The organism is Cellulosimicrobium sp. 4261, from assembly GCF_040546915.1.
GTDB lineage: Bacteria > Actinomycetota > Actinomycetes > Actinomycetales > Cellulomonadaceae > Cellulosimicrobium > Cellulosimicrobium cinnabarinum.
This window is the reverse complement of record NZ_JBEPOQ010000001.1, coordinates 281380-512065: the sequence shown is the minus strand read 5'-3', so window position 1 is coordinate 512065 and position 230686 is coordinate 281380. Positions and strand designations below refer to the sequence as shown.

Annotated in this window: 195 protein-coding genes, 3 tRNA genes and 2 pseudogenes (1 of these 200 cut by a window edge); 108 read left to right on the top strand and 92 right to left on the bottom strand. The window is 74.7% G+C overall.

All coding sequences use genetic code 11. The features are described 5' to 3' along the window. Positions 1–87: 87 nt before the first annotated feature. On the bottom strand, positions 88–2886 hold the full coding sequence (locus ABIE39_RS02290) for a flippase-like domain-containing protein (RefSeq protein ID WP_175008772.1): 2799 nt from the start codon (positions 2884–2886) through the stop codon (positions 88–90). 170 nt (positions 2887–3056) lie between these two features. On the opposite strand from ABIE39_RS02290, the gene ABIE39_RS02285 reads away from it, so the two are divergent. From ABIE39_RS02285 to ABIE39_RS02265, 5 genes and pseudogenes are all read left to right on the top strand, one after another. Beyond that, positions 3057–3995, top strand: coding sequence for a DUF308 domain-containing protein (locus ABIE39_RS02285; protein WP_175008771.1), 939 nt, complete (start codon positions 3057–3059; stop codon positions 3993–3995). A gap of 342 nt (positions 3996–4337) precedes the next feature. Further along, the gene (locus ABIE39_RS02280) at positions 4338–5984 is read left to right on the top strand and encodes an ABC transporter substrate-binding protein (RefSeq protein WP_175008770.1); all 1647 of its coding nucleotides are present in this window, start codon (positions 4338–4340) and stop codon (positions 5982–5984) included. 114 nt (positions 5985–6098) lie between these two features. Then, entirely contained in the window at positions 6099–7220 is a 1122-nt protein-coding gene (locus tag ABIE39_RS02275) for an ABC transporter permease (RefSeq protein ID WP_083384927.1), read from the top strand. Positions 7221–7365: 145 nt separating this feature from the next. Beyond that, positions 7366–8221 (top strand): annotated as a pseudogene (locus ABIE39_RS02270) (ABC transporter permease); the annotation flags it as partial. A gap of 289 nt (positions 8222–8510) precedes the next feature. Further along, entirely contained in the window at positions 8511–10241 is a 1731-nt protein-coding gene (locus ABIE39_RS02265; protein WP_354050230.1) for a dipeptide ABC transporter ATP-binding protein, read from the top strand. Positions 10242–10370: 129 nt separating this feature from the next. Here the strand turns inward: ABIE39_RS02265 and ABIE39_RS02260 are convergent, their stop codons facing one another. The 3 genes from ABIE39_RS02260 to ABIE39_RS02250 all read right to left on the bottom strand — a co-directional run bounded on the left by ABIE39_RS02260 (position 10371) and on the right by ABIE39_RS02250 (position 12785). Then, the gene (locus ABIE39_RS02260) at positions 10371–11231 is read right to left on the bottom strand and encodes a CPBP family intramembrane glutamic endopeptidase (RefSeq protein WP_370670905.1); all 861 of its coding nucleotides are present in this window, start codon (positions 11229–11231) and stop codon (positions 10371–10373) included. 181 nt (positions 11232–11412) lie between these two features. Beyond that, complete coding sequence (locus ABIE39_RS02255; protein WP_354050229.1) at positions 11413–11820, bottom strand: type II toxin-antitoxin system antitoxin; 408 nt, start codon at positions 11818–11820, stop codon at positions 11413–11415. Next, entirely contained in the window at positions 11817–12785 is a 969-nt protein-coding gene (locus ABIE39_RS02250; protein WP_021482834.1) for an SPFH domain-containing protein, read from the bottom strand. Before ABIE39_RS02250 ends, ABIE39_RS02255 begins: the two co-directional genes overlap by 4 nt. 180 nt (positions 12786–12965) lie before the next feature. Here ABIE39_RS02250 and ABIE39_RS02245 point away from each other — a divergent pair, with 180 nt between their 5' ends. The 4 genes from ABIE39_RS02245 to ABIE39_RS02230 are packed head-to-tail and all read left to right on the top strand — an operon-like array spanning position 12966 to position 15829. Then, positions 12966–13736 (top strand): hypothetical protein, encoded by a 771-nt coding sequence (locus ABIE39_RS02245; protein ID WP_354050227.1) that lies wholly within the window; start codon positions 12966–12968, stop codon positions 13734–13736. Next, entirely contained in the window at positions 13729–14034 is a 306-nt protein-coding gene (locus ABIE39_RS02240) for a transcriptional regulator (RefSeq protein WP_175008765.1), read from the top strand. The genes ABIE39_RS02245 and ABIE39_RS02240 overlap by 8 nt, the downstream gene beginning before the upstream one ends. Beyond that, positions 14031–15041: an ABC transporter ATP-binding protein gene (locus tag ABIE39_RS02235; protein WP_354050225.1), complete on the top strand. Its 1011-nt coding sequence runs from the start codon at positions 14031–14033 to the stop codon at positions 15039–15041. Before ABIE39_RS02240 ends, ABIE39_RS02235 begins: the two co-directional genes overlap by 4 nt. Continuing rightward, positions 15038–15829: an ABC transporter permease gene (locus ABIE39_RS02230; protein ID WP_175008763.1), complete on the top strand. Its 792-nt coding sequence runs from the start codon at positions 15038–15040 to the stop codon at positions 15827–15829. The genes ABIE39_RS02235 and ABIE39_RS02230 overlap by 4 nt, the downstream gene beginning before the upstream one ends. Positions 15830–15870: 41 nt before the next feature. Here ABIE39_RS02230 and ABIE39_RS02225 read toward each other — a convergent pair whose 3' ends face one another. The 3 genes from ABIE39_RS02225 to ABIE39_RS02215 form a co-directional block, all read right to left on the bottom strand. Then, on the bottom strand, positions 15871–18495 hold the full coding sequence (locus ABIE39_RS02225) for a heavy metal translocating P-type ATPase (RefSeq protein WP_209827988.1): 2625 nt from the start codon (positions 18493–18495) through the stop codon (positions 15871–15873). A gap of 203 nt (positions 18496–18698) precedes the next feature. Beyond that, positions 18699–19073 (bottom strand): cation transporter, encoded by a 375-nt coding sequence (locus ABIE39_RS02220; RefSeq protein WP_175008761.1) that lies wholly within the window; start codon positions 19071–19073, stop codon positions 18699–18701. 24 nt (positions 19074–19097) lie between these two features. Then, positions 19098–19436, bottom strand: coding sequence for a metal-sensitive transcriptional regulator (locus tag ABIE39_RS02215; protein ID WP_034654885.1), 339 nt, complete (start codon positions 19434–19436; stop codon positions 19098–19100). A 248-nt stretch (positions 19437–19684) separates the two neighbouring features. Here ABIE39_RS02215 and ABIE39_RS02210 point away from each other — a divergent pair, with 248 nt between their 5' ends. The 3 genes from ABIE39_RS02210 (at position 19685) to ABIE39_RS02200 (ending at position 22112) form a co-directional block, all read left to right on the top strand. Then, a complete protein-coding gene (locus ABIE39_RS02210) occupies positions 19685–20167 on the top strand; it encodes a hypothetical protein (RefSeq protein ID WP_074804843.1) in 483 nt (160 codons plus the stop codon). A gap of 85 nt (positions 20168–20252) precedes the next feature. Continuing rightward, positions 20253–21350: a DUF2330 domain-containing protein gene (locus ABIE39_RS02205; RefSeq protein ID WP_209827989.1), complete on the top strand. Its 1098-nt coding sequence runs from the start codon at positions 20253–20255 to the stop codon at positions 21348–21350. 159 nt (positions 21351–21509) lie between these two features. Then, the gene (locus ABIE39_RS02200) at positions 21510–22112 is read left to right on the top strand and encodes a DUF308 domain-containing protein (RefSeq protein ID WP_175008759.1); all 603 of its coding nucleotides are present in this window, start codon (positions 21510–21512) and stop codon (positions 22110–22112) included. Positions 22113–22209: 97 nt separating this feature from the next. Here ABIE39_RS02200 and hemL read toward each other — a convergent pair whose 3' ends face one another. The 6 genes from hemL to hemE form a co-directional block, all read right to left on the bottom strand. Further along, positions 22210–23625: a glutamate-1-semialdehyde 2,1-aminomutase gene (gene hemL / locus ABIE39_RS02195; RefSeq protein WP_209827993.1), complete on the bottom strand. Its 1416-nt coding sequence runs from the start codon at positions 23623–23625 to the stop codon at positions 22210–22212. Further along, on the bottom strand, positions 23622–24656 hold the full coding sequence (hemB, locus tag ABIE39_RS02190) for a porphobilinogen synthase (protein WP_209827994.1): 1035 nt from the start codon (positions 24654–24656) through the stop codon (positions 23622–23624). The genes hemL and hemB overlap by 4 nt, the downstream gene beginning before the upstream one ends. After that, on the bottom strand, positions 24653–25771 hold the full coding sequence (locus ABIE39_RS02185) for a uroporphyrinogen-III synthase (RefSeq protein ID WP_354050221.1): 1119 nt from the start codon (positions 25769–25771) through the stop codon (positions 24653–24655). The genes hemB and ABIE39_RS02185 overlap by 4 nt, the downstream gene beginning before the upstream one ends. Further along, complete coding sequence (gene hemC / locus ABIE39_RS02180; RefSeq protein WP_502914825.1) at positions 25768–26895, bottom strand: hydroxymethylbilane synthase; 1128 nt, start codon at positions 26893–26895, stop codon at positions 25768–25770. Before hemC ends, ABIE39_RS02185 begins: the two co-directional genes overlap by 4 nt. A 148-nt stretch (positions 26896–27043) precedes the next feature. Continuing rightward, positions 27044–28516 carry a protoporphyrinogen/coproporphyrinogen oxidase gene (locus ABIE39_RS02175; RefSeq protein WP_354050217.1) on the bottom strand — a complete coding sequence of 491 codons (1473 nt, stop codon included), beginning with the start codon at positions 28514–28516 and terminating at the stop codon, positions 27044–27046. Further along, positions 28513–29541 carry a uroporphyrinogen decarboxylase gene (gene hemE, locus ABIE39_RS02170; protein ID WP_502914828.1) on the bottom strand — a complete coding sequence of 343 codons (1029 nt, stop codon included), beginning with the start codon at positions 29539–29541 and terminating at the stop codon, positions 28513–28515. The genes ABIE39_RS02175 and hemE overlap by 4 nt, the downstream gene beginning before the upstream one ends. Positions 29542–29717: 176 nt before the next feature. Here hemE and ABIE39_RS02165 point away from each other — a divergent pair, with 176 nt between their 5' ends. From ABIE39_RS02165 to ABIE39_RS02155, 3 genes are all read left to right on the top strand, one after another. Then, positions 29718–31091 (top strand): glutamyl-tRNA reductase, encoded by a 1374-nt coding sequence (locus tag ABIE39_RS02165; protein WP_354050214.1) that lies wholly within the window; start codon positions 29718–29720, stop codon positions 31089–31091. Positions 31092–31291: 200 nt separating this feature from the next. Beyond that, a complete protein-coding gene (locus tag ABIE39_RS02160) occupies positions 31292–33994 on the top strand; it encodes a GH92 family glycosyl hydrolase (protein ID WP_354050212.1) in 2703 nt (900 codons plus the stop codon). 98 nt (positions 33995–34092) lie between these two features. Continuing rightward, positions 34093–35028, top strand: a complete 936-nt coding sequence (locus ABIE39_RS02155; protein WP_255437166.1) for a Ppx/GppA phosphatase family protein — start codon at positions 34093–34095, stop codon at positions 35026–35028. Between the two features lie 15 nt (positions 35029–35043). Here ABIE39_RS02155 and ABIE39_RS02150 read toward each other — a convergent pair whose 3' ends face one another. Continuing rightward, positions 35044–36423, bottom strand: coding sequence for a CoA transferase (locus ABIE39_RS02150; RefSeq protein WP_354050210.1), 1380 nt, complete (start codon positions 36421–36423; stop codon positions 35044–35046). 161 nt (positions 36424–36584) lie between these two features. Between ABIE39_RS02150 and ABIE39_RS02145 the strand changes: the two genes are divergently transcribed. Then, positions 36585–37850, top strand: a complete 1266-nt coding sequence (locus ABIE39_RS02145) for an SH3 domain-containing protein (RefSeq protein ID WP_354050208.1) — start codon at positions 36585–36587, stop codon at positions 37848–37850. Between the two features lie 37 nt (positions 37851–37887). On the opposite strand, the gene ABIE39_RS02140 is transcribed toward ABIE39_RS02145, so the two are convergent. From ABIE39_RS02140 to ABIE39_RS02130, 3 genes are all read right to left on the bottom strand, one after another. Beyond that, complete coding sequence (locus ABIE39_RS02140; RefSeq protein ID WP_209828009.1) at positions 37888–39660, bottom strand: hypothetical protein; 1773 nt, start codon at positions 39658–39660, stop codon at positions 37888–37890. Positions 39661–39787: 127 nt separating this feature from the next. Continuing rightward, positions 39788–40255 carry an NUDIX hydrolase gene (locus ABIE39_RS02135; RefSeq protein WP_222592380.1) on the bottom strand — a complete coding sequence of 156 codons (468 nt, stop codon included), beginning with the start codon at positions 40253–40255 and terminating at the stop codon, positions 39788–39790. Positions 40256–40415: 160 nt separating this feature from the next. Further along, positions 40416–42053 (bottom strand): family 10 glycosylhydrolase, encoded by a 1638-nt coding sequence (locus tag ABIE39_RS02130; protein WP_175008748.1) that lies wholly within the window; start codon positions 42051–42053, stop codon positions 40416–40418. Positions 42054–42290: 237 nt separating this feature from the next. Here ABIE39_RS02130 and ABIE39_RS02125 point away from each other — a divergent pair, with 237 nt between their 5' ends. Together ABIE39_RS02125 and ABIE39_RS02120 are read left to right on the top strand one after the other, a co-directional pair. Then, entirely contained in the window at positions 42291–42704 is a 414-nt protein-coding gene (locus tag ABIE39_RS02125) for a helix-turn-helix transcriptional regulator (RefSeq protein ID WP_175008747.1), read from the top strand. Then, on the top strand, positions 42701–43813 hold the full coding sequence (locus tag ABIE39_RS02120; RefSeq protein ID WP_209828011.1) for a hypothetical protein: 1113 nt from the start codon (positions 42701–42703) through the stop codon (positions 43811–43813). The genes ABIE39_RS02125 and ABIE39_RS02120 overlap by 4 nt, the downstream gene beginning before the upstream one ends. Positions 43814–43914: 101 nt before the next feature. Here the strand turns inward: ABIE39_RS02120 and purB are convergent, their stop codons facing one another. Further along, positions 43915–45402, bottom strand: coding sequence for an adenylosuccinate lyase (purB, locus tag ABIE39_RS02115; RefSeq protein WP_209828013.1), 1488 nt, complete (start codon positions 45400–45402; stop codon positions 43915–43917). A gap of 170 nt (positions 45403–45572) precedes the next feature. On the opposite strand from purB, the gene ABIE39_RS02110 reads away from it, so the two are divergent. Further along, positions 45573–45878, top strand: coding sequence for a hypothetical protein (locus ABIE39_RS02110; protein WP_354050204.1), 306 nt, complete (start codon positions 45573–45575; stop codon positions 45876–45878). A 53-nt stretch (positions 45879–45931) separates the two neighbouring features. Beyond that, on the top strand, positions 45932–47545 hold the full coding sequence (locus tag ABIE39_RS02105; RefSeq protein ID WP_354050202.1) for a PGAP1-like alpha/beta domain-containing protein: 1614 nt from the start codon (positions 45932–45934) through the stop codon (positions 47543–47545). Positions 47546–47615: 70 nt separating this feature from the next. Here the strand turns inward: ABIE39_RS02105 and ABIE39_RS02100 are convergent, their stop codons facing one another. Beyond that, positions 47616–48005 (bottom strand): phage holin family protein, encoded by a 390-nt coding sequence (locus ABIE39_RS02100; RefSeq protein WP_021483630.1) that lies wholly within the window; start codon positions 48003–48005, stop codon positions 47616–47618. A gap of 103 nt (positions 48006–48108) precedes the next feature. Here ABIE39_RS02100 and hisC point away from each other — a divergent pair, with 103 nt between their 5' ends. The 16 genes from hisC to ABIE39_RS02020 all read left to right on the top strand — a co-directional run bounded on the left by hisC (position 48109) and on the right by ABIE39_RS02020 (position 69032). Next, entirely contained in the window at positions 48109–49188 is a 1080-nt protein-coding gene (gene hisC / locus ABIE39_RS02095) for a histidinol-phosphate transaminase (protein ID WP_354050200.1), read from the top strand. A 119-nt stretch (positions 49189–49307) separates the two neighbouring features. Further along, positions 49308–49598, top strand: a complete 291-nt coding sequence (locus ABIE39_RS02090) for a lactococcin 972 family bacteriocin (protein ID WP_021483224.1) — start codon at positions 49308–49310, stop codon at positions 49596–49598. A 60-nt stretch (positions 49599–49658) separates the two neighbouring features. Beyond that, entirely contained in the window at positions 49659–51704 is a 2046-nt protein-coding gene (locus ABIE39_RS02085) for a bacteriocin-associated integral membrane family protein (protein WP_354050199.1), read from the top strand. Between the two features lie 10 nt (positions 51705–51714). Next, positions 51715–52410, top strand: a complete 696-nt coding sequence (locus ABIE39_RS02080) for an ABC transporter ATP-binding protein (protein ID WP_255180250.1) — start codon at positions 51715–51717, stop codon at positions 52408–52410. A 57-nt stretch (positions 52411–52467) separates the two neighbouring features. Then, complete coding sequence (locus ABIE39_RS02075; RefSeq protein ID WP_209828022.1) at positions 52468–52734, top strand: DUF805 domain-containing protein; 267 nt, start codon at positions 52468–52470, stop codon at positions 52732–52734. Positions 52735–52983: 249 nt separating this feature from the next. Further along, positions 52984–54162 carry a pyruvate dehydrogenase (acetyl-transferring) E1 component subunit alpha gene (pdhA, locus tag ABIE39_RS02070; RefSeq protein ID WP_502914827.1) on the top strand — a complete coding sequence of 393 codons (1179 nt, stop codon included), beginning with the start codon at positions 52984–52986 and terminating at the stop codon, positions 54160–54162. Further along, the gene (locus ABIE39_RS02065; RefSeq protein ID WP_043656580.1) at positions 54159–55151 is read left to right on the top strand and encodes an alpha-ketoacid dehydrogenase subunit beta; all 993 of its coding nucleotides are present in this window, start codon (positions 54159–54161) and stop codon (positions 55149–55151) included. Before pdhA ends, ABIE39_RS02065 begins: the two co-directional genes overlap by 4 nt. Positions 55152–55207: 56 nt before the next feature. After that, entirely contained in the window at positions 55208–56692 is a 1485-nt protein-coding gene (locus ABIE39_RS02060; RefSeq protein WP_354050196.1) for a dihydrolipoamide acetyltransferase family protein, read from the top strand. Between the two features lie 169 nt (positions 56693–56861). Further along, positions 56862–58322: an MFS transporter gene (locus ABIE39_RS02055; RefSeq protein WP_354050195.1), complete on the top strand. Its 1461-nt coding sequence runs from the start codon at positions 56862–56864 to the stop codon at positions 58320–58322. Positions 58323–58324: 2 nt separating this feature from the next. After that, complete coding sequence (locus ABIE39_RS02050) at positions 58325–60505, top strand: molybdopterin oxidoreductase family protein (RefSeq protein WP_354050194.1); 2181 nt, start codon at positions 58325–58327, stop codon at positions 60503–60505. Beyond that, positions 60502–62238 carry an FAD-dependent oxidoreductase gene (locus ABIE39_RS02045; protein ID WP_354050192.1) on the top strand — a complete coding sequence of 579 codons (1737 nt, stop codon included), beginning with the start codon at positions 60502–60504 and terminating at the stop codon, positions 62236–62238. The genes ABIE39_RS02050 and ABIE39_RS02045 overlap by 4 nt, the downstream gene beginning before the upstream one ends. Positions 62239–62571: 333 nt before the next feature. Next, positions 62572–65235 carry a nitrite reductase large subunit NirB gene (nirB, locus tag ABIE39_RS02040; RefSeq protein WP_175008881.1) on the top strand — a complete coding sequence of 888 codons (2664 nt, stop codon included), beginning with the start codon at positions 62572–62574 and terminating at the stop codon, positions 65233–65235. Continuing rightward, positions 65232–65666: a nitrite reductase small subunit NirD gene (gene nirD / locus ABIE39_RS02035; protein WP_175008737.1), complete on the top strand. Its 435-nt coding sequence runs from the start codon at positions 65232–65234 to the stop codon at positions 65664–65666. The genes nirB and nirD overlap by 4 nt, the downstream gene beginning before the upstream one ends. Then, on the top strand, positions 65663–67024 hold the full coding sequence (cobA, locus tag ABIE39_RS02030) for a uroporphyrinogen-III C-methyltransferase (RefSeq protein ID WP_354050190.1): 1362 nt from the start codon (positions 65663–65665) through the stop codon (positions 67022–67024). Before nirD ends, cobA begins: the two co-directional genes overlap by 4 nt. 125 nt (positions 67025–67149) lie before the next feature. After that, positions 67150–68241: a uroporphyrinogen-III synthase gene (locus ABIE39_RS02025; protein ID WP_034653096.1), complete on the top strand. Its 1092-nt coding sequence runs from the start codon at positions 67150–67152 to the stop codon at positions 68239–68241. Then, positions 68238–69032, top strand: a complete 795-nt coding sequence (locus ABIE39_RS02020) for a sirohydrochlorin chelatase (RefSeq protein ID WP_354050189.1) — start codon at positions 68238–68240, stop codon at positions 69030–69032. Before ABIE39_RS02025 ends, ABIE39_RS02020 begins: the two co-directional genes overlap by 4 nt. Here the strand turns inward: ABIE39_RS02020 and ABIE39_RS02015 are convergent. Both ABIE39_RS02015 and ABIE39_RS02010 read right to left on the bottom strand, forming a co-directional pair. Continuing rightward, positions 69022–70557, bottom strand: coding sequence for an MFS transporter (locus ABIE39_RS02015; protein WP_354050187.1), 1536 nt, complete (start codon positions 70555–70557; stop codon positions 69022–69024). The two genes, ABIE39_RS02020 and ABIE39_RS02015, sit on opposite strands and share 11 nt — an antisense overlap. Beyond that, positions 70554–71585 carry an alcohol dehydrogenase catalytic domain-containing protein gene (locus ABIE39_RS02010; RefSeq protein WP_175008733.1) on the bottom strand — a complete coding sequence of 344 codons (1032 nt, stop codon included), beginning with the start codon at positions 71583–71585 and terminating at the stop codon, positions 70554–70556. The genes ABIE39_RS02015 and ABIE39_RS02010 overlap by 4 nt, the downstream gene beginning before the upstream one ends. 272 nt (positions 71586–71857) lie before the next feature. Here ABIE39_RS02010 and soxR point away from each other — a divergent pair, with 272 nt between their 5' ends. Next, positions 71858–72328 carry a redox-sensitive transcriptional activator SoxR gene (gene soxR / locus ABIE39_RS02005; protein WP_074804932.1) on the top strand — a complete coding sequence of 157 codons (471 nt, stop codon included), beginning with the start codon at positions 71858–71860 and terminating at the stop codon, positions 72326–72328. Positions 72329–72404: 76 nt separating this feature from the next. On the opposite strand, the gene ABIE39_RS02000 is transcribed toward soxR, so the two are convergent. From ABIE39_RS02000 to ABIE39_RS01970, 7 genes are all read right to left on the bottom strand, one after another. Next, entirely contained in the window at positions 72405–73127 is a 723-nt protein-coding gene (locus tag ABIE39_RS02000) for a GNAT family N-acetyltransferase (protein ID WP_354050186.1), read from the bottom strand. A gap of 137 nt (positions 73128–73264) precedes the next feature. Beyond that, entirely contained in the window at positions 73265–74311 is a 1047-nt protein-coding gene (locus ABIE39_RS01995) for a hypothetical protein (protein ID WP_209828037.1), read from the bottom strand. Continuing rightward, complete coding sequence (locus tag ABIE39_RS01990) at positions 74308–75393, bottom strand: vWA domain-containing protein (RefSeq protein WP_354050185.1); 1086 nt, start codon at positions 75391–75393, stop codon at positions 74308–74310. The genes ABIE39_RS01995 and ABIE39_RS01990 overlap by 4 nt, the downstream gene beginning before the upstream one ends. Before the next feature lie 7 nt (positions 75394–75400). Beyond that, positions 75401–76495, bottom strand: a complete 1095-nt coding sequence (locus ABIE39_RS01985) for a vWA domain-containing protein (protein WP_114553466.1) — start codon at positions 76493–76495, stop codon at positions 75401–75403. Beyond that, entirely contained in the window at positions 76489–76992 is a 504-nt protein-coding gene (locus ABIE39_RS01980; protein WP_074804953.1) for a hypothetical protein, read from the bottom strand. The genes ABIE39_RS01985 and ABIE39_RS01980 overlap by 7 nt, the downstream gene beginning before the upstream one ends. Beyond that, entirely contained in the window at positions 76979–77866 is an 888-nt protein-coding gene (locus ABIE39_RS01975) for a DUF58 domain-containing protein (protein WP_175008729.1), read from the bottom strand. Before ABIE39_RS01975 ends, ABIE39_RS01980 begins: the two co-directional genes overlap by 14 nt. A gap of 32 nt (positions 77867–77898) precedes the next feature. Continuing rightward, positions 77899–78897 (bottom strand): AAA family ATPase, encoded by a 999-nt coding sequence (locus ABIE39_RS01970; RefSeq protein WP_074804959.1) that lies wholly within the window; start codon positions 78895–78897, stop codon positions 77899–77901. Positions 78898–79101: 204 nt separating this feature from the next. Here ABIE39_RS01970 and ABIE39_RS01965 point away from each other — a divergent pair, with 204 nt between their 5' ends. Further along, the gene (locus ABIE39_RS01965; protein ID WP_354050183.1) at positions 79102–79611 is read left to right on the top strand and encodes a PPOX class F420-dependent oxidoreductase; all 510 of its coding nucleotides are present in this window, start codon (positions 79102–79104) and stop codon (positions 79609–79611) included. A gap of 41 nt (positions 79612–79652) precedes the next feature. Continuing rightward, positions 79653–81761 carry a bifunctional copper resistance protein CopD/cytochrome c oxidase assembly protein gene (locus ABIE39_RS01960; protein ID WP_354050182.1) on the top strand — a complete coding sequence of 703 codons (2109 nt, stop codon included), beginning with the start codon at positions 79653–79655 and terminating at the stop codon, positions 81759–81761. A gap of 38 nt (positions 81762–81799) precedes the next feature. On the opposite strand, the gene ABIE39_RS01955 is transcribed toward ABIE39_RS01960, so the two are convergent. Next, positions 81800–82813, bottom strand: coding sequence for a type IV toxin-antitoxin system AbiEi family antitoxin domain-containing protein (locus tag ABIE39_RS01955; RefSeq protein WP_354050181.1), 1014 nt, complete (start codon positions 82811–82813; stop codon positions 81800–81802). 296 nt (positions 82814–83109) lie between these two features. Between ABIE39_RS01955 and ABIE39_RS01950 the strand changes: the two genes are divergently transcribed. Beyond that, positions 83110–85479 carry a S9 family peptidase gene (locus ABIE39_RS01950; RefSeq protein WP_354050179.1) on the top strand — a complete coding sequence of 790 codons (2370 nt, stop codon included), beginning with the start codon at positions 83110–83112 and terminating at the stop codon, positions 85477–85479. An 83-nt stretch (positions 85480–85562) separates the two neighbouring features. On the opposite strand, the gene ABIE39_RS01945 is transcribed toward ABIE39_RS01950, so the two are convergent. After that, the gene (locus ABIE39_RS01945; RefSeq protein WP_074804975.1) at positions 85563–85769 is read right to left on the bottom strand and encodes a hypothetical protein; all 207 of its coding nucleotides are present in this window, start codon (positions 85767–85769) and stop codon (positions 85563–85565) included. A 130-nt stretch (positions 85770–85899) separates the two neighbouring features. After that, the gene (locus ABIE39_RS01940) at positions 85900–86637 is read right to left on the bottom strand and encodes an alpha/beta fold hydrolase (protein ID WP_354050177.1); all 738 of its coding nucleotides are present in this window, start codon (positions 86635–86637) and stop codon (positions 85900–85902) included. 50 nt (positions 86638–86687) lie between these two features. On the opposite strand from ABIE39_RS01940, the gene ABIE39_RS01935 reads away from it, so the two are divergent. Further along, positions 86688–87509 (top strand): helix-turn-helix transcriptional regulator, encoded by an 822-nt coding sequence (locus tag ABIE39_RS01935; RefSeq protein WP_354050175.1) that lies wholly within the window; start codon positions 86688–86690, stop codon positions 87507–87509. Between the two features lie 9 nt (positions 87510–87518). Here the strand turns inward: ABIE39_RS01935 and ABIE39_RS01930 are convergent, their stop codons facing one another. Both ABIE39_RS01930 and ABIE39_RS01925 read right to left on the bottom strand, forming a co-directional pair. After that, the gene (locus ABIE39_RS01930) at positions 87519–87884 is read right to left on the bottom strand and encodes a VOC family protein (RefSeq protein WP_074804981.1); all 366 of its coding nucleotides are present in this window, start codon (positions 87882–87884) and stop codon (positions 87519–87521) included. Between the two features lie 43 nt (positions 87885–87927). Beyond that, positions 87928–88629, bottom strand: a complete 702-nt coding sequence (locus ABIE39_RS01925; protein ID WP_114553725.1) for a TetR family transcriptional regulator — start codon at positions 88627–88629, stop codon at positions 87928–87930. Between the two features lie 129 nt (positions 88630–88758). Between ABIE39_RS01925 and ABIE39_RS01920 the strand changes: the two genes are divergently transcribed. The 4 genes from ABIE39_RS01920 to ABIE39_RS01905 all read left to right on the top strand — a co-directional run bounded on the left by ABIE39_RS01920 (position 88759) and on the right by ABIE39_RS01905 (position 95785). Then, entirely contained in the window at positions 88759–91818 is a 3060-nt protein-coding gene (locus ABIE39_RS01920) for an MMPL family transporter (RefSeq protein ID WP_354050173.1), read from the top strand. Then, positions 91815–94244 carry a YhgE/Pip family protein gene (locus ABIE39_RS01915; RefSeq protein ID WP_354050171.1) on the top strand — a complete coding sequence of 810 codons (2430 nt, stop codon included), beginning with the start codon at positions 91815–91817 and terminating at the stop codon, positions 94242–94244. The genes ABIE39_RS01920 and ABIE39_RS01915 overlap by 4 nt, the downstream gene beginning before the upstream one ends. A gap of 104 nt (positions 94245–94348) precedes the next feature. Next, positions 94349–95443, top strand: coding sequence for a chymotrypsin family serine protease (locus ABIE39_RS01910; protein ID WP_354050169.1), 1095 nt, complete (start codon positions 94349–94351; stop codon positions 95441–95443). A gap of 81 nt (positions 95444–95524) precedes the next feature. After that, positions 95525–95785, top strand: coding sequence for a hypothetical protein (locus tag ABIE39_RS01905; RefSeq protein ID WP_354050168.1), 261 nt, complete (start codon positions 95525–95527; stop codon positions 95783–95785). 46 nt (positions 95786–95831) lie between these two features. On the opposite strand, the gene ABIE39_RS01900 is transcribed toward ABIE39_RS01905, so the two are convergent. From ABIE39_RS01900 to ABIE39_RS01890, 3 genes are read right to left on the bottom strand one after another with little or no spacing between them, the layout of a single operon-like run. Then, positions 95832–98096 carry a heavy metal translocating P-type ATPase gene (locus tag ABIE39_RS01900; protein ID WP_354050166.1) on the bottom strand — a complete coding sequence of 755 codons (2265 nt, stop codon included), beginning with the start codon at positions 98094–98096 and terminating at the stop codon, positions 95832–95834. 46 nt (positions 98097–98142) lie between these two features. After that, on the bottom strand, positions 98143–99114 hold the full coding sequence (locus tag ABIE39_RS01895; protein WP_354050164.1) for a DUF8832 domain-containing protein: 972 nt from the start codon (positions 99112–99114) through the stop codon (positions 98143–98145). Further along, positions 99111–99329, bottom strand: a complete 219-nt coding sequence (locus tag ABIE39_RS01890) for a heavy-metal-associated domain-containing protein (RefSeq protein WP_354050162.1) — start codon at positions 99327–99329, stop codon at positions 99111–99113. The genes ABIE39_RS01895 and ABIE39_RS01890 overlap by 4 nt, the downstream gene beginning before the upstream one ends. A 97-nt stretch (positions 99330–99426) precedes the next feature. Here ABIE39_RS01890 and ABIE39_RS01885 point away from each other — a divergent pair, with 97 nt between their 5' ends. After that, complete coding sequence (locus ABIE39_RS01885; RefSeq protein ID WP_502914824.1) at positions 99427–101460, top strand: NHL domain-containing thioredoxin family protein; 2034 nt, start codon at positions 99427–99429, stop codon at positions 101458–101460. On the opposite strand, the gene ABIE39_RS01880 is transcribed toward ABIE39_RS01885, so the two are convergent. Next, on the bottom strand, positions 101438–101860 hold the full coding sequence (locus tag ABIE39_RS01880; protein WP_114552940.1) for a winged helix-turn-helix transcriptional regulator: 423 nt from the start codon (positions 101858–101860) through the stop codon (positions 101438–101440). The genes ABIE39_RS01885 and ABIE39_RS01880 overlap by 23 nt on opposite strands. A gap of 73 nt (positions 101861–101933) precedes the next feature. Here ABIE39_RS01880 and ABIE39_RS01875 point away from each other — a divergent pair, with 73 nt between their 5' ends. Further along, positions 101934–102329, top strand: a complete 396-nt coding sequence (locus ABIE39_RS01875) for a Rid family hydrolase (RefSeq protein ID WP_175008718.1) — start codon at positions 101934–101936, stop codon at positions 102327–102329. Between the two features lie 64 nt (positions 102330–102393). Here the strand turns inward: ABIE39_RS01875 and ABIE39_RS01870 are convergent, their stop codons facing one another. The 4 genes from ABIE39_RS01870 to ABIE39_RS01855 all read right to left on the bottom strand — a co-directional run bounded on the left by ABIE39_RS01870 (position 102394) and on the right by ABIE39_RS01855 (position 104311). Continuing rightward, positions 102394–102858 (bottom strand): PTS sugar transporter subunit IIA, encoded by a 465-nt coding sequence (locus tag ABIE39_RS01870; protein WP_074805013.1) that lies wholly within the window; start codon positions 102856–102858, stop codon positions 102394–102396. After that, positions 102858–103088, bottom strand: coding sequence for a PTS sugar transporter subunit IIB (locus tag ABIE39_RS01865; RefSeq protein WP_034650918.1), 231 nt, complete (start codon positions 103086–103088; stop codon positions 102858–102860). Before ABIE39_RS01865 ends, ABIE39_RS01870 begins: the two co-directional genes overlap by 1 nt. Positions 103089–103214: 126 nt before the next feature. Beyond that, on the bottom strand, positions 103215–103460 hold the full coding sequence (locus ABIE39_RS01860) for a PTS sugar transporter subunit IIB (RefSeq protein ID WP_021482555.1): 246 nt from the start codon (positions 103458–103460) through the stop codon (positions 103215–103217). After that, positions 103457–104311: a UTRA domain-containing protein gene (locus ABIE39_RS01855; protein WP_114552943.1), complete on the bottom strand. Its 855-nt coding sequence runs from the start codon at positions 104309–104311 to the stop codon at positions 103457–103459. Before ABIE39_RS01855 ends, ABIE39_RS01860 begins: the two co-directional genes overlap by 4 nt. 360 nt (positions 104312–104671) lie before the next feature. On the opposite strand from ABIE39_RS01855, the gene ABIE39_RS01850 reads away from it, so the two are divergent. Next, positions 104672–106072 (top strand): PTS transporter subunit EIIC, encoded by a 1401-nt coding sequence (locus ABIE39_RS01850; RefSeq protein WP_144681554.1) that lies wholly within the window; start codon positions 104672–104674, stop codon positions 106070–106072. A 50-nt stretch (positions 106073–106122) separates the two neighbouring features. Beyond that, a complete protein-coding gene (ptsP, locus tag ABIE39_RS01845) occupies positions 106123–107802 on the top strand; it encodes a phosphoenolpyruvate--protein phosphotransferase (RefSeq protein WP_502914826.1) in 1680 nt (559 codons plus the stop codon). Between the two features lie 44 nt (positions 107803–107846). Here ptsP and ABIE39_RS01840 read toward each other — a convergent pair whose 3' ends face one another. Next, entirely contained in the window at positions 107847–108116 is a 270-nt protein-coding gene (locus ABIE39_RS01840) for an HPr family phosphocarrier protein (protein WP_114553893.1), read from the bottom strand. A 154-nt stretch (positions 108117–108270) separates the two neighbouring features. On the opposite strand from ABIE39_RS01840, the gene ABIE39_RS01835 reads away from it, so the two are divergent. Next, positions 108271–109224: a TIM barrel protein gene (locus ABIE39_RS01835; protein WP_114553895.1), complete on the top strand. Its 954-nt coding sequence runs from the start codon at positions 108271–108273 to the stop codon at positions 109222–109224. A gap of 8 nt (positions 109225–109232) precedes the next feature. Here ABIE39_RS01835 and ABIE39_RS01830 read toward each other — a convergent pair whose 3' ends face one another. Both ABIE39_RS01830 and ABIE39_RS01825 read right to left on the bottom strand, forming a co-directional pair. Beyond that, positions 109233–110597 (bottom strand): hypothetical protein, encoded by a 1365-nt coding sequence (locus ABIE39_RS01830; protein ID WP_175008717.1) that lies wholly within the window; start codon positions 110595–110597, stop codon positions 109233–109235. Further along, the gene (locus tag ABIE39_RS01825) at positions 110594–111166 is read right to left on the bottom strand and encodes a SigE family RNA polymerase sigma factor (RefSeq protein WP_114552853.1); all 573 of its coding nucleotides are present in this window, start codon (positions 111164–111166) and stop codon (positions 110594–110596) included. Before ABIE39_RS01825 ends, ABIE39_RS01830 begins: the two co-directional genes overlap by 4 nt. Positions 111167–111366: 200 nt before the next feature. Between ABIE39_RS01825 and ABIE39_RS01820 the strand changes: the two genes are divergently transcribed. From ABIE39_RS01820 to ABIE39_RS01810, 3 genes are read left to right on the top strand one after another with little or no spacing between them, the layout of a single operon-like run. After that, positions 111367–112695, top strand: coding sequence for an MFS transporter (locus ABIE39_RS01820; protein WP_255437153.1), 1329 nt, complete (start codon positions 111367–111369; stop codon positions 112693–112695). Positions 112696–112737: 42 nt separating this feature from the next. After that, the gene (locus ABIE39_RS01815) at positions 112738–113406 is read left to right on the top strand and encodes a pentapeptide repeat-containing protein (RefSeq protein WP_175008715.1); all 669 of its coding nucleotides are present in this window, start codon (positions 112738–112740) and stop codon (positions 113404–113406) included. Beyond that, positions 113403–114266 carry a carbohydrate kinase family protein gene (locus ABIE39_RS01810; RefSeq protein ID WP_354050152.1) on the top strand — a complete coding sequence of 288 codons (864 nt, stop codon included), beginning with the start codon at positions 113403–113405 and terminating at the stop codon, positions 114264–114266. Before ABIE39_RS01815 ends, ABIE39_RS01810 begins: the two co-directional genes overlap by 4 nt. A 63-nt stretch (positions 114267–114329) precedes the next feature. Here the strand turns inward: ABIE39_RS01810 and ABIE39_RS01805 are convergent, their stop codons facing one another. Both ABIE39_RS01805 and ABIE39_RS01800 read right to left on the bottom strand, forming a co-directional pair. After that, positions 114330–115076, bottom strand: a complete 747-nt coding sequence (locus ABIE39_RS01805) for a response regulator (RefSeq protein ID WP_175008713.1) — start codon at positions 115074–115076, stop codon at positions 114330–114332. Beyond that, positions 115073–116449 carry a sensor histidine kinase gene (locus ABIE39_RS01800; protein ID WP_354050150.1) on the bottom strand — a complete coding sequence of 459 codons (1377 nt, stop codon included), beginning with the start codon at positions 116447–116449 and terminating at the stop codon, positions 115073–115075. Before ABIE39_RS01800 ends, ABIE39_RS01805 begins: the two co-directional genes overlap by 4 nt. Before the next feature lie 171 nt (positions 116450–116620). Here ABIE39_RS01800 and ABIE39_RS01795 point away from each other — a divergent pair, with 171 nt between their 5' ends. After that, entirely contained in the window at positions 116621–117523 is a 903-nt protein-coding gene (locus ABIE39_RS01795; RefSeq protein WP_175008711.1) for a GAP family protein, read from the top strand. A gap of 98 nt (positions 117524–117621) precedes the next feature. Here ABIE39_RS01795 and ABIE39_RS01790 read toward each other — a convergent pair whose 3' ends face one another. From ABIE39_RS01790 to ABIE39_RS01760, 7 genes are all read right to left on the bottom strand, one after another. After that, positions 117622–119091: a flotillin family protein gene (locus ABIE39_RS01790; RefSeq protein ID WP_021482496.1), complete on the bottom strand. Its 1470-nt coding sequence runs from the start codon at positions 119089–119091 to the stop codon at positions 117622–117624. Between the two features lie 120 nt (positions 119092–119211). Next, entirely contained in the window at positions 119212–119682 is a 471-nt protein-coding gene (locus ABIE39_RS01785; protein ID WP_194227592.1) for an NfeD family protein, read from the bottom strand. Positions 119683–119826: 144 nt separating this feature from the next. Further along, positions 119827–120846, bottom strand: a complete 1020-nt coding sequence (locus ABIE39_RS01780) for a phosphotransferase family protein (RefSeq protein ID WP_354050147.1) — start codon at positions 120844–120846, stop codon at positions 119827–119829. A gap of 65 nt (positions 120847–120911) precedes the next feature. Continuing rightward, positions 120912–122537, bottom strand: coding sequence for a RecQ family ATP-dependent DNA helicase (locus ABIE39_RS01775; protein ID WP_354050145.1), 1626 nt, complete (start codon positions 122535–122537; stop codon positions 120912–120914). Continuing rightward, positions 122534–124342: a pyruvate dehydrogenase gene (locus ABIE39_RS01770; RefSeq protein WP_354050143.1), complete on the bottom strand. Its 1809-nt coding sequence runs from the start codon at positions 124340–124342 to the stop codon at positions 122534–122536. Before ABIE39_RS01770 ends, ABIE39_RS01775 begins: the two co-directional genes overlap by 4 nt. 137 nt (positions 124343–124479) lie before the next feature. Further along, entirely contained in the window at positions 124480–125472 is a 993-nt protein-coding gene (locus ABIE39_RS01765) for an NAD(P)/FAD-dependent oxidoreductase (protein ID WP_354050141.1), read from the bottom strand. 84 nt (positions 125473–125556) lie between these two features. Beyond that, the gene (locus tag ABIE39_RS01760) at positions 125557–126528 is read right to left on the bottom strand and encodes a class I SAM-dependent methyltransferase (protein WP_354050139.1); all 972 of its coding nucleotides are present in this window, start codon (positions 126526–126528) and stop codon (positions 125557–125559) included. A 47-nt stretch (positions 126529–126575) separates the two neighbouring features. Between ABIE39_RS01760 and ABIE39_RS01755 the strand changes: the two genes are divergently transcribed. From ABIE39_RS01755 to ABIE39_RS01745, 3 genes are all read left to right on the top strand, one after another. Continuing rightward, on the top strand, positions 126576–127151 hold the full coding sequence (locus ABIE39_RS01755) for a helix-turn-helix domain-containing protein (protein WP_043652975.1): 576 nt from the start codon (positions 126576–126578) through the stop codon (positions 127149–127151). Between the two features lie 152 nt (positions 127152–127303). Further along, the gene (locus tag ABIE39_RS01750; RefSeq protein ID WP_354050137.1) at positions 127304–127630 is read left to right on the top strand and encodes a hypothetical protein; all 327 of its coding nucleotides are present in this window, start codon (positions 127304–127306) and stop codon (positions 127628–127630) included. After that, entirely contained in the window at positions 127627–127944 is a 318-nt protein-coding gene (locus ABIE39_RS01745; RefSeq protein WP_114553117.1) for a type II toxin-antitoxin system PemK/MazF family toxin, read from the top strand. The genes ABIE39_RS01750 and ABIE39_RS01745 overlap by 4 nt, the downstream gene beginning before the upstream one ends. Before the next feature lie 64 nt (positions 127945–128008). Here ABIE39_RS01745 and ABIE39_RS01740 read toward each other — a convergent pair whose 3' ends face one another. Next, positions 128009–129211 carry an MFS transporter gene (locus tag ABIE39_RS01740; RefSeq protein ID WP_354050244.1) on the bottom strand — a complete coding sequence of 401 codons (1203 nt, stop codon included), beginning with the start codon at positions 129209–129211 and terminating at the stop codon, positions 128009–128011. A 265-nt stretch (positions 129212–129476) separates the two neighbouring features. Between ABIE39_RS01740 and ABIE39_RS01735 the strand changes: the two genes are divergently transcribed. Then, positions 129477–129782: a GNAT family N-acetyltransferase gene (locus ABIE39_RS01735; protein WP_074805061.1), complete on the top strand. Its 306-nt coding sequence runs from the start codon at positions 129477–129479 to the stop codon at positions 129780–129782. Positions 129783–129837: 55 nt separating this feature from the next. Here ABIE39_RS01735 and ABIE39_RS01730 read toward each other — a convergent pair whose 3' ends face one another. After that, entirely contained in the window at positions 129838–130569 is a 732-nt protein-coding gene (locus ABIE39_RS01730; RefSeq protein ID WP_114553115.1) for a hypothetical protein, read from the bottom strand. A gap of 223 nt (positions 130570–130792) precedes the next feature. Between ABIE39_RS01730 and ABIE39_RS01725 the strand changes: the two genes are divergently transcribed. Further along, on the top strand, positions 130793–132661 hold the full coding sequence (locus tag ABIE39_RS01725) for an FAD-binding protein (RefSeq protein ID WP_354050134.1): 1869 nt from the start codon (positions 130793–130795) through the stop codon (positions 132659–132661). After that, positions 132658–133410, top strand: a complete 753-nt coding sequence (locus ABIE39_RS01720) for a 2Fe-2S iron-sulfur cluster-binding protein (RefSeq protein WP_114553114.1) — start codon at positions 132658–132660, stop codon at positions 133408–133410. The genes ABIE39_RS01725 and ABIE39_RS01720 overlap by 4 nt, the downstream gene beginning before the upstream one ends. Before the next feature lie 98 nt (positions 133411–133508). On the opposite strand, the gene pgm is transcribed toward ABIE39_RS01720, so the two are convergent. Both pgm and ABIE39_RS01710 read right to left on the bottom strand, forming a co-directional pair. After that, on the bottom strand, positions 133509–135203 hold the full coding sequence (pgm, locus tag ABIE39_RS01715; protein WP_114553113.1) for a phosphoglucomutase (alpha-D-glucose-1,6-bisphosphate-dependent): 1695 nt from the start codon (positions 135201–135203) through the stop codon (positions 133509–133511). Positions 135204–135281: 78 nt separating this feature from the next. Then, positions 135282–136268: a TetR/AcrR family transcriptional regulator C-terminal domain-containing protein gene (locus ABIE39_RS01710; RefSeq protein ID WP_175007437.1), complete on the bottom strand. Its 987-nt coding sequence runs from the start codon at positions 136266–136268 to the stop codon at positions 135282–135284. Between the two features lie 133 nt (positions 136269–136401). Between ABIE39_RS01710 and ABIE39_RS01705 the strand changes: the two genes are divergently transcribed. Together ABIE39_RS01705 and ABIE39_RS01700 are read left to right on the top strand one after the other, a co-directional pair. Then, positions 136402–137412, top strand: a complete 1011-nt coding sequence (locus tag ABIE39_RS01705; RefSeq protein WP_354050131.1) for an ABC transporter ATP-binding protein — start codon at positions 136402–136404, stop codon at positions 137410–137412. Beyond that, positions 137409–138272, top strand: a complete 864-nt coding sequence (locus ABIE39_RS01700) for an ABC transporter permease (protein ID WP_021483463.1) — start codon at positions 137409–137411, stop codon at positions 138270–138272. Before ABIE39_RS01705 ends, ABIE39_RS01700 begins: the two co-directional genes overlap by 4 nt. Positions 138273–138412: 140 nt before the next feature. Here the strand turns inward: ABIE39_RS01700 and nrdG are convergent, their stop codons facing one another. Together nrdG and nrdD are read right to left on the bottom strand one after the other, a co-directional pair. Then, complete coding sequence (gene nrdG / locus ABIE39_RS01695; protein ID WP_255436918.1) at positions 138413–139024, bottom strand: anaerobic ribonucleoside-triphosphate reductase activating protein; 612 nt, start codon at positions 139022–139024, stop codon at positions 138413–138415. A 2-nt stretch (positions 139025–139026) separates the two neighbouring features. Beyond that, positions 139027–141225, bottom strand: a complete 2199-nt coding sequence (nrdD, locus tag ABIE39_RS01690) for an anaerobic ribonucleoside-triphosphate reductase (RefSeq protein ID WP_175007439.1) — start codon at positions 141223–141225, stop codon at positions 139027–139029. 256 nt (positions 141226–141481) lie between these two features. Between nrdD and ABIE39_RS01685 the strand changes: the two genes are divergently transcribed. The 8 genes from ABIE39_RS01685 (at position 141482) to ABIE39_RS01650 (ending at position 148308) form a co-directional block, all read left to right on the top strand. Continuing rightward, complete coding sequence (locus tag ABIE39_RS01685; protein ID WP_209828086.1) at positions 141482–142255, top strand: YwiC-like family protein; 774 nt, start codon at positions 141482–141484, stop codon at positions 142253–142255. 100 nt (positions 142256–142355) lie between these two features. Next, positions 142356–142718, top strand: a complete 363-nt coding sequence (locus ABIE39_RS01680) for a nucleoside triphosphate pyrophosphohydrolase family protein (RefSeq protein ID WP_209828088.1) — start codon at positions 142356–142358, stop codon at positions 142716–142718. 34 nt (positions 142719–142752) lie between these two features. Then, positions 142753–143283 carry a DinB family protein gene (locus ABIE39_RS01675; protein WP_209828090.1) on the top strand — a complete coding sequence of 177 codons (531 nt, stop codon included), beginning with the start codon at positions 142753–142755 and terminating at the stop codon, positions 143281–143283. Positions 143284–143331: 48 nt separating this feature from the next. After that, a complete protein-coding gene (locus tag ABIE39_RS01670; protein ID WP_114553001.1) occupies positions 143332–143703 on the top strand; it encodes a hypothetical protein in 372 nt (123 codons plus the stop codon). A gap of 236 nt (positions 143704–143939) precedes the next feature. Further along, entirely contained in the window at positions 143940–144065 is a 126-nt protein-coding gene (locus ABIE39_RS01665; RefSeq protein WP_354050127.1) for a hypothetical protein, read from the top strand. After that, positions 144062–145216, top strand: coding sequence for a glycosyltransferase family 2 protein (locus ABIE39_RS01660; protein WP_354050125.1), 1155 nt, complete (start codon positions 144062–144064; stop codon positions 145214–145216). Before ABIE39_RS01665 ends, ABIE39_RS01660 begins: the two co-directional genes overlap by 4 nt. 65 nt (positions 145217–145281) lie before the next feature. After that, positions 145282–146106: a MerR family transcriptional regulator gene (locus tag ABIE39_RS01655; protein ID WP_354050123.1), complete on the top strand. Its 825-nt coding sequence runs from the start codon at positions 145282–145284 to the stop codon at positions 146104–146106. Positions 146107–146211: 105 nt separating this feature from the next. Then, entirely contained in the window at positions 146212–148308 is a 2097-nt protein-coding gene (locus ABIE39_RS01650) for an elongation factor G (protein WP_354050121.1), read from the top strand. Positions 148309–148492: 184 nt separating this feature from the next. Here ABIE39_RS01650 and ABIE39_RS01645 read toward each other — a convergent pair whose 3' ends face one another. Further along, positions 148493–149338, bottom strand: a complete 846-nt coding sequence (locus ABIE39_RS01645; RefSeq protein ID WP_354050119.1) for a hypothetical protein — start codon at positions 149336–149338, stop codon at positions 148493–148495. A 128-nt stretch (positions 149339–149466) separates the two neighbouring features. Between ABIE39_RS01645 and ABIE39_RS01640 the strand changes: the two genes are divergently transcribed. Beyond that, a complete protein-coding gene (locus ABIE39_RS01640; RefSeq protein ID WP_354050117.1) occupies positions 149467–150150 on the top strand; it encodes a hypothetical protein in 684 nt (227 codons plus the stop codon). Between the two features lie 265 nt (positions 150151–150415). On the opposite strand, the gene ABIE39_RS01635 is transcribed toward ABIE39_RS01640, so the two are convergent. Next, on the bottom strand, positions 150416–150484 hold the full coding sequence (locus ABIE39_RS01635) for an excalibur calcium-binding domain-containing protein (protein WP_354050243.1): 69 nt from the start codon (positions 150482–150484) through the stop codon (positions 150416–150418). Positions 150485–150849: 365 nt separating this feature from the next. Here ABIE39_RS01635 and ABIE39_RS01630 point away from each other — a divergent pair, with 365 nt between their 5' ends. Then, positions 150850–151089 (top strand): hypothetical protein, encoded by a 240-nt coding sequence (locus ABIE39_RS01630; protein ID WP_354050116.1) that lies wholly within the window; start codon positions 150850–150852, stop codon positions 151087–151089. A gap of 85 nt (positions 151090–151174) precedes the next feature. Here ABIE39_RS01630 and ABIE39_RS01625 read toward each other — a convergent pair whose 3' ends face one another. The 10 genes and pseudogenes from ABIE39_RS01625 to ABIE39_RS01580 all read right to left on the bottom strand — a co-directional run bounded on the left by ABIE39_RS01625 (position 151175) and on the right by ABIE39_RS01580 (position 162355). After that, positions 151175–152368 (bottom strand): DUF4062 domain-containing protein, encoded by a 1194-nt coding sequence (locus ABIE39_RS01625; RefSeq protein ID WP_354050114.1) that lies wholly within the window; start codon positions 152366–152368, stop codon positions 151175–151177. 693 nt (positions 152369–153061) lie between these two features. After that, on the bottom strand, positions 153062–154777 hold the full coding sequence (locus tag ABIE39_RS01620) for an ATP-dependent nuclease (RefSeq protein ID WP_354050112.1): 1716 nt from the start codon (positions 154775–154777) through the stop codon (positions 153062–153064). A gap of 40 nt (positions 154778–154817) precedes the next feature. Next, complete coding sequence (locus ABIE39_RS01615) at positions 154818–155561, bottom strand: hypothetical protein (RefSeq protein ID WP_354050110.1); 744 nt, start codon at positions 155559–155561, stop codon at positions 154818–154820. Continuing rightward, complete coding sequence (locus tag ABIE39_RS01610) at positions 155551–156228, bottom strand: Abi family protein (RefSeq protein ID WP_354050108.1); 678 nt, start codon at positions 156226–156228, stop codon at positions 155551–155553. Before ABIE39_RS01610 ends, ABIE39_RS01615 begins: the two co-directional genes overlap by 11 nt. A 239-nt stretch (positions 156229–156467) precedes the next feature. Beyond that, positions 156468–156779, bottom strand: a pseudogene (locus tag ABIE39_RS01605) (recombinase family protein); the annotation flags it as partial. A gap of 549 nt (positions 156780–157328) precedes the next feature. Then, positions 157329–158201 carry a heme ABC transporter ATP-binding protein gene (locus ABIE39_RS01600; protein WP_354050106.1) on the bottom strand — a complete coding sequence of 291 codons (873 nt, stop codon included), beginning with the start codon at positions 158199–158201 and terminating at the stop codon, positions 157329–157331. After that, positions 158198–159208: a FecCD family ABC transporter permease gene (locus tag ABIE39_RS01595; RefSeq protein WP_083385010.1), complete on the bottom strand. Its 1011-nt coding sequence runs from the start codon at positions 159206–159208 to the stop codon at positions 158198–158200. The genes ABIE39_RS01600 and ABIE39_RS01595 overlap by 4 nt, the downstream gene beginning before the upstream one ends. A gap of 152 nt (positions 159209–159360) precedes the next feature. Then, entirely contained in the window at positions 159361–160629 is a 1269-nt protein-coding gene (locus ABIE39_RS01590; RefSeq protein WP_209828098.1) for a heme/hemin ABC transporter substrate-binding protein, read from the bottom strand. A gap of 299 nt (positions 160630–160928) precedes the next feature. Beyond that, on the bottom strand, positions 160929–161597 hold the full coding sequence (locus tag ABIE39_RS01585; RefSeq protein ID WP_209828100.1) for a biliverdin-producing heme oxygenase: 669 nt from the start codon (positions 161595–161597) through the stop codon (positions 160929–160931). Positions 161598–161740: 143 nt separating this feature from the next. Continuing rightward, the gene (locus tag ABIE39_RS01580) at positions 161741–162355 is read right to left on the bottom strand and encodes a TetR/AcrR family transcriptional regulator (protein ID WP_209828102.1); all 615 of its coding nucleotides are present in this window, start codon (positions 162353–162355) and stop codon (positions 161741–161743) included. A 90-nt stretch (positions 162356–162445) separates the two neighbouring features. Here ABIE39_RS01580 and ABIE39_RS01575 point away from each other — a divergent pair, with 90 nt between their 5' ends. The 5 genes from ABIE39_RS01575 (at position 162446) to ABIE39_RS01555 (ending at position 167792) form a co-directional block, all read left to right on the top strand. Next, positions 162446–163021 (top strand): DinB family protein, encoded by a 576-nt coding sequence (locus ABIE39_RS01575; protein ID WP_074805117.1) that lies wholly within the window; start codon positions 162446–162448, stop codon positions 163019–163021. Between the two features lie 83 nt (positions 163022–163104). Then, complete coding sequence (locus ABIE39_RS01570; RefSeq protein ID WP_175007449.1) at positions 163105–164118, top strand: hypothetical protein; 1014 nt, start codon at positions 163105–163107, stop codon at positions 164116–164118. Between the two features lie 646 nt (positions 164119–164764). Further along, entirely contained in the window at positions 164765–165856 is a 1092-nt protein-coding gene (locus ABIE39_RS01565; RefSeq protein WP_175007450.1) for a pirin family protein, read from the top strand. Between the two features lie 23 nt (positions 165857–165879). Further along, positions 165880–166704: a DUF5926 family protein gene (locus tag ABIE39_RS01560; RefSeq protein WP_043656736.1), complete on the top strand. Its 825-nt coding sequence runs from the start codon at positions 165880–165882 to the stop codon at positions 166702–166704. A 206-nt stretch (positions 166705–166910) separates the two neighbouring features. After that, positions 166911–167792 (top strand): glycosyltransferase family 2 protein, encoded by an 882-nt coding sequence (locus tag ABIE39_RS01555; RefSeq protein ID WP_082774333.1) that lies wholly within the window; start codon positions 166911–166913, stop codon positions 167790–167792. Positions 167793–167862: 70 nt separating this feature from the next. Here the strand turns inward: ABIE39_RS01555 and ABIE39_RS01550 are convergent, their stop codons facing one another. From ABIE39_RS01550 to ABIE39_RS01520, 7 genes are read right to left on the bottom strand one after another with little or no spacing between them, the layout of a single operon-like run. After that, on the bottom strand, positions 167863–168429 hold the full coding sequence (locus ABIE39_RS01550) for a GNAT family N-acetyltransferase (RefSeq protein WP_175007451.1): 567 nt from the start codon (positions 168427–168429) through the stop codon (positions 167863–167865). After that, a complete protein-coding gene (locus ABIE39_RS01545; RefSeq protein WP_354050102.1) occupies positions 168426–168767 on the bottom strand; it encodes a transcriptional regulator in 342 nt (113 codons plus the stop codon). Before ABIE39_RS01545 ends, ABIE39_RS01550 begins: the two co-directional genes overlap by 4 nt. Then, a complete protein-coding gene (locus ABIE39_RS01540) occupies positions 168764–169189 on the bottom strand; it encodes a hypothetical protein (RefSeq protein ID WP_024839187.1) in 426 nt (141 codons plus the stop codon). The genes ABIE39_RS01545 and ABIE39_RS01540 overlap by 4 nt, the downstream gene beginning before the upstream one ends. 18 nt (positions 169190–169207) lie before the next feature. Further along, positions 169208–170650 (bottom strand): sugar porter family MFS transporter, encoded by a 1443-nt coding sequence (locus tag ABIE39_RS01535; RefSeq protein WP_175007454.1) that lies wholly within the window; start codon positions 170648–170650, stop codon positions 169208–169210. A 40-nt stretch (positions 170651–170690) separates the two neighbouring features. Beyond that, positions 170691–171113, bottom strand: coding sequence for a sensory rhodopsin transducer (locus ABIE39_RS01530; RefSeq protein ID WP_108049177.1), 423 nt, complete (start codon positions 171111–171113; stop codon positions 170691–170693). Then, the gene (locus ABIE39_RS01525; RefSeq protein ID WP_209828121.1) at positions 171110–171883 is read right to left on the bottom strand and encodes an SDR family NAD(P)-dependent oxidoreductase; all 774 of its coding nucleotides are present in this window, start codon (positions 171881–171883) and stop codon (positions 171110–171112) included. The genes ABIE39_RS01530 and ABIE39_RS01525 overlap by 4 nt, the downstream gene beginning before the upstream one ends. Continuing rightward, entirely contained in the window at positions 171880–173022 is a 1143-nt protein-coding gene (locus ABIE39_RS01520; RefSeq protein WP_354050099.1) for a mandelate racemase/muconate lactonizing enzyme family protein, read from the bottom strand. Before ABIE39_RS01520 ends, ABIE39_RS01525 begins: the two co-directional genes overlap by 4 nt. A gap of 115 nt (positions 173023–173137) precedes the next feature. Here ABIE39_RS01520 and ABIE39_RS01515 point away from each other — a divergent pair, with 115 nt between their 5' ends. The 3 genes from ABIE39_RS01515 to ABIE39_RS01505 all read left to right on the top strand — a co-directional run bounded on the left by ABIE39_RS01515 (position 173138) and on the right by ABIE39_RS01505 (position 175686). Further along, on the top strand, positions 173138–173779 hold the full coding sequence (locus ABIE39_RS01515) for an FCD domain-containing protein (protein WP_175007457.1): 642 nt from the start codon (positions 173138–173140) through the stop codon (positions 173777–173779). 119 nt (positions 173780–173898) lie between these two features. Next, the gene (gene bsh, locus ABIE39_RS01510) at positions 173899–174864 is read left to right on the top strand and encodes a choloylglycine hydrolase (protein ID WP_257418741.1); all 966 of its coding nucleotides are present in this window, start codon (positions 173899–173901) and stop codon (positions 174862–174864) included. Positions 174865–174930: 66 nt separating this feature from the next. Then, positions 174931–175686 carry a methyltransferase gene (locus tag ABIE39_RS01505; RefSeq protein ID WP_175007459.1) on the top strand — a complete coding sequence of 252 codons (756 nt, stop codon included), beginning with the start codon at positions 174931–174933 and terminating at the stop codon, positions 175684–175686. 6 nt (positions 175687–175692) lie between these two features. Here the strand turns inward: ABIE39_RS01505 and ABIE39_RS01500 are convergent, their stop codons facing one another. Next, positions 175693–180378 (bottom strand): hypothetical protein, encoded by a 4686-nt coding sequence (locus ABIE39_RS01500; protein WP_354050096.1) that lies wholly within the window; start codon positions 180376–180378, stop codon positions 175693–175695. 171 nt (positions 180379–180549) lie between these two features. Between ABIE39_RS01500 and ABIE39_RS01495 the strand changes: the two genes are divergently transcribed. Both ABIE39_RS01495 and ABIE39_RS01490 read left to right on the top strand, forming a co-directional pair. Then, entirely contained in the window at positions 180550–181074 is a 525-nt protein-coding gene (locus ABIE39_RS01495; RefSeq protein WP_186810312.1) for an FBP domain-containing protein, read from the top strand. Then, entirely contained in the window at positions 181074–181640 is a 567-nt protein-coding gene (locus ABIE39_RS01490) for a TetR family transcriptional regulator (protein WP_354050094.1), read from the top strand. The genes ABIE39_RS01495 and ABIE39_RS01490 overlap by 1 nt, the downstream gene beginning before the upstream one ends. Positions 181641–181668: 28 nt before the next feature. Here the strand turns inward: ABIE39_RS01490 and ABIE39_RS01485 are convergent, their stop codons facing one another. After that, the gene (locus tag ABIE39_RS01485; protein WP_175007462.1) at positions 181669–182802 is read right to left on the bottom strand and encodes a diacylglycerol kinase family protein; all 1134 of its coding nucleotides are present in this window, start codon (positions 182800–182802) and stop codon (positions 181669–181671) included. Positions 182803–182939: 137 nt separating this feature from the next. Here ABIE39_RS01485 and serS point away from each other — a divergent pair, with 137 nt between their 5' ends. The 3 genes from serS (at position 182940) to ABIE39_RS01470 (ending at position 185599) form a co-directional block, all read left to right on the top strand. Beyond that, positions 182940–184223, top strand: coding sequence for a serine--tRNA ligase (serS, locus tag ABIE39_RS01480; RefSeq protein ID WP_257419500.1), 1284 nt, complete (start codon positions 182940–182942; stop codon positions 184221–184223). Then, positions 184220–185050: an HAD family hydrolase gene (locus ABIE39_RS01475; RefSeq protein ID WP_354050092.1), complete on the top strand. Its 831-nt coding sequence runs from the start codon at positions 184220–184222 to the stop codon at positions 185048–185050. The genes serS and ABIE39_RS01475 overlap by 4 nt, the downstream gene beginning before the upstream one ends. Before the next feature lie 93 nt (positions 185051–185143). Continuing rightward, complete coding sequence (locus tag ABIE39_RS01470) at positions 185144–185599, top strand: GNAT family N-acetyltransferase (protein ID WP_175007464.1); 456 nt, start codon at positions 185144–185146, stop codon at positions 185597–185599. Positions 185600–185677: 78 nt separating this feature from the next. On the opposite strand, the gene map is transcribed toward ABIE39_RS01470, so the two are convergent. Beyond that, the gene (gene map, locus ABIE39_RS01465) at positions 185678–186469 is read right to left on the bottom strand and encodes a type I methionyl aminopeptidase (protein ID WP_354050091.1); all 792 of its coding nucleotides are present in this window, start codon (positions 186467–186469) and stop codon (positions 185678–185680) included. A 171-nt stretch (positions 186470–186640) separates the two neighbouring features. Between map and ABIE39_RS01460 the strand changes: the two genes are divergently transcribed. From ABIE39_RS01460 to ABIE39_RS01440, 5 genes are all read left to right on the top strand, one after another. Then, positions 186641–187669: a LacI family DNA-binding transcriptional regulator gene (locus tag ABIE39_RS01460; protein WP_255436925.1), complete on the top strand. Its 1029-nt coding sequence runs from the start codon at positions 186641–186643 to the stop codon at positions 187667–187669. 271 nt (positions 187670–187940) lie between these two features. Beyond that, positions 187941–189347: an ABC transporter substrate-binding protein gene (locus ABIE39_RS01455; RefSeq protein ID WP_085386685.1), complete on the top strand. Its 1407-nt coding sequence runs from the start codon at positions 187941–187943 to the stop codon at positions 189345–189347. Positions 189348–189525: 178 nt separating this feature from the next. After that, positions 189526–190509, top strand: coding sequence for a carbohydrate ABC transporter permease (locus tag ABIE39_RS01450; protein ID WP_074805176.1), 984 nt, complete (start codon positions 189526–189528; stop codon positions 190507–190509). Further along, the gene (locus tag ABIE39_RS01445) at positions 190506–191456 is read left to right on the top strand and encodes a carbohydrate ABC transporter permease (protein WP_074805179.1); all 951 of its coding nucleotides are present in this window, start codon (positions 190506–190508) and stop codon (positions 191454–191456) included. The genes ABIE39_RS01450 and ABIE39_RS01445 overlap by 4 nt, the downstream gene beginning before the upstream one ends. Before the next feature lie 110 nt (positions 191457–191566). After that, positions 191567–192487: an EamA family transporter gene (locus ABIE39_RS01440; RefSeq protein WP_175007466.1), complete on the top strand. Its 921-nt coding sequence runs from the start codon at positions 191567–191569 to the stop codon at positions 192485–192487. Between the two features lie 13 nt (positions 192488–192500). Here the strand turns inward: ABIE39_RS01440 and ABIE39_RS01435 are convergent, their stop codons facing one another. Continuing rightward, a complete protein-coding gene (locus ABIE39_RS01435; RefSeq protein WP_175007467.1) occupies positions 192501–193133 on the bottom strand; it encodes a proteasome activator in 633 nt (210 codons plus the stop codon). A gap of 53 nt (positions 193134–193186) precedes the next feature. Then, positions 193187–194164 carry an NAD(P)H-quinone oxidoreductase gene (locus tag ABIE39_RS01430; RefSeq protein ID WP_175007468.1) on the bottom strand — a complete coding sequence of 326 codons (978 nt, stop codon included), beginning with the start codon at positions 194162–194164 and terminating at the stop codon, positions 193187–193189. Between the two features lie 231 nt (positions 194165–194395). On the opposite strand from ABIE39_RS01430, the gene ABIE39_RS01425 reads away from it, so the two are divergent. The 5 genes from ABIE39_RS01425 (at position 194396) to ABIE39_RS01405 (ending at position 200543) form a co-directional block, all read left to right on the top strand. Beyond that, positions 194396–198388 carry a sensor histidine kinase gene (locus tag ABIE39_RS01425; protein ID WP_354050088.1) on the top strand — a complete coding sequence of 1331 codons (3993 nt, stop codon included), beginning with the start codon at positions 194396–194398 and terminating at the stop codon, positions 198386–198388. Between the two features lie 36 nt (positions 198389–198424). Continuing rightward, a complete protein-coding gene (locus ABIE39_RS01420; RefSeq protein WP_021483502.1) occupies positions 198425–198874 on the top strand; it encodes a roadblock/LC7 domain-containing protein in 450 nt (149 codons plus the stop codon). 34 nt (positions 198875–198908) lie between these two features. After that, complete coding sequence (locus ABIE39_RS01415) at positions 198909–199295, top strand: DUF742 domain-containing protein (RefSeq protein ID WP_031317001.1); 387 nt, start codon at positions 198909–198911, stop codon at positions 199293–199295. Between the two features lie 448 nt (positions 199296–199743). Next, positions 199744–200355 (top strand): ATP/GTP-binding protein, encoded by a 612-nt coding sequence (locus ABIE39_RS01410; RefSeq protein WP_175007765.1) that lies wholly within the window; start codon positions 199744–199746, stop codon positions 200353–200355. Positions 200356–200455: 100 nt separating this feature from the next. Next, a tRNA-Ser gene (locus ABIE39_RS01405) sits at positions 200456–200543 on the top strand. A gap of 9 nt (positions 200544–200552) precedes the next feature. On the opposite strand, the gene ABIE39_RS01400 is transcribed toward ABIE39_RS01405, so the two are convergent. Next, positions 200553–202367, bottom strand: a complete 1815-nt coding sequence (locus ABIE39_RS01400; protein WP_354050086.1) for a GMC oxidoreductase — start codon at positions 202365–202367, stop codon at positions 200553–200555. 96 nt (positions 202368–202463) lie between these two features. On the opposite strand from ABIE39_RS01400, the gene ABIE39_RS01395 reads away from it, so the two are divergent. Together ABIE39_RS01395 and ABIE39_RS01390 are read left to right on the top strand one after the other, a co-directional pair. Next, a complete protein-coding gene (locus tag ABIE39_RS01395; RefSeq protein ID WP_175007471.1) occupies positions 202464–203741 on the top strand; it encodes a threonine/serine exporter family protein in 1278 nt (425 codons plus the stop codon). An 86-nt stretch (positions 203742–203827) separates the two neighbouring features. Further along, a tRNA-Ser gene (locus ABIE39_RS01390) sits at positions 203828–203916 on the top strand. A gap of 161 nt (positions 203917–204077) precedes the next feature. Here ABIE39_RS01390 and ABIE39_RS01385 read toward each other — a convergent pair. Together ABIE39_RS01385 and ABIE39_RS01380 are read right to left on the bottom strand one after the other, a co-directional pair. Continuing rightward, positions 204078–205451, bottom strand: a complete 1374-nt coding sequence (locus ABIE39_RS01385; RefSeq protein WP_043657548.1) for a hypothetical protein — start codon at positions 205449–205451, stop codon at positions 204078–204080. Next, positions 205448–206215 carry an ABC transporter ATP-binding protein gene (locus ABIE39_RS01380; protein ID WP_051028386.1) on the bottom strand — a complete coding sequence of 256 codons (768 nt, stop codon included), beginning with the start codon at positions 206213–206215 and terminating at the stop codon, positions 205448–205450. The genes ABIE39_RS01385 and ABIE39_RS01380 overlap by 4 nt, the downstream gene beginning before the upstream one ends. A 230-nt stretch (positions 206216–206445) precedes the next feature. On the opposite strand from ABIE39_RS01380, the gene ABIE39_RS01375 reads away from it, so the two are divergent. The 3 genes from ABIE39_RS01375 to ABIE39_RS01365 all read left to right on the top strand — a co-directional run bounded on the left by ABIE39_RS01375 (position 206446) and on the right by ABIE39_RS01365 (position 208301). Next, positions 206446–206518, top strand: a tRNA-Arg gene (locus tag ABIE39_RS01375). A gap of 117 nt (positions 206519–206635) precedes the next feature. Then, positions 206636–207238 (top strand): TetR/AcrR family transcriptional regulator, encoded by a 603-nt coding sequence (locus ABIE39_RS01370; RefSeq protein WP_074805208.1) that lies wholly within the window; start codon positions 206636–206638, stop codon positions 207236–207238. A gap of 43 nt (positions 207239–207281) precedes the next feature. Further along, on the top strand, positions 207282–208301 hold the full coding sequence (locus ABIE39_RS01365; protein WP_354050084.1) for an alpha/beta fold hydrolase: 1020 nt from the start codon (positions 207282–207284) through the stop codon (positions 208299–208301). On the opposite strand, the gene ABIE39_RS01360 is transcribed toward ABIE39_RS01365, so the two are convergent. Then, a complete protein-coding gene (locus tag ABIE39_RS01360) occupies positions 208276–208572 on the bottom strand; it encodes a hypothetical protein (protein ID WP_175007473.1) in 297 nt (98 codons plus the stop codon). The two genes, ABIE39_RS01365 and ABIE39_RS01360, sit on opposite strands and share 26 nt — an antisense overlap. Positions 208573–208808: 236 nt before the next feature. Between ABIE39_RS01360 and ABIE39_RS01355 the strand changes: the two genes are divergently transcribed. Beyond that, positions 208809–209432, top strand: coding sequence for a GyrI-like domain-containing protein (locus ABIE39_RS01355; protein WP_175007474.1), 624 nt, complete (start codon positions 208809–208811; stop codon positions 209430–209432). A 90-nt stretch (positions 209433–209522) separates the two neighbouring features. Here ABIE39_RS01355 and ABIE39_RS01350 read toward each other — a convergent pair whose 3' ends face one another. The 5 genes from ABIE39_RS01350 to ABIE39_RS01330 all read right to left on the bottom strand — a co-directional run bounded on the left by ABIE39_RS01350 (position 209523) and on the right by ABIE39_RS01330 (position 217961). Beyond that, positions 209523–210236, bottom strand: coding sequence for an anaerobic ribonucleoside-triphosphate reductase activating protein (locus ABIE39_RS01350; protein ID WP_074805217.1), 714 nt, complete (start codon positions 210234–210236; stop codon positions 209523–209525). Positions 210237–210481: 245 nt separating this feature from the next. Continuing rightward, positions 210482–214459: a discoidin domain-containing protein gene (locus ABIE39_RS01345; RefSeq protein WP_354050081.1), complete on the bottom strand. Its 3978-nt coding sequence runs from the start codon at positions 214457–214459 to the stop codon at positions 210482–210484. 259 nt (positions 214460–214718) lie between these two features. Continuing rightward, the gene (locus tag ABIE39_RS01340; protein WP_209828146.1) at positions 214719–215621 is read right to left on the bottom strand and encodes a carbohydrate ABC transporter permease; all 903 of its coding nucleotides are present in this window, start codon (positions 215619–215621) and stop codon (positions 214719–214721) included. Then, complete coding sequence (locus tag ABIE39_RS01335; RefSeq protein ID WP_021482933.1) at positions 215618–216520, bottom strand: carbohydrate ABC transporter permease; 903 nt, start codon at positions 216518–216520, stop codon at positions 215618–215620. The genes ABIE39_RS01340 and ABIE39_RS01335 overlap by 4 nt, the downstream gene beginning before the upstream one ends. Positions 216521–216659: 139 nt before the next feature. Beyond that, a complete protein-coding gene (locus ABIE39_RS01330; RefSeq protein ID WP_061267179.1) occupies positions 216660–217961 on the bottom strand; it encodes an ABC transporter substrate-binding protein in 1302 nt (433 codons plus the stop codon). 372 nt (positions 217962–218333) lie between these two features. On the opposite strand from ABIE39_RS01330, the gene ABIE39_RS01325 reads away from it, so the two are divergent. From ABIE39_RS01325 to ABIE39_RS01295, 7 genes are all read left to right on the top strand, one after another. Then, the gene (locus ABIE39_RS01325) at positions 218334–219452 is read left to right on the top strand and encodes an ROK family transcriptional regulator (protein WP_081599862.1); all 1119 of its coding nucleotides are present in this window, start codon (positions 218334–218336) and stop codon (positions 219450–219452) included. Then, entirely contained in the window at positions 219449–220579 is a 1131-nt protein-coding gene (locus ABIE39_RS01320; protein WP_354050078.1) for a substrate-binding domain-containing protein, read from the top strand. The genes ABIE39_RS01325 and ABIE39_RS01320 overlap by 4 nt, the downstream gene beginning before the upstream one ends. Then, the gene (locus tag ABIE39_RS01315; protein WP_081599863.1) at positions 220576–221388 is read left to right on the top strand and encodes an ATP-binding cassette domain-containing protein; all 813 of its coding nucleotides are present in this window, start codon (positions 220576–220578) and stop codon (positions 221386–221388) included. Before ABIE39_RS01320 ends, ABIE39_RS01315 begins: the two co-directional genes overlap by 4 nt. Further along, positions 221385–222599: a sugar ABC transporter permease gene (locus ABIE39_RS01310; protein WP_043652990.1), complete on the top strand. Its 1215-nt coding sequence runs from the start codon at positions 221385–221387 to the stop codon at positions 222597–222599. The genes ABIE39_RS01315 and ABIE39_RS01310 overlap by 4 nt, the downstream gene beginning before the upstream one ends. A gap of 1 nt (position 222600) precedes the next feature. Next, positions 222601–223728 (top strand): LacI family DNA-binding transcriptional regulator, encoded by a 1128-nt coding sequence (locus tag ABIE39_RS01305; protein ID WP_198285591.1) that lies wholly within the window; start codon positions 222601–222603, stop codon positions 223726–223728. Between the two features lie 286 nt (positions 223729–224014). After that, a complete protein-coding gene (locus ABIE39_RS01300; RefSeq protein ID WP_354050075.1) occupies positions 224015–229450 on the top strand; it encodes a GH92 family glycosyl hydrolase in 5436 nt (1811 codons plus the stop codon). A 148-nt stretch (positions 229451–229598) separates the two neighbouring features. Continuing rightward, on the top strand, positions 229599–230686 hold the 5' portion of the coding sequence (locus ABIE39_RS01295) for an AGE family epimerase/isomerase (protein WP_354050073.1). It continues 193 nt past the right edge of the window; 1088 of the gene's 1281 nt are visible here — the first part of the coding sequence; the start codon lies at positions 229599–229601; the stop codon falls past the right edge of the window.

Genomic DNA, 230686 nt, shown 5'->3' with positions numbered 1-230686 from the left:
TTCCACTCCACCGCGGGAGGCCCTCGTGCGCTACCAGATCAGATCAACGCATCGCACTCATTCGACCAACGTCTCCGGTCAGTACAGCTAGAGGTCGCCCTTCTTCTGCAAGAACCGCATGGCGAACCAGCCGATGGGGATGCGCGCCCAGTACGTCGCGACGCGGAACAGCATCGCGACCGACGTCGCGATGGCGGGCGGCACCTGGGCCGCGGTGAGGCCGGCGATGAGGGCGAGCTCGATCGCGCCGAGGCCGCCCGGCGTCGGGACGGCGGCGCCGGCCGCGTTGCCGACCAGGTAGATCACGGCGACGTCGACGAGGTCGAGCTCCTGCCCGAACGCCGCGAGCGCGGCGTCGAAGGCGAGGACGTAGCCGAGCGTCATGACGATGTTGCCCGCGAACCCGAGCGCGAGGCGGCCGGGCTGGCCCAGCATCTCCGAGAGCCGCGGCCACACCTGCTGGACGGTCGGCCGGATCTTGGCGAGCGCCCAGGTCCGCACCGCGGGCACGAGCAGCGTCGCGAGCACCGCGAGGGCGACGCCACCGATGGCGAGCAGCACCGTCGTCGAGGGGAGCTGGACGAGGCCGCCCTCGCCGGTGAAGACGGACAGGACCACGAGGATGAGGATCGTCACGACGAACTGCGACACTTGGACGAGCGCGACGGTGGCGACCGCCATGGGCGTCGAGATGCCGCGCTTCGTGAGCAGCCGCAGGTTGAGCGCCGCCGGGCCGATGCCGGCGGGCGCGGCGAGCGCGATGTACGACCCGGCCGCCTGCGTGAGCGTGACGCGCCACATCGACAGCCGCTTGGGGGAGAACGCGGCGAGGGTGAGGGCCGCGCCGACCCACGTGAGGATGCCGAGCGCGAAGGACAGGACGGCGAACCAGGGGTTCGCCTCGGTGACGGCTGTGGCGATCTGGTCGAAGTTGAAGGACGTCACCAGCGCCGTGACGGCCGCGATGACGAGGACGAGCGTGAGGATGGTGCGGCCGCCGAAGCGGGTGATGCGCTGCGGCTCGACGTCGGCCTCCGGCAGCCGCTCCACGAGGGCGGCGCGGAGCTCCTTGAGGAGCTCCTTGTCCTGCCGGATCTCCTCGCGCGTGCTCGGCGGCAGGGCGACCGACTGGAGCAGCGGGCCGATGGCGGCGATGTCGTCGTCGGGCAGCACGCTCACCGCGGACTCGACGGCGCGCTGCGCCCCGACGCGGAGTGCGAGCAGCGCGACCATCTGGGCGAGGTCCATGCGGCGCGCGAGCTCGGACGACGCGATGTCGCCCTGCTCCCACCCGGTGAGCCACACCTCGGGGGCGCCCGTCGCCGGCTCGTGCGAGACGAGCACGACGTCGGAGGTCAGGGCGCGGTGCGCGATCCCGGCGGAGTGGGCGAGGCGGAGCTGGCGCCACGCCTCGTTGAGGACCGAGCCGGTGACGTCCTCGACGGGCAGGTCGCGCAGCGACACGGCGCCCGTCGCGTGCTCCTGGACCAGCACCATCGAGTCGGCGGACTCGGCGACGCCCAGGAGCCGCGGCGTGCGGACGCCCGCCGCCCGGGCCGCGTAGGACAGGAGGGCCGTGCGCTCCGCGGCGGCGCGCAGCGAGATCGCGGCGCGACCCTCGCTGCCGCGCAGGCGCAGCGACCGCCAGAAGCGGGTGAGGAAGCCGACGACCTGGCGGTCGCCGTCGAGCACGACGACGTCGCGGCGCACGTCGTCCTCCGCGAGCATCGCGTAGACGCGGTTGTCTCCCGCGCGCGTCAGCGCGATCGCGGCCGGGTCGGACGGGGCGTCCTGCGGCTCGGGGGCGGTGTCCGTGCCCTCCGGGGCGGCGCCCTCGTCGGGGTGCGCGGCCCCGAGGTGGTGCGCCGCGAGGGTCGCGTCGGCGGTGAGGACCGTCCCGGTGTCGTCGGTGGCACCGGGTGCGCGCAGCACGCCGACGTGCACCTCGTTGGTGATCCGGCCCTCGGCATCAACCTCCGTGATGGGGTCGTCCGCCGCCTCGGCGCGCTCGTCGTCGTCGGTGACGTCGCGCACGCGGACGAGCGCCACGGGGGAGAACCCCGCGCGGCGGACCCCGGCCACGAGGTCGGGCCCGTAGGCGCGCTCGCTGCGGACGCCGGAGACGTAGCGCACGGCCAGCCCGGCGAGGCGTCCGAGCAGCAGCGTGATGAGGATGCCCGGCAGCGAGACCTGGCCGGTGATGAGCACGACGCCGATGCCGACGAACAGCAGGTTCCACGACCACTTGACGGTGCGCCGCCGGGTGCGGGTCCCTGCGGCGGTGAGCAGCCCGCCGATCGCCGCGACGTAGCCCGGGACGGTCAGGCGCCACGCGCCCTGGGAGTAGACGGAGAGACCGCGCACCAGCTCGTCGGAGCCCCAGGCGCCCAGGGCCAGCACGACGAGCACCCCGAGCAGCAGGCCGAGGCCCGCGGCGACGATCGACTCGACGACCTGGCGACCGAGCCGGCGCACGCCGAGCTCGGTGAGGACCGCGATCGGGACGAACAGGGTGATGAGGCCCTCGAGCACCGCGACCGGCACGAACAGGATCCGCGCGAGCAGGTCGGAGAAGTTGCGGACGTCCTCGGCCACGCCGGCCGTCGTGCCGTGCGCGTACACGGACATGAGGAGCACCACGGCGACGCCGATCGCGCACAGCACGAGGTTGACGAGGTCGATCGGGTGCCGGACCCGCTGCTCGGCGGTGTCGACGACCCGGACCGTGCCGTCGTCGTCGCGGCCGCGCGGGGCGAGCAGCGCCTCGAGCGCGCCGGTCTGCGGCCGTGCGTCGCGGCGTCCCGACGCGGCGAGCGACCCGACCTCGACGACCGCGCCCACGTGGGACGTGTCGCCCGGCGTCGGCTCGGGCGCGGGGGAGGACATGCCTGCGAGTCTAGGTCCGGGGGTCCCGACAGGCGCGGTATTTGGCCGATTCCTCCGGGTGATTCGCCCGGTTCGACCGGTTGTCGGGCGCCCGCGGGGGGTCGTTCGACGGGCGGGTGTGAGGAAGGCCTCCCTAGCATGGGGGTGCGAGCACCCCTGGGGAGGTCGGCATGGCACGTGGCACGACGACGCAGCGCGACGAGGCCGGAGGGGCGGCACCCGCGACGCCGGACGAGAGCGGGCAGGAGCGCAACCCCTTCCGCCGGGTGTGGTGGCTCCCCGTCGTGCGGGGCACGCTCCTCGTCGTCCTGGGCCTCCTCCTCATGATCGAGCCGCTCGAGCGGCTGGGGACGCTCCGGGTCGTCCTGGGGGCGTTCCTCGTGGCCGACGGCGTGCTGGTCGCCGTCCAGGGGTTCGTGCACCGCAAGCAGGTCGGGTCGGCGTGGTGGCTCGCGCAGGCCGGGGTCAACGTCGTCTTCGGCGTCGTGGTGGCGCTGTGGCCGGACCTCGGCGCCACGGCGCTGTACTACGTCCTCGCCGTCTGGGTGCTCGTCCTCGGCATCACGACGATCGCGGGGGCGGCGGCGCTCGTGCGCAACCGCGACCTCGGCTGGGCGTGGATGCTCGCCGTCGGGATCGTGTCGGTGCTCTTCGGGATCCTGCTCGTCACGCGCCCGCTCGACGCGTTCGACGTGCTGCGCCTCGTCACCGTGGTGTTCGCCCTGTACGCGTTCGTGTCCGGGGCGATCCACGTGGTCTCCGGCTTCGCGGTCCGGGCGGTCGCGCGGGAGCTCGCCGACCTGCGCGCGCAGGCGGTCGCGGCCGGCGTCGTCGTGACGGGCGGGTCCGTGCTGGGCGCCGCCGCGGTGCACCCGGGCGTGGCCCCGCCGTCGGCCGTGGGCGGGGCGCCTGCCGGGCCCACGACCACCGATCCGGCGGCTCCCGCCTCCGATCCGTCCGCGACGAGCGGCCTCGCTCCGGTCGAGCCCGCCGCGGACGGCCCGACGACGCCCGGTCCCGTCGCGGACGAGCTCGGCGCCGACCCGTCGGACGGCCCGACGTCGAGTGGTCCCGGCGCGGGCGGGCCGGACGGCCGCGAGCGCGCCTGAGAGGCGGGTCGGCGCCGCCGGCCGGGAGCGGTCGGCCGCTCGTCCGGTGACCGCCGGGCGCGCCGTCCGCCAGGGTCGGGCGTCCCGAGGAGGGGCGGACTCTACACCCGGCGCGCGGGTGCCGTGAGTGTGTCTCACGTCACGACCGTTGCCCGGAGCTCAGGGTTACGACCGGGTAACAACGCTGGCGTTCTGTCCGGGTTTCTGTCGATCCTGACACCTGCACGACACAGCACTGTGCTAGAAATCACGGCACTCCGCCGACAGGTCGGGGTCCTGGTGCGTGCAAGGTCGCGCCACCGGTGTCTCGCACCCCGAGAAACCCGAGAAAGAGGTAGACACATGACAGCGGTGTCCAGGAAGCGGCTCCTCGCCGCGGCCGCCGGCATCACGGCGGTGACGCTGACCCTGACCGCGTGCGGCGGGGGATCGAGCGACGGCGAGGGCGACGGGGACGGCGGCGGCTCGGCGAGCGGCTCGCTCGTCATCGGCACCACCGACAAGGTCACGGTGCTCGACCCGGCCGGCTCGTACGACAACGGCTCGTTCGCCGTGATGAACCAGGTCTTCCCGTTCCTCATGAACACCCCGTACGGCAGCCCCGACGTCGAGCCCGACATCGCGGAGTCGGCCGAGTTCACCTCGCCGACGGAGTACACCGTCACGCTCAAGCCCGGCCTCAAGTGGGCGAACGGCAACGACCTCACGTCGTCCGACGTGAAGTTCTCGTTCGACCGCCAGGTCGCGATCAACGACGAGAACGGCCCGGCGTCGCTGCTCTACAACCTCGACAGCGTCGAGGCGCCCGACGACACGACCGTCGTCTTCCACCTCAAGAGCGAGAACGACCAGCTCTTCCCGCAGATCCTGTCCAGCCCGGCGGGCCCGATCGTCGACGAGGACGTCTTCGCGGCCGACGCGCTCACCTCGGACCAGGACATCGTCGACGGCAACGCGTTCGCCGGGCAGTACACGATCACGGGCTACAAGTTCAACGAGCTCGTCTCCTACGAGGCGTACGACGGCTACGAGGGCCTGCTCGGCCCGGCGAAGACCGACAAGGTCGCGGTGAAGTACTTCGCCGAGGCGTCGAACATGAAGCTCGAGATCCAGCAGGGCAAGATCGACGTCGCGTGGCGCAGCCTGTCCGCGACGGACATCGAGGACCTGCGCGGGAACGACGACGTCAAGGTCGTGGACGGCCCCGGTGGCGAGATCCGCTACATCACGTTCAACTTCGACACCCAGCCGTTCGGCGCCAAGACGCCGGAGGCCGACCCGGCCAAGGCGCTCGCCGTGCGTCAGGCCGCCGCGTCGCTCATCGACCGCGACGAGCTCTCGGACCAGGTCTACAAGGGCACCTACACCCCGCTGTACTCCTACGTCCCCGCGGGCCTGACCGGCGCCGTCGAGCCGCTCAAGGAGATGTACGGCGACGGCGCGGGCAAGCCCGACGCCGCGAAGGCGCAGCAGCTCTTGACCGACGCGGGCGTCGAGACGCCCGTGACGCTCAACCTGCAGTACTCGAACGACCACTACGGCCCGTCGTCTGCGGACGAGTACGCGCTCATCAAGGACCAGCTCGAGAAGGACGGCCTCTTCACGGTCAACCTGCAGACCACCGAGTGGGTCACGTACGCCAAGGAGCGCACGTCCGACGTCTACCCGGCGTACCAGCTCGGCTGGTTCCCGGACTACTCCGACGCGGACAACTACCTCACGCCGTTCTTCCTCACGGAGAACTTCCTGGTGAACCACTACGCCAACCAGGAGGTCAACGACCTCATCCTCCAGCAGGCGGCGACGCCCGACGCCGACGAGCGCACCGCGCTCATCGAGGAGATCCAGAGCAAGGTCGCGGCGGACCTGTCGACCCTCCCGTACCTCCAGGGTGCGCAGGTCGCGGTCGTCGGGACGGACGTGGAGGGGGCCGAGGACACGCTGGACCCGTCCTTCAAGTTCCGCTACGCGGCGCTGTCCAAGGGCTGACCGGCAGCTGCCCCAGCCGCCCGGCCCTCCCCGCGCGACCCGCGGGGAGGGCCGGGCACCGCACGTCCGGACCGGCGACCACGCCGACGCCCGGGCACCTGAGGAAGAGACGACATGACGACCACCACCACCGACGTGCCCGTCGGCGAGGACGCGCCCCGCGACCCCGGCGGCACGGGGCGGGTGCGCACCCCGCGCACGACCCGCCGTCGCGGCGGCGGGCTCGGGAGCTACATCCTGGTCCGCGCGCTGCTCATCATCCCGACGGTCTTCATCCTCGTGACCACGGTCTTCGTGGTCATGCGGGCCACGGGCGACCCGATCACCGCGGCGCTCGGCGGCCGGCTCACGCCGGACCAGCTCGCCGAGCGCATCCACGAGGCCGGGTACGACCGCCCGGTGGTCGTGCAGTACCTCGAGTACCTCGGCGGCATCGTGCGCGGTGACTTCGGCACGACGATCAGCGACAACCGCCCCGTCACGGAGGTGCTCGCGACGTACGGCACCGCGACGCTCGAGCTCGCGGCCTACGCCCTGCTCGTCGCGTTCGTCGTCGGGATCCCGCTGGGCATGCTCGCGGGCTACCTGCGCGACCGCGTGCCCGACGCGATCCTGCGCGTCTCCGCGATCCTCGCCTACGCGACGCCCGTCTTCTTCGCCGGCCTCATGCTCAAGCTCGTCTTCTCGGTGTGGCTCGGCTGGCTGCCCGTCTCCGGGCGCGCGTCCACCGACGCGGAGATCGAGCTGCAGTTCCTCGACGACCCGTCGGGGTTCTACCTCGTCGACGCGATCCGGACGGGCGACCCCGCGATCGTCGGCGACGTCCTCCAGCACGCCGTCCTCCCGGCGCTCGCGCTCGGTCTGCTCACCGCGGGCGTGTTCCTGCGGCTCGTGCGCACCAACGTCATCGGGACGCTCTCGACCGACTACGTCGTCGCGGCGAGGTCGCGCGGCGTGCGCGAGTCCCGGCTCGTGCGCGCGCACGCGTGGCGCCCCGCGCTCATCCCCATCATCACCGTCATCGGTCTCCAGGTCGCGATGCTCCTCGCGGGCGCCGTGCTCACCGAGACGACGTTCGAGTGGAAGGGGCTCGGCTTCCAGCTCGCCGAGTACCTCCAGGCGCGCGACTTCGTCGCCGTGCAGGGGATCGTCGTGCTCATGGCCGTGATCGTCGCGGTCACGAACTTCCTCGTCGACATCATCGCGGCGCTCATCGACCCGAGGGTGAGGTACTGACATGGTCGCGGAGACCGTCGTCCCGGCCGGTCCGGGCACCGGGGGCCCCGTCCCCGCCGTCGTCCCCGAGCGCGGGCGCGTCGCGTGGTGGAAGCGCCTGCCCGTCGTGCACCAGCTCCGGCAGAGCGTCGGGCTGCAGCGCGGCATGCTCGTCACGGGCCTCGTCATCACGGGCCTCTTCCTGCTCACCGCCGCCCTCGCGCCCGTGCTCGCCCCCTACGGGTACAGCCAGCTCCGCACCGCGGACGGGCCGTTCGGCGCGCAGCAGCCGCCGTCGGCCGAGCACCTGCTCGGCACGACCGTCGGCGGCTACGACGTCCTGTCGCGCGTCATCTGGGGAGCCCAGACGGCGCTCCTCGTCATCGTCGTGGCGATCCTCGCGTCGATCGTCGTCGGGGTGCTGCTCGGGCTCGTGTCCGGGTACTTCGGCGGCTGGGCCGACCGCCTGCTCGTCGTGGTCTGCGACGCGATCTACGCGTTCCCGTCCCTGCTCCTCGCGATCCTCATGGCGATCGTCATCTCCGGTGGCCAGTCGAGCATGTGGGGCGGCATCCTCGCCGCGGCCTTCTCGATCACCGTGGTGTTCGTGCCGCAGTACTTCCGCGTCACGCGCGCGGAGGTCGTGCGGATCAAGGGCGAGGCGTTCGTCGACTCGGCGCGCGTGCTCGGCACGCCGCACCGGCGGATCATGGTCCGCCACGTCCTGCGGAACTCGACCCGCACGCTGCCGCTCATCGTCACGCTCAACGCGTCCGAGGCGATCCTCACGCTCGCGGGGCTCGGGTTCCTCGGGTTCGGCATCGAGCCGACGGCGGCCGCCGAGTGGGGCTACGACCTCAACAAGGCCGTGTCCGACGTGACGAGCGGCATCTGGTGGACCGCGCTCTTCCCGGGCCTGGCGATCGTGCTCGTGGTGCTCGGCATCACGCTCGTCGGCGAGAGCCTCAACGACCTCGCCGACCCGCGCCTGCGCTCGCGCCGCGCGTCGGCCGAGGTGTCGGGCGACGTCGCGGAGACGTCGGTCGTGCCGGGCGGAACGCTCACCGCCGGCCCCGGCGGCCTCGACGCGATCGAGGGCGCGGGCTCGCGCTCCGACGAGCTCGCCGCCGTCCCGGGGCAGCGCGACCCCGACGCCGTCGGGATCGACGGGCGGCTCGACGGGCGGCTCGGCGCCGCGCCGGACGACGGCGGCCCTGCGACAGGCCCCGCGACAGGACCGGCGACGGGCCCGGCGACGGGCCCCGCGAGCCGCCCGGCGGACGCACCCCACGACGAGACGGAGGACCGGCGATGAGCGCCGTGACCGAGACGACCCGCCGCCCGGACGGCGACACCGCGCGTCCCGTCGTGACGATCCGCGACCTCGCGGTGTCGTTCGCGACCGACGCCGGGGCCGTGCGCGCCGTCGACGGCGTCGACCTGGAGGTCGCGCCCGGAGAGGTGCTCGCCGTCGTCGGCGAGTCCGGGTCCGGCAAGACGGTGACCGCGAAGACGATCCTCGGCCTGCTGCCGTCGACCGCGACGGCGCGCGGCGCCGTCGTGCTGACGAACAAGGCCGGGACGGCCGACCACGACGTCGTCACGCTCGGCGGGGAGCGGCTGCGCCAGGTCCGCGGGACCGACGTCGCGATGGTCTTCCAGGAGCCGTCCGCCGCGCTCAACCCGGTGTACACGGTGGGCTGGCAGATCGTCGAGGGGATCCGCGCGCACGCCAAGGTGTCGCGCCGCGAGGCGCGCCGGCGCGCGGTCGAGGTGCTGCGGCGCGTCGGCATCCCCGACCCGGAGACACGCGTCGACCACTACCCGCACCAGTTCTCCGGCGGGCAGAAGCAGCGCATCGTCATCGCCATGGCCCTCGTGCTCGACCCGGGGCTCATCGTCGCGGACGAGCCCACGACCGCGCTCGACGTCACCGTCCAGGCCGAGATCCTCGACCTCCTGCGCCGGTGCCGCGACGAGTTCGGCACCGCCATCGTGCTCATCACGCACAACATGGGCGTCGTCGCGGACCTCGCGGACCGGGTCGCGGTCATGTACCAGGGGAAGGTCGTCGAGCAGGCGCCCGCGCGCGAGCTCTTCGCCGCCCCGCAGGCCGCGTACACGCGCGCGCTGCTCGACTCCGTGCCGCGCGTCGGCGAGGGGACCGCGCGGGCCGAGGCCCGCGCGTCGGCCCGCGACGCCGGGTGGGCGGACGCGGAGCCCGTGGTCGCGGCGCAGGGGCTGACCGTCACCTACCCGGGCCGCCTGCGCCGTCCCGGCTTCACCGCGGTCGACGACGTCTCGCTCACCATCCGGCCGGGCGAGGTGCTCGGTCTCGTGGGCGAGTCGGGCTCCGGCAAGACGACGTTCGCGCGCGCCGTCGCCGGCCTCACCCGGGTGACGGACGGGTCGCTGCGCGTGCTCGGCGTCGAGATGAACGGCGTGAAGGAGCGCGAGCTGCGTCCCGTGCGGCCGCGCATCGGGTTCGTCTTCCAGGACCCCGCGACGAGCTTCAACCCGCTGCTCACGATCGCGGACTGCGTCGCGGAGCCGCTCGTCGTGCACGGGCGCGCGGAGTCGCCCCAGGCGGCGCGCGGGCGCGTCGACGAGCTCCTGGAGGCCGTGCAGCTCCCGCGGTCGTACGGCGACCGGTTCCCGCACGAGCTCTCCGGCGGGCAGCGCCAGCGCGCGTCGCTCGCCCGGGCGCTCGCGCTCGACCCGGAGCTGCTCGTGGCCGACGAGCCGACGTCGGCCCTCGACGTCTCCGTGCAGGCGCGCGTGCTCGAGCTGTTCGCCGAGCTCCAGCGCGAGCTCGGCTTCGCGAGCCTGTTCGTGTCGCACGACCTCGCCGTCGTGGACCTGCTGTCCGACCGCATCGCGGTGCTCTACCGCGGGCGGCTGGTCGAGGAGGGCACGGGCGCCGAGGTGCTGGGCAGCCCGCGCGAGGAGTACACGCAGCGACTCCTCGCGTCCCTGCCCGTCCCCGACCCGGTGCTCCAGGCGGAGCGCCGCGAGCAGCTCCGCGCCCTCCGCGGGGCTTGACCCTCCGGCCCGCCGAGGGAGAGCTCTGGTCCGCCGAGGTAGAGCCCTGGTCCCCTGAGGTAGAGCCGTGGTGGTGCGGGACAGGCCGGGGCTCTGCTCCGGACGACCGCGGCTCTCCCTCGGCGGGCGTCAGGCGAGGCCGAGGGACTGCTTCCACTCCAGGGGGAGGAGCGCGTACCCGACGAACGCGACGACGTCGAGCAGGGTGTGCGCGATCACGAGCGGCATGACGCGGTGCCGTCCCCAGCGGGACGTGTAGAACCACGAGAACACGACGCCCATGACGACGTTCCCGAGGAACGGCCCGAAGCCCTGGTACAGGTGGTACGACCCGCGCAGGAGCGAGCTCCACACGACGAACTTCACGCGCCCCCAGCCGAGGTCGCGCGTGCGCTCGAACAGGTACCCGACCGCGATGACCTCCTCGAGCAGACCGTTCTGCAGCGCGGCGAGGATGAGCACGGGCACCGTCCACCACGCGGCGTTGAGCGCCGACGCCTGCACCTCGACCGTGATGCCGAGGACGCGGCCGAGCGCGTAGAACCCGAGGCCGGGGATGCCGATGGCCGCAGCGAGGGCGAAGCCCCAGCCGACGTCGCGCAGGGGCCGGGCGCCGTCGAGCCCGATGGCGCGGACGGCCGACCGGCCGCGCGCGCTCAGCAGGTAGAGCGCGAGCGCGACGGGCAGCACGGCGAAGAAGATCCCGACGAGCTGGTAGGTGAGGTCGAGGTACGGCCGGGCCGACCGGCTCACGTTGAGGCTCGCGGACTGCTCGCCGAGCGGGGTCCCGGCGGTGAGCCGCGCGACGATGTTGATGACCGCGTAGACCGCGGACTTGCCGAGGCTGAGCCCGAGCACGATCCAGATCTCCGCGCCGATGCGACGGCGCGTGGCACGGTCCGGGCGCGCGGGAGCGCCGTCGGCGGTCCCGGGGACGACGGCGGCCGTCGGGCCGGGCACGGGCGCGGCGGGGGAGCCGGGAGCGGTCAGGTCGGGCACCGTCCGGTTATAGCACCGCTCCTCGGAAGCCACCTCGGTGCCTCCTGGACGAAACCTGTCCGCCGACGACGGGGGAGGGGAGGGGGGAGAGGAGAGGGGGAGAGGAGAGGGGGAGAGGAGAGGGGGAGAGGAGAGGGGGAGAGGAGAGGGGGAGAGGAGAGGGGGCAGCGGGTCAGGGGCGGGGTGGGCGGCCCGGGCGGCGGGGCGGGCGGACGTCGCGGGGGAGGCGGCCGGCGTCGTCGAGCGCTCGGCGCAGGAGCATCTCGATCTGCGCGTTGACGCTGCGGAGGTCGTCGCCGGCCCAGCGGGCGAGGGCGTCGTGCACGGCGGGGTCGAGGCGCAGGAGGACCGACTTGCGCTGCGGCCGCTGCGCTCGGCCCGCGCCCGCGCCCGTGCCCGTGTCTGCGCCCGCGCCGGGGGCTGTGCCCGTGCCCGACGACGCCTGCTCGCCCGGCGAGGACGCGTCGCCCTCCGGCGTGGCCTGCTGCCCGCCCGCGGGCACGCCGCGGCCCGACCACGGCTGGTCGCCGTCGTCGGGCGCGTCGCGCTTCTCGGGCGGCGTGGGCCCGACGTGCGTCACTGGTACAGGGACCCCGTGTTGACGACGGGCGTCACGCGGCTGTCGCCGCAGAGCACCACGAGGAGGTTGGAGACCATGGTCGCGCGGCGCTCGTCGTCGAGCGTGACGATGTCCTCGGCCTCGAGGCGGGACAGGGCGTCCTCGACCATGGACACCGCGCCCTCGACGATGCGCGAGCGCGCCGCGATGATCGCCCCGGCCTGCTGGCGCTGGAGCATCGCCTGGGCGATCTCGGGCGCGTAGGCGAGGTTGGAGATACGGGCCTCGATGACCTCGACGCCCGCCACGACGACGCGCTCCGCGACCTCCGCCGCGATCTCGGCCGAGACGACCTCCGTCGCGCCGCGCAGCGACTCCTCGCCGGCCTCGGCGTCGTCGTAGGGGTGGGACATCGCGACGTGGCGCAGCGCGGACTCGGCCTGGACCACGACGAAGTCGTCGTAGTCCTCGACCGCGAACGACGCCTTGGCGGTGTCGGCGACCTGCCAGACGACGATCGCGGCGATGTTGATCGGGTTGCCGTCGGCGTCGTTGACCTTGAGCTCGCTCGTCTCGAAGTTCCGGACGCGCACGGACACGCGGCGGCGGGTGCTGAGCGGCACGGTCGCGACGAGGCCCGTGGTGCGGACGGTGCCGAGGTAGCGGCCGAAGAACTGGACGACGACCGTCTCGCCGGGGTTGATGACGGCGACGCCGGTCGGGACGAGCACGCCCGCGAGGAACGCCAGGACGCCGAGCGTGATGAGCACGGCGGGGTTGCCGGCCTCCGCGGCGGCGGCGACGACGAGCCCCGTGCCGCCGAGGAGCAGGACGATGCTCAGCGCGATGACGGCGGCCGCGCCGCCCGCGCCGAGCGACCAGGCGGGCCGCTCGGTGACGTCGACGCGCGTGCCGTCGTGGCCGACGGGGCGGCCGGTCGGTTCGCCGCCGACGGACTCCTGCGGGGGTGCTGCGCTCTCGGTCACGGTGGTCGTCCTCTCCTGCGGCGGGGCCGCGTCGTGTATAGCAAAGTGATATCACATTTTCGAGGGAGGCCGCCATCCGTCCCGCGGGGCTTGCGCGGCGCGGCCCGCGCGTGGGAACCTACAAACAGGTTTGCAGCACAAAGTAGTTTCCGGAACGACCCGAACGACCGAGAGGCCACCATGACGACCGACCACGGCGACGCCGTCCACGACGGAGCCGTCGGCGACCCGGACGAGCCGACCCTCGGCGCCGCCGAGACGCTCCGCCTCATCCGCGAGCAGCAGGACCGCGCGCGCCGGGCGACCGAGCCCGACCCGCGGCTGCTGTTCCTCGCGTGGGGCGTCGCGTGGCTCGTCGGCTACCTGTGCCTCTGGGCGAGCGCGGTCCGGGTCGCGGACGGGACCGCAACGGTCCGCGTCACCAGCGGCGCCGGCCAGGTCATGGGCGCCCAGCCCGAGCCGTGGGCCTTCTGGGTCTTCTTCAGCCTCATCGCGGCCGCCGTCGCGTTCACGATCGTCCACAGCGTCACGCGCACCGCCGGGACGCGCGGCGTGAGCGCCCGCACCGGAGCGATGTACGGGTGGTCGTGGATGCTCGGGTTCGTGTGCTTCGGCCTCGTGCTCGGCGGGCTGGCCCGCGCCGGGGCGTCCGAGGAGGTCATGGCGCTCGCGAGCAACGCGTTCGCGTGCGTCGTCGTCGGCCTCCTCTACCTCGGCGGCGCGGCGGCGTTCGGTGACCGCGGGCTGTTCGTGCTCGGCGTGTGGATCCTCCTCACCGCGGCCGTCGCGACCTTCGCCGGGCTGCCGCTCACCTACCTCGTCATGGCGCTCGCGGGCGGCGGCGGCTTCCTCGTCATGGCCGGGATCGAGCAGGTCGTGCGCGCCCGACGACGGCGCAGCGCGGCCCGGCCCGTGCCCGCCCGGCCGGCGGAGGGAGGGGCCGATGCCTGAGGCCGGGCTCGACCCCGTCATCCACGCGCCCGCGCGGCTGCGCGTGGTCGCGACGCTCGCCACCCTCCCGTCGGGCGACGAGCTGTCCTTCCCCAAGCTCCAGAAGCTCCTCGACATGACCGCGGGCAACCTCTCGACGCACCTGCGCAAGCTCGAGGACGCCGGCTACGTGACCGTCACCAAGACGCACGAGGGCCGCACGCCCGCCACCTACCTGTCCCTCACCGCCCGCGGTCGCGGCGCCTTCGAGGACTACACGACCGCCCTGAACGCCCTCCTGAAGGGAGCCCGACCATGAGCGACGAGCGCACGAGGCGCACCGAGCGCACCGAGAGCGCCCCGCGCACCGGCCCGGTCCGGACCGCCCGGGCCGAGCCCGCGCCGTCGGGCACGGACCGCACCCCGCCCGTGGTCGCCGTCGACCGCGTGACGCGCCGCTTCGGCACGGTCGTCGCGCTCGACGACGTGTCCCTCACCGTCGGGGGCGGCGAGCTCGTCGGTCTGCTCGGCCCGAACGGCGCCGGGAAGTCGACCCTGCTGTCCCTGGTCAGCGGGCAGCGCCGGCCCGACTCCGGGACCGTGCGGCTGCTCGGGGGCGACCCGCGCGACGCGCGCAGCCGCGTCGGCCTCGGCCTCACGCCGCAGGAGACGGGCCTGCCCGCGACGCTCAAGGTGCGGGAGGTCGTGGACTTCGTCGGCGGCCACTACCCCGACCCGGTCCCGACGGCGGAGCTGCTCGAGCAGTTCGGCCTCACCGAGCTCGCGGGCCGCCAGACGGGCGCGATGTCCGGCGGGCAGAAGCGCCGCCTCGCCGTCGCGCTGTCGCTCGTGGGCCGCCCGCGCGTCGTGCTGCTCGACGAGCCGACGACGGGCCTCGACGTCGGCGCGCGGCAGGCGCTGTGGGACGCGATCCGCGCGTACCACGCGGCCGGCGGGACGGTGCTGCTCACGAGCCACTACCTCGAGGAGGTGCAGGCGCTCGCTCAGCGCGTCGTCGTCATCGACCAGGGCGTCGTCAAGGCCGACGACTCGCTCGACGCGATCCTGCGGCGCGTGTTGCTGCGGCGCGTCGTCGTCGGGTCGGCCGTCGACCTGCGCGACCGGCCGGGCGTCGTGCGTGCCGACCGCCTCGGCGACGGCCGCCAGGAGCTGTACACGCCCGACGCCGACGCGCTCGTGCGCGAGCTCGTCACCTCGGGCGTCGACTTCCACGACCTCGAGATCCGGGGCGCGAGCCTCGAGGAGGCGTTCGAGCAGATGGTCGCGCGCGACGCGGCCCCGACGACGGAGGCACGGGCCCGATGACCACCACGACCACCACCCCGCGGACGGCGGCGCTGCCCGGGCCGCTGCGCCTCACGTGGCTGCACCTCAAGTACCAGTTCCTCGAGACCGTGCGCGTGCCCGTCGCGGTGCTCGGCAACCTGCTGTTCCCCGCGCTCGCCATGTTCTTCTTCGTCGTGCCGCAGAAGGCGGTGGCGCAGGACCCGGTGGCGGCGACGACGGCCGTCGCCTCGCTCGGTCTGTTCGCGATCTGCTCGGCGAGCCTGTTCACGTACGGGCTGGGCGTCGCGGAGGACCGGCAGCTGCCGTTCGACCCGTTCGTCCGCACGTTGCCCGCGGGACCTGCGCCGCGCATGGCCGCGCGCGTGCTCAACGGCGGGATCTTCTCGCTGTTCGGCCTCGTCCCGCTCATCCTCATCGGCTGGCTGTTCACCGACGCGAGCGTCACCGCGACGCAACTCCTCGCGGGCGTCGGGACGGTGCTGCTCGTGTCCGTGCCGTTCGTGCTGCTCGGCATGGCGATCGGCTACTCGCTGTCGGCGAAGGCGGCGCTCCCGGTGGTGCAGGTGATCCTCTTCCCGCTCGCGTTCGCGGGCGGCCTGTTCCTGCCGCCGTTCCTCTTCCCCGACTGGCTCGACGCGATCTCGAAGGCCACCCCGACCCGCGCGGGCCGCGACCTGCTGGTCCAGGCACTCACGGGCGAGCCGGCGTACGGCGCGGCGTGGTTCGTGCTCCTCGGCTGGACGGTCCTGTTCGCCGTCCTCGCGGTCGGCGCCTACCGCCGCGACGAGGGCCGCCGCTTCCGCTGACCTGGCCGTCCCGGCTACCCCTCCCGGGTGGGCGCGGGGTTTCAGGCCGCTCGGCGGAGGCGGAGGGAGTTGCCGACGACGAGCACCGAGCTCGCGGCCATCGCCGCGCCCGCGATCATCGGGTTGAGCAGGCCGGCCGCCGCGAGCGGGATCGCCGCGACGTTGTACGCGAAGGCCCAGAAGAGGTTCTGCTGGATGACGCGCAGCGTCCGGCGCGACAGCCGGATCGCGGTCGCCGCGCTGCGCAGGTCCCCGCGGACGAGCGTGAGGTCGCTCGCCTCGATCGCGACGTCGGTGCCGGTCCCCATCGCGAGCCCGAGGTCGGCCGTCGCGAGCGCGGCGGCGTCGTTCACACCGTCCCCGACCATCGCGACGACGCGCCCCTCGCGCTGGAGCCGGGCGACGACGTCGACCTTCTCGTCGGGAAGGACGCGCGCGACGACGTCCGCCTCCGCGATGCCGACGGCGCGCGCCGCCTCGAGGGCCGCGCCCTCTCCGTCGCCCGTGAGCAGGTAGGGCCGCAGACCGAGCTCCCGGAGCTCGCGCACCGCCTCGGCCGACGTGGGCTTCACCGGGTCGCGCAGCACGAGCACCGCGCGCGCCCGGCCGTCCCACGCGACGACGACGGCGCTCGCCCCCGACGCCTCGGCCGTCGTGAACGCCTCGTCGAGCGCCGCGTCGGGCGTCACGCCCTCGCGCGCGAGCCACGCCGGCTGCCCGACGAGCACCCGGCGCGCGCTGAGCCCCGCGCCGTCGGCACCCAGCGAGAGGCCCGAGTGTGCGGTCCGGACGACGGCCTCGACCCCGCCGCCCGGGGCGCTGCGGAAGTCGAACGCCTGGAGCGAGCCCACCACGACGCCGTCGGCCCCGACCGTGGGGCCGTCGTCCGACGCCGGGGCGCCCGCGGGCAGGTCGCGTGCCGCCGCGGTGATCGCGCGCGCGATCGGGTGCTCGCTGAGGGCCTCCACCGCGCCCGCGTGGCGCAGGGCGTCGCGCGCGCCCGCGGCCGCCGGGTCGTCGGCCACGAGCCGGTCGAGCGGTGCGCGGCCCGACGGCGTCACGACCGCCTCGAGCGCCATCGTGCCCTGGGTGACCGTGCCCGTCTTGTCGAGCACGACCGTGTCGACGCGGCGCGTCGACTCGAGGATCTCCGGTCCCTTGATGAGCACGCCGAGCTGCGCGCCCCGGCCCGTGCCGACGAGCAGGGCCGTGGGCGTCGCGAGCCCCAGCGCGCACGGGCACGCGATGATGAGGACCGCGACCGCGGCGGTGAACGCGAGCTGCGTCCCCGCGCCGGCGAGGAGCCACGCGGCCAGGGTGCCGACCGCGAGCACGAGCACGACGGGCACGAACACCGCGGAGATGCGGTCCGCGAGCCGCTGCACCGGGGCCTTGCCCGTCTGCGCCTGGCTGACGAGCCGGCCGATCTGCGCGAGCGTCGTCTCCTCGCCGACGCGCGTCGCCCGCACCAGGAGCGCACCCGCCGCGTTCACCGTCGCGCCGGTCACGGCGTCGCCCGGGCCGACGTCGACCGGCACCGGCTCGCCCGTGAGCAGCGACGTGTCGACGGCGCTCGACCCCTCGAGCACGACACCGTCCGTCGCGACCTTGTCGCCCGGTCGCACGAGGAACACGTCCCCGACGGCGAGGTCGGCGGCGGGCACGCGCTCGGTGACGTGCGCGCCGTCGGGCCCGGTGCGCGGGGTGCCGTCGGGGGCGAGCAGCACGCGCTCCGCGTCCTTCGCGCCGAGCTCGAGCAGCGACCGCAGCGCATCGCCCGCGCGCCGCTTCGAGCGGTGCTCGGCGTACCGCCCCGCGAGGAGGAACGTCGTGACGACCGCCGCGACCTCGAAGTAGAGCTCGGGGGTGGCGCCCGCGTGGCCGCGCGACGGGACGAGCGTCGGCTCCATGCGCATCCCGAGCTCGCCCGCGCCGCCCAGCAGCAGTGCCCACAGCGACCAGAGCGTCGCCGCGACCACGCCGAGCGACACGAGCGTGTCCATCGTCGACGCGCCGTGCCGGGCCGCGCGGAACGCCGCCGTGTGGAACGGCCACGCGGCCCAGGTGACGACGGGCAGCGCGAGCGCCGCGACGACCCACTGCCAGCCGGTGAACTGCAGCGCCGGGACCATCGACAGCGCGACGACCGGCACGGTGAGCACCGCCGCGACGCGCAGGCGCTGCGCCAGCACGACGCCGCGGTCGGTCGGGGCGGCGCCGTCGTCGGGTGCGGCGGTGGCCCGGTCAGCCCCGGGGGCGCGGGCGGGCTCGGTGGCGGGGTCGCCGGAGGTGCTCGGGCCCGCCTCCGCCTCCTCCGGCCGCGCCGCCGCCTCGGCGGTCGTCTCGCCCTGGTCCGCCGGGGGAGTGCTCTCGACGGTGGTGGCGGTTGCGCGGCGGGTGGTGACGCGGGCCGTGTAGCCGGCCTTCTCGACGGCGTCGACGAGGTCGGCGTCGGTGACGTCGGCCGCGAGGACGACGTGCGCGGTCTCGAGCGGCAGGTTGACCGTCGCCGTGACGCCCTCGACGCGGTTGAGCCGCTTCTCGACGCGCGCGACGCACGACGCGCACGTCATGCCGCCGATCGCGAGGTCGACCTCGGCGACGGGCCGGGCCTCCGCGGCTCCGCCGGGTGCGGCGGTCGACGTGGGCGCGGGCTGTGCGGTCATCGGTGGGGCTCCTCGACGGGGTGCGGGGCGAGGTCGCCGCGGTGGTCCGGCGTGGTGGCCGTCGCGGCGTGCGCGGCGCTGCTGGTGCGCGCGGGGTCGGATCGCGGTGGCGACCGGGACCCGGGGTGCCCGACGACGGTCGCGGCCTCGTGCGGTCGAGGCGCGTCCCGCCGTCGGGCACCGGGAGGTGCGGACCGGGACGGTCAGGCGCGGGGCGGGACCTGGAGGTCGTACGTCTTCGTGGCGGGGGCGGCGTCCGCGGCGGGCTCGGTGCCGCAGCCGCACGCGCAGTCGTGCGCCTCCTGCTTGTCGGCCGCCTGCTCGGCGTACTGGGCGGCGAGTGCGTCCTGCTGGACCTCGACCGACTCGACCGTGTAGCCGGCCTCGTCGACGGCCTCGCGCAGCGCGGCCTCGTCGAGCGGGTCGTCGGAGAAGACCGTGACCTCGGAGGCGCTGCCGACGCGGAGCTCGACGCTCACGTTCTCGACGCCGGCGACGGCCTCGAGGTCCTTCGTGACGTGGGCGACGCAGTTGCCGCAGGTCATGCCGGTGACGCCCAGGGTCGTGACGGTGCTCATGGTGCTCCTCGGGTGGTGGGGTGGTCAGCTGCGGACGAGGCGGGCGATGGCGTCGGCGGCCTCCTTGACCTTCGCCGCGCCCTCCGTCTCGGACTGGCGGGCCGCGTCCACGACGCAGTGGCCCAGGTGGTCCTCGACGAGGCCGATGCTCACGGCCTGGAGCGCCTTGGTGACGGCCGAGACCTGCGTGAGGATGTCGATGCAGTAGACGTCCTCGTCGATCATGCGGGCGATGCCGCGCACCTGGCCCTCGATGCGGCGCATGCGCTTGAGGTACGCCTCCTTGTCGGACGCGTAGCCGTGCGGACCGGTGTGGACCGCCTGCTCCTGCTCGACGGCCGTCGCCTCGGTCGTGTCGGTCATGCTCTCCTCCTCGTCCAGGACGCGGTAGCGCGCCCGCCGCCTCGGTGGTGCGGCGGTGATACCCCGTCAGGGTACGCCCCATCATACCCCGGAGAGGTATGCGTCGGGAGGCTCCTCCCGCGCCTCCCCGCGCGTGACACGTGTCATGCCCGGCGCGTGAGGACTCCACCCCGACCGGTGACGGGCCGCACTGCCGCAGGCGCCCCGACGCCGCGAGGCTGGAGGCACCACCACACGAGAGGCGCATCATGACCGACATCGTCACCGGGCTCCAGGAGCTCACGCAGAGCCTTCCCCCGTTCCTGCGCTGGGTCGGCGTCCTGCTCGCAGGCGCGATCCCGTACGTCGAGGCCGAGGGTGCCGCGGTCCTGGGGGTCGTGGCCGGCGTCAACCCGTTCGTCGCGATCCCGGTCGCGATCGTCGGCAACGCGATCGCGCTCGCCGCGGTCGTCTGGCTCATCAGCGCGGCCCGCTCCGGGATCACGCGCGGACGCACCGTCGAGAGCTCGCCCAAGCGCCAGCGGATGCGGCAGGTCTTCGACCGCTACGGCGTGCCCGGCGTCAGCCTCCTCGGGCCGCTGCTCCTGCCGAGCCACGTCACCGCCGCGGCGATGGTCGGGTTCGGCGCACCGCGCGCCCGTGTCTTCACGTGGGGCGTCGTGGCCGTCGCGGCCTGGGCCCTCGTGCTGGGCGTCGTCGTGCACCTCGGCGTGAGCGCCGCCGTCGGCTGACGGCCGGGTCACGACGCCGTCACGGCGGCATCACGATTCGGCGCACGCCGCGCGGTGCGGTGACCCCGCCCCTACCCTCCGAAGCATGGGCAGGGGAGCCGGAGCACGACACGCGCTGCGCGTGACGGTGATGTCGGTCGCGCTCGCGGGCGCCGGGCTGGTCGCGGCGCCGCCCGCGGGCGCGTGCGCGTGCGGCGGGTTCGTCGACGGGCCCGCGTACGACACGTCGGTCTCGCACGAGACCGCGGTCCTCCAGTGGGACGGGACCACCGAGACGATGCTCGTCGAGCTCGCCACGCTGTCGAACGCGCCCGAGGTCGGCCTGCTGCTGCCCACGCCCGCACCGGCGGAGGTCGCGCTCGCCGACCCGCAGGTGTTCCGCGAGCTCGACGAGCTCACCCGGCCGCGCGCCGTCGTCTCCGACACCCGATGGTGGCCCGAGCTCGGCTTCGGGAGCGGGGCCGACGCCGTCGCGGGCGCGGGGGTCACGGTGCTCGACGAGGTCCGGCTCGGGCCGCTCGACGTCACGACGCTCGGCGCGACCGACACGGGCGCGCTCGACACGTGGCTCACCGAGCGCGGGTTCCAGCTCCCCGAGACGATCCGGACGGCGCTCGCCCCCTACGTCGGGGAGGGCTGGTCGTTCGTCGCCGCCCGGCTCGCGCCCGAGGAGGCCGCCGCGTTCGACGGCACGCTCCAGCCGCTCCGGGTCACGTTCCCGAGCGGCTCGCTCGTCTACCCCATGCGCATGTCCGCCGCGGCGGAGGACACCCAGAGCACGCGCACGTACGTCCTGGCCGACCACCGCGTCGACCGCGTCGACCCGACCGCCGAGGCGCAGGAGCCGACCGTGCGGTTCGCCGGGCGCCTCGACCCGGCGGACGTCACGTCGCAGGAGCTCGCCGCGCTCCTCGCGGGCGGCGGCTTCGTCACGGCCCACGAGCAGGTGTTCACCGAGCCGGCGACCCAGATCGTCTCCGACTTCGCCTTCGCGCCCGCAGCCGCGGACGTCGCCCACACCCCGACGTACGCCGTGGTCGCCGAGAAGCGGATCGGCCCGTTCTTCGCCGGGCCCGTCCTCGCGTTCGCCGGCGTGCTGGCGCTCGCGGCGCTCGTCGTCTGGAGAGGCCGACGGCGTCGCTCGCCCGCGCCGACCCTCGCACCGCACCCCGCCCGCGCCTGAGCGGCGCGACCCGGCCTGCTGCCGGGTCACCCGGTACGGGCGAGACGCGCGGTTCGCCGCGACACGCGGCACCGCCGGGTGTTCCATGGAGGCGAAGCGGGAGGCGCCCGGGCCCAGGCCGTCGGGAGCCGACCCGTCACCGCGGCAGGGGAGTGACCCATGACGATCCAGGACCCGATCCTCACCGCCTTCTCGCGCACCGCGAAGCAGGTCTGGTACTGGCCGGTGATCCGCGGCGTGCTCGCCATCCTCTTCGGCATCATCGCGCTCGCGTGGCCGGACAAGACGGCGGCCGTCGTCATCTGGGTGATCGGCATCTTCGCCGTCGTCGACGGCATCGTCGAGATCGTCGAGGGCGTCCGACGCCGCGGCACGGGGAGCGGCACCGCGCTGCTCGTGACGATGGGCGTCCTGAGCCTCGCGGTCGGCGTCGTGCTGCTCGTGTGGCCGGGCAAGACGGCGATCGTGCTCACCTGGATCATCGGGTTCTGGGCCGTGGTCTACGGCCTGTTCCAGACGGTCGCGAGCCTCGACCTGCGCAAGGTCCCCGGCAGCGGGTGGGGCTGGGGCGTCGTCGCCGGCCTGCTCGGCATCGTGTTCGGCCTGCTCGTGCTGTTCAACGTCAACGCCGGCCTGGTGTCGATCGTGTGGCTGCTCGCGCTCTTCGCGATCGTCTGGGGCGTCATGCTCATCGCGTTCGGCGTCCAGATCCGCTCGCTCGGCCGACGGGCCGGACGCGCGGCAACCCCCGGCACGTACTGACCTCACCGCCGCGCCGACCACGGGGTTGCTGTCGTCCTGAGCGTCAGAACGCCAGCAACCCCGTGCTCGGCGGGAGGGCCGCTCCGGCCAGACGCCGTCAGGCGGGACAGGCCTCCGCGGCCGCGCGGGCGGCGGCGGGGAACGCGTCGAGGATGCGGGCGACGGCGGCGTCGTCGTGGGCGGCCGAGACGAACCACGCCTCGAACACCGACGGCGGCAGGCTCACGCCCGCGTCGAGCATCGCGTGGAAGAACGCGCGGTACCGGAACGTCTCCTGCGCCTGGGCCTGCGCGTAGTCGCGCACGCCCGCGGTCGCGGCGAGCTCGCCGAACATCACGGAGAAGAGCGAGCCCGCGCGCTGCACGCGGTGCGGCACGCCCGCCGCGTCGAGCGCGGAGCCGACCGCCGACGACAGCACGCCCGCGACCTCGTCGACGCGCGCGTACACCGCGTCGTCGGCGAGCCGCAGCGTCGCCAGGCCCGCCGCGACCGCGACGGGGTTCCCCGAGAGCGTCCCCGCCTGGTAGACGGGGCCGAGCGGCGCGAGCTGGTCCATCACGCTCGCCGGCCCGCCGACCGCGGCGACGGGCATCCCGCCGCCCACGACCTTGCCGAACGTGAACAGGTCGGGCGTCCAGCCGTCCGCGCCCTGGCTGCGCAGCACCGCGTTCTCGAGGCCCCACCAGCCGCTCGGCCCGACGCGGAAGCCCGTGAGCACCTCGTCGAGGACCAGCAGCGCGCCGTGCGCCGCGGTGATGCGGCGCAGGCCCTCGTTGAAGCCCTCCGCGGGCGGGACGACGCCCATGTTCGCGGGCGACGCCTCCGTGATGACGGCCGCGATCTCGGAGCCACGCTCCGCGAACGCCGCCTCGACGGCCGCGAGGTCGTTGTACGGGAGCACGAGCGTCTCGGCCGCCGTCGCCTCGGTGACCCCGGCCGAGCCGGGCAGGGCGAGCGTCGCGACGCCGGACCCGGCCTCCGCGAGCAGCGCGTCCACGTGCCCGTGGTAGCAGCCGGCGAACTTCACGACGACGTCGCGCCCGGTCACGCCGCGCGCGAGGCGGATCGCGGTCATCGTGGCCTCGGTGCCCGTGGACACGAGGCGCACGTGCTCCGCGGCGGGGACCCGGCGGCGGATCTCCTCGCCGAGCTCGACCTCGCCGAGCGTCGGCGCGCCGAACGACAGCCCGCGGGCCGCCGCCTCCTGGACCGCGGCGACGACGTCGGGGTGCGCGTGCCCGAGCAGGGCGGGACCCCACGAGCACACGAGGTCGACGTACTCGCGCCCCGCGACGTCGGTCACGTACGGGCCGCGCGCCGACGCGAGGAACCGCGGGTCGCCACCCACGGACCCGTAGGCGCGCACGGGCGAGCTCACGCCGCCCGGGAGCACGCCCTGCGCGCGTACGAACGCGGCGTGGTTGTCCGCGCCGCCCGCGCCCGGTGCGCCGAACAGCGCGGCGTTCTCCGCCTGCACGGCCTCTGCCGTCCCGAAACCGCCCGTGTCCGTCATGCCCGCGTCCTTCCGTCGTTCTCGTCCAGCCAGCCCGCGAGCTCCGTCGCCCAGTACGTGAGGATCACGTCCGCGCCGGCACGCTTGATGCCCAGCACCGACTCCGTGATCGCGCCCCGCCGGTCGATCCAGCCGTTCGCGGCGGCGGCCTCGATCATCGCGTACTCGCCCGACACCTGGTAGGCCGCGACCGGCACCGGCGACATCTCCGCGACCGCCGCGAGGACGTCGAGGTACGACCCGGCAGGCTTCACCATGACCAGGTCCGCGCCCTCGGCGAGGTCGAGGTCGGCCTCGCGCAGGCCCTCGCGGGCGTTGCCCGCGTCCATCTGGTACGTGCGCCGGTCACCCTGGAGGGCCGAGTCCACGGCCTCGCGGAACGGCCCGTAGAACGCGCTCGCGTACTTCGCGGAGTACGCGAGGATGCCGACGTCGTCGAACCCGGCGCCGTCGAGCGCCTCGCGGATCACCGCGACCTGGCCGTCCATCATGCCCGACGGCGCGACGACGTCCGCGCCCGCCCGCGCCTGCGCGACGGCCATCGAGGCGTAGCGGTCGAGCGTCGCGTCGTTGTCGACGACGACGCCCCCGTCGCGTCCCTCGGCCAGCACGCCGCAGTGCCCGTGGTCGGTGAACTCGTCGAGGCACGTGTCCGCCATGACGACCGGCCCGCCGACCGCGTGCTCGCGCGCCGCCTCGACCGCGATCCGGATGCCGCGCTGCAGGATCCCGTCCTCGGCGTCCGCCTGCGTGCCGGTCGCGTCGCGCTCGGCGGGGATGCCGAAGAGCATGACGCCGCCGACCCCGGCGCGCGCGGCGTCGCGCACGGCGTCCGCGAGCGTCGCCTCGGTGTGCTGCACGACGCCCGGCATCGACGAGATGGGGCGCGGGGCGTCGAGGCCCTCCTTGACGAACAGGGGGAGCACGAGGTCGGACGCGTGCACGCGCGTCTCGCTGACGAGCCGACGCACGCGCGGGCTCGTGCGCAGGCGGCGCGGCCGGTGGTGCCCGACGGGGAGCTGGTGGGTCACGAGGGATCTCCTTCGGGGGTCGGGTCGGCAGGGGTCGTGCCCGCGGCCGGGGGAGCGGCCGGGCCGTCGGGCGGGGCGGCCGTGCGGGCGGCGGCGGCGGAGGCGGTGGCGGCGCTGGTGGCGGTGCGGCTGGCGGCGAGCGCGTCGGTGAGCGCGGCGGCCAGCGCGGCGTCGGTCGGGCGGTCCGCGACCGCGTCGAGCCGCAGCCCGACGTCGCGCGCCGCCCGTGCGGTCGGGCCGCCGATCGCGACGCCCACGACGTCGTCGCGCGGGCCGAGCTGACGCGCGACCTCGCGCGCGACGCTCCCCGAGGTGAGCACGACGGCGTCCACCGCGCCCGCGCGCCACGCCGCGACGACGTCCGGCGCGAGGGTGTGCGTGACGGTGCGGTAGGCGGTGACGACGTGCGGGACGTAGCCGAGGTCGTGCAGGCCGTCGTGCATCGTCGGCGCGGCGAGGTCCCCCTGCGGCAGCAGGACCACACCTCGACCTCGCGAGGGAGAGGTGTGGTCCCCCGAGGTAGAGCCCTGGTCGGCCGAGGGAGAGGTCCGGTCCGATGCGGGGAGGGTCGCGAACGCGGCGACGAGGCCGCGGGCGGAGTTCTCGTCCGGCTCGAGCTCGACGGTGATGCCGACCGCCTCCAGGGCGCGGCGCGTCGCGGGCCCGACGGCGGCCCAGCGGGCCCGGCGGGCCGCGTCGGCGAGGTCGACGCCTCGGCGGGCGGCGCTCGCGAGGAGCTCGTCGATCGCGTTGACGCTCGTCACGACGACCCACGCGAAGTCGCCGTGGACCAGGCGGGCGAGGGCACCGTCGACGGGTGCGGTGTCGGCGACGGGCGCGCGCTCGATCGCCGGGCTGACGAGGACGTGGGCGCCCGCGTCGCGGAGCGTCGTCGCGAGCCCCGCGGCGCGCTCGGGCGCGCGGGGGACCAGGACGGTCCGACCGGCGAGCACGTCGGCCCGGCGGGCTGCACCCGCGGCGCCGACGGCGTCCGCAGTGCCCACGGCGCCCGCTGCGCCCACGGTCTCCGCGGCGCCCGAGGGGCCGCGCGCCGGGAGCGGCGGCACCACGGACGCGGGCCCGCGCGACGGGTCGCGCAGCGGTCCGGGGCTCATTCCGCCGCGCCGCGGTAGCCGCCGTCGCGGAGCTGCTCGCGGGCAGCCTCCACGGCGCGGTCGGTCGCCGGGGCCTCCGCGGCCGGGGCGTCGAGGACGGGGGTGCCCGCCCCGGTCTCGCGCAGCGGCGCGAGGCGCGCGGCGCCGTCGGCGAGGAGCGCGTCGGCGACGCGCGCGCCCAGCCCGCGCGCGACGTCGTCCCGGGCGGTCGCGGAGGCGGCGAGCGACCCGGTGCTCGGGGGGAGCGCCGCGCGCGCGGAGTGCGTGAGCTGCTCGGCGCCGTCGACCCGCGCGACGACGGCGGTCAGCGCCACGTCGCCGTCCTCCACGACGGCGTGCGCGCCGACGGGGGCTGCGCACCCGGCCTCGAGCCGGCCGAGGAGCGCGCGCTCGGCGAGCACGGCGAGGCGCGTGGGCTCGTGGTCGAGGTCGTGCAGGGCGCGGGCGAGGACCGGGTCGTCGAGCGACGACGTGCGGACCTCGACGGCGAGCGCGCCCTGCCCGGCGGCGGGCGCCATGATCGCGGTGTCGATCACCTCGGACACGGCCTCGAGCCGGCCGAGGCGGGCGAGGCCCGCGTACGCGAGCACGACGGCGTCGAGGTCCGCCTCCTCGCCGAGCGCCCGCGCGAGGCGCGTGTCGACGTTGCCGCGGATGTCGACGACGTCGAGGTCGGGGCGGACGGACCGGAGCTGCGCGGCGCGCCGCGGCGACCCGGTGCCCACGCGCGCGCCGCGCCGGAGCGTCGTGATGGTCAGGCCGTCGCGCGCGCACAGGACGTCGCGCGGGTTCTCGCGCTCGGGCGTGACGACGGTGAGGCCCGGTGCGGGCTCGGTCGGGAGGTCCTTGAGGGAGTGCACCGCGACGTCGCACCGACCGTCGAGCAGCGCCTCGCGGAGCGCGGTCACGAAGACGCCCGTCCCGCCCATCTGGGCGAGCGAGCCGGTGAGCACGTCACCGTCGGTGCGGATGCGCACGATCTCGACGTCGCGGCCGGTCAGCTCTTCGAGGCGGCGGGCGACGTGGCCGGTCTGGGTCGTCGCGAGGGCGCTGCCGCGCGTGCCCACGCGGAGGGGCGTCGTACCTGCAGGACTCACGGAACCAGTCTCTCCCCACTTCGGCATTCCACGAAAATGCGCACGTCACCGCGCGGGAATGGCGCGCGGAGTGACGCGGTCCTGACGCTCGGTCAGGAACTTCCGGACAACGTGTCAGGTCAATTCGCGGAGAATTCTCGGGGCATTTCCGACGCGGAATCCGGTAAGGATTCCCTTACTCCGTGGACGCGAGGTCGCGCGCGCATTCCTGGGCGTGGCCGACGATCGACGCGAGCCCCGTCCCGGCGATCCAGCCGCCGGTCACGGCCAGCCCGGGCACGGCGTCCACGCGCGCGACGAACGCCGCGACCTCGCGCCGGAACGCGGGCGTGGGTGGGGGCAGCGCGCCGTTCCACCGCGTGACGACGTGCCCCAGGACGCGCCCGTGCAGGTCGACGCCGAAGAGGCGCGACGCGTCCACGACGACGCGGTCGAGGTCCGGCTCCGTCGTCGCGCCGATGCGCCCGTAGCTCAGGCGCACCACGTGGTGCCCCGGCCCGGCGGCGGCGCGGACGCGGTCGCGCAGCCAGGGCCACTTGGCGGTCGAGTGCGTGAGCGCCTTGGCCTCGACGTCCGACGGCGGCGCCGCGCGCCCGGCGTCGCGGTGCGGCGGGGCGACGAGCAGGCCGGTCCCGCGCGGGGCGTCGTCGAGCTCGGGAGCGCGCAGCAGGAGCGTCACGAGCCGCACGTCCGCGCCCGGCTCCGGGTCGGGCAGGAGGTCTGCCGCCGTCCCGACGAGCGGCCCGAGCGCGTCGACGAGCGCCGGGGTCGTCACGACGAGGCGCGGCGCGGCGAGGTCGACCGGCCTGCCCGGGGTCTCGGCGCGCACGAGCCAGGACGCGGGCCCCCGGTCCGGGGCCAGGGCGCGCGAGATGCCCGTGACCTCGTGACGCAGCCGGACGTCGGTCCCCGCGGCGAGCCCCTCGACGAGCCGGTGCATGCCACCGTCGATGCCGCGCACGGCCGACCCGGCCGGGGCGAGCGCGCGCATCGACGCGACGGCGCGCGCGAGCGACCCCTCGCGCTCGAACGCCTCGCGCAGCCCCGGCGCGACCGCGGCGACGTCCAGCCGGTCGAGGGGGGCGGAGTGCACGCCGGAGGCGACCGGCGCGACGAGCCGCTCGGTCACGCGCGCCCCCATGCGGGACCGTGCGAACGTCTCGAGCGTCCGCAGGTCGGTGAACCGGCGGGGCAGCACCCGGTCGAGGCTCGCGCGCAGCGCCCCGCCGAGGCCGACGGCGCGACGCACGTCCCGTGCCCAGGGGTCCGCGGGGATCCCGAGGACGCCCGCGCGCGGCAGGGGGTAGGCGTGCCCGGCGGCGTAGCCCCACGCGCCCGCGCCCGACGGCTCGACGACGTCCAGCCCCAGCTCGCGCACGAGGTCGCCGACGGCGGTGCCGCGCGCCGCGAACGACTCGGCACCGAGGTCGACCCGGACGCCGTCGAGGCCCGGGAGGTCCCCGCCGCGGACCGGTCCGCCCGGCACCTCGGCGGCGTCCAGCACGACGACGCGCAGCCCCTGCGCGCGCAGGGTCCGCGCGGCGGTGAGCCCGGCGACGCCCGCGCCGACGACGACCGCGTCCGCGGTCTCGACCCCGTCCGCTGCGGCGGGTCCGGACGGACGGGGCGTCGTCGGCTCGGTGCTCACCGTCGGGTCGCCTCCTCGGTGGTGGCGTCGGGAGCGTCGTCCGCGAGCGCCTGGACGAGCGCGACGACGCGCGTCAGGACGTCGGGGTCGGTGTCCGGCGGGACGCCGTGGCCGAGGTTGACCACGTGCCCCGGGGCGGTGCGCCCGCGGCGCACGACGTCCCGGACGTGCGCCTCGAGCACGTCCCACGGCGCGGCGAGCAGCGCGGGGTCGATGTTGCCCTGCACCGGCACGGGGGCGTGGCCGTCGGCGAGGAGCCGGGCGGCGTCGTCGAGCGGCGTGCGGTAGTCGACGCCCACGGCGACGTCCTGCACCCCGGCCGCGGTGACGGCGTCGCGCATGGCGGGGAGCAGGTGCCCCGTGCCCGTGCCGAAGTGGACGACGGGCACGCCGAGGTCCGCGACGTGGGTGAGTGCGCGCGTGCTCGCCGGGGCGGCGCCGGCCGCGTAGTCCGCGAGCGAGAGCGAGCCGGCCCACGAGTCGAAGAGCTGCGCCGCGCTCGCGCCCGCCTCGACCTGCGTCCGCAGGAACGTGCCGGTGAGGTCGGCCGCCCAGTCCACGAGGCGCTGCCACGTCTCCGGGTCGCCGCGCAGCAGGGCGCGCGCCGCGAGGTGGTCGCGCGACGGACGGCCCTCCACGAGGTAGGCGGCGAGGGTGAACGGCGCACCGGCGAACCCGATGAGGGGCGTCGTGCCGAGCGCGTCGACGGTCAGCGCGACGGCCTCGCGGATCGGGGCGAGCGCGTCGTCGGTGAGCTCGCTCTCGACGAGCCGGGCGACGTCGTCGGGCGTGCGGTACGCCTGGCCCATGACGGGGCCGACGCCCGGCGCGATCTCCACCTCGACGCCCGCGAGCCGCAGCGGCACCACGATGTCCGAGAAGAAGATCCCGGCGTCCACGCCGTGCCGGCGCACCGGCTGGAGCGTGATCTCCGAGGCGAGGTCGGGGCGCAGGCACGAGTCGAGCATGCTCACGCCCTCGCGCGCGGCGCGGTACTCCGGCAGCGATCGGCCCGCCTGGCGCATGAACCACACGGGTGTGATTTCCGGGCGCTTTCCGGTCGTGCCCGCGCGCAAGGCCTGCACGAGCGGGGAACGGTCCGTGCGGCCGTCGGTCAGGGGATGGCCCGGGGAAAGGGCGACAGGAATCACAGCTACCGATTCTGCCTCTCTCCCGGGGGAATGATTAAATCGGAGGCACTGTGGCTCTTCTCTCCCTCACGGCCAGCCACCACGAGCTGGACCTCGACGCCCTGGAACGACTCTCCACCGGGGCGCACTCGATCGGCGGCTCCGCGGTCGCGGCGTGCGACGTCATCACCGGTGCGGTCGTCCTCGCGACGTGCAACCGGTTCGAGCTGTACCTCGACGTGGACGCCCCCCTCGACGGCACCGGCGTGCAGCACGCGACCGAGCACGTCGCGCGCATGGTCGCCGAGGCGTCGGGCGTGGAGGTGACCGAGGCGCTCGCGTCGTTCCGCACGCGCGCCGGGACCGAGGTCGCCGAGCACCTGTTCGCCGTCGCGTCGGGCCTGGACTCGATGGTCGTGGGGGAGCGCGAGATCGCCGGCCAGGTCAAGCGGGCGCTGGAGACCGCGCACGCCGACGGCGTGACGTCCTCGACGCTCGAGCTCCTCTTCCAGACGGCGTCGCGCACGTCCAAGAAGGTCAGCACGCACACGACGCTCGGCGGGGCCGGTCGCTCCGTCGTCGCGCTCGGGCTCGACCTCGCCGCGGCCGAGCTGCCGCCGTGGCCGCAGGTGCGCGCCGTCCTCATCGGCACCGGGTCGTACGCGGGCGCGAGCCTCGCCGCGCTGCGGGCGCTCGGGTGCGACGACGTGCGGGTCTACTCGCAGTCCGGCCGCGCCGAGGAGTTCGCCGCCGCGCGCGGCGTGGAGGCCGTGACGGACCTCGTCGCGGCGCTGGAGGACGCGGACCTCGTGGTGTCGTGCAGCGGCGCGCGCGGGCGGGCGCTCGCCGCGGACGCCGCACGCCCGGGTGCCGAGCGGCGGGAGCAGGCGATCGAGCACGTGCTCGACGCCGCCGCGGTGGTGCGGGCGCGCGAGCGGGCCGCGGTGCGGGCGGGCGAGGAGCCCGTCGCGCGCCCCACGGTCGTGCTCGACCTCGCGCTGCACCGCGACGTCGACCCGCGCGTGGCCGACGTCGAGGGCGTGCTCCTGTACGACCTCGCGACGCTCGCGGCGCACTCGCCGTCGATCGCGTCCGAGCTCGTGACCCAGGCCCGCGCCATCGTCGACGAGGCGACGCGGGCGTTCGAGGAGACGCGCCTCGGCCGGGCGGCGGACACGGCGGTGGTCGCCCTGCTGGCCGACGCCGAGCGGCGCGTCGCGCTCGAGGTGGCCGACGTCGTCGCGCTGCGCGAGGCGGACGGCGACCCGGTGGAGCCGGACGAGGCCGACGAGATCGCGCGCGGCGTGCGGCGCCGCGTGCACGCCGACCTGCACCGCGCGATCGTCGCGGCCCGCGCGGAGGCCGTCGCCGCGGCGCAGGCCGAGGAGCGCGCGGTCGTCGCGGACGCCCAGGCGCTCGTCCACGAGGCCGCCGGCGTGCGCTGACCCTCCGTCCGCTCGACGGACCCGCTGCCTCGGGCATCCGATTGACAGCGCAGTCATACCCGGGAGAGGGTGGCCGACGGACGCCCGTCGTCGACCAGGAGCACCGTCGCCCCGCCACGAGCGGCCCGGGCGGCGCCTGACCGACGGCCCCGGGGCGCCCCGGGCGACGACGCCCGGTCGCACGTCGAAGAGGACATGGCATGAGACGACCACGACTCGCCCTGCTCGCCGCGGGGCTCGCGCTCGCCGTCGCGCCGGCCACGCTGCTGCCCGCCGCCGCGGGCGCCGCCCCCGCCGACGAGGGCACCGTCACCGCCGCCGCGAGCGACGACCTCACGCTCGAGGTCAACCCGTTCGTCGGCACCGAGAGCGAGGGCAACGCCTACCCGGGCGCGACCGTGCCGTTCGGCATGGTCCAGCTCAGCCCGGACAACACGAGCTCCTACGCCTCGACGTCGTACAGCACGAACGCCGGGCGCGTGTGGGGCTTCAGCCACCGGCACGTGAACAGCGCGGGCTGCCCCGCGGCGGGCGAGCTGCTTGTCACGCCGGACACGAGCGCGACCCCGCGCACCTCACGCTCCTTCATCGCGATCAAGGACCAGAAGAGCACCGAGCACGCGTCGGCCGGGTTCTACGAGGTGACCCTCGCGAACGACGTGCACGCCGAGCTCACCGCGACCACGCGCGTCGGCGCGCACCGCTACACGTTCCCCGCCTCGACGACGTCCCACCTGTCGTTCAACGTGGGCCAGACGCTGCGCGACGCCGGCGCGAGCTCGGTGACGTGGGTCGACGACCGCACGCTCGAGGGCTGGGTCGACAACGGCGGCTTCTGCGGCGGCACGCCGGACGAGCAGCGGTACTTCTTCAGCGCGACGTTCGACCGCCCGGTCGCGTCGAGCGGCACGTGGGGGACCGACGCGCGCTACGTCGCGGGCTCCACGACGAGCGAGGTCGCGGGCGGCGACAACGGCGCCGTCGCGATCTTCGACACCACGACCGACCGCGACGTCGAGGTGAGCGTGGGCGTGTCGTTCGTGAGCGTCGACGGCGCGCGCGCCAACCGTGAGGCCGAGGCCACCGACGAGGGCGGGCAGGTCGCGTTCGACACCGTGCGCGAGGAGGCCCGCGACGCGTGGAACGCCGAGCTGGGCCGTGCCGCGATCGACGCGTCGCCCGCCCAGCGCCGGATCTTCTACACCCAGCTCTACAAGACGCTGCTCTCGCCGACGATCGGCAGCGACGTCGACGGCCGGTACCGGGGCATGGACCTCGACGTCCACCAGGCCGACGGCTGGGACTACTACCAGAACTTCTCGCTCTGGGACACGTACCGCACGCAGGCGACGCTGCACGCGCTCCTGCTGCCCGAGCGCGCGCAGGACATCGTGCGCTCGATGTACCAGCACCGCGTCGAGGGGGGCTGGCTGCCGCGCTGGTCGCTCGGCGCGCTGGAGACCAACATCATGGCGGGCGACCCCGTCACGCCGTGGCTCGCGGAGAACTTCGCGCTCGGCACCGTCCCCGACGACATCGCGGACGAGCTGTGGGACTACCTCGTCGAGAACGCCACGACGACCCCGCCGGACGGCGTCGCGTCCGTCGGGCGGCGCAGCACCGAGTTCTACGCCGAGCACGGCCACGTGCCGTTCTACCCCGAGAACGAGGGCGGCCTCGGGGGCCAGTTCGAGGAGTACCGCCACGGCGGCTCCGCGACGCTCGAGCTCGCGCTCGCCGACGCGAGCCTCGGCGCCGCGGCCGAGCGGACCGGCCGCGAGGGTGGTCAGGCGTTCCTCGACCGGGGCCGCAACTGGCGGAACCTGTGGAACCCGGACGTCCCGCTCTCCGGCGGCTTCCAGGGCATGGTCAACGCGAAGCGCCCGACCGGCGAGTTCGTCACGCTGCCCGAGCTGACCGACGTCACGCGCTCCGGCTTCCACGAGGGCGTGCCGTGGCAGTACCAGTGGATGGTGCCGCAGGACGTCACGGGCCTCCAGGAGGTCATGGGCGGCGAGGACGGCTTCGTCGAGCGCCTCGACTACTACTTCGACCAGCCGGCGCTCGCCGCGAACCCCGGCGTCTCGCCGAGCACGTGGGCCAAGGGCGGCAGCTCGTACTACACGACGATCCGCTACAACCCGGGCAACGAGCCGACGATCATGAACGCGTGGCTCTACGGCTACGTGGGCCAGCCGTGGAAGACGAACGACGTCCTCGCCGCGAACCTCAACCGCTTCCCGGACACCCCGGGCGGCGGCGTCGGGAACGACGACCTCGGCACGCTCGCCGCCTGGTACGTCATGGCGTCGCTCGGGTTCGAGCCCGTCATGCCGGGCTCCGGGATCCTCGCGCTCAACGCGCCCAAGGTGCAGGCCGCGACGGTCACGACCGACGCCGGGGCGACGCTGCGCATCGACGCGGCGGGCGCGAACGAGAAGCTCCCGAGCTACGTCGCCGGGCTGGAGGTCGACGGCGTCGCGCACACCGCCGCGTGGCTGGACGTCGCGGCGCTCCAGGACGGCGGCACGCTCGACTTCGACCTCTCCGACACGAGCGCGGGCCTCACGTGGGGCACGGGGGCGGCCGACCGCATCCCGTCGGTCTCCGCCGTCGTGCCGCCCGCGCCGGTCGAGGTCGAGGCGAGCGCGCGCTGCCTCGGCGGCCGGGCGTTCGTCGCGGTCCGCGCGACCAGCACGGCCGACGCGCCCGTCGACGTGACCCTCACGACGCCGTTCGGCGAGCGGACGGTCCGGCAGGTGCAGCCGGGCAAGAGCGCCTACCAGTCGTTCACCACGCGGGCGACGTCCGTCGAGGCCGGGACGGCGACCGTCACCGTGGTCGCCGCGGACGGCACGACGTCGACGGTCGACGCGGTCTACGACGCGCTGGCCTGCGACTGACCGGCAGGTCACCGCGGGTGCGCGCCGCGCACCGGTCGAGGGCCGTCGTCGGGCAGCACGCCCGACGGCGGCCCGCGCCGCGCCGCTAGGCTCGCCGCGTGAGCACCACCACGCGCCTGGGCGTCCTCGACATCGGCTCGAACACCGTGCACCTCGCCGTCGTCGACGCCGCGTACGCGGCGCGTCCCGTGCAGGCCGCGGGGGCGCGCACGGTCGTGCGCATCATGCGCTACCTCCGGCCGGACGGGTCGCTGTCCCCGGAGGGCGTCGCGGCGATGCTCGCCGCCGTCGACGACGCGATGGCGCTCGCGCGCGAGTCGGACGTCGACGAGATGCTGCCCATGGCGACGTCGGCGCTGCGGGACGCGACCAACGGGCCCGAGGTGCTGGCGGCGATCGGCGAGCGCGTCGGGCAGCCGGTCCACGTGCTCTCCGGCGAGGACGAGTCGCGACTGACCTTCCTCGCCGCGCGCCGCTGGCACGGCTGGGCCGCGGGTCGGCTGCTCGTCCTCGACATCGGGGGCGGGTCGCTCGAGATCGCGTCGGGGGTCGACGAGGAGCCCGACCTCGCCGTGTCCCTCCCGCTCGGCGCCGGCCGCACGACCATGGCCTTCCTGCCCGACGACCCGCCCGCGCCCGAGCACGTCGAGGCGCTGCGCGAGCACGTGCGCGCGACGCTCGCGCCCGCCGTCGCGCGGTTCGCCCGCCTCCCGCGTCCGGACCACGTCGTCGCGACGTCCAAGACGTTCCGCTCGCTCGCGCGGCTCGCGGGCATGCAGACGGAGGCGGTCGGCCCTGACGACCGGTGGCGGATGCGGCGCTCGCAGCTCGCGGACTGGGTGCCGCGGCTCGCGCGCATCACGGCCGAGGGACGCACCGCCCTGCCGGGCATCACGCCGGAGCGCACGTTCCAGATCGTCGCGGGCGGGGTTGTCGCGGTCGAGACGATGCGCGCGCTCGGCGTCGACGAGGTCGAGATCTGCCCGTGGGCCTTGCGCGAGGGCGCGATCCTGCGCCGCCTCGACCACGCCTGACGTCCGGCGACCCGCTCAGCCGGCGGCTCCCGCCGCGCCGCGCGGCGTCGCCCACCGCGGCGCGTCCGTGCCCCACGGCCGGGCCGGGGCCGGGTAGTCGTCGACGGGCTCGCCTGCGAGGCGGTCGAGCGCAGGCCGGGTCGTCGTCACCTCGACGTCCCGGCCGTCGAGGCGTACCCGGTGCCCGACGACGCACCGCGCCCCCGGCGTCCGCGGCGGCCCGTGCGCGGGGTCGCGCCGGGGGGCCGAGAGCAGCGCGTGCGCGGTGCGGGCGAGCGCGCCGTCGACCTCGCGCCCGCGTCCGTCGGCCGCGCGGTCGGCGAGGGCGTCCACGACGGCCGCGGCCACGAGGTAGCCCGTCGCGTGGTCGAGCGCCTGGGCGGGCAGGGCGCCCGGATCGGCGACGGCGGTGTCGTGTGCCGGGTCGCCCGCGGTCCCGTCCCGCGTGCCCTCCACGAGCGCGATCCCGCTGGCCGCCTGCACGATCGAGTCGAAGCCGCGCCGCGGCGCCCACGGGCCGTCGTCGCCCCACGCGCTGACGCGCGCGTGCACCGCACCGGCCGGGAGGCGCAGGCCGAAACCCTCCACCGCGCCCGGGCGGTAGCCCGTCACCAGGACGTCCGCGTCGTCGAGCAGCTCCTGGGCCCGGGCCCGGCCGGCGGGGGTCGCGAGGTCGAGCAGCGCGGACCGCTTGCCCTGCCCGGTGTCGAGGTGCTGGACCTCGATCTCCGGCAGCCCCGGAGGGTCGACGCGCAGGACGTCCGCGCCGAGCAGCGCGAGCGTCCGGGTCGCGACGGGCCCGGCGATGACGCGGGTGAGATCCAGGACGCGGAGGCCGGCGAGCGGCCGGGGCCCCGGGAGGAGCGGGCGCGGGGGAGCGACGTCGTCGCGCACCGTGGTCCGTACGGGAGGGCCCGACGCCGCGGCCCGGCCGGGCGCGGACGCGCGCCACTCGTCCACCGAGCGCACGCGCACCGCGATCGCGCCGACCGTGGCCGCGCGGTCCTCGACCTCCTGGGCCGACCGCACGGCGAGCGCCGCCGCGACGTCGTCCCGGGACGGGGCGTCCGCGACCGCGACGGGCAGGTCGAGGAGCGCGAGCAGCCGCACCCGGTGGTGCGGGTAGTTCGCGTGCGTGCGGACCCAGCCGTCCGCCGTGCGGAAGAAGCCGGACAGCGGCGCGAACCCGTCCACCGGCGCACCGTCGACGCGGAGCAGCCGGTCGCTCGTGAACGCCGCGGCGACGCGCTCGGGGTCGGGGGCCGGTCCGGGGTCGAACCCGCCCGCCCGCGCCGCCGCGTCCCGCAGGGCTGCGACGGACTCGACCGCGAGGTCCCGGACGGGCAGCGTCGCGGCGAGGAAGCCCTCGTCGGCGTGCCCCGTCCCCGTGGTCATGACCCGACGGTACGCCCGAGCGTTGTTGGACAGTCGTCCATCTGGCGGTGCCCTGGAACTGGCCTTACCGTGCTTCAGGCGTGTCAACCCGACACGCCGGGCATGTCAGAACTTTCAGGGGGCAGGGGATGGTTCGGAACGCGAGGCGCTGGTCGGGCATCGTGAGTACGGCGATGGCGGCGGCGCTCGCCACGGGCCTGGGGGGCGTGCTGGTCGCCCCGAGCGCGAGCGCGGCGGCCGCCGTCGTGGCGCCGCTGGGGGCACGCACCTACTCGGTCTCGTCCTACTACGGTCCGCGCTGCATGCCGGTCGCCAGCGCGTCGACGTGGCACCTGGGACAGGACCTCGGCGCGGCCTCGGGCACCCGGATCAACGCGATCGCGGACGGCACGGTCCTCCGAGCGGGCAGCGTCAGCGGGTTCGGGCAGTGGGTCGTCCTGCGGCACACGATCGGCGGGAAGACGGTCTCGAGCGTGTACGGGCACGTCATCGACGGCGACAAGTACGTCAAGGCCGGGCAGACGGTCAAGGCCGGGCAGCGCATCGCCGACGTCGGCTCCACCGGGATCTCGACGTCCCCCCACCTGCACCTCGAGGTCTGGAACGGCACCTACGGGTCGGGCGCCTCGCACACCGACCCGCTCGCCTACCTCAAGGCCACGGGCGTCGACCTCGGGCGCAACGCGACGCGGGTGGCCGCCCGGTCGACCGCGACGTCGTGCACCTACTACACGAACGCCGCCGTGGACGTGCGTGCCGGGGCGGGGACGGGCGCCGTCGTCGCCCGGGTCGCGCGCGGGGCGACCGTCGTCGGCAAGCCCGGGGACGAGAGCGGCACGTGGCGCCGGGTCACGTCGGGGCGGACGACGGGCTGGGTCCCGGCCGCGAGCATCGGGCCGACGAAGCCCGCGCCGGTCAGCACGCCCCCGGCGACCAAGCCGCCGGCACCCCAGCCGGCACCCAAGCCCGTCCCGACGCCGTCGGCGCCCCAGCCGGCGACCCGGTACGTCACGGCCGCGTCGCTGAACCTGCGGGCGTCGGCGACGACGTCCTCGGCCGTGGTCGCACGGCTCCCGAAGGGCACGAAGCTCTCCGTCGCGACGACCTCGGGCGGCTGGCTGAAGGTCACCGCGAACGGCCGGACCGGGTGGGTCTCGGCCCAGTACACGTCCACGAGCGCCCCCGCGGCGCCCGCGAAGCCGGCCCCTGCCCCGGCACCGCCCAAGGCCGCGACGTCGTACGTCACCGCCTCGAGCCTCAACCTGCGGGCGTCGGCGTCGACGTCGTCCAAGGTCGTCGCGCGGCTCGCGCGCGGGACCGCGGTGACGCACGCCGGCACCGCCTCGAAGGGGTGGCTCAAGGTGACCGCCGGGGGCCGCACGGGCTTCGTCTCGACCGCGTACCTGTCGGCGCAGAAGCCGCGCTGAGCCGATCTCCGTGCCGCGCCCCTCCGGGGGCGCGGCGTCAGTTCCCCAGCGTCACCGTGCCGGGGAACCGGGCGGCGGACCGGTCCGTGACCGAGCCGTCGCCCGCAGCGTTGATCTCGCTGATCATCATGACGAGGTCCAGGTCGGAGTCGGCCGCCCGGGCGAGGCTCGTGGCGAGCTGGTACGGGTCCGAGAGCGGCTTCATGTCGTAGTCGGTGACGATGGCCCGCGTCTGCATGCCGAGGGCGTCGTTCTCGACGGCGGTGCGCACGCTGTCGGCGAGGCGGTTCATCTGCGACTCGGTGAGCGTCATCGTCACCTGCTGGCCGGGCGACACGTCGCCGGACGGCGAGAAGCCCGAGAAGTCCCGCGTGTTGAAGTACTGCGACGACATGTCGTCGGCCGTGACGTCGAACGAGTACGTGCGCGCCGACAGGTCCTCCGTGCCGGAGGCGTCGAACGACTGCGACAGGCGGAAGTCGCCCCGGTCGCCGTACGTCGCGGTCATGAGCTGCTCGGTGCTGCCGTCGGGATACGTCGTCGCGACGAGCGACCCGGTGTTCTGGCCGATCTGCCACTCGGCGCCGCCGACGGGCGTGTCGAAGCCGACGGTCGACGTCGAGTCGTAGTTGACGCGCTCGATGGTCGTCGTGCCGGAGATCCCGGTCGACGGGTCGCCGGGGATCTCGCCGGTGACGAGGTAGGTGTCGTAGGCGGCCTGGCCCTCCGGCGTCGACAGGTCGAACTCGGCGCTGCGCAGGGACGCGCCGTCGAGCGACGTCGTGTTGCCGAGCATGACCTTCACCGCGTCGAAGTCGAGGCCGAGGCCCGCGTGGTTCGCGATCGCCTCCGTCGGGCCCGCGGTGACGCGGACCGTGTCGTCGCCCGTGCGCTCGATGAGGCTGCTCACGCCCTCGGAGTCCTTGACGGACGACTCGAGCGCGATGTGCCGGAACGCGGCGTCGAGCTCGGTCTTGGCGTAGCTCCCGCCGTCCATCGTCACGGACGAGCCGACCGGCATGCTCCGCGGGTCGAACGGGTTGACGGAACCGGGGTCGACGTCGGTGCCGTCGGGCATCTTGAGGGTGTACTCGGACGTGACGCCGGTCGTGTACCCGCCGCTGACGCCCGTGCCCCCCTTCGAGACGCCACCCTCGACGCCGATCGAGACGTCCGACTTCGACGTGTACGTGGTGAAGCCGTCCTCGGACTTCTCCCCGACCGTGTACTCGGCGCCGCCGTTGACGCCGAACGAGACCTTGGAGCCGTCGGTCGTCTTGAACCAGTCGGCGAGCGACCCGCTGCCGGAGTACGTCGTCTCGCCGCTGTCCGGGTCGTGGGAGACGCCGAAGCCGACCTTCGAGTCCGTGCCCTCGGTCGCGGGGCTCCCGAGGCCTCCGTTGTCGGATCCGCCGCTCTGGCTGCCCTTCACCGAGACCGTCGGGCCGCCGGGGCCCTCACCGCTCTCGCCGCCGTCGCCCGACCCGCCGGATCCCGGCCCGGACCCGCCCGGCCCGCCGGGGCCGCTGCCGCCCCCGCCCGTGCCGTCGGAGCTGGCGCTCTCCTGCTGGTCGGCGTTCGTGCGCACCTTGTCGGCCGCGTCGCGGAGCGTGGCCGCGGCCGCGGCGAGCGCGGGGCCGAGCTCCGAGGTCCATCGGCCGCGCAGCTCGTCGCCGTCGGGGCCGGCCCAGCGGGCTCCGCTGACGGTGGACTGGAGGCCGCCGCGCGTCGTCTCGAGCGACTCCGACGCCGTCGTCAGGCTCTGCGCGAGCCTGCGCAGCTCGCCGATGTCGGCACCGTAGAACCCCATGGTCGTCCCTCTGTCGCGGCGGATCGTGCTCCCGGAGCGTACGTGGGCGAGCGGCCCCGCGTCTCGGGGTGCCCATGGGGCGAGGTCCCCATGCCGGGTGCGGACGGCCTGCCGACCCGGCGCGCGGTCAGGCCGTGAGGACGTCCGCGAGCCGCTCGAGGACGATGCGGCCCGCGGGCGGGACGCGGTCCGCGTCGGCCGGCGTGAGCCACGCGAGCTCGGCGATCTCGGCGTCCGGCGCCGGCTCGGGGGACCCGGGCAGCGGCTCGGCGTACAGGCAGTGCATCCGCACGACACGTCCGCCCAGACCGTGCCCCGGCGCCTCGGCGACGAACGCCGGGCGCACCGTCGCCGGGTCGAGGCGTACGCCGAGCTCCTCGTGGATCTCGCGCACCAGGGCCTCGGTGTCCGTCTCGCCGCGCTCGACCTTGCCGCCCGGCATGAAGAAGCGGTCCTTCCCGGTGGTCCGTACCGCGAGCAGGCGTCCGCCGCGGACGTTGACCCACCCGACGGTGCGCAGCGGTGGGAGGTCGGACGGCGGGGCCGACGCTCCGGAGGTCGAGGGGTCGGCGGGGCGGAGGTCGGGCGTGCTCACGTGTCCCACTGTGCCAGTCGGCGCCCACGGGCGGGTGGCCGGGGAACCTCGACGGCGCGTGGCGCACCCAGCGAACCACGCGCCGTCGGGCCTGCCCCTCGCGCGGCCCCAGTTCCGGCGAAGGGCGATCGTGCCGGGCCGAGGCCCGGCACGACGATCGTCACACCGACCAGCGGACCCTGCTCGGTGCGGACTCGTTCCAGACGCGGTCGAGCGCGGTCACGGCGTACGTGTACCGGCGCCCGCGCACGGCGGTCGGGTCGAGGAAGTCCTGGACCACCCGGCCCTCGGCCCGCTGCGTCGCGACGAGGTTCGCCGGGTTCTCGGTGTCCACGTGCTGCACCCACCCGTCGGCACGGTAGATCGCGAACGACGTCGCCGCGAACCGGCGGCCCCCGGCGTCGGTCCAGTGCACGCGGACGCCGTCGTCGCGCCAGCCGGCCCACGCGAGCACCGGTGTGCGGACCTTCGTGCCCGGGAGGTGCGGCATGGCCGGGACGAGCGCCGGGTACCGGTAGTGGTCGTCGCGCACGCGCGTCATCGAGCCCTGCGGGTCGGCCGGGACGTGCTTGGCCGAGAAGTACACGTTGCCGTGCACCGGGTGCTCCTGCTCCCGGCAGAACGTCAGGTGGTTCGACAGCTCGGCCGGGTCCGTGAAGACGCCCGACGTCACCTTGTACAGCGCCTCGCCGATGTACAGGTGCGTGCCGGACTGCGCGGCGACGTCGGCCCACCACGGGACGAGCTTCGCGTAGTCCGCGACGGCGAGCCCGAGCTGCCAGTAGACCTGCGGGTTGATGTAGTCGAGCCAGCCCTCGAGGACCCACTTGCGCGTGTCGGCGAACTGCATGTCGTACGACTGCGAGCCGCCCGTCTGGGAGCCGCGCGGGTCCGTCGACGCGTTGCGCCAGATGCCGAACGGGCTGATGCCGAACTTGACCCACGGCTTCGCCTGCTTGATGCGCTGCGAGATGGACTGCACGAACGTGTCGACGTTGTGGCGGCGCCAGTCCTCGATCCGGTCGAAGCCCGCGCCGTGGGCGGCGAACGTCGCCGCGTCGGGGATCGTCTCGCCCGCGACGGCGTACGGGTAGAAGTAGTCGTCGAAGTGCACGCCGTCGAGGTCGTAGTTCTCGACGCTGTGCAGGATCGCGTTCTTGATGTGCTCCTGCGCCGCGGGCAGACCCGGGTCGAAGTAGAGCTTGCCCCCGTAGGCCCACACCCACTCCGGGTGCTGCCGGGCGGGGTGCTCGGGGACGAGCTGCGCCGGGTCGGCCTGCATCGACACGCGGTACGGGTTGTACCAGGCGTGGATCTCGAGGTTGCGCCGGTGGCACTCCTCGACGACGAACGCGAGGGGGTCGTAGCCCGGGTCCCGGCCCTGCACGCCCGTGAGGTACTGCGACCACGGCTCGTAGGGGCTGGGCCAGAACGCGTCCGCCGTCGGGCGTACCTGGACGAACACGGCGTTGAGGCGGAAGTCGCGTGCGACGTCGAGCCAGCCCAGCAGCTCGGCCTGCTGCTGCTCGGCCGAGAGCCCGGACGCCGACGGCCAGTCGATGTTCACGACGCTCGAGATCCACATCGCCCGCAGCTCGCGCTTGCGAGGCGCCGGGGCCGCGGTCGGCGCGGCGTGGGCCGCGCCGGGCGTGGTGAGCGCGGCGGCCGGGGTGAGCGAGCCGACCGTCACGGTGAGCGTGCTCGCCGCGACGCCGGCCGTGGCGAGGGTGAGGAACTGTCGTCGTCCGACGCCGGCCGCTGCCGGGGCCGGGGACGTGGGGGAGCCGTCGAGCGTCATTGCTGATCCTCCGGGTCGTCGAGTATGTGGCAGATAGTTTCACAGAACATCGTGACTGTGAAGGTTTGCGCCACGCGAGCCCACGACGACGCCGATCACGGGGTTGTCGGCGCTCTGGAGCCCTTCGCGACAGCAGGGTCGTGGTCGAGTGCTCGTCGCCCGCGCGTCGCGGGCGGCGACACGCGGTGCGGCGCGGGTTCTGAGCTATGCCCTCGTGGCGAGAGTATGGTCGCGGGCATGGTATCCAAACCGCTCCAGGAGCCCGCGTTCCTCGTGCTCTCCGCGCTCGCCGCCGGGCCGCTGCACGGGTACGGCATCGCGCAGGACGTCGAGTCCAGCTCCGACGGGCGGGTCACCCTGCGCGCCGGCACGCTGTACGGCGCGATCGACCGGCTCGTCGCCGCCGGGCTCGTCGAGGTCGACCACGAGGAGGTCGTCGACTCACGGCTGCGCCGGTACTACCGGCTCACCCCCGAGGGTGGATCGCGCCTCGCCGCCGAGGCCGAGCGCGCCGAGGCGCAGGCCCGCCGGGCGCTCGAGCGTCTCGGTGCCCGACGCCGCACGGCCGCCCCGGCGGGCGACCGCACCGCGGCCCGCCCCGCGCCCGGGAGTGCCGGAGTGTCGCTCGACGGCGTGGCGGTGCCGGCATGAGCCACCTCGACAGCCATGACGGCACCGACGCCGTCGGGACGGTGCTCGTCGCGCCCGTCCTCGTGCGGGACTACCGGCGGCTGCTGCGCCTCTTCCCGTACACCTACCGGCGGGCGCACGAGGCCGAGATGCTCGGGCACCTGGTCGACGCCGCGCAGCCCGGGCAGTCACGGCCGACGTGGGCCGAGCGGTGGGACCTGCTGCGTGCCGCTGCGCGCGAGTGGCTGCTCGCGCCGCTGGGCTCGACCCCGCGGCAGCGGCGCGCGGCGACCGGGCTCCTTCTCGTGGTCCTCCCTGCCGTTCTCGTGGTCATGGCCGCGCGAGTCCTCGCGGTCGCCGCGGCGATCGTCCGGGCGATGCTCGGTCCGGACGGGCACGCGCCGCTCCTGGCGACCGTCCCGACGGCGACGATGTGGACCTTCTGGCTCGCGGCGGTCGCTCTCACGCTCCTCGGGGCGCAGCGCGTGGGCCTCGCGACGGCGGTGCTCGCCGCCGTCGCCGGGGTGGGCGGGCTCGTCCTGTCGCTCGGGTCCGGCAGCAGCTACGCCGCCTACCTCGACGCGCCGTGGGCCGCGGGGGTGGCGGTCTACGCGGGCGTGCTCGCCGGGCGGCGGACGTGTCGGGTCGGGCCCGAAAGGTGGACGCTCCGGGGCGCGACCCTCGGGGCGATGTCTCTGACCCTCGGCGCGTTCGTCGCCGCGACCTCCGCCGACGCGGCGAGCTTCGGGGTGCCCTGGTGGTCCGGTGTCGCGCTGAGCCCGTGGACGCTGCCCGCGCTCGCGGCACCGGCCGTCCTGCTCCTCGGGGCCGCGCTGCTGTGGCGTCGGACGCGGCAGGCGGTCCCGCTGCTCGGCGGTCTCGCTCTCGCCGGGCTCCTGAGCCGCTCGACCTTCTTCTGGTCGGGGACGGTGAACATCCAGACGGCGGACCTCGGCAACGTGCTCGGCCTGCTCGCGCTCGCAGGCGCCGCGACGCTCGTGCTGACCTGGGTCGTCAACCGCCTCGACGAGCTGGCCGAGGCGCGGGCGGCGCACCGCGCCGAGCTCGCCGCCATCGGCGGGGCGCCGGCCCGGGCCCGGTCGCACCCGGGCGAGCCGACCGCCGTCTGACCCGGGCGCCGTCGGGCACGACGGTGCGTGCGGACGAGAACGGGGTCGGCGACCGAGATCCCCAGGATTCGGTCGCCGACCCCGTTCTCGGCGCCGGCCGGTCAGTCCAGGTAGGTCTCGACCAGGCGGGAGGCGAGGCCCGTGTACGTCGCGGGGGTGAGGTCCGAGAGGCGCTGCGCGACGTCGTCGGGCAGGCCGAGGCCGGCGACGAACTCGCGCAGGCGCGCCGCGTCGACGCGCTGGCCGCGCGTGAGGTCCTTGAGGCGCTCGTACGGGTTCTCCATGCCGGGGACGCCCGCGACCGACGCCGCACGCATGGCCGACTGGATGGGCTCGCCGAGCACCTCCCAGTTCTCGTCGAGGTCCGCCGCCATGAGGTCGGCGTTCGCGGCGAGGGCCTTCAGGCCGCGGCGCACGTTGTCGATCGCGAGGAGCGAGTGGCCGAACGCCGGGCCGACGTTGCGCTGCGTCGTCGAGTCCGTGAGGTCGCGCTGGAGGCGCGAGGTCACGAGCGTCGCGCCGAGCGTGTCGAGCAGCGCGGAGGAGATCTCGAGGTTCGCCTCGGCGTTCTCGAACCGGATCGGGTTGACCTTGTGCGGCATTGTCGACGACCCGGTCGCGCCGGGCACGGGGATCTGCGTGAAGAAGCCGAGCGAGATGTAGGTCCACACGTCGGTCGCGAGGTTGTGGAGGATCCGGTTGAACCGCGCGACGTCCGCGTACAGCTCGGCCTGCCAGTCGTGCGACTCGATCTGCGTCGTCAGCGGGTTCCACGTGAGCCCGAGGCCCTCGACGAAGTGCTTCGAGACCGACGGCCAGTCGACGCCCGGGACGGCGACGGTGTGCGCGCCGTACGTGCCCGTCGCGCCGTTGAGCTTGCCCAGGTACTCGGCCGCGCCGACGCGGCGGAGCTGGCGGCGCAGCCGGTGCGCGAGGACGGCGAGCTCCTTGCCCAGCGTCGTCGGCGTCGCGGGCTGGCCGTGCGTGCGCGAGAGCATCGGCACGTCGGCGTGCTCGCGCGCCATGTCCGCGAGCTGGTCGGCGAGCGCCGTCGCGGCGGGCAGCCACACCTGCTCGACGGCGCCGCGCACCATGAGCGCGTACGACAGGTTGTTGACGTCCTCGCTCGTGCACGCGAAGTGCACGAGCTCGCCGACGCCGGGCAGCACCGTGTCGGGGCCCAGCGGCTCGGGCGCAGCGGCGAGGCGGCGCTTGACGAAGTACTCGACCGCCTTGACGTCGTGCACCGTCTCGCGCTCGATCTCCGCGAGCTCCGCGATCTCGGCGCCGCCGAAGCTGGCAGGGATGCGGCGCAGGTAGGCGACCTCGGCCTCGGAGAGCTGGGGCGCACCAGGCACGACCGGACGGACGGCGTTCTCGTCGACCGCCTGCACGCCGTTGCACAGCGTGATGAGCCACTCGACCTCGACGTGGATGCGCTCGCGGTTGAGCGCGGCCTCGCTGAGGTGGTCGACGAGCGGGGCGACCGCGGCGCGGTAGCGGCCGTCGAGCGGGCCGAGCGCGATCGGCGGGGTCACCTCGGCGAGGCTGACGCGGGCAGGGGCGGCTGCGGCGGGGTTCTCGGGCACGCCCCTGATTCTCCCACGCGTGCCCGACGGCGGTCGGTGCCGCCCGCAGTCCGGGCAACCGAGCGGTCGTGCGGCCCGTGGCCGTCCCCAGCGTCCGGTCGCGAGGGGTCGGTCCACAGCGTGCGACCGGTCCCCGCCGCCGGTCGGCGGGGGTCCGTACGGTCGCCGCCATGCCGACCCCGCCTCCAGCCCCGTGCCTCGCCGCACCCTTCGGGATCACCCGCGCCCGCGTCCAGGTCCTCACGGCCACGGACGACGCGGCGCGCGGCGCTGCTGCCCTGGGGCCCCCTGACCTCCCGTGGTCCGGGCAGGCGCGGCACGCGTTCGACGACGCGACGGCGGAGGTCCGGGCAGCCCTGGTCCGGCTCGACGGGACGCTCGAGTGCTGCCTCACAGGGCTGGACGCTCTCACCGTGCTCGCGGAGACGGACGTCGCGAGCCTCCGGGCGGAGCTCGCCGCGGTAGGCGGCGCGTGAGCGGGACGTGGCCCGCACCGTCCGTCGTGATCCGTGGCGGGACGGAGCCGACCGTGATCGAGACGGCGGCGGTCGTCGCGCAGGCCGTGGCGCTCGCGGGGCGCGCGGACCTCCTGGCGGGAGCGGCGGTGGCGCTGCGGGACGCCCGGCACGGCGTGGAGGTCACGACGGCGACGCCCACGGCGTTCGCCGGTCGGCTCACTCCGCCCGACCTGCTCCGGTCCGCCTCGGGCTGGAACCTGCCGACGACGCCGTTCTGGTCGGCGGAGGTCCGTGCCGCCCGCGCGGCCGTCCTCGACGAGCTCGACGCGGCGGTCCTGCTCGCCGAGCAGCAGGAACGGGGCCTGCGGCGGCTCGCCGCGCGTCTGCACCAGGCGGTCCGGGTGTACGACGACGCGGACGCCGCGGCCGCCGCCGGGTGGTCCGACACCGCGGTGGTCGTGGCGGGACGGCACTACGGGCTGGCGGGGGCGGGCGTCGCCGGGCTCGGGATGATCGTCGCGCAAGGCCTCGCCGGGCTCGCGCAGTCCCTGCTGCACGGGGGGCCCGCTCTCGGTCGGCTCGTCACGACGGGCGAGGCGCTGCACCCCGCGACCGTCCGCGCGCTGGGTCGCACGATCGGCATGCTCGACCCGGACCGCCCCTGGTACGCCGTGCCGACGGTCGGGAACGCGGCGGCGGTGCTGCGGGCGTCCGTCCAGCCGCTGCGCGACCGGTTCCTGCCCGACCCGGAGGTGCGGCGGGTCGACGCGGCGCCCTACGACCTGCCGACCCCCACGGACACGCGGTCCGCCCTCGGCGCCGTGGCGGCGCTCGGGAGCACGGACTCGGTGCTGAGCGTCCAGCGCATCGTCAAGGACGGCGGGACGCCGACGTGGGTCGTCGCGATCCCGGGCACCCAGCCCGGCAACCTCCGGACGGTGTGGAACATGACGTCCAACTACGACCTCATGTCCGACGACGAGTCCCAGCGCGCGCGGGCGGACAGCGTGCGGGCGGTGCTCGACGCGATGGGCCAGTCGGGCATCGAGCCGAAGGACGACGTCGTGCTCGTCGGGCACAGCCAGGGTGGCATGGTCGCGGCCACGATCGCGGCGGCGACGGTCGGGACCTACCAGGTGCGCCACGTGGTGACCGCCGGGTCGCCGGTCGGTGGGCACGACCTCCCGCCCGGCGTGCGCGCCACGCACCTCGAGACCCGCGGGGAGGGGGTCTCCGGCCTCGACGGGAAGCCGAACCCGGCGACGCCCGAACGCGTGACGGTGACCGGTACCGTCTTCGCGCCCGGCGGCGGGCCGCCGCTCGACGTGCCGCACTCCGTCGGCTACCACCAGGACGTGCTCGACGCCGCGGTCGAGGTGGGCGACCGCGGCCTCGAGGAGCACCTCGCCGACGTGGAGCACTGGCTCGACGGGGAGGCGGAGGAACCGCTCGTCTACGAGGCGCGTCTCGTCCCGGACCCCGAGACGACGTTCTGCGTCGGTGAGCTCGCGGTGCCGAGGCCGCCGTGGCCCCCGTGGCCGGCTCCGGACGGCGTCGTGACGGCGCCGGGTCCGTCCCTCGGCACGCCGGGGACGTTCGGGACGGCGGGCGGCTCCGGCACGCTCGGCGGCACGGGCACGCTCGGGGGCGCCGGGACGGGTGGTGGCGAGGACGATGCGCGGTGACGGCCCGGTGCCGTCCCCCGGCGGGCCGGTCGGGAGGGCGGGCGGCGGCGCGCGCGGTGGAGCGCTCGGGTCAGCGGTCCTGGGCCTTCGGCACGACGGCCGAGACGAGGAAGTTGATCACGGCGATGATGAGGGCCGCGAGCAGCGCCCACCAGAACCCGCCGATGATGCGGATGCCCCAGTCCGTCTGCTCGGTGATCCACGCGGTGAGCATGAGCATGAGCGCGTTGACGACGAGCGAGAACAGCCCCAGCGTGAGGATGTAGAGCGGGATCGAGAGGACCTGCACGATCGGCTTGATCACCGCGTTCACGAGCGAGTAGAGCAGCGCCACGACGAGGACGATCACGACCTTGCCGCCGGCCGTGTCGGAGCCGACGATCTGGAAGTGCTCGTCCATGAACAGGCTCGTGAGCCAGATCGCGAGACCGGTGATGAGGACGCGGACGACGAAGCTCATACCCGGCATCCTGCCATCCGGGCGGTCGTGCGGCACGGGCGCCGCGCGTGGCGCGCCGTCGTCCGCCACGGACCGCGGTGCACGAGTGGCATGATCGAGGACCGTGGCCCACGAACCTCGCGTCCCCCTGCGTCCTGCCGTCGCCGCCCTGCCGGCCTACGTCCCGGGGGCGCGCGTCGCCCCGGGTGCGGCGGCGTTCAAGCTCTCCTCGAACGAGAACCCGTACCCGCCCCTGCCCTCGGTCGTGGCGGCGATCGCCGACGCCGCGGCGGACGCGAACCGCTACCCGGACATGTACGCGACCGAGCTCACCGAGGCGCTCGCGGCGGACCTCGGGGTGGGGGCCGACGAGGTCGTCGTGGGCAACGGCTCGGTCGCGGTGCTCGCGCACGTGCTCCAGGCGTTCGTCGAGCCGGGCGACGAGGTCGTCTACCCGTGGCGCTCGTTCGAGGCGTACCCGATCGCGGTCGCGGTCGCGGGCGGCACGTCGGTGCAGGTCCCGCTGCAGTCCGGGGAGCACCGCGGGCGTCTCGACCTGCCCGCGATGGCCGCGGCGGTCACCGAGCGCACGCGTGTGGTCATGGTGTGCACGCCCAACAACCCGACTGGTCCGGCGGTGCACCGCGACGAGCTCGAGACGTTCCTCGCGGCGGTCCCGTCCGACGTCCTCGTGGTGCTCGACGAGGCGTACCTCGAGTTCGTGCGGGACCCGGAGGCCCCCGACGGTCTGGCGGTGTACGCGCAGCACCCGAACGTCGTGCTGCTGCGCACGTTCTCCAAGGCGTACGGTCTCGCCGGTCTGCGCGTCGGGTACGCCGTCGCGCGTCCGCGCCTCGCCGCCGGCGTCCGTGCCGTGTCGACGCCGTTCGGCGTCTCGCACGTCGCGCAGCGGGCGGCCATCGCGTCGCTCGGGGCGCGGGAGGAGCTCCTGCAGCGCGTCGAGCACCTCGTGGCGGACCGCACGCGGCTCGTCGAGGGTCTGCGGGACCAGGGCTGGTCCCTGCCGGAGTCGCAGGCGAACTTCGTGTGGTTCGACCTGGGGGAGCGCACGGCGCAGCGCGCCGAGGAGGCCCGTGCTGCCGGCGCGATCGTGCGCCCGTTCGTGGGCGAGGGTCTGCGCGTGAGCGTGGGGGAGCCGGAGGCGACCGACCTCTTCCTGCGCGTCAGCGCGACCTGGCTGTAGCCCTTCCTCGACGACCCTCTGCGTTCCGGCAACAGAACTTCCCCAGTTCGACCGAACCCCTGGTGCTCGCGCCTCCGGATTGCTACTTTTACGTAGCAATCACTTCCGAAGGGGGAGATATGAGGTTTGGTCGAGTACTGACGACGGCGATGGTCGCCGGGGTCCTGGCCTTCACACCGGCGGCGGCGTTCGCCGGCTCGCAGCTCGTGGGCGGCGGGATCTGGAACTACGGGACCAGTGCGGGGGCGATCTACTCGCACTACCTGCACAACACCCAGTGCCACGGTGCGTCCGTGCACAACGGGAAGCTCTACCGGGTGACCAACATCAAGCCCGGGGTCTGGGCGAAGGTGCACGCCAAGGACTGGCCCATGCGCGTGGACCACGCCTACTGGCACAAGTGCGCGTAGCACGGACGCAGGGCAGGGGCGGCGCCGTGCCGCCCCTGCCCGGTCCGGCGCGGAGCCCCCATGCCGAACAGAAGCCTCAGCCTGGCCTACGCCCTCGCGGTGGTCGTCAGCCTCTTCCTCGCCTTCTTCACGGTGCAGGCCTACAGCGAGTTCGCGGTCCGGGGCTTCGACGCCCAGCTCCGCGTCGACTCCCTCGGCACCACCGTGTCGAGCGCCGAGGTCTACGGGACGATCGCGACCTTCGCGACCTCCCGCGACTGCACCGTCGCCAAGGTGACCTTCGACCTCACCGACGTCTCGACGCGGCACCTCTCCGTCCTCGGTGACGGCTCGGCCGACCCGGGCGGGCGGTGGCTCGACCACGGGGTCGCCGACTTCAGCCGGGGCGTCACGACGCAGGTGCACCCGGGGTCGGAGCTCGGGGCGACGAGCCCGGTGGGCTCCTACGGGCTTTCGTGCGGCACGGCCGAGGCCCAGGCGGTGGCCGCCGCGCTCCGGGAGGCCGGTGTGACGGCGTCGGCCGACTCGTACCCGACGCTGATCTCGTGGCACCGTTACCTCGCGGGCACGCCGATCCCGGCGGGCTACGCCATCGCGACGGTCGCCGTCGTGCTGCTCGCGGGGTGCGGTGCGCTCCTCAACGCCCGGGCGTACGCGGTCCAGCGACTCCAGGGCGCGCCGTTCTCCAGCATCCTGGGGCGTGACCTCGCGCCGATCGGCCGGCGCCTCGTCGTCCACCTGGGCGTGGCCACGGCCGTCTGCGCGGTCCTCCTCGGCGCCTACAACGGGTTCGCCCAGCTGACGACGTTCCTCGGCCTGGCCCTCCCCGTCCTCGCCGGGCTGCTGCTCGTCACCGTGACGGCCCACGCCGTCTCGGCGGCCGCCGCGCAGCGCATCCCGCTCGCGGCCGCGATCAAGGGCGAGTCCGTCGGGGCCTGGGTGGTCCCCGCGGCGTTCGGCGTGCGGCTCTGTGCCCTCCTCATCCTCGTCGCGTCGATCTTCTCCGCCGTGCACGCGGGCCAGCTCATCGCGGGCCAGCAGGCCGCCCGCTCCGCCTGGCAGAGCGCGGGCGACGCGACCTCCGTGGGCGTGGGTGGTGACGACCAGGCCCGAGCGGGCGAGTTCGCGCAGCGGCTGGGCGAGCTGGTCGTGCGGGCGCTCGACGACCGCGAGGCCGTGCTCGCCGCGCAGCAGCCCGTCTCGGCGTTCGGCACGGTGACGGTCGCGCCCGAGGACCAGCCGGTCCTCCTCGTGAGCCCGTCCTACCTCGCCGAGCAGGACGTCCGCGACGCGGCCGGGTCGCGGCTCGCGCCGCCGCCGGGGACGTGCCTCACGCTCCACCTGCCCGCCACGCTCCGGGCGGACCAGCAGGACGACGTCGCGGCCGCCGTCGGCTCGTGGGCGGAGTACTTCGGCGCGACGTGCGCCGTCGAGCGCGGTGCGCCGCTCGCCGAGGGCAGCACGCTCTTCGACTACGGCAACGCCGCGGACCCGAGCGCGTCGCCGCTCGTGGACGACCCCGTCGTGCTCGTCGTCGACCCGTCCTCGGAGGTCGTCAGCGCCGACGGGTACGGCGCCTACACCTCGACGGGGGACGTGGTCTTCCTCGACCCGGCGTACGTGCTGGAGGAGAGCCGCGCGGCGGGCATCCGCGACTACGTGCTGTCGGTCACCCCGATCGCCGACGCCGCGGCCGAGGAGTACCAGAAGCTCGTCCGGAGCTTCCGGCTCGGGCTCGCGAACATCGCGGCGGCCGCCGGCGTCGTGCTGCTCACCGCGGTCGTGGTGTCGAGCGCGTACACGGGGCGGTACGCGCAGAGCGTGTTCGTCCGCTACATCGCGGGGTGGTCGTTCGCCGCGCGGTACCGCGCGGCGTTCCTCGCCGAGGCCGCCTCGGCGGTGCTGGTCGTCGCGTACGTGGCGGCGAACCCGCCGCGGACGCCACCGGCCCTCGGGGCCGTCGTCGCGGCGGCCGCGCCGCGGCTGCTCGGGGGAGCGGAGCCGCTCGTCGCGGTCGCGGTGTGCCTCGTGTCGTCCGCCCTGCTGGTGACCGCGCTCGCCGTGGCCCAGCGCAGGCTCCTGCGGACGCGATCCAGTGACAGCTGAACGAAGGGGGATGGCGATGATCGAGGTCGTGGGTGCGGCCAGGTTCTACGGGGCGCGGACGGTCTGGACGGGCCTCACGCTGAGCGTGGAGGCAGGCTCGATGGCAGGGCTCGTGGGATCGAGCGGCTCGGGGAAGACGACGCTGCTCAACTGCCTGGGCCTGCTCGACCGGCTGGACGCGGGGACGCTGTTCGTGGACGGGCGCGACGTCACCGCGCTGAGCCCGCACGGGCGACGCCTGTTCCGGCGCGACGAGCTCGGGTACCTGTTCCAGAACTACGCGCTCATCGACAACGCGACGGTCGCGACGAACCTCGACGTGGCGCTCGTGGGCCGGGGCGTCCGGCGGGCGGACCGAGCGCGTCGGCGTGAGGAGGTGCTCGAGCGCGTGGGCCTCGGCGGCTACGAGCGCGCTGCCGTCTACGAGCTCTCGGGCGGCGAGCAGCAGCGGGTCGCCGTGGCGCGGCTGCTCCTCAAGCGTCCGCGCGTCGTCCTGGCGGACGAGCCCACCGGGGCGCTCGACGAGGGGAACGCCGACGCGATCGTCGGGCTCCTGCGCGAGCTCGCGGACGAGGGGCGCGCCGTGGTGGTCGCGACGCACAACCCGCGCGTCGAGCAGGCGTGCGACACCGTCCTCGAGCTCGGCGCCTCGACCCAGCACGTGGCCCGCGCGCTCGTCGGCGCGGACGACGACGGCACGCCGTAGCGGGCGGGCGCCCGCGGAGCGGTTGCCGGGTCCTGGACACGCGAGAAGACTCGCGGCATGGACAACCAGGAGTGGGAGCAGTTCGTCGAGGACAACGGCTGGCTCTTCGGGGGCGCGGCCCTGGTCCTCTACATCGCGGTGGCGGTGATCTTCTTCATCGCCTACGTCCGGATCATCCAGAAGGCCGGCTACTCCGGCTGGTGGGTGCTCGTGGGCCTCGTGCCGATCCTCAACGTCGTCATGTTCCTCGTGTTCGCGTTCTCGCGCTGGCCGGTCCTGCGCGAGCGCGACGCGCTGCGCTCGGGCGGCGTCTACCCCCGGTAGGGCCGACCCCCCGCGGGCCGGGGGTGCGCCGGTCGGGATTGGAGGTTATCTACAGCCCGTCGTGACGGACCTTGGGCGACACGTCGGAGGCGCTACCTACGGGGTCGTAGCCTACGCTTGCGTAGGCTACGGAGACGTAGGTTCCGACGGCGCCCCGCACCGGGCGCCTCCTGCCCCCGAGCGGGCCGGCCGCACGGCCGGGCCGCACCGAAGGAGAGTCGCGTGACCGAGAACGACGCGAGAACCGGCGTGCGGGACGCTGCGAGCACGCACCCCGACCTCCCCGACGTCGCGGGCGGTCCCGACGACGCACCCCTGCTCCAGCTCGTGACCCCGGCCGGCGCCCGCGTCACGACCCCCGAGACCGACGCCTACCGCGAGCGCGTCGCCCACCTCGACGCCGCGGCGCTGCGCGGGCTCTACCGCGACATGGTGCTCACGCGCCGCTTCGACGACGAGGCGACGTCGCTCCAGCGCCAGGGCGAGCTCGGCCTGTTCGCCCAGGCGAAGGGCCAGGAGGCCGCGCAGATCGGCTCGGGCCGCGCGCTCGCCCCGCAGGACTACGTCTTCCCGTCGTACCGCGAGCACGGCGTCTCGCACGTGCGCGGCATCGACCCGACGGCGCGCCTGCGCCTCTTCCGCGGCGTGGACCACGGCGGGTGGGACCCGACGGCGCACAACGTCCACCTCTACACGCTCGTCATCGGGTCGCACGCGCTGCACGCGACGGGGTACGCCATGGGCGTCCAGCGCGACGGCCTCGTCGGGTCGGGCGACCCGGAGCGCGACGCGGCCGTCGTCACGTACTTCGGCGACGGCGCGACGTCGCAGGGCGACGTCAACGAGGCGCTCGTCTTCGCGGCCGTGAACAACGCGCCGGTCGTCTTCTTCTGCCAGAACAACCAGTGGGCGATCTCGGAGCCGACGTCCCGGCAGACCCGCGTGCCGCTCTACCGCCGCGGCGGCGGGTTCGGCATCCCCAGCGTCCGGGTCGACGGCAACGACGTGCTCGCGTGCTACGCCGTGACCGCGGAGGCGCTCGAGCGCGCCCGCTCCGGCGGCGGCCCGACGTTCGTCGAGGCGTTCACCTACCGCATGGGCGCGCACACGACGTCCGACGACCCGACGAAGTACCGGTCGCGCGCCCAGGAGGACTACTGGCGGCGTCGGGACCCGATCGACCGGCTCGAGAACCTGCTCCGCGCCGAGGATGCGTGGGACGACGCGTTCGCCGCCGACCTGGCCGCCGAGGCCGACGCGCTGGGCGAGCGGCTGCGCGACGAGATCCGCGCGCTCGCCGCGCCCGACCCGTCGAGCATGTTCGACCACGTCTACGCGACCCCGAACGCCGTGGTCGAGCGCGAGAAGGCGTGGTTCGCCGACTACCAGCAGTCCTTCGAGGAGCCGACCGCGGAGGTGGCGCGATGAGCGACAGCAAGACCCTGACCCTGGCCCGCGCCATCAACGAGGGGCTGCGCCGGTCGCTGGAGAACGACCCCAAGGTCCTGCTCATGGGCGAGGACATCGGTGCGCTCGGCGGCGTCTTCCGCGTGACCGACGGCCTGCAGAAGGACTTCGGCGAGGACCGCGTCGTGGACACGCCGCTCGCGGAGTCCGGCATCCTCGGCACCGCGATCGGTCTCGCGCTGCGCGGCTACCGGCCGGTGTGCGAGATCCAGTTCGACGGGTTCATCTTCCCGGCGTACGACCAGATCACGACGCAGCTCGCGAAGATGGGCTACCGCTCGGGCGGGAAGCTCCAGGTGCCCGTCGTGATCCGCGTGCCGTACGGCGGCGGGATCGGTGCGGTCGAGCACCACAGCGAGAGCCCCGAGGCGCTGTTCGCGCACACGGCCGGCCTGCGCGTCGTGTCGCCGTCCACGCCGCAGGACGCGTACACGATGATCCAGGAGGCCGTCGCCTCGCCGGACCCGGTGCTCTTCTTCGAGCCCAAGGGCCGCTACTGGGAGAAGGGGCCGGTCGACGTCGCGGGCCGCGGCGAGGGCGCGACCGTGCTCGACCGGGCGCGTGTCGTCCGCCCCGGCACGGACCTCACGCTCGTCGCCTACGGGCCGACCGTCGCGACCGCGCTCCGCGTCGCCGCGGCGGCCGAGCAGGAGGGGCGCAGCATCGAGGTCGTGGACCTGCGCAGCATCTCGCCGCTCGACACCGCGACGGTCGTCGAGTCCGTCCGCCGGACGGGGCGCTGCGTCGTCGTGCACGAGGCCCCGACCTACCTCGGCTCGGGGGCCGAGGTCGCGGCGCGCGTGACCGAGGAGTGCTTCTACTCGCTCGAGGCGCCCGTGCTGCGCGTCGGCGGGTTCCACACGCCGTACCCCGTCGCGAAGATCGAGCACGACTACCTGCCGAGCCTCGACCGCGTGCTCGACGCCGTCGACCGCGCGTTCGCGTTCTGACGCGCGTCCGCCGCGACCTCGACAGCGCCGACCGGGACCACCAGGAGGACCACGCAGTGCCCACCTTCGAGAAGTTCAACCTCCCCGACGCGGGCGAGGGCCTCACCGAGGCCGAGATCGTGCACTGGCACGTCGCCGTCGGCGACGCCGTCACGGTCAACCAGACGATCGTCGAGATCGAGACGGCGAAGTCGCTCGTCGAGCTGCCGTCGCCGTACACGGGCGTCGTCACGGAGATCCTCACGCCCGAGGGCACGACGGTCGAGGTCGGCGTGCCGATCATCGTCGTGGACACGGACCCGGGCGGCACCGCCCCGGCGCCGACCGCACCGGTCGGCGTCGTGCCCGACGGCGCGGACGCGCCCGCCACGGCCGCGTCGCCGCAGCCGGTCGCAGGCTCCGGCGACGCCACGGCGCCCGCCGCGAGCGAGGGCTCCGGCTCCGTGCTCGTCGGGTACGGCACGGTGGAGCCGGGCACGGCCCGACGCCGCCGCCGCGCGGCCGAGCCCGTCGCCGCCGAGCCCGCCCCGACGACCCCGGACCGTGCGACCCCGGCGGCGAGCCCTGCACCCCCTGCCCCGGCACCGGCCTCCGCCCCGCGGGCGAGCGCGCCGGCCGCCGTCGGGCACGCGACCCTGCCGGTGCTGGCCAAGCCGCCGGTGCGCAAGCTCGCGAAGGACCTGGGCGTCGACCTCGCGAGCGTCGCGGGCACCGGACCGGGCGGGATCGTCACGCGCGAGGACGTGCAGGCCTACCACGAGCAGGCGAAGGCGCAGCCGCTCGCGACGTACGCGGACGACGACCAGCCGTGGCTCGCGTCGGGCGCCGTCACGGCCGACGGCCGCCAGACGCGCGTGCCCGTGAAGTCGGTGCGCAAGCGCACGGCCGAGGCGATGGTCACGAGCGCGTTCACCGCCCCGCACGTCACGGTGTTCCACACGGTCGACGTCACGCGCACCATGAAGCTCGTCCGCACGCTGCGGGAGGACCGCGAGTTCGCGGACGTGCGCGTCACGCCGCTGCTCGTCACGGCCAAGGCGCTGCTCCTCGCGGTGCGTCGTCACCCGGAGATCAACGCGAGCTGGGACGACGCCGCGCAGGAGATCGTCTACAAGCACTACGTGAACCTGGGGATCGCGGCGGCGACGCCGCGCGGGCTCGTCGTGCCGAACATCAAGGACGCGCACCGCCTCGACCTGCACGGGCTCGCCGGGGAGATCGCGGACCTCACCGCGACGGCGCGGGCCGGGCGCACCTCGCCGTCCGCGATGTCCGACGGCACGATCACCATCACGAACGTCGGGGTGTTCGGCATCGACACGGGGACGCCCATCCTCAACCCCGGGGAGGCCGCGATCCTCGCGTTCGGCGCGATCCGTGAGCAGCCGTGGGTCCACAAGGGCAAGATCCGCAAGCGCTGGGTCACGCAGCTCGCGCTGAGCTTCGACCACCGCCTCGTCGACGGCGAGCTCGGCGCGCGCGTCCTGGCGGACGTCGCGCGCATCCTGGAGGACCCGGCGCGCGGTCTCGTCTGGGGCTGAGCCCACCCGTCGGCACCCACCTGACGACGAGCGACCGGGCAGCCGCTCACAGCGGCCCCCGAGCGGGTGTGCGGAAGACCTCACACGGGCTTAACGGGGCTCGCGCGCGGGGGAAACACGGCGTTCCTAGCGTCCTGGTCACTGACCGGGACCTGCTGAAGGAGCCGCCATGTCCGCGCCCACGAGCCCCACCACCCACGAGGGTGAGCAGTCCGCAGCACGCCCGTCCGTCGTCGCGCCCGCGACGCCGCTCGCGCCAGGACGCGCACCGGCGTCGCCCGAGACGCAGCACCGCCGCTCCGGGCGCTGGATCGACCGCTGGGACCCGGAGGACCCGACGTTCTGGCGCGACGGCGGCCGCCGGGTCGCGAGCCGCAACCTCGGGATCTCGGTGCTCGCGGAGTTCCTCGGTTTCGCGGTCTGGGCGCTGTGGTCGATCGTCGTCCCGCAGCTCCCCGCCGCCGGGTTCGCCTTCACCGTGGACCAGCAGTTCTGGCTCATCGCCGTCCCCAGCCTCGTCGGCGCGACCCTGCGCATCCCCTACACGTTCGCCGTGCCCCTGTTCGGCGGGCGCAACTGGACGGTCGTGTCGGCCCTCCTCCTGCTGCTCCCGACGGCGGCGCTCGCGGTCGTCGTGCAGGACCCGGGGACGTCGTTCGGCGTGATGCTGGCGGTCGCCGCTCTCGCCGGCTTCGGCGGCGGCAACTTCGCGTCCTCGATGGCGAACATCTCGTTCTTCTACCCGGAGCGGGAGAAGGGCAAGGCGCTGGGTCTCAACGCCGCGGGCGGCAACCTGGGGACGGCGGTCGTGCAGCTCGCGGTGCCGCTCGTCATCGTCGCCGGGGCGGGCGTCGCGCTCGAGCGCGCGGGCCTCATGATGATCCCCTTCATCCTGCTCGCGGCGTTCCTCGCCTGGCGGTTCATGGACAACCTCGCCACCGCGAAGGCGGACCCGCGGTCGTTCGCCGTCGCGACGCGGAACCGGCACACGTGGATCATCTCGTTCCTCTACATCGGGACGTTCGGGTCGTTCATCGGCTACGCGGGCGCGTTCCCTACGCTCCTCGCGGGCCAGTTCCCGGAGGTCACGCTCTCGATCGCGTTCCTCGGCGCGCTGGTCGGCTCGGTGTCCCGGCCGCTGGGCGGCATCGTCGCGGACCGGCTGGGCGGCGCGCGCGTGACGATCGCGTCGTACGGGGTCATGGCGCTGGGCGCGGTCGGCGCGATCCGAGCGCTGGAGACGCACAGCTTCGGCCTCTTCTTCGCGTCGTTCCTCGTGCTGTTCGTCGCGACGGGCGTCGGGAACGGCTCGACCTACCGGATGATCCCGGCCGTCTTCCAGGCGAGCGCGGCCCGGGCCCTCGCCGGCACGACGGCGAGCGACCCCGCGGCCCTCGCCGCGGCCCGGGTGCGCGCCCGCCAGGCCGCGGCCGGGTGCATCGGGATCGCGGGCGCCGTCGGCGCCTTCGGGGGGTTCCTCATCCCGCGCGGGTTCGCCGCGTCGACGAGCCTCTCGGGATCGCTCGTCCCCGCCCTGTGGACGTTCGTGGGGATGTACGCGGTGATGGCGGTCGTCGCGTGGGCGGTCTACCTGCGCAAGGGCTCTGCCCTCGCGGCGGCCGGGATCTGAGCGTGGACACCCACTGCCCCTACTGCGCGCTCCAGTGCGGCATGACGCTCACGCCCGCGCGCGGCCCGCTGCCGGTCACGGTCGCCCCGCGCGACTTCCCCACCAACCGCGGCGGGCTGTGCCAGAAGGGCTGGACGAGCGCGACGGTGCTGCGCGCGCCCGACCGGCTCACGAGCCCGCTCCTGCGCGGACCCGACGGCGAGCTCCGGCCCGCGTCGTGGGACGAGGCCCTCGACGCGGTCGCGGCCGGGATCGGTCGGGTCCAGGCCGCGCACGGCCGCGACGCGGTCGCGGTGTTCGGCGGCGGCGGCCTGACGAACGAGAAGGCGTACGCGCTCGGGAAGTTCGCGCGCACGGTGCTGCGGACCGCGAACATCGACTACAACGGGCGGTTCTGCATGGCGTCCGCGGCGGCGGGGGCGAACCGCGCGTTCGGCGCCGACCGCGGGCTCCCGTTCCCGCTCGCCGACCTCGGCGGCGCGGACGCCGTGCTGCTGCTCGGGTCGAACGTCGCCGAGACGATGCCGCCGTCCGTCCAGCACCTCGCGGGCGTGCGCGCGCGGGGCGGGCTCGTCGTCGTGGACCCGCGCCGCAGCGCGACGGCGGCGCTCACGGGGGAGGCGGGGGACGCCGTCGGGCAGGGGGCGCACCTGCAGCCGGTCCCCGGGACCGACCTGGTGGTGCTGCTCGCGCTGCTGCACGTCGTCGTCGCCGAGGGGCTCGCGGACACGGCCTACCTCGACGCGCGCACGACGGGGTTCGACGACGTCCGCCGCTCCGTCGCCGGGTGGTGGCCCGAGCGCGCGGAGACCGTGTGCGGGGTGCCCGCGGGACGGCTGCGGCACGTCGCCCGGCTGCTCGCGGCGGCGTCGCCCGTCCACGGGGGCGCGGGCGCGTACGTGCTCACCGGCCGCGGCGTCGAGCAGTCCTCGCAGGGCACGGCGACCGTGACCGCGGCGATCGACCTCGCCCTCGCGCTCGGCCTGCCCGGCCGGGTGGGGTCGGGGTACGGCGCGATCACCGGCCAGGGGAACGGTCAGGGCGGACGCGAGCACGGGCAGAAGGCGGACCAGCTCCCCGGGTACCGCAGGATCGACGACCCGGCGGCCCGCGCGCACGTCGCCGCGGTGTGGGGTGTCGACCCGGCGACGCTCCCCGGCCCCGGGATGCCCGCCGTCGAGCTCCTGCGGTCGCTCGGGGCGCGGCCCGGACCGGGCGGTGCGACCACGACCTACGCCGAGGACGGGCGCCCGCGCGCCCTGCTCGTGCACGGGTCGAACGTCGTGGTCAGCGCGCCGGACGCGGACCGGGTCGCGGCCAACCTGCGCGCGCTCGACCTGCTCGTGGTGTGCGACCTCGTGCCGTCGGAGACGGCGCTGCTCGCGGACGTCGTGCTGCCCGTGACGCAGTGGGCCGAGGAGGAGGGCACCATGACGTCGCTCGAGGGGCGCGTGATCCGACGGCGCCGCGCGGCCGACGCGCCGGGCGGAGCGCGGTCGGAGCTGTGGATCCTCGCGGAGCTCGCGCGCCGGCTGGGGTCCTCGGTCTCCTTCCCGACCGACCCGGCCGTCGTCTTCGACGAGCTCGCGCGCGCGTCCGCGGGCGGCGTCGCGGACTACGCGGGGCTCAGCCACGCGCGCCTCGACGCGGACGAGGCGGACGGCGGCCCGGGCCTGCACTGGCCGGTGCCGTCCCCCGACCACCCGGGCACCCCGCGGATGTTCCTCGACCGGTTCGCGACGCCGGACGGACGTGCCCGCATGGTCGCGGTCGACCACACGGGCCCGAGCGACGACGTGCGCCCCGACGCGCCGCTCTACCTCGTCACCGGCCGCGTGCTCCAGCACTACCAGTCGGGCGCGCAGACCCGGCGCGTGCCGGAGCTCGACCGCCTCGTCCCGGAGCCGTTCGTCGAGGTCCACCCGGTCCTGGGCACGCGCCTCGGCGTCGACGACGGGGACCGGGCGCGCCTCACGACCGCGCGCGGCGCCATCGAGGCGGTCGTGCGGTGGACGGACCGCGTCCGGCCGGACACCGTCTTCATGCCGTTCCACTGGGGCGGCGAGGGCAGCGTCAACCGGGTGACGACCGACGCGACCGACCCCGTCTCCGGGATGCCCGAGTTCAAGGTCTGCGCCGTGGACGTGCGACGCGCCCCCGCGCTCCAGGAGGTCGCGGGATGACGCGCGTCGTCGTGGTCGGTCACGGCATGGTCGGGTCGCGGTTCGCGGGCGACCTCGCGGCGCGGTGCGGGATCCCCGGGGGGTCCGCCGACGTCGAGGTCACCGTGCTCGGCGCGGAGGAGCACGAGCCGTACAACCGCGTGCTGCTCAGCGAGGTCGTCGCGGGCCGGGCCGATCTCGCGGCGATCGCGTTGCCCGCCACGGACGACCCGCGCGTGACGGTCCGGCGCGGTACCGAGGCCCTCGCGATCGACCGGGCGGCGCGCCGCGTCGTCACGGGCGAGGGCGCCTACCCGTACGACGTCGTCGTGCTCGCGACGGGCGCCGCCGCGCGCGTCCCGGACGTGCCCGGTCTCACCGGCCTGCCCGGCGGCCTGCCCCGCGGCGCGCACGTCCTGCGCACGCTCGACGACGCGCGCGCGATCGTCGCGGGGTCGCTCGACGCGCGGCACGCCGTCGTCGTGGGGGCGGGCGTCCTCGGCCTCGAGGTCGCGTGCGGGCTCGCGCGTCGCGGCGTCGCCGTGAGCCTCGTGCACGGCGGCGCGAGCGTCATGGACCGTCAGCTCGACCGCGCGGCGGGCGGCGTCGTCGCGCGGGGTCTCGCCGGCCTCGGGGTGCGCACCCGGACATGGGCCCGGACCGAGCGCGTGGTCGTGGACGGCGGCACGGTGCGGGGCGTGACGCTCCGGGTGGCCGACGGCGGCCCGCGCGACCTCGCGGCGGACAGCTCGGGCGCGCCCGCGGGAGCGTCGGACGGCGTGCGTCGGGTCGACCTCGACGCCGACCTCGTCGTGCTCGCGTGCGGCACGGTGCCCGAGGCCGGGCTCGCGCGGGCGGCAGGGCTCACCGTCGACCGGGGGGTCGTCGTCGGCCCCGACCTCGCCAGCCCGGACGACCCGCGCGTGTTCGCGGTCGGCGACTGCGCCCAGCCGCCCGAGGGCGGCACCGGGCTGATCGCCCAGGGGTGGGACCAGGCGCGCCGGCTCGCGCAGCACCTCGCGGACCGGCTCATCGCCGGGGCCGACGGCGCGGGGAGCCCGGGCGCCGCACGAGGGGCCCCGCCGGACCGGCAGCGCGCGCGCCGGGGACCGGCCCCCGACCGGCCGAGCGTCGCGCTGCGGCTCGCGACCGACGTCGTCGCGCGCCCGCTCGAGCCGACGGCCGACCCCGGGGTCGGCACGCGCGCGACCGCCGGGACCGACGTCGTGCGGGTCAAGGCGGCGGGGCTCGAGATCGTGACGATGGGCGTGTGCGGCGAGCGTCGCGCGCCCGACGCGACGCACCGGTCCGTGACGCTGAGCGACCCGGCGTCGGGGCGGCACGTCGAGGTCGTCGTCGCGGACGGGCTGCTCGTCGGCGCGACGTGCGTCGGCGCGCCCGAGGTGGGTGCCGACCTCACCGCCACGTACACGCGCCGCGTCCCCGTGCCCACCGACCCGGCCCACCTGCTGCTGCGCCCCGTCGCGCAGGCGCCCGCCCCGGCGTCGTCCCCGACGCTCATGCCCGACCGCACGACCGTGTGCACGTGCAACGGCGTGACCAAGGGCGACGTCGTGGGCTGCTGGCACGACGGCGCCCGGAGCGTCGACGACGTCGCACGGGCGACGCGCGCGACGACGGGCTGCGGCGGGTGCAAGGACGTCGTCTGCGGCCTGGTCGACTGGCTCGCGCAGACCGACCCGGAGCAGCCGCGGGCCGACGGCGCACGGGCGAGCGTCGGTCTCGGCGCGTGAGGCCGGCAGGTCCTGCCGCGATCGGCGATCACGATCACCGATCTCGAAAGGACCTGCCGATCTCGCACCGCGCCGCCGACCTCACACGGCGGCGTTCGGCCGGGTGAGAACACCGTTACGGACGGGCAACGGGCGGGGCACGGTCGCGAAACCGCCCGTCCGTAGCGTCGTCAGCACCGTCCCGGGGCCTCTCCTCGCTCTCGTCGGACCCCGCGGACGGTGACCGTTCCGCCCCGACGCCCCCAGGAGCCCGCCGTGACCGGACCTCAGACCGACCCCGCCCCCGCCCCGGCCCCCGGTGCGCCCCGGCACGTCGTCGTCGTCGGCGGCGGCATGGTGGCGCAGCGGCTCGTCGAGGCGTTGCGCGCGCGCGACGCCGACGGCGCGTGGCGCGTCTCGCTCTTCGCCGAGGAGCCGCGCACGCCGTACGACCGCGTCGCCCTCACGAGCTACTTCTCGGCGCGCGACGCCGAGGAGCTCGCGCTCGGCGACCCCGCCCTGTGGGACGACCCGCTGGTCACGCTGCACCGCGACTGCGCGGTGACGTCGATCGACCGCGAGGCGCGGACCGTCACCGACCGGCTCGGGCGCGTGCACGCCTACGACGAGCTCGTCCTCGCGACCGGTTCGAACGCCGCGCGCCCCCCGATCCCCGGCAACGAGCTGCCCGGCGTGTTCGTCTACCGCACGATCGACGACGTCGCGGCCCTGCGCGGCTGGGTCGAGGAGAAGCGGCGCGACGCCACGACCGAGGGTGGTTGGGAGCGCCCGGTCCGCGGCGCCGTCATCGGCGGCGGTCTCCTGGGCCTCGAGGCCGCGGGCGCGCTCAAGGCCCTCGGCGCGCAGGCCACGGTCGTCCAGTTCGGCACGCACCTGATGGACGCGCAGATCGACCTGGGCGGCGGCGAGGCCCTCAAGCGCCTCATCAACGGCATGGGCATCGCGGTCCGGTGCGACACCGGGACCAAGGAGATGAGGGTCTCCCGCAAGACCGGGCACGTGGGCCGGCTCGACTTCGCCGACGGCGGCCGGCTCGACGTCGACGTCGTGGTCCTCGCGACGGGCGTGCGGCCGCGCGACGAGCTCGCGCGCGCGGCGGGGCTCGCGGTCGGGGAGCGCGGGGGCGCGGTCGTCGACCTGGCGTGCCGCACGGAGGACGAGCACGTGTGGGCCGTGGGCGAGGTCGCGTGCATCGAGGGTCGCTGCCTCGGCCTCGTCGCGCCGGGCTACGCCATGGCGGAGGTCGTCGCGGACCGCCTGCTCGGCGGCGAGGCGACGTTCCCCGGCGCGGACACCGCGACGAAGCTCAAGCTCCAGGGGGTCGACGTCGCGAGCTTCGGTGACGCGCACGGCCGCACCGAGGGCGCGATGGAGCTGGTGTGGGCCGACCCGGTCGCGGGCGTCTACAAGAAGCTCGTCCTGTCCGACGACGCACGCACGCTCCTGGGCGGCGTGTTCGTCGGGGACGCCGCGCCGTACGCGTCGCTGCGGCCGATGCTCGGTACGGAGCTCCCGGGCGACCCGGGGCTGTTCCTCCTCCCCGAGGGGTCCGGCGGCGGGGCGCCGAGCCTCGAGCTGCCCGACGACGCCACGGTCTGCTCGTGCAACAACGTCGGCGCGGGCGCGATCCGCGGCGCGGTCACCGAGCACGGGTGCACCGACCTCGCGGGCGTCAAGGCGTGCACGCGCGCGGGGACGAGCTGCGGGTCGTGCCTGCCGCTCGTCAAGAAGATCACCACGACCGAGCTCGCCCGCGCAGGGGTCGAGGTCTCGAACGCCCTGTGCGAGCACTTCGACCTCTCGCGCGCCCAGCTCTTCGACGCCGTGCGCGTCGCCGACCTGCACACCTTCAGCGAGATCGTCGGGCGGTTCGGCCGGGGTGTCGCTGCGCCGGTGGACGAGAGCGCAGCCACGCAGGGTGCCGTGCTGGTGCGCGACGCCGGACGCGGCTGCGACATCTGCAAGCCCACGATCGCGTCGATCCTCGCGTCGCTCGGCAACGGGCACATCCTCGACGGCGAGCAGGCGACGCTCCAGGACACGAACGACCACGTCATGGCGAACATGCAGAAGGACGGCACGTACTCCGTCGTCCCGCGCATCCCCGGGGGAGAGATCACGCCGGACGGCCTGCTCGTCATCGGGCAGGTCGCCAAGGACTTCGGGCTCTACACGAAGATCACGGGCGGCCAGCGCATCGACCTGTTCGGCGCGCGCATCGAGCAGCTCCCGCACATCTGGCGCCGGCTCGTCGAGCACGGGTTCGAGTCGGGGCACGCGTACGGCAAGTCCCTGCGCACGGTGAAGTCGTGCGTCGGGTCCACGTGGTGCCGGTTCGGGGTGCAGGACTCCGTCGGCATGGCCGTCGAGCTCGAGCTCCGGTACCGCGGCCTGCGCTCGCCGCACAAGATCAAGCTCGGCGTGTCGGGGTGCGCGCGCGAGTGCGCCGAGGCGCGCGGCAAGGACGTCGGCGTCATCGCGACGGACAAGGGCTGGAACGTCTACGTCGGCGGCAACGGCGGGTTCACGCCCCGGCACGCGCAGCTCCTCGCCGAGGACCTGGACGACGAGGCGCTCGTCCGGACCATCGACCGCTTCCTCATGTACTACGTCCGCACGGCCGACCGCCTCCAGCGCACGGCCGCGTGGGTCGAGGACCACGAGGGCGGCCTCGACGCGATCCGTGAGGTGGTCGTCGAGGACTCGCTCGGCATCGGCGCCGACCTCGACGCCGCGATGGCCCGCCACGTCGGCGACTACGAGGACGAGTGGCGCGCGGTCCTCGAGGACCCGGAGAAGCTGCGCCGCTTCGGCTCGTTCGTCAACGCGCCCGCCGAGCCCGACCCCGACCTCGCGTACGTCACCGAGCGTGGCCAGATCAGGCCCGCGACGGCCGACGAGCGCGCCGCCCTGGAGGAGGCCCGCGCCGCGGGCCTCGCCACCGTCCCCGCCGGCCCCGTGGTCATCGCCGGCACGACCCTGGAGGTCCGTCGATGAGCGTCGTGCCGGCAGAGCAAACTGCGTACCCCGTGGAGACGGCGACGTCGGACGCGGTGGGGTGGGCGCCCGTGTGCCTCCTGCGCGACCTCCTCGTCGAGCGCGGCGCCGCCGCCCTCGTCGGCGGGGTGCAGGTCGCGCTCTTCCGCCTCCCCGACGACACGGTGCGCGTCGTGCAGCAGCGCGACCCGTACTCGGGCGCGAACGTCATGTCGCGCGGGATCGTGGGCACGCGCGGGGGCGTGCCCACGGTCGCCGGGCCCATGTACAAGCAGGTCTTCGACCTCGCGACCGGCCGCTGCCTCGAGGCCGCCGGGTACGTGCCCGTCCAGGGCCTCGCCCCGGACCTGGCGACGTGGCCCGTCGAGGTGCGCGACGGCGTCGTGCACGTGGGCCTGCACGCCGCCGCGCCCGCGGACGGTGCGCCGTGACGACGCTCCTGGGCCTCGACCTCGCCGGGCGCACGGTGCTCGTCGCCGGCGGCGGTCCCGTCGCGGCCCGCCGCGCGCGGGCCATGGCCGACGACGGCGCCCACGTCCGCGTCGTCGCGCCCCAGGTCTGCGAGGATCTGCGCGACCTCGTCGCGGCCTCGCTGCGCGCCCCGCTCCTCGCACCGTCACCCGTCGGGCTGCGGGCCGACGGCGGGGCCGCGCCGGGCGGCCGCGTCATCTGGGCGCCGCGCGAGGTCCGTGAGTCCGACGTCGAGGACGCGTGGCTCGTGCTCGCGGCGACGGACGACTCGGGGACCGACCGCGACGTCGCCGCGTGGGCGGCGGCGCGCCGCACCTGGTGCGTCCACGCCGGGGCCGCGCACGAGGGCACCGCCCGCACGCCGGCGACGACCCGCAGCGGCGACGTGCTCGTCGGGGTCGTCACGGACGTCCCCGCGGCCGGCGTCCCGGGGGACGGGCGCGCTCGGGAGCGACGACAGGCCGACAGCCCGGGGGAGCGGCGAGGCGCCGACCCGCGGCGGGCGCGCGCGGTTCGCGACGCGATCGCCGAGCACCTGCGCTCCGGCGGCGTCGACCAGCGCCACCACCGTCCTCCGCCGGGAGGCCTGGGGCGCGTGACGCTCGTCGGGGGAGGGCCCGGCGCGGTCGACCTGCTCACGGTCCGGGGCCGTCGGGCGCTCGCGGAGGCCGACGTCGTCGTCGCGGACCGGCTCGGGCCGGTCGACGTGCTCGACGAGCTCGCGCCCGGCGTCGAGGTGATCGACGTCGGCAAGACCCCCGGGAACCACCCCGTGCCGCAGCACGAGATCAACACGATCCTCGTCGAGCAGGCGCAGCGCGGGCGGCGCGTCGTACGGCTCAAGGGCGGCGACCCGTTCGTCTACGGGCGCGGCGGCGAGGAGGTGCTCGCGTGCCGCGCGGCGGGTGTGCCGGTCGACGTCGTGCCGGGCGTCTCGAGCGCGCTCAGCGTCCCCGCGCTCGCGGGCATCCCGCTCACGCACCGGGGCACGGTCGCCGCGTTCCACGTGGTCAGCGGCCACGACGGGCTCGACGCCGCCGCGCTCGCGGGGGTCCGCGACCGCACGGCTACGCTGGTGGTCCTCATGGGTGTCTCGCAGCTCGCACGCATCACGGCCCAGGCGCTCGGCGCCGGGGCCGACCCTGCGCTGCCCGTCGCGATCGTGGAGAACGGGTCGACGCCGCGCCAGCGCGTCACGCGGGCCCCGCTCGGCGAGATCGTGGAGCGCGCCGCCCAGTCTGGGGTCCGACCCCCGGCGATCATCGTGGTGGGGGACGTCGCCGCCGCGGGACGGCTCGACCCGGCGACGGTCGCGTGACCGGCACCGGCGGCACCGAGGTCGACCCGCCCGTCGCGACGTCGACCCGCGGAGGGTCGATCTCGGACGCTCGGGTCGATCTCGCGTCCGGCCCCGACGCCGATCGCCCCACCCTCGGCCAGGTCATGGCCGGCTGCACCGTGCTCGTCACGGCCGACCGCCGCAAGAGCGAGCTCGCCGCCGCCCTCCAGCGCCGGGGCGCCGAGGTCCGCCACGCGCCCGCGCTGAGCATGATCCCGCACGCCGACGACGAGCAGCTCCTCGCCGGGACGCGCGACCTCGTCGAGCGGCCGCCGGACGTCGTCGTCGTCACGACCGGGATCGGCTTCCGGTCCTGGGTCGAGGCCGCCGACGCGCACGGCCTCGCCGACCGCCTGCTCGAGGTGCTGGCCGACGCGCGGATCGTCGCGCGCGGGCCCAAGGCGCGCGGCGCGATCCAGGCCGCAGGCCTCACCGCCGACTGGGTCGCCGAGTCCGAGACGTCGGCGGAGATCGCCGACGTGCTGCTCGGCGAGGGCGTCGCCGGGCTGCGCATCGCCGTGCAGCACCACGGCGCCGGTGCCGACGGGCTCGACGTCGTGTTCGCGGAGGCCGGCGCCGAGGTCGCGAGCCTCGTCGTCTACCGGTGGGGACCGCCGCCCGACCCGGAAGCGTTGCGCGCGTCCGTCGAGGCCGCGGCCGTCGGGGAGATCGACGCGGTCGTCTTCACCTCCGCGCCCGGCGCCGAGGCGTGGCTGAGCGCCGCCGAGGAGCACGGCGTCGGGCGGCTCGTCGTGTCGAGGTTCCAGGACGGTTCGATGGTCGCGGCCGCCGTCGGGCCCGTCACCGCGCGACCGCTCGAGCACCGCGGCGTCACGCCGTTGCAGCCCGAGCGCGGACGGCTCGGCGCGCTCGTGCGGACGCTCGTCGCGCACTACGAGCAGGCCGAGACCGTCGCCCTCGCGACCGTCGCCGGGACGCTGCAGATCCGCTCGCGCGTCGCCGTCCTCGACGGCGAGGTGCTGCCCCTGTCGCCCAGCAGCCTCGAGGTGCTGCGCCTCCTCGCCGCGCGCCGCGGCGAGGTCGTCACCCGCGACGACGTGCTCGACGTCCTGCCCGGCGACTCGCGCGACCCCCACGCGGCCGAGGTCGCGGTCGCGCGCCTGCGCGAGGCCACCGGTCGCCGGGACCTGGTCAGGACCGTCGTCAAGCGCGGATACCGATTGGAGCTCGCATGAGCGCGGACAGCCCCACCTCCCTCGACGCCGTCGCCGGCGCCACGGCCGGGCGGCGTGCCGCCGCGCCGGTGCTCGTCGGCTGCTCCCACGGCACGAACGACCTCGCGGGGCGTGCGGTGATCCGCGCCCTCCTGGACGACGTGCGCGCTGCCCGTCCTGACCTCGACGTCCGGGAGGCGTTCGTCGACGTGCAGCAGCCCGAGGTGGCGGACGTCGTGGCGGCGGTCGTCGCGCCGTCCGACGGCGGGGCCCCGGGCGCCGCGGTGGTGGTCCCGCTCCTGCTCTCCGCCGGGTTCCACGTGAGCGTGGACGTCGCCGCGGCCGTCGAGGACCGCGGCCCCGGCACCGGGGCGGCCGCCGCGTCGGGGCCGCTCGGCCCCGACCCGCGCCTCGTGGACCTGCTCGCCGAGCGGCTCGCGGAGGCCGGCCTGCGCGACGGCGACGCCGTCGTGATCGCCGCCGCCGGGTCGAGCCGGCCGGGCGCCGCGCGCGACGTCGCGGAGCTCGCCGCGGGGCTGCGCGAGCGCGTCCCCGGCCCGGTCTCCGTCGGCTACGGCGCCATGGCGACGCCCACGGTGCCCGACGCCGTCGCCGCCGCCCGCGCGGGCCTCGCCCCGGCCGGGCGCGTCGTCGTCGCGGCCTACCTCCTCGCGCCCGGCTTCTTCTACGACCGGGTGCTGGAGGCGGGCGCCGACGTCGTGACCGGCCCGCTCGCGCCCGACCCGCGGCTCACCGCGATCGTGCTCGACCGCTATGCGGACGCCGCGGCCGGGCTGCGCCCTACGCCCTGAGGACCGGGCGGGTGCGGGGCGCGAGGAGGGCGACGCCCGCCGCGAGCAGCACCGTGACGCCGAAGCACACGACGTACGACGCCAGGCCGAGCGTGGGGTGCAGGGCCCACAGGAGCGACCCCGTGACGGCGAGCGCGGTCGCCGCGGCGACGGCGTCGGACACCTGGAGCGCGGACGAGTTCGCGCCCTGCTCGGCGACGGGCGAGAGCTCGAGCGTGAGCACGGAGAGCGTCGGGTGCGTCATGCCCATGCCGAGCCCCGCGAGGGTCCACGCGACCATCCCGACGACGGGCGGCACCGCCGTCCACGCGAGCAGCGCGGCGCCACCGATCCCGAGCGCGACGAGCGTCCCGCCGAGTCGCACGTAGCCCGCGTGCTGGAGGCCCCACGTCGCCCGGCCGCGGAGCCACGACCCCGTCGACCAGCCGACGGCGCCGAACGTGAGCACGGCGCCCGCGAGCGACGGCGAGAGGCCGCGCTCGTGCGACAGCAGGAGCGGGAGCAGCACCTCGGCGCCGGTGAACGCGGCCGCGACGAGGCCGCGGATCGCGATGACGCTCGGCAGGCCGCGGGCCGCGCGGGTCGTGCCGCGGGGGAGCAGGCGCGGGACGGCGAGCGCGACGGCGGCGAGCGAGGCGACGAGCAGGGCCGCGAGCCCGACCCCGCGCAGCTGGCCCGCGTAGTTGAGCGCCCCGATCCCGACGGCGGCGACGACCGCCCAGGTGAGCGACGCCTGGCGCGCGGTCCGGTCGAGCGGCGACTCGGCGTCGTCGGGCCGGTCCGTGGGCGCCGAGGCGGGCTCGGGGGCCGAGCCGCGGGCGGCGCGCATGCCCGGGCGCATGAGGAACAGCGCGGGCACCGCGAGGACCGGGACGGCGAGGAACACCCAGCGCCACCCGACGTGCTCGACCACGAGCCCGGCGATGGCGGGCCCGACGATCGACGGGATCACCCAGGCCGCCGCGAACGCGGCGAAGACCTTCGGGCGCCGGTCGGTGGGGAAGACGCGCGCGACGAGCACGTACAGCGCGACGATGTACAGGCCGGTCCCGACGCCCTGGAGCACGCGGCCCGCGACGAGCACGAGCATGTCCTGCGCCAGCCCGGCGACGAGCAGCCCGGCGAGGAAGAGCCCGATGCCGGTCCACAGCGGGGTGGTCGGCCCCGCGCGGTCGCTCCAGCGGCCGGACGCCACCATGCCGACGACGCTCGATGCGAGCGACGCGGCGAACGCGAGCGTGTACAGGGTGAGGCCGTCGAGCTTGACGGCGACCGTCGGCATGGCGGTCGCGACGGCGAGCGCCTCGAACGCGCCGAGGAACACGAACGCGACCATGCCGAACAGCACCGTGCGCTGCGTCCCGGGCGAGAGCGCGCCCGCCTCGGCGGGGTCGGCCGCGGGCGCGCCGACGTCTGCCGTGCCGACGTCTCCCGTGCCGGCCTCGAACGTGCCGGCCTCGTCCGCGCCGGGCGCGGGGGAGCCGTACGCCGGTGCGTCGGCGTCGGTGCGGGGGTCCGCCGTCATACGAGAACGACCTTTCCGGTGGTGGCGCGCGCTTCGAGCTCGCGGTGGGCGCGCGCGGCCTCCGCGAGGGGGATCTGGTGCGTGACGACCCGCCACGTCCCGTCCGCCGCGAGCGCGAGCGCGCGCTCCTGCAGCGTGGACAGGTCTCCCCAGGGTCGGGCCCGGGGTCCCACGGCCCACCGTACGTCCGGCGTGCCGCCCGCGGCCCCCGATTTCTCGTCCGGGTGGTCGACGTCACCGGCCCGGTTCGGTGCCCCCGACGCCCAGCCGTAGAGGACGAGGCGACCGGTCGGTGCGACGAGGCTCGCGGCGTCGGTGCCCGCGTCGCCGCCGACGCCGTCGAGGAGCACGGTCGCGCCCTCCGGGGCGTGCTGCCCGACGGCGGCCCGCGCCTCGTCGAGCCAGGCGTCCGCCCGGTAGTCGACGGCGGCGAGTCGATCCTCCTGCGCCTCCCCGGCGAGCGACCGGACGAGCGCGACCTTCTCCGGCCCGCCGGCGAGCGCGACGACGCGCGCCCCCGCCGCGAGCGCGCTCTGGACGAGCAGCGTGCCGAGCCCGCCGGCCGCGGCCGTGACGACGACGGTGTCCGTCGCGGTCAGCTCCGCCAGGTCGAGGATGCCGACGGCGGTCCGCCCGGTGCCGATCATGGCGAGCGCGTCGGGCGCGGTGACGTGGTCGGGGATGCGGTGCAGCGCCTCGACGGGCACGACGGCGAGGCGCGCGTACCCGCCGCCGTCGCGCGTGGCGCCGAGGTGGGCCGCGACCCGTCGCCCGCGCCACGCGGCGTCGACGCCCGGCCCGACGACGTCCACCACCCCCGCGACCTCGCGCCCGGGGATCGTCGGGAGGGCGGGGAGCGGAAGGGGGCCGCCCGTGGCCTCGCCCCGGCGCAGGGTCGTGTCGAGCAGGTGGACGCCGTGCGCGCGCACGGCGACCCGCACCTGGCCGGGGCCGGGGACCGGGTCGGGGACCTGGTCCAGCACGAGGCTCTCGGGTGGTCCGAACGCGTGCAGGCGGATGGCGTCCACGGGTGCTCCTTCAGGGTCGGGGTCGTGCTGGGCGGTCGTGCTGGCCGGTCGTGCCGGGCGGTCGTGCTGGGCGGTCGTGCCGGGCGACGCGGTCGGTCTCCGGGCGAACGGCTTCGCTGGTGCGGTCGCGCGGCGTCGCGGTCACGCGGCCCGAAGGTCGCGCCCTGCTAGTCTCGAACCTCAACATTTGTTCAGGTCAAGCGCCCGTGCCGACGGACGGATTGCCGTGTCCGCCGCGTCGCGGCGAGACCCGTCCGCGTGGAGGAACCGCCGTGCCCGACGCCGCCCCGTCCCCGAGCGACGAGCTCACCGTCGGCCAGCTCGCGGCGCGCAGCGGCGTCGCCGTGTCCGCGCTGCACTTCTACGAGCGCGAGGGGCTCATCACGAGCCGCCGGACGCCCGGCAACCAGCGGCGCTTCACGCGCGAGACGCTGCGGCGGGTCGCGTTCGTGCGCGCGTCGCAGCGCGTGGGCATCCCGCTCGCCCGGATCCGCGCCGCGCTCGCGACGCTCCCCGGGGACCGCACGCCGACGGCGAAGGACTGGCACCGGCTCTCGGCCGGGTGGCACGCCGACCTCGACGCGCGCATCGAGCAGCTCACGCGCCTGCGCGACCACCTCACGGACTGCATCGGCTGCGGGTGCCTGTCGCTGCGCCGATGCGTCCTCGTCAACCCGCACGACGCGCTCGCCGACGAGGGCCCTGGCCCCCGCACGCTGCTCGTCGAGGGGATCGAGGACTAGCCAGGGGGCGCCGAGCGTCCGGCCCGCTGCCGGGCCGCGTGGCAGGACCGTGGCGCGGGGCCCGCCGACGAGGCCGTCAGTCCGGTGCGCGCAGCGACCCGAACGTCGGGCGGTGGCGCAGGGCGAACCCGAGCCGCTCGTAGACCCCGATCGCGCCGACGTTCTGCGCCGCGGCGTGGAGGAACGCGCGGTCGCCCCGCTCCTGCACGTGGAACGCGACGTCGCGCACGAGGCGTGAGGCGAGGCCGCGCCCGCGGTGGTCGGGGTCGGTCGTCACGGCGCTGATCTCGGTCCACCCGGCGGGCCGCAGGCGCTCGCCCGCCATGGCGACGAGGCGGCCGTCGCCGTCGCGGAACCCGACGTACCGGCCGAGCAGGTGGGTGCGTGCCTCGAAAGGACCTGGTCGGCTGCGCTCGACGAGCGCGAGCATCTCCGGGACGTCGTCCGCGCCGAGCACGACGGCCTCCGGGTCGGGCCGGGTGACGAGGCGCTCGGTCTCGACGAGCTGCACGCCCTCGACGCGGGCCTCGACCGTCCAGCCGTGCGGCGGCTCGACCCCGACCGGCGGCGCCGAGAAGTGCCCGCCCGGGCCGACGAGCGCGGCGATCGCGTCCCACACGCCCGGGTCGGTCCACGAGCGCACGCCCGTGATCGGCGAGACGTCGGCCGGGTAGCGTCGCGCCAGGTCGTCGCCCTCGGCGAGGTGCGCGTGCGTGCCGGTGAGCGCGCTCCACGACGGGTTGTCCAGGGCCGAGTCGTCGAGGCCGGTAGTGCCGAGCCCCGTGCTCGTCGCGGTCATGCTGCTCCTCCTCGCCCCGTCGCCCGGGTGCCGTGCCGTCGTCGCGACCGTCCGGCCGTGCGTCTCCTCCCGGGGCGAACGCGCGGGGGCGCGCGCCTCTTCCCGGTGCGCTCACCCCTGCCTGGCACAGCCGGGGATCACCAGTTCTTGGTGCCGCCCCCGCTGCTGTCACCCGGGTCGGTGCCGGTGCCCGGCTCGTCCCCGTAGAGGTCGCGGTACTCCTGCTCCAGGCGCTCCTGCTCGTCGCGCGCCTCGGAGCCCTGCTGCTCGAGCTGCTCCTGGCGCTGCTGCTCCTCGCGCTCGGCCTGGCTCTGCTGGTCCTCGCCCTCGGAGCCCTCGCCGCCCGAGGCGTCCGACTGCTCGTCGCCCTCGGACCCCTCGCCCTCGCCCTCCTGCGTGTCGCCGCCGCCCTGGTTCTCGGGCTGCGAGTCCTGCGCCTGCTGCTGCTTGCCCTGGAGGCGCTGCCGGGCGGCAGCGTCCTGCTCCTGCTGCTCAGGCGTCTGCTCGGACTCGCCGCAGTCGGGCCAGCCGCGGATCTGCTCGGCCGTCGCGTACTCCTGCTCGGCGTACTCGTACCAGTCCTGGACGTCCTGCCGGAGCTCGTCCGGGTCGGGCTCGGTGCCGTCGCCGTACGGGTCGAGCACGTCCTCGTCGTACGAGCGGCCGGCGTCGCGCGCGGCGATCGCCTCCTCGACGAGGGCGAGCTCCGCCGCCTTGCGGTCGGCGTAGGCCATGTCGCCGTCGCCCTGGATCTCGTACGTCAGCGACAGGTTGGTCTGGATCATGCACCGCTCCTCGGGAGACTCGTTCTCCGCGAGGTCGTAGGCGCGGTCGAGGGACCGGATCGCGTCGTACAGCGACCACGAGTCCTCGGTGCGCGCGAGCGCCGTCCCGTGGTTGTAGTGCGCCTTCCAGGGCTCGACGAGGTTGAGCGTCCGCTGGAGGCCGTACGCGCTCGCCGCGCCCTCGGTGTCGCCGGCGTCGTAGCGGTCCTTCGCGAGCGACGCGACCGGGGCGCGCAGGGCGAGCGTGACCCCCAGCACGAGGAGCACGAGCACGACGGGCAGCGTCCCGAGCAGCCACCACCGGCGCCGCCGCAGCCGTGCCGCGCGCAGCGCGGCCGCGCCCGTGGGCCGGGGCGCGCGGGCGCCGGGCGGGGGTGCCGGGGGAGGGGTCCAGGTCATCGACGCACCTCCGCGCGGTCGGGCGCCGTGGGGCGGACGAGCGAGCGGCTCGCCGAGCGCGACCAGAACCACGCCTCGACCCCGAGCAGCGCCACGAGCGCGAGGGCGAACGGCCAGACGACCGGCCGGTACGCCGTGACGTCACGACGGCCGTCCGCCGCGACCTGCTGCGGGTCCACGCCCGCGACGAGCGACGCCGTCTCCGACGGTTCCTGCCGGTGCACGTACGGCACGCCGAGCTGGTCGGCGAGCGCGGTGAGCGTCGCCTCGTCCAGCATGGACAGCGCCTCGACGGGCTCGCCGCCGTCGCTCGGCTTCGACCAGTCGACGAGGTACTCCGCGTCCTCGGGGTCCACGTCCGGGTCGTACTCCTTCATGCGGCCTCCCTCGGCCGTCCCGTAGCCGAGCACCGCGCCCCCGTCGACGAGCGGCGCGAGGTCGGCGAACGACCGGGGCTCGCCCTCCGCCGTCTGCTCGCCGTCGGTGAGGAAGAAGACGAGCCGCACGTTGGCCGGGTGCTGCTCCGCGGAGCCCTCCAGCGCCGACCGCAGCTCGTCGAGCGGCCGGTCCGTGAGGGACCCCTGCGAGTACCGCGTGATCTCGCGGTGGAACGTGTCGGCCCAGGACGTGATCGCGCGCGCGTCCGTCGTCAGCGGGAGCTGGCGCGACGCCTGCGAGTCGAACGAGATGATCGAGTACCGCGCCCCGGGGATCGCCTCGGTGAGGCTCGTGATGTCGTGCCGCACGCCGTCGAGGCGCTCCTGGCCGCCCTCGGGCCCGTAGTCCTCGGCCGCCATCGACCCCGTGCGGTCGACGACGAAGAACATGTCGACGTTCGCGACCGACGTGTCGCGGCCCGTCGACGCGACCGACGGCGCGATCCCGATGATCCCGAGCAGCACGACGGCGCCCGCCCGGCGCACCCAGGCCGCGCGCGGGGCGCCGGGGCGGGGGGCGCCGTCGGGCCCCGGGCGCCCGGCCGTGACCGCCTGCCACCCGGCGAGGCCGAGCAGCGGCAGCACGAGCAGCGCCAGCGCCCACAGGGGCACGAGCGGCTGGAACGTGAGTCCGGCGAGGTTCATCGGTGCGTCACTCCTTCACCCGCCACGCGACGACGAGCAGCAGCGCGACGCCGAGGACCGCGACGAGGAACCAGCCCGCGGGGCGGTCCGTGACGACCACCTCGGGGGACGCGTCGAGCTCGACGGCCTGCTGCGCGACGACGTCGTCGACCATGCCCTGCACCGCGGCCGGGTCGTCCGCGAGGAAGTACAGGCCGCCACCGGACTCGACGGTCTCGCGGTACTCGGTCTCCTCGGGCGTGCCCTCGTAGCGCTGGGAGCCGCCGAAGATGCCGTGCAGCGTGATGTCGCGCGACGCGACGAGGTCCGCCGCCTGCGGGAGCGTGTAGATCGGCTCGCCGGAGACGTAGTTGTCCGTCGCGAGGATGATCGAGCGTGAGCGCTCGGTGTCCTCCGCGTCGAACTGGAGCGCGCAGCTCGCGAGCCCGTCGCCGATGAGGCTCGCGCCCGAGAGGTTCGCCGTCGTGCCCGCCGTGAACTGCGCGTACTCGAGGATCTCGGCGTCGTCGGTGCCGCCCGTGTAGTCGAACGTCGCCGGGTCCTGGTCGAGCGCGGCGATCCCGCCCTGGAGCTCCTCCTGGACGAGCGTGTAGTCGTCCGTCAGCGGGAAGACCGTGCGCGACGACGAGTTGAAGATGGACAGCGCGATCCGCTCGCCCTCGAAGTTGTCCACGAGCTCCTGGAAGACCTTGAGCACCGCGCCGTCGTACTCGATCATCGAGCCCGACACGTCGAGGCACAGCACGATGTCCCGCGTGCCGAGGCGGTCGACGACGACGTCCGTCTCCACCGGGCGGGCGGCGACCGCTCCCGCGCCGACGACCGCCACGAGCAGCCCCGCCGCGGTGAGGCCCTGCAGCACGCGGTAGCGGCGCACCCACGCGGCGAACGCCGGGACGCGTGCGAGGTAGTCGGAGTTCGCGACCCAGAGCACGGCGTCGTCCGCGTCGCGCGACCGGCGGCGCCGCGCGAGCCACCACGCGACCGCCGCCGCCGCGAGCACCGCGACGACGAGCACGGCCCACAGCCACGGCCACAGGATCGACGGACCCTGCGGCCCGGGGACGACGGCGGTGCTCGCCGCGACGGAGCGATTCACCATCCGCGCACCACCGCCCGGGCGCGGTCGATCGAGTCCTCGCCGTCCGTCGAGCGCGCCGCCGGGTCGTTGTCGTGGTCCGCGAACGACGGCCGGTAGTAGCGCGCGATGAGCTGCGTGAGCCGCCCGGCCTCGGCGAGCTGCTGGATCTCCGAGAGCGTCATGGACGACGCGTCCTGGCCGAGCCGACCGGTCGCGAAGCCGCGCATCTCCGCCGAGAGGGCGAGGTGCAGGGTGCGCTCGTCGAGCTCGCCCGCGCGGAACCGCTCGGCGACGGCGTCGAGACGCCGCTCGTACTCCGCGCGCAGCGACGCGTACGGGTCGTGCGGCCCCGTGGGGAGCAGCGGGGCGGGCCGTGGGGCGTTCTTCTCCTCCGCGCTCGCGCGCGTCAGCCAGATCACGAGGAACACGACCGCGGCGGCCGCGAGGACCAGGACGATCCCCAGGACCGTCCACCACCCCGAGTAGCCGACGGGGTCGACGAGCTCATCGACGGGCACGCTTCTGCCTCCCCAGGAGCTCGACGAACCGCTGCAGCACGTCGTCGGACCCCTCGACGAGCACGCCCTCGACCTGCAGGGTGCGCAGCCTGTCGGCCACCTCGGCACGCCGCGCGGCCAGCGCCTCGGCGGCGGGCGCCGCGAGCGCGGCCCGGCCCCGCAGGAACGGCGGCAGGCGCAGCGTGCCGTCGACGTCGGCCACCTCCCCGACCCCGGCGCCCACCGGCGAGAGGTCCGCGACCTGCACGACCATCACCTCGTGGCGCACGCGCAGCGAGCGCAGGAGCTGCTCGTGCTCGGCGGCGGGGCGGGCCTCGTCGGTGACGACGACCACGAGCGAGCGGCGCCGGAACGCCGTCTGCGCGCGGTCGAGCGGTCGGGACAGGTCGCTCCCGGGGGCGTCCGGGCGCCACAGCCCTTCCACGGTGCGCAGCAGCACCTCGAGGTCGCGCGTGCTCGCGCGCGGCGGGAGCTGGACGAGGCGCTCGGCGTCCCCCGCGACGAGCGCGACGCGGTCGCCCCGGTCGCGTGCGAGGTACGCGACGAGCGCGCAGCAGAAGCTGGCGATCTCCGCCTTCGTCTCGCCGCTCGGGGCCGTCGCGCCCATCGTGCGACCCGTGTCCACGACGAGCACGAGGTTGAGGTTCGACTCGCGCACGAACCGACGGATGATCGGCAGCCCGGCGCGGGCGGACGACTTCCAGTCGATGTCGCCGACGTCCTCGCCCGGCGCGTACAGGTGCAGGTCGTCGAAGTCCTGCCCGTGCCCCTTGAACACCGAGCGGTGCCGGCCCTCGAGCAGGCCGGACGCCCGGCGCGCGACCGGCAGGTCGAGCCGGGCCCGGACCTGGGCGAGACGGGAGACGTCGGGCACTGGTGCTCTCTCGGGACGGTGGGGCGGGCCGGTCAGGGCGTGGGGACGGCGTCGAACACCGCGTCCACGAGCTGCTCCGGCGGCACGTTGTTGGCGAGCGCGTCGAACGTGCGCACGAGGCGGTGGCGCAGCACCGAGTACCGCACCGCCTTGATGTCGTCCGGGATCACGTACGCCCGGCCCGCGAGGATCGCGAGCGCCTGGCCCACGCGCATGAGCGCGATGCCGCCGCGCGGCGACGCGCCCACGCGCACGTGGCGGTCCAGGCCCGGCACCGGGCGCGGGCCCGAGAACCGCGTCGTGTTGATGAGGTCGACGACGTAGCGCTTGATCGAGTCGTCCACGTACACGTCGTCGACGAGGCCGCGCAGGAAGCGCACGTCGTCGAGCGAGATCGGCTGCGCCGTGAGGGGGCGCGTCATCTGCCCGGTCGCGATGCGCTGGAGGATCTCGAGCTCCTGCGGCGGCGTCGGGTACGTGAGCACCTCCTTCATGAGGAAGCGGTCCATCTGCGCCTCGGGGAGCACGTACGTGCCCTCCTCCTCGATGGGGTTCTGCGTCGCGAGCACCATGAACGGGTCCGGGAGCGCGTAGTTCTCGCCGCCGATCGACGTCTGCTTCTCCTGCATCGCCTCGAGCATCGCCGACTGCGTCTTGGCCGACGAGCGGTTGATCTCGTCGAGCAGGACGACGTTCGCGTGCACCGGGCCGAGCTGGGTCGTGAACTGGCCGGTCGCGTAGTTGAAGATCTGGGTACCGACGATGTCGTTCGGCATGAGGTCCGGCGTGCACTGGATGCGGTGGAACGAGCCGTCGACCGCCGCGGCGAGCGTCTGCGCCGCGGTCGTCTTGGCGAGGCCCGGGACCGACTCGAGCAGGATGTGCCCGCCCGCGAGCAGCGAGCTCACGAGCGCGGTGCGCAGGGCCTCCTGCCCCACGACGCGCTGGTCGAAGACCTGCCCGACGCGCTTGAGCAGGTGGCTCGCGCGGTCGAGGTCCTGCGTCGAGATGCTGCCGTGCCCTGCGGCCATCGGTCGTCCTCCGGGTGGTGCGGGTGGTGTGGTCCCGTGCGCGGCCGGAGGGCGGACGGAGCCTCGCGAGCCCCCGGCGAACCCGGCCCAGTATGCCAGCGCGGACCCCGCCGGACCGGGCGTCGTCCACAGGTTCGGGTGGGGAGAGGTCCCCAACCGTGGTGCGCCGGGAATGCCCCGGAGGGCCACGACGGTTGGCCCGGCATGAGCACCGACGCCCTCGACGCCTCCCGTGACATCGACCGCGACGTCCCCGACCGCGCGCCCCGCGCCGCGCTCGGCGAGCCCGCGCTCCTCGACCTCGTCGCCGCGCGCCACCAGGGCGTCCTCGCGACCGTGAAGAAGGACGGCCGACCCCAGCTCTCCAACGTGCTCTACGCCTGGGACCCGGAGGAGGGCGTCGCGCGCGTCTCCGTCACCGCCGACCGCGCGAAGACCCGCAACGCCGCGCGCGACCCGCGCGTCTCGCTCCACGTGAGCGCCGAGGACTTCGCGGGCTACGCCGTCGTCGAGGGCGACGCCGGCCTGAGCGCCGTCGCGCTCGACCCCCACGACGCCGCCGCCGACGAGCTCGTCGCGACCTACCGCGCGGCGACCGGGGGCGAGCACCCGGACTGGGAGGAGTTCCGGCGCGCCATGGTCGCGGACCGTCGCCAGGTGCTGCGCGTGCGCGCCACGAAGGTCTACGGGATGGCCCGCCTGCCCCGGCCCTGAGGCGTGACCGGAGGGGCTCGCGCGGTCGATACCCTGGTGGGGTGACCACCACTGCCCTGCGCCGCGCGCCCTCGGACGCCCGACCCGCGAACCCGTGGTGGCTCGTCGTCGCCGGGCCGTTCGCCGTCGTCGTGGCGGTCGTCGCCGTGCTCGCGGCCGGCGCGTTCTCGGCCGCCTTCACCGTCCCCGCCGGCTTCCCGGACCCGGGCGCGCTCGCGCGCCTCGGCACCCCCGTCGTCACGGTGCTCACCGAGCTCGCCGTCGCGCTCGCGCTCGGCTCGCTCGTCCTCGCGGCGTGCGTGCTGCCTGCCGGGACGCCCGTGCGCAAGGCGCTCGGCGTGGCGGGGGCGGCGTCGGCCACGTGGGCGGTGCTCACCGTCCTGCAGGTCGTGCTGCGGTACTCCTCCATCTCGAGCACGCCGATCACGAACCCGACGTTCGGCGACCAGCTCGGCCTCTTCGTCTCGCAGGTCAGCCTCGGCCGGAACTACCTCGCGATCGTCGTCGTCGCCGCCCTCACGTCCGCCGTCGCGCTCGCCGTGCGCAGCGCGACCGGGGCGATGTGGACCGCGGCCCTCGCGCTGGTCGCCCTCGGGATGCAGGCCAACACCGGCCACGCGGCCGGCGCCGTGAGCCACGAGCTCGCCGTCTCCTCGATGTTCCTCCACCTGGCAGGCGCCGCGCTGTGGGTCGGCGGGCTCGGGACGCTCGCCGTCGTGCGCGTGCGCGGCGGGCTGGGTCGCGCGGACTTCGCGTCGTCCGTCGCGCGGTACTCCGCGATCGCGCTGTGGTGCTACGTCGCCGTCGCCGTCTCGGGTGTCGCGAACGCGAGCATCCGGGTCGACTCCCTCGCCGGGCTGACCACCGACTACGGCATCCTCCTGCTCACCAAGCTCGCGCTCCTGCTCGTCCTCGGCGCGGTCGGCTTCGCGCACCGCGAGCTCGTCGTGCGCCGCCTCGCGGGCCCGACGGCGGCCGCTCGCCCGGCCGGGGACCGCGCCTCGGCGAGCGGCGCCGGGACGGGCGGGGCGTCGTCGTCCACGAGCGCGCGGGGCGCGGCCGCGGAGGGCACGCGCTGGCTGTTCTGGCGGCTCGTCGCGGTCGAGCTCGCGATCATGGGCGCCGTGTCCGGCGTCGCGGTCGCGCTCGGGTCCACCGCCCCGCCGGTGCCGCAGGAGGAGCCGCTCGACACCTCCGCCGCGTACCAGGTGACGGGGCACGCGCTCCCGCCCGAGCCGACGCTCGCGCGCTGGTTCACCGAGTGGCGCTGGGACCTGCTGCCCGCGTTCGCGTGCGTCGCGGCGATCGTCGTGTACCTGCGCTGGGTGCGCCGCCTCGCGCGGCGCGGCGACTCGTGGTCGGTGGGCCGCACCGTGTCCTGGTGCCTGGGGATCCTCATCCTGTTCTGGGTCACGTCCGGCGGCCCGGCGATGTACGGCCACGTGCTGTTCAGCGCGCACATGGTCCAGCACATGATCCTCGCGATGGTCGTGCCGATCTTCCTCGTGCTCGCCGCTCCCGTGACGCTCCTGGTGCGCGCGGTGCCGCCGCGCAAGGACGGGTCGCGGGGACCGCGCGAGTGGGTGCTCGCCCTCGTCACGTCGCGGGTGGGCCAGTTCTTCGCGAACCCGATCGTCGCGGCGGTGAACTTCGCCGGCTCGATGATCGTCTTCTACTACACGCCCGCGTTCGAGTACGCGCTCACGACCTACGTCGGTCACCTCGTCATGCTGGTGCACTTCACGCTCGCGGGGTACCTGTTCGCGAACGCACTCGTCGGGATCGACCCCGGTCCGCACCGCCCGCCGTACCCGCAGCGCCTGCTCCTGCTGTTCGCGACCATGGCGTTCCACGCGTTCTTCGGCGTCGCGCTCACCTCGGGCGAGGAGCTGCTGGTCCCCGAGTGGTTCGGCCTCCTCGGCCGCGAGTGGGGCCCGAGCGCCATCGTCGACCAGCAGCGCGGCGGCGCGGTCGCGTGGGGCATCGGCGAGCTGCCGACGCTCGTCCTCGCGATCGTCGTCGCCGTCATGTGGACGCGCTCCGACGAGCGCGAGGCCAAGCGCCGCGACCGCCAGGCCGACCGCGACGGCGACGCCGAGCTCCAGGAGTACAACGACATGCTCGCCCAGATGTCGAAGCGGAACGACTGACCGTCGCCCCCGTTCCGCCGAACACGGGGTTGTTGTCGTCATCGGCCCGATAACGACAGCAGGCTCGTGCTCGACGGCGTGGAGCCTCGTGCTCGACCGAGATGGTGACGCAGGGTGGTCGTCATGCGACCGGGGCGGCTCGTCCCCGGGACCGTGAGGTCACGACCCGTGAAACGCAGCAGCTCCACCCCGCCGTGGGTCACGAGGGCGTTCTGCCGCGCGCGGTCCCTCAAGAGCGCCTCGGGCGTGCTGTGGACGTCCCTGCCGTCCATCTCCGCGATCAGCCACCGCCCTCGCGGCAGCCGCCAGCCCAGATCTCCGCGGCCGAGGAACCGGCCGTCGTCGACGACGTCGACCTGGAGGTCGTCCGGCCCGAGCCCTGCGTCGACGCACTCCAGGCGCGCGAAGGTCTCGAGCGGTGACTCGGCGCGGGCGTCGGACTCGGCCCACCAGGCGTGGGTGCGCGCCACGCCGCGCCGACCGCGCGCGAGGTCATGGGCGCGCGCCAGGCCGTCGGCGTCGAGCAGGCCGAGGTGCCCCGCGCTGTCCATCGTCGCGACCGCTCGCCGCCGCCCCGTCTCGGGAACCGCCTGGGCGAGAGCCCACGCCGGGCTCGCGACGGAGCGCCCCTCGATCCGCACCACGGTCATCCCGTCGTCGAACTGGCGCAGGCGGATCCCGTCCCGGGACAGCGCGCCGCGCGCGCCGGGCAACGTCACCTGCGGGACGACGTCGGGGCCGACCCCCTGGACGCCGAGCAGGACGAGCGCGCACGGCCCGACGGCGATCGCCTCCGGCCCGTAGGCGAGGAGAGCGAGCCAGGCGGCGCGTCGTCGACGGCGGTCGTGGGCCCGAGGGTCCGACGACGGCAGCGTCCCGGGTGCCGGCTCGAGCACGCCGCGCGTCGGGCGTCGCCACCGCCCGTGGTCGACGAGCCGTGACCGGCGGTTCGCATTCACCCCGCACGCGTCGCACTGCGCGGCGGACACCAGGCCGGCCTGGCGCTCGGCGAGGTCGAGGAGCTCGGACGGGACGGTGGTCAGCGTGCGCATCCGGGTATCCGACCAGGAGGGGGGTGCGCCGTGCACCGACGAGCCCGACGTCTGTGGACGGAGGGCGCGGCGCACTGGGCTGTGGACCCGGAACCTGCCCGGGCGGCCGTTCCGTCAGTCGCCGCCGCGTCGGCCAGCAACCCGGTCGCTGACCGACGCGCTCGTCCGCGCGCCGAGTCCGCGCCCGATGCCGAGAACGATCTTGCCCCGGCACGACGACGACGTTCCTCCCGCTTTCGGCCGGATACCGCCAGTAACGTCGTGTTCGGCGGGAGGGGGCGTGATAGGACGTGTGGGTGAGCAATCTCGCTGGCACGCCCGGTATCCCTGACCCGACCACGAACCCGTTCCACGACCTCGACCGATATCTCGCGATCCCGCGCGTCGGGGGCCTCGCGCTCTCGCCCGACGGCACGCGACTCGTCACGACCGTCCAGACGCTCGACCCGCAGCGCACCGGGTACCGGGCGGCGCTGTGGGAGGTCGACCCGGCGGGCCAGGTGCCCGCGCGTCGGCTGACGCGCAGCACGAAGGGCGAGTCGAGCGCGACGTTCACCGGCGCGGGCGACGTGCTGTTCACGTCGGCCCGGCCCGACCCGGACGGCGGGTCCGACGACGACCCGACGTCGGCGCTGTGGCTGCTGCCGGCGTCGGGCGGGGAGGCGCGCGTGGTCGCCACGGCGCCCGCGGGCGTGAGCGGGCCGCTCGCGGCGACGGACGCGCCGGTCGTGTCGGTCGCGGCGTCGGTGCTGCCGAGCGCGCGCGACCTCGCGCACGACGCCGAGCTCCGGTCGGCGCGCAAGGACGCGAAGGTCGCGGCGATCCTGCACAGCGCCTACCCGGTGCGGCAGTGGGACCACGACCGCGGACCCGACGAGGTGCACCGGTTCGTCGGCGACCTCACGACGCTCGTCGACGCGCCCGCACAGCCGCTCCCGGCCCCGACCACCCCGACCGACGCGCCGGCGGGTTCGGGCAGCCCCGCACCCCTCGCTGCTGCGTCGCACGCCGCAGGCGCGCAGGACACCGCCGGGGAGCACGCCGCCGCCGAGCACGAGGCGCGGCTGCTCGACCTGCGTGACGTGAGCCGCGGCGTCGGGCACGCCGGGACGCCGGGGCGCGCGCTGCACGAGCACTCGGCGGACCTGTCCGCCGACGGCACGACGCTCGTCACGACGTGGCAGGTCCCGGGCCCCGGCCCGCAGGTGCGCAGCACGCTCGTCGCGATCGACACGGCGACGGGCGCGCGCCGCACGCTCGTCGACGAGCCGCGCGCGGAGGCGCACTCGCCCAGGATCTCGCCCGACGGCGCGTGGGTCGCGTTCGTGCGCGAGACGATCTCGACGCCGCACCAGGCGCCGGAGGAGAGCCTCGCCGTCGTGCCGTTGCACGCGCCGGACGGGCCCGCCGGGACCACGGAGGGCCACGACGACTCGGCGACGACGCGCGCCGAGAACCACGCGACGCCGCGCACGCTCGTGCCGCACTGGGACCGCTGGCCGACGTCGCTGCGCTGGCTGCCCGACGGCTCGGGCCTGCTCGTCACCGCGGACGACGACGGGCGCGGCCCGGTGTTCCTCGTCCCCTTCGACCCCGCGGGCAACGGCGCCGCCGAGCACGGCACGGCCGAGCGCGTGACGAGCGACGACGCGACGTTCACGGACGTGCAGGTCGCGCCCGACGGCAGGACGCTCTACGCGCTGCGGACGAGCTACCTGGAGCCGGCGCACCCGGTGCGCGTCGACCTCGGGGCGTTCCTCGACTCCGGCACGGCGGGCGGCCGTGCGCCGGTGCCGGCGACGCCGCTGCGCGGCCCGGTCGCGACGCCCGACCTGCCGGGCACGCTCGTCGACGTCGAGACGGCGGCGGCGGACGACGTGCGCGTGCGGGGCTGGCTCGCGCTGCCGCACGGTGCGTCCGCGGAGGATCCGGCGCCGTTGCTGCTGTGGATCCACGGCGGCCCGCTCGGCTCGTGGAACGCGTGGAGCTGGCGCTGGAACCCGTGGCTGATGGTCGCGCAGGGCTACGCGGTGCTGCTGCCGGACCCGGCGCTGTCGACCGGGTACGGGCAGGACTTCGTGCAGCGCGGCTGGGGCGCGTGGGGCAAGGCCCCGTACACGGACCTGCTCGCGATCACGGACGCCGTGGAGGCGCGCCCGGAGGTCGACGCGACCCGGACGGCCGCGATGGGCGGGTCCTTCGGCGGGTACATGGCGAACTGGGTCGCGGGGCACACGGACCGCTTCCGCGCGATCGTCACGCACGCGAGCCTGTGGGCGCTCGACCAGTTCGGCCCGACGACGGACCACGCGTACTACTGGGCGCGCGAGATGACGGACGAGATGGCGCTGGAGAACAGCCCGCACCGCTTCGTCCAGGACATCGTGACGCCGATGCTCGTCATCCACGGCGACAAGGACTACCGCGTGCCGATCGGCGAGGGCCTGCGGCTCTGGTACGAGCTGCTCGCGTCGTCCGGGCTGCCCGCGGGCCCGGACGGGGACACGGTGCACCGCTTCCTCTTCTACCCGGACGAGAACCACTGGATCCTCCAGCCCCAGCACGCGAAGGTCTGGTACCAGGTGGTCCTGGCCTTCCTCGCGGAGCACGTGCTGGGGGCCGCCCCGGGCGAGGGCGACGCCGCGCTGCCGACGACGCTCGGCTGACCGGGCCGCCGCCCGCGGGCGGCGGCCCGCAGGGCTCGTCCGTCGACCGCCGTCCGACGGTCGCCGCCGTCCGACGGTCGCCGTCAGGCGACGGTCGACGGAAGCCCTGCGGCCGCCGCGCGCCAGCGCCGCACGAGACGCCGGTCGGCGGCGCCGCGCGCGGCCGTCCACAAGCAGTGCTGGGTCGTCTCGCGGTGCTCGAGGAGCGCGTCGCGGTCGTTCTCGAGCGCCCAGAGCAGGGCGGTGCGCACCTCGGTGCGCGAGGGGGCGGAGGGCAGGGTGTCGTGCATGGTCCGTCTCGTCGTCCGTCGTTCTGCGGCGGCCGGTCGGCCGTCCACACGAGGAGACGGCAGAAGTCTCCGTCTGTGACGCGACTTCGGAGACTTTTTTCCGGAACGTGCACGATGTCTCACCCGGGGGTCAGGAGACGGCGTCGACGATCACGCCCGCGAGGTCCCGGGGACGAGAGAACATCGGCCAGTGACCGGTCGGGAGGTCGACGTACGTGACATCCCCGACCTCGCCCAGCTCGGTGTGCAGGGGCGGCCCCGGGTGCGCCATCTCGGCGAGGACGGCGGACGGGACGGACGAGCAGACGGCGGTCGCCGGCACCTCCTGGCGGCGGGGGTCGGACACGTGCACGACCCCCCGCGCGACGGGCCCCGGGGTGGGCACCGCCCGCTCGCGGAACCGCGCGAGCGCGGCCTCGTCCAGCCCGTCGAGGCTCGACCCGGCCTCGGCGAGCTCCTCCCACGTCGGGAGCGGGACCTCCGCGACGTCGGCCGGCAGGTCCGGCGACAGCGCCGCGCCGTCCACGAGCGGGCCCGTGTCGACGTAGACGACGCGCTCGATGCGCGCGGGGTCCCGGTCGAGGGCCTCCTGCACGACCGGCCCGCCGCCGCTGTGCCCGACGAGCACGACGCGGCCGTCGAGCCCGTCGACGAGGCGGGTGACCGCGGCGACATGGTCCGCGCGCGTGACGTGCGCGCGGTCCGCGGCGGTCGCGCCGGGCTCCAGGCCCGGCAGGGTCACCGGGTGGGGGACGAGGCCGGCGGCCTCGAGGTGGGGGACGACGTCGTCCCAGGCCCAGGCGCCCAGCCAGAAACCGGGGACGAGGACGACGTGGAGGGGCTGCTCGGACGTTCCGTGGGTGCTCATGCAGCCACCCTCGCAGGGTGTCGGTGACACCTGTCTGTCACCATTCTGGGGTGAACAGGACGGAGCGCCTCTACGCGCTCGCGGAAGAGCTGCGCCGCGCGGGCCGGACCGGCACGACGGGCCCGCGCCTCGCCGCAGCGCTCGAGGTGAGCGAGCGGACGATCAAGCGCGACGTCGCCGCGCTCCAGCAGGCCGGGCTGACGATCTGGGCGCAGGCGGGGCCCGGGGGCGGGTACGTGCTGGACCCGAGCGCGTCCCTCCCGCCGGTGAACTTCACGCCCGGCCAGGCCGTCGCCGTGGCCGTCGCGCTCGCGACGCTCCCGCCCGGCAGCCCGTTCGCGGCGGACGCCCTGGCCGCCCGCGGCAAGGTGTGGGACGCGCTCGGCGCGGGCGACCGCGCGCGGGCCGAGGCGCTCGCCGCGCGCGTGTGGGTCCGCCACGCCGCGCCGGACCCGGACCTGCCCGACGCCGTCCCGCCCGCGAGCCCGCCCGACGGCGCACCCCCAGGAGAGCCGCACGACGGCACGGCCGCGCCGGGCCGGGGCCACGTCGTCGGGCGGGCGCGGACGCACCTCGGGGTGCTGCGCGCGGTCGAGCAGTCGATCGCGGGCTCGCGCGTGCTGGCGATCCGGTACCGGGACGGCCGCGGCGCGACGTCGACACGTCGGGTGGAGCCCGTGCTCCTCGCCCACACGGGCGGTCGCTGGTACCTCGTCGCGTGGTGCCGCGCGCGCGAGGCGGTCCGGTGGTTCCGGCTCTCGCGCGTCGAGCGGGCGGACCTCACGGCGGAGGCGTACGACCCGCGTCCCGTCGCGGACGTGGGGGAGCCGCCCCCGGGCTCTGCCGCGGTGTACCGCCCGGAGCCCGTGTGACGCGGAGGGTCAGTCGCCGCGCAGGACGCAGAACTCGTTGCCCTCGACGTCCGCCAGGACGACGAACGTCTCGTGCTCGCCCTGCCCGACGTCGACGCGGCGCGCGCCGAGCCCTTCGAGCCGCGCGACGTCGGCGGCCTGGGTCGACGACGAGAAGTCGAGGTGCAGGCGGTTCTTCACCGTCTTGCCCTCGGGGACGCGCTGGAAGACGAGGCTCGGCGGCCCGAGGATCGTCTCGCCGTCGCGCGGGAAGAGCACGGCCTCGCCGTGCGGCCCGGTCTCGCGCCCCGTCCACCCGAGCGCGGCCTGCCAGAAGTCCGCCACGACGGCGGGGTCGGCGCAGTCGACCACGGCGCCGCTGAAGGTGAGTGTCATGGCCCCAGTGTGACGCGCGCCACCCACAGCGCGAGGGCGGGCCTCAGGCCGGAGCGGGCACCGGCTCGACGAGCCGGCCCACGAGCGCCGGGAGCCAGTCGGCGGTCTGCGCGCGCTGCACGGCGTCGTCGCCCGCGGGGCTGAGGAACGCGTCGCGCGCCGCGCACGTGTACGCGCTGATGAGCACGCGCGTCGCGGCCGCCGGGTCGATCGCGAACCGCATGCCGACCTCCGTGAGGACGCGCGTGAGGATGTCCGCGAGCTCGGTGCGGAACGACTCCTCCTGGTCGGCGAACCGCGCGGCGACCTGCGGGTCGCGCAGGGCGAGCAGCTCGAGCTCCGCGCTCATGAGGCACCAACGGCGCTCGTCGCGCGGGTCGGCCATGACGGCCGCGACGATCGCCGCGATGGTGTCCGGCGCGATGACGCCGTCCCGGACCGGGTCGTCGGGCAGGTGCTCGACGGCGGCCTCGAGGCTCCGCATGCGCGTCCGGATCTCGCGCTCCGTGAGGGCGAGGAAGAGCGACTCCTTCGACTCGAAGTTCGAGTAGAACGCGCCGCGGGTGAAGCCCGCGGCCTCGCACACCGCCTCGATCGAGGTGCCGTTGATGCCGTGCTCGGCGAAGAGGCCGTAGGCGGCGTCGAGCAGGCGCTCGCGCGTGCGCTCGCGGCGCCGCGAGAGCGGCGCGTCGCTCTCCGCGCGGTCGACTCGGGTCGGGTCGAGGTCCGTCGTCACGCCGGACATGCTCCCACTGTCGGACGGTGCCGCCCGAACCGGGCGGCCTTGCGATGCACGAGTGTATCCGATACGTTCACGCATCGGATACAGCGGCGTATCCTCGAATCCGTCTGCACTCTCCCCGGGAGGCCGCTCGTGTCCTCAGCGCTGTACTCGCTCGGCCGTTGGGCGGTCGGGGCGCGCCGGCTCGTCCTCGTGGCCTGGATCGGCGTCCTCGTGCTGGCCGGAGGCCTCGCCGGGCTCGTCGGCCAGGGCCTCGACGACGAGGTGACCATCCCCGGCACCGAGTCGCAGGCCGCGCTCGACCGTCTCGCCGCCACGTTCCCGCAGGTCAGCGGCGCGTCGGCGCAGGTCGTGGTCGTCGCGCCCGACGGCTCGACCGTCGAGGACGACGCCGTCCGCGGCCTCGTGGAGGACGCCGTCACCGCGCTCGGCGACGTCGACGGCGTCGCCGCCGTCACCTCCCCCTACGACGACACCATGCCCGCGTCGGTCAGCGACGACGACGTCGCGACCCTCATGACCGTCCAGCTCGACGAGGGCCAGAGCGAGGTCACCGACGCCACGAAGGACGCGCTCGGCGACGTCGTCGACGACCTCGCCGCGGCCCTGCCCGACGGCGCGCAGGCCGCGCTCGGCGGGCAGCTCTTCAGCACCGAGTTCCCGACGCTCACCGTCACCGAGGCGCTCGGCCTCCTCGTCGCGCTCGTCGTGCTCGTGCTCACGTTCGGCTCGTTCGTCGCCGCCGGGCTGCCGCTCCTCAACGCCGTCGTCGGGGTCGGCGTGACCATGGGCCTGCTGTTCGCCGCGACCGCCGTCGCCCAGATCAACTCCACGACCCCGATGCTCGCCGTCATGCTCGGCCTCGCCGTCGGCATCGACTACGCGCTGTTCATCGTGTCCCGGCAGCGCGACGAGCTCGCGACCGGCCTCAGCGTCGAGGAGGCCACGGCGCGGGCCGTCGCGACCGCCGGCTCGGCCGTCATCTTCGCGGGCCTCACCGTCATGATCGCGCTCGTCGGCCTCGGCGTCGCCGGCATCCCGTTCCTCACCGTCATGGGCGTCGCCGCCGCCGTCGGCGTCGGGCTCGCCGTCCTCGTCTCGATCACGCTGCTGCCCGCGATGCTGGGGTTCGCGGGCGAGCGGCTCCGCCCCAAGACGCCGCGCCGTCGCGGGCGTGGGCGACGGCGTGCGGCCGCGGGAGCGGACGGCGGAAGGTCGACCGGGGCGACCGGGGCGACCGGGGCGACCGGGGCGACCGGGGCGACCGGGGCGACCGGGTCGCGCGGGCGACGGACCGGACGAGCGGTGGGTGCGGTCTCGGATGCGACAGGGCGTCGAGCCGCACTCGTGAACCCCCGCCCGGACGACCCGGGTGACGGCGCGACAGCCCCGAGCACCGAGGGCGCCCCCGCCGCGGACCCGACCCGGGACCATTCCGACCCGACCACGACCGAGCACCGCAACCGCTTCTTCGCGGGCTGGGTGCGGGCCGTCACGCGGATCCCGCTGCTGACCATCGGCCTCGTCGTCGCGGCGATCGTGCTGCTCACGCTGCCGGCGCGAGACCTGCAGCTCGCGCTGCCCGACGCGGGGACGCTGCCTGAGGACAACCAGGCGCGCGTCACGTACGACCTCGTGTCGGAGCACTTCGGCCCGGGCTTCAACGGGCCGCTCATCGTCACGGGCACGATCGTCACGTCGACGGACCCCGTAGGGCTCATGAACGACCTCGGCGACGAGATCGCGGGCCTCCCGGGCGTGGCGGACGTGCCGCTCGCGACGCCGAACCTCACCGCGGACACGGGCATCGTGCAGGTCGTGCCGACCGGCGCGCCGGACTCGGAGGAGACGAAGGACCTCGTCACGGAGATCCGCGCGCAGCACGACCACTTCCTCGACGAGTACGGCGTCGACCTCGCGGTCACGGGCTTCACGGCGGTGGGGATCGACGTCTCGGCGAAGCTCGGGGCGGCGCTGCTGCCGTTCGCGTTCGTCGTCGTGGGCCTGTCGCTCGTGCTGCTGACCATGGTGTTCCGGTCGGTCGCGGTGCCGATCAAGGCGACGCTCGGCTACCTGTTCTCGGTCGGCGCGGCGTTCGGCGTCGTGACCCTCGTGTTCGAGCACGGGTTCCTCGCGGACGCGCTGCACGTGACGCGCCTCGGGCCCGTCATCTCGTTCATGCCGATCGTGCTCATGGGCGTGCTGTTCGGTCTCGCCATGGACTACGAGGTGTTCCTCGTGGCGCGCATCCGCGAGGACTACGTCCACTCGGGCCAGGCGCGGCGGTCGATCTTCACGGGGTTCCAGGCGTCCGCGAAGGTCGTCACCGCGGCCGCGGTCATCATGTTCGCCGTGTTCGTGGCCTTCGTGCCGGAGGGCGACATGAGCCTCAAACCCATCGCGCTCGGCCTCGCGGTCGGCGTGCTCGTCGACGCGTTCGTCGTGCGTATGACGCTCGTCCCGGCCGTGCTCGCGCTGCTGGGCGACAAGGCGTGGTGGATGCCGCGCTGGCTCGACCGGGTGCTGCCGTCGTTCGACGTCGAGGGCGAGGGCCTGTCGAAGGAGCTCGCGCTCGCGGACTGGCCGGAGCCGGGCAGCACGGACGCTGTCGTCGCGCACGACCTCGTCGTCGCGGGCGCGCGCGGCCCGCTGGCCGAGCCGGTCACGGTCCGGGTGCCCGACGGCGGGTCGCTCGTCGTGCACGGGGAGTCGCCCGCGGCGGTGTCCGGGGTCGTCCTGGCGCTCGCGGGGCGCCTGCGCCCGACGAGCGGGGCCCTCAAGGTCACGGGACTGGTGCTGCCGGAGCGTGCGCTGACCGTGCGGCGCCGGGTAGCGCTCGTGGACCTCGCGGCGGACGTCGCCGCGCTCCCGGGCGACGCCCCGGCGCCCGCGGCGCACCGCGTGCCGGCCGCGGCGAGCGTCGCCGAGGTCCTGCGCGAGCGGCCCCGGCTCCTGGCCGTCGTCGGGACCGACGCCGTCACGTCGCCCGCCGAGCGGGCCGCGCTGGCCGAGGTGCTCGCCGACGCGGCGGGTCGCGGCACGGCGGTGGTGCTGGGCGCCGTGGGGCCCGCACCGACGGATCTCGCCCCGCCCGGGACGCCCGTGCTCGACCTGCACGACCCGCACCTCCCCGACCGCACCGTCCCCGCCGCGCCCGTCGTCGGCCCGCGCACCGAGGAGGTGCCCGCATGAGCGTCTTCCCGCCCGAGCCGGTCCCGACCGGCCCGACCGCCGACCCGACGGCCCTCCCGGCACCGGCCGGCGGGGCGCGCCCCCGCCGCGTCGGGGCCCGGCGCGCGTGGACCGTGGCCGCCGCCGTCGCGCTGCCCCTCGCCGTCCTCGGGCTGCTCCTGTGGGCGCTGTGGAACCCGCAGGAACGCCTCGACACGGTCAAGGCCGCGGTCGTGAACCTCGACGAGCCCGTCGAGGTGGACGGCCAGACCGTCCCGCTCGGCCGGCAGCTCACCGCCGGGCTCGTCAGCGGCGGTGCCGCCTCGACCGACACCGGCGCGGTCGCCGTGCAGCCCGACCCGGGGACGACGAACTACGACTGGGTCATCACCGACGCGGACGACGCCGCGGCCGGGCTCGCCGACGGCACGTACGCGGCCGTCGTGACGATCCCGGAGAACTTCTCCGCGGCGGCCACGTCGTTCGGCGGCGACCCGTCGGCCGCGACGCAGGCCACGCTGTCCGTCGAGACGACGCCCGGCGGGCGGGTCGTCGACGAGGCGCTCGCGCGCATCGTCACCACGACGGCGACGTCCGTGCTCGGCACGACGCTCACCGAGAACTACGTGGACGGCGTCCTCACCGGCTTCACGACGCTCCACGACCAGCTCGGCGAGGCCGCCGACGGCGCGGACCAGCTCGTCGACGGCGCCGCCCAGGCGAGCGACGGGGCGACGCAGCTCGCGTCCGGCGCGGGCGAGGTCGCCACCGGGGCGGGCGCGCTCGCGTCCGGGGTGGGGGAGCTCGGCACGGGCGCGGACGGCCTCGCCGCCGGGGTCGGGGAGCTCGGCAGCGGCGCGGACCAGCTCGCGTCGGGCGCGCAGGGCGTCGCGAGCGGCGCCCAGGGCCTCGCCGCGGGGTCGCGGCAGGTGGCCGACGGCGTCGACCAGAGCGCCGCGGGCGCGGGGCAGCTGGCCTCCGGGGCGCAGAGCCTCGCGGGCGGCGTGGGCGAGCTGTCCACCGGGGCGTCGGACCTCGCGAGCGGGCTCGGCGCGCTCGACGCCTCGATCGCGGACGTGCGGCTGCCCGACGGCACGTCGACCGGCCGGTCGCTCCCGGAGACCGCGACCGCGCTCGCGACGGGATCGCGCGACGTGGCCGACGGCCTCGCCCAGGTCGTCGCCGGTCTCGAGCAGCAGCGGGTCGCCGCGGGATGCGTCGACGGGTCGACGGACCCCACGTGCCAGGCGCTCGACCAGCAGCTCGCCGCGCTGCGTCCGCTCGCCGCAGGCGCGACGGGCGTCGCCGCGGGGAACGCGGCCCTGGCGGGCTCGCCGTCGGGGCAGGGCGGCGACCCGACCGGCCTGTACGCGCTCGCGGCGGGCGTCGACCAGCTCGCCGCAGGAGCCGACGACCTCGCCACGGGCGCGGCGCAGGCGTCGACCGGTGCCGCCGGCGTGGCCCAGGGCGCGGCGGCGCTCTCCGCCGGGCTCGGGCAGCTCGCGTCCGGGGCGGACCAGGTCGCGGGTGGCGCCGCGCAGCTCTCCGGTGGTGCGGGCCGGCTGTCCACCGGAGCCGACGGCCTCGCCGCCGGGGTCGGGACGCTCGGCACGGGCGCGGACCAGCTCGCCGACGGCGTCGGCGCGCTCGGGACCGGCGCGGACCAGCTCGCGACCGGCACCCAGGAGCTGGCGACGGGCGCGGGCGACCTCGCGGGCGGCGTCGGGCAGCTCGCGGGCGGCACGTCGGACCTCGCCGACGGCCTGGGCGAGGCGACCGGGCAGATCCCCTCGTACACCGACGCGGAGCGCGAGAACTTCGCGACCGTCGTCGCGGACCCCGTGGCAGCGCCCGGCGTCGACGACCTCGGGACCGGCTCGACCGGCCCGCTGTTCGCGGTGCTCGCGCTGTGGCTCGGCGCGCTCGCGATCTTCGTCGCATTCCCGCCGGTCCCGGCACGGCTCCTCGGGTCGACGCGCGGCCCCGGCCGGCTCGCGCTGGCCGCGCTCGCGCTCCCCGCGGGGATCGCCGCGGCGACCGGGCTCGTGGTCGGCGGCGTCCTCGCCGCGGTCGAGGGGGCGAGCGTGGGCGGCTGGGTCGGCCTGCTCGCGACCGGGGCGCTCGCGTCGGTCGTGTTCGTCGCGCTCAACCAGGCGCTCGCGGCGCTCCTCGGGAACGTCGGGCGCGCGATCGGTCTGCTCGTCGCGGTGCTGCTCGTCGCGACCGGCATCGTCGCGACCGTCCCGGCCGCCCTCACGAGCCTGCGCGACGCGCTGCCCGTGGGCTCGGCGCTGCGGCTGCTCACGTCGATCGTCGACCCCGGTGCGGCCGGGGGAGCGGGCGACGCCGTCGCGCTGGTCCTGTGGGGTCTCGTGTCCGTCGCGGTGACGACGCTCGTCGTCGCGCGCCGTCGGTCCGTCAGGGTGGAGCAGCTGCTCCGCGCCTGACGCGTGCGGCGTGCCGCGGTGCGCGTGTGGGCGGCTGCCGCCAGACTCTCTCGGCAGGACGCGGGCGGCGGGAGCCGTCCGTCGGGCGAGGGGACGGTGCACCGATGGACCAGCAGAAGGCACGGGAGATCAAGTCGCAGCTCGCGGACTACGCGCGCGAGCTCGCCGAGCGGTCCGGCGCGGTGATCGAGGCGCGGGACGTGCCCGACGCCGCGGAGGCCGTGCGCGCCCCCACGCTCGCGATCGGGCTCGCTCCGCACGACGACGGCGGGTACGCGATCGCGGTCCGGTACCGCCTCGGCCTGCCCACCGCGCGCAGCATCGCGCGCAAGGTCGCCTCGGAGGCGGGCGACACGGTGGACGTGCGGCGCACGGGACGCATCCGTCCGCTCGCCGCCGCGCCGGCCGCCGGGCGTGCCCGGGACGACGGCCCGGGCGTGCGCCCGCCCGTCGTCACCGCGTACGCGACCGGCGAGACGGGCCGCGTCCGGCCGCTGCGGCCCGGGGTCTCCGTCGCGCACGTGGACGTCACCGCGGGGACGCTCGGGGCGTTCGTGCGCGTCGCGCCGCCGGCGGTCGACGGCGCCGACGAGGCGTCGGTCTACGCGCTGTCCAACTGGCACGTGCTCGTCGGCTCGCCGTCAGCGCGGGTGGGGGACGTCGTCGTGCAGCCCGGCCCGGCCGACGGAGGGCGCGCGCCCGACGACCGCGTGGGCACCCTCGCCGGGCTGGTCCCGCTGGAGGCCGGGGTCACGCAGACCGTGGACGCCGCGGTGGCCCTGCTCGACGACCCGGAGGTCGACCCCGAGTACCCGATCGGGCGCATCACGACGACGGCGGTCGCGCTGGGCGGTGAGGTCGTGGGCAAGTCCGGCCGGACCACGGGCGTCACCGCGGGCCGGGTCACGGCGATCGAGCTCGACGACGTCGTCGTGGGGTACGGCGACGGGCTCGGCGCGCTGCGGTTCGACGACCAGATCGAGGTCGAGTCCACGGGCGACGGGCCCTTCTCGCGCGGCGGCGACTCCGGGTCGCTCGTGTACCGCGAGGACGGCGTGGCGCTGGGGCTGCTGTTCGCGGGGTCGGAGACCGGCGGCGCGAACGGCACGGGGCTCACGTACTGCAACCCGATCGGGACGGTCCTCGATCGGCTGGGGGCGACGCTGCTCGGCCGAGCCGGCGCGACGCCGTCCGGCTGAACCGCCGCGACGTTGCTCGGGACGCTCGGCCCTGCCCCCCGGCCGTCGTCGGGCGCACAATGGGTGCGGGAGGTGGTTGCCGTGGCGACCCTCGAACGAGCCCGGGAGGCCAAGGCCGCGCTGCGCGACGAGCTCGCGGGCCTCGACGGCGTGACCGGTGTCGGCATCGCGCGCGCCGACCTGACCGGTGCGGCGGCGCGCGGCGCCGGGACGTCCGGCGTGGGCGACGACTGGCTGCTGCGCGTCAACGTGACGTCCGACGACGTCGCGGTCCCCGAGACGGTGGACGGCGTCGACGTCGAGGTGCGCGTCGTCGGCGACGTGACGGCGTCGCGCGCCTGAGCCTCCACCGCTCGACGCGTCCGGGTGCGAGGGACCGCTCCGGCGGTCAGCCCGTCGCGCGGCTGGAGAACGACCGTAGGCGCAGGCTGTTGCCCACCACGAAGACGCTCGAGAACGCCATGGCGGCACCGGCGAGCATCGGGTTGAGCAGGCCGAGGGCCGCCAGGGGGATCGCGGCGACGTTGTAGGCGAAGGCCCAGAAGAGGTTCACCTTGATCGTCCCGAGCGTCCGCCGCGCGAGGCGGATCGCGTCGGCCGCGGAGCGGAGGTCGCCGCGCACGAGCGTGATGTCGGCGGCCTCGATCGCGACGTCCGTGCCCGTCCCCATGGCGAGGCCCAGGTCTGCCTGCGCCAGGGCGGCGGCGTCGTTCACGCCGTCGCCGACCATCGCGACGACCTTGCCCTCGCCCTGGAGCCGGCTGACGACGTCGACCTTGTCGCTCGGCATGACCTCCGCGATGACCTCGTCGATGCCGACCTCGGCCGCGATCCGTCGGGCGACGGTCGCGTTGTCCCCGGTGAGGAGCACCGGGGTGAGGCCGAGGGCGCGGAGCTGGCGGATCGCCTCGGCGCTCGTGGGCTTGACCGCGTCGGCCACCACGAGGATGCCGCGAGCCTGCCCGTCCCAGCCGACGACGACGGCCGTGCCGCCCTGCTCCTCGGCGCGGGCCTTGGCGTCGGCGAGCTCGCGCGGGAGGTGCTGCGCCCACTCGGCGAGGAGCGTCTCTCTGCCGACGAGCACGGCTCGCCCGTCCACGACGCCCTGCACGCCCTTGCCCTCGACGTTGGTGAACTCCGTGGGCACGGGGAGCGGGCCCACCTCCTGCGCCGCACCGCGGGTGATCGCCCGGGCGACGGGGTGCTCGGAGGCGTCCTCCAGCGCGCCCGCGAGGCGCAGGAGCTCCGCGCGGTCCGTGCCCGTCCCGGTGACGACGTCGGCGAGCGTCATGACGCCCGTCGTCACGGTGCCGGTCTTGTCGAGCACCACGGTGTCCACGGAGCGCGTGGACTCCAGGACCTCCGGTCCCTTGATGAGCACCCCCATCTGCGCGCCGCGTCCCGTCCCGACGAGCAGCGCCGTCGGGGTGGCCAGGCCGAGCGCGCACGGGCACGCGATGATGAGGACCGCGACGGCGGCCGTGAACGCCGCCGAGGCGGGGGCGCCCGCCCCGAGCCACGCGCCCAGGGCGCCGACGGCGATCGCGATGGCGATGGGGACGAAGATCGCGGACACCCGGTCGGCGAGGCGCTGGACCTGCGCCTTGCCGGACTGCGCGTCCTCGACGAGGCGCGCCATCTGCGCGAGCTGGGTGTCGCCGCCGACGCGCGTCGCGCGCACGACGAGCCGCCCGCCGGCGTTGACGGTCGCCCCGGTGACGGCGTCGCCCTCACCGACCTCGACGGGCACGGACTCGCCCGTGAGCATCGAGGCGTCGACGGCGGAGGTGCCGGCGACGACCGTGCCGTCCGTCGCGATCTTCTCCCCGGGCCGCACGACGAACTCGTCGCCCACCGTGAGCTCGGTGATCGGGATGCGGGTCTCCGCGCCGTCGCGCAGCACGGCGACGTCCTTCGCGCCGAGCTCGAGCAGGGCCCGCAGCGCGGCGCCCGCCTGCCGCTTGGACCGCTTCTCGAAGTAACGGCCCGCGAGGATGAACGTCGTGACGCCGGCGGCGACCTCGAGGTAGATGTTCGCCGCGCCGTCGGTCCGGGCGACCGACAGCGTGAACGGGTGCGTCATGCCCGGCTGCCCGGCCGTGCCGAGGAAGAGCGCGTACAGCGACCAGAGGAACGCGGCGGTCGTCCCGACGGAGATCAGGGTGTCCATGGTGGCCGCGCCGTGGCGCAGGTTGGTCCACGCGGCGCGGTGGAACGGCCACGCGGCCCACACCACGACGGGCGCGGCGAGCACGAGGCTGGCCCACTGCCAGTACGTGAACTGCAGCGCGGGGACCATCGCCATCGCGATGACCGGGACCGACAGCACGACGGCGCCGATCAGCCGGTGCCGCAGCGCGGTGAGCTCGGGGTCGTCCGCGTCCGTGTCCGGGTCCTGCTCGGAGGTGGGGGCCTCGGCGCGCGGGACCTGCGCCGTGTACCCGGTCTTCTCGACCTCCGCGATGAGCGTGGCCGCGTCGACGCCGTCCGGGACGGTGACCTTCGCCTTCTCCGTCGCGTAGTTCACGGTCGCGGTGACGCCCTCGAGCTTGTTGAGCTTCCTCTCGATCCGCATCGCGCACGAGGCGCAGGTCATCCCTCCGATCTCGAGCTCGACGAACGTCCCCGGCGACGGGGCGGCCGATGCCGTCATGAGGTGCTCCTTCCGGCCGGGCAGCGCGCTGCCCGGTGCAGGGTGGTCAGTGGTCGTCGTGCGGGGCGGGGTCGTCGCCCGCCGGGGCGTCGTCCGGGGCGTCGTCGGGGGTCGACGTGGCGCCGATGGCCTCGACGGTGAAGGCCGCGGTGCGCACCTGGCCCTCGACCTGGAAGTCGAGGTACAGGAGGTACCGGCCCGCGGTCGGTGCCTCGACGGCGAACGCCACGGTCGGGCCCGAGACCTCGCCCGGCGCTGCCTCGGCGCCCTCGGGGTGGGCGTGCAGGTAGGCGAGGTCGCCGTCGCGAAGGGCGACGAGGTGGCCGAACGCGCCGAGGTAGGGCTCGAGCGTCGTCACCGGCTCGCCGTCCCGCGTGACCTCGAGCGCCAGCCTCGAGACCGTACCGGCCTCGAGGCTCCCCTCGAGCGCGACGTCGTACCCGTCCACCGAGGCGGTGGTCGTGGGGGCGTCGGCCCGCACGGGCACGACCTCGCCCGCGACCTCGACGGTGCGGCTCAGGGTGAGCGGGTCGCCCCCGGTCGGGACGGCGTCGGCGTACACGCGGTAGGTGCCCGCGGAGTCCCACGTCCAGGGCACGGACCAGCGGCCGGCCTCGTCCATCTCGGGGTGGGCGTGGCGGTAGTGCGCCCCGTCGGAGCGCACGACGACGAGGTGCAGGCGCTGCTCGTGCGCGACGGCGAAGTCGGTCACCGGCTCGCCCGCGGGGCCGGTCAGGGTGAAGGCGAGCTCGCCGGGCGTGCCCGGCGTCTGCGGGGCCTCGATCTTGCCGAGCGTGTAGCCGCCCTGCTCTAGGGACAGTCCGCCGACCATGTCCGCTCCTCTCGTGGTCTCCTGCGCGGGGTCGTCGCTCGTGGCGGCGTGCTGCTCCGGGGCGTGCGCGGCGGACGTCCCCGAGGGTGCGCCCTCGGGGACGACGGCGCCCGCGACCGCGGCCGAGGCCACGAACACGACCCCGAGCCCGGCGACGTAGAGCCCGATCCGGGCGGGCGCCCTCATCGCACCCGCTCCGCGGTGTAGCCGGCCTCGTCGACGGCGGCGAGGACCGCGGCGTCGTCGACGGGCTGCTCGGCCGTGACGACGAGCCGACCGGTGGTCGAGCTGACGTCGATCACGGTGACGCCGGGCACCTGCTCGACCTCGTCGCGCACCGACATCTCGCAATGGCCGCAGGTCATGCCGGTCACCTGGTACTCGATCTCGACGATGCTCATCGCGCTCCTCCTCGGCCAGATACCCCGGCGGGGTATCGAACGATGGCGAATATACCCACCAGGGGTATGTGGGTCAAGGGTCGGAGGTCGCGCGACAATGGGGAGCGTGACCACCGAGCGACTTCCCCGTGTCCGCGCGTCCGAGCTCGTCGGGCGCGGCTGGCTCAACACCGGGGGTCGCGACCTGACCCTCGCCGACCTGCGCGGCAAGATCGTGCTGGTCGACTTCTGGACCTTCTGCTGCGTCAACTGCCTGCACGTCCTCGACGAGCTGCGCGAGCTCGAGGAGCGGCGCCGTGACGTGCTGGTCGTCGTCGGCGTGCACTCGCCGAAGTTCGAGCACGAGGCGGACCCGGCGGCGCTCGCGGCCGCGGTCGAGCGGTACGAGGTCCACCACCCCGTGCTCGACGACCCGGAGCTCGTCACGTGGTCCGCGTACGCGGCGCGCGCCTGGCCGACGCTCGTGGTCGTCGATCCCGAGGGCTACGTCGTCGCGCAGATGGCGGGGGAGGGGCACGCGTCCGCGATCGCCGCCCTCGTCGAGGAGCTCGTCGTGGAGCACGACGCGAAGGGCACGCTGCACCGGGGCGACGGCCCGTACGTGGCGCCCGCGCCGTCGTCGGGCACGCTGCGCTTCCCCGCGAAGGCGGTCGAGCTGCCCGGCGGCAACCTGCTCGTCGCGGACGCCGGGCACCACGCGCTCGCCGAGCTCCTGCCCGACGGCGAGACCCTCGTCCGGCGCATCGGGTCCGGCGAGCGCGGGCTCGCCGACGGCGGCCCCGACGACGCGCGGTTCGCCGAGCCCAACGGGCTGTGCCTCGTCCCGGTCGAGCTCCGACCGTGGCTCGGGTACGACGTCGTCGTCGCGGACACGGCCAACCACGTCCTGCGCGGGGTGCGCCTCGCCGACGGCCACGTGACGACGGTCGCGGGGACGGGCGAGCAGTTCATGGTCGGCGGGGTCGAGAACGTCGTGCTGCGGGAGGGGAGGGGTGCCGACGCCACGGGCCACGGTCCCGCCGAGGCGGGCGGTCAGTACGCGCCGCTCGACGTCCGCCTCTCGTCGCCCTGGGACGTGGCCTGGTCGCGGGACCTCGCGGCGTTCGTCGTCGCCATGGCCGGAAATCACACGCTGTGGGCGTTCGACGGCGAGCAGGGCTCGATGACGCACCTCGCCGGGACCATGAACGAGGGTCTGGAGGACGGGCCCGGTGCGTCGGCCTGGTTCGCGCAGCCGTCCGGGCTGGCCGTCGACCAGGACGGGGCCGTCTGGGTCGCCGACGCCGAGACGTCGGCGCTGCGTCGTGCGACCCGGAGGCAGGGTGGGGGTGTCGAGGTGCGGACCGCCGTCGGGCAGGGGCTGTTCGACTTCGGCCACCGCGACGGCCCGGCCGAGCAGGCGCTGATGCAGCACCCGCTCGGCGTCGCGACGCTGCCCGACGGGAGCGTCGTCGTCGCGGACACGTACGACGGGGCGCTGCGCCGGTTCGCCCCGGCTCCCGGTGACGCCGGGAGCGTCGGCGACGACACCTCCGGAACCCGCCTCGCCGGCGAGGTCACGACCCTGGCGACAGGCCTCGCGGAGCCGAGCGGCGTCGTCGTGCAGGTGGGCGAGGGGCCGGGCGGCGAGCCGCAGGTCCACCTGCTCGTCGTGGAGTCCGCGGCGCACCGCCTCACGCGCGTCGCGCTCCCTGCGTCGCTCGCGGGCGAGGTGCTCGACGGCGGCGCGCACCGCACGCAGCGTCCCGTGACCGACATCGGGGCCGGGCCGCTGTGGCTCGACGTGCCGTTCGTCCCGGCGCCGGGGCAGAAGCTCGACGACCGGTTCGGCCCGTCGACGGAGCTGCGCGTGAGCGCGACGCCGCCCGAGCTGCTGCTGTCCGGGGAGGGTGTCGGCGTCGAGCTCGGCCGCGACCTGGTCATCAACCCCGAGGTCGGCGAGGGCGTGCTGCACGTGACGGCCCGGGCGGCGTCGTGCGACGTCGTCCCGCTCGGCCCCGGCGGCGAGCCCGACCCGGACGTGTTCCCCGCGTGCCACCTCGCGCAGCAGGACTGGGGCGTGCCGGTCCGCGTGGTGGACCGTGGTGAGCCGGGCGACGTCCCGTCCCTCACGCTCCCGCTGCGCGGCTGACGGGGTCGTCCGGCGCGCCCTCGTCGAGCTCGTCGTCGAACCGGCGCTGCGCCGCCTCGACCTCGCGCCGGTGCGCGTCGACCCAGGCGAGCAGCGCGTCGACGGGCTCGCGGAGCGTCTTGCCGAGCGGGGTGATGCGGTACTCGACCGCGACGGGCCGGGTGCGGACCACGCGACGGTCGACGATGCCGTGGCGCTCGAGGCGCCGCAGCGTCGCCACGAGCGACTTCTGCGTCACGGCAGGGATCGCGCGCCGGAGCTCGTTGAACCGTGCGGGGCCGTCGCAGAGGGTCTCGAGGACGTGGACGGACCACGTGTCGAGCACCTGGTTCAGCAGGCGCCGGTGGTCGTCGCCGATCTCCAGGCGGTGCGACGCGGGTGGTGGGGCGGTATCGGGCACGACACCTCGTCTCGTTGAAGTGCGTTCGGGCGATCAAGTATCCATGGGATACCCGACCGAGAGGAAGGTCCCCATGGCCGTCCAGCACCTCACCCCCGAGGGCATGCTCCAGCCCGCCCCCTACCACCACGTCGCGGTCGCGACGGGGAGCCGCCAGGTGCACGTCGCCGGCCAGGTCGGCGGCGACCCCGACCGCGACGACCTCGCGCGCCAGGTCGCCGCGGCCCTCCGCAGCACCGCCCGAGGGCTCGCGGCCGCGGGTGCCACGTTCGACGACGTCGTGCGACTCACGTTCTTCGTCGTCGGGTGGGAGCCGACCGCGATGGCGGACTTCCTGGCCGGCATCGAGAGCGTCTCGGACGAGCTCGCGATGCCGCGGCCGCTCCCGCCCGCTTCTCTGATCGGTGTCCAGGCGCTCTTCGCGCCGGGGGTGCTCGTCGAGGTCGAGGCGACCGCCGTGCTCGACTGACACGCGGCGTCCCGCCCGGCCCCGCCCGGCCCCGCCGGGTCGCGCCGGCGGGGCGGGCCGGGCGTCAGCCCCAGGTGAGCAGCTCCTCGCCGTGGGCGGCCCACGCACCGACCTCGGCGAGCGAGGTCACGTCGTCGGGCGCCGCCTCGAGCGCGACGACCGGGCACACCGCCGACCGGCCGCCGGCGCGCACGGCCTTCGGGTCCCAGGTGACGAGCACCGTGCCGCGCTGGACGTGGTCGCCCTGCGCGACGTGCGTCGTGAAGCCCTCGCCGCCGAGCTGGACCGTGTTGATGCCGAGGTGGACGAGGACCGCGCGGCCGTCGTCGTGCTGGACGACGAACGCGTGCGGGTGCAGCTTGACGACCGTGCCCGTGATGGGCGCGACGGCCTCGCCGCCCTGCGCGTCGTCGGGCTCGACGGCGAGCCCGGGGCCGACGAGACCGGCGGAGAAGACGGGGTCGTCGACGTCGCTCACGTCCACGACGGTGCCCGTGACGGGGACGAGCACCGTGAGCGGCGCCGCCATCAGCGGAGGTCCTCGATGTCGGAGACGATGTTGTCGGCCTCGGGGCCGACGATGACCTGGATCGCGGCGCCCGACCGCACGACGGCGATCGCCCCGGCCGCGGTCAGCGTGGCGTCGTCGACGAGCGCCGGGTCCTCGACCTCGACGCGCAGGCGCGTGATGCACGCCTCCAGGTCGAGGACGTTCGCGTCGCCGCCGAGGCCTCGGAGGATCTGCTCTGCCTTGCTCACGGGTGCTCCTCGGGGTCGGGGTCCGGCCGGGGCCGGGTCGGGGGGACCGGCCGGCAGCCGTGCCGGTCGGGGTGCGCGGGTGCGCAGGGTAGGGCGGTGGCCCGGGTCGCGCCCGGGTCGGGTTCCTCACATGAGGTCGGCGAGGTCGGACGCGATGGTGTCGACCTGCGGGCCGACGACCACCTGCACGACGCGCCCGTTCACCATGACGCCGAACGCGCCGGCGCGGCGCAGGAGGGCGGCGTCGACGAGCGCGGGGTCCTTGACGAGCGACCGCAGCCGCGTCGTGCACGGGTCGATCTCCTCGATGTTCCCCACCCCGCCGAGGCCGGCGAGGATCGTCGCGGCGCGTTCCGCGTCGGACTGTGTCATCGGTCGTTCCCTTCGGTCGCCCGTGCCGGCACCGGCACGGGGGCGAGCTGGTCGGTCGGCGCGTCGTCGGTGACGGCGCCCCCGTCCGCGGGGGTGTCGTCCCCGGTGGTGCTGCGCGGCACGAGCGTCGGGCGCGCCTCGCGCAGCGGGACGAAGACGCTGTACCGGTCGCCGCGGTAGCTGGAGCGGGAGTACATGAGGGGGGAGTCGCCCGCGAACGTGCGTCGCACGGTGCGCATGACGGCTCGTGACGCGCGGAGCTCGAGGAGCTTCTGCTCCTGGACCGTCGCGTCGGACGCGGTGATCGTGTCCTCGCCCCACGTCGGCGCGAGGCCGCGCTCGCGCAGGGCGCCGTACAGGCTCTCGGGCACGCCGTCGTCGAGCAGGTCGGGGGCGAGGTCCACGGGGATCCACGCCTCCTCGACGCTCATGGGTGACCCGTCGGCGGTGCGCAGGCGCACGACGTGGTGCATCGGGTCGCCCGTCGCGCGACCGAGCGACTCGGCGACGGACGCGGGCGCGGGGGCCGTCCCCGCCTCCAGCACCTCGGTGCCCGGCTCCATGCCGCGCCGTCGTGCCTCCTCACCGAAGGTCGTGAGCCGCATCTCGAAGTCGGCGCGCGGCGGCGCGACGAAGGTGCCGCGGCCCTGGGCCCGCTCGAGCACGCCCTCGGTGACGAGCGCGTCGACGGCCTGGCGCACGGTCATGCGCGAGACGCCGAACTTCTCGGTGAGGCTGCGCTCCGACGGCACCGCGTCGCCGACGGAGAGCTCGCTCGCCACGAGGTCGGCGAGGTAGGCGCGCACCGTGAGGTACTTGTGCTCGCTCGCCTGCGATCGTGACCTGCTCATCGTCGTGCCGCGTCCTCGTCCTCGTGCCGTCCCTGGTCCCGGTCGTCGCCGACCGCCCTGCTCCGGTGCCGCGTTCTCCACGGCTGCATTGTCGTCGTCCGGCCGTCGTGCGACCTGCGACGACGCGCCCCGCGGGGCCCGCCGTGTGTCCCGGGTCACCCTCGGGGGTTGACACATCATGAGGTCTAGACCACTCTTCCTGCAAGTGGTCCAGACAACCTGGACCGACAGCCCGGGCACGACGACCCCAGGTCTTCTCGCCGTGCCCCGGGACCGGCAACGACGCCGCTCGACGTCGCGCCACAGCCGCCGCTCGACGCACCTCGCCTGCGCCCCAGGCCTGCCCAGGAGGAGAAGGACATGACGACCGTCGCCGAACCGACGCGGACCAAGAGGGGGGTGCCCGGCTTCGCGCAGCTCCAGCGCGTCGGGCGCTCGCTCATGCTGCCCATCGCGTCGCTCCCCGCTGCCGCGCTGCTGCTGCGTCTCGGTCAGCCGGACATGCTCGGCGCCCAGGGCGCCGCCGGGACCTTCGCGTGGATGCAGCCCGTCGCGGACGTCCTCGGCGCCGCGGGGAACGCGCTGTTCAGCAACCTGCCGATCATCTTCGCCCTCGGCGTCGCGGTCGGGTACGCCAAGAAGGCCGACGGGACGACGGGCCTCGCGGCACTCATCGGCTATCTCGTCTTCAAGGGTGTCAGCGACTCGCTGTCGCCGTACGTGCTCGGCAAGGCCGCCGAGGGCGAGACCCAGGCGCTCATCAACTACGGCGTGCTCGGGGGCATCGTCATCGGTCTGACGGCCGCGCTCCTGTACCAGAAGTACTACCGGATCAAGCTGCCCCCGTACCTCGCGTTCTTCGGCGGGCGGCGGTTCGTGCCGATCGTCACGGCGGGCGTCTCGGTGCTCATCGCCGTGGTGGGCGCGCTGATCTACCCCGCGTTCGACTGGCTCATCAACGAGCAGATCGGCGGGTTCGTCACCGGCTCGACGATCCTCGGGGCGTTCGTCTTCGGCACGCTCAACCGCCTCCTCGTGCCCATCGGCCTGCACCACCTGCTCAACTCGCTGCCGTGGTTCCAGTTCGGCGAGTACACCGCCGCCGACGGCACGGTCGCGCAGGGCGACATCTTCCGGTTCCTCGCGGGAGACCCCACCGCGGGCACCTTCCTCACCGGGTTCTTCCCCATCATGATGTTCGCGCTCCCGGCCGCCGCGCTCGCGATCGTCCACACCGCCAAGCCGGCGCAGCGCAAGGTCGTCGCGGGCATCATGGGCTCGGCCGCGCTCGTCTCGTTCGTCACGGGCGTCACCGAGCCGCTCGAGTTCGCGTTCGTGTTCGTCGCCTACCCGCTGTACGTCATCCACGCGGTCCTCACCGGCACGTCGCTCGCGCTCGTCAACGCGCTCGGCATCCGCGACGGGTTCGGGTTCTCCGCGGGTGCGATCGACTACCTGCTGAACTTCCGGATCGCCGAGATGCCGCTGCTCCTCATCCCCATCGGGCTCGGGTACGCGGTGCTCTACTACGTCCTCTTCCGCTTCGTCATCACCCGCTGGAACCTGCGGACCCCGGGCCGTGAGGACGACGACGCGGAGGGCGCCGTCCAGGCGACCGGGGCCGTCGACACCACCGACGACGCCCGGCCCGAGGCCTCGGCGACCGAGGCCACGGCCGCGCGACGCGCAACCGTCGACGACACCGCTCCGGCGGGCACCCCGAGCCGGACGGGTGCGTCCGGCGGCGGGAGCACGGCGTGACGCTCGCCGACGACGCGACGCGCGCCCCCGCGCGGGACCTCGACCCGGGGCTGGCCGGCGTGCCGGTCAGCCCCGGGCGGGGGGCGGGACCGGTGGCGCGGATGCCCGGCTCCGTCGCGGAGCCGGACCCGGCGCCGCTGCCCGCCGACGCGTCGGACGCCGACGTCGACCTCGCGGTGACGCAGGTCCTCGCGGCGGTGACGACGGTCCAGGAGGACCTCACGGCCCGCGCTGCGCGGGCCGAGGGCGCCGCGGCGGAGGTCCTGGGCGTGACCGCCGCGATGGCGGCCGACCCCGCCCTGGCGCGCGACGCCGTCGGGCGGGTGCGCGAGCTGCGGGCCACCCCGGCCCGGGCCGTGTGGGACGCGGCGGGGGTCGTCGTCGGGCGGCTCGAGGCGCTGGGCGGTCTCCTCGCCGAGCGGGCGCGCGACGTGCGGGACGTGCGCGACCGGATCGTCGCGACGCTGCTCGGCCTCCCCGTGCCCGGCGTGCCCGACCCGGGCCACCCGTTCGTCCTCGTGGCCGACGACCTCGCGCCCGCGGACACGGCGCAGCTCGACCCCGGGCGAGTCCTCGCGGTCGTCACGCGCGGCGGCGGGCCGACGTCGCACACCGCGATCCTCGCGCGCGCCCTGGGCATCCCGGCCGTCGTGGCGGTCGAGGACGCGCTCGCGCTGCGCGACGGCGAGACCGTGCTCGTCGACGGCGGCCTCGGCACGGTGGAGCGCGACCCGTCGGACCACGACGTGGCGGCGGTCGTCGCGGCCCGGGGCGCGCGCCGCGCCCGGCGGCGCCTCGACGGTCCCGGGCGGACGGCGGACGGCCGCCGCGTGGAGCTGCTCGCCAACGTCGCGGACGGCGCGGACGCGCGCGCCGCCGCGGAGGCGGGTGCGGAGGGCGTGGGGCTGTTCCGCACCGAGGTCTGCTTCCTCGGCCGGACGGTCGAGCCGACGGTCGACGAGCAGGTCGCGGCCTACCGCGAGGTGCTCGCCGCGTTCGCGGGCCGCAAGGTCGTCGTGCGCACGCTCGACGCGGGCGCCGACAAGCCGCTCCCGTTCGTCACGCCCGACGCCGAGCCGAACCCGGCGCTCGGGGTGCGCGGCCTGCGCACCGCGCGCCGCCACCCCGAGGTGCTCGACCGCCAGCTCACGGCGGTCGCGCGCGCGGCGGAGGCGGAGTCGGCGGACGTGTGGGTCATGGCGCCGATGATCGCGACGCCGGACGAGGCGGAGTCGTTCGTCGCGCTGTGCGCGGACCACGGCCTCGCGACGGCGGGCGTGATGATCGAGGTGCCGGCCGCGGCCCTCGGCGCGCGCTGGGTGCTGGCCAAGGCCGCGTTCGCGAGCATCGGCACGAACGACCTCACGCAGTACACGATGGCGGCCGACCGCGAGGTCTCCGACCTCGCGCGCCTGTCCACCGCGTGGCAGCCGACGGTCCTCGCGCTCGTCGGGGCGACGGGCTCCGGGGCGGCGCTCAACGGGCGACCGCTCGGCGTGTGCGGGGAGGCCGCGGCCGACCCGGTGCTCGCCCCGGTGCTCGTCGGGCTCGGGGTGACGTCGCTGTCCATGACGCCGCGCGCGCTCCCGGACGTCGCCGCGGTGCTGGCCGCGACGACGTCGGACCAGTGCGAGGAGCTCGCGTTCCTCGCGCTCCAGCAGCCCACGCCCGACGCCGCGCGCGCGGCCGTGCGTGCCCGGCTCCCCGTGCTCGACGAGCTGGGTCTGTGACGGGCGCCGTGCCCGGCCCCGCCACCGCGGGGCCGGGCACGGCGTCAGGCGACCTCGGTCTGCTCCAGGAAGGCGACGAGCGCGTCGATCGACGCGCTCGCCTCGTGGCCGTCGGCGTCGGTCGACAGCACGACCTCGTCCCCGGCCGACACGCCGAGCGTCATGACGCCGAGGATGCTCGCTGCCTCGACGGCGTCGCCGCCGGGCTTGGCGATGCGCACGGGCGCGGGCTGGGCGGCGGCGGTCTTGACGAAGAGCGCGGCCGGGCGGGCATGTAGGCCCTCGGTGATCGCGACGACGACGGCACGGTCCATGGTGTTCCTCCGGCAGACAAGTGGTCTGGACCAGTGCATCCTAGGCGATCCGGCCGGGAAAGGGGAGGGTCGGAAGCCCTCCGCGCGCCGCGAGGTCGTCGGCGTCGACCGCCCGCTGGTGTGGGCCACAGCGGACGGGTCTAGGGTGACCGGCATGTCAGACGCGACGACGCCGCGGGAGGTCCCACCGTCACCGGGGGAGCCGCCGCGCATCCACGTCACGCTGTCCACGGCGAGCGTCTACCCGCGCAAGGCCCAGTACGCCTTCGAGGCGGCGGCCGACCTCGGGTACGACGGCGTCGAGGTCATGGTGTGGTCCGACGAGACGACGCAGGACGCCGCGGCGCTGCGCCGGCTCTCCGCCGAGCACGACGTGCCGATCCGCAGCATCCACGCGCCCACGCTCCTCGTGAGCCAGCGCGTGTGGGGACGGTCGCCCGGCCCCAAGCTGCGGCGCAGCGTCGAGCTGGCGCAGGAGGTCGGGGCGAGCACCGTCGTCGTGCACCCGCCGTTCCGCTGGCAGTACCGGTACGCGCGCGAGTTCGAGGACCTCGTCGGCGAGCTCGACGAGACCGAGGGCGTCACGATCGCCGTCGAGAACATGTACCCGTGGCGCAGCCGCAAACGGGAGATGCAGGCGTACCTCCCCGGCTGGGACCCGTCCGAGCACGGCTACGAGCACGTGACGCTCGACCTGTCGCACGCCGCCGTCGCGCAGCAGGACGCGCTCGCGCTGCTCGACGTGTTCGACGGCCGCCTCGCGCACGTGCACCTCGCGGACGGGTCGTCGTCCATCACGGACGAGCACCTCGTCCCGGGCCGGGGCGACCAGCCGTGCGACAAGGTCCTCACCGAGCTCGTGCAGCGCGGCTGGACGGGGGACGTCGTCGTCGAGATCTCGACGCGGCGGGCCCGCACCGCGGCCGAGCGGCGCGAGGACCTCGCGGCCTCCCTGTTCTTCGCGCGCACCTACCTCACGCCGGGGCCCCACCCCGGGTACTCGCCGCCGCCCGGGCCCCCGCACCGCCACGTCGACGCGTGGGGCGAGGCGGAGGCACGCGAGATCGCGGCGGCGGAGGACGCCGCGGGCAGCGCCGGCACCGGCTGACGGGCGGGTCAGAACCGTAGCGAGCCGAGGATCCCGCGCAGCGTCTCGAGCCCCGCGTCGTCACCGGGCAGCGAGACCATCAGCATGAGGTTCTCGCCGCCGTCCGCGCCGTGGACCCGGACGTCCGCGCTGAGCGCCGAGATCCCGTCGTCCGCCCAGAACGGCCCCTGGGACAGGAGCACCTCGGCGAAGTCGGCGCCCGGGACCTCGATCCGCTGCCCGTGCCACTCCTCGCCGGAGTAGTCGAACGCGCGGCCCCCGGAGCCGCCTCGCTGCACGAACATGGTCCAGTGCACGTCGGGGGACGTGCCGTCCTGAACGGGGCCGGGGTTCGTGGCGAACGGGCCCGTCCACTCCACGCCGGGGCCGTAGTTGCCCTCGACCTCGGCGACGGTCCAGGCCGGCGGCACGGCGTAGGAGAGGGTGCCTGTCGTGGCCGTCTGCCACCCGGCGGGCGTGCCCGTGGTGAGCGCGCCGATCTCCGGGTACGTGTACGTCGGGCTGAACCACTCCGGCTCGCCCTCGGGCTCGAACCACAGGTTGCCGAGGAAGTCGCGGGCGAGAGCGTCACCCACGGTGTCGTCGGTGAAGTCCAGGCGGACCGTCCAGCCCGTGTCCCCGTACCGGACCCGGGCCTCCCAGCGGACGAGGTGCGGCTCGTCGGACGGGCTCCGCGTCACCACGACGAAGTCCGCGCCGGGGACCTCGACCGTCCAGGCTCCGGAGTCCCGGGCGGGGACGACCCACGACGCGGCCCCGGGGTCGACGTCGATGCGCACCGTGGCGCCGGAGTCGATCATGGGCGGCGGGACCGCGTCCGCGGGGATCTCCGACCCCGGAGGGGCCCAGTGCTCCGGGGCTCTCCAGAGGACCGACGCGGGCTCGCCGAACGCCTCGCCCTCGACCTCCCACCCCCCGGGTGGCAGCGTGTACGTGAGCCCGCCCTGCACGGAGTAGTCCCCGTGGTGGGTGCCGACGACGCCGTGCTCGACACCCGGGAGCTCCGGCAGCTCGCCGTCGCCCACCGGCAGGTAGCGTGCGGGCTCCTGCGGCGGCGCCGCGGGGGCGGGGGCCGCCCCCTCCGACGTCGGCGCAGTGGTCCGCGCGGGGGCCGCCGCGAGGGCGGGCGACGGCGCCGTCCCGCGCGAGAGCGCCCCGGGCAGGAGTGCCGCGACCGCGACCAGCGCCGCCACGGCGACGGCCGACCCGCTCGCGGCGACCACGCGCCGTCGTACCCGCACGCGCCGGACCGCGCGGTGCGCCAGGGCGTCCGGGTCCAGCGTGTGCGGCACCTCGACGGCGGTCTGCGCGGCGCGCACCCGTGCCACGAGGTCCTCGTCCTCCGGGGTCCTGCGTTCCGGCGTCGTGCTCATCGCTCGGTCTCCGTCCCGTGCTCGGGTGCGATCAAGGTGCGCAGGCGGGCCAGGGCCCGGGAGCCGGTCGACTTCACGGTGCCGACCGCGATCCCGAGCTCCGCGGCGGTCTCGGCCTCGGACCGGTCGAGGACGTAGCGCAGCAGGACGACCCGCCGCTGCTTGACGGGGAGGGCGAGCAGGGCCCGCACCACCCGGTCCCGGTCCTCCACCTCGGACGGGTCGCCCGTCGCCCGGACGTCGAGACCGACGAGCGTGTCGTGCTCGACGGAGACCTCCCTGCGGGTGCGACGCCACGAGTCGATGCGAGCCGTCACCACGACGCGGCGCGCGTAGGCGAACGGCTGCCCGTGGCCCACGCGCGACCACGCGCGGAACGTGCGCTCCAGCGCGAGCTGCACCAGGTCGTGCGCCCGGTGGGCGTCCCCGCACAGCAGGTACGCGTACCGGTACAGGTCGGCGGAGCTCGCCCGGGCGAACTCGGTGAAGCGCTCCTCGGCGGTCAGGCCGACGCGCACGACCTGCACCTCGTGCGCGCCGCCCCACCGCTCGGTCGCGACGTCCGTCATGGCCGACCGCCCCTCTGCTGCGGTCGGCACCCCGGCCGACGTCGGTTCCTCACGACTGCCAGACGCAGCGGAGGGCGTCACGGGTTCCACCTTTCTCCGGGAGCTCGCAGGGATCGCCCAGGATGCCACTGGCGACGCCCGGGTCGGTCCCGCGACCCGGCGGAACGCGCGGCCGGACGGCTGACGTAGGCTCGGCGGTCGTGGCTCGAGTCAACGGTCTTCTCGCGGACACGACCCCGCTGCGCATCTCCCCGCCGTTCCGCCGCCTCTGGTGGGGGCTCGGCATCTCCAACCTCGGCTCGCAGCTCACGGTCGTCGCCGTCGGCCTGCAGGTCTACGCGCTCACGGGCTCGTCGCTCGCGGTCGGAGTGCTCGGCCTCTGCGCGCTCGTGCCGCTCGTGGTGCTCGGGCTCTACGGCGGTGCGCTCGTCGACGCGTACGACCGCCGCAAGGTCGCGCTCGCGGCCTCGACGGCGCTGTGGGTGGTGACCGCGCTCATCGCCGTCCAGGCGTGGCTGCACCTGAACTCGGTCGGGGTGCTCTACGCGCTCGTCGCGGCGCAGTCCGCCGCCTTCGCGATCAACAACCCGGCGCGCTCCGCGATCATCCCGCGCCTCGTGGAGCCCCGGCTCCTGCCCGCCGCGAACGCCCTCCAGACGATCGCGTGGAACGTCGCGCTCACCGTCGGCCCGCTGGGCGGCGCGTTCCTCGTCGCCCTGTGGGGCTACCAGGTCGCGTACACGATCGACGCCGTCCTGTTCACGGCCGCGCTGTGGGCGGTGTGGCGGCTCCCCGACATCCCGCCGCTGCCCGCCGCCCCCGGCGCCCCGGCCGCGGTCGTCGCACCCGCGGGGCGCCGGCGCCGCGTCGTGGGGTGGCGGTCCGTCGTCGACGGCCTGCGGTACCTCGCGACCCAGCCCAACGTCCGCACGACGTTCCTCGTCGACCTCGCCGCGATGGTGCTCGCCTCGCCGCGCGTGCTCCTGCCCGCCGCCGGGGTCGTGTTCCTCGGGGGCGGCGAGGCGACGACGGGCGTCCTCACCGCGGCGTTCGCCGTCGGGGCCGTGCTCGCGGGCGTGTTCTCCGGCGGCCTGTCGCGCGTGCGGTGGCAGGGCCGCGTCATCGTGTGGGCGATCACGGCCTACGGGCTGTCGATCGTGCTGTTCGGCGTCGTGCTCCTCGGCGTGGGCGCGACGACCCCGACGACCGTCCTCGTGGGCGGCGTCGCCGCGGCGAGCGTCGCGCTGGCGCTCGCGGGCGCGTCCGACGCCGTGAGCGCGGTGTTCCGCCAGACGATCCTCCAGACCGCGACGCCCGACGACATGCGCGGCCGGCTCCAGGGCGTGTTCATCGTCGTCGTCGCGGGCGGGCCGCGCCTCGGCGAGCTCGTCCTCGGGGCGCAGGCGACCTGGGTGGGGGAGGCGTGGGCCGCCGTCGCGGGGGGCGTGGCGTGCGTCGTCGTGCTGTGGCTCGTCGTGCGGGCCCAGCGCCGCTTCTGGCGTTACGACGCCCTCCACCCGGAGCCCTGAGCGGCCCGTCGTCGCGTGGGCGGCGCGGCCTAGGCTCGGGGCGTGCCTCCGAAGAAGTCGACGACCGACCCGCCTGCGATCGACCCGGTCGCCCTGGACGACCTGCGGACCGGCGACGCCGACGACCTCGAGGCGGAGGCCGACCTCGAGGGGTTCGAGATCACCGACCTCCGCCTCGACCGGCTCGACCTGCACGGGGCGAGCGTGTTCTCGTCGCGGCTCGACCAGGTGCGCGCCGACGAGGCCGACCTCGGGGCGGTGACGCTCACGGAGGTCGTGCTGGGGCGCCTCGACGTCCCGGTGGTGCGCGGGACGCGCGGCCGGTGGCGCGAGGTCGAGGTGCGGGGCGCGCGCCTCGGGTCCGCCGAGCTCTACGAGTCGTCGTGGGCGGGGGTGCGGTTCGTGGGCTGCAAGCTCGGGTTCGTCAACCTCCGGGGCGCGTCGCTGCGCGACGTGATGTTCACCGACTGCACGATCGACGAGCTCGACCTCGTCGCGTCCGACGCGCTGCGCGTCGCGTTCGAGGGCACGCGCGTGCGCCGGCTCGACGTGCAGGGCGCCACGCTCGCCCACGTGGACCTGCGCGGCGCGGAGATCGACGAGCTCGGCGGCATCGAGTCGTTGCGCGGCTCGACCATCGACTCGATGCAGCTCGCCCGCCTCGCCGCGACGTTCGCCCACAGCCTCGGCATCACGGTGACGGACCGATGACGCCCCCGCAGGCCGAGGTCCTCGTCGCGGGGCCGGCGTCGTGGAACCTCCTCGTCCAGCTCGACGAGCTGCCCGCTCCCACGCCCCACACGGCGTTCGCCAGGTCCCATCGGCACACGGTCGGCGGGACGTCCGCGGGCAAGGCGCTCAACCTCGCGCGCCTCGGCCGGTCGGTGCTCCTGCGCACCGTGCTCGGGGCGGACGACGACGGCGCGCGCGTCCGGTCCGTGCTCGAGGGCGCAGGGGTGCGGGTGCTCGCGGAGCCGTCGCCCGACGGCCGCACCGAGAGCCACCTCAACCTCATGGACGACGACGGCGGCCGCGTCTCGGTCTATCTGCGCGCCCCCGCCGAGGTCCCGGCGCGGGGAGCGGGGTGGGACGCCACGGTCGCGGCGCTCGACGCGGCGCGGGCCGTCGTCGTCGACCTCGCGGTGCCCGCGCTCCCGGTGCTCGACCTCGCCCTGGCCCACGGCCGCGACGTCTGGGTCGACCTGCACGACTACGACGGCGAGTCCGCGTTCCACCGGCCCTGGGTCGACGCCGGGACGCACGTGTTCCTCAGCGGGGACCGGCTCGAGGACTGGCGCGGCTTCATGACCGCCCGGGTCGAGGCGGGTGCGCGTCTCGTGGTCTGCACGCACGAGTCGCGGGGCGCCGTCGCGCTCACCCCGGACGGTGGCTTCGTCGAGGTCCCGGCACAGCCCGTGCCGCACGTCGTCGACACGAACGGCGCCGGCGACGGCTTCTTCGCGGGCTTCCTCGACGCGCACCTGCGCGGCGCGGGCGTCGAGGAGGCGATGCGGGCGGGCGCCCGGCACGCCGCCCTCGTCGTGCAGAGCCCGGACCTCGCCCCGGCCTGACCGGCCTCGCTCCCCACCCCCGTGCTCGGCGGCCACGATCGCGTGGTCGGTGGCCGGGTGGGGTCAGGCCAGGCCGGCGTCGCGCGCGACGATCGCCGCCTGCATCCGGGTCGCGACGCCCAGCTTCGCGAGCACGCGCGAGACGTGCGTCTTGGCCGTGGCCTCGGTGATGTAGAGGTCGGTCGCGATGCCCTGGTTGGACAGGCCGCGGCCGAGCGCCGCGAGCACGTCGACCTCGCGCGGCGTGAGGTCGGCGAGCCGCGGGTCTGCCCGGTCGTCGGCGACGACGCCCCCGCCGCCCGACGCCGCGGGGTTCCCGGGACCGTCCGTGCCGCCCGGGCGCGATCCCGCGTGGAGCGGGGGGCCGGCGTCGGGCACGGGGCCGCGCGCGAACGCGGCGAGGAGCCGGCGGGTGACCTCGGGCGCGAGGACGCCGTCTCCGTCGGCGACGCGACGCACGGCGTCGAGGAGCGCGGCGGGCTCGGCCGTCTTGAGGAGGAACCCCGCGGCCCCGGCGCGCAGCGCCCCGTCCACGTACTCGTCGAGGTCGAACGTCGTGAGCACGAGCACCTCGGCGAGGTGCTCGCCGGTGATGACGCGCGTCGCCTCGATGCCGTCGACGCCCGGCATGCGCAGGTCCATGAGCACGACGTCGGGGCGCAGGGCCCGGGCGTTCGTGACGGCGGCGGTGCCGTCCGCGGCCTCGCCGACCACCTCGACGTCCGGCGCGGCGTCGAGCAGGAGGCGCAGGCCCGCCCGGATCGCGGCGTGGTCGTCGGCGAGCAGCACCCGGACCGGTCGTCGCGTCACGCGTCCTGCCTCTCGCTCGGGAGCCCGGCCACCGGGATCTCGGCGCGCACGGACCACCCGCCCCCGGGCAGCGGGCCGGCGCTGCACGTCCCGCCGAGACCGTCGGCGCGCTCGCGCATCGTGAGCAGACCGGTGCCGGCGCTCAGCGGCGCCTCGACCGTCCCGGAGCCGGGGGCGCCGTCGTCGCGCACCTCCAGCACGACCGCCGCCTCGTGCCGGGAGAGCTCGACGGCGACCGGGGCGCCGGGCGCGTGCTTGAGCGCGTTCGTCAGGGACTCCTGCGCGATGCGGTACAGCGCCTGGTCCGCCGCCGCGGGCAGGGGCGACGCCGCGACGCCGTCCGGGTCGTGGAGCGTGACGGCGGTCGTCGCGCGCGCGGCGTCGAGGAGCGTGTCGAGGCCGGCGAGGCGGCCGGGGGCGGCGACGGCGTCCGTCGCGTCGTCCCCCTCGCGTCGTCCCTCGGTGCGCAGCAGCAGGATCATGGAGCGCATCTCGTCGAGCGACGCCACGGCGCTCGCGCGCACCTGCTCGAGCGCGGCGCGGTCCTTCGTGGCGTCGGGCGGGAGGGCGAGCGCGGCGCCGGAGTGGATGGCGATGGTCGACAGGTGCGACGCGATGACGTCGTGCAGGTCGCGCGCCATCGCGGCGCGCTCGGCCCGGACGGCCTCGTGCCGGTCGAGCTGGGCGATGCGTTCGAGGTCGCTCGCGCGCTGGCGCTCCAGGTCGGCCGTGCGGGCGGCGGCCTCGGCCTCGCGCGCGGCGAGGTCGGCGCGCTCGCCCGCGACCTCGGCGAGCTCGCTCGTGGTGCGCACGTTGGTGGCCCACCACATCGGCACGAGGAGCAGGGCGCTGAGCTGGAGCCCCATGTACACGAACTCCCGCACGTCGCGCGCGGCCTCGCCCGCCCCGACGGCGCCCACCGCCACCACGGTCGCCGCGACGCCCCAGAGCCAGGCGCGCGCCCGTGGCCGCGACCAGAGGGCCGCGGCGTAGAGCAGGTCCCACAGGACGAGCATGAGCGCGAGGCTCCCGCCCCACCGCAGGTCGACGGCGGTGACGACCACCCCGCCGAGGAGAGCGAGGATCGGGTGCGCGCGCTTGGCGAGGATGAGGAGGCACCCGACGGCGAGCAGCGCCACGCGCCACCAGGCGTGCGCGGGCTCGACGACGAACGACGCGCGGACGATCCCGACGAGCCCGACCTCGAGCAGGACCCAGCCGAGGACGAACGTCGTGACGGCCGAGAACAGGTCGTTCCGGCGGTCCTCGATGCGCCACACGCCGTGCAGGGAACCGGCAGCCGCCCGCCAGCGCCCGCCCCGCCCGGGCGCGGCCGCGCGCGCGTCCTGCGTCCCGCCGTCGTGCGTGCTCACGCCTCCATCCCAGCACAGCGCGCCCGGCGACGGATCGGTCGAACGGTGTACGACGCCCCGTCCCGGCCCCGGCACGGGACGCTCGCGCGCGCCACAGGGGCCCTCTTCCGGTCGCGCGGGTCGGTCGTTCGCCGGACGACACGCCCGCGCGTCGGGCGGGACGCTCGGGGCATGGACCTCCCTCTCGACCTCGACGCCGTCGGCGGTCCGGGCCTCGGCCTGGCCGCGATGGCCGGCGTGCTCGTCGTGCTGGCGCTCATCGACTCCACGAGCTTCGGCACGCTCCTCATCCCCGTGTGGCTCCTGCTCGCGCCGGGGCGGCTGCGCGCGGGACGCGTGCTCGTGTACCTCGGCACGGTGGCGGGGTTCTATCTCGCCGTCGGGATCGTCGTGCTGCTCGGCGCGGGCGCGTTCCTCGACCGGTTCGGCGACGCGCTCGACACACGGGCCGCCGCGATCGTGCAGCTCCTCCTGGGGATCGGGCTGTTCGCGCTGAGCTTCCGGTTCGACAGCAAGCGCGCGGCGCGCAAGGCCGCGCAGTCCGACGCCGCCCCGTCCGTCGCGGGTCGGGCCGACGCCGGGGGAGCCGGCCCCTGGACCGGCGTCGCTGCCGGTGCCGAGACCGCGGGGCCGGGCGCGCCGTCGTCGCCCCCGCGCCCGGGCCGGATCTCGCGGTGGCGCGAGCGCGCGCTGGGGATCGAGGCGGACACCGCCGGGACCGGCGCGGTCCGGACACGCTCGTCGGTCCTGCCGCTCATGGGGCTGGCCCTCGGGGCCGTCGCGATCGAGGTGGGGACGATGCTGCCCTACCTCGCCGCGATCGGGATCGTCACGACGTCGGACGTCGGCTGGCCCGGGAGCGGTGCGATCCTCGCCGCGTACTGCGTCGTCATGGTCGCGCCCGCGCTCCTGCTGCTGCTCGGCCGGCTCGTCGCGGCGCGCGCGGTCGACCCGGTGCTGCGTCGGCTCGACCGCTGGCTCACGAAGAACGCGACGGACATGACGGGCTGGGTGCTCGGGGCGCTGGGCGTGCTGCTCGCGCTCAACGCGTTCGGTCGCCTCGGCTGGGCCTGACCGTCCGCTCCCAGGTCTGCCGTCCTGCTCGCCGACCATGCGGCCGTGGCCCGCCCGGAGGTCCGGACGGGCCACGGCCGCATGCTCGGCAGGGTGGGTCAGTGCGACGTGCCGTTGGTCGGCGCGTCGCCCGAGCCCGCGAGCTGCGTGCCCGCGAGGTTGGCGATGAGCTGGTTGATGTCCACGCCCGTGAGCTGCTTGATGACGCCCTGGCCCTCGCCCAGGACCGACGCGACGTTCTTCGTCAGCGCGGACGCGCCGTCGGTCGAGACGACGGTCATGCCCTGGATGTTGCCGATCGGCTCGGCCGCGGCCCGCACGATCTCGGGCAGGCGCTCGATGAGCTCCTGGACGAGCGCCGCCTCGCCGTACTTCTGCAGCGCGTCGGCCTTGGCGTCGGTCGCCGCCGCCTCGGCGCGACCCTCGGCCTCGATCGCGGCGGCGCGGGCCTCACCCTCGGCCCGGATACCGGCCGCGAGGGCGACCTGGCGGTCACGCTCGGCCTCACCGGCACGACGCACGGCCTGCGCGGACGCCTCGGCGTCCTGGATGGCCGCGGTCTTGTTCGCCTCGGCGATGACGGTGCGCTTGTACGCGTCGGCCTCGGTCGCGGCGTTCGCCGCGTCACGACGCGCGTTGGCCTCCTGGACCTCCGCGTACGCCTTGGCCTCGGCGGGCTTGCGGACCTCGATGTCGAGGCGCTCCTGCGTCACGCGCGCCTGCTCGGCGAGGGCCTCGCGCTCCTGCTGCGCGACGAGGCGGTCCTGCTCGGCACGCGCGAGCTGGCCGGAGGCCTCGGCCTCGGCGTTCGCGCGGTCGGTGTCGGCCTTGATCGCGGCGCGCTTGAGGTCGAGGGCCTTCTGGCGCTCGGCGATCTGCTCGGCCGCCTCGATGACGGCGAACTCCGACGCGCGCTGGGCCTCGGCCTCGGAGACCTCGGCGACCTGGCGGGCGCGGGCCGACTCGGCGCGGCCCAGGTTCGCGAGGTAGTCCGAGCCCGGCGTCGAGATGTCGGAGATGTTGAGCAGGTCGACCTGGAGGCCCTGCTCCGAGAGGTCGGCCTTCGTGGACTCGACGACGCGGTCGGACAGGCCCTTGCGGTCGGAGATGATCTGCTCGATCGTCATGTCGCCGACGATGGAGCGCAGCGAGCCCTCGAGGGACTCCTTGATGATCTCGGTGAGCGTGCCCTGCTGGGAGAGGAAGCGCTGGGCCGCGCGGCGCACGCCCTCCTCGTCGCCCCGCACCTTGAAGTTGATCGACGCCTTGATGGCGATCTTGATGCGGTTCTTGTCCACGCCCTCGACCGTGATGCCGATCTGGCGCTGCTCGAGCGAGATGGAGAAGCCCTGCTGGAGGATCGGCCAGACGAACGTGCGGCCGCCGACGACGACCTTCTGCCCGCTGCCCCCGGCCTCCTTGCGGCCCGCGCCGCGGCCGACGATGACCAGGGCCTCGTTCGGCGGGACGCGGCGGATGCGCTTGCTGATGAAGATGACCACCGCGAAGAACGCGATGACCAGGGCGACGATCGCCAGGGTCGTGATGAGGTTCGTGTCGTCGAACATGGTCCGCGCCGGGGCGCGTCTCCTTCCGTGGGTGCGGGCAGGTCAGGACGTGCGGCAGTCGTGCGGGTGCGCGGCACCCGCGGGACGACGCGCGGGGCGTCGTGGTCGGTCCGTCGGACCTCAGTCGTTGGGGTAGTGCCGCTGGACGCGCACGCGGCTCCCGGACTGCTCGAGCACGACGACGCGCGCGCCCTCCGGGATCGGTTCGTCGGACCACGCGAGGCGGCGCTCGAGCTCGTGCGCGGCGTCGAGCGAGACCTCGCCGCGGCCGGCGTCGATCGCGGTGGTCGCGGTGCCCTGGACGCCCACGAGGGACACGGGCACGCCGTCCTCCGACGCACGCAGGTTCTTGACCAGGAGCTGGACGAGCACCATGACGACGAGCGCCACGACGAGGGACCCGACGTACGCGAGCCACGTCGGCAGGTCGTTCGACGCCACGATCACGCCGACGGCGCCGAACACCACGCCACCGACGCCGAGCGTCGTCCCGGACACCGCGCCGTCACCCAGGTCGACGATCTCGCCGACGAGCAGCGAGAGGAGCAGGAGGGCGAGTCCGGCGATGCCGATGACGATGAACGCGATCATGCGAGGTCCCCTCGGACGGGTGGCCACGGCGCGGGAGTGGCGTGTGGAGTTGTCGTGAACGTACGCACACCTTACCGTGACCCGACCATGCCGTGGGGCGATCCGGGGGTATGTCACATGGGGAGGACTCCCCGCACGGGAGTCTCAGACGCCCAGCTCGTCCAGCATCCGCAGCAGGTTGGCGCGGGCCGTGCCGGCGTACCCCTCGACCCAGTCGCCCTCGTAGCCCCGCGGCACCACCTCGACCGCGAGGAGGCACGACAGGTAGGTGCGGTACAGGCGGAGGCGCGTCCACGCCGCGGGGTCGCCGCTGCCGGGCGTGCCGTCGCCCAGCCCCAGGTCGCCGCCCTCGGCGGCGTAGCCCGCGAGGAGGTCCGCGTCGACGGGCCCGGCACCGAGCTGGTCGGCCCCTGCGAGCTCGAACAGCGGGTCGCCCCAGAGCGACCGCTCGGCGTCGAGCACGCCGACGATCCGCGGGGCGTCCGGCGCGAGCAGCACGTTGCCCGGCCACAGGTCCGCGTGCACGAGCCGGGGGACCTCGACGCGGGCGAGGACGTCGCGGTGCCGCGCGACGGCGTCGCGCACCCGGTCCGCCGGGAGGTCGACGCCCCAGGCGAGCGCGTCGTCGAGCACGGCGTCGACCATGCGCGCGACCGCGTCGGGCCAGCTCGCCGCCGCGAGGTCCGACGCGGGGGCCGGGTAGCCGAACCGGTCGCCCGCGATCCGGTGCAGCCGGGCCATGAACGACCCGAGCCCGCGGCGGACGGCGGCGGACTCCGCCGCGTCGGCCTCGCGCGCGCTCCACAGGGTCCCGTCGAGGAACGTCACGACGAGCGCGTCGCCGTCCACGTGCTCGCGCGTCAGGTCGGCGTGCAGCACCTGCGGGACGGGCAGGCCCGCGGCGTGGGCGGCCCGGTAGGCCGCCGCCTCGGTGCCGGGGATGCCGTGCTCGTAGCGCAGGAGGCGCGACGTGTCGGCGCCCGTGACCTTGACGACGACGCGGCCCGGGACGTCGTCGGGCACCGCGCCCGGCCGCGGGGCGAGGTCGACCGCGAAGACGCTCGCGAACATCCCGCCGCTCAGCGGCTCGGACCGCAGCGCCTCGCCGAGGGGCGCCACGAGCGCCGCGAGCTGGTCGTCCGTGACCGTCGTCCTGGTGAGCACGCGGCGATGCTACCGGCCGGGTCCGCGACGCGGACGCGCGCCCGCGCCGGCGACCGGCACCGGGGTCAGGACGCGGTGAGCAGGCCCTGGTCCGTCACCGCGTCGAGGCTCAGGGTCCGGTACCCGTGCGTCTCGAAGAGCACGGTCACGCGGTCGTCCCCCTCGTAGCCCATGACGGTCCCCTCGCCGAACTCCGGGTGTCGCACCGTCGTGCCCGTCGACCACGGCGCGGACGCGTCGTCGGCGGCCCTCTCCTCCGCGGTCCCGGCCCAGCAGGTGTCGCAGCGCCCGCACGGCTCGGGCAGCTCCTCGCCGAGGTAGGCGAGCAGGAACTGGCGCCGGCACTGCGGGGTCTCGGCGTACGCGCGCATCATCTGCAGGCGCGAGTCGTCGACCCGGCGCCGGGCCTCCGCGAGCTCGTGCGCGACGTCGGCCACCGCGGCCGGGCGGGCGTCCTCGCCGGCGAGCGCCCGCGCGTCCTCCACGAGCGCGCGCAGCCGCGCCAGGCGCCGGGGCAGCCGTGCCCGCCCGCCGGGCGCCGAGGACGCCTGGTCGTCCGGACCGCCCCGGCCCAGGGCGCGCGCGACCTCGCGGAGGTCGTCGCGGTCGGGCACGCCGACCGCGAAGTAGCGCTGGAGGCCCAGGTCCTCGGGCCGGTAGAACAGCACCGCGACGGCGGGCTCGCCGTCGCGGCCCGCGCGGCCGACCTCCTGGTAGTAGGAGTCCGGAGAGCCCGGGACGTCGGCGTGCACGACGAACCGCACGTCCGGCTTGTCGATGCCCATGCCGAACGCGGAGGTCGCGACGACGACGTCCACCTCGTCCTCCGTGAACCGACGCTGGGCCTCGTCGCGCTCGGCCCGCCGCAGCCCGCCGTGGTAGGCCGCGGTGCGCAGCCCCGCCTCCGCGAGCGCGTCGGCGACCTCGGTCGTGCGGCGCCGCGTGCCGACGTAGACGATCCCCACGCCGTGCTCGGCCTCCGCGCGGACGCGCTCGACGACCGCGCGGTCCTTGTCCGTCGCCTCGACGGTGCGCACGACCTCCAGCGCGATGCCGGGGCGGGCGAACCCGCGGACGATCACCGCGGCGTCGCGCAGGTGCAGGCGCTCGGCGACGTCCTCGCGCACGGGCGGGGACGCCGTCGCGGTGAGCGCGAGCACGCGCGGCCGCGGGTCGAGCGTGTCGAGACGCTCGCCGACGCGCAGGTACTCGGGCCGGAAGTCGTGCCCCCAGGTCGAGACGCAGTGCGCCTCGTCGACTGCGACGAGGCTCGGCCGGGCCGCACGGACGGCGTCGAGCACCTCGTCGTTGGCGAGCTGCTCGGGCGAGAGGAAGAGGAACTCGAGCTCGCCCGCCGCGGCGGCCTCGAGCGCGGCGCGGCGCTCGGCCGCGGGCACGGCCGAGCTCACGGCGGCGGCGCGCGCGTCGTCGTCGCCCAGCTCGAGCAGGGAGCGCACCTGGTCCTGCTGGAGCGCGATGAGCGGCGAGACGACGAGCGTCGGTCCGGGCAGCTCGAGGCCGGGGAGCTGGTAGACCGCGGACTTGCCGGCCCCCGTGGGCAGCACGAGCAGGACGTCGCGGCCGTCGAGGAGCGCGGTGATCGCCTCGCGCTGCCCGGGGCGCAGGTCGCGGTAGCCGAAGACCTCCCGGGCGGTGTCGCGGACGTCGGCGAGGGTGGGCTCGTCGGTCACGGGCGGGGCACGTTGCGCAGGTTGGCGCGGGCCATCGAGACGACCTCGCCCATGCCGCCGCCGAGGACCTCCTTGCTCATCGCGACCGCGAACCCGCGGACCTGGCCCGCGGTGATGTTCGGCGGGATCGAGAGCGCGCGGGGGTCGGTGACGACGTCGACGAGCGCCGGTCCCGGCCGGTTCAGCGCCTCCTGGAGCGCGCGGCGCAGGTCCTTCGGCTTCTCGACGCGCACCGCCGGGATGCCGATCGCGTTCGCGACCGCGGCGTAGTCCACGTGCGGCGACTCGGTGCCGAACATCGGCAGCCCGTCGACGAGCATCTCGAGGCGCACCATGCCGAGGCTCGCGTTGTCGAACAGGACGACCTTGACCGGCAGGTCGTAGTGCTTGAGCGTCACGAGCTCACCGAGCAGCATCGAGAGGCCGCCGTCACCGGCCATGGCGACGACCTGGCGTTCGCGGCCCCCTGCCCGCCCGGCGGCCGCGGCGCCGATGGCGTGGGGGAGCGCGTTGGCCATCGAGCCGTGGATGAACGACCCGATGACGCGGCGCTTCCCGTTGGGCGTGATGTACCGCGCGGCCCACACGTTGCACATGCCCGTGTCGACGGTGAACACCGCGTCGTCGGCGGCGACCTGGTCGAGCGTGTCCGCGACGAACTCGGGGTGGATCGGCGTCGTGCGCTCGACCTTCTTCGTGTACGCCCCGACGACGCCGGTCATCGCCTTCTCGTGCTTGGCGACCATCGAGTCGAGGAACTTGCGCGACCGCGCCTTCTTCACGAGCGGCAGGAGCGCGCGCACCGTCTCGCCGACGTCGCCCACGACGGCGAGGTCGAGGCGCGTGCGCCGCCCGAGGTGGGTCGGGTCGACGTCGACCTGGGCCGTGCGGACCGACTCCGGGAGGAACTGGTCGTACGGGAAGTCGGTGCCGAGCAGCACGAGGAGGTCGCAGTCGTGCATGGCGTCGAACGCGGCGCCGTAGCCGAGGAGTCCGGACATGCCGACGTCGAACGGGTTGTCGTACTGGATGAACTCCTTGCCGCGCAGGGAGTGGCCCACGGGCGCGGCGATCTTGTCTGCGAGCGCGATCACGTCGTCGTGCGCGCCGCGCACGCCCGCGCCGGCGAAGATCGTGACCTTCTTCGCGGCGTCGATCGCGTCGGCGAGCTGCTGGACGGCGGTCGCGTCGGGGACGACGCGCGGGGGAGCGGGCCGGCACGCGACGTCGGGCACGGCGGCGGGGGCGTCGAGGTCGGCGACGTCGCCGGGGAGCGTGAGGACGGAGACGCCGCGCGCGCCGTAGGCGTGGTGGATCGCGGAGTTGATGACGCGCGGCGCCTGCTCGGCGCTGGAGATCATCTCGGAGTAGACGGAGCACTCCGTGAACAGGCGGTCGGGGTGGGTCTCCTGGAAGAACCCGGTGCCGATCTGCTTGCTCGGGATGTGGCTCGCGATGGCGAGCACGGGCACGCGCGACCGGTTGGCGTCGTACAGGCCGTTGATGAGGTGGAGGTTCCCCGGCCCGCACGACCCGGCGCACACCGCGAGGCTGCCCGTGACCTCGGCCTCCGCGGCCGCGGCGAACGCGGCGGCCTCCTCGTGGCGCACGTGGATCCACTCGATCCCCTTGCCCGCGTTCTCGCCCGCGTTGGACCGGTGCACGGCGTCGACCACGGGGTTGAGGCTGTCGCCGACGATGCCGTAGATCCGGCGCACCCCCGCCTCGATGAGCTGCGCGACGAGCAGGTCGGCGACCGTGCGGTTGCGCTTGTCCTGCGGGGAGCGACCGATTCCGAACGGCATGACGTACCTCCACGGTGGGCTGGGGTCGTCCTCCATCGTGCGACGGGTCGCCCGGGGGCGCAGCGTGAGCGGGCGTCTCGTGCGTCACGCTGCGGTCGGGCGACCCTGGTGCTCCCCTCGGCGGCCGAGGCCGGGCCTCAGACGGCAGGCTCGGCGTGCGCCGCGAACGGCGTCCGCCGACGCGCGACGGCCGCCGCCGCGTCGGCCTGCGCGAGCTCGCCGTGGACCCCGGCGCCGGCCATGACCCCGGCTGCGGCCGACGCCCCGACCTGCGCCATGAGGTCGCTCGAGTTGCCCGCGGCCCACACGCCCGGCACGGCGGTCGCGCCGCGCGGGTCGGCGGGCACGAACCGGCCCGCCGGGTGCTCCTCGAGCGACCCGCCGAGCTGCTCGAACAGCTCGCCGCGCGCGACGAACCGTGGCCCGACGACGACCGCGTCCACCGGGAACGACGTCCCGTCCGCGAGCACGACCGACCGGACGGCCCGGCCGTCGACGTCGAGCCGCTCGACCTCGCCCTCGACCACGCGCACGCCGAGCGCCGAGAGCTGCTCCCACGTGGCGTCGTCGGGCTCGGGGGCGGTGTGCTGGAACAGCGTGACGTGCGGGGTGAGCTGACGGAACAGCAGCACCTGGTGCGCGGCGGCCGGCCCGGTGGCGAGGACCCCGATCCGCTGTCCCCGCACCTCCCACCCGTGGCAGAACGGGCAGTGCAGCACGGTCGAGCCCCAGCCCTCGCGCACGCCCGGCAGGTCGGGCAGCTCGTCGACGAGGCCGGTCGCGAGCAGCACGCGGCGCGCCCGGACCGTCCGGCCGTCGTCCAGGGTGAGCGTGAAGCCGGTCTCGACGTCGCCGTCGGCGCGGGCGACGCGCGCGTCGCGGACCTCGGCGCCGTAGCCCTCGGCCTCGGCGCGGCCCGTGGCCAGCAGCTCGCGCGGCGGCACGCCCTCGCGCCCGAGCAGGTTGTGCGCGCCCTCCGCGGGCGCGTTGCGGGGCTCGCCGGCGTCGAGCACGACGACGGACCGCAGCGACCGCGCGAGCGTCACCGCGGCGCTCAGCCCGGCGGGACCGCCGCCGACGATCGCGACGTCGTAGGGCACCTTCTTCTCGGTGATGGTCGTGGTGTCCATGGTTCTCCTCTGCAGGGTGACGGGACTCGCTGAGAGCGGGAGACGGTCGCGGGGACCGGCCCGGACGGCGACTCTTCGACGCACTCAGCGGGGGCGGCGGGCGGCCCAGACGACGCGCCCGCCCCGGGCGCGGACGGTGTGGTCGGTCGTGCCGGGAGCGGTCGCCGCGAGCACGGCGTCGAGCGCGGCGAGGTCGGCGGGCTCAAGCCGGTCCGCCAGGTGCTCGCGCTGGCGCAGCGCGGTGGCGTGCGCCCAGCGGGACGTGTCCGGCCCCGGCGGCACGACGGCGGTCGGCTCGCGCCGGTCCACCACCTCCAGCCCGGCGGCGGTCAGGTACGGGGTCCAGTCGGGGTAGCGGTTCCAGCCGGCGTGCGCCATGGCGCGCTCGAGGCGCGCGGCGAGGTCGGCGTGGGCTGCGCCGTCGGGCAGGACGGGCGACGTCGCGGTCATCTCCACGACGACGAGCAGGCCGCCCGGGGCGAGCGCGTCGTGGACGTCGTGCAGGACGCGCGCCGGGTCGGCGACGTGGTGCAGCGAGGCAGACGCCCACACGACGTCCGCGACGCCGACCGGCGGCCACCCGGCGTCGAGGTCGGCCTCGACGGTGCGCACGCGCTCCGCGAGGCCGGTCCCCGCGAGCCGGGCCCGGAGGCGGTCGAGCATCGCGGCGTCCGCGTCGACCGCCACGACCTCGGCGTCCGGGAACGCCCGCGCGAGCGCGCGGGTCCCGGTGCCGGTCCCGGCACCGAGGTCGAGGACGGTGCGCGTCGGGTCCGGGGCGTGCTCGACGGCGACCGCGACGGCCTCGTCGAGGAGGTCCCCGAAGACGAGCGCGTCGAGCTCGAGCAGCTCGGCCATCCCGGCGCCGTCGTGCGGGCCGTGGCTGTGCTCGTGCCCGGGTGCGGCGCCGTGGGGGTGGCTGTGCCCGGGTGCGTGGCCGTGCCCGGGTGCGTGGCCGTGCCCGGGTGCGTGAGCGGCACGGTGCGTCGAGCCGGGACCCGCGACGGCGGGGTCGTCGGGACCGGGCGCAGGTCGGGGACGGGCGGGGAGGTCCATGGCTCCACCGTAGGACGATCATGCGTGCTGAGCATAGGATCTTGCTCATGACGCAAGAACCGGATCTCGACGCCGTCGTGCGGCAGCGCATCCGCGGGCTGCGGCTCGCGCGCGGCTGGACGCTCGACGCGCTCGCCGCGCGCTGCTTCCTCAGCCCGTCCACGCTCAGCCGCATCGAGACCGGGCACCGGCGCATCGCGCTCGACCAGCTCGTGCCGATCGCCCGTGCGCTGGGCACGACGCTCGACCAGCTCGTCGAGCCCGTCGACGACGAGGACGTCGTGATCCGGCCCGAGCCGCAGCGCCGCCCGGGGGAGACCACGTGGCTGCTGTCGCGCGAGCGGACCGGGACCATGGTCGCGAAGATGCGCCTGACGCCCGAGCGCGCCGTCGGGCCGGAGCACCAGCGCGTCCACCCGGGGCACGAGTGGTTCACCGTCCTGTCCGGGACGGCCGTCGTCTACCTCGCGGACCGACGGATCCTCGTCCACGAGGGACAGGCGGCGGAGTTCTCGACGATGGTGCCGCACTCGTTCGGCGCGCACGACGGCCCGGTCGAGATCCTCACGATCTTCGACCAGGAGGGCGAGCGCGCCCACCTCTCGGGCGCCGACCCAGCCTGACGGGCGGCGGGCTTGCGGCGTCGTGGATCGCGCCGACCCGGCGCGGAGTGCTCGTCGAGCCGAGGGGCGGTGCTGGCGGCAGGGTGTGCGGGCGTCATCCGCGCCAGACCCATGTCTGACAAATGTGGGACACCCGGTGTAGTGTCGCGATCATGGCGACGAGAACCCGCAGCACCGCGCACGAGAGAACGACCCCCCGAGGCTCGACCTCCCGGGGCGGGAAGAACGTGCCTGCCGGAGGGACCCCGCGGGGCGGGAAGGGCGAGGGCGCCTCGGCGAAGCGCGACTCCGTCACGTTCCGACCCACCCCCGAGGAGCGCCGGATCCTCGACCGCCTCCGCGACGAAGGCGTCACCGCCAGCGATGCCGTTCGCCGTGGCCTGCACCTGGTCGCGCACGAGAAGTGGGTCGACCAGGCCCGCATCGATGCCGAGAACCTCGCGCACGAGAACCTCGACGACGAGCCGGACGCCTGGTGATCCGCGGCGCCGTCTACCGCGTCGACCTCGGCGATCCCCGCGGCCACGAGCAGGGCGGTCGGCGGTACGGGGTGGTCTTGTCCCCGACGAACATGCCGTGGTCCGTCGCGACGATCGTGCCGACCTCGACGAGCGCGCAGCGTGCGATCTTCCGGCCCGTCCTCGAGATCGCCGGCCAGGAGACCGTGCTCCTCGTCGACCAGCTCCGTGTGATCGACACCGACTACGTCGTCGGGGAGCCGGTCGACTTCCTTCTTCGAGACGACCTGGACGCGCTCGAGCGGGCCGTGCAGAGCTACCTCGGCATCATCTGAGGCCGAACCGTCCCGTCCGTCGTCTCGGGACCTCGACGTCGACCGTCTCGCGGCGTACCCCGCATCAGTGGGTCGGCGTGCTGTCCGTGACGTCCTCGCGGTCGGCGCTGCGTCGCAGCGACCGCAGGGCCACGAGCACCAGCACGACGGCGAGCGCGGCCGCCGCGACGACGACCTCGAACCCGGCGTGCGCGCCGCCCGCGTCGATGCGCGACCCGGCGACGGACGACCCGATCGACACCCCGACACCGAGCGACGTCCCGACCCACGCGAGGCCCTCGGTGAGCTGGGTCGGCGCCACGAGGTTCTGCACGAGGTTGTTGCCGTTGATGAGCGTCGGCGCGATGGCGAACCCGGTCACGAACATGACCGCCGCGAGCACGGGGATCGACGTGACGAAGAAGAACAGCGAGACGCCCGCGGCGAGCGCGACGATCCCGACGACGAACCGGCGCCACAGCGGGGACACCCAGTGGCGGGCGCCGTAGACGAGGCCGGAGATGAGCGAGCCCAGGGCGAACACGGCGAGGATGATGCCGGCGGCGCCCTTCTGGCCCTCCTCCTCCGCGAACGCGATGGTCGAGACGTCGGTCGCGCCGAACACGATGCCCATGGCCACGAAGATCACGGCGAGCACGATCATCCCCGTCGACCGCATGGCCGAGCGCTGCTTCACGCCGGCCTCGGGCACGACGACGGGCGGCTCGGTCGCGCGCTGGGACAGGAACCACAGCCCGCCCACGACCGCCGCGACCAGCGGGACGACGAGCCCTGCCGACGGCGACACGCTCGTCGCGAGCACGGTCGCGAGCACGGGCCCCACGACGAACACGAGCTCGTCGAGCGCGGACTCGAGCGAGTACGCGGTGTGCAGGCGCCGCGCGTCGGGCACGATGTGCGTCCAGCGCGCGCGGACCATCGAGCCGTACGACCCCTGGGTCGCGCCGGAGACCGCGGCGAACACGTAGAGCGTCCACTCGGGCGCGCGGAGCACGGCGCAGAGGATGAGCCCGCCGAGCCCGAGCGTCGCGGCGGCGAGCAGCGGCAGCATGACGACGCGCTGCCCCGTGCGGTCCACGAGGCGCGCGATCTGGGGCGACACGACCGCCTGCGCCACGACGAGCGCGGCCGCGACACGTCCCGCGAGCGCGTACTCGCCGTAGATGCCCTGGATCATGAGGATCGTGCCGATGCCGACCATCGACATCGGCAGGCGCGCGACGAGCGCCGCCGCGGAGAACCGCCACGCGCCGGGCAGCGTGAGCACGGCGCGGTAGGGGTTGCGGGAGGCCCGGACGTCGGCCTCGGGCGGCGTGCCCGACGTCGTCCCCTCGGTCGTCAGGTCGTCCCGCCGGTGCTCGGGGTTCTCGGGGTCGTCAGCGCGCGACGGGGAATCCTGGACCACCGTCCCAGTGTCGCACCCGGAAGCCGTCCGGCCGGTAGCGAATTCGTGTCGCGACGCCCGACGTGACGGCCGTCTCAGGGGTCGTCGAGCGGTTGTCCCCGGGCACCGGGCCGACGACGATGGCGGCATGACCGACAGCGCCGCACCCCGCACGCCCACCGTCACCGTCACCGACGAGGGCGACCGCTTCGAGGCCCGCACCGACGACGGCGTCGTCGCCGGCTTCGCCGCCTACGTGCGGGAGCCGGGCGCGGTGATCTTCACGCACACCGAGGTCGACCCCGCGTTCGAGGGGCGCGGCGTCGGGTCGGCGCTCGCCGCGGGCGCGCTCGACAGCGTGCGGGAGTCGGGCGAGCGCGTCGTCGCGCTGTGCCCGTTCATCCGCGCGTACGTCGAGCGGCACCCGGAGTACGAGGACCTGACCCGCCGCTGAGCGCACGAGAGCCCCGGCCCGTCAGGACCGGGGCTCTCGCGCGGCGCGGGCGGCGTCAGGAGATGGTGCCGGTGCCCTCGCCCTCGATGCGCTCGTCGTGCAGGAGCTCGCCCTCCGCGTCGACGGGCGTGATCACGGCGTCGAACGTGATCGGCGAGCCGGGCTGGTAGCGGAAGTTCGTCGCGTACGAGTACGACTGGCCCGTCGCGAACGGGTACACCGACGGCTCGCGGTACGCCTGGTTGTGCATCGCGTCGTCGTGCACGCCCTGCGCCTCGTACAGCGCGTCGTCGACGATGGTGTCCATGCCCTGCATGTACGGCCAGTCGTCGTAGCGCTCGTCGATGCTCACGAGGCTCGAGCCGAGGTCGATCGGGTCGCCCTCGTTCGTGATGACGTAGTTGATGAAGACGATGTCGTCGCCCGCCGCGATGAGCGGCTGGTTGGTGTCCGGGTCGACGAACAGGCCGTCCTTCGAGGCCTGCGTGACGCCCACCTGGTAGACGTCGACGCGCACGTCGCCGACCGTGAAGGTCGAGATCTGCTCGCCCGGCGTCGCGACGGGGTTGGCCCAGTCGGGCAGCTCGCCGTCCGCCTCGGTCCCCTCCGCCGCGGCGTCGTCGGCCTCCTCGGCGTCCTCGGCCGGCGCGGACTCCTCCGTCGTCGTCTCCTCGGGGGCGGACGTCTTCGGGGCGTCCCCGCCGTCGACGGCGACGGTGCACGCGGTGAGGCCGAGCGCGAGCGCGGCGGCGACGGTCAGGCGGGCGGCGGTACGGGCGGGACGCATGAGTGCTCCGGTGGTTCGGGGAGGGGTTCCGCACGGACCTTACCCACAGAGGGGGCTCGCGCTCGATGGGGAGCGGTGCCCATCAGGGCCTCGGACCGGGACCTTCGCCTGTTGCGCCGCTCCCGCGGCGCGGGGACCCTTCCCCTATGCCTCGGCACGCTCTCCCCCCGCTCTGCGCCGCACCGGACCTGCCCGCCCGCCCTCTCGCTACCGGAGGACGCCCGTGACCGCGCTGCGCGTCGAGCACGCCGACGTGGTCGTCGTCGGGGGCGGCGCCGCCGGGCTGAGCGCGGCGCTCGCCGTCGCCGAGGTCGCGGCCCGTGACGACGGCCGCACCCCCGTGGTCGCGCTCGTCTCGAAGGTCTACCCGATGCGCTCGCACACCGTCGCCGCCGAGGGCGGGGCGGCGGGCGTCGTGGGCGACGACGACTCGCTCGAGCAGCACGTGGCCGACACCCTCGCGGGCGGCGCCGGGCTGGGCGAGGAGGACGCCGTCCGGTTCGTCGTCGAGCGCGCGGCCGGGGAGCTCTACCGGCTCGAGCGGTGGGGGCTGCCGTGGTCGCGCACGGACGACGGCGACGTCGCCGTCCGCCGGTTCGGCGGCATGAGCCGCGCCCGCACCTGGTTCGCCGCCGACAAGACCGGCTTCCACCTCCTGCACACCCTGTTCCAGACGTCGCTTCGACACTCCGGTCCCGACGGTCCCGTCCGCCGGTACGACGAGCACCACGTGCTCGACCTCGTGGTCGACGACCCGGGCGGGCCGGACGCCCAGGTGCGCGGCGTCGTCGTGCACGACCAGCACCGCGGCGAGCCGCTGCTCCTGGAGGCGCCCGCCGTGGTCCTCGCGACGGGCGGTTCGGCGCGCGCGTGGGGGACCAGCACGAACGCGGGCATCTGCACGGGCGACGGCACCGCGATGGCGCTCCGCGCGGGAGTGCCGCTGCGCGACCTGGAGTTCCTCCAGTTCCACCCGACCGGCCTCCCGGGCAGCGGCATCCTCCTCACCGAGGCCGCGCGCGGCGAGGGCGGGGTGCTGCTCGACGCCGACGGCCGCCGCTACCTCGCCGACTACGGGCTCGGGCCCGAGACGCCCGTCGGGGCGCCCGTGCCGCGCACCATGGAGCTCGGGCCGCGCGACCGCCTGTCGCAGGCGTTCTGGCACGCCGACCGCGACGGTCGCACCATCCCCACGCCCGACGGCGGCGTCGTCCTGCTCGACCTGCGGCACCTGGGCAAGGACCGTCTCGCCGAGCGGCTGCCGCTCGTGACCGGCCTCGCCAAGCAGTTCGCGGGCGTCGACCCGGCGACCGAGCCCGTGCCCGTGCGCCCGACGGCGCACTACACGATGGGCGGCATCCGCACGGACGCGCGCGGCACGACCGGCGTCGCCGGGCTGTTCGCCGCGGGGGAGTGCGCGTCCACCGGCCTGCACGGCGCCAACCGGCTCGGGTCCAACTCGCTCGTGGAGACGCTCGTCGTCGGGCGCGCGGCGGGCGAGGCGGCGCTCGCGTGGTCGCGGGAGATGGGCCCGCCCGGGGCCGACGGCGGGTCCTCGGCGATCCGGACGGGTCCCGCGGTCGTGGACCGGGCCGCCGAGATCGCCGACGGCTACCTCGCGATGCGCGGCCGGGGGACCGAGCCGCCCGCCGCGATCCGGGCCGAGCTCGGGCGCGTGCTCGACGCCGACGCCGGGATCTACCGCGACGCCGACGGCCTGCGGCGGGCGCTCGCCGCCGTCGAGGACCTGCGCGCCCGGTACGACGACGTCCGCGTCGCCGACACGAGCGCCGTGCTCAACACCGACTGGGCGACGACGGTCGAGCTCGGCGCGACGCTGCTCGTCGCGCACGCGACCGTCGCCGCCGCGCTCGCGCGCGAGGAGTCGCGCGGCGCCCACCAGCGGCTGGACTTCCCGGCGTCGGACGCCGCGGCGCGGCACTCCGAGGTCCGCCTCGGCACGGGCGGCACGATCGAGGTGACCCACGTCCCGGTGGGCTCCGGGACTCCCGCCGAGCACGAGGTTGCTGTCGGGAAGAGCCCGGAGACGACGACAACGTCGTTCTCGGCGGAGGAGGGAGAGGGCGCGTGAGCGAGCAGACGGTGCGGCTGGAGGTCGCGCGCACGTCGCCCGACGGCGCGGCGACCGGCAGGCGGGACGTGTTCGACGTCCCCTACGACGACCGCACGTCCGTGCTCGACGCGCTCCAGTGGGTCAAGGACCACGCCGACCCCACGCTGACGTTCCGGTGGTCGTGCAAGATGGCGGTCTGCGGGAGCTGCGGCGTCATGGTCAACGGTCGCCCGGTGCTCGGGTGCGAGACGTTCGTGCGCGGCTACCGCACGTCCGGCCTCGTCGTCGAGCCGCTCGCGCACGCCGAGGTGCTCCGCGACCTCGTCGTCGACACCGACACCTTCCTCGGCAAGCTCGCCACCGTGCAGCCCTGGCTCGTGCCCGACGGCGCCACGCGCCTCCCGCTCGTCGACCCGGCGTCGGGCCACCGGCAGACGCCGGGCGAGCTCGCCGCGTTCAAGGGCTTCGCCGAGTGCATCGACTGCATGCTCTGCTACGCGGCGTGCCCGCAGCTCGACGTCGCGCCCGACTTCCTCGGCCCGGCCGTCGTCGCGACGGCGCGCCGCTGGGACGAGGACTCGCGGGACGCGGGCGAGCTCGACCGCGCCGACGTCCTCGACACCGAGTTCGGCGTCTGGCCGTGCATCCAGGTCGGGGCCTGCACGCAGGTCTGCCCCAAGGGCGTCGACCCGGCCCGCGCGCTCCGCGACGCCCAGCGCGTCGCGACGGACACGTGGGACGCGCGCGAGCGCCGTCGGGCGACCTAGCCCGTCTCGCGAGGTAGGGCCCCGGTCCGCCGAGGGAGAGGCGTGGTCCCCCGAGGTAGAGGCGTGGTCGTGACCACGCCTCTCCCTCGGCGGGGGCGTCAGCTCCCGAGCGCCGCGGAGACGACGTCCTTCGCCTCGGCCTGGACCTGGGTCAGGTGCTCGGCGGAGACGAACGACTCGGCGTAGATCTTGTAGACGTTCTCCGTGCCCGACGGCCGGGCCGCGAACCACGCGTTCTCGGTCGTCACCTTGAGCCCGCCGATCGGGGCGTCGTTCCCCGGGGCGTTCGTGAGCTTCGCGGTGATCGGCTCGCCGGCGAGCTCGGTCGCGGTGACCTGCTCGGGCGAGAGCTTGCCGAGCGTCGCCTTCTCCTCGAGCGTCGCGGGCGCGTCGACGCGCGCGTACCAGGACTCGCCGTAGCGCTCGACGAGGTCGCGGTGGTGCTCGGACGGCGTGCGGCCCGTGGTCGCGATGATCTCCGACGCGAGCAGCGCGAGGAGCAGGCCGTCCTTGTCCGTCGACCAGACGCGGCCGTCCTTGCGCAGGAACGACGCCCCCGCGGACTCCTCGCCGCCGAACCCGACGGAGCCGTCGAGCAGGCCGGGCACGAACCACTTGAACCCGACGGGGACCTCGACGAGCCGACGGCCGAGCCCGCCCGCGACCCGGTCGATGAGCGCGGACGACACGAGCGTCTTGCCGATCGCGGCGTCGTCGCGCCAGCCCTCGCGCGCGCCGCCGTAGAGGTACTGGATCGCGACGGCGAGGTAGTGGTTGGGGTTCATGAGCCCGGCGTCGGGCGTGACGATCCCGTGGCGGTCGGAGTCGGCGTCGTTCCCGGTGGCGACGTCGAACGGCGCGCCGCCCTCGGCGTTCCCGGACTCCCCGGTCATGCCGGAGACGAGGGACGCCATCGCGTACGGGGACGAGCAGTCCATGCGGATCTTGCCGTCCCAGTCGAGGGTCATGAACGCCCAGCGGGGGTCGACCTGCGGGTTCACGACCGTGAGGTCGAGCCCGTACCGCTCGCCGATCTCGCCCCAGTACTCGACCGACGCGCCGCCCAGCGGGTCGGCGCCGATCCGGACGCCGGAGTCGCGGATGACGTCGAGGTCGAGGACGTTCGCCAGGTCGTCGACGTACGTGGTGAGGAAGTCGTGCTTGTGCACGTGCTCGGACGTGAGCGCCTGGGTCAGCGGCACGCGCGGGACGCTGCCGACGCCGGTGCGCAGGATCTCGTTCGCGCGGTCCGCGATCCAGCCGGTCGCCGCGGACCCGGCGGGGCCGCCGTGCGGCGGGTTGTACTTGAAGCCGCCGTCGCGCGGGGGGTTGTGCGACGGCGTGACGACGATCCCGTCCGCGAGGCCGGGGCCGGTGGTGCGGACGCCGTCGACCGTCGTGGCCTCGTTGTGCAGGAGGATCGACTGCGAGACGGCGGGGGTCGGGGTGAACGAGTCGCGCGCGTCGACGTACGTCTGGACGCCCGCGGCGACGAGGACCTCGAGCGCGGTCTGCCACGCCGGGAGCGACAGCGCGTGGGTGTCGCGCCCGATGAACAGCGGCCCGTCCGTGCCCTGCGAGCGCCGGTACTCGACGATCGCGGCCGTGATCGCGATGATGTGCGCCTCGTTGAACGCGTGGTCGAGGCTCGACCCCCGGTGGCCCGACGTGCCGAACACGACCTTCTGGGCCGGGTCGTCGACGTCGGGCGCGAGGTCGTAGTAGGCGCCGACCACGGCGTCGACGTCGATGAGGTCGCTGGGCTGGGCGGGCGTGCCGGCGCGGGGATCCATGGGTCGATCCTGCCAGGGGTGGCGCCCGCACGTCAGCCGGGACGGGCGTCGTGCCGCGGGACCTTCGGCACGACCTCCCTAGCCGGCGGGGTCGGGGTCCTCCGGCGCGGCGGCGGGGTCGTCGGACCGGTCGGCGCTCGCGCTGTCGATGGCCAGCTCGACGGCGTCGAGCAGGCGGTCGAGGCTCGCGTCGAAGGGTCCCTGCGGCGCGTCGAAGCCGCCCGCGACGTAGACGCGCGTCATGACGGGGTAGCGCTCGACGTCGAACCAGTCCTCCCAGAAGCTGCCGAGGGTCGTCCAGTACTCGTCGTTGCCCACGCCGGTCGCGTCGCGCTCGGTCCGTTCGGCGATCGTGGCGCGCGCGAGGCCCTGGACGTAGTTGTCGACGAGGCCGAGGGTGTCGACGACCTGGAGCTCGGAGAGGCCGGTGTCGACGATGGTCCGCAGCCCGGCCTCCTGGGCGTCGAGAACGTGGGGCGCGAGCGGGGCGCGCCACATGTTGGTCTGGAGGATCCACGGGTGGCGCAGGTAGAGGTTCCACAGCTCGTGCGCGTACTGCGCGAGCGCGGGCCGCCAGGGTGCCCCGGCGGCGGGCAGGTCGAGCTCGGCGTACGCGCGGTCGATCATGAGGTCCACGAGCTCGGTGCGCCCGGGCACGTAGGTGTAGAGCGACATCGCCCCGACACCGAGCTCGGTCGCGACGCGGCGCATGGACAGCGCGTCGAGCCCGCCCTCCTGCGCGACGGCTATCCCCGCCCGCACGACGTCGTCGAGCGTGAGGCGCGGCTTGCGGCCGCGCGTCGCGGGCGCGGGCGGGTCCCAGAGGAGCGCGAGACGGCGCGTGATCTCGGGGGTGCGGACGATCTCGGTGAACTGGGCGCGCGCGTGCTCGGCCGCCTGCACCGCGGAGGCGACCCCGGCGTCCGCGGCGGCCGCGACGCCGCGCGTCCGCACGGCGTCGTCGTCGCCCGCGGCGTCCTCGGGGTCCGGGGTCGCGGGCGGGGTCGGCGCGGTGGCCGACGGCGCACGGTCGGCCGCGCGGGCGTCGGTCGGGTCGGTCGTCACGTGCGTATCCTCCCCGACTTCCCCCGGGATCTCGCCTCCGGTGCGGTCGTGCGACGAAGGCTTGCCTTTTCCCGTACACCGTATGCTAGCGTGGTCGCTCGATTTCGGTACGGCGTACGAGAGGGTGGCTCCGGTGATTCGAGCCCGCGGCCTGACCAAGACCTTCTACCGCAAGAAAGAGACCGTCGAGGCCGTCAAGGGCATCGACGTCGACGTCCGGGAGGGCGAGCTCGTCGCCTTCCTCGGCCCGAACGGGGCCGGCAAGTCCACGACCCTGAGGATGCTGACGAGCCTCCTCGCACCGACCGCCGGGACCGCGGAGGTCGCCGGGTACGACGTCGCGCGCGACCCGTCCCGGGTCCGCTCGCGCATCGGCTTCATCGGCCAGGGGAACGGCGGCGGGTTCTCCTACCGCGTGCTCGACGAGCTCCACAACCAGGGCCGTTTCTACGGGCTGCCGCCCACCGAGTACTCGCGGCGCGCCGCCGAGCTCCTCGACGCCCTCGACCTCGGCGGGCTCGAGAAGCGCACCGTGCAGTCGCTGTCCGGCGGCCAGCGGCGCCGGCTCGACGTCGCGCTCGGGCTGATGAACCACCCGCCGCTGCTCTTCCTCGACGAGCCGACGACGGGCCTCGACCCCCACGCCCGCGCGAACCTCTGGGAGCACATCGCGGCGATGCGCGAGCGCTACGGCATGACGATCGTGCTCACGACCCACTACCTCGACGAGGCCGACAGCATGGCCGAGCGCGTCGTCGTCATCGACCACGGCGAGATCATCGCCGACGCCACGCCGGACTCCCTCAAGCGCGACCACGCGGACGACGTCATCACGCTCGTCGTGGTCCCGGCGCCCGGTGGCGCCGCCCCGGGAGAGGTGTCACCGGGAGCGGTGCCCGACGTCGTCGGGCGGGTCCGCGCGTCCCTCGCCGAGGACGCGGGCCGGGTCGAGACCACGACCGGCACGGACGGCGTGGTGACGGCCCGCATCTCGACGACGCACGGCGCCGACCGTCTCCCGGCGGCCATCGAGGCGCTGCGCGTCGCGGGGCTGGCCGTGCGCTCGGCGGAGCTGAAGCAGGCGAGCCTCGACGACGTCTTCCTCAACCTCACCGGCCGCAGCCTGCGAGAGGAGGCCGCATGAGCACGCGGACCGACCTGGCGGGCGCGCGCGTCGGAGCCCCGGCCGCCGGCGCCGACACGGCGATGCGGACCGGCGTCGCGAAGTTCCTCGGCGACACGTGGGCCGTCTTCACGCGCGAGATCCTGCTCGTGCTGCGCGACCCGTTCACGCTGATCTTCTCGCTGCTGCAGCCGCTGATCTTCCTCGGCCTGTTCGGCCCGCTCCTCACGGGCGCGGTCGGCGGGTTCGGCGGCGGCGCGCCCGGGGGCGGCGGGTCGACGGCCGAGACGCTGCAGTGGTTCGTCCCCGGCGTGATCGTCATGATCTCGCTGTTCGGCACGTCCATGAGCGGGTCGAACCTGCTCTACGAGATGATGACCGGCTCCTACGAGCGCGTGCTCGCGACGCCGCTCGACCGCTCCGCGATCCTCGTCGGGCGCTCGCTCAAGGAGTTCGCGCCGCTCGTCGTGCAGGGGCTGCTCATCGCGCTCGTGTGCGTCCCGTTCGGCTTCACGCTCTACCCGCTGCACCTGCTCGTCGGGCTGCTGCTGCTCGGGCTGTTCGGCATCGGCGTGGGCGCGCTGTCGATCGCGCTCGCGCTCGCCGCGAAGAACCGCGAGTGGCTGTTCTGGGGCGTGCAGCAGTCGCTGCTGTTCCCGCTGCTCATCCTCTCCGGCATGATGCTGCCGCTCGAGGCCGGGCCGGCGTGGATGCGGACCGCGGCGCTCTTCAACCCGCTCACCTACATCGTCGACGCCGAGCGCGCCCTGCTCGCCGGGTCGTTCGCGGACCCCGACGTGCTGTGGGGCTTCGTCGCGGCGGCGGTGACGTGCGCCGTCGGGCTGTGGGTCGGTATCCGCCGCACCCGCAAGACCGTCTGACACACCCCACCGCCGAGGTAGAGCTCTGGTAGGCCGAGGTAGAGGCCGGGGCCCCATGACCAGGCCTCTACCTCGGCCTACCAGATCTCTACCTCGGCCTACCAGATCTCTACCTCGGTCTACCAGATCTCTACCTCGGTCTACCAGACCTCTACCTCGGCTTGCCGGGGCTCTGCCGGGGACCGGGGCCCTGCCGCTCCGGGTCGTTGCCACGGGACGGCGCGGCCGGTCGTGAGGGACGCCCGCGCGTCGAGCACGCGCTGGTTGGTGCTGCCGCGGAACGCGAGCGTGAGGTCGCGGCGCGCGAGCTCGAACCGGCCGTCGACCAGCACGTCGACCTCGGCGAGCAGCGCGCGCTGGTCGGCGGCTCCCGCGTGCAGCTCCTCCAGGGTGTAGCCCGTCCAGCACCACACGTCCTTGCGGCCGCCGTGCTCGGCGCGCAGGCGACGCACGAGGCGCAGGCACACGCCCGTGTTGAGGAACGGCTCCCCGCCGAGCAGGGACAGGCCCTGCACGGCGGGGTGCGCGAGGTCGGCGAGGACGCGGTCCTCCAGGGCGTCGTCGTACGGGCGCCCGTAGCGGAAGCTCCACGCGGCCTCGTTGAAGCAGCCCTCGCACGCGAAGAGGCACCCGCTCACGTAGAGGGAGCAGCGCACGCCCTCGCCGTCGACCATGACGAACGGCTTGTAGTCCGCGACGTACCCCCGGCTGACGCGGTCCGAGCGCCAGCCGGGGCCGGGGGTGCGGGCCACGGTCACGCCGACGCCGGGTCCGGCAGGTGCTTCACGCGCGCGGAGATCTCCGCGTGGCGGCCGTGCACCATGGGGCGCTGCTGCGGGTTGCCGAGGTATCCGCACGTGCGCTTCACGACGTCGCACGTGCGCGGGTCGGCGTTGCCGCACGACGGGCACGCGAAGCCGCGCGCGGTCGGGTCGAAGTCGCCCGTGAACCCGCACGCGTAGCAGCGGTCGATGGGCGTGTTCGTGCCGAGGTAGCCCACGCGGTCGTACGCGTAGTCCCACACGGCCTCCAGCGCCCTCGGGTTCTGCTGGAGCACGGGGTACTCGCAGTAGTGGATGAACCCGCCCGACGTGTACCGCGCGTACTCGGCCTCGAAGTCGAGCTTCTCGAACGGCGTCGGGCTCTTGCGGACGTCGTAGTGGAAGCTGTTCGTGTAGTAGTCCTTGTCGGTGATGTCGGGCACCGCGCCGAACCGCTCCCGGTCGAGGCGGCAGAACCGGTCGGTGAGGCTCTCGCTCGGCGTGCCGTAGACGCTGATCCGGTAGCCGAGCCGCGCCGTCCACCCGGCGGCGTGCGCGTGCAGGGACCGCAGCACGTCGAGCGTCAGCTCCTTGGCCCGCGGGTCGTGCTCCCAGGCGCCGCCGAAGAACGCGGCGGCGACCTCGTAGAGCCCGATGTACCCGAGCGACACCGTGGCGCGGCCGTCGCGGAAGAGGCGGTCGACGTCGTCGCCCGGGGCGAGGCGCTCCCCGAACGCCCCGTGGACGTAGAGGATCGGCGCGTTGCCCGGCGTCGCCTCCTTGCAGCGCTCGATGCGGAAGACGAGCGCGTCGTGCACGGTCTCCAGGCGCTCGTCGAGCAGGCGCCAGAACGCGTCGAGGTCGCCGTCCGCCTCGAGCGCGATGCGCGGGAGGTTGAGCGTCACGACGCCGAGGTTCATGCGGCCCTCGGAGACGTCCTCGCCGTGCTCGTCCTGCCAGCCCTGGAGGAACGACCGGCAGCCCATGGGGACCTTGAACGAGCCCGTGAGGTCGACGATCTTGTCGTACGACAGCACGTCCGGGTACATGCGCTTCGTCGCGCACTCGACCGCGAGCTGCTTGAGGTCGTGGTTGGGGTCGCCGGGGTCGAGGTTGAGCCCGCGGCGCAGCGTGAAGATGAGCTTGGGGAAGATCGCCGTGCGGCCCTCGCTGCCGAGCCCGCGGATGCGGATCTGGAGGATCGCGCGCTGGATCTCGCGCTCCAGCCAGCCCGTGCCGAGCCCGAACCCGACCGACGTGAACGGCGTCTGCCCGTTCGACGTGAACAGGGTGTTGATCTCGTACTCCAGCGACTGCATCGCGTCGTAGATGTCCTTGCGCGTCTTCTCGCGCGCGTATTCCTCGTGCGCGGACTCGTCGGCGACCCAGCGGCGCGCGTCCGCGAGGTGCTTCTCCAGGTTGCGCTCGGCGTACGGGGCGAGGAGCTCGTCGATGCGGTTGACCGAGCACCCGCCGTACTGGCTGGAGGACACGTTCGCGATGATCTGGCTGATCTGCGCCGTCGCGGTCTGGATCGAGCGGGGCGGCTCCACCTGCGCGTTCCCGATCCGGAAGCCGCTCGACAGCATCGACCGGAAGTCGATGAGGCAGCAGTTCGTCATGGGCGCGTAGGGGTGGTAGTCGAGGTCGTGGTAGTGCAGGTCGCCCTTCTGGTGCGCGTTCGCGACGTGCGGCGGGAGCATCCGCAGCCCGATCGCCTTGCCCACCGTCCCGGCCGTGAGGTCGCGCTGGGTGTTGAAGACCTCGCTGTCCTTGTTCGCGTTCTCGTTGACGACCGTGGAGTCCTTGTCCAGCAGCCGCACGATCGAGTGGTTGAGGTCCGTCGCCCGGCTGCGCGCGAAGTCGCGCTGCACGCGGTAGTCGATGTAGGCGCGTGCGACGTCGTACTCGTGCGACTCCAGGAGCACGTGCTCGACGACGCCCTGGATCTCGTAGATCTTCACGGTCGCGTCGAACCGCGCGGCGATCTCCGCGTCGACCCGGTCGACGACCTCCGCCACGCGGTGCCGGTGCGTCGCCGTGAGGTCGCCGTGCACCTCCGTGAACGCCTTCGTCACGGCGGCGCGGATGCGGGCGTCGTCGAACGGCCGTCGCCGGCCGTCGCGCTTGAGGACCTCCAACGTGGCGGTCGTGCGGTGCGGTGCTGCCTGGTCGAGCTCGATGGCGGTCATCGCTCGTCCCCTCTGCCCACCGGGTTCTCGCCGAGGCGCAGGGGTTGCGCGACGGACCGTACCCCAACATGTGGGGTGTGAATCACGGCTGCGCCACCATATCTAGTCCGGGGACCGCGCGTGACGCCGGCCGGCGGCGCGCCGCGCGACGCCGTCGAAGGTCAGGACGAAGGTCCCGGGGGACCGGGACGTGCGGCCGCGCGGACGGGGGACTCCGCGCGGCCGGAACGGGCCGACGCGGCGCTAGCCTCGTGGCGTGGCCCGACGTCCGCCCGGCTGGGTGCCGAACCAGCACGGTGCGTGGCCCATGCTCCTGCTGCCGTTCGTGGTCGGCACGGTGCGCGGCGTGCAGGACGCCGGGTTCCGCCCGGTGGCCCTCGCGCTCGGTGCGCTCTGGCTCGTCGGGTACCTCGCCTACTTCGCGGCCGGGCTGTGGCTGAAGTCGCGCCGCCGACCGCGCTACCGGCGCCCGATGCTCACCTACGGCGCGCTCGCCGCGGTGCTCGGCGCGGTCGTGCTCGCGCTCGACCCGGCGCTCGCGGCCTGGGCGCCCGCGTTCGTGCCGTTCCTCGCGCTCGGGCTGTGGGCCTCTGCGCAGCGCACCGAGCGGTCCGTCGCCGCGGGCGGAGCCATGACGGTCGCGGCGTCGCTCATGACGGTCGTCGCGTACACCGCGTGCCGGCCCGCGGGCGCGTCCGTGCTCGCCGTCCCGGCCGTCGTCTGGCTGGTCGCCGCGCTGCTCCTCGCGTACCTGTTCGGCACGGTGCTCTACGTCAAGACGATGATCCGCGAGCGCGGCGTGCGGTCGTACGTCGTCGCCTCGGTCGCGTACCACGCGGTGGTGGCCGTCGCGGCGGGCGTCGTCGCGGTTGTGCACGACCCCACGTGGTGGTGGGCGACGGCGTTCCTCGCCGCCGCGACCGTGCGGGCGGCGGTGCTGCCGGGACGGCCGATGAGCCCGAAGGCCGTCGGGATCGGGGAGATCGTCGCGACGGTGCTGCTGCTCGTCGTCGCGCTCGTCGTGCGGTAGGCCGGGGTTCGGTACGTCGCGCGCGGGTCGGCACCTCGTGCTGCCGAACGCGGACCGTGGGTGCCGAACGGTCGGAGGCGTCAGATGGTTCACTGGCGCGATGGACGACGACGCGCCCCTCACCCTGCCCGCGCTCGGCGAGCGCGTCGAGGCGGTGTCGGCGCTGTACGCGCGGAAGTTCGACGTCGAGCGCGACGCGGACTGGTTCATGCTCAAGCTCACCGAGGAGGTCGGCGAGCTGACCCAGGCGTTCCTCGTCGCGACGGGGCGCACGCGCCCCCGCGGGGCTCCGGAGGGTTCGGCGCCCGACGGCGAGATGGTGCCCGACGGCGCGGCGTCGCCGCTCGCGGACGAGGTCGCCGACGTGCTGGCGCACCTGCTCCTGCTCGCGCGGTCCCAGGGCGTCGACGTCGAGGCGGCGGTGCGGCGCAAGTGGCTCGCGTGGGAGGCCGAGCTGCCCTGAGCGGGCGCCCGGGCGCGGTCGCTAGGGTGGCGCCGTGACCGACCACCGCACCGACCCGCCCGTCGCCGGCGACGAGGTGACCACGCTGCGCGGCTTCCTCGACTTCCACCGCGACACGCTGCGCTGGAAGACGGCCGGGCTCGACGCCGCAGAGCTCGCGCACCGGCTGCGGCCGTCGTCGATGACGCTGGGTGGGCTGCTCAAGCACCTCGCGTTCGTCGAGTCGCAGTGGTTCTCGCAGGTGCTCCTCGGCGAGGCGCTCATCTCCCCGTTCGACACGGCGGACTGGGCCGACGACCGCGACTGGGACTGGACCTCCGCCGCGGGCGACTCGCCGGAGGAGCTGCGCATGCTGTTCGACCGGGCGGTCGCGGCGTCGGACGCCGTGCTCGACGCGGCGCTCGCGGATGGGGGCCTCGACCGGCTGAGCGCCCGCGCCGACCGGCACACGGGCGAGCGCTGGACGCTGCGCTGGATCCTCGTGCACCTGGTCGAGGAGTACGCGCGGCACAACGGCCACGCCGACCTGTTGCGCGAGGCGATCGACGGGACCGTGGGGGAGTAGCGCCGCAGACGGTTTCCGCGGGCGTCGCCGCCCGGGACGATGGCGGACGTGACCGCCCCCGAGCAGCCCGCGCCCCGTCCGTATCGTCCGCGCGTCGCCGCCGTCGTCCTGGTGGCGCTCGTCGTGCTGGGGACGGGTCTGCTGCTCGCCGCGCTCTGGGTCGCGAGCCGCCCGACGTCGTTCGGCTGGTTCGCGTACGCGCCGCTGTCCGACACCACGTTCGTGCCCGTGGGTGCGTACCCGCCGGGTGCCGCGGCGCTCCTCGCGGGCGCCGGAGCCCTGCTGGTGGGCGGGGCGGTCGGGTTCGTCCTCGGACGGCGCCGCGCCGCCCCGGCGCAGCAGACCTCCGCGCCCTCGCCGGCACCGTCCGACGGCCCCGGCTCCGCCCCGTCCGACGGCGGGAAGGCACCGACCACCTGACGCGCCACCACTGACGCCCGGTCGCCGCACGCCGCGGGGGCCGGGCGTCGTCGTGTACCCACCGGCCGACGGCGGAGCACTCGTCCACGGTCCTCGCGTGCTCACCCGACGTCCCGGGCGGTGCTCCACCGCGCCCGGGGCCCGGATGGGTACCGGCCCCTGCGCCGGACGGTGGAACCACCGACGACGACAGGAGGTGGATCGTGTACCAGCTCGGTACGACTCAGGCAGGGACCGTGCTCGCGACGACGGGAGCGATCGCGGGCTTCTACGTGGTGGGAGCCTGGACGCTCGTCGTGGCGGGGCTCGCGCTCGTCATGACGGCGCGCGTCCTGCGCAAGCGGCTCGCGGAGCACCGATGAGCGCGGCGACGCTCCCACGGGTGGTGGTCGTCGTCCCGGCACACGACGAGGCCGCGGCCCTGCCGACGACGCTCGCGTCGGTCCGGGCGCAGACGCGCCCGGCCGACCGGGTCGTCGTCGTGTCCGACCGCAGCACCGACGGGACCGTCGAGGTGGCGCGTCGCCTGGGTGCGGACGTCGTCGAGACGGTGGGCAACACCGGCCGCAAGGCCGGGGCGCTGAACCAGGCGCTGCGCGGGGTGGAGGCCGAGAACGTCCTCGTGCTCGACGCGGACACGACCATCGCCCCGACGTTCGTCGAGGACGGCCTCGCCCTGCTCGACGGGCGCCCGGAGCTGGGTGCCGTCGGCGGCGTCTTCCGCGGCACACCGCCGCGCTCGGTGCTCGAGCAGCTGCAGTCCGACGAGTACGAGCGGTACGGCGTGCAGATCGACGTGACCGGGCGGACGGCCGTCCTCACCGGCACGGCCGCGCTCGTGCGGACCGAGGCGCTGCGGGCGGTCGCCGCCGCGCGCGGGGACCGGCTCCCGGGGCGGCGCGGCGACGTGTACGACGTCGGCGCCATCACCGAGGACTCCGAGCTCACCCTCGCGCTGCGCACGCTGGGGTACGAGCTCGCGTCGCCGGTGCGGATGTCCTGCACGACGGAGCTCATGCCGACGTGCCGCGACCTGCACCGCCAGCGCGTGCGCTGGTACAAGGGGATGCTCGACAACCTGCGGGCGTACGGGTTCACGCGGGTCACCGCCCGGTACGTCGGGCAGCAGGTGATGCTCGTGCTGAGCACGCTCATGCTCGCGAGCCTCCTCGTCCTCACGGCGCTGACCGTCGTCGCGGGCACGTTCCGGGTGGTCCCGGCGTGGCTCGCCGTCGGCGGCGTCCTGGTGCTCGAACGCCTGGTCACGGTGTGGCGGAACGGGCCGAAGGGTCGGCTGCTCGCCGTGCTCGTGCTGCCCGAGCTGCTCTACGACCTGTTCCTCCAGGTGGCGTTCGTCCGGGCGTGCTTCCTCGCCGCGACGTCGCGCGACGCAGGGTGGCACCACGTGGCGCACGCGACCTCCTCCGGGAGCGCGACCGAGACCACCGCCGAGACCGCCCCCGCGAGCAGCATCGAGAGCACCGAGAGCGCGAAGCAGTTGACCTTGACGTGACGTCAACTTCTACCGTGGTCCCGGTGCCGCACGAGAGCACCACCGACGCACGGGAGGAGCGGGAGATGAGCACGACGGGCGCCCGCACGCCCGACTGGTCCATCCAGGAGGTCGCGCGCCTGGCCGGGACGACGAGCCGCACGCTGCGCCACTACGACGCGGTCGGGCTCCTGCCCCCGAGCCGCGTCGCGCCGAACGGCTACCGCCACTACGACGCCGACGCGCTCGTCCGGCTCCAGCGGATCCTGCTCCTGCGCGACCTCGGTCTCGGACTTCCCGCGATCCGCGAGGCGCTCGACGGCCCGCCCGCCCGGCAGGGTGACGGGCCGCCGTCGGCCAGCGCCCGGCGGGAGGCGCAGGTGCGGGCGCTGCGCGGCCACCTCGGGTGGCTGCGGGCGGAGCGGCAGCGGCTGGCGCGGCAGATCGCGTCGGTCGAACGGACGATCACCACGATGGAAGGAGGCGGCGAGCTCATGGCGGACGACATGTTCGACGGGTTCGACCACACGCAGCACCGCGACGAGGTCGAGGCCCGCTGGGGGAAGGACGCGTACGCGCGGAGCGACACCTGGTGGCGCGGGATGTCCGACGACGACCGCGCCGCCTGGCAGGACCGCACGCGCGCGCTCGGGGAGGACTGGGCCGCGGCGGCCGCCCGGGGCGTCGACCCGGCGTCCGACGCGGCGCAGGAGCTCGCGCGCCGCCACGTCGAGTGGCTCGGCGGCATCCCCGGCACCCCCGGTGCCGGCGCGGCGCCGGTCAAGGAGTACGTCGTCGGCCTCGGCGAGATGTACGTCGCGGACGAGCGGTTCGCGAGGAGCTACGGCGGCGTCGAGGGTGCGACGCTCGTGCGCGACGCCCTGCGCGTCTACGCAGACGCCCACCTGTAGCCCCGGGGCCCGGGCCGGGACCTCCGGCCCGGGCACGATCCGTTCGACGTCACTAGCCTGGAACCCCGGCGGGACACGGCGCCCCGCCGCCGCCAGGAGGCAGCCATGGCCACGACGTCGACGTCCACCGGCCCGGCCACGACCCGCAACGTCGCCCTCGTCGGGCACAGCGGCTCGGGCAAGACCACGCTCGCCGAGGCGTTCCTCCACCGTGCGGGCGCCGTCCCGCGCCCGGGCTCCGTCACCGAGGGCACGACCGTGTGCGACCACGAGCCCGAGGAGGTCGCGCGCGGCATCTCCGTGAGCCTCGGCGTCGCGCACCTCGACTGGCGCGCGCCCGACGGCACGACCTACCAGGTCACGCTGCTCGACACCCCCGGCTCGCCCGACTTCGCGGGGTCCGTGGACGCCGCGCTCGCGGTGGCGGACCTCGCGGTCGTGGTGGTGAGCGCCGTCGACGGGGTGCAGTCGGGCACGGAGGAGGTCTGGCGACGGTGCGACGAGGCGGGGATCCCCCGCCTCGTCGTCGTCTCCCAGGAGGACCGCGCGCGGGCGAGCTTCCGCACCGTCCTCGCCGCGCTCCGGGCCGTGTTCGACGCGCCGTTCGCGCCGCTCGAGCTGCCGCTCGGGGAGGAGCAGACGCTGCACGGCGTGGCCGACGTCCTCACCGAGCGCGCGCGGGAGTACGGCGGCGGGGCGCAGGGGGTCTGGCATGGCCACGACGAGGAGGTCCCCGCCGACGTCCGCGACGAGGAGCACGCGCTGCACGACGAGGTCGTCGAGGAGATCGTCACGCACGACGACGACCAGCTCGAGGCCTACCTCGGGGGCGACGAACCGGGCCCGGCCGACCTGGAGCGCACGCTCGCCCACGAGGTGCTGGCGGGCGAGGCCGTGCCGGTGCTGCTCGCGTCCGCCGTCACCGGGGTCGGCGTGGACCGGGTCCTCGACCTCGTGTGCGAGCTCGGGCCGTCGCCCGCGGACCGCCCGGCCGTCGTCGCGCTGCCCGACGCCGCCGGGTCGGGCGAGGCCGTGACGTCCGAGGTCGTGGCCGACCCCGCGGGCGACGCGCTCCTCCACGTCTTCCGGACCGTCGTCGACCCGTTCGTCGGGCAGGTGTCGGTGTTCAAGGTGCTGTCCGGGACCGTCGCGACGGGCGACCGGCTCGTGAGCACCGCGACCGGCGCGGACGACCGCGTCCACGGGCTCTTCCGGCTGCGCGGCCGCGAGCACCTGGCCGTCGACCGGGTCGTCGCGGGCGACGTCGCCGCCGTCGCGAAGCTCTCCGCCGCCTCGACCGGCACGCTCCTCGCGGGCCGCCGGATGCCCGTCGCGGCGCGCGACCTGCCACCGCGGCCCCCGGTGTACACGCTCGCGCTGCGGCCCGTGTCGCAGTCCGACGACGACAAGCTGTCCGCCGCGCTCACCCGGCTGCGCGCCGAGGACACGACGCTGCACGTCGACCTCACGGGATCCCAGGCGGTCCTCGGCGGCCTCGGGGACACGCACCTCGCCGTCGCCGTCGAACGGCTCGAACGGTCCTTCGGCGTCCGCGTCACGACCGAGCCCGTCCAGGTCGCCTACCGGGAGACGATCACGCGCGCCGTCGAGGTCGAGGGCCGCGTGAAGAAGCAGTCCGGCGGGCACGGGCAGTTCGCCGTCGTGCAGCTGCGCGTCTCCCCGCTCCCGCGCGGCGAGGGGTTCGCGTTCGTCAGCTCCGTCGTCGGCGGGTCGGTGCCCCGCCAGTACCTGCCCGCGGTCGAGCGCGGCGCCCGCGAGGCCATGGAGAGCGGCGGACCGCACGGCTACCCCGTCGTGGACCTGCGCGTCGAGGTCCTCGACGGCAAGGCGCACTCCGTCGACTCGTCCGACATGGCGTTCCGTACCGCGGGCGGCGTGGGGGTGCGCGAGGCGCTCGCCACGGCGGGGACGGTCGTGCTCGAGCCCGTCTCCGCGGTGACCGTGACCGTCCCGCCCGACGCGCAGGGCGACGTCATGGGCGACCTCTCCGCGCGGCGCGGCCACATCACCGCGACCGACTCCCTGCCCGACGGCCGCGTGCGCATCGACGCGCTCGTGCCCGAGGCCGAGCTCAGTCGCTACGTCCTCGACCTGCGCTCCGTCACCGGCGGGCGCGGGTCGTTCACGGCCACCCCGGACCGCTACGAGGTCCTGCCCGGCGGCGTCGCGGCGAGTCGCTAGGGGTGTTCACCTCGAGAGCCGCAGCGCGACTGCCACTCGTAGAACACCGACAACGAACGTTAGGTCACACTGCATCCGTTTTGTCGCATGTGGCGTATGCGCGGCTCCTGCCCGTCGCGCGCCGTGACAGCGAGCTCGTTAGGCGATCCGGGCCGCGGGCACGTAGCGGGCGGCGTTCGCGCCGCTACGAGGGCCCCTCTGTCAGTCGCTCGTCGGAGCGGACAAACGGGAAGACCTTCTTGTTCAGGATCACCGAGATCTTCCGCAGTTGCGGTTGCGTGATCTCGTCCTTCTTGCGCTTGTCGAACATCGTCAACAAGAACTGATAATCGTTGCCTCCGTCGTTGCCGTTCCACCGGTCCGGCGGGAACGCTCCCTGCTCGTGCAGGTAGGCGAGCACGGCGCGCGAGAAGTGCTCGCTCGTGAGATCCACTCGCTGGTGTGTGTCAAGCGCTTCCCGAAGCCGGAGGAGTCGAGGCAGCACATCGACGTCGCGGTCGAGGTCGGCGCGGCCGAACTGGTTGATGCACTTGCTGCCGATCGGAAACAACCGGGCGTCGTTGTGCTGGTTCCTAATGGTGAAGAGTTGGACGAGGCCGGTCTGACCGCACACGCAGACCCCACCGGCGTCCGGATCTTGCTCAACGCCCACGATCTGCCACTCCAAGACCGCTGGGGTCCATTGGGACGCCACGGATGCCCCGACAACAGCGGTCGCAAGTGCGTCGAAACTTCCTGTCGTCATGGTGGCCTCCCGGGAAGGGACTCTAGCGTGACTCGCAATTCGCCCCACCAGGCGCAGCGGGGCGCGCCGCGGCGTCGGCGCCGCTGCCCTGGCGCGTCCCTCGATCGGGTCGACCAGGGGGCCGCCCGGTGTCGGCAGCGGGAGCGTCCATCGGTCCGTGATGCCGCGGGCTGTGCGGGCGACGTCGAGCTCGCAGCGCCGGAGGTACGCACCGCCGGCATCGGTGCCAACCCAGCGGTGGGCGACGATGTCGAGCCGCACCGCGGCCGGCTCCCACTTCCCCACGCTCACGAGCCTGGCGCCATACGCGCGCCCGGGCGAGCAGCCAATGCCGCTCGGACGCCGTAAGTGAGCATCCGGCCCGACTACGACGTTCGTCACGCCGCTTCAAGCGCGCCCAATACCATGTGCGAGTGACGTCGGACAGCTGGCTCCCTGTTGCCGCGGCTGCACTTGGAGCCAGCGGAGCGATCGCTGCCCAGGTAGTTGCGGCGACGTTTACAGCCCGTCGAGAGGCCCGACGCTTGCGCTGGGATCAGGAGCGCCACGAGGAAGAGAGTCGGCGCGCTCGGGCGCAACAGTTTGCGGCAGATAAGCGTGAGCTGTACGGCCGCTACCTGCGGCTGTCGTATCCGCAGATCGCTGCGGCGATCGAGTACACGCGGTCTGATCCACCGCCGGAAGGGGTGTTCCTGAGGGCTCGACGGTTCGTCGACATCGAGCCCGAGCTCGAGCAGTTGCGGTGGGACATCAGCCTGTTGGGAGCGCCCCGCGTGATCCAGGCGGTCGAGTTGAGTCATGCACTACTCGTGATTGTGATGCTCCAGATCGCGGCCCAGGAGGAGTGGCCTCGGGAAAAGCGTCACGCCACCGCCAGGGAGGCCCTCTCTCGCTGGGGAGAGGCCCGTCGAGCGATGCGCGCGGACCTCGCGGGCGACCCGCTGCCGGCGCCTACCGCAGACCAAGAGGGGGAGACTTCGAGGAGTGGCCCCACCGCGGATGGGGAAGGTGTCAGGGAGTTCCTGGAGAGCCTCAGGCAGAAGTACTCCGACCCGGATCGCGACGAGCGACGCTCCGACGCAGAGGAACCATATTGAACGCCCGACGTTAACTAGGATCACCCTGGGACTGCCGGTGGCAGCATCAACCGGTGAGGGCTTCGTGCACAGGTGCTATGCCCGGCTCTCTCCCTTGCGGCAGGTGCGGCAGCGTCGGCGGCCGTCCGACGGGTACACGATCGTGTTGGCCGTGGTCACGACATGAGCGTGCGGCTCGTAGCGGCGTCAGTCGAACTGGCATGGGTAGGTGTCTCAACTTGCTCTTATCCGACTGTCGCGTGCTCAGGAACGCACCCAACGAGCGCTACTCGCATCCGACGCCGTCACCGTCACGGTCGAGTTTGCGGGAGTATCCGGGCTGGCCTTTGTAGATGGGTGCGGCACCTGCTGCGCGGACGGTGTCGCAGTTCTTGTAGAACGCGGGCGCGGGCGCGGGTGCGGTTCTGGTTCGGGCTGCGGTGCGGGTGCGTGTGGCGGTGCCGGGGCCGGGTCGGGGATGACGACCGGTGCGGGCTCGGGTTCGGGCACGACCACCGGGTCGGGAACAGGGTCGGGTGCCGGGGGCTCAACGGCGACCTCGGCCTGCACGTAGCAGCCATCGTCTGCGGGCAGGATCTGGTCAGAGCAGGTGGTGAGGATGCGGGCGATGGCGTCGTGCTCGGCCTGAGTGACCCGCCCTCGAGGAGATGACGATGTTCGCCGAGCACGACGACTTCACCAGCTCCTTAGTCTGGCGCGATGACCGCCGCGTTCTCTTGGGTAGATCCTGCAGCCCTCGTCCTCTCCGTTGCGTCGTTGGCAGTCACGATCGCGATCTTCGCTCTGGGCCGGCGGCTCACCTTCCGCCAGCGTCGTGAGCGTGTGCGCGAGCTGGTTCCGGAGGTCGAGCCGTATGCGCGGCCGCTGGAACATACGGACGACCTCGATCTCAGTGAGCCCGAGCTCGGGTCGGACCATCGGTGCTCGAGGCGCAGGTGACAGCGGAGCCTGGTGGGGTGACCCGGTGGGAGCAGATAATGTGCGACGTCAGTTACGCACGCCGTGGGGTGAAGATCGCGCGGAACTACGAGACCGAATCCTCGATCTGCGGATCGTCTCCTGAGACTGGCTCGGCGGTCACGATCTCCTCGGCATCGGCCGCGGAACCTGGTGGCAGGCCCTTGCCGCTGGGAAGTGCTCTGAGCTGGCGCAAGCGGGTGCGGCCGAAGTCGGTCAGCGTCCAGTAGCTGGCGGTATCGGACACAGCGCGTTTGCGGTCCGAGCGTTGGATCATGCCGAGTGCCTCGAACTGCAGGAGCAGCGACAAGAAGGTGTCGTCTGCGAACTCGACCCCGCCGAACAACACTGAGGTTGTGCGCCCTTCGGGGAGTTGGTTCTCCCCGTGCGACCGGGCAGTCTTGCGCCACGCCAGCGGGAGATCTGGACGTGTGTCGAGGATGAAGTCGGCGAGTGAGCGCTGGAGCTTGTCGACCGATGCCTCGTCGATCATGGCCAGGCCCAGGATGCCGAAGAGCTGATTCCATGTGTACGGCTCGTCGGTCGCCACCGTGAGCCTTCTTCGTTGCGGGGAGCCCTTGGGCCACCACTGCCCGAAGAGGTGCATCGACAGGTCGACCGTCTCCTCGCCTTGCGCGAGACCTTGTGTGCCCGCCGGTGCTTCGGTGCGGGTGCGCTCAAGCAAGGACCGGAGTCGTTCGATCTCGCGGTTGGCCTTGGTGAGCTCTTCGAGAGACTCGCGTGAGCTGGCCTGGTCGGCGCGGATCCACCCGGTGGCGGGGTAGCGCTTGGTGAAGGAGTGCCAGGTCCGGGCGACCTTGCCGGCGAGGTCCTCGGGCGAGGTCCAGTACTTCACGTGCCGCGAGGCCTGGACCTTCTTGCGGAACGCTTCGAGCTTGGCACGCCGGTCGGGGTCGATCTCGGAGGCGTTGAAGGTGAGGGTGCCGGGTTCGCCGTGTAGGAACGCCATGATCGGCTTGCCGAGCTTTACGGCGGTGTCGTACTCGCGCTCGGTGTAGGAGATGTCGAGGGTGGCGTCGACAGACCCGTACTTGCCGCCGATGACGAGCAGGTAGTAGTCGGAGTCGTTGATGACGGACTCGATCAGGGTCCAGGCGTCGTCGTCGGTCGCGGGGAACAGTTCCATGCCGGCGGGGAACGCGTCGACCTCTAGCAGGGTCGTGACCACGGCTTGGCGCTCTTCGGTGAGGTCACGGTAGGTCGAGGACACGAACACCTGGTAGCGCTTGTCGCTGGTCACGCAGGTGACGGTACCGGTGCGTCGATACCTCACGTGCACGCGTGAACGGGGTGGAAGCCGCTTTCACCCGGGAGGACGTTCGTCGTGTCACAGACCGTGATCGATATCAGCCGCAAGTGCGGGCACATCCAGGCCCAGGACGTCACGAGCAGCGCCCGTTAGGGGTCGAGTCGTTGACGGCGTTCCCGCAGGAACGCCCGTGCAGGGCGTGTGACCCGAAGGTCGCTGCGAAGCGGGCGAAGTTCCTCGAGGAGGCCCGGGCGCGCGAGCTCGAGGCAGCGAAGCGGCTCGGAGTCGATGGGGTTCGCACCACTGACCGGGTCCGCGAAGGCGGTGTCGTGGGCAATGTAGGTGCTCGTGGACATGGTGCGACGCGCGTGGGCTCACCTCGAGGTCGATGAGGTGGGGTTCTCCCAAGCGCGTGGGGGATGGGGCTCGGCCGGTGAGCAGTCGCACGCGGGCCGGGTCAGTGGTGACCAGCTACAGCTGACGCTCGCGCGTACTACGCGGGGCCGGGGGACGTGACCAAGCACGGCGGGGTGCCGCCGTTCTCGGAGACCCGCACCTACATGGACAAGATCCTTGGCCTGGTCGGGAAGTACACCGCCTACGCCGCGTTCAAGCAAGGGGGCACCGACTACATTGCCGAATCGGACAAAAGCTGCCAAACGATATAATCGAGGTTATCGGCGCTCAATCGGCAGGCTTTACAGGCGGCTGGAGTCCCATCGCAGCGACGGCCAGCTCCGGGGTGAAGTCCATCCAGTAGCCATTGAAGTCATCGAGCCCTGTGACCGTGATGCGATGCCGTCCGGGCCCCAGGTGTTCCACGCGCAATAGTGGTCTATCACCCGTCGGCGGGCGAGTCCCAGAGAGTCTGAACGCGTCGTCTTTCTGGACCTGGAGCTGGATCCAGGTGGCCCATTCGCGTACAGCTGCCGAGAGCAGCTCGAACGTGCTGCTCCTGGTGTCGAGCTGGTAGGCGACCCAGTCGGCGACGGCATCAAGGGGCCCGCTTTCGTTAGCGGCCGCTGTGGTGGCTTCGCGTCCCTTGTCCTCAGGTGAGAGCCCGAGCACGTGTTCGAGGTTCCCCTGGGGATGGACCCACACCCCTTGCTCCTTCCAGAGGCGAAGCAGTTGATCGCGGCGCTCTACGAGGCCGCCCTGCTCGTCGTCGTCGTCGGTCAAGGCGGCGAGCCAGGCGGCTCGCTCCTTCGGATTGGCCGGCACTGGGTGCTTGTTGGCGGCCTGGATCAAGGGTCTTATGACTTCCGCTGTGGTCGGCGGAGCGGCTATGAGGGTCTTGCGGTAGCCGTTGCGGACGGCCTCGTGCCGGTCCATCGACCGTTGTACGCGCTGTTCGAAGATGGAGTCGAGGTCGTAGACAGCCCTTGCGTCGAGCCCTAGCGCCCAGCACAGGTCCAGCCATACCGGTACGACGTTGTTGGTCCCGCACTGCACGACGTCTGTCTGCACCGCTGAGGAGTGTTCCTGGGTGCGCGCGATCGCGATCTTCAGGGCCAGGTGATCGAGGGCTCCCTCTACGAGCACTGGTCTCGGGCTGAACAGCAGGTCGCTGACCAGCGAAGGGTTGGCTCTGAGTGAGTGGGCGATCGCCTCGTCCCGGTGTTCGACCTTCACCTGCTCGCCGAGGTTCATCGGCGCACGCCCGTGTGCGAAGTGCCAGATGGCGTGAAGGTCGTTGCGGCTGGTCGGTTGTACGAGTGACGCTTCGTGCGTGACCACGATCGCGTGACGGTTGGTCGTCTGGCACTCCTTGACGAGTTCGGCGTACCAGAGCCGGGTGAGTGCGGAGTGCAGGTGGAGTTCTGGCTCGTCGACGACGAGCAGGTCCCAGTCGTCGCGATAGGTCGCCGCGAGCAGGATGACCAGTTCTCGCAGGCCATGTCCTTCGTCGCGCAGGAGCGAGTACTCCAGTGACCCGACCCTCACGACGGGATCGAGGTACCCATCGGCGAAGCGCTCGACTTCGACCTCACGGCCGAGGGTCGTGGCGATGAACGAGGCGACGCGTAGAGCGAGATCAGGCCGGTCGTGAAGTAGGTACAACTCGTCAGCGCCTACCCCAAACTTAGCTGTGTAGTCCCTGATGTTCGTCATGCTGTCTGGGCTGATTGACAGCCCCCGCGTTCGTCCGGGGTAGCTGACGTCGTAGTAATTATCGAAGTGTTGAATGCCCGCCAAGCGGTCGCTGGACAGAACGCGCCTGCGATCGCCTTGCGATAGGGCCATCGCGGTCTTCGACTTACCGCTTCCGTTGCGCCCTACGAAAAGACTGACGGGCGCGGGCCACTCCTGGACCTCCAGGTACGGCTGGTCACCGCCGTCCGCGAAGACGTCACCGCTCGTGAGGTAGACAGCGGGCGCGGGCTGCGCTGGATCGGTCACGAGTCGATCGTGCCACCTAATGCGATCGGGTGTAGGTATGTCAGTCGCGCGTGGTTGGGTCCCATGAATAGCGAGGCTGTGTGTCGATGGCCGGAACTGACCACTCGGCTCCGTTGGCGTATCTCCATGCGCGCGGTTGCTTGCGCGGGCCCATGCTGGGGATCTCGGCCCCTGGGCGCCATCCCCAAAGGAGGTCGAGGGCGATGGGTACCGGGTGCCAGCGGCCCGGGGATCGCTCGACGGCTTGGGCGGCGCGACTCGTCAGCCGCTCGTCGACGCGCTGCCACCATGAGCGCTTCTCGAACCACGAGTCCCGGCGGCGGGGCGGACGGTTCGGGCTCGATGCTGGACGCCTATCAGCGGTGGTGATGACCCATCGACGCGCATGCACGTCTTCGATCGTCACAACCGGCCCGACGTACGGCGTATTGCTGACAGGATCGGGTGCCGGGGCGCGCAGTTCAGCGCCGGGCGGCAACATGCCCCAGTTCGGCAGCGGGATCAAGGCCCACGTCTCGGGCCGGCTACGGTCCTCGATCCACCAGTTCCCGTACGCGACGGCCAAGCGCACGACTTGCACCGTCCGATTGCCGTCGTTGCGTACGACGACCTCGGCATGGTTCTCACGCGTGATCTCCCCGGTCGGGAATGTCTCGTGGACTGACACGGCTTCGGCATGCTGCCACTGGTCCAGGCGCGTCGTGCGTCGCCAGTTCAGGCCAGTCAGGACCAGCGCGAGAGTCGATACGACGATGGGTATCCACCTCGCCGCCTCATCCCACACCAGCTGTGCCCTCCGAACGGGCCGTCATGGGCGGGCGCCTGTCGAGGATTCCGGACAGTGAGCTGGTGGCATCGATCCACCAGGCGAGCCGCGAGGTGACACGTTCGGCGGTCTGCAGGATGCGGGTGTACTCGGCCGGAAGGTCGTGGTGGATGAGGGGTTCGTGGTGTGCGATACGGTTCCGCAGCCGGCGGATGTGGTCGATCTGCTCGTGCAGAGTGGCACGGCGAGCGTTGCGGAACCCGTCCTTGAGCGCGGGCTCCCACAGGCTGCGGTTGTAGCCATCGGCGAGCAGGGACCACCAGAACCCTAGGCTGAGCTCAGCGACGACCCGTCCCGGGGTGACCTCGTGGCCGGCACGGGCGACCTCGCCCTTGGCGCGACGCACGGCCTTCTTGCCCCCGTCGTTGAGCGGGATGCTCGCCTGGTCGTACCAGGCAGTGTCTGCGGAGGCGAAGGTCTTGGTGAGCTGGGTGTCGAGGGTGTTGCGCAGCGCCACCTCGAAGTAGTGGATCGAGCTGAACAGGGTGCCGGAGACCTCGAGGTTCCACTGGTACAGCTCGAGCGCGCGCTTGACGTCGCCGTCGCACGCGCGGGTGTAGGTCGAGAGGCGGGGTACGGACAGCAGTCGGATCATCTCGTCTCGTACCGGCGGGTAGATCGACACGTGCGCTCCTGTCAGTTCTGCCGTCGCGTATCGCGGAGGGCGATAGTTGTCGCTCAGGGGTAGACCTTACGGTTGGTATAGGCGTTATCCGACGGCTGTAGTAAGTTGGGAGCACACAGAGAGCCCCGGGATTAACGGCGTACCCACCACGGTGAGGGAAACCCCCTGGGGCCTTGTGCTGTCCGGGCCTGGTTGTCCGCTGCCCGCCTGCGACGCGGCCGACGGGCAGCGGACACCCATCACCTCAGCCCGGGCCCGCCGCCGACGCGACCCCGCGCGCGTGCGGCCGCGAGTCCGTCGACGGTGCGCTCTCGCGCGAGGTCGGCCTCCGTCTGCGCGACGGCGGCGAGCACATGCACCATGAGTCGCCCGGCCGCGCTCGAGGTATTGAGCGTCTCCAACAGGGACCGAAGCGTGACGCCGCGCCCGTCGAGGTCGCGCACCAGTCGCGCGACGTGGGCAGCCGACCGGCCGAGCCGGTCGAGCTTCGTCACGACGAGCGTGTCCCCTGCGCGCAGCTGCGCGAAGACGCGGGCGAGCTCGGGCCGGTCCTCGCGGCGCCCGAGGCCTTCTCCACGACGACGTCGCGGACGTCGACGCCGCCGACGCCGGTGAGCGCGTCGACCTGAGCGTCGAGGCTCCGCGCCGTGGTGGAGACCCGGGCTTACCCGTAGACGTGTGCCATGTCGGCGACGGTAGCGAAAACCCCTGGGTCGCGTTCTGCGTCACCGGGGGTTTCGGGCACTAGTTCTGCGACATGTTCTTGCGGCGTGTCGCGGTTGCCGTCGAGGTGTCCGGGAAACGGTCGTTTCTATGGCAGGGGAGGAGTTGTCCCGATCCGCCAAGCACCCTGGACCATCCGGGGCCCACGCGTCGAACCGGGACGCCTCGCAGCGAGCGCTCGGTGAACGTGAACGGGAAGCAGCGGCGGTAGACCGCTGATCGGTCACCCGTGGACCGACGTCGCGCGCAAGGAACCGTCCTCGTCGGTGGATGACGCGGCGAGGAGCCGTGCGCCCCGATGAGTGATGTGGACGCGGAGCACCACGAGGCGTCGGCCGTGAGGCCCTCGGCAAGCGGTCGACGGTGCCCGATCGCGCTCAGCGGCGCGGCAGGACGATCGGTGCGCCGCCGCCCGGGTGGTCGACGACCTCGACGGGGTAGTCGTAGACGTCGCTCAGCAGCTCGGCGGTGAGGACGTCGCGCGGCCCGCCGTCGGCGACGACGCGCCCGCCCGCGAGGACGGTGACCTGGTCGGCGTACGCGGCCGCGAGCGAGAGGTCGTGCACGACGACGACCACCGCACCGCCCGCGGCGGCGTGCGCCCGGGCGAGCTGGAGCACGAGCTCCTGGTGCTTGAGGTCGAGCGCGGCGGTCGGCTCGTCGAGCATGAGGAGCGCGGTGCGCTGCGCGAGCACGCGCGCGAGCGCGACGCGGGCCTTCTCGCCGCCGGACAGCGAGGTGAAGTGCCGGTCGGCGAGGTGCTCGACGTCGGTCGCGGCGAGCGCCTCGGCGACCGCGGCGTCGTCCTCGTCCTCGGACGGGGTGCCGCGCCACGGCGAGCGGCCCATGCGCACGACGTCCACGGCGGTGAACGGGAAGCTCAGCGACACCTGCTGGAGCATGACCGACCGGCGCAGGGCGAGCTCGGTCGGGGTCCACGCGGCGAGCGGGCGGCCGTCCACGGTGACGTCGCCGGCCTCGGGGCGCAGGTCGCCGGTGAGCACGCCGAGCAGCGACGACTTCCCGGCACCGTTCGGGCCGAGCAGCGCGCGGACCTCGCCCGCGCGCACGTCGACCGACACGTCGCGCAGGATCGGCGCCTCGCCCAGGGTGAGGGACACGCCGTGCGCGGCGGTGACCACGTCGCCGGGCGCGGCACGCCCCGGGAGGCGGGACCGCCGTCGGGCACCGGTGACGGCGGTGCGCAGGGAGCCGAGGAACGACGAGCCCTCGTGGCGCAGGTCGCTCATGCCCAGCCTCCCTGGCGCGAGCGCGTGCGGCGCAGCAGGTAGAAGAAGAACGGCCCGCCGACGAGCGACGTGATCATGCCGAGCGGCAGCTCGACGTTCGCGACGGCGCTGCGCGCGAGGAGGTCGGCGGCGAGCAGCACGACGGCGCCGCCCAGCACGGACGCGGGGATGAGCGTGCGGTGGCTCGGCCCGCAGACCATGCGCACGAGGTGCGGCACGACGAGACCGACGAACGCGATGATCCCCGTGAACGCGACCCCGGCGGAGACGAGCAGCGCGACGAGGACGATGACGAGCTGGCGCAGCCGCTCGACGTCGACCCCGAGGTGCTGGGCGGCGCGCTCGCCGAGCGCGAGCAGGTCCATCCTGCGGCGCACGAGCATCGCACCGGTGACGCCGACGACGGCGATCGGCAGGACGACCGCGACGGACTGCCACGTCGCGCCGCCGAGCGACCCGAGCTGCCAGAAGACGATCTGCTCGCGCGCGGCCGGGTCGGCGACGAACGTGAAGAACGCGAGCATCCCGCCCGCGAACGCGTTGACCGCGATGCCCGTGAGGACGAGCGTCACGACCTCGGTGCGACCGCCGGCGCGCGCGAGCGCGTAGACGACGAACGTCGTGACGAGACCACCGACGAACGCCGCGGCGGCGACCCAGGTGCCGGGCACGAGCGCGCCCGCGGTGACGATGACCGCGCACGCGCCGACGGCCGCACCCGAGGACACCCCGATGACGCCCGGCTCGGCGAGCGGGTTGCCGAACACGCCCTGCATGAGGGCGCCCGAGCACGCGAGCGCCGCGCCCACGACGATCGCCAGGACGACGCGCGGGAACCGCACGACCCACAGCGCGTTCTCGCCCTGCGGGTGCGACGGCATGGGTCCCCAGTCGAGCCCGACGTGGTGCGCGAGCGAGCCGAGCACCTCCGCGGGCGACACGGGCACCTGGCCCGTCATGCCGGACACGACGGTGAGCACCGCGAGCGCCACGCCCAGCCCGACCATCAGCCACCGGGCCGCGCGGCGGCGCTGCTGCCCGACGGCGGGCCCCACCCGGGCGGGCCGGCCGCCGGGGCGCCGGGCGCCGTCGGGCACGGTCGCGCCCTCGGGACCGGGCGCGTCCTCGGGCGTGCCGAGGGGGCGGGTGGCGGGCGCGCTCACGACGCCGGGAGCTCCGGCGCGGGCACGCCGTAGAAGGCCTCGACGAGCGACGCGATCGTGGACCCGGTGCGGGGGCCGAACGTGAGCAGGCGCGAGCCGTCCATGTCGACGACGCGGCGTGCCTCGCCCGCGGGCGTCTGCGCGAGGCCGGGGATCGCCATCATGGCGTCGAGGCCGCCCATCGACTCGAGCCCGTCGGTCATGACGAGGTAGGCGTCGGGCGCGGCGCTGATGATCGCTTCGCTCGTGACCGGCGCGTACTGCTGCGTGAGGCCGATCGCGGTCCCGGCGTCCTCGCCGCCGATCTCGCGGATCAGGTCGTCGGCTCCGGAGCCTGGCCCGAAGAGCATCTTGATGTTCGACCCGCGCAGGTAGAGGAACGCGACGCGCGGCGTCCCGGTGTCCTGCGGCACCGCGGCCAGGGCCGCGCAGATCTGCCGGTCCGTGCGCTCGACGAGCGCCTCGCCCTGCTCGGGCACGCCCAGCGCGGTCGCGACCGCGCGGATCCGGTCGTCGACGCCGTCGAGCGTGCGGGCCTCGTCGAAGTACACGACGGGGATGCCCGAGCTCTCGAGCTGGCCGCGCACGTCGTCGGTGAGGATCGTCGCGTCGGTGAGGATCACGGACGGGTCGAGCCCGAGGATCGCCTCGACGTCGAGCGCGTGGCCGGCGCCCGTGACGACGGGGACGTCCGCGGCCTCGGGGAAGCCCGTCGGCAGGTCGCGGCCCACGACGTTCGCGCCCAGCCCGAGGCTGTACACGATCTCGCCGAGCGTCCCGTACAGGTCGACGGGGATGATGCGGCTCACGTCGGTGATCTCGACCGGGCGCCCGTCGACCGACTCGACCGTCACCGGGAGCTGCGGGGCGGGCGCCTCGGCGACCGGGTGGATCGCGTCGTCGGCGAACGTCGCGCTCGTGGGCCCGGTGGGGAACGACGCGGGGTCGACGTCGGAGCCGCCGCCCGCGGCCCGCGACTCCGCGAGCGTCGTGCAGGCGGGCGCGGCGGTGCCGGGGGTCTCGGCCGGGGTCGCCTCGACGGGCGCGGCGTCCTGGCTCGCCTCGGCCGACGGCGTCGCGGGCGGCTCGTAGGGGAGCGGCGAGCACGCGGCGACCAGGCCCAGCAGGACGACGGCGCCCGCCCATGCCAGCGCGGTCACGGTCCGGCGTGCGCGGCGGGGCGCGGCACCCGCCGCACCCGTGGGCGACGTCGGGCGGCTCGACGACGAGCCGGGGTGCGGCGCAGGGCGGGCAGCGTGGGGCATGGGGAGTTCTCCAGGGAGCGGTCCGCGGGAGGCGCGACCGGCCACGGCCGCCACCTCGCCTCAGGTAAGACGAGCCTAACCTGACCAGCAGGCGGTTCTCGACCGTCGACGAGGTAACACACCTCACGCCGCGCGCGGTCGCCCGCTGCCCGCCCGGAGCCTGCCCACCCGCCGCCTGCCCACCCGCCGCCTGCCCACCCGCCACCCGGCGAGCATGGGGTTCTGGCCCGTCGGCAAGGTCAGACGAGCAGCCACCGCATGGTCGACGGAGCCGGGGTGGTGCGCGCCCGATCCAGGGGCTACGGGTGGGCCGCGCCGAGGTCGGCGAAGAGGTCGCTGTTGAGGCGGAAGGCGTGCTTGGCCTCGGCGACGGTCTCGTCGAGCTGCTCCGGTGTGAGGACCAGGGCGTCGAGGCGCTCGCGGTAGACGTCCTTGAACGGCTTGGACTTCGGGATCTCGACGAACGTGTAGAAGGCGAGGCCGTCGCCCGACAGCCCGTAGTGGCGCTGCAGCATCCGCTTGATGATCTGCCCGCCCGAGAGGTCGCCGAGGTAGCGCGTGTAGGCGTGCGCGGCGTACGACGGCAGCGACCCGCCGACCGTGCGCAGGCGGGCGACGTAGCGCTCGGTCGCGGGGTGGATCGTCACGCGCTCGGCCCAGTCGGCGCCCACGAGGAACGTGAGGTCCTTCTCGATCTCGGGGGTGCGCGTGAGCTCGTCGAACACGAGGCTCGCGCCCTGGGCGTCGGCGCGCATCGCGGCGCTCGCGTCCTCGAGCGCGCCGTAGATGGCCCACTGCTGGGCGGCGAGGTCGGCGTACGCGGCGACGTCGAGGCGGCCGGACATGAGCCGCTCGACGAACCCGGAGCCCTCGGCCTGCTCGTGCTCGGGGCGCGTGCCCTCGCGCAGCCGCTGCGACAGCGGGACGGACTCGTCGGCGCGGTGGAGGTCGTGGGTGAGGGCAGTCACGGGATGGCTCCTGCGGGTGCGTCGGGGCGGGACAGCACGTCCTGACGCCGTGTCATGACGATGCGTCAGGAACTGTAGCCCACGGAGGTGAGGCTTGCCTATCCTCTGTCCGTCATCCGACCCCGGAGGGCGCGCTCCAGGCGTCAGCCCGCGAGCGCGGGCGAGGTCGCGTCAGCTCCGACGGCGCGCAGCACGAACGCCTCGGTCGCCTCGATCGCCTGCTCGCGCGCGACGGGGTCGTCGGGCACGAGGCGTCCGGACAGGCACGCGTTGACGAGCTGGACCGTCGTGTCGATGTCCTGCGCGGGGAACTCGCCCGCCTCGATCCCCGACCGGACGATGCGGCGCAGGATCGCCTCGACGAGCTCCGCGTGCTCGCGCAGCCGCTGCCGCGTGGTCCGCGAGAGCACGGTGCGCAGGTCCGGCCCCGGGGCCAGGTGGAAGATGCGCTTGAGCTGCGCCTGCTGGCGGATGTAGGTGCGCAGCTGCTCGACGGGGTCGGCCACGTGCTCCAGCGCGCGCTCGAGCGTCCCGACGTACTGCTCCGTCTCGTGGGTGATGAACCCCAGGAGCAGGGCCTCCTTGTCGGGGAAGTGGTTGTAGACCGCGGTGCGGCCGACCCCGGCGGCGGCGGCGATGTCCGCGAGCGAGATGGCGTCGAAGCCCCGGTCCATCATGAGGGTCGAGAGCGCCGCGAAGAGCTTCTGCCGGGTCTGGGCGCGGTGCTCGTGGAGGGACCCTCCGATGATCTTGGGCATGCTGACATCATAGGCAGGTCGTGTCAGAACGCTAATCCCCGACGATCCGGGCCCCGGGGAGGGTGCTGCGCCGTCTGGCACACTGCCGCCATGGACACGACCGCGTCGCCCGAGGGCGTCCCCGCCGCCGCCCCGGACCCGGAGTTCCCGCCCGTCCCCGCGGACACCAAGGACTGGACGTGGGTCATGGAGCGCCCGTGCCCCGAGTGCGGGTTCGTCGCCGCCGAGGTCACGCCCGACCGCGTGGGCGCCGCGGTCCGCGACGCCGTCCCGCGCTACGTCGCGGCCCTGGCCCGCGCGGACGCGCGGACCCGCCCCGACCCGACGACCTGGTCCGTGCTCGAGTACGCCGCGCACGTCCGCGACGTCTTCTCCGTGTTCGACGTGCGCGTGCAGTCCATGGTCGAGGGGGACGACCCGCGGTTCGCCAACTGGGACCAGGACGCGACGGCGGTCGCGGAGGACTACGCGCACCAGGACCCGGCCGTCGTCGCGCGCGAGCTCCGGATCGCGGGCGAGCGCGTCGCGGGCCGCTTCGACGCCCTCGTCCCCGACCAGTGGGAGCGTCCCGGGCGGCGCTCGAACGGGTCGGTCTTCACGGTCCGGACGCTCGGGCAGTACTTCGTGCACGACGTCGTCCACCACCTCCACGACGTCGGCGCCTGACGCGCGCGGGTCCCGGCGAACGGACCCACGCTCGTGACACCGCCGTAACACCGCCGCCTCCCGGGCGCTCTACGTTCCGGTTCATGGACGCCCCCGTCGTCGGCCTGGTGCCGGACGCGCACGCCGGTGCGCACCTGCTCGCGACGCCCCGCTCGCGCGGCGCGGCCCGCACGCCCGTGGACGCGCTCGCGCGCGCCTGGTTCGCCGGCGCGGCCTGGACGACCCCGCCGGGCGGCGGGGGCGCGGCGCGGCCCATGGCCGGCGCGCGGTTCCGGGGCGTCGTGCCCGACGGCGTCGTCGCACCGGGCGAGCTGCGCCTCGCCGAGGGGGCGCGCGTCGTCGGGCCCTTCGCGCTCACCCCGCCGCAGACGCACGCGCTCGGCCTCGCGGGCGGGAGCGCCGAGGCGTACGCGTTGCACGTCGACCACCCCGACGCGCGGCTCGCGCCCGCGGCGGTCGCCGCGACCGACGACCGCGACGGGCTGGTGCGCGCGTTCCCGGCGGGGCTGCCGCAGGGGCTCGAGCTCCGCGTGCTGGGCTGGGCCGTCGCCGCGGCCCGGCGCGTCGGCGGCGCGGTCGTCGCGGACGGCCGGGCCGTGCTCACGCCCGACCCGGCGTCGGGCGTCGACCTCACGCTCCACAGCGCCCACGTGCTCGGGCCGGACGACGCGCTCGGCGTCCTGCGCACGACGGTCCCCGGCGCGAGGGTCGTCGCCGTGCGGGCGGGCGCGGACGGCCTCGCGGAGTACGTGCTGTCGGGGGAGACCCCGTACGACGGCGGGGTGCGGCTCGAGGCCCGACGCGTCGCGCAGGTCCCGCTCGCCCTCGACGGGCTCGACTGGCGCGAGCACGGGCCGCACGCCTACCGCCTCACGTGGGTCCCGACCGAGCCGGACGAGCTCGCGGTCGAGCGGCCCTCGGGGCTGCACGTCCTCGCGCGCTCGCGCGCCCGGGTGCTGCTCGCCCGGCTCGCGGCGATGCTCCAGGGTCGCCTCGCGGGGACGCTCGTCGACGACGGCGGGTTCGTCGTGCGCGACCTCGACCTCGACGAGCGGCTCTCCCCGGCGGCGGCACCCACGGCGCGGTTCTGGGTCTGAGCGCGTGCGCACGGGGCGCGCCGAGGGGCCGGCCGGGCCGGGTCCGCGCCGAAATCTGTCCACAGAATTCATCCACAGGCCTGTGGGCAGCGTGGGAACGGCGCGGGGCGTCCTGTGGACGAACCTGTGGTCATCCGGGCGGCCCAAATGACAACGGTGGGAACTCTTGCAGACCCCCGGGCCGAGGACTACAAACGTCCGTAACGGCCCGGACGGGCGCACACGGACGACGGGGTTCCGGCACGCATCATGCAGGGGTCTGACGGCCCCGCCAGGACCGCACGACGTCCCGCCGCGCACGCGAGGGCACGGCCGACCGGAGAACGGTGGACGACCCGCCACCCCCTGCTGCGGGGCTGCGCGCGACGGCGCAGGTTCCTACCGGACCCGGAAGGCCGACCGCGATCGGCGTCACCGCACCTGCCCGGGCACCCGGGCCGGACGCGAGGGCGCCGGGCCGCCACGTCGCGAGCGGCGCCCCGACGGGCCACCCGGCCCGACCGCCCCGGGGTCGCGCGGACACGGCGAGGCCCCTCGGAATCCTGCTCCGAGGGGCCTCGTCCCCATTCTCCCGCGGGCGCGGCCCGACGCGAAGACCGTCCACAGGCGCAGGAAGGCTCCGCCCCGCACGCCTACGCTCGTGCCCATGAGCAACCTCGAGACCCGGCCGGAGGAGCGCGTCTGCTCGGCCGGCGCGCCCCACGACGACGGTGCACGCGCCGCGGTCGAGATCCTCGAGCACCGGGACGTCCCGCTCGGGGGCACCCGGGCGATGCGGGTGCGGCGCACGATCCCGCAGCGCGCCCGGTCGCTCGTGGGCGCGTGGTGCTTCCTCGACCACTACGGCCCCGACCCGCTGCCCGCCATCGGCGACGGCACCGACGGCATGCAGGTGCCGCCGCACCCCCACACCGGGCTCCAGACCGTCACGTGGCTGTTCGCCGGCGAGATCCTGCACCGCGACGCCGTCGGGTCGCTCCAGACGGTGCGGCCCGGCGAGCTCAACCTCATGACCGCGGGTCGCGGCATCTCCCACTCGGAGGAGTCGCCGCGCGGCGAGCGGCCCCCGGTCCTGCACGGCGTCCAGCTGTGGGTCGCGCTGCCGGGCGACCGCCTCGCGGACCCGCCCGCGTTCGAGCACCACGCCGACCTCCCCGTCGCCACGGTCGACGGCGCGCGGGTGCAGGTCTTCCTCGGCGCGCTCCGCGTGGGCGGCGCCGCGCTGCGCTCGCCCGCCACGACCTTCACGCCGATCGTCGGGGCGCAGCTCGACCTCGCGCCCGGCGCGCGCGTCACGCTCGACGTGGACCCGGCGTTCGAGCACGGCCTCCTCGTCGATGACGGCGTGGTGCGGCTCGAGGGCTCGCCCGTCCCGCCGTCGTCGCTCGGGTACGTCGAGCCCGGCCGCACGACGCTCGTCGTCGAGGCGGGACCGGACGCCCCCGCCCGTGCGGTGCTCGTGGGAGGCGAGCCGTTCGGCGAGGACATCGTCATGTGGTGGAACTTCGTCGGCCGCTCGCACGACGACGTCGCGCGCGCCCGCGCGGACTGGCAGGCCCAGCTCGTCGTCACGGGGGACCAGGGCCCGAACCGCGGCGGCACCCGGTACGCGGACGGCGCGCGCGACCGCCGCTACGGCGAGGTCGTCGGGTACGACGGCGGCCCCCTGCCTGCGCCCGCGCTGCCCGACGTCCGACTGCGCCCGCGCACCCGGCCCGCCGCTCCGCCGCGCCGGTAAGTCGCGCCAGTAGACTGCCGCGCATGGCCAAGAACACCACGCCCGACTTCGTGCTGCGCCCGTTCGAGGGGCTCCCCGGCGAGACCGACTGGGTCGCGATGCGCGAGGTCGTCCCCTCGGCCACCGCGACCGCGCGCACGACCGCCGAGCACGGGGCGCGCGACGTCCTCGTCGTGACGGTCCTGCCCGCCGGCTGGGCCGCGCTGCACCGCCAGGACGGCACGATCCTCCTCGCCGTCCAGACCCTGGCCGGCTCCGGCGACACGAGCCGCGACCTCGCCGCCGCGCTCCTGGAGGCGATCGACGCCGAGCCCGGCACGTCCATCGAGACGAGCGCCCTGCCCGACGCCGGCCCGCGCCTCCAGGACGTGCTCGACCTCTCCGTCCCGTTCGACGTCACCGTGCACGAGGACTTCGCCTTCTGGCTGGACCCGTCGGCGGAGATCACGCCCGACCTGCGCGCCTCGCTCGACCAGGCGGCCGAGTCGATGGTGCCCACCGTCAAGCTCGACGCCGTCGAGTCCGCGTACTGGTGCCGCATGTCGCGCGAGTTCCTGCGCTGGGCCCGCCCCGAGCCGGAGGACGCCCTCATCGACGCGATCTCGCGCCTGCACGCGAAGCGCGAGTCCGGCCTCGCGGGCGGCAAGTTCGTCGGCGCGTTCCGGTCGAGCGGCCTGCTCGTCCCCGTGTGGGAGCTGCCGCGCGGCACGGAGGCGGACGAGCTCGAGGGCCCGGTCGCGGAGCTCGACGCCCGCCTCACCGAGGCGCTCGCGGTCACGGAGCCGCTCGACGCGAACGAGCGCCGTGCGCGCGCGGGCATCGTGTCCCGGCAGGTCACGCTCCGCTGACCCGGAGCACCCCACGCGAGCGCACGACGCGGGAGCGCGACCACCCCGAGAGCCCGCCGACGCCCCTGTCGGCGGGCTCTCGCGTCGAGTAGGATCCGGGAGACCTGGGAACGCAGCCCGGTCGTCCTGCGGAGATCCCGAGCGGATCCGCTGGTGGAACGACGACACATCTGCGGCCAACTCTTTGCACTACTAGGCTGGACGGCGTGAACGCGGACCATCGGTCGACCGATACGGGGAAGAACACGGGGAGTGCCCCCACGAGCACGGCGAGCACGCCGCCGACGTACCTGTCGGCGTCCGGGACCCGGGCGCGCACGCCGCGCCCGGTGGCCGGCGACGGGCGCACGGGCCGCGCCGTCCGCCAGCGCGTCGCGGTGATCATCCCCGCGAAGGACGAGTCGCGTCGCATCGCCGCCACCGTGCGCGCCGCGAAGGCCATCCCGCACGTCGACCTCGTGCTCGTCGTCGACGACGGCAGCGAGGACGACACCCAGCACGTCGCGCGCGAGGCGGGGGCCGTCGTCGTGCGGCACTCCCACAACCGCGGGAAGGCCGCGGCCATGGAGACGGGAGCCGCGGTCGTCGCGATGCGCGACGCGGCCGACCGCCCGCCGCGCCTCCTGCTCTTCATCGACGGCGACCTCGGCGAGACCGCCGTGAACACCGCGCCGCTCGTCGCGCCCGTCCTCGACGGGTACGCCGACGTGGCCATCGCGCTGCTCCCGCCCCAGCCGGGTGCCGGGGGCCGGGGGATCGTCGTGGGCGCCGCGCGCCGCGCGATCCAGTCCCTCACGGGGTGGACCCCGACCCAGCCCCTCTCCGGGATGCGGTGCCTCACGCGCGAGGCGTTCGAGGCCGCGACCCCGCTCGCGCGCGGCTGGGGCGTGGAGACGGGCATGACGATCGACCTGCTCCGCAAGGGGTACGTGGCGGTCGAGGTGCCGTGCGACCTGCGCCACCGCGCGTCGTCGAACGACCTCAAGGGCCAGCTCCACCGCGCGGCCCAGTATCGCGACGTGCTGCTCGCGGTGAACGCGCGCAAGATGCGCTCCGCCGTCGACCGGGTGCGCGCGGGCGACCACTAGCCACGCGGGGCCGCCGCACCGGGCGACCCGGCACGGCAGGTCGCTCGGCGCGGCGGCTCGGCGTCGGGGCTCAGTGCCTCGGCGTGCGGACCATGCCGTGCACGACGGGGCCGTCGTGCACCTGCGTGGTCGCGGTGCGCACGAAGCCCAGCCGCTCGTAGAAGGTGACGTTGCGCGCGTCGGAGGTCTCGAGCGCGACGGGCGCGTCCCCGAGTGCGGGGTCGCGCAGCGCCGCCCGGCACACCGCGGTGCCGAGCCCGGTGCCCTGGAGCGACGGCAGGACCCCTACCGTCGCGAGCACCCAGGCGTCCGGGCGGGGCGGCGGGAGCTCCGCGGTGGCCACGGCCTGCAGGCGTGCGCCGTGCAGCGCGGCGACCCGTTCCTGGACGTCGTCGGGGGGTGCGGGGGCGTCGGGCGGCATGAGCGCGACGACGGCGTCCACCGGCTCGTGGACGACGACGATCCCGTGCGCGACGGCGTGCTCGAGGTAGATCTCCTGGAGCGCGGCGAGGCGCTCCGGGTAGCCGTCCTCCGGGACTGCCCAGCGGGTCCAGGGATAGTCGTGGAACGCGTCGGCGAGGGTGCGGGCCGCGGCGGGGACGTCGGCGGCGGTGGCTCGACGGAACGTGGGCGTCATGGTGCGGTGCCTCTCGGGGTCGGGTCGGGTCGCGGCTCGATCGCGCCGGTGCGGGCGATCTGCTCGAGGGTGCGCACGTGCTGCCGGAACGCGTCGAGCCCGCGGTCGCTGATGCGGACCCACGTGCGCGTCCGGCGCCCGGCGGCCTCCTTGCGGATCTCCACCAGACCCGCGTCGGAGAGGGCGGTGAGGGCCTGGGAGAGGGACGAGTCGCTCAGCTCGACCAGGTCGGCCAGGAAACGGAAGTCCGCGCTCTCGACGTTCGCCAGGGCGGCGAGGATCGAGAAGCGCACGGGCGAGTGGATGAGCGCGTCCAGGTCCTTGCGCGGGTGGCTCACCGGCGTGCGCTCGCGAACGCGCACGCCGCGAACGGGGAGGCGGCGACGACGCCGGCGAGGACCCACCAGGCCGGCGACGCCGCGCCGACGAGCTGGAGCGCCGGGTCGAGCATCGCGAAGTACAGCACCGCCCAGGTGATCAGGGCGATGCCCATGTCGCGCACCCAGTGCCGCGGCGCCGTCCGGTGGTGCCGCGCGACGGCGGACCACAGCAGGGCGAGGACGACCACGAGCACCGTGGTGGCGGGCCACCACGGTGCGTCGAGGACGTCGATCGCGATCGTGTACGCGAGGGCGGTGACAGCGTGCCCGACGCTGAGCCAGGGGTACCAGCGGGTCGCGCGGTGGGCCTGGGCGGCGACCTCCTCCGCCTGGCCGAGCTGACGACGGGCCTGCTCCGGGGTGATGGAGTTCTGGATCATGCAATCACTTTAACACTCCTAAAGTGAGCGATGTCCACCCGACGCCGTCTCTTCCCGCATCTCCTCGAGCGGGCGGTTCGCCGTCTCGGGCAGCGCGCGGAGCACGAGCACGAACGACGCGGCCGCGAACACCGCGTAGAGGGCGTAGCTGCCGGGGAGCGACAGGTCCCGGAGCGAGGGGAACGTGAGGTTGACGGCGATGCCCGCCGCCCAGTTCGCGGCGGCGGCGAGCGAGGCGGCGCGGGCGCGCATGAGGTTGGGGAACATCTCTCCGACGAGGATCCACACCACGGGACCCCACGAGACGGCGAAGGCCACGACGAAGACGTTCGCCGCGACCAGGGTCACGACGCCCCACGCGTCGACGAACACGACGCCGTCCGCGGTCTGCCGCGCCTGGGCGAACCCGGTCGCCATGACGGCCAGGGCGACCGTCATGCCCACCGAGCCCACGAGCAGCAGGCGACGCCGCCCCACGCGGTCGACGAGGAAGATCGCGACGACGGTCGCCGCGACGTTGACGAGCGACGTCAGGGCCGAGAGCCAGAAGGCCTGCTGCTCGCCGAAGCCCACCTGCGCCCAGAGCGACGTCGAGTAGTAGAAGATGACGTCGATCCCCACGAGCGCCTGGAGCGCGGCGAGCGCGATCCCCAGCCAGACGATGGGCTTGAGGCGGCCCGGCCCGGAGAACAGGTGGGACCACGCCGGCCGCGCCTCGTGGAGCGTCCCCTCGATGGTCGCGACGGCCAGGAGCGCGTCGCCCTCCGGGACGCGGTGGAGGCGCCGCAGCGTGCGGGCGGCGCCGTCGCGGTCGCCGCGCATCACGAGGTACCGCGGCGACTCGGGCAGCAGGACCGCCGCGACCACGTACGCCACCGACGGCACGACCGCGACGAGGAACATCCACCGCCAGGCGGGCAGGCCGAGGGCCAGCTCCGCCTCGGCCCCGCCCGCGGCGCGGACGAGGAACGCGTTCGAGACGAGCGCGGCGAAGATGCCCAGGACGATCGACATCTGCTGCGCCGTCGCGAGGCGCCCGCGCAGGCGGGCGGGCGCGATCTCGGCGATGTAGAGCGGCGCGACGACGGACGCCATGCCCACCCCGACGCCCCCCAGGAAGCGCCACAGCGCGAGGGTCGGGCCGTCGTGCGCGACGGCGCACAGCACCGACGTGGCGACGAACAGGGTCCCGGCGACCATCATGAGGCGTCGTCGTCCGAAGCGGTCCGCGATGGTGCCCGCGGAGAAGGCGCCCACCGCCGCGCCGAGGAGCGCGCTCGCGACGATCACGCCCACGAGCGCGCTCCCGACGCCGAGCTCGGCCTTGAGGGCGTCGACGGCGCCGTTGACCACGGCCGTGTCGAAGCCGAACATGAACCCGCCCAGCGCCGCCCCGACGGTCGACGCGACGACGAGCGGGGTGAGGGCGCCGTGGCCGAGGCGGCCCGTCGCGGCGTTCACGGCGTGCCCCGGCGGAAGGTCGTCGGGGTGGAGGTCTGCGTCATCGGAGGTCCTCTCGGAAGGTGTCGACGGGATGGGCGATCGTGCTGAACAGGGCGTTGGCGGCCTGCCGCGAGTCGAGCCGCGTGTGCTGGACGACGACGGGCGCCGACGCGACGACGACGGCCGAGTAGTCGGTGCCGCGGGGCACGGGCTCGGGGTCGTCGAGGTCGTTGAGCGTCACGTGGCGCACCCGCTCGGCGGGCACCACCACGACGTACGGGCCGGCCGGCGGGCGGTCGGTGAAGTAGAGCCGGATCTCGACGCGCGCGTCGTCGGGACCGGCGTTGAGCAGGCACAGGCTCTCGTGGCTCGCGAGGGTCGGGTCCTCGCCCGTGCCGTACGGCGGGATCCAGCCGTCGCCGATCGCCCAGCACGTCGCCCCGACCCGGGGGCGACGTGCCGGGGCGTCCGGCGCGCTCATACGCTGATCGACGACTTGGCGAGGACGCCGCCGTCGCACCCGACGAGCGACCCGGTCGTGTACGACGAGCGGTCCGACAGCAGCCAGAGCACGGGCTCGGCGATCTCCTCGGGCTGCGCGAGCCGGCCCAGCGGGACCTCGCGCTCGATCTGCGCGCGCGTCGCGGCGACCTCGTCGGCGGGCACGTTGGCCCACATGAGGGGGGTCTCCGTCGGGCCGGGGACGATCGCGTTCACCCGGACCCCGTGGCGCGCGTAGTCGACCGCGAGGGTGCGGACCATGGACGAGATCGCCCCCTTCGAGGCGCCGTACGCCGTCGCGCCCCCGGCCGCGAAGCCGACCGTCGCGGCGGGCGAGCCGCACAGCACGACGCTCCCGCCGCCGTCGGCGACCATCGTGCGCAGCACCTCGCGCACGACGAGGAACGTGCCCGTCACGTTGACGTCGAGCACGCGGCGCCACGTGGCCGGGTCGAGCTCGTGCGCCGCCCCGCCCACGTCGATCCCGGCGCCCGCGAAGAGCCCGCGCAGCGGCGGCCCGGCGTCCACGACCGCCCCGACCGCCGACGCGACCGCGGCAGCGTCGGTCACGTCGAGCACGTGCGCGCGCCCGTCCCCGCCCGCCTCCCGGGCGAGGTCCACGGTGCCCGCGGCGCCGTCGGGGTCGAGGTCGAGCACGTGCACGAACCAGCCGTCCCGGGCGGCGCCCACGGCGACCGCCCGACCGATCCCCGACGCCGCGCCCGTCACGACGAGCGACCGGGGGCTCATGCCGCGCTCCCGAGCAGCGCGTCGACGTCGCAGTAGCGCGCGAGGCGCTCGCGGTCGAGCGTGACACCGAGGCCGGGGCCGTCCGGGATCGGGAGCATCCCGTCCGCGTCGAGCGTCCAGCGGTCCGTCGTCAGCTCGTCGATGTAGGGCGAGCCGGTGACGTACTCGACGAGGTCCGTGTCCGGCAGCGCGGAGGCGAGCTGGAGGTCGGTGGCGAGCCCGACGGCGGTGTTCCACCCGTGCGGCACGAGCTTGACGCCGTGGTCGTGCGCGGACCACGCGATGCGCCGCAGCTCGCTCGTCCCGCCGACCTTCGTGACGTCGGGCTGCACGATGTCGAGCGCGCCGCCCTCGATCCACGGCTGGAACGCCTGGCGGCGCGTGAGCACCTCGCCACCGGAGATCGGCACGGGCGAGCGCCGGCGCAGGTGGGTGTAGTCCTCGATCGCGTCCGGCGGCAGCGGCTCCTCGAACCACGCGACGCCGTACGCGTCGAGCATCCGGGCGGTCCGCAGGGCCCACTTGTAGCCCTGGCTCCACGCGCTGTCGCTGCCGCCGGCGTCGACCATGAGCATCGCGTCGGGGCCGACGGCGTCGCGCGCCGCGGCGACGATGCGCTCGTCGAGCCGCTCGTCGACCCGGCCGAAGGGGCCCCAGCCGATCTTGAACGCGGTCCATCCCTCGGCACGCAGCGCCGCGAGGTGGTCGCGCAGCGCGTCGGGCTGGTCCATGAGCAGCGAGGCGTACGGACGCACCCGGTCGCGGTACCGCCCGCCGAGGAGGCGCCCGACGGGCTGACCCGTCGCCTGGCCGAGGAGGTCCCACAGCGCGGTGTCGACGCCGCTGATCGCGTGCGTGATCGACCCGCCGCGCCCCATCCAGAACGTCGTGCGGTGCAGCCGTTCGCTCGTGCGCTCCGGCTCCAGCGCGTTCGCGCCCACGAGCAGGGGCCGCAGGACGTCGAGCGCGCCGCGCACGAGGTCCTCGGTCGTGAACACGCTGCCGACGCCGACGAGCCCCTCGTCGGTGTGGACGGCGACGAGGGTGTGCACGACGTCGTCCTGGCGCAGCTCCTCCTGCCAGCCGCCCTCGGGGGTGGCGCCGCGCAGGCCGGCGGCGGTGATGGCGGTGATCCTCATGGGTGTCCTCTCGTCGGTCTGTCGTGGTCCGCGACTCTAGGGCGCGTGATGGTAGATGGTCAACCATCGGCCACCCACTAGGGTGGGAGCCCTCCCGAGTGAGAGGGTCTCCGTCGTGCCCGTCCTGCCCGCATCGCCGCCCGAGTCCCGGCGCGACTGGGTCCTGCGCCACCTGCGCGAACGCATCGCCTCCGGCGACCTCGCCGCCGGCGACCGCCTCGTCGAGCGTGATCTCTCCGCCTCCTACGGCATCAGCCGCGGCCCGGTGCGGGAGGCGATCATGGTGCTCGAGCAGGAAGGGCTCGTCGTCTCCCACCCGTACCGCGGCGCCGTCGTGGTGGACGTCTCCCAGGAGGAGATCGCCGAGATCCTCGTCCCGGTGCGGACCGTCATCGAGAAGGTGGCGTTCCGCGCGGCGGCGCGCGCGCAGGACCCCGCGCTCCTGGACGCGCTCGACCGCACGGTGGCCGCGATGGAGCGCGCGGCGGACCCGCTCGACGCCCGGCGGCTCGCCGACCTCGACCTCGAGTTCCACGAGGCGGTGATCGCCGCCGCGAGCCACACGCAGTCGCTGCAGATCTGGCGGCTCATCCAGCCGCGCGTCCGGGCGTACTTCGTCCGGGACGCGCCGCACCACGAGGACGCGCACGCCGTCGTCGAGCAGCACCGCGAGCTGCTCGCCGCGCTCCGCTCGGGCGACCCCGCCCGTGCGGAGCGCGCGATCGAGGCGCACGTCTCGGTGTATCTCCAGCCCTGACCGGTCGGCCCCGCCGGTGGCCCCGGAGCCCGCACGGACGCACCATGGGAGGGCGGGCACGACGGCGTGCCCGGGCGGCTCGCCGCGCGAGCCGGACCGACGACGACGGGGGCAGCGCCATGTGCACAGGGATCAGGTTCACGGACGACGACGGCAACCTCTATCTCGCCCGCAACCTCGACTGGACGACGGGCTACGGGCAGCAGGTGCTGCTGACCCCGACGGGCTACACGACCCGGTCGCCGTTCGGCGCGGTGCGCGGGATCGAGCACGCGGTCCTCGGCATGGGGATCGTCGAGGAGGACACCCCGCTGTACTTCGACTGCGGCAACGACGCGGGGCTCGCCGTCGCGGGTCTCAACTTCCCCGGGTACGCGGAGTACGCCTCCGGCCCGGTCGACGGCGCGGTCAACGTGGCCGCGTTCGAGTTCCCGCTGTGGGTGTGCGCGCAGTTCGCGACGGTCGACGAGGTCGAGGCCGCGCTGCGCGACGTCGCGATCGTGGACCGTCCGATCAACGACAAGTACCCGAGCTCGCTGCTCCACTGGTTCATCGGCGACGCGCGCCGCGCGATCGTGGTCGAGTACACCAGCGCGGGCATGCAGGTGTTCGACGACGACGTCGACGTCCTCACGAACCAGCCCGGGTTCACCTGGCACCACGAGAACCTGCGCAACTACCTCAACGTCTCGCCGGACTTCCCCGAGGACACCGTCGTGGGCCGGGCCCACCTCGCCCCGTTCGGCTCGGGCTCGCACATGCGCGGAGTCCCCGGCGACTACTACTCGCCGTCCCGCTTCGTCCGCGCGGCCTACGTGAACTCCCACTACCCGACGAAGGGCACCGAGGAGGAGAACGTGAGCCGCGCCTTCCACACGCTGCAGCAGGTCGCGATGGTCGACGGCTGCGCGGCGATGGGGTCCGGCGAGTTCGAGAAGACCGTCTACACGGGCCTGTTCTCCGCGCGCACGCAGACCTACTACTGGAACACGTACGAGGACCCTGCGGTCCGGAGCGTCGCGATGGCCGACCTCGCGGCGAGCGGCAGCGGGCTCGTGCTCACCGAGGGCGCGCCTGCCGTGTGAGCCACCCGGTGGCGCGGGCCGGAGGGCGGCACGGGCGCGGCGCGGTGCGGCCTGTAGCGTCGCGGGATGGAACGGTCCGAGATCTTCGACATCGCCCATCTGCGCCATCCGATCGGGGCGCCCGTGGCGCCCGAGCGGCTGCGAGAGCTGGTCGGCTGGTTGAGCCCGGCCGACGGCGCCCGCGCCGCCGACCTCGGGTGCGGCGAGGGCGAGTGGCTGCAGGAGCTGCTGCTCGCCCACCCCGGGACCACCGGTGTCGGGATCGACCACATGCTCCCGGCCTCAGCGGCCCGGCGCACCCGCGAACGAGGGCTGAGCGATCGGGTGCGGTGGATCGAGGCGGACGCCGCCACCTGGGACGACGGGACGTTCGACGTCGTGCTGTGCGTCGGCGCGAGCCACGCCTTCGGCGGGCTGGAGGCCACGCTGGGCGCCGTCCGGCAGTGCCTGCGCCCCGGCGGCCAGGCACTGGTCGGGGACAGCATCTGGGAGGGCACCCCGTCGGAATCGGCGCTCGCGGCGCTCGACGTCCCCGCCGACGCCTATCCCGATCTCGCCGGCTTCGTGCGGACCGTCCGTGCGCACGGGTTCGAGCCGTCGTTCGGGCACGTCAGCACCCTGGCCGAGTGGGACGACTACCAGCTCAGCTGGACGGGCTCGCTCGTCGACTGGGCCGTCCGGGAGGCCCCGACGGCCGAGGACCGTGACCAGGCGCTCGCCGCCGCACGGGAGAATCGTGACGCCTGGCTGGACGGCGCCCGACGCGAGCTGGGGTTCGCGACCTTCGTCCTGCACGACGTCGCGGCCGACGCGCGGGACTGACCTGGGTCAGGACGGGGTGCTCCCGACCCGCGCCGCGGGGCCCTCCGCGCCGGAGCGGTCGTCCGGGTCGTCGTCCGCGCTCTCGCCCGTGCCGTCGCCGTCGTCGGCCGCGTGGAGCGCGGCGACGGTGAGCAACGGGACGGCCGGGATGAGCGCGATGAGCGCGATCCGCACGCCGAAGTCGTTGACGAGCGAGCCCGCGACGGCCACGATCCACAGCGCCAGCAGGGTCGGGCGCACGAGCGGCCACGCGGCCTCCGTGCGCGCGAACCACCGCGGCGTGAAGCGCCGGGGCCAGAAGAGCAGCAGCGCGGCCGCGACGAGCACGGCGATCGTCAGCCACACCGGCACCCCGCCCAGCACGGACCGCGCCGCGTAGCCCGCCTTGCGGAGCAGCGTCTCCCACGCCGACCCGTCGACGACCTGCCCGACGAACCGGCCCAGGTGCGAGCGCTCGTCGGCCGGACGCAGCCAGTCGAGCACGCCGACGGCGGCGACGAGCGCGACGCCCGCCGCCGCGACGAGCAGGAAGCGCCGCCACGTGACCCGCGCGCCCGAGGCGGCGAGGCCCAGCACGGCGAACGCCGGCACGACGACGAGACCGCCGCCGAGGTCGGCGCCGAGCGTCGGCCACACGTCCACGACCATCGTCACGAGACCGATGACGCCCACCGTCGCGGCGGCGGCGTACCGGTGGCCGCGTGCGACGAGCCACTGCGCGAGCGCCGCGGCGACGACGAGCGCCGCGACCGCGTACACGGAGAACGTCGGGTTCCCGAACCCGTAGAACCGGGCGCCGAACGTGGGCGCCGAACCGAGCGGGCTCGCCCGGTTGAGCGGGGTGCCGACGAGCGCGTCCAGCGTGAGCACGGCGAACGTGAGCCCGGCGACGATGCCGGGGCCGAGCCAGACCGGCCGGCGTGGGGCGAGGGCGCCCAGGCCGGCGACGGCCGCCGTCGCGAGGACCGTGGACACGACGATCGCGAGCGTCTGGTTCCCGAACCGCCACCAGCCCGTGAGCGACACGAGGAAGGCAGCGGTGGGCATCGCGGCGACGACGAGCGCGGACCCGCGGGCCCAGTGCGCCGCCCGGGCCCACCGGGCGCGCGCGCGGTCGCCGGTCGCGCGCGCGGCACGCGGCGCGAGCAGGAGGCACAGCCCGGCGATCACGAGCCCCGCGTAGAGCGGCACGTCGACGAACGCGGTGTAGACGGCGCGGCGCACGTGGTCGCGCGTCGTGAGGTCGGCGAGGGCGTCGGCGGTCGACGTCGCGTCGGCCGGGCGCGGCGAGCCCCAGGCCACCGGCGTGTCCTGGATCCGTGCCGGAGTGGCGGCGCCCGCGGCGTCGAGCACCGTCGCCGGGACGTCGAGCACGCGCGCGACGCCGTCGGTCCGGGTGGCGGCGCTCGTCAGGTAGCGGGACTGGTCGGGACCGTCGGACGACGGGCGCACGAGCGTCGTGCCGAGCGCGGGACGGGTGCCGGGCGCGCCGGCGACGTCCACGACGAGCACGGTCGTGCCGCTCGGAGCCGCGTCGAGCACGGCGCCGACGGTCGCGTCGACCGCGGTGAGGCGGTCGGCGCGCAGGGTGCTGCGCAGCGTGGCGCGCTCGTCCGCCGGGAGGTCGGGGTCGACGACCGGCGGGGTCGCGTCGCCCGCGTCGACGACGGTCACGGGGCACGCGAACGCGTCGGAGCCGGGTGCGGTCGCGTCCGCGAGGTCGCGGTAGCGCGCGACCTGGCCCGCGGAGTCCGCGAGGGCGACCGCAGCGCCCGGGCCCACCGCCGTCGCGCACACCGCGCCGTCGGCGCCGGCCGCGGCGAGCGCGTCGCCGAGGACGCCGAGGCGCGCCTGGTAGCCCGAGCCGCGCTGGAGGGCGACCAGGTCGTCCCACCCCTCGACCTGCGCCCCGTCCGCGCCGTCGGGGGCGGGCTGCGGCGTCGGGCACGCCCATGCGCCGTCGGGCGCGCGCTCGGTCGCGACCTCGGCGAGCTGCCCGGCGGAGAGCGCGAGCCAGCCGCCGACGGTGCAGCGGCTCGCCGCCCCCGTGGGCTGGGAGACGCCGCCGGCGCCCGCGCCGTCGGTGAGCAGGGCGTGGAGCGTCGGGGTGGCCGACGACGTGACGTCGCCCCACGTGACGCCCGTGGTGCCGACGACGACGATCGGCCGGTCCGTCGCGATCGCGTCGGAGCGGGTGACCGACGCCTCGCCGCCCGCCGGGGCGGCGCTGGCCGCCGGCCGGAGCCCCGACGAGGCGAGCACCGTCGAGGCGAGCAGGAGGACGAGCAGGAGCCCGCCCCCGACGGTCGCGAGCATGGTCGGCATGCGCCGGATCCCCGGCTCGGGCACGGCCCGCACGGCCTGCGGGGGCGCGGGGCGGGCGAGGAACCCCGGGACGATCATCGCGGTCGCGACGACCACGACCATGACCGCGATGATGACGCCCGAGTCGTTGAGGACGGAGCCGACGCCCGCGACGACGACGAGCGCCACGACCAGCGGGCGCAGCATCGGCCAGGTCTCGTAGGCGCGTGCGACCTCCGGCAGGCGGAACCGCTCGGGGCGCAGCACGGCGACGGCGAGGAGCACCACGAGGACCGCCGCGACCGCGCCCAGCGGGTTCGCGAGGGTGGCCCACGCGCCGAGCGCCTTGCGGCCGATGACGTCGAGCGCGGCCCCGTCCACGACGGTCTGGACGAACCCGCCGAGGTGGGACCTCCCGCCCGGCAGCAGCCAGTCCACGACCGCGACGACCACGACCACGAGCACCGTCGCGAGCGCGACGACGAGCGCGCGCAGCCACGTGATGCGCACCCGGCCCACGAGCAGCGCGAGGACGGCGAACGCGGGGACGAGCGCGAGGATGCCGCCGAAGTCGGCGCCGAACGCGGGCCAGCCGTCGATGACGACCGTGACCGCCCCGACGGCGACGACGGTCCAGGCCGCGAGGCGGCGTCGTCCGCGGGCGGTCGCGGCCGACGCGAGGCCGCCCGCGAGGACGAGGCCCGCGACGGCGTACACGGCGAAGGTCACGTTGTTGAAGCCGTAGAAGCGCGTGAAGCCCACAACGGCCGACGTCCCGAGCAACGATGCCTGCTGGAGCGTCGTGCCGGTCGCGCCGTCGACGGTGAGCACGAGCCACGTGACCCCGGCGAGAGCCGACGGCAGCGCCCACGGGCGCCGCGGCAGGAGGCGCGAGACGACCCACGCGACGAGGGCGACGACGACCGCGCTCACCGCGAGGGCGAGCGTGAGCGCCGGCGCGGGCGCGCTCCACACCCACCAGCGCGACAGGCTCGCGAGCGACGCCGCGACCGGGGCCGCCGCGACCACCATGAGCACGGCGGAGAGCACGCGCAGGCCGCGCGGCCCCGGACCGGGCTCGCGCCCGTGGCGGACGGCGGCGCGGCGGGCCCACAGGACGCCGCCGAGCGCGAGGACCAGGGCGCCGACGAGGAGCCCGACGAGCACGGGGTAGAGGGTGGGGATGGTGCTGGTGAGGACGTTGAGGTACTGCCGGTTCTCGACCGTCCGGGCGACGTCCATGCGCCGCACCTCGCCCTGCTCCAGGGCGGCGCCCTCGAGCCCTTCCGTGCTGCCGCCCGCCGACTCCACGACGGTCGCCGTCAGGTCGGTGAGCTGGACGATGCCGTCCTTCTGCGTGCTCGGCGAGTGGAGCCACCGGCTCGTCGGCTGCCCCTTGCGCCAGTCGACGACGACCTGGAGCCCCGTCTCGCCCACCGGCCCCGCCGACACGCCGGCCACCAGGACGCGCGTGCCCCGGTCGACCTCGTCCATGACCCGGGCGAGCGCCTCGTCGAGCTCGTCGAGGCTCTCGCCGCGGCCGGTGGCCGAGTCGACGATCTCGCCCTGGTCGACGACCGTCACGTCGCACGCGTCGAGGCCGTCGTCGGGGAGCGCGGCGAGCGAGGGCGAGTACCGCTCGACGCGACCGACGGCGTCCGCGAGCATCACGGCGGCACCCGGCCCGACGGCGGTCGTGCAGACGCCCGTCTCGGCGAGCCGGGCCGCGGCCGTCCCGGGGTCGTGCCGCGCCGCCTGCGCGGGGGTCTCCTCCGCGGCCGGCGCCGTGAGCACGGTCCAGCCGGGGACGTCGGCGGGGCGCGCGTCGGGCGTGGTCGCCCCCGTCGGCGTGACGTCGGGCACGGGCAGGGGGAGGCAGCCGCTCGCGGGCTCCTCGGCGTCGGCGGGGAGCGGCTCCGCGGGCGGCTCCTCCGCCTGCGCCGACACCATGCGCCCCGCCGAGAGCGTGAGCCACGCGTCGGTCGTGCACGCCGTGCGCCCGAGGTTGAGCGACGCGACGGACCCCGTGCGGATCATCGACCACAGCGTCGGCGTCGCGGTGGGGGAGACGTCGCTCCAGTACAGGCCCGCCACCGCGACCAGCACGACGGGCCGCGGGTCGTGCGCGGGCGCGGCGGCGAGTGGGCCGGCCGCGACGGTGGCCTCGGTGGTCGCCGAGCCGCCCGACGCGACGGCCGGAGCGCCTGCGGTGGTCGCCGCTGCCGCCGATCGGGCCGCGGTGGTCGCCGCCGCCGGGCCGGCCGTGGCGAGGAGCGTCAGCAGCAGGGCGACGGTCGTGGCGAGCGCTGTCGTCCGCGGCCCGAGGCCCCGGTCCCGGCGGGCGGGCTGAGTGCGGGCAGGGGGGAGCGCGGCGGCCGGGAACGTCACCGGACCAGCCTACGGGGGTGCGTCACGCCGCCCCCGACCGTGGCGGCGGCGTCGTCGCAGGTCCGCGCGCGACGCTCACGCGGCCTCCACGCCGGCTGCGCGCAATCTGCTGGACGCACCTATTTGGGACCGTGTACAACTTGTATCCATGTACAATTTTCAGGACCCACCGTGCGCGCTCTGACCCGCGCCGAGGCGCGGGCCGCGATCGTCAACGTCGACCCGGCGGAGGGGAAGGTCCGCCTGCCCGGCCACTTCGACGAGCTGCGCTGGGAGGAGCTCGACTACCTCGGATGGCGGGACCCGCGCGCGCCCTCGCGCGCGTTCCTCGTCGCGGACGTCGACGGGCAGGCGGTCGGGGCGCTCCTGCGCCAGAGCCCGAGCCATGCCGAGGTCGGTTCGCGCGCCGTGATGTGCGCGCTGTGCCGGTTCTCGCGGCGGTTCAACGAGGTCGCGCTCTTCGCGGCACACCGACCGTCGCGGGACCCGAGGAAGCGGCTCAGCAGCGTGGGCCTCCTGCTGTGCACCGACCTCGACTGCCACCGCAACGTCCGGACCGTCCGGTCGGGCGGTCCGCTCGACCCCCCGCCCGGTGAGGTCGTGCGAGCTCGTCGGGAGGGCCTGCGGGCGCGTACCGTCGCGTTCCTGCACACCCTGACAGACGGCGCCCCCGCGGCGCGGACGAGGAGTCGTTGATGGCCTACCTGCCGCGCGCCGAGCGTCGGGACTCCATCGTCGCCGCAGCCGCGGCCGTCGTGCGCCGCGACGGTCTCGGTGCCGTCACCGCGCGCGTCGTCGCCGACGAGCTCGGCGGGTCCCCCGGCCAGATCCACCACCACTTCGCGTCGACGGACGAGCTCGTCGCCGAGGCGTGGCGGCGGTACGCGGACGTCGAGATCGTCCGGTTCGAGGACGCGGCCCGTGGTCGCACCGCCCGCGCCGCGCTCGAGCTCTTCTTCGAGGACCTGCTCGGGCCCGCGGGTGACGGGCAGGCGCTCGCCCGGTGGGCGGAGGCGGGGGCGCACGCGCAGCTGCGCCCTGTCGTCGCGCGGGCCTACGTGAAGACGCTCGGGCTCCTGACCGACGTCCTGGCGGACGCCCTCGGCGACCGGGGTGACGCGCGACGCCGGGAGGCGGCGGGGCGCCTGCTCATGGTCGGCGTCGGGCTCGCCGGCCTCACCCGCGTCGGCGGGGAGCAGGTCGTCCCCCCGACGACGGTCATGCGGTCGGCGATCGACGCGGAGACGCCCCCCGCGGCCTGACCGTGCGACGCGGGCTCGACGCCGTGCGTCACGCCGTGCGCACCACCAGGGCGCCAGGGTCGACGCGGGTCTCGATCTCGACCGCGAGGCCCAGCACGTCGCCGTCGACCTGCGCCTGCTCGCCCTCCTCGACGCGCACCCGGACCCGCCGGGCCCGTGCGTGGTCGATGCGTCCGATCTTGGCGGGCAGGTCGTTCCGGACGCCGAGCCCCTGCATGACGACCTCGCCGAAGAGCTGCGCCCAGCCCACCACGCCGCCGCGCGTGTCGACCGCGGCGACGTCGAGCACGCCGTCGTCGATCACGGCGTCGGGCAGGAGCGTGATGCCCCCGGGAAGCCGACCGCAGTTGCCGATCATGAGGGAGCGCAGCCGCGCGTCGACGGGCGGGGAGTCGTCGAGCTGGATACGGGCGCGCATGCGCCGACCGTGCAGGTGGCGGATCCCGGCGACGAAGTACGCGACCCACCCGACCTTCGCCTTGAGCTCGTCGTCGGCGTCGGCGACCATCGCGGCGTCGAACCCGAGGCCGGCGATGACGAGGAAGATGTGCTCCTTGCCGGGCGCCCGGGCGGGGTCGAGGGTCGTGCCCTCCACGTCCCCGGGGCCAGCGGGGTCCGCGTACCGCAGGACCGTGACCCAGCCGACGTCGATCGGGCGGTCCGACCCCGCGATCACGACGGCGAGCGCCGCGCGGGCGTCACCCACGGGCAGGTCGAGGTTGCGCGCGAGGAGGTTGCCGGTGCCGACGGGCACGAGGCCCATCGTGCGGCCGCTGCCGACCATGCCCTCCGCGACCGCGCGGACCGTGCCGTCCCCGCCCACGGCGACGACGACGTCCGCCCCCTGGGCGAGCGCGGCGCGCGTCTGCCCGACGCCCGGGTCGGCGATCGTCGTCTCGAACCACAGCGGGTCGGGGAGCGCGGCGTCGGCGAAGGCGCGGCGCACCACGGCCTCCAGCCCGACGACGTCGGGCTTCGAGGGGTTCGCCACGAACGCGACGAGCTCGCGGGGGTCGTCGTCGGCGGGCGTCTCCTCGACGGGGAGGTCCGCGCCGTGCGCACGCCGCAGGCGCGACTGCTGGGCGCGCAGCCCCAGCGAGACGACGAGGGCCACGACGGCGACGGCGAGCGCCGCGATCGCGACCCAGAGGGTCCAGGCCATGGCGACACCGTAGCGGGGTCGTGGCTGTGGAGGACCACGACCGCCGCGTCGCCGGGTTCGTGAGGCTGCCGGCGTGATCGACCTGTGCCTGTGGAGGACCACGACCGCCGCGTCGCCGGGTTCGTTAGGCTGCTGGCGTGATCGACCTCCGCCTCCTGCGCGACAACCCCGACATCGTCCGTGCCAGCCAGGTCACCCGTGGTGACGACCCCGCGCTGGTGGACGCCGCCCTCGACGCCGACGCGCGCCACCGCGCCGCGCTGAGCGAGTTCGAGAGCCTGCGTGCCGAGCAGAAGTCCCTCGGCAAGCTGGTCGCCCAGGCGCAGGGGGAGGAGAAGCAGGAGCTGCTCGCGCGCACCAAGCAGCTCGCCGCCGACGTCAAGGCGCGGCAGGCCGACGCGGACGCCGCGTCGGAGGAGCTGCGCGGGCTGCTGTTCCGCATCTCGAACGTCGTCGAGGGGGCGCCTCCCGGGGGCGAGGACGACTACGTCGTGCTGCGCGAGGAGGGCACCATCCGCGACTTCGCCGCGGAGGGGTTCACGCCGCGCGACCACCTGGAGCTGGGCGAGGGCCTGCGCGCGATCGACACCGAGCGCGGTGCGAAGGTCTCGGGCGCCCGGTTCTACTACCTCACAGGCGTGGGCGCGCGCCTCGAGCTCGCGCTGCTCAACGCGGCGATGGACACGGCGATCGCCGCGGGCTTCACGCCCGTCATCACGCCGACCCTCGTGCGGCCCGAGGTCATGCAGGGCACCGGGTTCCTGGGCGCGCACGCGGACGAGATCTACCGCCTCGAGAAGGACGACCTCTACCTCGTCGGCACGAGCGAGGTCGCGCTCGCGGGCTACCACGCGAACGAGATCGTCGACCTGTCGGGCGGCCCGCTGCGCTACGCCGGGTGGAGCGCGTGCTACCGGCGCGAGGCCGGCTCGCACGGCAAGGACGTGCGCGGCATCATCCGCGTGCACCAGTTCCACAAGGTCGAGATGTTCTCCTACTGCGACCCGGCCGACGCCGCCGCGGAGCACCAGCGCCTGCTCGGCTGGGAGGAGCAGATGCTGCGCCTCGTCGACCTGCCGTACCGCGTCATCGACACCGCGGCGGGCGACCTGGGGTCGAGCGCCGCGCGCAAGTTCGACTGCGAGGCGTGGCTCCCCACGCAGCAGCGCTACCTGGAGCTCACGTCGACGTCGAACTGCACGACGTTCCAGGCGCGCCGCCTCAACGTGCGCGAGCGGGTCGAGACCGACGGCAAGACGGAGACGCGGACCGTCGCCACGCTGAACGGCACCCTCGGCACGACGCGCTGGATCGTCGCGATCCTCGAGAACCACCAGCAGCCCGACGGGTCGGTCCGCGTGCCCGAGGGCCTGCGGCCGTACCTCGGGGGCATCGAGGTCCTCGAGCCGGTGGTGGCGTGACGGACCCGCGGGAGACGGCCGGTGCGGCCGAGCCGCTGCTCGTCGCGCTCGACATCGACGGCACGCTCATGTCCTACGACCAGGAGCTGTCGGAGGACGTGCGCGACGCCGTCGCCGACCTGCGGGCGGCGGGGCACCACGTGGTGCTCGCGTCGGGCCGGTCGCTCATCGCGATGACGCCCGTCGCGGAGATCCTCGGGATCGACCGCGGCTGGGTCGTCGCGTCGAACGGCGCCGTGACCGCGCGGCTCGACCCCGACGAGCCCGACGGGTACGTGCTCGAGGACGTCGTGACGTTCGACCCGGGCCCGGCCCTGCGGCTCCTGCGCGAGCACCTGCCCGACGCGCGGTACGCCGTCGAGGACATCGGTGTCGGGTTCCGCATGAACGAGCTGTTCCCGGACGGCGAGCTCGACGGCGTGCACCGCGTCGTCGCGTTCGACGAGCTGTGGTCCGGCGAGGTGACGCGCGTCGTCGTGCGGGCGCCGGGGTCGACGAGCGAGCAGTTCCACGAGCTCGTCGAACGGCTCGGCCTCGACGACGTCACGTACGCCGTCGGGTGGACGGCGTGGATGGACATCGCGCCGCTGGGGGTCACCAAGGCGACCGGCCTGGAGCTCGTGCGCCGGACCCTGCACGTCCAGCCGCACCGGACCGTCGCGGTCGGCGACGGGCGCAACGACGTCGAGATGCTCCGGTGGGCGGCGCGCGGCGTCGCGATGGGCCACGCGGACGACGTCGTGCAGGCCGCGGCCGACGAGGTGACCGCCTCCATCGAGGACGACGGCGCGGCGCGCGTCCTCCAGAGCCTCCTGCCCGCGCGGTAGCACCCTGGCCGCCGAGGCTGGGCCCGCCTACCGCGAGGCAGGGGCGTGGTGCCGCGCGGTAGAGCCCGGGTGCGCCGAGGTAGAAGCGTGGTCATGACCGGGCCTCCGCGTCGGCCCGAGGGCGTGACGGTCCGGGGCGCGCTGCCCGACGACGCGACCGCGGTCTGGCGGCTCGTCGTCGCCTTCGCGACGTCGTCCGTCCCCGCGCGTGCGTCTTTCGACGCGTCGTTCGTGTCGCTCCTCGAGGACGACGCCGCGCTGCTGCTCGTCGCCGAGGCGAGGGACGACGTCGTCGGCTACCTCGTGGCGCACCGCCACGCGACGCTCTTCGCCAACGCCCCCGTGGTGTGGGTCGAGGAGGTGATGGTCGACGACGCCGCGCGCCGTCGCGGGACCGGGCGCCTCCTCATGGGCGTGGCCGAGGAGTGGGCCGCCGCGGCCGGGGCGGCCTACGTCGCGCTCGCGACCCGGCGCGCCGCGCCGTTCTACGAGGCGCTGGGCTACGACGAGTCGGCGACGTTCTTCCGGAAGACCCTTCCGCCGAGGTAGAGGCATGGTCATGACCACGCCTCTACCTCGGGGTGCTCGGGCCCTACCTCGCGGGGTGGGTCTGCCGCGAGGATGCGGTCAGTCGCGGGGCTCGCGGGCGGTGAGCACGACGGGGCCGTCCTCGGTGATCGCGATGGTGTGCTCGCTGTGCGCACCGCGCGACCCGTCGGCGGAGCGGAGGGTCCAGCCGTCGGGGTCGGTGTAGATCTCGTCGGTGGTCTCGAGGAACCAGGGCTCGATCGCGATGACCAGGCCCGGCTTGAGCGGGAACCCGCGCTTGCGACGGCCGTCGTTGGGGACGTGGGGCTCGCCGTGCATGGTGCGGCCCACGCCGTGCCCGCCGAAGTCGGTGTTCACGGAATAGCCCGCGGCGTGCGCGACGTCGGCGATGGCGGCCGAGATGTCGCCGACCTTCTTGCCCGGCTGCGCGGCGGCGATGCCCGCCTCGAGCGCGCGCTCCGTCGTCTCGATGAGCCGGGCGTCCGCCTCGCCGAGCGCGCCCGCTCGCGGCGTGCCGACGACGAACGACAGCGCCGAGTCCGAGACCCACCCGTCGACGGACGCGGCGAAGTCGATGCTCAGCAGGTCGCCGTCGCGCAGCGCGTAGTCGTGGGGGAGGCCGTGCAGGACGGCGTCGTTCACGGACGTGCAGATCACCTTGCCGAACGGGCTGGCGCCGAACGACGGGTGGTAGTCGATGTAGCAGGACTCGGCCCCGCGGTCGCGGATCATCTGGTGCGCGATCTCGTCGAGCTCGAGCAGGTTCGTCCCGACCTTCGTGGCGGCCCGCACCGTGGTGAGGACGTCGGCGACGAACCGTCCGGCGGGCCGCATCTGCTCGATCTCCCGCGGGGTCCTCAGCTCGATCATCGTGGTCCTTCCGGTTCGCAGGTCGTGGTGCCCGACGACGGCACGGCGGGCTCGTGCATGCCGAGCGGTGCCGAGGGTGGGCCCGACCACGATATCGGTCCCGGCGGGAGCAAGCGCTTGCATCGATCTGCTCACGATGCGGCACGGCGCCTCGCCAGGGTCCGTCCCGGCGTGGCAGCATCACCCGTCGTGGCAGGTATCGACGACGTCGCCCAGGCCGCCGGGGTGTCCACGGCGACCGTCTCGCGCGCCCTGCGCGGCCTGCCGAACGTCTCCGAGGCGACGCGCCTGCGGGTGCTCGCGGAGGCGGCGCGGCTCGGGTACGTGCCCACGCCGTCGGCGTCGTCCCTGGCGACGGGGCGGACCCGCACGATCGGCGTGCTGACCCCGTGGGTGAACCGGTGGTTCTTCGCCAACGTCATCGAGGGCGCCGAGCGCGCCCTGCGCGATCTCGGCTACGACGTGCTGCTCTACACGTTCGACGTCCGCCGCACGTCGTCGCGCCGCCGGGTCGACCCGAGCGTGCTGCGCCACCGCGTGGACGGGACGCTCGTCGTCGGGCTGCCGCTGGACGACGACGAGGTGCGCTCGCTCGTCGGGCTCGCGCGGCCGCTGGCGTTCGTGGGGTCGGGGCCGGCCGAGCAGGTGACGGTCCGGCTCGACGACGTCGCGACGGGGCGGGCGGCGACGCGCCACCTGCTCGACCTCGGGCACCGGGTGATCGGGCACGTGACCGGGGTCCCGGACCTGGTGTCGTCGTGGTCCCCGCCCGTGGAGCGCGCGCGAGGGTACGTGCGGGCGCTCGAGGAGGCGGGCGTCGTCGTGCAGCCGGACCTCGAGGTGAACGGCGACTTCGACGTCGCGGGCGGCCGCGAGTCGACCGCGGAGCTGCTGCGCCGTCGCCCGGACGTGACCGCGGTGTTCGCGGCGTCGGACGAGATGGCGATGGGCGCGATCCTCGCGGCGCGCGACCTGGGGCGGCGGGTGCCGGAGGACCTGTCGGTCGTGGGCGTGGACGGCCACGACCTCGGCGAGCTGGTCGGCCTGACCACGATCGCGCAGGACGCCTACCAGCAGGGTTTCGACGCCGCACTCCTGCTGCTCGACATGATCAACGGTGCCCCGGTGCCCGAGAGCCTGACGTATCCGACGGAGCTCGTCCGGCGCGGTTCGACGGCGCCGCTCGCCCCGAGCGCGTAGGCCCGGCCGCGTCCCCGGCCCGCGCCGGGACGCCTCGGCACGAGCACGGCGTGGGAGCGCGACCAGCCGCACGCGGCCGAGAGAGCGCGTACCCGGCCCGCGTGACGGAATCGTTACGCAAACTCACCTCTGCTGTGCTTGCACCCGCGGCATGCAACCGCTTGCATGGTGGGAGGGCGAGAGCGCACCCGCGCTCGCGACGTCGCGATGCGCCCGGTCCTCACCGGACCGGGGTGACGACGTCCGGACCCACGACGAGGTGGAGGCTGAGATGACCAGGACCACGAGGACCAGCGCGGCGCGTCGCCGCACGCTGGCGGTCGCCGCCGGCGGCGCGAGCCTCGCGCTCGTGCTCGGGGCGTGCAGCAGCGGGGGCGGCGGCGGGGGCGACGAGGAGTCGCCCAGCGCGGAGGTGGACTGCGCCGACTTCGAGCAGTACGGCGACCTGTCCGGCAAGACCGTCTCGGTCTACTCGACGATCGTCGACACCGAGGCCGAGCAGCAGCAGGCGTCGTACGAGCCGTTCGAGGAGTGCACGGGCGCCACGATCGACTACGAGGGCTCCAAGGAGTTCGAGGCCCAGCTCCCCGTCCGCATCCAGTCCGGCAGCGCGCCGGACATCGCGTACCTGCCGCAGCCCGGCCTCCTGCGCCGCATCGTCGCGGACTTCCCCGACGCGATCCAGCCGGTCGGCGACCAGGCCGCGGCCAACGTCGACCAGTACTACACCGAGTCCTGGAAGGAGTACGGCACCGTCGACGGCACGCTGTACGCGACGCCGCTCGGCGCGAACGTGAAGTCGTTCGTCTGGTACTCGCCGTCCATGTTCGAGGAGGCGGGCTACGAGGTCCCGACGACGTGGGACGAGCTCATGGAGCTCTCCGACCAGATCGTCGCCGACAACCCCGAGGGTGACGTCAAGCCCTGGTGCGCCGGCATCGCGTCCGGCGAGGCGACCGGCTGGCCGGCCACCGACTGGATGGAGGACGTCGTCCTGCGCACGGCGGGCCCCGAGGTCTACGACCAGTGGGTCAACCACGAGATCCCGTTCAACGACCCGCAGATCGCGACGGCCCTCGCCGCGGTCGGCGACGTGCTGAAGAACGAGGACTACGTCAACGGCGGCCTGGGCGACGTGAGCAGCATCGCGACGACCGAGTTCACCGAGGGCGGGTACCCGATCATCGACGGCCTGTGCTACATGCACCGCCAGGCCACGTTCTACCAGGCGAACTGGACGACCCTCGACCCCGACCTCGAGGTCGCCGAGGACGGCGACGTGTGGGCGTTCTACCTGCCGGGCGAGTCGGCCGACGACAAGCCGCTGCTCGGTGGCGGCGAGTTCGTCGCGGCGTTCAACGACCGTCCCGAGGTCCAGGCCTTCCACGCGTACCTGTCGAGCCCCGAGTGGTCCAACGCCAAGGCGAGCGTGACCCCGCAGGGCTGGATCAGCGCGAACAACGGTCTCGACCCCGAGCTGCTGCAGTCGCCGATGGACCAGCAGGCGTACGAGCTGCTCACGGACGAGAGCTACACGTTCCGCTTCGACGGCTCGGACATGATGCCCGCCGCCGTCGGCGCCGGCTCGTTCTGGTCCGAGATGACCGAGTGGATCGCGAGCGACAAGTCCGACCAGGCCGTGCTCGACGCCATCGAGGCGTCCTGGCCGACGTCCTGACCCGCGAGCGGCCCGGGGGCTGACGGCGCGGCGCGAGCCACGTCGTCAGGCCCCGGGCCCCGCGCGTCGACCCGGGGGCGGGTCGCCCGGGCAGGACCCGGGCGGCCCGCCCTCGGCGACCGTCCCTCGTCGTCCACCTCGTCGTCCCGGCCGCCGCCGGCCACCTCAGGAGCCTCACATGGACTGGTTGCTCGAACCCTCCGGGACGGGGGGCAAGCTCGCGGTGATGGTCGTCGCGATCCTGCTCTTCGTCGTCGTCATGGGTCTGATCCTCTTCCTCGTCGACCGGCCGAAGCGCGTGCCCGGCTGGGTCGTCGCGATCGCGTTCGCCGGGCCCGCGGTCGTCATGCTCGCGTTCGGCCTGCTGTACCCGGGGCTGCGCACCATCCGCGACTCGTTCTACAACCGCACGGGCTCCGCGTTCGTCGGGTTCGACAACTACGTCACCGCGTTCACGCGGGACGAGTTCCAGATCGTCCTGCGAAACACCGCGATCTGGGTCATCGTCGTCCCGCTCGTCTCGACGTTCCTCGGGCTGGTGTACGCGGTCGTCGTCGACCGGTCCCGCTTCGAGAAGCTCGCCAAGACCCTGATCTTCCTGCCCATGGCGATCTCCATGGTCGGCGCGGGCATCATCTGGAAGTTCATGTACGAGTACAAGCCGGCCAGCCAGCCGCAGATCGGCCTGTTCAACCAGGTCCTGGTGTGGCTCGGGCTGGAGCCGCAGCAGTTCCTGCTCAGCGCGCCGGCGAACACGTTCTTCCTCATCCTCGTGATGATCTGGATCCAGGCCGGGTTCGCCATGACGATCCTCGCCGCCGCGATCCGCGCCATCCCGGACGACATCGTCGAGGCGGCCCGGCTCGACGGCGTCGGCGGCATGCGGATGTTCCGCTACATCACGGTGCCGAGCATCCGCCCGGCCCTCGTGGTCGTCCTCACGACGATCGCCATCGGCACGCTCAAGGTCTTCGACATCGTCCGCACGATGACGGGCGGCCGGTTCGAGACGTCGGTCGTGGCGAACGAGTTCTACACGCAGGCGCTGCGCCAGGGCGAGCAGGGCCTGGGCGCCGCGCTCGCCGTCATCCTCTTCGTGCTCGTCATCCCGATCATCGTGTACAACGTGCGGCAGCTGAAGCAGGCGGAGGAGATCCGATGAGCACCCCACTGTCCGCCTCCGTGCCCGACGCCCCGCTCGTCGACGAGACCGTCGAGGAGGGCAGCGGCCAGGGCATCGTCGCCGGCCTCGACGCGCGCGCCGACAAGGTGCGCCGCAAGGTCTCCTCGCGGCCCGCGTCGATCATCGCGATCGTGCTCGCCGTCCTGTGGACGATCCCGACGTTCGGGCTCCTCGTCACGTCGTTCCGGCCACCGCGCGAGATCCGCCGGTCGGGGTGGTGGGAGGCGTTCGCGAACCCGGAGTTCACGGTCGACAACTACACCGACGCGCTGTTCGGCGGCTCGACGAGCTTCGCGACGTACTTCGTCAACTCCCTCGTCATCACGCTGCCCGCGGTGATCATCCCGATCACGCTCGCGTCGCTCGCCGCGTACGCGTTCGCGTGGGTGAACTTCAAGGGCCGCAACCTGCTGTTCGTCGCGGTCTTCGCCCTCCAGATCGTGCCCATCCAGGTCACGCTCGTCCCGTTGCTCACGCAGTACGTGGACTGGGGCATCGACGGCTCGTTCTGGCCCGTCTGGCTGTCGCACTCGATCTTCGCGCTGCCGCTCGCGATCTTCCTGCTGCACAACTTCATGAAGGACATCCCGCGCGAGCTCGTCGAGGCCGCCCGGGTCGACGGCGCGGGGCACGTGAAGATCTTCTTCCAGGTCCTCATGCCGCTCCTCGTCCCCGCCATCGCGGCGTTCGGCATCTTCCAGTTCCTCTGGGTGTGGAACGACCTGCTCGTCGCGCTGACGTTCGCGTCCGGCCAGGACACCGCACCCATCACGGTGCGGCTCGCCGAGCTGTCCGGCTCGCGCGGCGCGAGCTGGCACCTGCTCCCGGCGGGCGCCTTCATCTCCATGGTCGTGCCCGTGGTCGTGTTCCTGGCGCTCCAGCGGTACTTCGTGCGCGGCCTGCTCGCCGGCTCGGTCAAGGGCTGACGCCGGCCGCACCGAGCCCGAGGCGGCGGCTCGTCCCGCACTGCGGGCGGGCCGCCGTCGCACGTCCGGCGTGCGACGTCCCCGAGCGGGCGCGGTCGTAGAGTCGGTCGGTGCCCACCCGAACCGCCGCCCTCGACCGCGTCCCGGCACCGGCGCTGTTCGTCGTCTCGGGCCTCACGCAGTACCTGGGCGCGGCGATCGCCGTCGGGCTGTTCGCCGTCGCCGGGGCGGTCGAGGTGGGGTGGCTGCGCATCGCCGCGTCCGCGCTGCTCCTGCTCGCCTGGCGCCGCCCGTGGCGGCGACGGTGGACGCGGCACGACCTCGCGTGGGCCGCGGTCTTCGGGGTCGCGCTCGCGGCGATGAACCTCGCCTTCTACGTCGCGATCGACCACCTCCCGCTCGGGACCGCCGTCGCGATCGAGTTCCTCGGCCCGGTCGCCGTGGCCGCGGTCACGGGCAGCGGCTGGCGCGAGCGCGGCGCCATCGCCGTCGCGGCGGCCGGGGTCGTGCTCCTCGCCGGCGTGACGGTCGCGTCCGACCTCCCGCGCGACGACGCCGTGCTCGGCCTCGCGGCGATCGGCGTGGCCGCGGCGTGCTGGGCCGCGTACATCGTGCTCGGCCGCCGGGTCGCCGTCGGCGGCTCGGGGGTCACGTCGCTCGCGGTCGGGATGACCGTGGGCGCGCTCGCGTTCGCGCCGTTCCTCGCGCCGGCCGCCGTCCCGGTGCTCGGCGACTGGCGGCACGCCGTGGCCGTCGCGGGGATCGCGCTGTTCTCGTCCGTCGTGCCCTACGCGCTCGAGCAGGTGATCCTGCGCCGCGTCAGCGCGGCGACGTTCTCGGTGCTCCTCGCGCTGCTCCCGGCGACGGCGGCCGTGGTGGGCGCCGTCGTGCTGCGGCAGGTCCCGAGCCCCCTGGAGCTGGTCGGCCTCGTGCTCGTCTCCGGGGCGATCGCCATGACCGCCGCGCGGACGGGGACGAGCACGCGTGGGGAGCCGGACGACGTCGCGCCGACCGACCCCCCGCCCGCCTGAGCGGGCCGGGACCTCAGAGGTACTGGCCCGGGGAGGGACGGCCGTCGTGCTCGTCCGGGCGCGGCTGCTGCCCCGGCATCCCGCCGGGCGCGCCGGGGCCCATGGGCGGCAGCGAGCCGGGCGGCAGGGCGCGGCGCATCTGCGAGAGCTGCGCCTGCGCGGCCATCTGCTGCGCGACGAGCGCCGTCTGGATGCCGTGGAACAGCCCTTCGAGCCAGCCCACGAGCTGCGCCTGCGCGACGCGCAGCTCCGCGTCGGTCGGGACGCTGTCGTCCGAGAACGGCAGCGTGATGCGGTGCAGCTCCTCGACGAGATCCGGCGAGAGGCCCTCCTCGAGCTCCGTGAGGGACCGCTCGTGGATCTCCGCGAGCCGCGAGCGCGCTGCCTCGTCGAGCGGGGCGTCGCGCACCTCGTCGAGGAGCTTCTTGATCATGCCGCCGATGCGCATGACCTTCGCCGGCTCCTCGATGACGGTCGCCGGGTTGCGGTCGGGGTCGGTCGAGTCGTCGCTCTCGACGACGCTCACCCCGGTGCCGTCGGGCATGACCACGGTGGAACGGCCGGGCTCGTCGTCGCCCTGCGCGGTCGTCGCGGGGTCGGGAGCGGTGGGCTCGTCGGGACGGGGGTCGCGCGGTTCGTCAGCCATGGGTCCAGTCTTGCGCGTGCCACCCCCGCGCGCACCGACGGGCGCCCCCGCCGTCACGGGACGAGCAGCACCTTGCCGAACACCTCGCCCGAGTCGAGCAGCTCGTGGGCGCGCGCCGCCTCGTCGAGCGGCAGCCGTGCGTGCACGACCGGCCGCACCCGGCCGTCCTCCACGAGGGGCCAGACGTGCGTCAGCACCTCGTGCACGATGCGCGCCTTCTCCTGCGGCGGTCGGGCCCGCAGCGTCGTCCCCGCCACCGTGGCCCGTCGGGCGAGGAGGAGCCCGAGGTCCAGCTCCGCGCGTCGTCCCTTCTGCATGCCGATGACGACGAGGCGCCCGCCCGTGGCGAGGACCTCGAGGTTGCGCGGCAGGTAGGCGGCGCCGACGACGTCCAGCACCACGTCCGCGCCGTGGCCGCCCGACGCGTCCCGCACCGCGGCGACGAAGTCCTCCGCGCGGTGGTCGACGGCGAGGCTCGCCCCGAGCGCGAGGCACCGGTCGGCGCGTTCTCGGCCGCCCGCGGTCACGGCGACGTGCGCCCCGAGCGCCGCCCCGAGCTGGATGCCCACCGTCCCGACGCCGCCCGAGCCGCCGTGCACGAGCAGCCACTCGCCGGGCGCCAGACGGCCGACGTCGACCACGTTGCTCCACACGGTGCACACGGCCTCCGGGAGCGCGGCCGCGTCCACGAGGTCGACCCCGTCGGGGACCGGGAGCACCTGCGTCGCGCGCACCCGCACCTGCTCCGCGTATCCGCCGCCGTCGAGCAGCGCGACGACGCGGTCGCCGACCGACCAGCCCGACACCGCGTCCCCCACGCGGGCGACCGTGCCCGAGACCTCGAGGCCCGGCCAGTCGGGTGCGCCGGGCGGCGCAGGGTAGGATCCAGCGCGTTGTAGCAGGTCAGCGCGGTTCACGCCAGCGGAAGCGACGTCGACCACGAGCTCGTCCGGCCCAGGGGTCTGGTCAGGGAGCGTGGAAACCGTTAGTTTCTCAGGGCCACCGGGGCCCGTTATCGTGACGCCTCGCACATCGCCGAGACTACGCGGACGGCCCGGGAGGCGCCGGTTCGCCGACGGGGGGCACCGCGGGACGAGGGCGATTGTTCGCGTTCCTCGCGGATTAGGTGTCCGGGAGATGTGCACCGATAGTTAGTACGCACGACCGGGGAGCGAGCCCGGGAGGCGCCGCTGCCACGCGCGTCGACCATGCCGCCGAACGGGTGGACCAGGTGATGGAGGCAGGTTCGTATGCTCCGCAGGTTGAGCGTCCGCGGGAAGATCCTTGCGGCACTCGCGGTGCCCGTCCTCGTCCTCTTCGCCGCCGCGGCGATCATCTCGGCGCAGGCCATCGGGACCGCGCGCGACGCGAGCCAGACGAGCGCGCTCGTCGCGGCGCTCGCGGCGCAGGACGCGGCCGGGACGGAGATCGCGGCCGAGCGCACGTACTCGTTCCTCGACGCCAACAGCACGCGCGACACGGCCGAGGAGGCCGAGGCGCAGATGATGGCGCAGCGCGAGAAGACCGACCGCGCGCTCGACGCGCGCGACCGCGCGTACGAGCGGCTCGACACGTCGGCGCTCGACCCCCGCGTGCGCAAGGCGGTGGCCGACACGATCGGTGACCGGTCCGAGCTCACCGGTGTCCGCCAGGCGATCGACCGCTCCGGCCTCGGCCAGCTGCAGCGCAACTCGATGTACGGCGACCTCATCGACGCGGCGCTGGACGTGCCGCGCACGCTCGCGGACACCACCCCCGACCGCAGCCTCGCGCAGTACCTCGACACCTACGTGCTGCTCGACGAGCTGCTCGCGCAGCAGGCGCTCGAGCAGCCGCTGGCCGGAGCGGTGCTCCAGGCCGCGCAGGCGGGCCAGCAGAACACCGTCACCAACCAGCAGGCCGCCGTCCTCGTCACCACCGGAGACACGCTCGCCGCCCGCGCGCGGGCCGCGGTCCGCCAGCTGCCGGGGGAGTTCCGCCTCGAGACCCCGACGGCGACCTACAACCAGATCCGGCAGAACCTCATCGGGTCCCGCCCGGCCGCCACGCCGCCCAGCCAGGCGGCGCAGTGGCCGACGCTCTCGCAGGAGGACCGCGACCAGACCGCCCCCGTGCGCGACGCCGTGCGCACCGAGACCGCGGAGAAGGCCTCGGACCTCGCCGGGGCCGCCACGACCCGCGCCGTGATCACCATCCTCGTGACGCTCGCCGCGGTCGTCGCCTCGATCCTCGTGGCGGGCTTCATCGCGCGCGCGATCGTCAACCCGCTGCGGCGCCTCACCGACGCCGCCGAGGACGTCCGTGAGCAGCTTCCGAAGCTCGTCGAGCAGGTCGCCGTCCCGGGCCAGGGCCCGGGCATCGACCTCGCGCCGATCACCGTCGAGTCCAGCGACGAGGTCGGCCAGCTCGCGACCGCGTTCAACGACGTGAACCAGACCACGATCAAGGTCGCCCGCGAGCAGGCCGCGCTCCGTGGCTCGATCGCCGAGATGTTCGTCAACGTGGCCCGCCGCGACCAGGTGCTCCTCAACCGCCAGCTCGCGTTCCTCGACGACCTCGAGCGCTCCGAGGAGGACGCGGGCACGCTGTCCAACCTCTTCCGCCTCGACCACCTCGCGACCCGGATGCGCCGCAACGCCGAGTCCCTGCTCGTGCTCGCCGGGATCGACTCGGGCCGTCGCGTGCGCCAGCCCATGCCGGCCTCCGACGTCATCCGCACCGCGTCCTCCGAGATCGAGCTGTACGACCGCGTGCGCCTCAACCTCGTCGTCGACCCGCTCATGCTGGGGCACAACGCGCTCAACGCCGCGCACCTGCTCGCCGAGCTCCTCGAGAACGCGACGATGTTCTCGGAGCCGCACACGCCCGTCGAGGTCACCACGGGCCGCGACGCGGACTTCGTGCACATCACGGTCCGCGACCACGGTCTGGGCATGACGGCCGAGGAGATCGCGGAGGCGAACCGGAAGGTCGCGACGCACGCGGCCTCGGACGTCGTCGGCGCCCAGCGCCTGGGTCTGTTCGTGGTCGGTCGTCTCGCGGAGCGCCTCGGCGCCAAGGTCCGCTTCAGCGCGGGGGGTGACGAGCAGGGCACCGAGGTGGTCGTGTCCTTCCCGGCGGTCCTCTTCGTCCCGGACTCGAACGTCCCGCTCCCGCAGCCGACGGACCCGCTGGAGACGCGCACCCAGGCCGCGGCGCAGCAGCTGACGAGCACGGGCGTGATGCCCGCGCTCCCCGCCGAGCCCGCCGCTCCCGCACCCGTCCCGACGGCGTCCGTCGCGGCCGTGGAGCCCGAGGCGCCCGCCGGTGTGCCCGTCGACCTGGACGCGCTCACCGACGGCACCACGCAGACCGGCATGCCGCGTCGCCGCTCCCGCACGGTCGACCCGGCGGCGGCCGCGCCCAGCGCGTCGTTCGCGTCGGGCCCGCAGACGGGCGCCATCGTGCTCCCGCCGCTCGCGACCCCGGCGCTCCCGGACGAGCTGCCCGCGGGGGACGAGGCCTGGACCCCGCCCGCGGAGGTGGCCCCCGCGACGTCGGCGCTGCCGAGCCGCTCCCGTGCCGCCGCGACCCCGGTCGAGCCCGTCTCGGCCGAGATCCCGGTGCTCGACGTCAGCACCCGCAGCGCGCTCTTCTCGAGCTTCCGCCCCGTGGGCGAGCGGCCGGTCACCGAGAACCCGGTCGAGCTCCCGGTCGCGCCGGACGTCACGGCGACCGACATCCCGCTGGTGAGCGACGTGCCGACGGCCGAGGCCGCCGTCCACCACGAGGTCGACTGGACCCCGTCGGAGGTCGCGGAGCAGTCGGCCGCCCCGGGCGCGGCCACGGGCACGGAGCAGGCCTGGGCGCCCGAGCAGGGCTGGGCCCCGCAGCAGCCCGCCGAGCAGACGTGGACGCCGCAGCAGCCCGCCGAGCAGACGTGGACGCCGCAGCAGCCCGCCGAGCAGACGTGGACGCCGCAGCAGCCCGCCGAGCAGGCCTGGGAGCCTGAGCCTGCGCAGGAGACCGCGTCCGCGGGCTGGGCGCCGTCGTCGTTCGCCGACGAGCCGCTCGACGCGACCCGCGTCGTCCCACCCGTGGCGGCGCAGCCCGAGCAGCCCGCGGCCGAGCACGCACCGCTCGCCGACCGGAGCCAGGCCGCGACCGAGGTCCGGCCCGTGGCGCCCTCCGCCCCGGAGCAGACGGACGTCCCGGTCGTGGCCGAGGGACGTGCCGCGGACCGCGCCGAGGAGATCCCCGCCGAGCTCTCGTTCGAAGCGCTGCCACGCTTCGAGGAGCTCATGGCCGACCTCCCGACGCGCCGGTCGCTGCGCGAGAGCCAGGCACGCAAGCGCGGTCTCTTCGGTCGCCGCCCGCGGACGACGGCCACGCCGCAGGCGACGCGACCGGCAGGCCCCTCGGCCGAGGCGCTCGCCTCGCGCCCGGCCGGGTCGACGTCGGCACCGGCGTCGTCCGCGCCCGTCGCGCCCAACCCTGCGTCGCCTGCGCCCGCAGCGCCCGCCCCGGTCCAGCCGGCGCCCGCGCCGCAGGAGCCGGGCGCGCCGGCACGCACGTCCGCGTTCGCGCCGCGCGCCGACCTGCCCGCCGCGCCGACGCCGTCCTTCGCCCCCGAGGCGCCGGCGGATCCGGTGCAGGAGACGCGCAGCCTTCCGCCGGTGCAGGACGCGCCGTTCCGCGCCGTCGACCGGTCGTCCGCGCCGGAGCCTGCGGCGGCTGCCGCGTCGGCGTGGGCACCGGCGGAGTCGCGCCCCGAGCCGGCCCCCGCGGCCGCGTGGGACGCCGCTCCCGCCGGGGAGACGGCGTCGGGCTACGGGCCGCCGAGCCCGCTCGCCCGGCGCCCGGTCGCGGAGTCCCTCGAGCCGCTGGACGCGGGGTACGTGTCCGACTCGGTCGAGGCGCGGTCGGACTGGATGGCGTCGGCGGTGCTGTACGAGGAGATGTCCACCCTGCTGCAGGGCAGCACCGATTTCCAGGAAGCGACCTTGGCGGACCCGAACGACGGCATCTACCAGCCGCTCAAGGTCGACGCCGCGGCGTCGGGCCTCGCGCGACGCTCGCGCGGCGAGGAGCGCGACGGGTACGTCGACCGCTTCACGGCGCGGATCGACCGCGACCCGGAGCAGCTCCGGGCGCGCCTGTCGGCGTTCCAGTCGGCGACCGCCCGCGGGCGTGTCGAGGGGCAGGACGAGACGAGTTCGACGTGGAACCCCGAGGCCATGGATTATGTCCCTGATTCAGCGCCGCAGGCGCGGTGACGACATGCCGTCTGCGGCAACTGACGAGGAGGAACAGTGAACGCGCTCAGCACCGAGGCCACGAACTTCGGGTGGCTGCTCGACAACTTCGTGCGGACCGTACCGGGCAGCCGGCACACGCTCGTGGTGTCGGCGGACGGCCTGCTCATGGCGATGTCCGACCAGCTCGACCGGACGAGCGGTGACCAGCTCGCCGCGATCGTCTCGGGCATGTCGAGCCTGACCCGCGGTGCGGCCCGCCAGCTCAACGGCGGGAACGTCCGGCAGGCCATCATCGAGATGGACAACGGGTTCCTGTTCCTCATGAACGTGTCGAACGGCTCCGTCCTGGGCGTGGTGGCCGAGGCGAACTGCGACATCGGCCTCATCGGCTACGAGATGGCGCTCCTCGTCTCGCGCACGGAGGCAACCCTGACGCCGCAGCTCATCTCGGAGATGCGGGGTAGCCTTCCGGTCGACGGTGCGACCCGAACCCCGGTGGGATGAGGACTGATCGATGACGAACGTACCTTTCGGCAGCATGGGAGCCCACGACGGGTACGAGGCGGCGACCGTCCGCCCGTACGCGGTGACGGGTGGTCGCGTGCGGTCCGCCACGTCCGACCTCCCGCTCGAGGCGCTCGTCGAGGTCATGCCGGGCGCCGTGAACAGCTTCGGGCTGCCGCCCGAGAAGCGCTCGATCCTCCAGCACGCCGCGCACACGTACGTCTCGATCGCCGAGCTCTCCGCGCTCCTGCGCCTGCCGCTCGGGGTGACGAAGGTGCTCGTCGCGGACCTGCAGGAGGACAACTACATCACCGTCCACACGTCGACCCCGCTCAACGTCCACACGGGTCACGGCAGCAACCACTCGGGTCTGTCCCTGAGCGTCTTGGAGAGTGTTCTCAATGGCATTTCCACCCTCTGACGGCTCGGGGAGCGGGTCGCAGGCAGGGCAGCCGTCCGGGGCGAGCGGGGGTGCGCCCGGCGGTCAGCCGGCGCTGCGCCAGACGGCGTGGGCTCCGGTGAGCGCCCCCGTCGGCGTGCCGACCCAGGCGGCTCCGGCGGCGACGCCCCAGCAGCCGGCCGCGGCCCAGCCCGTCGCTCCGGCGACGCCGCAGCAGCCGGCCGCACCGCAGCCCGCGACGGCTCCGGCAGCACCGCAGCCGGTCGCCCCGGCTCCGGCTGCCGCCCAGCCCGTCCCCGCTGCCACCACCCGACCTGCACCGGCGCCCGTCGCGCAGGCCGCCCAGCCGCGCACCGCGCCGCAGCCCCTGGCCGCCGCGCAGCCCGCGGCGCCCGCGCAGCAGGCACCGGCGCAGCCCGCGACTCCGGTGCAGCAGGCCGCGCCCGCGCGGCCGGTCGCGGCGGCGCCCGTGGCGCAGCCCGCCGCGGCGGCGCAGCCCGGTGGCGCGGCGGCGGCGTCCCGGACCGCGCCGACGGTGGTCAAGATCGTCGTCGCGGGCGGCTTCGCCGTCGGCAAGACGACGTTCATCGGCTCGATCTCCGACGTGGAGCCGCTCAACACCGAGGCCGCGATGACGGAGCACTCGGTGGGCGTCGACGACGCGGGTGGCGTGTCCGACCGCAAGACGACGACGACCGTCGCGATGGACTTCGGTCGCGTGTCGCTCCCGGGCAACCTGTGGCTCTACCTGTTCGGCACGCCCGGCCAGGACCGCTTCCTCTTCATGTGGGACGACCTGGTCCGTGGCGCGATCGGCGCCGTCGTGCTCGTCGACACCGACCGCCTCGAGCAGTGCTTCCCGGCGATCGACTACTTCGAGTCGCGCAACATCCCGTTCGTCGTGGGCGTCAACTGCTTCGACGGCGTGGCCAAGCACAAGCTCGAGGACGTCCGCGAGGCGCTCCAGATCCCGCCGCACGTGCCGATGCTCTACACGGACGCGCGCTCGCGCGCGGCGACGAAGCAGACGCTCATCGCGCTCGTCCAGCTCGCGATGCGCCAGCTCCGCGGGGCGGCCTGACCACTCCCGCACCCCGCGCCACGGCACGACGGCGGGCCGCCCTCCACGGGTCGGCCCGCCGTCGTCGTGCACGGGCGGGGCGTGCCACAATGGCTCGCCGGGAGGGCTGACAGAGCGGCCTAATGTGACGGTCTTGAAAACCGTTGTGCGGCAACGCACCGGGGGTTCGAATCCCTCGCCCTCCGCCAAGCGTGCCGTCAGGCCGGGTCGGGAGCCGCGCTCCGTCCCGGCCTGACGCGCGCCGGGCGCAGCGCTGCCGGCGCGTGCGCGGGCACCCGCGGGTGCCGCGGTGCCACCGGGTCCAGCGCGACGTACGCAGCGCCGAGCGGCGGGCGAGCGTCCTCGTCCCCCGCGTTGGGCCAGAGCGCACAGGCCCGCTCCGCGAGCGCCGTGATCGTGAGAGACGGGTTCACCCCGAGGTTCGCGCTCACGGCGGACCCGTCCATCACGTGCAGGCCCGGCTGACCGTGGACGCGGTGGTACGGGTCGATCACGCCCGTCTGCGGCGAGGTGCCGATCGCGCACCCGCCGAGGATGTGAGCCGTCATCGGGACGTCGAAGGGCTCGCCGACGGTCCCTCCCGGCATGCCGCCCATGCGCCGGGCCATGCGCCGTGCGGCGTCGTTCCCGGCGGGGATCCAGGTCGGGTTGGGCGCGCCGTGTCCCTGGCGGGAGGTGAGGACCCTGCGGCCGAGGAGCCCTCGCCGTAGTGAGGTCGTGAGCGAGTTGTCGTGGCTCTGCATGACGAGCGCGATGATCGTCCGCGACGACCAGTCGCGCAGGTCGGCCATCGCCGGCAGGTCCCGACGTCGGCGCCACAGCTCCCGCAGCCAGGTGCGCCACCTGCCCGGGCCACCGTCCGTGAGGACGGTCTGGAGCAGCCCCATGGCGCCCGACCCCTTCCCGTACCGCACGGGCTCGACGTGGGTCCGGGTGTCCGGGTAGAACGACGACGTGATGGCGACGCCGCGCGAGTAGTCGGGCGCGTCGGGCCGCCGCCGGTGGTCCCGACGCCGGACCGTGGCGCCGAGCAGGGCCTCGGAGTTGGTGCGCGTGAGATGTCCCAGTCGCTCGGAGACTCCCGGCAGGCGTCCCGAGTCCCGCATGGCGTGGAGGAGTCTCTGCGTGCCCAGCGCTCCCGCGGAGAGCACGACGTGGCGTGCCGTGTAGCGCTGCCGTCCTGCCCAGGGCCGCCCTGAGCGGTGGGCGAGGACCTCGTGCAGGACGCCGCCCGCGCCGTCGGGCACGGAACGGACCTCGGTGACGGTCGTGAGCGGCAGGACCTGGGCGCCACCGGCCTCGGCGAGATAGAGGTAGTTCTTCACGAGCGTGTTCTTCGCCCCGACCCGGCACCCCGTCATGCACGCGCCGCACTCGGTGCAACCGCGTCGCTCGGGCCCGGCTCCGCCGAAGTAGGGATCGGGGGCGGTGACGCCCGGCTCCGGTGTCCCGCCTCGGCCGAAGAACACACCGACCGGCGCTCTGACGAAGGTGTCGCCCACCCCGGTCTCGCGGGCCACGTCCTCCATGACGTCGTCCGCGGGGGTACGTCCGGGGTAGGTGGTGACGCCGAGCATCCGGCGCGCCTGGTCGTACCAGGGCGCCAGCTCGGCCCGCCAGTCGGCGACGTCGGCCCAGGCGGGGTCCGTGAAGAAGTCGTCGAGCGGCTCGTACAGCGTGTTCGCGTACACGAGGCTGCCTCCGCCGACACCGGCGCCGGCGAGGACGAGCACGTCGCGGAGGCGGTGGATGCGCTGGATCCCGAAGCATCCGAGGGCGGGAGCCCAGAGGAACGACCGGAGACGCCACGACGTGCGGGGCAGCTCCTCGTCGGTGAAGCGGCGGCCCGCCTCGAGGACCCCGACGCGATAGCCCTTCTCGGTGAGGCGCAGGGCGGTGACGCTCCCGCCGAACCCCGAGCCGACGATCAGCACGTCGAAGTCGGTCGGGACGTGCGGGCCTCCGCGCCCGGGTGCGTCGGCGGGGGCGGTGCGGGGGACGTCGGCGGCCATGGGCAGACGGTACGTCACGACGGCGCGGGGCTCTGGCCGGGCGTTCCGGGACCTTCGGCGAGTGCCGGGCCCGGGGCGGTACGGGATCATGGCGTCGTGACGCCTGAGCCCTCCCCGGCCGACGAAGCCGGTCTCGAACCCGTCGACCTCATCCGCCGGTCGGGCACCGTGCTGCGGATCGGTCGTCTCGCGCTGTCCGCGGGCACCGGCAGCTACCGCGTGAAGTCGCACATGACGCGCGCCGCCCGGGCGCTCGGCCTGGACCGCATCGCCGCGCACGTGACGCTCACGGAGATCACCGCGACGTCGTACCGGGGGCCGATCTTCCGCACGGAGCTCACCGAGGTGCGCTCCATCGGGATCAACGCCGACCGGCTCGCGCAGCTCGAGCGCTTCTCGGCCACGCTGCCGGCCGGGGCCGACCTCGACGAGGTCGACGCCGAGCTCGACCGGATCGCGCGGCGCGAGCCGCTCTACGGAGCGTTCCTCAACGCGCTGTGGGCGGGGATCGCGTGCGCCGCGTTCGCGTTCCTCAACCACGGCGGGCTCGTCGAGTGCGGCGCGGTGCTCGTCGCGGCGGCGCTCGGGCAGGGCGTGCGGCGCGCGATGCTCCACCGCGGCATCAACCAGTTCGGGGTGACGATGCTCGCGGCCGCGGTCGCGAGCGTCGCGTACCTGGGGCTCGTGCTGGCGCTCTCCGCGCTCGCGGGGGTCGAGGGCGGGCACGAGGCGGGGTACGTCTCGGCGGTGCTGTTCCTCGTGCCCGGGTTCGCGCTCGTGACGGGCGCGCTCGACCTCGCGAAGCTCGACTTCTCCGCGGGCGTCGCGCGCGTGACGTACGCGCTGATGATCCTCGCGTCGGCGGCGCTGGCGGTGTGGGGCGTCTCCGCCGCCGCGGGGCTCGCCCCGGACCCGGTGCCGCCGCCGGTCCTCGCGGAGCCCGTGCTGCTCGGCCTGCGGGCGGTCGCGAGCTTCCTCGGCGTGCTCGGCTTCGCGCTGATGTTCAACAGCCCCTGGGCGATGGCGCTCGGGGCGGCCTCGATCGGGATGGTCGCCAACGTGGGGCGTCTGCTCCTCGTCGACGCCGACGTCGTCCCGCAGGCGGCCGCCGCGGCGGCGGCGCTGCTCGTGGGGCTCCTCGCGGCGACGGTGGCGCCCGCGCTGCGCGTCCCCCGCATCACGGTGTCCGTCCCGGCCGTGGTCATCATGGTCCCCGGCGTCACGGCGTACCGGGCGGTGTACGAGTTCAACACCGGGGCGACGGCGCAGGCCCTCGCCTACGCCGTGGAGGCGGGCCTGGTGATCGTCGCTCTCGCCATCGGGCTCGCCGTCGCGCGGATGCTCACGGATCGCGAGTGGACGTTCGAGCGGTAGGAGGGGACGCCGTCGGGCCGGCGGTTTGGTCTGGTGGCGACGCCCTTGTACCCTGGGCGACGCAGGCTCTCCGCAGAGCCCTGCGAGGAGACGTCGCATAGTCAGGTCTAGTGCGCCACCCTGCTAAGGTGGTAACGGGGCAACCCGTTCGAGGGTTCAAATCCCTCCGTCTCCGCTCAGGAAGGTCTCGGTGTGCACGCACCCGGGGCCTTTTCTGTTGTCCGGGACCGTGCGGCCTGCACCGCCCGACGCGCGGGCGGGGCGGCCGGGCTCGTGGTCGAGCCCCTGCCGCCCCGGTACCGCCACCGGCACTCTGGTGCCCTCGGCGTCGTCCCCCTACGCCGTGCCGGTCGTCGCGAGCGCCGACCGCACGACGAACCGCGACGCCCCCGCACCGGCGAGCACGAGCGCGGACGCGCCCAGCACGCACAGGAGGAACTGCAGCGCGACGCTCGCGTTCGTGAAGGCGTTGATGCCGAGGACGGGCACCATGAACAGCAGCACGGCGGCGGTCGCGACGCCCACGCTCACGGCGAGCGGCACGAGCGTCTCGCGGAAGCGCGCCCGGTCGAGCGTCCGCAGGTCGGTGCCCGCGAGGACGAGCGTGCGGTACTCGCCGCGCTGGTCGATGACCCGGCCCGCCTGCATGACGCCCGTCGAGACGGCGGCAAGGACGCCCGCGATGGCGAGGGTGAGGAAGCCGCCCGTCTTGATGTCGACGAGGAACTGGGCCTCCGCGGGGTCGGACGCCATGCCCGGGTCGAAGAGCGCGAAGATGCTCGCGAGACCCGCGATGAAGGTCGCGAGCGCGACCCCGCCCACGGACCGCCACGCGGTCTTCGGGTTGTCCACGATGCGCCGCCCGGCGAGCAGCGTGGGCACGCGGCGTGCGGAGCCGGCGGTGATCCTGCCGACGACCCAGATGACGAACGGCCCGACGAGGTTGAGCGTCGCGAAGCCGATCAGCAGGATGACGACCACGACGGTGATCCCGACCGCGGCCGAGCCGAACGACAGGTTGGTCGCGACGATCATCGCGACGGCCGCGAGCCCGGTCGCGAGCAGGCGCACCGCCTTGAGGCCCGGGGGAGTGACGCGCGCGGCGACGCCGAGCGGCGTGATCGCGACGCGCCGGAGGCTGACGAGCGCCGACACGAGCGCGACCGCGACCACGAGCACCACGGCGCCCAGCAGGGCGGGCACGCCGACCCACAGCTCGCCGAGGTCGAACGTGCGGCCCTGGAACCGCAGCTGCGCGACGAGCGGCAGGAGGGCGCCGTAGCCGACCAGGCCGACGAGCGCCCCCGTGACGGCCTGGGCGGCGGCGTCGAGCACGGTGAGCGACGTGACCTGGCCGGTCGTGGCCCCCGCGAGCCTGAGCGCCGCCAGGCGCGCGTCGCGGCGCGCGACGGCGAGCCGCGCGGCCGCCCCACCGAGCGTGACGAGCGGGATGAGCAGCAGGAGCGAGGCGATGCCGGCGAAGATCGGGTACTGCGTGTCGTACGACGTGACGGCCGCGTCCACGCCCTCCTGCATGCCCTCGATGCCGCCGGCACGACCGAGGAACGCCCCGAACCCGCCCACGACGACGAGCAGGATCGCGGTGGTCGTGGCGAACGCGATGACGGCGAGCACGTTGGTCAGGCCCTGCGGGTCGCGCTCGTCGGCGCTGCGGCGGCGCAGGAGCCACCAGAGGTCGACGGTCCTCATCGGGCGCTCTCCTGACCGGGGGCGGCCGGGGCCGCGACGTCGTGGCCGGGTGCGAAGAACTCGCCGGAGACGAGCCCGTCGCGCATCGTCACCGTGCGCGAGCAGTGCCGCGCGACCCCGGCGTCGTGGGTCACGACGACGAGCGCGGCGCCCGAGTCGCGGGTCGCGCGCGTGAGGACGTCGAGCACCTCGGCGCCGGTCGACTGGTCGAGGGCGCCCGTCGGCTCGTCGGCGAAGACGACGCCCGGCGACCCGACGAGGGCGCGCGCGATCGCGACGCGCTGGGCCTGCCCGCCGGAGAGCTCGCCCGGCCGGCGCTGCTCCATCCCGGCGAGGCCGAGGTGCGCGAGCCAGCGGGCGGCGACCGCGGTGGCCTCCGCGCGGGCCGTGCCGGCGAGCATGAGCGGCAGCGCCGCGTTCTCGACGGCGGGCAGCTCGGGCAGGAGCTGTCCGGACTGGAAGACGAAGCCGAAGTCCTGGCGCCGCAGGATCGTGCGCCGCGCCTCCGAGAGCGTCGTGACGTCCTCGCCGCGCCACGACACCGAGCCGGACGACGGCGTGATGATACCCGCGAGGCAGTGCAGGAGGGTCGTCTTGCCGGACCCGGACGGGCCCATGATGGCGAGCGACTCGCCGGGGTGCACCGTGAGGCTCACGCCCGCGAGGGCGTGCGTCGCGGTCTGGGCGGAGCCGTAGACCTTGGTGAGCGCGCTCGCGACGAGGGGCGAGCCGCCGGGGACGGGAGTGGGGCCGGTGAACGTCATGCGTCGATCGTCCGCCGCGGCGGGGCGCCGCCGCGTCGGGCTGGGGACGGGACGTCGTCGGGCCCGGGTCCGACCGTGGGGGGACCGCGCGGCGCGGCCCGTGCGGCGACGGTCGGACGGCGTGGCGTCCGTCACGCCGCGGCCTCCGGGCCCGGATCCGGTTTGGGATCAGGGCGAGGAGGCGGTAGTGTTCTCGACGGCCGGTGAGCGATCAACGGCCGGCACGACCAGCGCCCGTAGCTCAACGGATAGAGCATCTGACTACGGATCAGAAGGTTGGGGGTTCGAATCCCTCCGGGCGCACAGCGGAACGGCCTCACCCGACGGGTGGGGCCGTTCGTCGTTTCCCGCGCGTCTCGTGACGCCGCGGCCGGGCGACCTGCCCTCCCGGTTTTCGCACGGTCGTGCTACGTTCGCCGGGTGACCAAGGGCGACGACACGCGGCAGGCGATCCTGCACCGCGGCGTGGAGGCCGCGTACCGCGTGGGCCTGGCGGGCCTGACGATCGGTGAGCTCGCGCGCGCCACGGGCATGTCGAAGAGCGGGCTCTACGCGCACTTCCGCTCGAAGGAGTCGCTCCAGCTCGCGGTGCTCGACCAGGCGCGCGCGGAGTTCGTCGACACGGTCGTCGCGCCGGCGCTGCGCACGCCCCGGGGCGAGCGCCGCCTGCGCGAGCTGTTCGAGCGGTGGCTCGTGTGCGACCTGCGGCAGCAGCCCGGCGGCTGCCTGTTCGTCAAGGCGGCGACGGAGCTCGCCGCCCAGGAGGGGCCGGTCCGGGACCAGCTCGTGCGCGACCACCAGGACCTGTACGACGCCGTCGCGCAGGTCTACCGGACGTGCGTCGCCGAGAGCGGCTTCCGCGACGACGTGGATCCGCAGCAGTTCGCGTCGGAGCTCTACGGGGTGATGCTCGCGCTGCACCACGCGCACGTCTTCATGGCCGACCCGTCGGCCGAGGACCGCGCGCGCCGCGCGTTCGCGGCTCTCCTCGACGCGTCGCGCGCGCCCGTCCCGGTCGCCTGAGCGCCCGCCCGCACCTGACCGCATCCCTACGGAGAGGACCCGCGTGACCGCCTCGCGAGCCGAGAAAAGCACGACCGTTCGTCTGGACCGACGGCGCGCCGCGCGCCGTCGCAAGGCCGCGGCCCGCCTCGCGCTCGTGCGCGCCCGGTTCGCGGTGCTCCAGACGGTGTCGCCCCGGCGCGCCGCGCGGCTCGCGCTCGACCTGTGGTGCACCCCGCCCGACGGCGCGGGTCGCCGCCGGGACGACCGCGCCGTCGCCGGTGCGCTGAGCACCGTGACGACGTCGTCCGGTGCGCGGGTCGTCGTCGAGTCGTGGGACCCGCACGCCTCCGCGGACGACGCGCCCGTCGGGGCCGCGGGACACGGGACGGGGGCCGGTGTCGTCTACCTCGCGCACGGGTGGGGCGGCCGGCGCGGCCAGCTCGGGGCGTTCGTCGAGCCGCTGCGCGCCGCGGGCCACCGTGTCGTCGCGTTCGACGCACCGAGCCACGGCGACTCCGGGCCCGGCCGCCTCGGTCCGCGGCGGAGCACGATGCCCGAGCTCGCGGACGCCCTCGCCGCCGTGGTGCGCGAGCACGGGGAGGCGACGGCCGTCGTCGCGCACTCGCTCGGCACGGCGACGACGGTGCTCGCGGTGCGCGACGGCCTGCCCGCGGGACGCCTCGTGCTCGTCGCGGCGATCGCCGACGTCCTCGGCCAGCTCGACGGGTTCGCCGACCTGCTGGGCCTGTCGCGGCCGACGCGCGCGCTCCTCCAGAGCCGGCTCTCCGACCTCGCCGGGCGCCCGCTGCCCGAGCTCGACGTGCGGGACACGCTGCGCACGCACCGGGTGCCGCCGGCGCTCGTCGTGCACGACCGCGCCGACAAGGAGGTGCCGTACCCCGTCGGCGCCGCGCTCGCGGCGGCCTGGCCCGAGGGCGAGCTGCTCACGACCGAGGGGCTCGGGCACCACCGGCTGCTGCGCGACCCCGACGTCGTGCGGGCGGTCGTCGAGTACGTGGCCCCGCCCGTCACCCGTTCCGGGCCGACGCCCGCCGTCAGGCCGGCGGCCGGTAGCCGGTGACCTGCGTGAGCGCGCGCGCCCGGTTCGAGCGCGCGAGCATCACGCAGCCCGGCACGAACGCGCCGAGCAGGAGCGGCCCGGCGACGAGCATCGCGGCCCACGTCAGCAGGGCGAGGTAACCGGCGGCGGAGTTGTTCGACGGGTCGCTGTCGGCGTAGGCGAGCAGGCCGATGCTCAGCGCGCCCGCGGCGACCATGAGGACGACCGGGACCCAGATGAGCACCCAGGCCGTGCGCCGGTACCGCGGCGTGAAGGCGGCCGCGGGCGGCACGGGCGACGGCGCGTACCCCGGGGCCGGGTGCCCAGGGGGCGGCGGATACCCGGGGCGCGGCGGGAAGGCGGGCTGCGTGCCCGGTGGGGGACCGCCGTACGGGGACCCGTGCCGCGGGTCGTGCGGGGGGAAGGGCGGCGGGGAGGTCACCCCTCCTGGATATCAGGCGTGCGGGGCCCGTGCGCGGACCGTCCGTCGGCGTGCTGCGTGTCGGCGGGGCCCGGTAGCGTCGGGCCATGCCGTCGGACAAGGTCGACCTCAAGGCGTCCCACCGCGAGCTCTACGCGCCGCCCCGCGGCCGGTTCGTCGAGGTGGACGTCCCGACGCTCGCCTACCTCGCCGTCGACGGCGAGGGGGACCCCAACACGGCGCCGGCCTACGGGCAGGCGGTCGAGGCGCTGTTCTCCCTCTCCTACGCCGTGAAGTTCGCGAGCAAGCGCGCGGGGCGGGACTACGTCGTCGGGCCGCTCGAGGGGCTGTGGACGGCCGACGACCCGGGCACGTTCGTGCGTCGCGAGAAGGGCGCGTGGCGGTGGACCCTCCTCGTCCTCCAGCCCGACTGGGTGGACGAGGACACGGTGGTCGCCGCCACGGAGACGCTCCGGGCGAAGAAGGAGCCCCCGGCCGCGCTCGACCTGGTGCGCCGCACGAGCCTCACGGAGGGGCGGTCGGTGCAGACGCTGCACGTCGGCCCGTACGACGACGAGGGCCCGGTGCTCGCGGAGCTGCACGACGTCTACCTCCCCGAGCACGGGCTGACGTTCGCCGGGCCGCACCACGAGATCTACCTGAGCGACGTCCGGCGCACGGACCCCGCGAAGCTGCGCACCGTGCTCCGTCAGCCGGTCCGCCCGGTCTGACCCCCGGCCCGTCCGGCGACTCCAGGATCGACCTGGCCGCCGCGCGCGGCCCGACGCCGCGACGTCAGGGCGCGACGTCAGGGCGCGACGTCAGGCTGCGGCTCGCCGCCGCGCCCAGGCGAGGTCGGTCGCGTCGAGCACGTCGGCGAGACGGCGGCCCGCGAGGCCGCGCGCCCAGGTGGGGGACGCGCCGTCGGGCACGGCCTCCTGGAGCACCCACTCGCGCACGCCGAGGCGGCGCAGGTGCGTGCCGAGCGCGAGGAGCTCGGTGCGCGAGTGCACGCTCGGGTCGACGGTCGTGCGCACCTCGTGGTCGACGCCCGAGCGCAGGATCACGGCCAGCGCCTCGAACGCGCGGCGCCCGGACGGGATCGTGCCCGTCACGACGGGGTAGCGGGACGGCAGGTGCTTGATGTCCAGGCCGACCCAGTCGACGAACGGCAGGAGCCGGGCGAGCCGCGCGGGCCACGGTCCGGCCGTGTGGAGCCCGACGTCGAGGCCGAGGCCCCGCACGTCGTCGATCGCGCCGAGCAGCCCCGGGTGCAGGGTGGGCTCGCCGCCCGAGAACACGACGCCGTCGAGCAGACGGCGGCGCGGCGCGAGGAACGCGACGACCTCGGACCAGGGGACCGTGTCCTGCGGGGGCGCGCCGCCGGGCGCGGCGACCGCGCACAGGCCCGGGTGGTGGCAGTAGCCGCAGCGCCACGGGCAGCCCTGGGTGAGGACGGTGGCGACCCGTCGGCCGGGCCAGTCCGTGACGGACAGCCGGTCCAGTCCGGCGACCACGAGGCCGGGGCGGGTCATCGGCGGCTCCTTCGGACCACGACGGCCCGGCGGTCCGGACCGCCCGACGGCGGTGCCGTCAGGACCTCGAACGTATCCTCGCGAGGCCCTGCGCCGGACCGGCCGAAGGTCCCGACCTGGCGGGCCCGATCCGGGCCCGGTCCAGGCCTGACGCAGGCCCAGCGGGACGCGCGCGCCGGACGCGACGGACCCGGGGCCGCGCGCCACGGCGGGCGCACGACCCCGGGTCCGGGGGAGCGGCACGGTCAGCCGCAGGCGGGCTGCCCGTGCTCCGGTGTCGCGACGGTCTCGCGCTCGTCGGCGTCGTCGGACGGCGTGGCCGTCGTGGTCACGGGGCCGGTCGTGGCCCCGCGGACGGCGAACGACTGGTACGCGTTCTTCCCCGGGGCGACCGCGGGGAAGCTCTTCGCGCCCCACGGGGTGGCGACCTCGACGTCGAGCGGGACGTCGTCGTCGTTCACGACGCGCACCGCCACGTACGCCTTGCCCGCGAGGCACCGCACCTCGGCCGTCGCCGTCACGGCGACCCCGGGGTGGGCCGCGGGGTCCGCGGCGCCGGGCGCGAGCACGCGCAGCGCCGTGAGGCCCGGGTCGCCGTCGCGCCACGACGTGCTCAGCGCGACGTACCGGGCCGTGCGGTCCACGGCGAGCGCGCCGCGCACGTCGCCGGTGCCGATCGTCCCGACGTCGGTGAACGTCAGGCCGTCGTCGCTCACCGAGACGACCGACTCCGGCGCGCCGCCGCGCTCCCACGCGGCGACGACGGTGCCGATCTCGCGCGGCGCGCCCAGGTCGGTGACCATGCGGCCGTCCGGTCCGGGCACCCACGACGTCGCGGCGTCGCCGTCCACGGCGAGCGACGGCGACGTCATGCCGGCGGGCAGCACGGACGCGGGGAACGTGAGCGTGCTGAGCGCGTGGTCCGCGACCGGGAACGGGGTCGCGTCCCGGAGGGTGACGCGCGTGCCCGACGGCGTCGCCCCGACGGTGCGCGTCGCGCCCGTCTCGGCGTGGTGCAGCACGACCGGCGCCCCGTCGCCGCTGACGCGGAACGAGCGGGCGTCGTCGACGGCGACCGTGACCCCGGAGGGGGTCTGCCCGGCGGGCGTGGCGACCGTCGCGCGCGGGGCGAGGACGACGGCGTCGCCCGCGGGGACCGTGACCGCGAGCGTCGAGGCGTCCGACCCCACGGCCTGGGTGCCGGCGTAGACCGGGACGGCCCCGCCGTCGTGCGGGACGGTGAGGGTCGTCGCGACGTCGGCGCCCGTGAGGTTGAACGCGACGACGTACCCGTCGACCGCGCTCACGAGCACGCCCGCCGCGTCGGCCGTGGGCACGCGAGCCCCGGCCTGTGCGGCCGTGGCCGCGGCGTCGCCCGGGACCATCTCGACGAGCCGGGGCCCGGTCGCGCCGTCGGTGAGCCGCACGACGTGGCGCGTGTCCGTCGCGCGCGAGACGGTCACGGGGGCGTCCGAGCCGCGCACGACGAACCCGGCCTCGCCCTCGACGTTGAGCCAGTCGCCCTCGCTGCTCAGCACCTGGTCGCCCGTGTACCGGAACGACGCGGCGTCGTGCCACGTCTGCCCGTCGAGCGACGTCTGCACGCGGTACTCCTGGCCCGCGGCGACCTCCCAGCCGAGCTGGACCTGGCTCACCGCGGTGGGCGCGCCGAGGTCGACCTGGACCCAGGAGTCGGGCCGCGTGCGGTCCGCGACCGCGACGGCCCAGCGGGTCGTGGCGGAGCCGTCGGTGACGGCGCTCGCAGGGTTGGACCCGTTGGCGCTCGACGCCGTGGCCGCCTTGCCCGCGGCGACGTCGGTCCCCGTGGGCGAGAACGCGCGCAGGTGGTAGAGCGAGTATCCGTAGGCCGCGTCGCCGCGCACGCCCTGCATGCGGACGTAGCGCGTCGTGACGGGGCCGGGCTCGTCGGCGCCCGCGGGCGTGAGGTCGACGGTGTCGAGCCGCGCGACGTTCACGTCCGCCGGGGCCTTGCCGTAGGCGGTCGCGGTGGTCCAGGTCTCGCCGTCGGTCGACGTCTGGACGAGGTAGCGCGCGCCCGCGCTCGCCTCCCACGCGAACCGCACGCCGCCCACGGTGGTCTCCTCGCCGAGGTCGACCTGGATCCAGGAGTCGGGGCGCGTGCGCTCGCCGACCGCGACGGCCCAGCGGGTCGACGGGTTGCCGTCGGTCACGCGCGCCGCGGTGCGGCCGCCCGCCGTGTCCTGGCTCGACGCGGTCGCGACCTTCCCGGCGGCGAGGTCGGTCGTCGACCGCTCGTCCCCGTAGGCGTGGAACGCGAACATCGAGTAGCCGTACTGCGGGTGGCCCTGCTGCCCGAGGAGCCGGACGTACCGCGCCGTGACCGGCGCGAACGACAGGTCGTCGACGCGCGCGGCCCTCGCGTCCGCGGGGTCGACCGGACGCGTCACCGGGAGCGTCGCGGTGGTCTCGCCCTCGGCGGTCGTGTAGGTGCGCGACCCGTCGAGGCCCGAGTAGCCGTTCATGTCGAGGTTGCGGACCGACAGGCTCGCGTCCTCCGTGCCGGCGCCGGTCGACGCGTAGACGGCGGCGCCCGTCGGGAGCGTGACCTGGCCCGCGTACCCGCCGCCGACCCGGAACACGGACGACGTGCCCTCGAAGCCGTCGCGCGGCCCGGTGTACGTCCGCACGTGCCGGTCGTCGACCGTCGCGCCCGTGGTCGGGTAGAGGAACGGGGTCGAGCCGGAGACGTGGAACAGCCACGAGTCGTGCGCCGGGACCCAGGGGAACTTGACGAAGCCCTTGCGGCTCGACGCCGCGGCCCACGCGTCCGCCGTCTGCTGGACGGTCAGGCCGGGCCCGGCCCCGAAGTCGCGCACGCCGGAGAGACGCTCGAAGAACTCGTCCTGCGGCGTCGGGTCGACGGGACCCTCGGGCGACTCGGCGGCCTCGACGTGCAGGAGGTAGGAGATCGCGATCTCCGCGCGGGCCTCGGGCTCGTACTTGGGCTCGCCGGAGAACTTCGCGAGCCGGTAGACGGGCGCGTACGACTGGTAGTCCTCGAGCGCCGCGGCGAGGTTCGCCTCGGCGCGCGCGGCGTCGGGGTCGCGCAGGACCTGGCCGAGGAACGCCATGGGGATGGCGTCACGGCCGTAGAGGAACTCGCGGTCGGCGACCATGGGCATGAACGGCTCGCCCGCGTCGGACATGACGAGCTTGATGGACTCCCAGAGCTCGGCCGAGTTCGGCTGGTGCAGCAGGATCTCGGGGAGCGGCTCGTCGCGCAGGAGGAAGTGGATCGCGTTGCGGCCGCCCGAGCGCCAGATGTCGGACTGGTAGTGCGGCCCGAACGACCCGTGGTTCTCCACGAGGTACGTGTCGTGGATGGTCTGCATGGTGTTCGTCGACACGGGCTTGCCCGCGACGACGGCCGGGTTGTTCCGGTCGGCCGTCGGCTGGCCCGCGGCGTTGCGGCCCCAGTCGCCGAGCTGCTCGGCCCAGCGTGCGGCGTCGGCGTCGTCGGGGGCCCAGGCGAGGCCGGGCGCGAGGGCCTGCGTGTAGACGCCGACCTCCTCCTGCGCGGTGTCGCCCTCGTGCTTGCCCGTCGGCCAGTCGGCGGTCCACGACCCCGAGAGCGGGTCCTTGCCGAAGTCGAGGTCGGCGGTGTACTTCGACTGGCCCGTCGCGATGGTGGTGAGGTTGGCCTGCGTCGTCGCGTCGAGCTCGTCCCACAGCAGCGTCCCCGCCGCGAGGAAGTAGGACTGGAACGTCGAGTCCCAGAACAGCTTCTTGCCCCACGTGCCTGCGGGGTCGACGAAGCGGTTGGTCGCCGCGTAGTGCCGGATCGTCGCGAGCGTGCGGGCGCGCAGCGTCTCCTCCGGGACGCCCGCGAGCTCGGCGTCGTACTCGCCGTGGGTCAGGAGCACGGCGTTGCCCAGCACGACGGCGAAGTTGAAGTCCTTGAGCTGGTACACCCCCGCGGACTCGTCCCAGACGGTCTCGACCCAGCGGGTGTGGCGCAGCAGCGCGCCGTAGTAGTCGGCGGCGGTCGCGTCGGGGGCGCCGTACGCCGGAGCGGCGTCGACCGTGGTCGACGCCGGGGCCGCGGGCGGGGAGGCCGGCGCGCCCTGGGCGGTCGCGGGGGCCAGGAGGAGGGAGCCGGCCGTCGCGAGCGCGAGGGCGGCGGTCGTCGTGCGGCGCCGAGCGCGGCGCACGGCAGGGGGCGGGGCGGGCGATCGGGTCATGGTGCGTGTCTCTCGTCGTCGTCGTCGGGAGCGGGTCCGCCGGGGACGGCGGTGCGGCGCGGGTGGTTGCCGAGGGGCCAGGGGTGCGGAGCGCCGGTGCTCGCCATCCTGACAGCGCTGTCTGGCTGTGTCCAGGGGTTCCGGAGAACTGCTGCGGGTGATCCTCGGCGGTGCGGGACGAGCGGAGGCCCGCCGGGGAACGTGGTGCGACCACGCTCCCCGACGGGCCTCCGGGCGGCGGACGACGCCCGGTCGGGGCTCAGCCCTTGACCGAGCCCGACATCAGCCCCCCGACGAAGTACTTGCCGAGGACGATGTACACGAGCAGCGTCGGGAGCGACGCGAAGAGCGCGCCGGCCATGGAGACGCCGTAGTTCTGCAGCAGCGCGCCGTTCGCGAGGTTGTTCAGCGCGAGCGTCACGGGGCCGTTCTGGCTGGAGGAGAAGAACACCGCGAAGAGGAAGTCGTTCCACGCGGACGTGAACTGCCAGATGAGCACGACCACGAAGCTCGGGATCGAGATCGGCAGGATGATCGACCAGTAGGTGCGCAGCATCCCGGCGCCGTCGACGCGCGCGGCCTCGACGAGCTCGTGCGGCACGGTCATGTAGTAGTTGCGGAAGATGAGCGTCGTGATCGGGATGCCGTAGATGACGTGCAGCAGGATCAGGGACGGCACGCCGCTCGGGATGCCCAGGCCCAGCACGAGCTGGTTGAGCGGGATCATGACGGCCTGGTACGGGATGAACATCCCGAAGAGGATCAGCGTGAAGACGATGTTCGCGCCCTTGAACGACCAGCGGGAGAGCACGAACCCGTTGAGCGACCCGAGGAAGGCCGCGATGATCGCCGACGGCACGACCATCTGCACCGTGCGCCCGATGGCGGGGGACAGCGCGGTCCACGCCGTCTGCCAGTTCTCCGTCGTCCACGTCTGCGGGAGCGACCACGCGCGCGCGGGCGACGCGTCGCCCGCGCCCTTGAAGCTCGTCACGAAGAGCACGTAGACGGGGATGAGGACGATGACGAGGAACAGGACCAGCGCCGCGTACTTGAGCGTGCGGCCGACGGAGAAGCGCTCGCGCGGCGTGCGGCGCGCCGGCTGGCGCGGCGTGCCGACGACGTCGGGGGCGGGGACGGCCGGCGTCGAGGTGGTCGTCATCGCTTCTCCTGACGGTTGGTGCGGATCAGGTAGGGCACGATGACGACGGCCACGATGATCAGCAGGATCGAGCCGACGGCCGCCGCGTTGGCGTAGTCGAAGCTCGACTTGAAGACGTACATGTCGACGGCCGGAACCTTGGTCTGGTAGTTCGCGGGCTTCGAGATCGACATGATGAGGTCGAACGCCTTGAGCGACATGTGGCCGATGATGATGAGCGCCGAGAGCGCGATCGGCGAGAGCTGCGGGAACAGCACGTGGCGGTACAGCTTCCACTCGCTCGCGCCGTCCATGCGGGCGGCCTCGCGCAGCTCGTCGGGGATGCCGCGGAACCCGGCGAGGAACAGCGCCATGACGTACCCGGAGAGCTGCCAGATCGCGGGGATCGCGATCGCCGTGATGCCCCACGTGACGTTGTTCCACCAGTTGTTCTGCAGGAAGTCGAGCCCGACGATCTGGAACAGCCGGTTGAGGCCGCTCGCCTGCTCGCCCTGGTTCGAGTTGAGCAGCCAGCGCCACACGACACCGGACGCGACGAACGACACGGCCATGGGGAACAGGTAGACCGAGCGGAAGATCCCCTCGCCCTTGACGGGCTTGTCCAGCATCCACGCCCACAGGAAGCCCATGAGCATCGTGCCGGCGAGGAAGACCACCGTGTAGAGCACGAGGTTCTTCAGCGAGTGCTGGAACGCCTCGCTGCCGAGGAGGGCCGTGTAGTTCTCGAACCACACGACGACCGAGGGCTTCTGGCCCGTGGCCTGTGCCGCGGTGTGGTTGTCCGTGATCGACGTCCTGAAGTTCGCGCCGATCAGGCCGTAGACGAACACGCCGACGAGGATCAGCGAGGGGGCGAGCAGCAGCAGCGCTGGGCCGGCTCGTCGCAGTGACTTGAGCATGGTGGGTCTTCCCGGTCGTGGAGTGCGGAGGACGCGGCGCTCGGGAGCGCCGGCGTCCCCGGGGACGTGTTCCGCTCGCGGGGCTGCCGCGCGCCGTCGGGACGTGCCCGACGACGCGCGGCGGCTCCGTGGAGCGGTGTCAGCCCTGTGCGGTGGCCGCGGCGAGCTCGGACTGGTAGGTCGCGAGGTCGGACCCGCCGGACGTGAACTTGCTCGTCGCGTCGGAGATCGCGTTGAGCGTCGCGACCGGGGCGGCGGCGCCGTGCGCGAGCGAGGAGACGATCGTGTCGTTGCCGAACGACTCGATCGCCGTCTGCTGGTACTCCGAGAACTCGGCCGGGTCGGCGTCGGTGCGAGCCGGGATGGATCCCTTGGCCTTGTTGAACGCGACCTGGCCCTCGAGCGAGCCCACGGTCTCGAGCCACGCCTTGGCGCCGTCGGGGTGCGGGGCGCCCACCGGGAGGGTGAACGAGTCGGCGAGGAAGTCGAACACGCCGTCGGTACCCGGGACGGGGAACGCGGTGAAGTCGGTGCCGAGCGTCTTGCCCTGCTCCTCGAACGCCGCGACGGCCCAGTCGCCCATGACGTTGAACGCGGCGTTGCCGTCGATCACCATCTGGGTCGCCTCGGGCCAGTCGAGCCCGTCACGGTCGGTGTTGGTGTAGCTCATGAGCTTCTCGAAGTCCTCGAGGGCGGCCGTGACCTCGGCGCCCTCCCAGTCGGTCGAGCCGTCCCACAGGCCGTTGTAGCCCTCGGCCCCGAGGTCCGCGAGGAGCACGGTCTCCAGGAGGTTGACCTGGGTCCAGGTCGTCGCGACCGACAGCGGCGTGACGCCCGCGGCCTTGAGCTTGTCGAGGTCCGCCATCCAGGCGTCGAGGTCCGCGTAGGTCGCGGCCGGGTCGACGCCGTTGGCCTCGAGGACCGTCGGGTTCGCCCAGACCACGTTCGCGCGGTGGATGTTCGACGGGATCGAGTAGATCGCGCCGTCGTCGGACTTGAGGCGGTCGACGAGGTCGGCCGGGAAGACGTCGGTGAGGCCGAACTCGTCGTAGAGCGAGGAGACGTCCTCGATCTGCGCGGCGTCGATGTAGTCCTGGAGCTCGGCACCGGCGTGCGCCTGGAACGTGTCCGGCGGGTCCTGGGCCTGGAGGCGGGACTGGAGGAGGTCCTTGGCGGCCGAGCCGGCGCCGCCGGCCACCGCGCCGTTGATGAACTCCACGTCGGGGTGCTGCTCCTCGAACACGCCGACCAGCGCGTCGAGACCGGCCTTCTCGGAGCCGGCGGCCCACCAGGTGAAGACCTCGACCTCGTCGCCGCCCCCCGAAGCGCCCCCGTCACCGGTGCCCCCGTCACCGGAACCACCGCCGCTGCACGCGGCGAGTGCGAGACCCACGAGGGCGGCCGTCGCCACCGTCGCGCTCGTCCTGCGATCGATTCGCATCGTGATATCCCTACGCCTTCTTCGGTCGTGGGGGACCGGCGGGACGACCACGTCGCACCGGCCGGGCGCACCGGCGCGCCCTCGAACCCGAGGCCCATACAACGGCGCCCGACCCTTGATGTCAAGAAATGAACGCAAGCGTCGCTGAATCGTGATGTACGCGTCAGGAGATGGATCCAAACCCCGCGGCCGTGCGGCGACCATCATTCTGACAGCGCTGTCCGATCCTTGTCGAGCCGTCCGTCCCCACCTGCACGGCGAGGCGTCCCACCAGGACCGGCGCGTCCCGGCGGTATCCTGACCGACGTGCGCGCTGACCGGGTGACACCGGGCTCGCAGACTTCACTGCGTGAGGCCAACCGAGCCCGGATCGTGAGCGCCGTCCAGCAGCGTGGCTCCCTCACGCAGATCGAGCTGGCCGGCGTCACCGGGCTGTCCCCGGCCACCGTCTCCAACATCGTCAAGGAGCTCACCGGCGCGGGCGTCCTGCACACCTCGCCGTCCACGCGCAGCGGGCGCCGCGCCCTCCAGGTCACCCTCGCGCGCAACCTCGGGCTCGTCGCGGGGGTGCACTTCGGCACCCGCTCGATGCGCGTCGCGCTCGCGGACGCGTCCATGCGCGTGCTCGCCGACCAGCGCATGCCGCTCGCCCCGGACCACCGCGCGGACACCGGCCTGCAGCGCGCCGCGCTGCTCGTCGGGGAGATGGTCGCGTCGGTCGACGCGTCCCCCGAGGAGCTGCTCGCCGTCGGTGTCGGGGTGCCCGCCCCCGTGGACGTGCGCGCCGGGCGCATCGCGACGGTCGGCATGATGCGGGGCTGGGACGGCGTCGTCGTCCCCGAGCTGCTCGAGGCCGAGCTCGGCGCGCCCGTGACGGTCGACAACGACGCCAACCTCGGCGCCCTCGCCGAGACCCGGTTCGGGGCGGCCGTCGGGCACGACGCCGTCGCCTACCTGCGCGTGTCCCACGGCGTGGGCGGCGGGCTCGTCCTGGGCGGGCGCGTCGTGCACGGCCGCGCGGGCGTCGCGGGCGAGATCGGGCACGTGACGATCGACGAGAACGGCCCCGTGTGCCGCTGCGGCAACCGCGGGTGCCTCGAGATGTACGTCGGCGCGGGCGTGCTGCTGTCCATGCTCTCCGAGAGCCGCGGCCACCTCACGCTGCGCGACGTCATCGCGCGCGCGCAGGAGGGCGACCCCGGCTGCCGCCGCGTCCTGTTCGACGCCGGGCAGCACCTCGGCGTCGCGGCCGCGAACCTGTGCAACCTCGTCGACCCGGAGATCGTCGTCGTCGGCGGGCAGCTCGCCGAGGCGGGCGAGGCCCTGCTCGGTCCGCTCCGCACCGCGCTCGAGCAGCGCACGGTCCCCAGCACGGCGGGCCCGGTCGAGGTCGTCGCGTCCGAGCTGGGGTCGGCCGCCGAGGTGCGCGGCGCGCTCGCCGTCGCGCTCGACCTCGCGCGCGTGAGCGGTTCCCTGGGGGTGAGCGCATGACGGGGGCCCTCGTCCGGGCCGGGGGCGCCCGCCGTCGCGCGCGGGGCGCGGTGACGGCGGCTGTCACGGCGGTCGTGCTCGCCCTCCTGGCGCTCGCGGGCTGCGCGCCGTCGGAGGAGCCCGCCGGGCCCTCGGAGGGGACCATCGGGCTCCTGCTACCCGAGGCCAAGACCGCCCGGTACGAGACGACCGACCGCCCGACCTTCGTCGGGGTGGTCGAGCGGCGCTGCCCGTCGTGCGAGGTGCTGTACGCGAACGCCGCCCAGGACGCCGCGAACCAGCAGCAGCAGGCCGAGTCGATGCTCGCGCGCGGCGCGGACGTCCTCGTGCTCGACGCGGTCGACGCCGTCGCGGCGGTGAGCGTCGTCGCCGAGGCCCAGCGCCTCGGCGTGCCCGTCATCGCCTACGATCGCTTCGTCGACGGCGCGAACTACTACGTCTCGTTCGACAACGAGCTCATCGGGTACCTCATGGGGGAGGCGCTCGTCGGCGCGGTCCTCGACCGCGCGGAGCAGGACCCGCCGGCGCAGGGCCGGCGGCCGGGTGTCCTGCTCGTGCAGGGCTCGCCGACCGACCCGAACGCCGCGGAGCTCGCCGCCGGCGCCCACCGTGCGCTCGAGGGAGAGGACATCGACGTGCTCGCCGAGTACGACACGCCCGACTGGAGCCCCGACAAGGCGACCGAGTGGGTCGAGGGGCAGCTCACGCAGTACCCGGGTCGCGTCGACGGCGTCTTCGCGGCGAGCGACGGCATCGCGGGCGGTGCCATCGCCGCGATGAAGGCCGCCGGCCTCGACCCGGTGCCGCCCACCACGGGTCAGGACGGCGAGCTCGCGGCCGTCCAGCGCGTCGTCTCGGGCGACCAGTACATGACCGTCTACAAGGCCACGACGCAGCAGGCGCGCACGGCCGCCGAGCTCGCCGTGCGGGTGCTGCGCGGCGAGGACCCCCGCGCGACCGTGGTGATCGACGGCGTCCCGAGCCTCCTCCTCGCACCGCGCGCGGTCGGCGTCGACGACGTCCAGCGCGTCCTCGTCGACGGCGGCGTCTACACGGTCGACGAGATCTGCACCCTGTCGTACGTCGACGCGTGCGTCGACGCGGGTCTCCTGGAGGCGGCGCCGTGAGCGCCCCCGTCCTGACCCTGCGCGGGGTCTCGAAGAACTTCGGCGGCGTCCGGGCGCTCGTCGACGTCGACGTCGAGGTGCGCGAGCACGAGGTCCTCGCCGTCGTGGGCGACAACGGCGCCGGCAAGTCGACGCTCGCGGGCGTCGTCGCGGGCGCGTTCCGGCCGGACGCGGGCGAGGTGCTGCTCGACGGCGCGCCCGTCGTGCTCGACTCCCCGGCGGCGGCGCGCCAGCACGGGATCGCGGCGGTGTTCCAGCAGCTCGCGCTCGTCGACGACCTCGACGTCGTCGAGAACGTGTTCCTCGGCCAGGAGGTCCTCCGCGGGCCGTTCCTCGACGAGATCGCGATGGAGCGCGAGGCATGGGGTCTGCTCGACCAGCTCGCCGCGACCGTCCCGTCGGTGCGGCAGCCGGTGCGCACGCTCTCGGGCGGCCAGCGGCAGGTCGTGGCCGTCGCGCGCGCCCTCCTCGGGTCGCCGCGCGTGCTCGTCCTCGACGAGCCGACGGCGGCGCTCGGCGTCCGGCAGACGGCCGAGGTGCTCAACCTCATCGAGAAGCTGCGCGAGCGCGGGCACGCCGTCGTCCTCATCAGTCACCAGGCGGGCGACCTCCAGGCCGTCGCCGACCGCATCCTCGTGCTGCGGCTCGGCCGCGTGCACGGCGAGTTCCCGGGCGACACCTCCTACGAGGACCTGCTCGCCGCGATGACGGGCGCCGTGCGCCCGGCGCGCCTGGGCGGTACGGGCAGCAGCGCGGGCGGCGCCGAGCGCGAGCGGCGCACGGGCGGCACCGGGGCGGTGCACCGATGAGCGTCCCCGGTCGCGCCTCGGGCGCGGCGATCGACCGGCCCGCGACGGGCGCGCTGTCCGGGTCCGTCGTGCAGCAGCTGCGCGGCGCGCACCTCGGCATGCTGCCCATCGTCGCCGCGCTCGTCCTCATCTGGGTCGTGCTCGGCGCGATCAACCCGGCGTTCCTCTCCGCGGAGAACCTCGTCAACCTCACGCTCCAGAGCGCCCCCACGGGGATCATCGCGCTCGGCGTCGTGCTCGTGCTGCTCGTCGGCCAGATCGACCTGTCGGTCGGCTCGGTGAGCGGGCTCGCCGCGGCGGTGCTCGCCGTCGGCACGGTGGGGCTGGGCTGGCCCGTCGGGGTCGCGATCGTCGCGGCGCTGGCCGTGGGCGTCGTCGTCGGGCTCGGCTACGGCCTGCTGTCCACGCGCCTCGGGCTCGCGTCGTTCGTCTTCACGCTCGCGGGGCTCCTCATCTTCGCGGGCGTCCAGCTGCGCGTCCTCGGGCCCAAGGGCTCGATCAACCTGCCGTTCGAGTCGTGGCTCGTCCGCACGGTCCAGCAGGGCTTCCTCGCCCCCGCGGTCGCGTGGGGCCTCGTGGTCGTGGTCGTGGCGGGGTACGCCGCGCTGCGCGTGACCGACCACGTGCGCCGGGTCCGGGCAGAGCTCCCGAGCCCGGGCCTGGGCCGCATCGCGGTCCGCACGGCGGTCCTCGCGGCGGTGCTCGTCGCGACCGTCGCGTACCTCGGCACGGCGCGGGGGATCGGCTACACCGTGGTGCTCTTCGTGGCGCTCGTGGTCGTGGTCGACGTGCTGCTGCGCCGCACGCGCTGGGGACGCTCCGTGCGCGCCGTCGGCGGCAACCGGCGCTCCGCGCTCCTCGCGGGCGTCGCCGTGCGCCGCACGGTCGTCTCGTGCTTCGTCGCGTGCTCGACGTTCGCCGCGCTCGGCGGCGTCCTCGCCGCGGGCCGGCTCGCGGCGGCGAACCAGGGGACCGGCGCGGCGGACACCTACCTGACGGCGATCGCGGCCGCGGTCATCGGCGGCACGAGCCTGTTCGGCGGGCGCGGGAGCGCATGGTCGGCGCTGCTCGGCGTGCTCGTGCTCCAGTCCATCGCGAACGGGCTCACGCTGCTCAACCTCGACACGGCCACGCGGTACATCGTGACCGGAGCGGTCCTGCTCCTCGCTATCGTCGTCGACATGCTCATTCGTGGTCGACGGGAGGTCTGAGATGGTGATGCAGGGGGAGAGCGCGGGGACGGTCCCGCCGGGCGAGGTCGGGGTCATGGTGCCCGACACGCCGACGGAGGCGGCCGTGACGCGTCCGCACGGCGGACGTGGAGGCCGGCGCCCGACGCTCGCCTCCGTCGCGGAGGCCGCCGGCGTGAGCCTCAAGACGGCGTCGCGCGTCCTCAACGACGAGCCGAACGTCGCGCCGCAGACGCGCGCCAAGGTGCAGGAGGCCGCGCAGCGGCTCGGCTTCCGGCGCAACGCCGTCGCGGCGGACCTCGCGCGCGGCGGCTCGTCGCGGCTCGTCGGCTTCGTCACCGGCGACCTCGCCAACCCGTTCTACTCCGCGCTGGCCAGCGGCATCGAGCGCGAGCTCCGCCACCACGGCCTCCAGCTCATCACCACGAGCTCCGACGAGGAGCCGGAGCGCGAGCGCTCCCTCACCGAGGCGCTCGTCGAGCGCCGCGTCGGCGCGCTCGTCGTCACCCCGACGTCCACCGACCACTCGGCCCTGCGTCGCGAGCTCGACGACGGCCTGCCGGTCGTGTTCATCGACCGGCCCGCGCGCGGCGTCGAGGCGGACACGGTCGTCATCGACAACCGCGGGGGAGTGCGCGACGCCGTGACGCACCTCCTCGCGCACGGGCACCGCCGGATCGCGCTCGTCGGCGACGTGTCGCGCCTGTGGACGTTCCAGGAGCGTCGCGACGAGTTCGTCGCGACGTTGCGGGCCGCGGGCGTCGAGGACCCGGCGCGGTACGTGCGCGACGGCGCGCACGACGCCGACCTCGCGCGCGTGTTCGTCGCGGAGCTCCTCGCCCTGCCGGAGCCGCCGACGGCGCTCGTGACGGCGAACAACAAGATCACGGTCGGCGCGCTCCACGCGCTGCGCGACCGGGCGTCGTCGGGCGACGCGGCGGACGTCGCGCTCGTCGGCTTCGACGACTTCGAGCTCGCTGACCTGCTGCACGTGACGGTCGTCGGGTACGACGTCGTCGAGATGGGCCGGCAGGCGGCGGCGCTCGCGGTGTCGCGCGCCGAGAACCCGGAGCTCGCCCCGCGGCTGGTCGTGGTGCCGACGGAGCTCGTCGTCCGGGGCACGGGAGAGGTCCCCGGCCCTGCGGTCTGAGCGTGGCCGCGGTGCTCGTGCTCAGTGTCGGTGCGAGCACGGTCGTGCCGACGCCGTGCGACGTGCTCGGCGGTCGAGCGGATGGCGCGAGAGCCACGCTGAGCGTGACTTTCGCGCCAAGGGGGCCTCTCGCCCGTGCCTCCCGGCGGGGCCTCTGGCCGCGTTGACAAAGCCCGGAACCGACGCATAGGTTCAGGTCGCCCCTGACAACGCTTCCCCCCTGCGCGTTGTCAGGGGCACCCCTGCAGCCTGACAGCGCTGTCAGACGATCGAAGGAGATCGCGGCATGACCAGACCACTCCCGCCCGGACGCGCGGTCGCGCGGTCCGGCAGCGGCCGCGCCCGGCCCCTCGGCCTCGTGCTCGCCGCCGCACTCGCCGTCCCGCTCGGGGTGCCTCTCGCGGCCCCCGCGGGAGCCCTCGCTGCCGCGCCCGCCGCGGCCGCCGAGCCCGGCGACTTCTCGTCCTCGTTCGAGTCCGGCGACCCGGCCGCGCTGCCCACCACCGTGGCGGAGCGCGACGGCGCGCCCTGGCAGGCGAACGTCGGCTCGTTCACGGCCGGCCTGCCCGGGAGCGTCCTCGGGCAGCTGAAGGGCGTCACCGCGAGCGCGCAGAACCTGCCCAACGAGGGCGCGGCGAACCTGGCCGACGGCAGCTCGGGCACCAAGTGGCTCGCGTTCGCGTCGACCGGCTGGGTCCGGTACGAGTTCACCGAGCCCGTCTCGTTCGTGGCGTACACGATGACCTCGGGCGACGACGCCGCCGGTCGCGACCCGAAGACCTGGACGGTCGAGGGATCGAACGACGGCACGACGTGGACCCCGCTCGACCAGCGGACCGACGAGGACTTCCCGAGCCGGCAGCAGACGCGCACGTTCGAGCTCGAGGCGCCGACCGCGGCGTACACGTACCTGCGTCTCAACGTCACGGCGAACTCGGGCGACTCCATCGTCCAGCTCGCCGGGTGGGACCTCTCGGGCGACCTGAGCGCCGGCCCCTCCGCGGCGCCCATGAACACCAAGGTCGGCACGGGCCCGCGCGTGAGCTTCACGAACAAGGCGGGCGTCGGGTTCTCCGGCCTGCACTCGCTGCGGTACGACGGCTCGCACCTCGCGGACGGCGAGACCTACGCGACGAACGTGCTCTACGACGACGTGGACGTCGTCGTCGGCGAGGACACGCGGCTGAGCTACACGATCTTCCCCGAGCTGCTCGACGACCTCCAGTACCCGTCGACCTACGCGGCGGTGGACGTGCTGTTCACGGACGGGACCTACCTGTCCGACCTCGGCGCGCGCGACGCGCACGAGACGGTCGCGACCGCGCAGGCGCAGGGCGAGGGCAAGATCCTCTACGCCGACCAGTGGAACTCGGTGCGGGTGGACCTCGGCGACGTCGCCGCGGGCAAGACCGTGGACCAGGTGCTCCTCGGGTACGACAACCCGGGCGGCCACGCCGGGACGAAGTTCGCGGGCTGGCTCGACGACGTCGCGATCACGGCGGAGCCGGCGACGATCGACGGGTCGAGCCTCGCCAACTACGTCGACACGCGCCGCGGCACGCTCGCGTCCGGCAGCTTCTCGCGCGGGAACAACATCCCGGCGACGGCGACGCCCAACGGGTTCAACTTCTGGGTGCCCTACACCAACGCGTCGTCGCAGAGCTGGCTGTACGAGTACCACAAGGCCAACAACGCCAACAACAAGCCCGTCCTCCAGGGCTTCGGGATCTCGCACGAGCCCAGCCCGTGGATGGGCGACCGCAACCAGCTGACGTTCCTGCCGTCCACGGTCTCCGGGACGCCGAACGCCACGCTCTCGACGCGCGGCCTCGAGTTCGACCACGCCGACGAGACGGCGCGGCCCGACTACTACGGGGTCACGTTCACCAACGGCTCCGCGATCGAGGCGACTCCCACCGACCACGGCGCGGTCCTGCGCTTCTCCTACCCGGGGAGCGCCGGGCACGTGCTCGTGGACAAGGTGGACGGCTCGTCCAGGCTCACGCTCGACCAGGCCACGGGCACGGTGTCCGGCTGGGTCGAGAACGGGTCGGGCCTCTCCGTGGGCCGCACGCGGATGTTCGTCGCCGGCACCTTCGACCGTAGTCCGACGGCGGTCGGGACGGCGGCGGGCAACCGCGCGGACGCACGCTTCGCGACGTTCGACACGTCGTCCGACAAGACGGTCGAGCTGCGCGTCGCGACGTCGTTCATCAGCCTCGACCAGGCGCGCAAGAACCTCGACCTGGAGGTGACGGGCAAGACCTTCACGGAGGTCAAGGCCGCCGCCGCGCAGGCGTGGAACGACCGGCTGGGCGTCATCGAGGTCGAGGGCGCGAGCGAGGACCAGCTCGTCACGCTGTACTCCAACCTCTACCGCCTCAACCTGTACCCGAACTCGCAGTTCGAGAACACGGGCACGGCCGAGGAGCCGGTGTACCGGTACGCGAGCCCGGTCTCCGCGACCACGGGCTCCGCGACCGACACGACGACGAACGCGAAGGTCGTCGACGGCAAGATCTACGTGAACAACGGGTTCTGGGACACGTACCGCACGGCCTGGCCGGCGTACTCGCTCCTCTACCCGGAGCTCGCGGCCGAGCTGGTCGACGGGTTCGTCCAGCAGTACCGTGACGGCGGCTGGATCGCGCGCTGGTCCTCGCCCGGCTACGCCGACCTCATGACGGGCACGTCGTCCGACGTGGCGTTCGCCGACGCGTACCTCAAGGGCTCGCTCCCGACGGGCACGGCGCTCGAGGCGTACGACGCCGCGCTGCGCAACGCGACCGTCGCGCCGCCGAGCAACGCCGTGGGCCGCAAGGGCCTGCAGACGTCGCCGTTCCTCGGGTTCACGCCGGAGTCCACGCACGAGTCCGTGTCGTGGGGTCTGGAGGGCCTGGTCAACGACTTCGGCATCGGCAACATGGCCGCCGCCCTCGCGGAGGACCCGGCGACGCCGGGCGAGCGCCGCGACACGCTGCGGGAGGAGTCCGCGTACTTCCTCGAGCGGGCCACGCACTACGTCGAGCTGTTCGACCCCGAGGTCGACTTCTTCGTGCCGCGGCACGAGGACGGCTCGTGGGCCGTCGACCCGGAGACGTATAACCCGGAGGCCTGGGGCGGCGGGTACACCGAGACGAACGGCTGGAACTTCGCGTTCCACGCCCCGCAGGACGGCCAGGGCCTGGCCAACCTCTACGGCGGCAAGCAGGGCCTCGAGGACAAGCTCGACGAGTTCTTCTCCACGCCGGAGAAGGGCGCCGGCAACGGCGGCATCCACGAGCAGCGTGAGGCGCGCGACGTCCGCATGGGCCAGTGGGGCATGAGCAACCAGGTGTCGCACCACATCCCGTGGCTCTACGACGCCGCGGGCGCGCCGTCGAAGGCCCAGGAGAAGGTCCGCGAGGTCACCCGCCGCCTGTTCGTGGGCAGCGAGATCGGCCAGGGCTACCCGGGCGACGAGGACAACGGCGAGATGTCGTCGTGGTGGATCTTCGCCTCGCTCGGCTTCTACCCGCTCCAGGTCGGCTCGGACCAGTACGCGGTCGGTTCGCCGCTGTTCGACAAGGCGACCGTGCACCTGCCGGACGGCGACCTCGTCGTCAACGCCGAGAACAACTCGGTCGACAACGTCTACGTGCAGTCCCTCACGGTAGACGGCGAGGCACGCACCTCGACGTCGCTCTCGCAGGCCGACCTCTCGGGCGGCGCGACGCTGGACTTCGTCATGGGTCCGGAGCCGTCGGACTGGGGCACGGGCGAGGACGACGCCCCGCCGTCGCTCACCGAGGGCGACGAGCCCCCGACGCCGGTGCAGGACGCGACGACGGCGGGCCTCGGCACGACGACCGTCGCCGACGGGGACGCGACCACGAGCGCCGCGGCGCTGACGGACAACACGTCCGGCACGCGCACGACGTTCGCCACCTCGACGCCGTCGATCACGTGGGCGGGCAGCGGCATCCGCCCGACCGTCGCGTCGTACACGCTGACCTCCGGGGCGAGCGGGACGGCGTCGCCGTCCGCGTGGACCCTCGAGGGCTCCGACGACGGCGAGACGTGGACGACGCTCGACGAGCGGTCCGGCGAGCAGTTCCGCTGGGCCCTGCAGACGCGGCCGTTCACGGTCGCCGAGCCGACGGCGTTCGCGCGGTACCGGGTGACGGTCACCGCGACGTCGGGTTCCGGTGCGCTGTCGCTCGCCGAGGTCGAGCTGCTCGCCGACCCGAAGGAGTCCGGGGCCGAGGAGCTCACCCTCTCGGCCGCGCCGGACCGCGACGCGGTCACGGGCCGCGAGGCCTCGGGCTCGTTCGCGACCCTCACCGGGGTCGAGGGCGACGTCGCGGCGCTCGACGTCCAGGTCGCGTTCGGCGACGGCTCCGAGCCGGTCGCCGGGTCGCTGCGGGCGGGCGCGTTCGGCGGGTACGCGGTGGACGCCGCGCACACGTGGGCCGCACCCGGCGTCTACCCGGTGACCGTCACGGTCTCGGGCGAGGGGATCGAGCCCGTCTCGGCCTCCTCGTACGTCAGCGTCTCGCTCCTGCGGGAGGGCTCGCTGCTCGCCGCGTACGACAACGTCTGCATCGGCGACGCCGGGACGACGGTCGGCTCGTGCGACGGCCAGGGCGTGTTCTTCGACCGGGCGCAGCTCGCGGCGAAGGGCTTCGTCCAGGGCGAGCGCGCGACGGTGCCGGGCACGGACCTCGCGTTCGACGTCCCGGCGGTCCCCGCCGGGCAGCCGGACAACGCGACCGGCGACGGGCAGACCGTCGAGCTCGACGTCCCGGCCGACGCGGAGCAGCTCTCCGTGATCGGCACGGGCACGGAGAAGAACCAGCAGGCCACCGGCACGCTGACCTTCGACGACGGCTCGACCCAGCCGATCGACCTGAGCCTCGGCGACTGGTCGGGCGCGGCCCGCAACCCCGTGTTCGGCAACATCCCCGTCGCGGTGACGGACAGCCGCCTCCGCGGCGGCAGCCCGCAGACCGGCACCCCCGCCGCGTTCTTCGCGACGGCGCCGATCACCCTGCCCGAGGGCAAGCGGCCCGTGAGCATCACGCTCCCGGACCAGCCGGGCGAGCTCTCGCGCGACGGCCGCATCCACGTGGTCGCGGTCGCGCACGACGGCACGTTCGCCGAGCACCCCGCGCTCGAGGTCACGGCCGCGGAGGGCGTGACGCTCGCCGTCGGGCAGACCACGGACGTGGCGCTGGCCCAGGTGGCCGGCGGCCGCGAGGGCGCCGACCTCCGGGCGGCCGTCACGTGGGGCGACGGGTCCGACGTCGCGGCCGGCACGGTGGCCGACGGCGCGGTGACCGGCGCGCACGCCTACACGGCGGCCGGGACGTACACCGCGTACGTCGTGGTCGACGACGGCTGGACCAGCCGGGTGGTCGAGGTCCCCGTGACCGTGACCGAGGGCCAGCCGACGCTCGCCGTCGACGTCACGGTGAGCACGCGCTGCCTCGCCGGCAAGGCGTACGTCGCGGTCCGGGCCGAGAACGGCGAGGACGTGCCGCTCGCGATCCGGCTCGTCACGCCGTTCGGCACCAAGGAGGTCGCGGCCGTCGCGCCGGGCGCCAACGCCTACCAGTCGTTCGCGACGCGGGCCACGGCGGTCGAGGCCGGCACCGTCACCGTCGAGGCGACGCGCGGCACCGGCGACGAGGAGGTGACGGCGTCGACCCAGGCCGACTACGCCGCCGTGACCTGCGGCTGAACCCCTGAGCCCGCCCCGCCCCGCGTCCGACCGGGGTGAGGTAGGCATGCACCACCGGCGGTGCCCCGGGATGATCGTCCCGGGGCACCGCGCCGTACGGGCACCGCGCCCGGCGGCGCCCCGCACCCAGCACGAGAAGGACCGAGAGATGACCGAGCACCCGACCGAGCAGCCCACGCCAGCGACCGACCTGCGGAGCTGGCGTCGCGAGCAGCTCGCCGACCTGCTGCGCTTCGGTGAGGCGTCGCTGCGTGCGGACGGCGCCGCGCAGTGGCTCGACGACGACGGGCGCCCCGACCTGTCGCAGCCGGTGCACACGTGGATCACGTCCCGCATGGCGCACGTGTACGCGTTCGCGTCGCTCCTCGGCGTGCCGGGGGCGGGGGAGCGGGCCGACGCCGCGCTGCACGGGCTGCGGGCGGTGCTCGTCGACGCCGAGAACGGCGGCTGGGTCTCGTCGCGCGGCCCCGCGCGACGCCCCGGTGACGGCCACGACCCGGCGGCGGGCGAGGCCGTCCCGGTCGACGGGACGAAGAGCGCGTACGCGCACGCGTTCGTGGTGCTCGCTGCCGCGTCGGGCACGATCGCGGGCCGGGAGGGCGCGCGCGAGCTGCTCGACGCGGCGCTCGCCGTGCTCGACGAGCGGTTCTGGGAGCCCGGGCCGCGCATGCACGCCGACGAGTGGTCGCGCGACTGGACCGTGCTCGACGCGTACCGCGGCGTCAACGCGAACATGCACTCCGTCGAGGCGCTCCTCGCCGCGCACGACGCGACGGGCGACCCCGAGTGGCTCGCGCGCGCGGCGTCGGTCGCGGACCGCGTCGTGGGGTGGGCGCGCGAGAACGACTGGCGCATCCCCGAGCACTTCGACGCGGACTGGAACCCCCTGCCGGACTACAACGCGGACCGGCCCCGGGACCCGTTCAAGCCGTACGGGTCGACGCCGGGCCACGGCCTGGAGTGGGCGCGCCTGCTGCTCCAGGTCGACGTCGCGGCCGGCACGCCCGGCGCGCGCACCGACGCCGCAGTTGCCCTGTTCGACCGGGCCGTCGCGGACGGCTGGGACGGCGAGCACGGCGGCGGCTTCGTGTACACGGTCGACTGGTCGGGCACGCCGGTCGAGCCCCGGCGCTACCACTGGGTCGCCGCGGAGGCCGTCGCGGCCGCCGACGTGCTGGGCCGCGTCACGGGCGACCCCCGGTTCGCCGAGGCCGCCGCGGGCTGGTGGGCGTGGAT

Bases quoted from the DNA above. Each gene is read 5' to 3' on its own strand.
- ABIE39_RS02290 (WP_175008772.1), bottom strand. From the start codon at position 2,886: ATGTCCTCCCCCGCGCCCGAGCCGACGCCGGGCGACACGTCCCACGTG.
- ABIE39_RS02285 (WP_175008771.1), top strand. From the start codon at position 3,057: ATGGCACGTGGCACGACGACGCAGCGCGACGAGGCCGGAGGGGCGGCA.
- ABIE39_RS02280 (WP_175008770.1), top strand. From the start codon at position 4,338: ATGACAGCGGTGTCCAGGAAGCGGCTCCTCGCCGCGGCCGCCGGCATC.
- ABIE39_RS02275 (WP_083384927.1), top strand. From the start codon at position 6,099: ATGACGACCACCACCACCGACGTGCCCGTCGGCGAGGACGCGCCCCGC.
- ABIE39_RS02265 (WP_354050230.1), top strand. From the start codon at position 8,511: ATGAGCGCCGTGACCGAGACGACCCGCCGCCCGGACGGCGACACCGCG.
- ABIE39_RS02245 (WP_354050227.1), top strand. From the start codon at position 12,966: ATGACGACCGACCACGGCGACGCCGTCCACGACGGAGCCGTCGGCGAC.
- ABIE39_RS02240 (WP_175008765.1), top strand. From the start codon at position 13,729: ATGCCTGAGGCCGGGCTCGACCCCGTCATCCACGCGCCCGCGCGGCTG.
- ABIE39_RS02235 (WP_354050225.1), top strand. From the start codon at position 14,031: ATGAGCGACGAGCGCACGAGGCGCACCGAGCGCACCGAGAGCGCCCCG.
- ABIE39_RS02230 (WP_175008763.1), top strand. From the start codon at position 15,038: ATGACCACCACGACCACCACCCCGCGGACGGCGGCGCTGCCCGGGCCG.
- ABIE39_RS02225 (WP_209827988.1), bottom strand. From the start codon at position 18,495: ATGACCGCACAGCCCGCGCCCACGTCGACCGCCGCACCCGGCGGAGCC.
- ABIE39_RS02220 (WP_175008761.1), bottom strand. From the start codon at position 19,073: ATGAGCACCGTCACGACCCTGGGCGTCACCGGCATGACCTGCGGCAAC.
- ABIE39_RS02215 (WP_034654885.1), bottom strand. From the start codon at position 19,436: ATGACCGACACGACCGAGGCGACGGCCGTCGAGCAGGAGCAGGCGGTC.
- ABIE39_RS02210 (WP_074804843.1), top strand. From the start codon at position 19,685: ATGACCGACATCGTCACCGGGCTCCAGGAGCTCACGCAGAGCCTTCCC.
- ABIE39_RS02205 (WP_209827989.1), top strand. From the start codon at position 20,253: ATGGGCAGGGGAGCCGGAGCACGACACGCGCTGCGCGTGACGGTGATG.
- ABIE39_RS02200 (WP_175008759.1), top strand. From the start codon at position 21,510: ATGACGATCCAGGACCCGATCCTCACCGCCTTCTCGCGCACCGCGAAG.
- hemL (WP_209827993.1), bottom strand. From the start codon at position 23,625: ATGACGGACACGGGCGGTTTCGGGACGGCAGAGGCCGTGCAGGCGGAG.
- ABIE39_RS02185 (WP_354050221.1), bottom strand. From the start codon at position 25,771: ATGAGCCCCGGACCGCTGCGCGACCCGTCGCGCGGGCCCGCGTCCGTG.
- hemC (WP_502914825.1), bottom strand. From the start codon at position 26,895: ATGCCGAAGTGGGGAGAGACTGGTTCCGTGAGTCCTGCAGGTACGACG.
- hemE (WP_502914828.1), bottom strand. From the start codon at position 29,541: ATGCGCCAGGCGGGCCGATCGCTGCCGGAGTACCGCGCCGCGCGCGAG.
- ABIE39_RS02160 (WP_354050212.1), top strand. From the start codon at position 31,292: ATGAGACGACCACGACTCGCCCTGCTCGCCGCGGGGCTCGCGCTCGCC.
- ABIE39_RS02150 (WP_354050210.1), bottom strand. From the start codon at position 36,423: ATGACCACGGGGACGGGGCACGCCGACGAGGGCTTCCTCGCCGCGACG.
- ABIE39_RS02140 (WP_209828009.1), bottom strand. From the start codon at position 39,660: ATGGGGTTCTACGGTGCCGACATCGGCGAGCTGCGCAGGCTCGCGCAG.
- ABIE39_RS02130 (WP_175008748.1), bottom strand. From the start codon at position 42,053: ATGACGCTCGACGGCTCCCCCACGTCCCCGGCCCCGGCAGCGGCCGGC.
- ABIE39_RS02125 (WP_175008747.1), top strand. From the start codon at position 42,291: ATGGTATCCAAACCGCTCCAGGAGCCCGCGTTCCTCGTGCTCTCCGCG.
- ABIE39_RS02120 (WP_209828011.1), top strand. From the start codon at position 42,701: ATGAGCCACCTCGACAGCCATGACGGCACCGACGCCGTCGGGACGGTG.
- ABIE39_RS02110 (WP_354050204.1), top strand. From the start codon at position 45,573: ATGCCGACCCCGCCTCCAGCCCCGTGCCTCGCCGCACCCTTCGGGATC.
- ABIE39_RS02100 (WP_021483630.1), bottom strand. From the start codon at position 48,005: ATGAGCTTCGTCGTCCGCGTCCTCATCACCGGTCTCGCGATCTGGCTC.
- ABIE39_RS02090 (WP_021483224.1), top strand. From the start codon at position 49,308: ATGAGGTTTGGTCGAGTACTGACGACGGCGATGGTCGCCGGGGTCCTG.
- ABIE39_RS02085 (WP_354050199.1), top strand. From the start codon at position 49,659: ATGCCGAACAGAAGCCTCAGCCTGGCCTACGCCCTCGCGGTGGTCGTC.
- ABIE39_RS02080 (WP_255180250.1), top strand. From the start codon at position 51,715: ATGGCGATGATCGAGGTCGTGGGTGCGGCCAGGTTCTACGGGGCGCGG.
- ABIE39_RS02075 (WP_209828022.1), top strand. From the start codon at position 52,468: ATGGACAACCAGGAGTGGGAGCAGTTCGTCGAGGACAACGGCTGGCTC.
- ABIE39_RS02065 (WP_043656580.1), top strand. From the start codon at position 54,159: ATGAGCGACAGCAAGACCCTGACCCTGGCCCGCGCCATCAACGAGGGG.
- ABIE39_RS02055 (WP_354050195.1), top strand. From the start codon at position 56,862: ATGTCCGCGCCCACGAGCCCCACCACCCACGAGGGTGAGCAGTCCGCA.
- ABIE39_RS02045 (WP_354050192.1), top strand. From the start codon at position 60,502: ATGACGCGCGTCGTCGTGGTCGGTCACGGCATGGTCGGGTCGCGGTTC.
- nirB (WP_175008881.1), top strand. From the start codon at position 62,572: ATGGTGGCGCAGCGGCTCGTCGAGGCGTTGCGCGCGCGCGACGCCGAC.
- nirD (WP_175008737.1), top strand. From the start codon at position 65,232: ATGAGCGTCGTGCCGGCAGAGCAAACTGCGTACCCCGTGGAGACGGCG.
- ABIE39_RS02025 (WP_034653096.1), top strand. From the start codon at position 67,150: ATGGCCGGCTGCACCGTGCTCGTCACGGCCGACCGCCGCAAGAGCGAG.
- ABIE39_RS02020 (WP_354050189.1), top strand. From the start codon at position 68,238: ATGAGCGCGGACAGCCCCACCTCCCTCGACGCCGTCGCCGGCGCCACG.
- ABIE39_RS02015 (WP_354050187.1), bottom strand. From the start codon at position 70,557: ATGACGGCGGACCCCCGCACCGACGCCGACGCACCGGCGTACGGCTCC.
- ABIE39_RS02000 (WP_354050186.1), bottom strand. From the start codon at position 73,127: ATGACCGCGACGAGCACGGGGCTCGGCACTACCGGCCTCGACGACTCG.
- ABIE39_RS01995 (WP_209828037.1), bottom strand. From the start codon at position 74,311: ATGACCTGGACCCCTCCCCCGGCACCCCCGCCCGGCGCCCGCGCGCCC.
- ABIE39_RS01990 (WP_354050185.1), bottom strand. From the start codon at position 75,393: ATGAACCTCGCCGGACTCACGTTCCAGCCGCTCGTGCCCCTGTGGGCG.
- ABIE39_RS01985 (WP_114553466.1), bottom strand. From the start codon at position 76,495: ATGGTGAATCGCTCCGTCGCGGCGAGCACCGCCGTCGTCCCCGGGCCG.
- ABIE39_RS01970 (WP_074804959.1), bottom strand. From the start codon at position 78,897: ATGGCCGCAGGGCACGGCAGCATCTCGACGCAGGACCTCGACCGCGCG.
- ABIE39_RS01965 (WP_354050183.1), top strand. From the start codon at position 79,102: ATGAGCACCGACGCCCTCGACGCCTCCCGTGACATCGACCGCGACGTC.
- ABIE39_RS01955 (WP_354050181.1), bottom strand. From the start codon at position 82,813: ATGCGCACGCTGACCACCGTCCCGTCCGAGCTCCTCGACCTCGCCGAG.
- ABIE39_RS01945 (WP_074804975.1), bottom strand. From the start codon at position 85,769: ATGCACGACACCCTGCCCTCCGCCCCCTCGCGCACCGAGGTGCGCACC.
- ABIE39_RS01940 (WP_354050177.1), bottom strand. From the start codon at position 86,637: ATGAGCACCCACGGAACGTCCGAGCAGCCCCTCCACGTCGTCCTCGTC.
- ABIE39_RS01930 (WP_074804981.1), bottom strand. From the start codon at position 87,884: ATGACACTCACCTTCAGCGGCGCCGTGGTCGACTGCGCCGACCCCGCC.
- ABIE39_RS01925 (WP_114553725.1), bottom strand. From the start codon at position 88,629: ATGTCCGGCGTGACGACGGACCTCGACCCGACCCGAGTCGACCGCGCG.
- ABIE39_RS01915 (WP_354050171.1), top strand. From the start codon at position 91,815: ATGAGCGTCTTCCCGCCCGAGCCGGTCCCGACCGGCCCGACCGCCGAC.
- ABIE39_RS01910 (WP_354050169.1), top strand. From the start codon at position 94,349: ATGGACCAGCAGAAGGCACGGGAGATCAAGTCGCAGCTCGCGGACTAC.
- ABIE39_RS01900 (WP_354050166.1), bottom strand. From the start codon at position 98,096: ATGACGGCATCGGCCGCCCCGTCGCCGGGGACGTTCGTCGAGCTCGAG.
- ABIE39_RS01895 (WP_354050164.1), bottom strand. From the start codon at position 99,114: ATGAGGGCGCCCGCCCGGATCGGGCTCTACGTCGCCGGGCTCGGGGTC.
- ABIE39_RS01890 (WP_354050162.1), bottom strand. From the start codon at position 99,329: ATGAGCATCGTCGAGATCGAGTACCAGGTGACCGGCATGACCTGCGGC.
- ABIE39_RS01885 (WP_502914824.1), top strand. From the start codon at position 99,427: ATGGGGAGCGTGACCACCGAGCGACTTCCCCGTGTCCGCGCGTCCGAG.
- ABIE39_RS01875 (WP_175008718.1), top strand. From the start codon at position 101,934: ATGGCCGTCCAGCACCTCACCCCCGAGGGCATGCTCCAGCCCGCCCCC.
- ABIE39_RS01870 (WP_074805013.1), bottom strand. From the start codon at position 102,858: ATGGCGGCGCCGCTCACGGTGCTCGTCCCCGTCACGGGCACCGTCGTG.
- ABIE39_RS01860 (WP_021482555.1), bottom strand. From the start codon at position 103,460: ATGACACAGTCCGACGCGGAACGCGCCGCGACGATCCTCGCCGGCCTC.
- ABIE39_RS01855 (WP_114552943.1), bottom strand. From the start codon at position 104,311: ATGAGCAGGTCACGATCGCAGGCGAGCGAGCACAAGTACCTCACGGTG.
- ABIE39_RS01850 (WP_144681554.1), top strand. From the start codon at position 104,672: ATGACGACCGTCGCCGAACCGACGCGGACCAAGAGGGGGGTGCCCGGC.
- ABIE39_RS01840 (WP_114553893.1), bottom strand. From the start codon at position 108,116: ATGGACCGTGCCGTCGTCGTCGCGATCACCGAGGGCCTACATGCCCGC.
- ABIE39_RS01835 (WP_114553895.1), top strand. From the start codon at position 108,271: ATGTCAGACGCGACGACGCCGCGGGAGGTCCCACCGTCACCGGGGGAG.
- ABIE39_RS01830 (WP_175008717.1), bottom strand. From the start codon at position 110,597: ATGAGCACGACGCCGGAACGCAGGACCCCGGAGGACGAGGACCTCGTG.
- ABIE39_RS01825 (WP_114552853.1), bottom strand. From the start codon at position 111,166: ATGACGGACGTCGCGACCGAGCGGTGGGGCGGCGCGCACGAGGTGCAG.
- ABIE39_RS01810 (WP_354050152.1), top strand. From the start codon at position 113,403: ATGACGCCCCCGCAGGCCGAGGTCCTCGTCGCGGGGCCGGCGTCGTGG.
- ABIE39_RS01795 (WP_175008711.1), top strand. From the start codon at position 116,621: ATGGACCTCCCTCTCGACCTCGACGCCGTCGGCGGTCCGGGCCTCGGC.
- ABIE39_RS01790 (WP_021482496.1), bottom strand. From the start codon at position 119,091: ATGTTCGACGACACGAACCTCATCACGACCCTGGCGATCGTCGCCCTG.
- ABIE39_RS01785 (WP_194227592.1), bottom strand. From the start codon at position 119,682: ATGATCGCGTTCATCGTCATCGGCATCGCCGGACTCGCCCTCCTGCTC.
- ABIE39_RS01770 (WP_354050143.1), bottom strand. From the start codon at position 124,342: ATGCCGTTCGGAATCGGTCGCTCCCCGCAGGACAAGCGCAACCGCACG.
- ABIE39_RS01765 (WP_354050141.1), bottom strand. From the start codon at position 125,472: ATGGACACCACGACCATCACCGAGAAGAAGGTGCCCTACGACGTCGCG.
- ABIE39_RS01760 (WP_354050139.1), bottom strand. From the start codon at position 126,528: ATGGACCTCCCCGCCCGTCCCCGACCTGCGCCCGGTCCCGACGACCCC.
- ABIE39_RS01755 (WP_043652975.1), top strand. From the start codon at position 126,576: ATGACGCAAGAACCGGATCTCGACGCCGTCGTGCGGCAGCGCATCCGC.
- ABIE39_RS01750 (WP_354050137.1), top strand. From the start codon at position 127,304: ATGGCGACGAGAACCCGCAGCACCGCGCACGAGAGAACGACCCCCCGA.
- ABIE39_RS01735 (WP_074805061.1), top strand. From the start codon at position 129,477: ATGACCGACAGCGCCGCACCCCGCACGCCCACCGTCACCGTCACCGAC.
- ABIE39_RS01730 (WP_114553115.1), bottom strand. From the start codon at position 130,569: ATGCGTCCCGCCCGTACCGCCGCCCGCCTGACCGTCGCCGCCGCGCTC.
- pgm (WP_114553113.1), bottom strand. From the start codon at position 135,203: ATGGATCCCCGCGCCGGCACGCCCGCCCAGCCCAGCGACCTCATCGAC.
- ABIE39_RS01700 (WP_021483463.1), top strand. From the start codon at position 137,409: ATGAGCACGCGGACCGACCTGGCGGGCGCGCGCGTCGGAGCCCCGGCC.
- nrdD (WP_175007439.1), bottom strand. From the start codon at position 141,225: ATGACCGCCATCGAGCTCGACCAGGCAGCACCGCACCGCACGACCGCC.
- ABIE39_RS01680 (WP_209828088.1), top strand. From the start codon at position 142,356: ATGGACGACGACGCGCCCCTCACCCTGCCCGCGCTCGGCGAGCGCGTC.
- ABIE39_RS01660 (WP_354050125.1), top strand. From the start codon at position 144,062: ATGAGCGCGGCGACGCTCCCACGGGTGGTGGTCGTCGTCCCGGCACAC.
- ABIE39_RS01655 (WP_354050123.1), top strand. From the start codon at position 145,282: ATGAGCACGACGGGCGCCCGCACGCCCGACTGGTCCATCCAGGAGGTC.
- ABIE39_RS01650 (WP_354050121.1), top strand. From the start codon at position 146,212: ATGGCCACGACGTCGACGTCCACCGGCCCGGCCACGACCCGCAACGTC.
- ABIE39_RS01630 (WP_354050116.1), top strand. From the start codon at position 150,850: ATGACCGCCGCGTTCTCTTGGGTAGATCCTGCAGCCCTCGTCCTCTCC.
- ABIE39_RS01600 (WP_354050106.1), bottom strand. From the start codon at position 158,201: ATGAGCGACCTGCGCCACGAGGGCTCGTCGTTCCTCGGCTCCCTGCGC.
- ABIE39_RS01595 (WP_083385010.1), bottom strand. From the start codon at position 159,208: ATGGTCGGGCTGGGCGTGGCGCTCGCGGTGCTCACCGTCGTGTCCGGC.
- ABIE39_RS01590 (WP_209828098.1), bottom strand. From the start codon at position 160,629: ATGCCCCACGCTGCCCGCCCTGCGCCGCACCCCGGCTCGTCGTCGAGC.
- ABIE39_RS01580 (WP_209828102.1), bottom strand. From the start codon at position 162,355: ATGCCCAAGATCATCGGAGGGTCCCTCCACGAGCACCGCGCCCAGACC.
- ABIE39_RS01575 (WP_074805117.1), top strand. From the start codon at position 162,446: ATGGACACGACCGCGTCGCCCGAGGGCGTCCCCGCCGCCGCCCCGGAC.
- ABIE39_RS01570 (WP_175007449.1), top strand. From the start codon at position 163,105: ATGGACGCCCCCGTCGTCGGCCTGGTGCCGGACGCGCACGCCGGTGCG.
- ABIE39_RS01565 (WP_175007450.1), top strand. From the start codon at position 164,765: ATGAGCAACCTCGAGACCCGGCCGGAGGAGCGCGTCTGCTCGGCCGGC.
- ABIE39_RS01560 (WP_043656736.1), top strand. From the start codon at position 165,880: ATGGCCAAGAACACCACGCCCGACTTCGTGCTGCGCCCGTTCGAGGGG.
- ABIE39_RS01550 (WP_175007451.1), bottom strand. From the start codon at position 168,429: ATGACGCCCACGTTCCGTCGAGCCACCGCCGCCGACGTCCCCGCCGCG.
- ABIE39_RS01540 (WP_024839187.1), bottom strand. From the start codon at position 169,189: ATGATCCAGAACTCCATCACCCCGGAGCAGGCCCGTCGTCAGCTCGGC.
- ABIE39_RS01530 (WP_108049177.1), bottom strand. From the start codon at position 171,113: ATGAGCGCGCCGGACGCCCCGGCACGTCGCCCCCGGGTCGGGGCGACG.
- ABIE39_RS01525 (WP_209828121.1), bottom strand. From the start codon at position 171,883: ATGAGCCCCCGGTCGCTCGTCGTGACGGGCGCGGCGTCGGGGATCGGT.
- ABIE39_RS01520 (WP_354050099.1), bottom strand. From the start codon at position 173,022: ATGAGGATCACCGCCATCACCGCCGCCGGCCTGCGCGGCGCCACCCCC.
- bsh (WP_257418741.1), top strand. From the start codon at position 173,899: ATGTGCACAGGGATCAGGTTCACGGACGACGACGGCAACCTCTATCTC.
- ABIE39_RS01505 (WP_175007459.1), top strand. From the start codon at position 174,931: ATGGAACGGTCCGAGATCTTCGACATCGCCCATCTGCGCCATCCGATC.
- ABIE39_RS01490 (WP_354050094.1), top strand. From the start codon at position 181,074: ATGGCCTACCTGCCGCGCGCCGAGCGTCGGGACTCCATCGTCGCCGCA.
- ABIE39_RS01485 (WP_175007462.1), bottom strand. From the start codon at position 182,802: ATGGCCTGGACCCTCTGGGTCGCGATCGCGGCGCTCGCCGTCGCCGTC.
- ABIE39_RS01470 (WP_175007464.1), top strand. From the start codon at position 185,144: ATGACCGGGCCTCCGCGTCGGCCCGAGGGCGTGACGGTCCGGGGCGCG.
- map (WP_354050091.1), bottom strand. From the start codon at position 186,469: ATGATCGAGCTGAGGACCCCGCGGGAGATCGAGCAGATGCGGCCCGCC.
- ABIE39_RS01455 (WP_085386685.1), top strand. From the start codon at position 187,941: ATGACCAGGACCACGAGGACCAGCGCGGCGCGTCGCCGCACGCTGGCG.
- ABIE39_RS01450 (WP_074805176.1), top strand. From the start codon at position 189,526: ATGGACTGGTTGCTCGAACCCTCCGGGACGGGGGGCAAGCTCGCGGTG.
- ABIE39_RS01445 (WP_074805179.1), top strand. From the start codon at position 190,506: ATGAGCACCCCACTGTCCGCCTCCGTGCCCGACGCCCCGCTCGTCGAC.
- ABIE39_RS01435 (WP_175007467.1), bottom strand. From the start codon at position 193,133: ATGGCTGACGAACCGCGCGACCCCCGTCCCGACGAGCCCACCGCTCCC.
- ABIE39_RS01415 (WP_031317001.1), top strand. From the start codon at position 198,909: ATGGGAGCCCACGACGGGTACGAGGCGGCGACCGTCCGCCCGTACGCG.
- ABIE39_RS01400 (WP_354050086.1), bottom strand. From the start codon at position 202,367: ATGGCCGCCGACGTCCCCCGCACCGCCCCCGCCGACGCACCCGGGCGC.
- ABIE39_RS01385 (WP_043657548.1), bottom strand. From the start codon at position 205,451: ATGAGGACCGTCGACCTCTGGTGGCTCCTGCGCCGCCGCAGCGCCGAC.
- ABIE39_RS01380 (WP_051028386.1), bottom strand. From the start codon at position 206,215: ATGACGTTCACCGGCCCCACTCCCGTCCCCGGCGGCTCGCCCCTCGTC.
- ABIE39_RS01355 (WP_175007474.1), top strand. From the start codon at position 208,809: ATGCCGTCGGACAAGGTCGACCTCAAGGCGTCCCACCGCGAGCTCTAC.
- ABIE39_RS01350 (WP_074805217.1), bottom strand. From the start codon at position 210,236: ATGACCCGCCCCGGCCTCGTGGTCGCCGGACTGGACCGGCTGTCCGTC.
- ABIE39_RS01345 (WP_354050081.1), bottom strand. From the start codon at position 214,459: ATGACCCGATCGCCCGCCCCGCCCCCTGCCGTGCGCCGCGCTCGGCGC.
- ABIE39_RS01340 (WP_209828146.1), bottom strand. From the start codon at position 215,621: ATGACGACCACCTCGACGCCGGCCGTCCCCGCCCCCGACGTCGTCGGC.
- ABIE39_RS01335 (WP_021482933.1), bottom strand. From the start codon at position 216,520: ATGCTCAAGTCACTGCGACGAGCCGGCCCAGCGCTGCTGCTGCTCGCC.
- ABIE39_RS01330 (WP_061267179.1), bottom strand. From the start codon at position 217,961: ATGCGAATCGATCGCAGGACGAGCGCGACGGTGGCGACGGCCGCCCTC.
- ABIE39_RS01320 (WP_354050078.1), top strand. From the start codon at position 219,449: ATGACGGGGGCCCTCGTCCGGGCCGGGGGCGCCCGCCGTCGCGCGCGG.
- ABIE39_RS01310 (WP_043652990.1), top strand. From the start codon at position 221,385: ATGAGCGTCCCCGGTCGCGCCTCGGGCGCGGCGATCGACCGGCCCGCG.
- ABIE39_RS01305 (WP_198285591.1), top strand. From the start codon at position 222,601: ATGGTGATGCAGGGGGAGAGCGCGGGGACGGTCCCGCCGGGCGAGGTC.
- ABIE39_RS01300 (WP_354050075.1), top strand. From the start codon at position 224,015: ATGACCAGACCACTCCCGCCCGGACGCGCGGTCGCGCGGTCCGGCAGC.